The following is a 224,633-nucleotide window of genomic DNA, read 5'->3' on the forward strand; positions in this document are numbered from 1 at the left end:
CATTCGGTTGGTTTCCTTGAGAACTGGGGGTTTGGCGATTTCCAGTGTCTCAAATCCAATCCGAATGAACCACAACAACCTATTGAAACATCACAGCTAGCGCTGTCTAAACGCCACCGAGCAAATCGTTTTCATTCAATATCGCAAACGCGATGTCGGGATGCGCGGCCAGGCAGCGGCGCACGGCGGCCGGGATGGCGGCGCGCGTCTTGCGGCACAGGCCGGGCCGCTCCTGCAGGCGGATCTGGAAGCCGCGCACGGTGCGCACTTCGCCGCTGCCAGGCGCAATCTGCAACTCCACCCCCAGGTTTTTCTTCAGCAGCAGCTGCAGCTTGCGCAGCTGCGCATGCGTGGCGATGCCCTCGATGTGCGCCAGCAGGCGCTTTTCTTCCGTCAGGTTCAGGCGCAGGATGGCAATGTCTGCCTGCGGATCGGCGAGCAGCCGCTCGCGCTCGCAGTCGCACAGCTGCGGCGGACACTCCTTGCGGACTTCAAAATCGACGATGCGCATGCGGGCATTCCAGTGGCGGTCCAGGATGAATCCAGTATCGGCCGGCGCCTGGCGACTGTCAATCTGCGCCGCAGCATCAGCGCGGGCTGACGATCAGGCGCCAGAGGATGGGGCCCTGTTCGCTGCTGTGCTGGTGGTGGTTTTGCGGCGGCATGACATGGCCTTCCGTCGACACGATCTCGTGCGCGCAGCCGTCGCAGCGGTAGATGCCCGAATACGGCACGGTTTCGCCGGGCGAGGTCAACTCATCGAAACGCGGGTGCATGGAGCGGGCCACGTAGCTGGGGTTTTTATAGTCGGCCATGGATTCCTCTGGAAGTGGGCAGGCCCCCATTCTGGCACACAATCGTGCGCGGCCTTGACGGCGTGCCTTGGCGTGCGCGCCGCCCTGTGTTGTAATGTTGATCATTTTGACTGAGCACGCAAGGCCATGAGAACCCGCATCAAGATCTGCTGCATCGCTTCCATCGACGAAGCGCAACTGGCCATTGCCGCCGGCGCCGACGCGCTGGGCCTGGTGGCGGCCATGCCGTCCGGTCCCGGCCCCATTCCTGACGCGCGCATCGCGCAGATCGCCGCCTGGACGCCGCCACCCGTGGCCACCTTCCTGCTGACGTCCGAGACGACGGCGCAAGCCATCGCCGAACACGTGCGCGCCACGCAGCCGTCCACCGTGCAGATCGTCGGCCATGTCGATCCCGGCGAAGTCGCCGAGCTGGCGCGCTTGCTGCCGCACGTGCGGCGCGTGCAGGTGATCCACGTGGAGGGACCGGAGGCGTTGGCGCTGATTCCCGCCTATGCGCCCCATGTCCACGCTTTTTTGCTCGATTCGGGCCGCCCCGGCGCGGCTGTGCCGGAGCTGGGCGGCACGGGCCGCACCCATGACTGGAGCATCAGTGCGCGCTTCGTGCGCGCCAGCCCCCGTCCCGTCTTCCTGGCCGGCGGCCTCGATGCGAACAACGTGATGGAAGCGCTGCGCCAGGTGCGGCCCTACGGCATCGACCTGTGCTCGCGCGTGCGCACGGACGGCCAGCTCGATGTCATGAAGCTGGCCTTGCTGATGGCGGCCGTGCGCGACGTGGATGCGGCGCTGTACGCGGAAGGTTAATCTGTCATTGTCAATCTGTTCATCTCGCGCACGAACGCTTCCGTAAACGCGGCCACCATGCCGCTGGCCGCGCGCGGCGAGATCAGGCCGAGGACGGAATGCGATTCCTCGTCCGGCAGGGCGATAAAACGCACGCCGGGCGGCGCCACCAGGCGCATGCTGTCGGGGACGATGGCGATGCCCATATTGGCTTCGATCAGGTTCAGTTGCGAGGTCTTGCGCGACAGGGCGCGCGCCGCCTTCGGAAAAAATCCCTGCGCCAGGCACAGGCCCGCCACCAGGTAGCTCAGGCCCCCCCGGTCCTGGTGCGGGATCGAGACGAAGGCTTCATCGCGCAGGGCGGCGATCGTCGTGCGTTCCAGCGCGGCCAGCGGCGAGGCGGACGACACGGCCACCACCAGCTTTTCCGCAAACAGTTCGCGCACGACGATGTTGGCGTGCTTGCGCAAGGTGGGCAGGCGCACGAGGCCCAGGTCGGCGCGGCCTTCCTCGATGTCGGCTGCCTGGTTTTCCGACGAGCCTTTCGACACATCGAGCGAAACGCCGGGAAACTGCGCCAGCAGCCGGTTCAGCACGGCGCCGATGGCGGGGGTGAGGGTGACGGAGCTCGAATGGAGCAGGCGGATGATGCCTTGCGCCCCTTGCCCCACGTGGCGCGTTTGGCGCACGGTTTCCTCGATGTCTTCCAGAATGCGCCTGGCCCGCTCATAAAAGACCTGTCCCGCAGGCGTCAGTTCGATATGGCGCGCGTCGCGCGTGAGCAGCGGGGCTTGCACCTCGCCTTCGAGTTCCTTGATCTGCCGGCTCAGGGCCGACTGTGCGATGTACAGCTTTTCCGCCGCGCGCGAGTAACTGCCCGCATCGACGACTTCGACAAAGTAGCGGAACTGTTTGATGGAAATCAATCGTATGCCTTTTCGAGATCGGAGACTGCCTGATTTGATATTAGCCTTGCCCCGGCGTTCACGATACAGTGGATTGATCTGCTGTCACTGCAAAGGAAAGACCATGCTGGAACTGCTCGGGATATTGGGAGTACTTATCAGTATTATCGTAAAACTGATTTTCGTCCAGATCGGCGGAACTGGACATGGCACGGAAGATTAAAACGCGAGGCTGGCCACGTAGGGGGCTGGCAATGGCAAAGCCTGCAGGCAGCAGGCTGGCGCGGACCCGTTCCACTCGGCCAGCTGCAAGCCTGAGTATTTGATCGCCGCCTCGCGCGCCGTCCACGCCTGCGCCAGGCGCCGCGGGCGCTGGTCGGCAGGGCAGGCGGCCAGCTCCTGCGCCACTTGCGGCCCCAGGTAATCGCGCGCCAGAATGAACCAGTCGGCAATGTCCTGCACCCGCATCACGTCGATGCCGACGGGACCATGCAGGCCGATGGCGGCCAGCGACAGTCCCGCGTCATGGCTGAACGACAGGCCCGCAACGCCGGCGGGCAGCAGCAGGCGGGGAGGGGTGCCCGGCGTCGATTCGACTGAAACAGCCTCGATGTCCAGGTGTTGCCACTGCGCCGCCGCTTCGCGCACGGCCTGGCGCAGGTGCGCGCGCGCTTCCATGCGGGATGGCGGCGGCACGATGCCGATCACCAGCACGCCGTCTCTTGACAAGAGCACCGTAAAATCCATCAGCTGCAATCAGCTACGCAAAGGCGCGGCCGGACATCCCGCCCAGTTGCTGCCGGCGGGGATGTGCTCGCCCTTCATCACCAGGGTCAACGGTCCCAGGCGCGCATTGTCGCCCACCCTGGCGCTGTACAGCACGGAGCTGCGCGGGCCCATGTAGACGCGCTGGCCGATCTCCACGTGGTCGATCTTCATCACGCGGTCTTCGAACAGATGCGTTTGCGGGCAGGTCAGCGCGTTCAATTCGCTGTAGTCGCCGATGTGCACGCAGTCGAATTCCGTGATGTCCGTCGTGTCCATGTAGACGCCGCGCCCGATCTTGCAGCCGAACAGGCGGAAGGCCAGCGGCAGCCACGGCGTGCCGCGCAGGTAGCGCATGAAGTTGGGCACGGCGATGCCCTCGTACAGATTGGTGACGCCTTCCGAAATCCACACGAACGGCGTCCACATGGGCGCCGCGTGCTTGCGGTAGCGTCCCAGCAGCAGCCATTTGAACAGCACGACGACCAAAAAGTTGCCAATGCCGTAGGCGATGCCGGCAATGGCCAGGTCGCCCACCACTTCGCCCCAGCGCCCGGCGCCCGCGATGGGCATCACGTCCAGCACCAGCGTGTAGCCGACGGCGATCACCACGGCGTGCGGCGCGACGATGCGGAACGCTTCGATCAGGCTGCGTCCCAGGCGGCGCAGCAGCGACGGCTTGAAGGTCAGATGCTCGGCAAAGCCGCTGACCTGTTCGCGCGCGGGCAGGTGCATGGGGGGAGAACCCAGCCAGGTGTCGCCGCTGTGCATCTGCTCATTGCGCGGCGCGTGCGTGTGCACGCCGATCAGCACGTGTTCGGGCAGCACGGTGCCGTCGGGGATATAGCTGCCGTTGCCGACAAAGCTGCGGTGCGAGACGACGGTGGGGCGCATGGTCATCCACCCGCCGTCGATCTGCTCGTCGCCCAGCATGACGGCGTCGGCGATGAAGGTGTCGTCGCCCAGCGTCAGCATGTCGGGCACGACGCCGAGCGCCGTGGAAATCTCGGCGCCCTTGCCGACCTTGGCGCCCAGCAGGCGGTACCAGTACGGCGCGTACACGGTGGCGTAGATGCCGTGCAGGACGTTCAGGCTCGATTCCTGTATATGGCTGACCAGCCACTTGGCGCAATAGATATTGCTGTGCACGGGCGAGCTGCCCGGCTTCAGGCGGGGCAGCGCGCCCCAGCGGATGGCGGCCGACAGCAGGGCCGTGAGCACGATCAGCACGGCGCTGGCGGGGAAGGCCAGCAGGAAGTAGCGGGCCAGCTGTGTCGTCACGTCGCGCCCCTGCAGCCACGGCATCATTTCGCGCTCGTCGAACCAGTCGATCAGCACGAAACTGGGGAAGACGGGCATGAAGAACAGCACGGCGATCAAGACCATGCCGAAGCAGAAGAACAGGGTTTCGCCCGTCAGGCGCAGGCGCGAGACGGCGGGGCGCGGCGGCTGGCTGGCCCGGTCGTAGGGGCCGATGTCGCGCGCGGGTGAGCCCGTCCAGACGCGACCGGCGGGCACCGAGGCGCCGTCGGCCAGCGCGGACTGTCCCTCGAGGTGGCCAAACGCGCCCACCTGGGTATTGCCTTCCATGATCGCGTAAGAGCTGATGCAGGCATCGTCGCCGATGCTGATCCGGCCCAGCAGCAAACGGCCCCGTTCCACGCGGGCGTTTTCAAAGTTGACGGCATTGCCCACGCTGACGTTGTCGCCGATGGACAGCAAGTCGGGCGCGCGCAGGGTCATCGAACCGATGACCACTTCCTTGCCCACTTTCGCGCCCAGCGCGCGCAGCCACCAGCTGTTCAGCGATGAACCGCTGAGCAGGTAGGCGGGCGCCGATTCGACCAGGCGGTCGGCCAGCCACCAGCGGTAATACGTGACGCCCCACAGCGGATAGCTGCCCGGTTTCAGACGCCCGGCGATCAGCCATTTGCCGGCAATCGCAATGGCAAATTCGGCCAGGGTCGCGAGCAAGAACACGCCGATCGAGGCGGCGATGGCGCGCGGCACGGTGTCGCCCGTGTCGCCCGTGAAGAAGTGGTAGGTGAAGAACGGCGCCATCCACTGCGCCATGCGCAGGGTGACAAGGCCCGGCACGGCCGCCGCCTGGGCCGCGCCGCAGATCCAGCGCTTCCAGGCCGATGGCGGCGTCCAATCCGCTTCCGGCGTGGCCAGCGCGGGCGCTTCGTTCAGCACGGCGGCGATCTTGCCGATCTGCCGGTTCTGGTAAATGTCGCGCACCGTCATGTGGGCGTAGGCCGGGTCGGCGCGCAGGGTGGAGGCCAGGCGCGCGGCCAGGAAGGAGTGGCCGCCAAGGTCGCTGAAGAAGTCCAGCTGGCGCAAGATGGCCTGGCCCGGGAACAGCTTGGCCAGGGCCGCGAACAGGGCCGCTTCGGCCGGCGTTTCCGGCACGTCCGAGATCCCCGCCTCGCCGGGCGGCGGGGCGGACAGGGGCATGGCTTTCAAGGCCTTCCGGTCGATTTTCCCCGAGGTCAGGCGCGGCATCAGCGGCAGCAGCTCGAAACGGCCTGGCACCATATAGGGCGGCAAATGCAGGTTCAGGGCCGCGCGCAGGGTTTTCGCCGCCAGGGCGTCGCCGGGCGTCTCGTCGCTGCCGACGATGTAGGCCACCAGCTGGTCGATGCCGTCATCCTTGCGCAGCAGGACGGCCACCGTGCCCACGCCCGGCTGTTGCGCCAGCACGGCTTCGATCTCGCCCAGCTCCACGCGGAAGCCGCGTATCTTCACCTGGTCGTCGGCGCGGCCCAGGCACAGCACCTGGCCGTCCGCATCGATGCGGGCCAGGTCGCCCGTGCGGTACAGGCGCGCATCGTCGGGACACGTGCTCCACGGATTGGGCAGGAATTTTTCCACCGTCAGGTCGGGCCGGCCCAGGTAGCCATCGGCCAGGCCGGGGCCGATGATGCACAGTTCCCCCGTTTCGCCGCGCGGCAGCAAGGTCAGGGGACGGTGTTCGCCCGGCTCGGCCACCTGCAGCACCAGCAAGCCGTAATTGGGCAGCGGCGTGCCGATGGTGACGGGTTCGCCGGGGCGCAGGCGCGCCAGGCTGCACGAGACGGTCGCTTCCGTGGGGCCGTAGGTGTTGAACATCGCGCGGCCCGGGCGCGACCAGCGCTCGACGAGGGACTCGGGGCACATCTCGCCGCCCAGGTTGATCAAACGCAAACCGGGTACTTCTTCCGCGAACAGGGCCAGCAGCGTCGGCACGGCATGCAGCACGGTGACGTGGTTGGCGGCCAGCGCGCGGGGCAAGGCTTCCGGGTCGCCCGAGATCTCCTTGGGGCCCAGCCACAGGGTGGCGCCCACCATGTAGGCGATCCAGATTTCCTCGAACGACATGTCGAAGGCGACGGAAAAGCCCTGGTAGACGGTGTCGGCTTGCGTCACTTCCAGCACGGCGTTTTCGCTGCGCAGGAAGTGGCAGATGCTGCGCTGGTTGATCAATATGCCTTTCGGCTTGCCTGTGGAGCCGGACGTGTAGATCACGTAAGCCGGGTGGTCGGGCAAGACGGTGCCGCGCGCGGGCAGCAGTTCTCCCGGCGCGGCGGGCGCCAGCAGGCTTTCCGCCGTCCATACGGGGCGCTCGACGCCGGCCTGCTCCAGGCGCGGCGCGAACTGCGCGCAGCTGACGACGCCGGCACCGTTGGCGTCATCGAGGCACACCTGCAGGCGCTCGACGGGCGTGTCTTCATCGACGGGCAGCCAGGCGGCGCCCGCCTTGGCGATGGCCGCCTGCATCAGCAGCAGGGGGGCGCCGCGCGGCAGCCACAGTCCCACGATGTCGCCGGGCTTGACGCCGGCCGCCACCAGGCGCGACGCCGCCAGGCCCGCCTGCGCATCGAGTTCGGCATAGCTGATGCGGCGTTCGCCGTCGATCAGGGCGATGTGTTCGGGACAGCGGCGCGCCGTTGCTTCCAGCAGGTCCGCCAGCACTTCCTCGCGCAGCAGATCCGGTCGCGGCGGGCCGTACAGGATGTCGGCGTGGGTGGAAGGGGTGCCTGGGCTGACTGCGGTGAAATCGTTCATGGATGACGCTTATCTGTAATGCGGTGTGAGGAATCTGACGGGCTGCGCATGGTGCGCGGCACAGTTGATACATTACAGCACGCAAGACATTTCAGCGTTGCAGAACGGATAATTTTTCGGGGCTTTGCGAAATTATGTGCTTGCAGGTTCAGCTGCCATGGTTACGGAATGTAAAACGGGGAAACATGGCGCCGATTTGCGCCACAGTGTCCGCCGCCGGATAGCCGTGCAGGGGCCGGCCGGCCAGTGCCGCATCCGCGCAGCCTTCGGCGCGAAACTGCTGCAGCACGTAGTTGTCGACGCCCTTGGCGGCCAGGGCGGCGGCCAGGGCCAGCAGCTGTTCGTCCGGCAGCAGGTCCGGATGGATGGTGGTGCGGCATTCGTAGGCGACGCCGCTGGCGAGGATGGCGTCCAGGCAGGCAAGCGCCGGGTCGCCGCTGCCGGCCACGTGGGTCACATGACGATAGTCGGCAAACGGCGCCTTGATGTCGAAGCCGACCCAGTCGACCAGGGGCAGCACCTCCTGCAGGCGCTGCGGATAGATGCAGGCCGTGTGCAGGCCGATGCCGAACCCCAGCGCCCTGGCGTCCTGCATGGCGCGCGCCAGCGCCGGGTCCATGCACGCCTCGCCGCCGCTGAAGACGACGGCGTCGACGAGGCCCACGCGGCGGCGCAGCCAGGTCAGGACCTCCTGCCACGGCATGGCGCCTTCCGGCGTGCGCGCCTGCAAGTGCGGATTGTGGCAATAGCCGCAACGCCAGGGGCAGCCCTGCACGAACACCACGGCCGCCAGCTTGCCCGGGTAGTCGGTGGCGGAAAAGGGCGTCAGTCCGCCCACTTTCAACTCAGCCATGGCAGGCGGGCTGGCCAAGCCGGGCGCCCGCTTCCGTAAAATACTGGCGCTCGTGGAATTCGCCCTGCTTGCCGATGTTGAACGAGGCGACGGGGCGGTGGTAGCCCATCACGCGGGTCCAGATTTCGCAGCGCTGGCGTTCGGTGTCGAGCAGGGTGATGGCGGGAGTGAAATCGGGACGTGCGTTCATGGTGTTTCCTCAAGTGATGGAGCAATGTGGGCCTGCTTGCGGGCGATCAGTTCCGCGTCGCAGGTAGGGCAGAATTCGTGCTTGCCGGCCAGGTAGCCATGGCGCGGGCAGATGGAAAACGTGGGCGTGACGGTGATATAGGGCAGCGAGAAGCGGCTCAGGGCGCGTTTCACCAGCTCGCGGCAGGCGTTCGCGTCCGACAGCGCTTCCGTCATGTACAGGTGCAGCACCGTGCCGCCCGTGTACTTGCGCTGCAGCGCGTCCTGCAACTCCAGCGCCTCGAACGGGTCGTCCGTGTGGCCGACGGGCAGCTGCGAGGAATTCGTGTAATACGGGTTGTCCGGCGTGCCCGCCTGCAGGATGGCAGGATAGCGCTTGCGGTCTTCTCGTGCGAAGCGGTACGTCGTGCCTTCGGCCGGCGTCGCTTCCAGGTTGTACATATGGCCCGTCTCTTCCTGGAATTGCACCATGCGGGCACGGACGTGGTCGAGCAGGCGCACGGCCAGCGCATGGCCCTGCGGACTCGTGATGTCATGGGCGTCGCCGCTAAAATTGCGGATCATCTCGTTGATGCCGTTCACGCCCAGGGTGGAAAAGTGGTTGCGCAGGGTGCCCAGGTAGCGTTTCGTGTACGGGAACAGGCCTTGCTGCATCAGTTCCTCGATGGTGCGGCGCTTGATTTCCAGGCTGGCCTTGCCCAGTTCCAGCAGGCGGTCCAGGTCCGCCATCAGCGCCGCTTCGTCGCCGCGCCATCGGTGGCCCAGGCGCGCGCAGTTGATCGTCACCACGCCCAGGGAACCCGTCTGCTCGGCAGAACCGAACAGGCCATTGCCCCTTTTCAGCAGTTCGCGCAAGTCCAGCTGCAAGCGGCAGCACATGGAGCGGATCATGTTCGGCTTGAGTTCCGAATTGATGAAGTTCTGGAAGTAGGGCAGGCCGTAGCGGGCCGTCATCTCGAACAGGCGTTCCGCGTTTTCGCTATGCCAGTCGAAATCCCCGGTGATGTTATAGGTGGGGATGGGGAAGGTGAAGACCCTGCCCTTGGCGTCACCCGCCATCATGATCTCGATGTAGGCGCGGTTGATCATGTCCATCTCGGCCTGCAGCTCGCCATAGCTGAAGTCCATTTCCCGGCCGGCGATGACGGGAATCTGCTCGCGCAGGTCGTCCGGGCAGACCCAGTCGAAGGTCAGGTTGGTGAACGGCGTCTGCGTGCCCCAGCGCGATGGCACGTTGAGGTTGAAGATCAGCTCCTGCATGTACTGGCGCACGTCTTCGTAGCGCAGGCTGTCCTTGCGGATGTAGGGCGCCATGTAGGTGTCGAAGGAGCTGAACGCCTGCGCGCCGGCCCATTCGTTTTGCAGGGTGCCGAGAAAATTGACGATCTGGCCGATGGCGCTCGACATGTGCTTGGGCGGGCCTGATTCGATCTTGCCCGGCACGCCGTTCAAGCCTTCATGCAGCAGGGTGCGCAGCGACCAGCCGGCGCAATAGCCGGCCAGCATGTCGAGGTCGTGGATGTGCAGCGCCGCTTCGCGGTGCGCGGCGCCCACTTCCGGCGGATACACCTGGTCCAGCCAGTAGTTGGCGATGACCTTGCCCGACACGTTGAGTATCAGGCCGCCCAGCGAATATCCCTGGTTGGCGTTGGCGTTGACACGCCAGTCGCGCCGGTCCAGATATTCATTGATGGACGAGGCGACATCGACCTGGCCGCGCGTGGGGGAAACTGCATTTGTCGTCATGAAACCTCCAATAAACACAACATGCGGTGTTTTCATGGAGATTAATCACTAAATGTAGTGGCGTCAAAGGGCGCGTGCACTTGCGTGGCGAATCCTTGATGCAGGTGAAAAAAGCGTCGCCGTTTACTTTTTCGCGCGCCCCTGGCGCAGGATGAAGCAGATGAGGCCAAACCAGGCGGCGGCGCAGGCGGCGACGCTGATGACGGAGGAGGGCAGCACGTGGGCCCAGATTTCCAGCGGCGAGTAGGTGCTCCAGCTGGCCACGCGCGCGTCGAACGTGACGTAATTGGCCAGCAGCCAGTAGACGGCCAGCAGGGCCGTGCAGATGGCGGCCTGGCGCATCACGGGCATGGCGCGGCGGGCGAAGACGGCCAGCAGGAACAGCAGCAGCACGCCCGGATACGCGCCCAGCACCTCGGGCGACAGCACGGACAGCGCCTCGTCGGCATAGCCATCGGCGGGTGCGGCCCACTGCACCTGCAGCACGGTGAGGAACAGGGTGAGCAGGAAAATCAGCAGCGGTTTGCGGGGCATGGGGACAATGGGAGGGGAGAAAGGTGGGGCATTTTACAGCCAGGTCAAGCAAGTTGAACGCGCGCCAGCCGTGCGCGCATTCCTTCACCTGCGTCAAGGACTGGGCAGCATGGGCGGGGCTATAGTCTGCACCCTGAGCCGATACAGGACTGAGAACACCATGATGCTTGAATCAACCACCGCCACCCGCGTGGCCGGACCGCTGGAACTGGTCTGCCCCGCCGGCAGCCTGCCTGCCTTGAAAGCGGCCGTCGACAATGGCGCCGACACCGTCTACCTGGGCTTTCGCGACGCCACCAATGCGCGCAATTTCGCCGGCCTCAATTTCGACGAAAAGGCCATCGCCGAGGGCGTGCGCTACGCCCATCAATATGGACGCAAGGTGCTGCTGGCGCTGAATACCTATCCGCAGCCGCACAACTGGGCCGTATGGCGCAGCGCCATCGACCGCGCCGCCGAAGCCGGCATCGACGCCATGATCGTCGCCGATCCCGGCCTGATGGCGTATGCGGCCCAGCACCAGCCGCAGCTGCGCCTGCACCTGTCCGTGCAAGGCTCGGCCACCAACTATGAAGCCATCAATTTTTACCGCGAACACTTCGGCATCGCCCGCGCCGTGCTGCCGCGCGTGCTGTCGATGGCGCAGGTCGAGCAATTGATCAGCAAGACGGATGTCGAGATCGAGGTCTTCGGTTTCGGCAGCCTGTGCGTGATGGTCGAAGGGCGCTGCGCGCTGTCCTCGTATGCGACGGGAGAGGCGCCGAACACGCACGGCGTGTGCTCGCCGGCGAAATCCGTGCGCTGGCTGGAAACGCCGAACGGCCTGGAGTCGCGTTTGAACGGGGTGCTGATCGACCGCTACGCGCCGGGCGAAAACGCCAGCTATCCGACCCTGTGCAAGGGGCGTTTCGAAGTCAACGACGAAGAGTATTACGCCATCGAGGAGCCGGCCAGCCTGAACACGCTGGCGCTGCTGCCGCAGCTGATCGCCATGGGCGTGCGCGCCGTGAAGATCGAAGGGCGCCAGCGCAGCCCCGCGTACGTGGCGCAGGTGACGCGCGTGTGGCGCGAAGCGATTGACGCCTGCCGCGAAGGCAATGCGCGCTATGCCGTCAAGCCGGGCTGGATGGCGGCCATGGACAAGCTGGCCGAGGGCCAGCAGCACACCCTGGGTGCCTACCACAGATCTTGGAAATAGAGGATGAACATGCTAAAACTCTCTTTGGGCCCCTTGCTGTACTACTGGCCGCGCGTCACCGTCTTCGAGTTTTACCAGCAGATCGCCGGCACCGCCGTCGATATCGTGTACCTGGGCGAAACCGTGTGTTCGCGCCGGCATGAGCTGCGCCTGGCCGACTGGCTCGATATCGCCGACATGCTGGCCGCCGCCGGCAAGGAAGTAGTGCTGTCGACGCAGGCGCTGATCGAGGCGGGGGCCGAACTGGCGACCCTGCGCCGCATCACAAGCAACGGCCGCTATATGGTCGAGGCAAACGACATGGGCGCCGTGCACTGCATGGAAAAGGGCGCCCCCTTCGTCGCCGGCCCCCATTTGAACCTGTTCAACGGCCCCAGCCTGCAATTGCTGGCGCGCCTCGGTGCGCGGCGCTGGGTGATGCCGCTGGAAATGGGCCAGGCGGCGTTGGCCGAGATGCAGCGCCAGAAGCCGGAAGGGCTGGAGACGGAAGTCTTCACCTACGGCCGCATGCCGCTGGCGTTTTCCGCGCGCTGCTTCACGGCGCGCAACCGCAACCTGCCGAAGGATGATTGCGGCTACAGCTGCCTGGAAGAGCCGGACGGCCTGCTGCTGCGCACGCGCGATGAAGTACCTTTCCTTGTATTGAATGGCACGCAGACGCAGTCGGCGCTCGTCTACAACCTGGTGCGCGAACTGGACGCCATGCGCGCCATGGGCGTGGATGTGGCGCGCATCAGCCCCCAGGCGATGAACACTGAAAAAGTCATCGCCATCTTCGACCGCGCCCGCCGCGGGCAGGTCAGCGGCATCGGCGCCCAGGCCCAGCTGGCCGCCTGCCAGCCGGCCGGCGCCTGCGACGGCTACTGGCATGGCCAGCCAGGCATGGAACAGCACGCCGCCCATTGAACGCCTCGAAAGGAAACACCATGCAAGATCAACTGGAAAGACTGCCCGTGCCGGCCAAGCCAGCCATGAGCAAGCCCGCCGTGTCGTACCGGCTGCCAGAACCGCTGGCCGAATTGCTGTCCAAGCTGCCGCCGTACCCCGCTTCCTGGCTGTTCGTGCAGGGCTTGAACCGCCTGCTGGCGCCACAATTGCCCGACGACGTGCGGCGCAGCCTGGAGGGGCGCAGCCTGCGCTTGCGCCTGCTGGACGCGGGCATCGCCTTCGATTTCGAGTGGCAGGGCACGGTGTTCGTGGCCGAGCGCTATGTCGACGTGCCGGACCTGTGCATCGCCGCCAGCGTGCATGACTTGATGCTGCTGGCGCGGCGCCAGGAAGATCCGGACACCCTGTTTTTCAGCCGCCGTCTGAGCCTGGAAGGCGATACGGAACTGGGCCTGCTGTTCAAGAACACGCTTGACGCCATCGAGCTGCCGCCGTTCGACCTGCATGCGCTGGGGCCGCGCCGCGTACTGGCGCACCTGCGCGACCGGGGCGCGCGGGGAGGCTGAGCGGGAAAGAGGCGGCGGGCGTTCAGTGGCGGCAGTGGCCGCAGGCGCCGCTGCATGAAGGCAATTGTTGTTCATCGGACGCCTCGCCCATGAAGCCGGCGTCGTTGACGGCGGCCAGCAAGCGCTCCTGCGTGGCCAGCCGCTCGTCAAACTGCACCGTGGCGCCATGGCGGGCCAGCGAAACGCACACGGTGGCCACGCCCGTGACGGCTTCCAGTGCACCGGTCAGCCTGTCGGCGCAGCCTTCGTGATCCATGCCGATGATGTTCAAGCGTGCTGTTTGCATGTATGCCTCTTGTTTTTCAAATAAAAAAACAGCGTAGGCGAGGGGCGTGCATGCCGTCCAGAGCAGCACGCAAGATTTATTTTCTATTTACGTTTTTATTGATCTGGATTAATTTCATCTCCATCTGCCCAGCCAGAAATCAGTGTCATTTTATATACATTTTCCTTATTCCGGTCGACAAGCCTACCCAGCTGCGTGATACTGTCATTCTGATAAGAACGCTGATGAAAGCGCTGGAAAGGAGGGGGCCATGCAGCGCCGCACCCTGCTCATGCTGGCCGGCCTGTGGCCCTTGGGCGCTGCCGCCGGCACGCCGCTGCCGCTCGTGTATCCGCGCCACCAGGCGCTCGATGATCCGCAGCAAGCTTATGTAACAGCCCTGCTGCAGCAGGCATTGGAGCGCTCGGGGCAGGCGTATGCGCTACGCCGTTCCGCCTTGCGCATGGTGCAGACGCGCGCCATGCAGGAGATCGCCACTGCATCGGGCAGCGTGGATGTCGTCTGGGCCATGACGAGCCGCGCGCGCGAAACGCAATTGTTGCCGGTACGCATACCCATCGACCGTGGTCTGATCGGCTGGCGCGTGGCGCTGATCCAGGCGCGCCAGCCGGACCTGCTGCGGGGCGTGCGCAGCATCGCCGCCCTGGCGCGGCTGTCAGCCGGGCAGATGCGCGACTGGCCCGACGCCGCCATCCTGCAGGCAAACGGCTTGCGGCTCGATACCTCGAGCACTTACGAAGGCCTGTTCCAGCAACTGGCGGCGGGCCGCATCGATTACTTTCCCCGTTCCGTGATCGAGGCGCAAGGCGAGCTGGCCAGCCATGCGCGGCTGCCGCTGGCGCTCGACGCCCACCTGGTCATCCGCTACCCGGCCGCGCTGTACTTTTTTGTCGGCAAGCATCGGCCGGAACTGGCAGGCCACATCGAGACCGGGCTGGAAGCGATGCTGGCCGATGGCAGTTTCATGCAGCTGTTCCGGCGCCATTTCGGCCGCATCGAGGCAGGACTGAAACTTTCCCAGCGGCACGTGCTGGACCTGGCCAATCCCGACTTGCCGGAGGAAACGCCGCTGGCGCGCAAGGCACTCTGGTATCGTCCAAAACTTTACTAATGGTTTTATTGATCGGTGTCAAACCACCGCTTCAATCGTGCGCAGGAAGTTTGATGAATCGCAAAGCGAATTCAACAGAACACCTGTTGACACTTATAAAATTTTCACCGAACATGATTCTGCATTACAACATTTTCCCCGACGAAGGCAGCTGAGTTGCCTCTGCGGGTACCCCTGCGCGCGTTTTTCTGCAAGCTGCCGCCAGCCTTGGAACGCCCTGATTTTCTGTAACCATCCGTATCTTTTCGAAAGATTGCCCATGCTCGATTCGATCGCGTCGGTATTGCACCAGGTTCCGGAATTGGCCTTGTTTCTGGCCCTGGCGCTCGGCTATGCGGTAGGGCAGATACGCTTCGGTCCCATCCAGCTGGGCGGCGTGTGCGGCACCCTGATCGCCGCGCTGCTGATCGGCCAGCTGGGCGTCACGCTGGACGCCAGCGTGAAAAACGTTTTCTTCATGCTGTTTATCTTTGCCCTCGGCTATGCGGGCGGCCCGCAGTTCTTCGCCAACCTGAATGCCAAGGGCTTGCGCCTGGGAATCCTGTGCCTGATCGAAGTGGTGGCCGTGCTGGCGCTGGTCTTGCTGGCCACGCGCCTCATGGGCCTGGACCAGGGCACGGCGGCCGGCATGATGGCGGGCGCGGCGACGGAATCGGCCGTCGTCGGCACGGCCACGGACGCCATCTCGAAGCTGGCGCTGCCGGCGGCCCGTATTGCCGAATTGCAGGCCAACGTGGTCACCGCGTATTCGATCACGTATATCTTCGGCCTGATCACCATCGTCATCGTCACCAGCCAGATTTTTCCGCTGTTGTTGCGCATCAACCTGCGCGAGGAAGCCGACAAGCTGTGGGCGAAGATGGGCGGCGCGCAAACCGACGGCGACGGGATGCAGGCGACGCCGGAAATGGTGGGCCGCGCCTACCGCATCAGCCGGGGTGCCGGCCGCCGCCTCGACGCCTTGCAGCATATTTTTGCGGGCCGCGCCAGCATCACGCGCGTGCGCCGGCACGGCAAGGTATTGCCGCTGGAGCCGGCACTGCGCTTGCGCAATAACGACGAAGTGCTGGTGATCGGCCACCGTCCCGCGCTGGTGGCGGCCGAAGCCATCCTGGGCGAGGAATTTGCCGACACGACGGGCTTGAACATGGCCGTTTCCGCCGTCGAAGTGGTGCTGCAGCAAGCCGCGCTGGTCGGCCAGCCCCTGCGCCAGCTGGCCTTGCCTACCGGCGTGCACGTGGCGGCCGTCATCCGTGGCGAGCACAGCATGCCGCCGCTGCCGGACCTGGCCCTGCAGCGCGACGACGTGCTGCGCCTGTATGGCACGACGGAGGGGCGCGAACTGCACGCGGCGCTGGCCGCCATCGGCAAGCGCGTGCCCACGGGCGAGCGCAGCAATATCGTCTACGCCAGCATCGGCATCGTGCTCGGCGTGTACATCGGCGGCTTCAGTGCCAAGCTGGGCGGCATCCCGTTTTCGCTGGGCACGGGCGGCGGCGCCTTGCTGACGGGCCTCGTGTTCGGCTGGTACCAGGCGCGAAAGCCGGGCATGCCGGGCATCCACCCGAGCGCGCTCGACATGATGAAGGATGTCGGCCTGGCCACCTTCATCGCCTGCGTGGGCCTGGCGTCGGGACCGCAGGCAATCGACCTGATCCGCCAGTACGGCCTGTCGCTGCCCTTGATGGGCGTGTTGATCGCCGTCATCCCCGCTTCGATTTCCTTGCTGGTAGGCCACTTTTTCCTGAAGCTGGAAGCGCCCGTGCTGCTGGGTGCCATCGCCGGCCAGCAGTGCAGCACGCCCGCCCTGTCGGCCGTGCAGAACGCGGCCGGCAATTCCACGCCCTTGCTGGGCTACACGATTACCTATGCCATCTCGAATGTGGTGCTGCCCCTGCTGGGACCGCTCATCGTGGCCCTGGCCGGCTCGGTGCACGCATAAGCTGCCCGCAAGGGCGCACGCAGTAAAGAATTCCTTCAACACGAAAGGCGGTCAGCATGGAATGGTTGCACGAGTTATTCAAGAAGTCGCCGGAAATTGCCTTGTTTCTCTCCCTGGCAGTGGGTTACTACATCGGCAAGATCAAGTTCGGCTCGTTCCAGCTGGGCGGGGTCGCCGGTTCACTCCTGGTGGCGGTGCTCGTCAGCCAGGTGGGCGTCGCCATCGATCCTGGCGTCAAATCGGTGCTGTTCGCGCTGTTCATCTACGCGGTCGGCTATGAAAGCGGGCCGCAATTCTTCAATTCCCTGGGCCGCCAGTCCGTGCGCGAAATCATCCTGGCCGTCGTGCTGGCCGTGACGGCGCTGCTGACGGTGGTGATCATGGCCAAGATATTCGGCCTGGACAAGGGCCTGGCGGCCGGCGTGGCGGCGGGCGGCTTGACACAGTCGGCCATCATCGGCACGGCCGGCGACGCGATCACCAAGCTGGGCCTGGCGGCTGACGAAGTGGCGCGCCTGCAGGGCAACGTGGCCGTCGGCTATGCCGTCACCTATGTGTTCGGCTCGTTCGGCGCCATCATCGTCTGCGTCAATATCTTGCCCAAGCTCATGGGGCGCACCATCCGCGAAGATGCGATCAAGGCGGAAACGGCGCTGCAGGCGGGCGTGCAGGTGCTGGGGCCGGGCCAGACGCCGGCCGCGCCCGACCTGATCGGCCGCATTTATGCCGTGGGCCCCGGTGCCGGGCGCTCCGTGGCGGAAATCGAAAGCGCCAACCCGAACACGGCGATTACCATCGAGCGCGTGAAGCGCAACAGCCAGATCATCGACGTCAGCCCGGACCTGGTGCTGGCGGCCGACGACATCGTGCTGCTGGTGGGCCGCCGTGAAGCGATGCTCAGCGTGTCTTCCCAGCTGGGCAAGGAATTGCATGCCGTCGAAGGCATGGAACTGGTGATGCAGCGCCGCGACATGGTGCTGACCAACAAGGCTTACCACAACAAGACGGTGGGTGAAATCCGCAGCGCCACGGCGCCAGGCGTGCGTCACGGCATTTTTGTCGTGCAGCTGAGCCGTATGGGCAAGATCCTGCCCATGCAATCGGAAACCGTGGTGCAGACGGGCGACGTGGTAACCATCTATGGCGCCGAGCAGGACGTCAAGCGCGTGGCGGCCGAAGTGGGCTATATGATCGTGCCGAGCGCCAAGACGGACTTCGTCTACATGGGCGCCGGCCTCGTCGTCGGCCTGCTCGTGGGCTTGCTGGTGGCGCGCATCGGCTCGATTCCGCTGACCCTGGGCAGCGGCGGCGGCGTGCTGCTGTCTGGCCTCGTGTTCGGCTGGTTCCGCGCCAAGCGCCAGACCTTCGGCTACATGCCCAGCGGCGCGGTGCAAATCCTCAAGGACCTGGGCCTGGCCGGCTTCGTTGCCGTCGTCGGCCTTACGTCCGGCCTGCAAGCCGTGCAAACCGTGCGCGAACACGGCCTGACGCTGTTCGGCGTGGGCGTCGTCGTGACCATCCTGCCGATGATTTTGACCATGCTGATCGGCCGTTATATCTTGCGTTATGACAACGTTGCCATCTTTGCCGGCGCCCTGTCCGGCTCGCGCAGCGCCAATCCCGCGTTCGGCGAAGTGCTGAATGCTGCGCAAAACTCGATACCCACCGTTCCCTTTGCCATCACCTATGCCTTGGCCAACGTTTTCCTGACCTTGCTGGGGCCGCTAGTCGTGGCCTTCGTCTGAGTCAGCGAGTATCCGTACTATCCAGGCCGCCCGCACGGGGCCTCCTCACTTGTCTAATAAGGAGTAGCAGAAATGGATTTCAGTAACCCAAGCAAACTCGCCCTGTTGAGCCCCTTCGAACTGAAGGATGCGCTGATCCAGACGGCCAAGCAAAGCAACCGCCTGATGCTGAACGCGGGCCGCGGCAATCCGAATTTCCTGGCGACGACGCCGCGCCACGGCTTCTTCCAGTTCGGCCAGTTCGCCATGACGGAGGCGGAACGTTCCTACGTGTACATGGAGGGCGTGGGCGGCTTCCCCACGCGCGAGGGCATCGAGGCGCGCTTTGAAATCTTCGTGCGCAAGAACGACGGCACGCCCGGCGTCCATTTCATCGAGGCGGCCGTGTCCTACGTGCGCGACCAGCTGGGCCTGAGCGCGGGCGACTTCATCTATGAAATGTGCGAAGCCATCCTCGGCTGTAACTATCCGGTGCCGGACCGCATGCTGCGCCTGTCCGAGAAAATCGTCGGCCAGTATATTCACCGCGAAATGATCGGCGAGCACCCCTTCGTCGGCAATTTCGACATGTATGCGGTCGAAGGCGGCACGGCCGCCATGACCTATCTGTTCGCCAGCCTGAAGTCGAACCACCTCATCCAGGAAGGCGACACGATTGCCCTGGGCATGCCGATCTTCACGCCCTACATCGAGATTCCGCAGCTCAATGATTACAAGCTGAACACGGTGCATATTGACGCGCCACAATCGAACAATTGGCAATTCACAAAGAAAGAGCTGGACAAGCTGCTGGACCCGAAAGTGAAAGCTTTCTTCCTTGTCAACCCCAGCAACCCGCCCTCCGTCAAGATCGATGACGAGACGCTGGACTACATCGCCAAGATCATCAAGAAGCGCCCGGACCTGATCATTTTGACCGATGACGTGTATGGCACCTTCGCCGACAATTTCGTCTCGCTGTTCGCCATCTGCCCGTTCAACACCATCCTCGTGTATTCGTTCTCGAAATACTTCGGTGCAACGGGCTGGCGCATGGGCGTGGTGGCCACGCATGAAAACAATATTCTCGACGACAAGATCGCCAAGTTGCCGGAAACCATCAAGAAGCAGCTCGATGCGCGTTATCACTCGATTACGACGGAACCGCGCCAGCTGAAATTCATCGACCGCCTGGTGGCCGACAGCCGCACCGTGGCGCTGAACCACACGGCCGGCCTGTCCACGCCCGTGCAAGCGCAGATGACCCTGTTCTCGCTGTTCTCACTGATGGACGAGGAGCAAAAGTACAAGCAATCGATGAAACATATCGTGCTGCGCCGCAAGCAGGCGCTGTACCGCGAACTGGGCTTGCCGATGGTGCACGACGCCAATTCCGTGCGCTACTACCATTTGCTGGACATGGAATCCTTGGCCGCGCAAATGCATGGCGAGGAATTCTCGCAGTGGCTGCTGAAAAAACTCAAACCTAACGAAGCGCTGTTCCGCCTCGCCGAGGAAACGGGCGTCATCCTGCTGCCGGGCCGCGGTTTCGGCACGACGCACCCGTCCGGCCGCGTCTCGCTGGCCAACCTGAACGAATACGACTATGCGAATATCGGCCGCGCCATCCGCAGCATGGCGTCCGAGTTCTTTGCCGTGTTTGAAAAGGAAAAGGGCGGCAAGGGCGCCAAGAAAGCGAAAAAATAAGCTTTTTACGCATTGATCGACGGTAACGGGCGCCCCGCAAGCGGCGCCCGTTTTTGTCTGTCAGCTTGCGTAACCAACAGTGCAGGCTGGAATGGACATCCGTGGATATAATTGCTATTGTGAAAGTATAAACATGGCAACCCCGTGCTTTCCCCTCATTCATTGACTGGACGCTACATGGGCAGATTGCAAGGACACTTATCATTATTGCTGGCGAGCGCGCTGGGCGCGGCCATGCCCGCCCTGGCGGAACCGCTGACATTTAACGAGGCGCTGCAGCAGGCCGCCAAGGCTTCGGGCGCCGTGCAGGGCGCCGCGCTCGACGTGCGCGCGAAAACCCTCAAGGCCGAGGCGTTGTCGAATATCGACGGTCCTTCCGTGGACCTGACGGCGTTTCGCGGCCGCCTGTCGACGGACTTGAACATCGATACGAGCGGCTTGTCCGGCGTGGTGGGCGGCATCGAATCCGTGCTGCCATCGATTCCCGGCTTGCCCAAGCCGCAGATTCCCAATTCCCTGAGCCGCGAAGTGGTGACGGACCTGACCTCGTTCGGCTTGCTGGGCATGTGGCCCATCTACACGGGCGGGCGCCTGGACGCCGTCAAGGGGCTTGCATCGAGCCTGACCCTGGCCGCCCAGGCCGAGCGCACGGAAGCGGAAGAGCAGCTGGCCACCCTGGTGGCCCAGCGTTACTTTCAATTGTTGCTGGCCAAGCGCGTGGTGGCCGTGCGGGCCGAAGTGACGGCCGGCGTGACGCAGCACCAGCGCGATGCGGCCCGGCTGGAAAAGGGCGGCCTGATTTCGCGCGCGGAACGCCTGCGTGCCGACGTGGCCCTGGACAGCGCCCGCAGCGACGAGGCGCAGGCGCGCAGCGACGAGGAAATCGCGCAAGTGGCGCTTGACCGTTTGCTCGCCGTCAATACGCAAGTGCTTCCCAGCACGCCCCTGTTCGTCAACAGCTTGCCGGTGGGCACCTTGCAATCGTTCATCAGCACGGGCATGCGCGAAAACGCGAACTGGAAAAAGATCGACAGCAAGCGCGTGCAGGCCGAGCAAGCCTTGAAGCTGCATGGCAAGGAGTACGCGCCCACCGTGTTTGCCATCGGTAATTACAACCTGAATCGCGGCAACGAAAAGCTCGTGCGCTCGAACTGGGCCATCGGCCTCGTCGTGGCCGTGCCGCTCGTGCACCGCATCAACACGGGCAAGATGATCGCCGCCGCCAAGCTCGACCAGGAGCGCGTGGAAGTGGTGGCGCGCCAGGCCGAGCGCGACATTCCCACCCTGATCGAAAAGAACTGGCGCGCGCTGGAAAACGCGCGCATCCAGTACCTGTCCACGGCCTCGTCGGTGGAACTGGCGCGCGAGAATATCCGCTTGCAAACAGTCGCCTTCCAGCAAGGACAGGTGACGTCGCTGGAAGTGGTCGACGCGCGCCTGAACCTGGCCAAGGTCGAGACCCAGCGCGCGCAGACGGCCTATAACTACGTGATGGGGCTGGCGCAATTGCTGGAAGCGACGGGCGAGACGCAGCGCCTGGGCAGCCTGGCCGCCGCGGCCGATATCCAATTACCTGTGGACAAATAATAATGAGCACCTCCAAAAAACCATTGGCCATAGTCGCCGCCATCCTCGTCCTGGGCTTCGTGGGCTGGGGCTTGTACCAGGCGTTCCAGCCGCAGCGCCTGCCCTTACAAGGGCAGATGGATGCGCAGGAAGTCAATGTCTCGTCGAAAGTGCCGGGCAGGGTGGGCCAGCTGTACGTCAAGCTGGGCCAGACGGTGCCGAAAGGCGAGCTGCTGTTCCAGCTGACGAGTCCGGAAGTGGATGCCAAGGTTGCGCAAGCGACGGCCGCCACGCAGGCAGCCGATGCCGTGGCGCAAAAGGCGCAAGCCGGTGCGCGGCCCGAGGAAATTGCCGCCGCGAAAGCCAACTGGGAACGGGCGCAAACGGGCGCCACCATCGCCAAAACGACGTACACCCGCGTCAACAATATGTACGAGCAAGGCGTGATTGCCCAGCAGAAACGCGACGAGGCGCAAGCGCAATGGCGCGCCGCCGACCAGTTGGCGCAAGCGGCACGCGCCCAGTTTGATATGGCGCAAAAGGGTGCCCGTCCCGAAGACAAGACGGCTGCCGCCGCCCAGGCGCGCCAGGTGGGCGCCGTGCTGACGGAAGCGCAGATCGCCCTGGCCGAAACGAAGATCGCCGCGCCAGTGGCCGGGCAGGTCAGCAAGATCCAGATACAGCCGGGCGAGCTGGCGCCGCAAGGTTTCCCCGTGATCACCCTGGTGAACCTCGACGACGCCTGGGCCGTGCTGCAGGTGCGCGAAGATGAAATGGCCGCGTTTGCCATGGGCAGCACGCATACGGCCAATGTGCCGGCCTTGAAGCAGCAAGTGAGCTTCAAGGTCAGTTCCGTGGCCGTGCTGCCCGATTTTGCCACGTGGCGCGCGGCCCGCCCGGGCGGCACGGACTTGCGCACGTTTGAAATCCGGCTGCGCCCTGCCATCAAGGTCGAGGGCTTACGTCCTGGCATGTCGGTCGTGTTTCCACCGCTCTGATACGCGATGAACGAAGCGGATAAGGGCCCGGTGTCTGCGCTGGCGCGCGAGTGGGCGCGGCTGCGCGGCGACTTCTGGGACTTCGGCATGCTCAGCTGGATTCCGGTGGTGCTGTGCGGCATGCTGTGGCTGGTGTTTTCCGCCGGCATCGCGCGCGACTTGCCCATCGTCGTCATCGATAACGACAACTCCACCTTGTCGCGCCAGCTCACGCGCTGGCTCGACGCTTCGCCCGGCATCGCGGTGGCGGCCAAGGTGGCGTCGAGCGACGAAGCCCTGCATCGCTTGCGCGAACGCACGGCGTTCGGCTACCTGCTGATTCCGAACGATTTCGAACAGAAACTGCTGGGCGGCCGGCAAGCCACCGTGCAATGGCTGTACAACGCGCAGTTTTCCTCGCACGCGGGCGCCTTGCTGCGCGACGTGCGCACGGTCAGCACGACCTTGTCGGCCGGCATAGAGATGACGGCGCGCGTGAAGAAGGGCATGTCGGGCGTGCAGGCGGCGGCCCAGTTCGAACCGATACGCACGACACTGAACAGCCTATACAATGAAAACATCAGCTATGAAGCGTTTCTGACGCTGGCTTTGATGCCGGCCATGCTGCAGATTTTCATCGTCGTCGCCGTCGTCACCTCCATCGGACGCGAGTTGCGCGACGGCACGGTGCCGCAATGGCTGGCCTCGGCCAAGGGCAGCTGGCTGCGCGCCGTCGGCGCCAAGCTGCTGTTCCCCCTCATCGCCTACTGCGCGCTGGCGCTGCTGTATCTGCTGTTCTTCAGCCTGGCGCGGGGCTGGGCCGTGGCGGGCAGCTTGCCGGCCTTGCTGCTGAGCATGCTGCTGCTGGTGTTCGCGTATTGCGGCCTGGCCACCTTGCTGATCGCCGCCACCCTGTCATTGCGCCTGGCCCTGTCGGGCGCGGCATTTATTACGGCGCCGGCCTTCGCCTTCGCGGGCCAGGCTTTTCCCCTGATGGCCATGCCGGCGCCGGCGCGGGCCTGGGCGGAAGCCTTGCCGCTCACGCACTATCTGCAATTGCAGACGAAATACTGGCTGGCCGGCGCGCCGTGGCGTTATGGCGTGCAGGAAATGCTGATCTTGGCCGGCTTTGCCATCGGCTGCGGCGCCGTGGGCGTATTCCTGCTGGCGCGCCGCGCGCATGCGCCGGCGGCATGGGGCCGCACATGATGTGGCAATCCTTCCTCGCCACCTGGCGCGCCATGCTGACGGACAAGGGCGCGCTGACCTTGCTGTTTATCGGCGGCATCATCTATTCCTTCTTCTATCCGCTGCCATACTCGACGGAAATCGTCCAGCGCGTGCCCGTGGCCGTCGTCGACCAGGACCGCAGCGCCATGTCGCGCCAGCTGACGCGCTTTGCCATGGCCCATCCGTCGCTGGACGTGATCGCCGTCACGCCGGACCTGTCCGTCGCGCAGGATTTATTGTGGCGCGACAAGGTCATGGGCGTCTTGATCCTGCCCGACGGTTTGCAGACGGACGTGCTGGCCGGCCGCGCCGCCCATGCGCAGGTGGCCGGCAATGGCTTGTACTTGATGCTCAACAAGGTGGCCTTGAACGGCCTGGCGGAAGTGGTGGGCACGGTGTCGGCCGGGATCGAGCTCAAGCGTTTGGGCGCCGGCACGCCATCCACCATCCAGGCCAACCAGCAGCGCTCGCCCATCGCCTTTGACGCCGTGCCCCTGTTTAACGTCAAGGAAGGCTATGGCGCCTATGTCGTGCCAGGAGTGGCTACTCTTATTGTGCAGCAGACATTGCTGATCGGCATGACCATGCTGTTCGGTACCTGGTATCAGCGCAAGACTTTCCCCGTGGCAGGCCGGCGCACGGCCGGTGGCTACTTGGGCATGTTGCTGGCGTTTGCCTGCGTGGCCTTCCTCAACTGCTGCTATTTCTTCGGCTTCGTCTTCTGGTTCCAGGATTACCCCCGTGGCGGCAACTTCGGCGGCATGCTCTTGCTGCTGGTGCTGTTCTCGCTGGCGGAAGCGGCGTTCGGCATGCTGCTGGGCATGCTGTTCCGCACGCGCGAACGGGGCACGCAGCTGATGATCGCCACGTCGATGCCCGTGCTCTTCCTCGCGGGCCTGACCTGGCCCGTCTCGTCCATGCCCGTCGTGCTGCAATGGCTGCGCTGGCTGCTGCCGTCCACGGCCGGCATCCAGGGTTTTGTCGCGCTAAATCAAATGGGCGCCTCGCTGTATGAAATCCGCCATGAAGTGGCGGGCTTGCTGGCCTTGCTGCTGGCCTGCGTGGCGCTGGGCTGGTGGCGCTGGCGCAAGCTGGACGAAACCGTTGTCGATTTGAACAAGGCGTAATGGGAACGATATGCAATAATTTCATTTCCCTCACGTTGTCTGTACATTATGTCAGCCTTTAATTTGTTCCAGCGCCTGTCGCAAGCCCCCACCAAGCCCAAGGCCGCGCCCGCCGCGCGGCAGTTCGACGTGGCGGACCTGTACCAGGGACCCATCGCGCTGGGCGCGGAAGGCGAGGCGCAAGCGCGGCCTTTCGATGAAAAGCTGCGTCAGGCATATTTCTGGATCGTCAACCACGCCATCATCAGCCCCCATTACGATATCGAATACAACGATGGCCCATCGCAGACGTATTCCGTGGGCGACAGCCGCCGTACCCTGAATTTACCGTCGGCGCAAAGCTATTCCAGTTTTATTTTGCTGCCCCTGCTGACCTTTGCCACGCGCCGCAAATGCCTGTTCGTCGGCGGGCCGGGGCGGGGCAAGACGGCCAGCGCCTTGCTGATGGGCGTGTTGGCCGGTTCCACCGTCAAGGAGGTGAAACGCGCCATGCAGCATGGCCACCCTCAGATGACGGTGGCCGATTTGCTGGGCAATCCGCTGCCCGCGGACTTGGTCAACGCGCAAAGCATGGACGATATCCGCATCGCCTGGCGCGCCTGGCTGGGCATGCGCGTGAAGATCGTCGATGAATACAACCGCATCCCCACGCGCACGCAAAGCGCGCTGCTCACCGTCATGGGCGACAATTACGCGGAAGTGCTGAACCATATCTATGAATGCCCGGAAGCGGCCTGGTATCTGACGGCCAACGACGACCAGGGGGGCGGCACCTACCAGGTGATCGAGGCGCTGCGCGACCGGGTCGACGTGACGGTGCAGGCGCTGGCCTTCAATCCGCGCTTCCTGAACGAGCTGCTGCTGCGCGTGGAAGAAAACGTGCGTCCCGAAGAGCTGGTGCCGCCCGATATCATCTTCACGGAAGGGGAGGTCGACCAGATAGTCTCGGCGATCCGCCAGGTAGCCGTGCCCGACGCCGTGCGCCGGCGCCTGGAATTCTTTGCCAGCCAGTTCGAACTCTTCGAGACGGCCGGCGGCCAGTTCGAATACATGACCAAGGATACGGCCCGCCTAGCGGGCGCCGACCGGGGTGCCGCGCAGGCGGCCGACAATGGGCGCGACCGCTTGAAGGATCTCGGTTGCCAGACTTTGAACGGCATCTCCGTGCGCACCCTGATGGCGCTCCTGATCTACGCCAAGGCCATGGCATATTTTCGCGGCAATGGCGAGGTGGCACTGGAAGACTTGCGCCAGGTGCTGCCCTTCGTCCTGCATAACAAGCTGCAGCCGGACCCGGACGCGCCGTTTTTCGCGCTGCCGGAAAACGCCGCCTACCGCAGCGACAGATTGGGCTGGCTGCGCCGCCTGTTCGACCTGTCGAACGATGAATTCAACCGCCTGGACCTGGACCGCGACGATCCCGTTGGCGCGCTGTCGGCCGAATTCGACCTGGGCCTTGACGGCATCAGCGAGCGCGAAACGCTGGCGCGCCTGAACCGCATCGAAAAGCTGATCGGCGAACGCACGAAAGGGCGCAAGCTGTACGGCCCCCTGTACGACGATTTGCTCAAGCTCAAATACCTGCATCAGCGCTATACCAATTACCGCAGCTGGCTGCGTTCGCAATGAGCGTGCCGCACTGTCAAGGCTTCCTGGAAGCGCTGGCCATGCTCAATGGCGAAGCGAGCGACCTGTGCGCCAGCTACGAATTATCACGCCTGCCAGACGCGCCCGATATGGAAACGGCGCTGGGCTTGCGCGTCGAGGATTATGCCTTGCACGTCATCGAGCCCGCACGCGACTTGCCGGCCCCCTTGTGGCAGATCAAGCTGGCGCCGTGCGGACGCGCGCAGCTGGAACAAGTGTGCCAGCGCTGGTTTTTCTCGTCGCGGCACATGCAGGCGGCGCCGCCGGCACGCTTCCGCGCGCAGCTGGTGGCCGCCTTCCTCGCATCGCTCGACGAGGCGCTGGGCGGTTTTTCGCCGTACGCCGTGACGATGACGCCGCCCTCCGGTTTCTGGTACGCGATCCACTGGGACGAGATCGCGTTCGAACTGGGCGATGAACGCTATCTGCTGCACTTTTCGCACAGCGACTGAGGTGCAACGATGATCTCTCCTGCCTTTGCGGCGATCCTTGCCGGCGGCCGCGCCCAGTTCAATGCGCGCGCGGCGGAAGCGCGCCGGCGCTTTCCCGCGCTCGACTTGGCCGCCTTTGGCGCTTTCTTGCGCGACTGCGTCGATCCGCTGGTGGTCGCCGTGGCCGCCGCCGCGCCCGAGCGGGCGGGCGGCGCGACCCTGGCCGCCTACGACATGGCCCTGGAACTGGTGGGCCATGGCCTGGCCGGTCCGGCGGCGAAAAACCCGTTCTTGAATACCGTCTGGCGCGAGCTGGCGCCGCAGCTTTCTACGCTGCTGGCGACGGCGCCCATCGACGTGCTGGGCATGCTCAGCAACGCCGCCGTCCACATCGCCTCCGTGGCGGGCGCGCGTCCCGCGCAGTGGCAGCGCGAGCTGGCCGCCCTGGCGCCGAAGATCGCCTCCGTGACGCAGCTGCGCACCGTGGGCCAGGTGCTGGCATGGCGCGCCGGCGTCGCGCATTTCCGCTTGGGTGCGCTGGCCGCCGCCGATACCTTGCCGCCCGCGCTGGCGCTGGCCGCCTTTGGCGAACCCGGTGCGTCATGGCCGCAGGTGCATGCGCAGTTGCTGGGCAATCCCTGGCGCGGCAATGCGGAGGGCAGGGAGTTCGGCAGCTTCACAGGCCTCGGTGGCGACTTCGGCACGCCGCCGCAGGTGCGCGCTGCGGCGGATGGTTTTATCGTGCGCAGCGCCGAGCGCCATTACCTGCTGGTGGCCGACGCCTATGGCGCCGTGCTGCACAGCGCCACGGCGCCGGAGTTCGAGCAGGCGCAAACGGGCGCGCCGGCGTCCGTGCGTCTCGACGGGGCGACCCTGCATATCGGCGCGCGCCGCATCGAACTCGATGTGCCGGCCGGCGACATCGCCATCGCCGCCAATGCGCATACGGTCGCCGTCACGTCGCCATGGACGCACGCGATCCGCCTGCTGCCGCTCGCATGAAGAACGATGCCGACACAGCGCTGATCGAGGCCTGGCGCGCCGCCTGGCCCGCGGCCCTGGCCGTGTGGAGCAAGTTTACGCGCCTGCGCGACCCCAGCCTGTGCGCCAGCCGCGTCGAGGCCAGCAAGCAGGGGCTGTCCGGCAGCTTCGCCATGATCCGCCTGCTGGACCAGAGCGTCGTGGTGGACTTGCCGCTGGTGACGGAACTGGGGCTGGACGGCTATGCGCTGGAAATCCTCGCCCATGAAATCGGCCACCACATCCTCGCGCCGGGCAGCGCGAGCGACCAGTTCCGCCTGCTGGCGCGCATGCGCCGCGCCTTGCCCACCCTGGAGCAGCATGCGCCCATGGTGGCCAACCTGTACACGGACCTGTTCATCAACGACCGCCTGCAGCGCCAGGCAAACCTGCGCATGGCCGACATCTACCGCAAGCTGCAGCAGGGGCGCACGGCGCAAGCGGACGCCAAGAGCGGCGGCGTGTGGACTTTGTACATGCGCATCTATGAAAACCTGTGGCAGCTGGAAAAGGGTGAGCTGGGCGGAGCAGGGGCTGAGAACGAGGCCGACGAGCGCCTGGACACGGATGCCTGGCTGGGCGCGCGCCTGATACGCGTGTACGCGAACGACTGGATGCTGGCGGCGGGCCGCTTCGCCACCCTGCTGCTGCCCTACCTGGTCGACGATACGGACGCCCTGGGCCCCAGCCGCTATCTGCAGGACACGCGCGACGCGGCCCGGGGCTGCCAGACGTATGGCGCGCAGCAGATCGAGGATGACGAGGAGGGCGGCGCCATCCACCCCGTGCACGACAAGCGCGTCTCGGGCCTCGATGGCGAGGAACCGCAAGGCGAGGCGCCGGCCAGGCAGGGCGGCGGCCAGCTGCGCGAACCGTTCGAGCTGGGCGATATTCTGAAGGCCTCGGGCATCGACCTGAGCGACCATGAGATCGCCATCCGCTACTACCGCGAGCGGGCCTTGCCGCACCTGGTGGCGTTTCCCTGCCGCCCCGCGCCCGAGTCGCAGGAGCCGCAGATGGAAGGGCTGGAAGCGTGGGAAATCGGCGATCCGCTGGAAGACATCGACTGGCTGCAGTCCGTGATGCAGTCGCCGCGCCCCGTGCCGGGCGTAACCACCGTGCGCCGCGTGTACGGCCGCGAGCCGGCGCGCGCCATCGACGCCGTGCCCGTCGACCTGGACATGTACGTGGACAGTTCCGGCTCCATGCCGAACCCGCAGGCGCACACCTCGTTTTTGACACTGGCCGGCGCCGTCATCGCCCTGTCCGCCCTGCGCGCCGGCGCGAAAGTCCAGGTGACCCTGTGGAGCGGCAAGAACCAGGTAATGCAGACGCCCGGCTTCGTGCGCGATGAAGACCTGATCCTGGGCGTGCTGACGGAATTTTTTGGCGGCGGCACCTGTTTCCCCATCCATTGTCTGCGCAAGACCTATGCGGCCAGGCGCGAACGGCCCGCGCACATCCTGATGATTTCCGACGATGGCATCACCACCATGTTCGACAAGGATGAACTGGGCAACAGCGGCTGGGATATCTCGGCGAAAGCGCTGACCCAGGGCGGCGCTGGCGGCACCATGGCCCTGAACCTGGCGCGCGACTGGGAGGGCGCGGCAAGCCACAAGTGGCTGCAGCAGACCTACGATGATTTAAAGCGCGCGCGCCGCGAGCAGGGCTGGGATATCCATGCCGTCGAGCGCTATGAGGACTTGCTGGACTTTGCGCGGGCGTTCAGCCGGCGCCACTATATACAACCATGACATGCAGAATCCCGGACCCCACCTCGAAATCCTGACCCACCGCCTGGCCGATACGCCCGCCGAATTCCTCGGCGAGCCGCGCATCGCCGGCGTCGCCAATGCGCAGGCCGTGGCGGTTGCCGCGCTGGTCAACGACATTGTGCTGCTGCATGGCGCGCGCGCGCCGGCCGCGTCGCTGCAGGGGTTTGTCGGCGCCCAGGTGAAGGCGGACCGCAACCGCCTGGCGCTGGCCATGATCGCGTGCTGGCTGCTGGCCGATGAATGGTTCATCGCCCGGCAGTTGCCGCAGCATGATCTGCTGCAGATCCTGGGCGAGGCGGCGCGCGAACTGGCCGCCGCCACGCCCGCGCACCAGTTTACGCAAGACCCGGAGCGGCGCGAGGAGCTGGCGCGCATCGTGCTGGCGCGGCTGGGTTTCCGCCCCGCGGATGAAAGCCTGGCGCAGGCCACGGACAGGTTGTCGGCCATCAGCGGCACGGAGCGCCGGCGCCTGCTCGAAGCGAGCCGCCTGGCCGAGCAGCGCGCGCGGGAAATCCGCGAGGCGCTGGCGAAAAAGGCGGCCGAGGAATCGGCCGACAAGTGGTCGCGCGAATGACGCTCGCTGGCAAACCTGACGTCAACCTGCCGGGCGGCGCCTGGGAATCGGACCTCGACTACTGTCCCACCCTGACGCCGGCGGGCGGGCGCATGCTGGAAAAGCTGCGCAGCCATCCCGCAGCCCCCCGTTACCGCAACCGCAGCGGCAACAAGCTGCTGGCCGCGGAAGTGGCGGCCTTGCGCGCGTATGAACAGGAAGTCATGGAGGCGACCATAGGCTGGAGCGCCGCCGCGCCGCCGTCCTGGCTGGCGGATTTTCTCAGGACGACCTACGCCACGGTGCCGTATTACCGTGCCTGCGGCTCGCCCCCCGCGCGCCTTGCGGACGTGGCGCCCGTCAGCCGCGCCGAACTGGCGCACGATATCGCCGCCTTCGTGCCCGACGATGCGGACCTGTCTCGCATGATCAATTTCCAGACGACGGGCACCACGGGCCACCCCTTGCTGATCGCCTCGCACCCGCTGGTGGCGGGGCGCTACCTGGCCTTCCACAAGCGCGCGCTGCGCCGCTTCGGCATCACCCTGCGCCATGGCGCGGGCCAGGTGGGCGTGATGCTGCTGGGGCACCAGCGCCGCTGCTTCACCTATGTCTCCGTCACGCCCACCATGCACGAATCGGGTTTGGCGAAGATCAACCTGCACCCGGACGACTGGCGACAGCCTGAAGACCGCGCGCGCTACCTGGACGCCATGGCGCCCGAACTGATCGCGGGCGACCCGATCTCGTTCGCGGAACTGCTGACCCTGCCCATGACGCACAAGCCGGTTGCGCTGCTGTCCGTCTCGATGATGCTGTTGCCGGGCATGCGCGCGCGCCTGGAACAGCGTTTCGGCTGCCCCGTGCTCGACATCTATTCGCTCAATGAAGTGGGGCCGGTCGCCGTCTACGACGAGCGGGCGGGCGGCCACGTGCTGCTGCAGCACCGGCTGTACGTGGAAATCCTCGACGCGGACGGCCGGCCCATGCCCGATGGCGTGCGCGGCGAGATCACGGTGACGGGCGGTTTCAATTTTTGCCTGCCCCTCGTGCGCTACCGCACGGGCGACTACGCCGCGCTGGCGCATGGCCCAGACGGCCCCGTGCTGGTGGGGCTGGCCGGCCGCAGCCCCCTGCGCTACAGGACGGTCAAGGGCGAGTGGATCAATAATATCGATATCACGCACGCCCTGAAGCCGCTGGCCATCGCCCTGTTCGGCGTGCACCAGCATGGCGATGGCAGTGTCGCGCTGCGCCTGGCGCCGGGCGCCATGCCGCTGGCCGGCCAGGCGCGCACCTTGCTGGCGCCGTTTTTCGGCGCCATCGCGGTCGAGACCCTGCTGGCGGAAGACAAGATCATTCAATACACCTCGGATTTACGGGAAGCGGCAGTATGAGCAGCTATAAACGGGGCCTCGTGGTGGGTAAATTTTGCCCGCTGCACCTGGGCCATGAACTGTTGATCAAGCGCGCGCAAGAGGCTTGCGAGGAACTGCTGCTGGTCAGCTATACGAAGCCGGAATTTCCGGGCCTGGAACCGGCACGCCGGGAAACCTGGCTGCGCGCGCGGTTTCCGCAGGCGCATGTCGTCGTGCTCGACGATGCGCGCCTGACCGCCCTGTGCGCGGCGCGCGGCGTGCCGGCGCGGACATTGCCGCAGAACGATGACGACGGCGAACTGCACCGCCACTTCATGGGCTGGCTGTGCTGGAAGGTGCTGGACTTGCCCGTCGATGCCGTGTTTACCAGCGAAGACTACGGCCCCGGCTTTGCGAGCGTGCTGGAACGGCATTACGCAAGCGGGCCGGTGGCGCATGTGAGCGTGGACCAGGCGAGAATGCTGGTGCCCGTGTCCGGCACGCTCGTGCGGCAAGACCCCCATGCGCACGGCGCCTTTTTGTCGCCCGTCGTGCGCGCCGATTTTGTGACGCGCGTGTGCGTGCTCGGGGGCGAATCGAGCGGCAAGACGACTTTGACGCGAGCGCTGGCGGCGCATTTCGATACCGCCTGGGTGGCCGAATATGGCCGCGAGCTGTGGGAACGCCAGGATGGTGTCCTGCATTACGACGATCTGCTCAGGATAGGCCGCGAACAGCTCAAACGCGAGGCGCAGGCGGCCATGACAGCGCGGCGCTGGCTGTTTTGCGACACGTCGCCGCTGACCACGTACTTTTACTGCGTCGAGATGTTCGGCAAGGCCGAGCCGGAACTGGCCCGGCTGGCCGAACACCGCTATGATCTGGTCGTGCTGTGCGCGCCCGATTTCCCCTTCATCCAGGATGGCACGCGCCGCGACGAGGATTTCCGCGCGCGCCAGCACGCCTGGTACCAGGCGGAGCTGGCGCGGCGGGGGATCGCCCTTGCTATCCTCGGCGGCAGCGTGCGGCAAAGGATAGCGGCGCTGGCCGGGCTGCTGCAGCGGCACTGAGCCGCGCCGCTGCAGCGGGCCGGGATAGCGCCTGCTGCTACAGCGGCCGCACGGGGATGCAGATTTCGCAGGAGAATTCGCCGGTGGCCGGGTCCATCGCCGTGGCGGCGGAAAAGCGCTCGAAGCAGGGGCGTTCGTCCCATTGCAGGCCGCTGGACGGCAGCCATTCGCGCGTCATGCGCGTCCACGCGTCGGCGATGGCGCTGGATGGCCCCTTGAATTGCGCCACCGCATAGCGCCCGCCCGGCAGGGTGGTGAGGCTGGCCCGTCCCGCTGACTGGAACGAATCGGGCACGGCGACGCAGGCGTCGTAGCGGCATTTGTCCGGCGGCGTGATACTGGGATCGTCGTGGCCGATGCCGTAGCAGGTGGCGTCGCCCAGGCCGTGCGACTGCATCCATGGCGCGACGGTGTCGCGCCAGAAGGCGCTGATGGCGGGGCCGTAGGGGCCGATGTGGCGCTGGCACGCGACGGTGGCGGGCGGCAGGTCGAGGATGGTGACTTGCATGGGACTCTCTCTATCAAGTGGATTGGAGTGCCCATATTGCGGGAAGTTCGGCCCGTTTTCCTGATTGGCGTTGCGCATGGCCTGATCCGGATTGCTCTCTTGCCGGCGCAGGCGCATGGCCGCGAGCATGGCGGCGTTCTTTGCGGCGACGCCGGCGCGCCAGGCCGTCGGCGTGCAGCCGAACTTGAGCTTGAAGGCGCGCGCAAACGCTTCGCCGGAGCCGAAGCCCGTCGCCAGCGCAATGTCGAGTATCGCTTCGCCGGGGCGGACGGCCAGCCGCAAGGCGGCCGTTTCCAGGCGCCGGCGGCGCGCATAGTCGCCCAAGGTTTCACCCATCCAGGCGGCGAACACGCGGTGAAAGTGGAAACGTGAAAAATGCGCAACATCGGCCAGCTGCGCCAGGTCCAGCGGCGTGTCGAGGTGGCGGTCGATGTGGTCGAGCACGGCGTTCATGCGCCGCGCATATTCGGCGCGGAACAGGCCGCGGAACTGGCCAGACACCGGCTGCTCCGGCGAAGGGGGAAGGGAGTTCATGCCGCCGATTATGGCATGAACTCCCCTGGGAACGGCGCGAAAAAAGCCTTACGCCGCGTTCAGCGCCTGCTCCAGGTCTTCGCGCAAGTCGTCGATATGTTCGATGCCGACGGACAGGCGCAGCATGTCTTCGGACACGCCCGCCTTGGCCAGTTCCTCTGGGTTGAGCTGGCGGTGCGTGGTGGACGCCGGGTGCGTGGCCAGCGACTTGGCGTCGCCGATGTTGACCAGGCGCGTGAACAGCTGCAGGGCGTCGAGCACGCGGGCGCCGGCCGCGCGCGGGTCTTCGCCTGCCGCCAGTTTCAGGCCGAAGGACAAGATGCCCGAGGCGCGGCCGTGCATGTATTTTTTCACCAGCGCGTGGTCCGGGTGGTCTTCCAGGCCCGCGTAATTGACCCACGCGACTTTCGGATGCTGCTTCAGGTGCTTGGCCAGGGCCAGGGTGTTGTCGCAGATGCGGTCCATGCGCAGGGCCAGGGTTTCGATGCCCTGGATCAGCTGGAAGGCGGAGAGCGGTGAAATGGCCGCGCCCATGTTGCGCAGCGGGACGACGCGCGCGCGGCCGATGAAGGCTGCAGGGCCGAACGCTTCCGTGTAGACGACGCCGTGGTAGGACACGTCCGGTTCGTTCAGGCGCTTGAAGCGCTCCTTGTGATCAAACCAGGGGAACTTGCCGCTGTCGACGATGGCGCCGCCCACGGTGGTGCCGTGGCCGCCCAGGTATTTGGTCAGCGAATGGACGACGATGTCGGCGCCGTGCTCGATGGGGCGGAACAGGTAGGGGCTCGGTACCGTGTTATCGACGATCAGCGGGATGCCGTGCGCGTGCGCGATTTCGGCCAGTTTTGCCACGTCCGTCACATTGCCCAGCGGGTTGCCGATCGATTCGCAGAAGATGGCCTTGGTGCGGGAGTCGATCAGGGCGGCGAAGGTCTCGGGCTGGCGCGCATCGGCGAAGCGCACTTCGATGCCGATCTGCGGCAGGGTGTGGGCAAACAGGTTGTAGGTGCCGCCATACAGCTGGCTGGCGGAGATGAAATTGTCGCCCGCTTCGGCAATCGTCTGGATCGCGTAGGTAATCGCCGCCATGCCCGAGGCCACGGCCAGCGCGGCCACGCCGCCTTCGAGCGCCGCGACCCGCTTTTCCAGCACGTCCTGCGTGGGGTTCATGATGCGCGTGTAGATGTTCCCGGCGACCTTGAGGTCGAACAGGTCGGCGCCATGCTGGGCATTGTCGAAGGCGTAGGCCACCGTCTGGTAGATGGGGACGGCGGCCGCCTTGGTGGTCGGGTCGGGGGTGTAGCCGGCGTGCACGGCCAGGGTTTCGATTCTCATGTGGTCTCCGGTTCGAATGGTCTGCGAGGGTGAAGCGTTTGAAATTCGCAGCCATTGTGCCATGCGCCCGTTAGCTCGATGCTACGCTTGATAGAATATTAAGTCATAAGCTAGTGCTGTCTTGATATAAGTCATGCAGCTCCGCCTGGCCGATAAACCGTTCATGCGTGCCCTGCTGGGCGCAGGCAAACGCGCCGGCGATGGCGCCGCGGCGCATGGCGGCGTCGAGCGGCAATCCTGCCAGCCAGGCGTGCAGGAAGGCGGCCACGAACGAGTCGCCCGCGCCGTTGCTGTCCACCACGGGCAGGTCCAGTTGCGCGCATGGGAAGTGGCGCACCTGCTCGCTGCCCCGTTCCAGCAGGTAGGCGCCGTGCGCGCCGGCCATGGCGATGACGGCCTGCGCGCGGCCTTCCGCGACAATCGCGCGCATGACGGAGTCCGTGCGCTGGCCCAGCGCGGCCGTGCTGAGAAACACCAGGTCGGCGCGCAGCGCGAACACCTTGTGGTGCGGGTTGACGCCGTCCCAGTCGTGCAGATCGGTCGACACCGTCGTGCCGCACGCTTGCGCGTCGTCAAACAGCGCGGCCACCCAGCCCATGATGGAAAAGTGCGCGTGGCGCGCCGGCCCCAGGTAGGGCAGATAGAAGGCGGCCGGCATGCGCACGTCTTCCGGGTGGCGGCCGTCGTACAGCGACATCCTGCGCCCTTGCGGGTCGACCAGGTTGACGCTGCGCCGCGTGCCCGAGGCTTCGACGAGATGCGAAAAATCGAGCTTGGTCTCTTTATAGCGCTGCAGGATGGCCGCGCCCTGTGCATCGTCGCCGATGAAATCGATGAACTTGCAGCGCAAGCCCAGCGCGTGGCAAGCGAGCGCCACGCCATTGCCCGTGTGGGCCACGTAGTCGCGGATCGGCGGCACGTGGACGGAATCGGCCACGGGCAGTTGCAGGTCGGGGACGCGCACGATGGTGTCGATGCCGGCGCCGCCGACCACCAGGATGTCATAGGTACTCATGGTGCTGCCTTTTCCAACAGGACGGTGCCGGCCGCGTTCACCGCGACGGCGCCATCGTTGACTGAATATGTTTGATTCGTGTAGGCGTCGCGCAGCAGGGCGCCATCGGCGAAGACGCCGCGCACCTTCAGTTCGAGCGCTCCCTGCGCCTCGGGCACGGCAATGACGGCGTCATCCTGCGTCACGCGGGCGAAGGCATACGGTTTGTCCTGGATCAAGCGATGCTCGCCGCGCGCCAGGGCCGGGTGGCGCAGGCGGAACTGGCCCAGCTTGCGCGCATGCGCGAGGGTGGCCGCATCGAGCGCGTTCCAGTTCATGCTGGACCGCGTCGCCTGCTGCTCGTCGCCGGCGGGCGCCGCGCCGGGCTGGCGCGCGCTTTCGTCACCGTAGAACAGCTGCACGCCGCCCGGCGCCAGCATCAGGGCGCTCAAGCCATGCTTCAATTGATCGCGCGGGAACAGGCTGGTGTCGTGCGAGGAGATATATGACAGGATGTCGTAGCGGGGACCTGGGCCCTTGCCCAGCAAGCCCGCGTACTGGCGGTAGACGCCATCGATGCTGGTCCAGTCGCCGCCCGCGCGGCCTTGAAAGTCGAAATTGATCATCGAGTCGAAGCCCGCGTCATGCCAGCTGCTGCGCTCGGGGCCATGGCCCCACGCTTCGCCCGTCATCCAGAACCGGGCGTCGTCGATTTTTTGCTGCGGGTGGCGCGCCTTCCAGTCCTTCAGGGCGTCGCGGGCGGCCGCGCGCAAGGCCAGCCAGCTGCCCGGTTCCACGTGCTTGACGGTGTCGGCCCTGAAACCGTCGACGCCGAACTCGCGCACCCAGTCGGCCAGCCAACTTACCAGGTAGCCGCGCACGGTGGTGTCGGGCAGGGCGACGGCGCGCGTGTCCGTCTTGCGCTGCAAAATCGGCGGCAAGCCCACGGCCTTGGCGCTTTCCGTGCGGAAGTCGGGCAGATACGCCAGCTGCATGGTGTAGTCGTCCTTGCCGCCGTCGGGATAGCCGGGCAAGCCCGCCCGCACCCAGTCCGGGCCCCACCATTGCGCGAAATCAAAGTTGTTATAGTCGATGAAGCTGTGATAGTCGCGCAGGGTGGCTTTTTCGTGGCCGGGCCACAGCACGGGCACCTTGTATTCGGCCAGGGTGCGCAAGTCCGCGTAGCCCGGGTGGTTCAGTACCACGTCGAACAGCACGCGGATGCCTTGCGCGTGGGCCGTGTTGATCATTTCGCGCAGTTCCTCGCGCGTGCCCATGTTGGCGTCCATGGTGGTGTAGTCGAGCGCCCAGTAGCCGTGGTAGGCGTAGTGCCGGAACTGCTGCTTGCCGCCCACCACCCAGCCGTGGATCTGTTCGTACGGCGCCGTGATCCACAGGGCGTTGACCCCCAGTTCCCTGAAATAGCCGGCTTTGAGCTGCTGCGTGATGCCGGCGATGTCGCCGCCATGGAAGCTGCCCGCGTCGCCGCCTTGCGGGTCGGCGCTGCGGCCATAGGAATTGTCGTTGCCGGGATTGCCGTTGGCGAAACGGTCGGTGACGGCAAAGTAGACGATGGGATTCTCGGCAAAGCTCCCTGCCTGCGCCGAAGCGCTGAGCAAGAGGGCGGCCAGCGCAGTCAGGGAGCGTCGCATGGTCAGCCCTTCACGCCGCCAGCCGTCAGGCCGGAGATCATCCACTTCTGCGCCAGCAGGAACACGGCCGTGATGGGCAGGCCGGACAGGATGGCCGCCGCGGCGAAGTCGCCCCACAGGTATTTTTGCTCGTACAGGAACAGTTTCGAGCCGACGGCCAGGGTCAGGTTGTTCTGCTCATGCAGCAGCACGGAAGCGATCGGGTATTCGATGATGGCGCCGATGAAGGACAACAAAAACACCACCATCAGGATGGGCACCGTCATCGGCAGCAGCACGTAGACAAACGCCTGCCACTGCGTGGCGCCGTCGACCTTGGCCGCTTCCTCGATCTCGATGGGAATGGTTTGATAGTAGCCCTTGATGGTCCAGATGTGCATGGCGATGCCGCCCGTGTAGGCCAGCACCAGGCTGCCGTGGTGGTCGATGCCCAGCCATGGCACGTAGCTGCCCAGCAGGTCGAAGATGGCGTAGATGGCCACCAGGGCCAGCACGGCGGGGAACATCTGCAGCAGCATCAGGGCGGACAGGGTCTGCGACTTGAAGCGGAACTGCATGCGCGCAAACGCATACGCGCAGGTGGTCGACAGCAGCACGGTGACGGTGGCGCTCATGGTGGCCACCTTGATGGAATTCCACAGCCACAGCAGCACGGGGAAGTCCGGCTCGACGAGCGCGCCGTTGGCGGCCTGGTAGGACATGCCCAGCGCCAGTCGCCAGTGCTCGAAGCTGATCTCGGGCGGGATCAGACTGCCCGAGGCAAAATTGCCTGGACGCAATGAAATCGACAGGATCATCAGGAAGGGGAACATCACCAGCGCGATCAGCGCGATCACGGCGACGTGGGCCGCCAGGATGCGCCAGCGGTTGGAACGGTCGACAACGATAGCCATGGTCTGTCCTTTATGCTTTGTTCATGCGCGTCAGGCGCATGTTGACCAGCGAAATCGCGGCCACGAGGAAGAAGATCAGGGTCGAGATGGCGGCGGCCAGGCCGAAGTTCTGGCCCGAATCCTCGAACGCGATGCGGTAGGTGTAGGACACGAGCAAGTCAGTGGTGCCGGCCGGCAAGGTCGTGTCGAGGAAATCGGGACGCCCGCCCGTCAGCAAGCTGATCAATACGAAGTTATTGAAATTGAAACCCAGGCTGGCCACCATCAGCGGTGTCAGCGGCTTGATGATCAACGGTAACGTTATCTTGAAGAAATTCGTCAGCGGTCCCGCGCCGGCCAGGGCCGACGCTTCGTACAGGTCCGACGGAATCGCCTTGATCAGGCCCATGCACACGACCATCATGTAGGGGTAGCCGAGCCAGGTGTTGACGATCAGGATCATGGCCTTGGCCAGGGTGGTGTCCGAGAACCAGGCGGGCTTGATGCCGAACAGGGCGTCGAGCACGAGGTTGATTTCGCCGAAGTTGTTGTTGAACAGCCCCTTGAAGACCAGGATGGAAATGAAGCCCGGTACGGCATACGGCAGGAACAGCAGGGTGCGGTACAGGCCGCGGAAGCGCAGCGCATCCCAGTTCAGCAGCACGGCCAGCACCATGCCCAGGCCAGTCGTGGTGGCCACGCTGATCAGGGCGAAGACGATGGTCCACACAAAAATACGCAGGAAGGGGCCGCGGAACGCTTCGTCGGAGAAAATCTTCACGAAATTGGCGAAACCGACGTTGACCTTGAAGCCCGGTTCCAGCTTGGTGCCATCCGGCATTTCATAAAAGCCCGTCTTGAAGTTCGGCGTCACCAGTTCGCCGGTGGCGATCTTTTTCAGCGTCTTGTCGGGAAGTTGCTTGTAGACATGCGCGACGGGGCCGAATTCGCGCAAGCCCACCATGCGCAGCTCTATCCTGTTCGGCAGGACCAGGGTGAGCAGCTTCAAGTCCTTTTGCAGGGCGATGATGTCCTTGATGGGCAGGGCGGGGGCCAGCACGGGCGCCTGCACGGGGTCCGGCGGCGCCACGTCCACTGCCAGCGGCACGGCGCGCTTCAGGGCCAGCGGCGGCGTCAGCAGCACTTCGCCCGTGTCCGGGCTTTCCAGGCGCAAGCGGTATTCCTTGTTGTCCGGGTGCACGGTCATGGCATAGCCGGCGCTTTCCACGCGCTGCGTCTCGTCGAGCAGATATTGCGTGGCCCGTTCGTAGGTGAGCAGGTTGCGCGAACTGAAATTGGTAAAACCGATCGACACCGTGTACACGAGCGGCAGCAGCACGAAGACGATGACGGCCGTAATGCCGGGAAACAGGTAGCGGTAGGCATAGGCGCGCGGCGACGTGAAGACAAACGTCGTCAGGGTCAGCAAGCCGAGGAAGACGGCGGCCAGCATGGTCTGGCCGGAAATGTACAACATGAAGAGCAGATACAGACCCAGCGCCATGCTGATGGTCAATACCGTAGGGCCGATAAACTTGCGCACGATGGGATACCTGTGAAGATGGTGAAAGACCCGGGGGGCATGCGCGCCACTGGCGCGCATGCCGGCCCCGCAGGGGCTAGCCCCTTGAGTGACTTAGTTTGCCGTCGTGATCCGCTTCGCCGCCGCGTCCAGGCCTTCCTTGGTGCTCTGGCGGCCTTGCGTGATGTTTTCCAGCGCCGACTGCATCGACGACCAGAAACGGCCCATTTCCGGGTTGTTCGGCATCGGGCGGCCCGCCTGCGCGCTTTCCATCGTCGCCTGGATGTTCGGGTTCGATTTCAGCTCGGCAAACAGCACCTTGTTTGCTGGCGTGCCCAGCGGAACGTCGGCATTGATGGTTTTCAAGCCATTGATCTGCAGCATCTGGTTTTCCAGGAATTCCGTCGCCAGGTCCTTGTTCGGGCTGGCTTTCGAAATCATCGCACCGAGCACGCCCACGAACGGGGTGGCCGTCTTGCCGGCCACGGTAGGAATCGTTGCCACGCCGAAGTTGATCTTCGACTTGCGCGCGTTGTCCCACGACCATGGGCCATTGATCATCATGGCGATCTTGCCCTGGTTAAAGCCCGCTTCCATTTCCGCGTAGCCGGCGCCCTTGGCCATGGCGCCGCTGTTGATCAAGGTCATGACGGCGTTCACGCCGGCCACGGCACCGGCATTGTTTACGCCGGTCTTCGTCGCGTCGTAGCGGCCGTCCGCCTTGACTTCAAACGGGAAGCCGCCACCGGCGCCCAGCAGGGGCCACGTGAAATAGGTGTTCGTGTAATCCCACAGGATGGCTTTCTTGCCTTGCGCCGAGAGCTTCTTGTCCAGCGCGGCGATTTCTTCGAAGGTTTTCGGCGGGTTCGGCACCAGGTCCTTGTTGTAGACGAGGGCGACGGCTTCGATGGACATCGGGTAGCCCCAGGTCTTGCCGCCCACGGTAAAGGCGTTCCAGGCCAGCGGCAGGATGGCGGCGCGCGCTTCCTTGCTTGGCGTCAATGGTTGCAGCAAGCCGGCGTCGATCCAGCCGCCGATGCGGTCATGCGGCCAGATCCAGATGTCCGGGCCCTTGCCGGCGGCGGCGGCCTGCTGGAATTTGTTCGGCGCATCTTCAGGATGCTCGACGACGACCTTGATGCCCGTCTTCTTGGTGAATTCCTCGCCGACCTTGGCCAGGCCCTTGTAGCCTTTGTCGCCATTGATCCAGATCAAGAGGGTACCTGCTTCGGCCGCGTTCGCCAAGCTGACGGCGGCCAGGTTGCCGATGCCGGCCAGGGCGGCGGCGATCAGGGTGGTTTTGATAAAGCTGCGTTTCGGGTGCGGGAAGGACATGTCAATCTCCAGTTGTCTTTTTTTATGTTGATTAAGTTTCAAGGCTGAACCGATGCAACCAGGCCAGGCGGCGCCTGTAGCGCCTGGCCCGCAAAAGGGAAGGCTTCAGGTACGGGTCTGGCCATGCTCGTCGAACACGTGGACACGGGCGGGCGCCACCTGCAGGGAAACCGATTGTCCGATGCTCCAGTCGGTTTCCGCATCGGCGCGCACCACCAGCGGCTCGTCGCCACCGGGTACCTGAACGTACAGATAGCTGATGTCGCCCAGTTTTTCCACCGCCTGCACGGTGGCCGTGATGGCGGCAGTGGCGCCGGGCGCGCACGCCCGCACGTGCTCGGGGCGCGCGCCGACGGTGACGGGGGTGCCGCTGGCCAATGGCTGCGCCAGTGCGGCCTGCAGCATGCCGCCGGCCGCCGTGGCGATCACGGCCACGCCGTCGGCGACACTGTGGATCTTGCCCTTGAGGAAATTCATGCGGGGCGAACCGAGGAAGCCGGCCACGAACAGGTTGGCGGGGTGGTGGTACAGCTCCAGTGGCGCGCCCACCTGTTCGATGCGGCCCGCGTTGAGCACGACGATGCGGTCGGCCAGGGTCATCGCTTCGACCTGGTCATGCGTGACATAGATCATGGTCGAGCGCAATTCGCGGTGCAGATTCGCCAGTTCGATGCGCATCTGCACGCGCAGCGAGGCGTCCAGGTTCGACAGCGGTTCGTCGAACAGGAAGACGTCGGGCTTGCGCACGATGGCGCGGCCGATGGCCACGCGCTGGCGCTGGCCGCCCGACAAGTCTTTTGGTTTGCGTTCGAGCAAAGGTTCGATACGGAGGATCTGCGCGGCGCGCTGCACGGCGTCGGCGATCTGCACCTTGTTCATGCCGGCCAGTTTCAGGCCGAAGGCCATGTTCTGCGCCACGCTCATGTGCGGGTACAGGGCATAGCTCTGGAACACCATGGCGATGCCCCGTTTGGCGGGCGGCACGTCGTTCATGCGCGTCTTGCCGATGAACAAGTCGCCGCCGCTGATTTCTTCCAGGCCGCAGATGCTGCGCAGCAAGGTGGATTTTCCGCAACCCGACGGGCCAACGAAGACCATGAACTCGCCATCGGCGATTTCCAGGTCGATGCCGTGCAAGGTTTGCACGTCGCCATATGCCTTCTTCAGGCCTGTTAACTTCAGTCCAGCCATGTCGTCCTCGTTCTCTCAATTTGGCCCCGCTGATGCGCGGGGCTCGTTATTGTAATTGGCGGCATGGCCGCCAAAGGTACTGTTTAAGCGTGGGTGCCGAACCAGCCGCCATGCGGTGGCAGGCTGATCTGCTGGCCATCTTTACTGCCTGGCAAGCCGTGACCGGCCAGGTCGGCCGCTGGTGCCGCGTCAGGCCAGCTGAACGTGACGGCTTGCGTGCCCAGGTTGAAGGCGGCCAGCACGGACGGCTGTCCCGGCAAGTCGCGGCGCAGGGCCAGCACGGGTTCCGGCGCATCGAAGAAGACGATATCGCCGCGCAGCAATTGCGGCAGGGTGCGGCGCCAGGCGAGGATGTTTTGCGCAAAGCGCAGCGGCGAGCCGGCATCGTTTTCTTCCACATCGACGGCGCGCGCCAGATGCTCGGGCGGCACGGGCAGCCAGGGTTTGGCATTACTGAAGCCGCCATGCGGCGCATCAGATACCCATGGCATCGGCGTGCGGCAGCCGTCGCGGCCCTTGAACTGGGGCCAGAACGGGATGCCGTACGGGTCTTGCAGCGCCTCGAAAGGAATGTCCGCTTCCGTCAGGGCCAGTTCGTCGCCCTGGTACAGGCAGGGCGTGCCTTTCAGCGCCGCCTGCACGGCCAGCACCACCTTGGCCAGCGAAGGCGACGGGTTCTCGCCGCCCCAGCGCGTCATGACGCGCACGCTGTCGTGGTTGCCCACGGACCAGGAAGCCCAGCCATCGGCCACTTGCGCTTCGAATTCTTCCACCTGGGTGCGGATGTGCGCGGCGGAAAACTCCGCCGTCAGCAAATTGAAACTGTAAGCCATGTGCAGCTTGTCGGCACCCGTGTAGGCAGCCATGGTGGCCAGCGCATTGTCGTCGCCCACTTCACCGATGGAAATGGCTTGATATTCGTCAAGGATGGCGCGCACGCGCTGCAAATAAGCGATGTTTTCCGGCTGCGTCTTGTCGTACACGTGCGCCTGCATGCCGTAGGGGTTGATGGCCGACACGCTGCTCGCGTCGCGCTGGGCGGCGGGCGGATTGTCGCGCAGCAACTGGTCGTGGTAGGGGAAATTGCAGGAATCGAAGCGGAAGCCGTCGACGCCGCGTTCCAGCCAGAAACGCAGGTTGTCCAGCTGCGCCTGCTGCACGGCCGGATTATGGAAGTTCAGGTCGGGCTGGCTGGCGAGGAAGTCGTGCAGGTAGTACTGGCCGCGGCGCGGCTCCCATTGCCAGGCGGAACCGCCGAACACGGACAGCCAGTTGTTCGGCGCCGTGCCATCCGGTTTCTGGTCGGCCCAGACATACCAGTCGGCCTTGGCATTGTCGCGGCTGGAGCGGCTTTCCACGAACCACGGGTGGACATCGGACGAGTGTGACAGCACCTGGTCGATCATCACTTTCAGGCCCAGTTCATGGGCGCGCGCCACCAGGCGGTCGAAGTCGGCCAGGGAGCCAAACATGGGATCGACGTCGCAGAAATCGGCCACGTCATAGCCGAAGTCCTTCATCGGTGACGTGAAGAAGGGCGAGATCCACACGATGTCGGCGCCCAGGGCGGCGATGTAATCGAGCTTCGAGGTGATGCCGGGCAAGTCGCCGATGCCGTCGCCATTGCTGTCGAGGAAGCTGCGTGGATAGACCTGGTAGATGACGGCGCTGCGCCACCAGTCGGCAGGCAGGTGGGCGAGATTGTTCTGGATGGTCGGCATGAATGATTTCTTAAAAGTTGCCTGTAGCCGTGGCTATCAGGGCGGCGCTGCTGGTTGGTAGGCGAACGTCTTATTTTAAAATTCAAAGCGCTTTGGGTATGAAATGAGTATAGTTCAAAGCGCTTTGAAAAGTAAAGCGATACCGTGTACCGAAGCCGTGAAATTTTTGCGGGCTGTCGCAGGGCGTCTTGCCGCCCGCCGGCGCCGCAGTTTGCCGGCGCCTGTCCCGGCGAAATGACTGCATAATGGCGCCATCGTCTTGCGGCGAGGACGCCTGTTCTGGCCCTGCGCAAGGTGAAGACATGAGGGTTGCGCTTTCCACCGATGAAAATTCCTGACCGCCACGCATTGCGCTATCGTTCCAGCGCGATATTTTTCCTGCTTTTCTCACTTGGCGTCCATGCGGCCAGGGCCGATGTGGCCACCGAAGGGCATGCCGTCACCGTCAGCGGGCGCATCGGATGGGAGGAGTATGAAAAGTTATCTGCAATTCTTGCCACTAAGGAAATTTCCAAGGTGGTCTTCAAGAATTCAGGTGGCGGATCATTGTCGTGGGGACTCAGGATCGGCAAGATACTTGCCGAAAAAGACCTAACAACAGTTGCCGAAGGCATCTGCGCTTCGGCATGCGCAATCGCATTCATGGGCGGCGCGGTAAGGGAATTTTCCTCCGAACAGCCGGATTCGGCCCTGATGTTTCATCCCGGATTTGAGCCTGCGCGCCAGTTGCCAGCTTTGGAGACCAAGGCGATATTGCTTGAATGGCTGGAAGCGAGGACCGGGCAGCCTGCGCCAGCTGATTTTTCGACGGCGATGGACAAGATTACAAAACGCAAGGGCGGCGTGTATTTTCTGGCGCCCAGCCATGGCCTGGCCTTGAAAAAAGGAGTTTCCGTCTATTTTTGCGAGGGGAGCGAAGACAATCTCAGTCAATGTGCGGGACAGGCTGCGGCAAGCGCGCAGCAGATGCGGATTGTCTCGCCTGGCCAGTCCCGCTGAGGCGGGCGCCGATCTCGTTCATCCCGCCTGACATTGGCACCATGCCGCGCCCGCCGCGGGCGCGGTGCGCCATTCAAGGGCAGATGCCGCCGGGCGCGGGCGGCGCGGCGGTATCAGGTGGCCGATACCGGCCCCGCCGACTCGCCCGGCAGCAGTTCGCACGGCCACAGTTCCTGCAGTTCGGTGGCGGGCGTGCCGTCCATCAGGGCCAGCAGCATCTGGATCATCTTCGCGCCGGCGCCGCGCGGGTCGGGCTGGACGACGGTGGTGACGTTGTGGCCGGCCAGCGAGTCTTCCATCACGCCCCAGACGATCAGCGACATCTCGCGCCCGATGGCGATGCCCGCGTCGAGCAGGGCGCGCACGGCGCCCACGCCCGACATGTGGTTGTCGACGATGACGGCCGTAGGGCGGGGCGAGCGGGCCAGCAGGCGCTGCATGGCCTGGTAGCCGGCGCGGCGGTCGTGCGCATTGTCGACCAGGTTGTCCGGATCGACGGCCAGGCCGCCTGCCTGCATGGCGTGCTGGAAACTCTCGACGCGCTGGCGCACGAAGTTCAGGTCCGGCGTGGCGCTGATCAGGCCGATACGCTGGTGGCCCAGCTGCGCCAGGCGCTCGACGGCCAGGCGCATGCCCGCCTCGTTGTCGTAGTCGAACCACGCGTGCGGCTGGTTCAGCTGCGTGCGGCCATGCGCGACAAAGGGCATCCCTTGCTGCGCCAGGTAGGCGATGCGCTCGTCGAACGGTTTTGTCCGTCCGACGATCAGGCCGTCGATGCGGCGGCCCTTGACCAGGCGTTCATAGGTGGAAAATTCCTTGCTGGCCGAGGCGGGCGCGATGATCATGTCCATCTGCTGCGCTTCCAGCGCTTCGGACATGCCGCCCACGATCTCGATGAACATGGGGTCGGCCAGGTCGTTCGGCATCAGCGGGTAGATGATGCCGACGATATTCGTGCGCCCCACGGCCAGGCTGCGCGCCATGGGATTGGGCCGGTAGCCGGCAGCCTGCGCGGCGGCCAGCACCCGCTCGCGCGTGCGTTCGCTCACTTCCGGATAGCCATTCAAGGCGCGGCTGACGGTGGTTTCGGATATTCCTAGCGTTTTGGCGAGATTTTTGAGGTTCATGGATGCTGCAGTCGGGTCTATCCTGGGTGGGTCTTGCCTGCCTGCGTCCTGCCGGTGGGCGGGAGCGGTGCAGTGCAATGCGATTGGGGGTAGTTTATCTGATAAATGCCGGAATGATCAGGGGTATGACCTGCGGCGGCAGTGCCCAAAAAAATACGCGGGCAAACCCAGGGGCGCCCGCGCTAAAAGAGGATACTGCTGAATCACTACATTGAAGCTGCCGGCCATCGCGTGCAGCGGCGAAATGGTGGGTCCGGATAATGCATGCCCCAGTGGAAGCGGGCGGTGTTGCTGCCACGGGCAAGCGTCCGGGGACGCCTGCCGACGTTCTAGAGGCCGGCGATTACCACCAGCTTTCCACCTGGAAGCCCATCGAGCTGCCATTGGTCTTGCCACCGAACACGCCCGTCGACGACAGGGCCGATTCCGCCGCGGCAGCCGACTGGGCTGCCTTGTTCCATTTGGCGTAGGTGTAGAAGGCGCGCAACACGGGGCGCGACCAGAAACTGTTGCCGGCCGACAATTGCGGCGCAAACGTCAGCTTGGTCAGGTTGCGGCTCTCGCCGCCTTCCGGCTTGACGATGTCGTGACCGAGTTCCACGGCCAGGCTGTAGTTGTCCGTGAAGTGGTAGACGGGGCGCGCGCCGATCGACGTCCACTTGCTGCTCACGCCTGCCGTTTCCTTGTCTTCATAGACGAAGGTGCCCATGCCCGACCAGGCGCCTTTGGGCTGGATCATGATCTGTTCCGTCAGACGCACGACCTTGTCATCCTTGCCGGCGCCCAGGCTGAAGCCGCCCGTGTTGGCGGCGCTGCCTTTGCCGTACTGCAATGCGACCTTGTTGAAGCCGCCCAGCAGATTGCCTTGCGTATGCATGACGGTCAGCAAGTGGCCGCTGGCGATGGGGGCCGCGCCTTGCGCGTTGCGTTTCTGGTTGAATTGCAGGCCCAGCGTCAGTTCGCCGTCCGGGTTGACCTTGATGCCGGAGAAGCGCAGGTCGTGGGACAGGCCCATGCGCTTGCTGTCGCCGTCGTCGGCCGTGCGCACGATGGCGTAGGCCAGCTTGGCGGCGCCCAGGTCGATGTTTTCCAGGCCGGCGCCGGGGCCGCTGTTATTCCAGAAGTAGTAATCGGTGATGTGCACGTCCTGGCGGTCGTAATAGCGCTTGCCGACCCAGGCGCGCGCTTCGGCGAAGGCGCCCGTGCCGATCTTGTCGGCCACCACGTTCATTTCGCGCCACGACGGGTCCGACTGCTCCCAGTCCTGGTTCTGGTTGACGGAGAACGCCACCAGGGTATTGATGCGGAAAGTGGTGCCGTTGGCGGCCTTGAACGCTTCGCCGCCGAATTTGAGCTCGCCGTAGGTTTCGCACTCGTTGCCCAGACGATATTTGGACGAAGCGCCGGCCAGGCCGAAGCAGGCTTCCTTGCCGCCTTCGCTGCTGGTGCCGAAGCCCGAGCGGATGTAGCCGCCGAAATCGATGGGCAGGGCGGCCTGGGCGGCCGAAGCGCTCAAGGCCAACGCCACGGCGGCAGGCAAAGTTTTCAAGAAATGTTGGTTCATTGCGTCTCCAGTGTTTTTATAGGTGTGGGATCGGTGCGCATCACTTTGCACAGCCAAAGCGCTTTAACTCTCTTTCAAAGCGCTTTGAGTATAGTTCAAAGCGCTTTGATCAGTAAACTAGTTTTGTTCTTTGAATTCTTCCTAGACTTTTGATGTGTTGCGGAGAAACATCAGGGAGGCGGGCGGCGCGTGGGCGCCGCCGGGTACGGCAGGAAGGCATCAGGAGGGGGCGTCGCAGGCGGGCAGGGCGGCTTTCTTCGTTGCCGCAGGGGCCGGATGGCGCAAGAAGGACAGGATCAGCAGGGCCGAGGCCGTCGTAATGCTGGCCAGCACATACAGCAAGTGGCGGAAGGCCGTGCCATACGCTTGCGCCAGTTCGGCCGCGCCCGCCTGCGGCAGCAGGGTCGCCGCATGGCGCAGCTCTCCGAGCGCCAGGAAGGGGCCGGCCTGCGCCGCCTGTTGCGCGCCGACGCCGGCGCCGTCCAGCGCCGCGACAGTAAACGTGCCCAGCACTGCGCTGACGATGGCCAGCGCCAGGCCTTCGCCCGCCACCCTCGTCGTATTGAAGATGCCGGCCGCCATGCCGGCCCGTTCGACGGGCACGACGCTGATGGCCAGGCCATCCATCAAGCCCCAGGGCAGGCTGATGCCGCAGCCGATCAGCAGCAGCGGACCCAGCAAGCTGGCGGGCGGCTGGCCCGGCATGCACGTCGACAGCCACAGCAGGCCTGCCGCCGCCAGCAGCAGGCCGCAGGCGCAGATGTGGGCGGCGGCGATGCGCTGCGCCGCCATGCCGGCCAGCACGGGCAGCACCAGCATGGGCGCCGACAGGGCGATCATCATGCGTCCCGCGTCAAAGGCGCTGTAACCCTCGATGCCGATGAAGCGGGCCGGCAGCAGCACCAGCAGCACGACAAAGGAAAACGCGGGCGCGGCGGCCAGCAATTGCACGCCGGCAAAGGCAGGCAGGCGGAACAGGGTCAGGTCCAGCATGGGCCGCGCGGCGCGCCGCTCCACGCCGATGAATGCGGCCAGCAACAGGGCCGCGCCGCCGCACAGTCCCAGGCTGGCGGCGCTGCCCCAGCCGCTTTCGGGCGCCTGCAGCAAGCCATACGTAAACAAAGAGAGTGCGCCCGTAAACGTCAGGGCGCCGGGCCAGTCCACGCCTTGCGCCTGCGGGTCGCGCGATTCGCGCATGGCGCGCGCGGCGGCCAGCAGGGCGGCCAGTCCGGCCCCGGCCGTGGCGATGAAGATGGCGCGCCATCCCGTGCGGCCAATGAGCAGGCCCGCGAGGAAGGGGCCGAAGGCCAGGCCCACGCCGAAAGCCGTGCCGATCAGGCTGAAGGCGCGCGCGCGGCCCGGACCGTCGAATTCCTGCGCCAGCGCCGCCAGTCCGCTCGACAGGGCCATGGCGCAAGCCAGGCCCTGCACGGCGCGCAGCAAGTCCAGCGCAAGCATGCCGGGCGCGGCCGCCAGGGCCAGCGAAGTGAGGAAGAACAGGCTCATGCCGGCCATGAACAGGCGCTTGCGGCCATAGCGGTCGGCCAGCGCGCCGGCCGCCATCAGGCAGCCGCCAAAGCTGAGCATGAAGGCATTCGTGATCCACGCCAGCGCCAGCGGCGTGCCGCGCAGTTCGGCGGCAATGGCGGGAATGGCGATGGCCGGCCCCGTAAAACTGAGCGGCATGCACAGTGCGGCCAGGCAGACGGCGGCCAGCACCAGCAGACGCCGTGCAGTCGCTTGCTCCGGGGCATGCGCGGGTAGATTCGTATCCATGAGAATGATTCCAGAATGAGGAAATCTGATGATAATATGGACGCAATCCATGAAAAAGTGGCTGAGAATCCACTCATAACGGATAAATATTCCCTAATTGAGGTCGTATGGATAATTTGAACGGCATTGCCGCCTTCGTGCGCGCGGCGGAAACGTCCAGTTATGTGGCGGCCGGGCGGCTGCTCGGCGTGTCGGCTTCGGCCGTGGGCAAGAGCGTGGCGCGGCTGGAAGAAAAGCTGGGCGTGCGCCTGCTCAACCGCAGCACTCGGCGCATCAGCCTGAGCAACGAGGGTGCGCTGTTCTACGAGCGCTGCCAGCGCATCCTGGCCGACCTGGGCGACGCGGAGGCGGAACTGTCGCACCTGGCCGAGGCGCCGCGCGGCAAGCTCAAGGTGAGCCTGCCCGTGATCGGCTACCGCATCATCCTGCCCCTGCTGGCGGACTTTACGCGCCAGTACCCCGAGATCGAGCTCGATCTCGATTTCAACGACCGTCTGGTCGACGTGGTGGCCGAAGGCATCGACGTAGCCGTGCGCAGCGGCACCTTGACGGATTCGCGGCTGATGGCGCGCGAACTGGGACCGTTCGCCTTTGCCATCGTCGGTTCTCCCGCGTATTTCGCCCGCCACGGCGTGCCGGCCACGCCGCGCGCGCTGGAAGGGCACGCCTGCGTGCGCTATAAATTCCCCACCACGGGCAAGCTGCAGGAGTGGGCGCTGCGGCGCGCCGGGGGCGACAGCGGCGGCGAGCTGCGCCTGCCGACCGCCTTGACCTGCAACAACATCGAAGCCCTGATCGGCGCCGCCACGCAGGGCGTGGGCCTGGCGTATTTGCCGGACTTTATCGTGCGCGACGCCATCGGGCGGGGAGAGCTGCAAGCCGTGCTGGACGATTACCTGGAATACGCGAGCAAGTTCTGGGTGCTATGGCCATCGAGCCGCCATTTGTCACCGAAAATCCGCGTCTTTGTTGACCATCTGTGTACCCACCTGCATTTTTCCGCGCCCCCTCCCGCCACCTGAACGGCCTGGCAGCCGCCATGGCCGCCGGTTGAGGAATATTCCTACCCCAAAGAGATTTTTCCTAACATTGCAGAATATTTATTTGCTGCGATGCACCACGCGACGCCGCGCACCGTCAACTTATACCCTTTCTGAATACCTATCATGCGTTAATTAAATTGCCATAAGGAATTTATTTATGTTAATTTAATATCTGTTTCCGCAACATTGCATCAATTTCATGGTTGTGGAGATAAGTGCAAGATGAGGCGCAACAGGCATGTAGTAACCAATAATCAGGGCGTGAGCCCGGTTCCGTTCAGGGAGTGTGCATGAAGACAGTAAGCACGATGCCGCCACATCCGGCGCCAGCCGCGACACCTGCCCGCAAGACGGGCTTGCTGCTTGGTGGCGGTGCACCAAATTCCACCTTGATCGCGGGCGCGCTGGCCGCGTTCCTCGACGAAGGCATCGAATTCGACGTCATCTCGGCCTCGGGCGCCGGTGTGCTGATGGGTTTGCTTTACACGACGCCGCACGAAGCCACGCCGCGCCAGGCGCTGCAAAGCTGGGCCGACACGGGCGTGGCCGACAGCATCTACAAGATGATCCCGATCAACTACAAGGTCTTCCAGAAGCCTGGCATGCATGCGAGCACTTTCCGCGACGCCTTCCAGCCACCGGCCAACAATCCCTTTTTCCAGGCCTTCCAGCAAACGTTTGCGAGCGTGCCCACGGCCTGGTCGGACTGGGGCAAACTGATGGTGTCATCGCTGTCGCCATCGGACCTGTCGGCGAAAAGCCTGGGCCTGTGCGCGCACTTGCCCTTCCTGGAAAAAGCCGTGGATTTTTCCGGCGTGGCCCGCATGCGCCCCGATTTCTACATCAATGCCTACAACCTCAGCGCGCACCGCATGCAAATCTGGGGCAAGCACGAGATCGAACCCATCCATGTGCGCGCGGCCCTGTCGTTTCCCTTCCTGTACGCGCCCACGACCATCGCGGGCGACGACTACATCGAAGGCGCGGCCCTCGATACGCTCAATTTCGACCCGTTTATCGAAGGCAAGGGCGAGCACCATGACGCCGACACCCTCGTCATCCTCGACATCCTTGGCGACGAGCGCTTGCTGCGCAAGCCGCGCAACCTGTACGACGCCTGGGTGCGCTCCATCATCACGCCGCTGGTGAAAATTTCCAAGAGCGAGCTGCGCCTGTTCGAGCTCGAGCACAACACGGACAGAAGCACGGGCCAGCCCAGGCGGCGCCTGCTGAAACTCGACTTGATGGGTAGCATTCCCGAGCAGCACTGGCCCGACACCCTGGACTGGTCCAGCTCGAACATGCAACTGCTGTTCGACGTGGGCCACAAGGCGGGCCTGGCGTTCTGCCGTGAACATGGCGACCTGCTGCGCCGCCCGCCTGACGCCGCCGCGCTGGCGGCCTGAAGCGCTCCGCCCGCGCTCCCCATTCCGGCCACCCGTCGGCAGCTTTTCGTTGTACCTGGCCTTGCCAGGCCCCTTTTTACTGTAAAACACCATGAATATCACCAAGCAATTGATCCTGACCCTCACCATCGCCTTGCTGGCCCTGCTATTGCTGGGCGCCGGCGGCGCCATCCAGCTGCAGCGCGCCCAGGAACGCTTCGACACCGTGCAGAACCGCATCATTCCCAGCATCCAGGGCTTGAATGCGGCCAAGGGTTTCCTGGCCGATTCGCGCCTGGCCGGTTACCGCCTGTCCGTCTTCTCCAACCTGGCCGACAAGACGGCGCTGGACAAGGCCGTGGCCGACGCCAACACGAATTTCGACAAGGTCATCGCCACCTACCGCGCCGAGCGCCTGTACGACGCGACGGACAGCAAGATGCTCGACGCCGACCAGGCCGCCATGGAAGCCTACCGCCGCGCGCTCGTGCCATTCTTTGCCGCCGCCTATGCGGGCGACATGGATGGCGTGCGCGCCACCTTGCTCGCTGGCACGCCGCTGGCCATCACGGCCGCCGCCGCCAAGAAGAGCATGGATGACCATATCGCCTACAACAACAAGCTCGTCGACGACGTGAAGGCCGAGAGCCTGGCCGCCTACGACACGGCGTTCAACACCATGCTGGCCGTGCTGGGCGTGGCCGTGCTGTTGACGGGCGCGCTGGCCTGGCATATCTACCGCACCATCAGCGGCGGCCTGGGCAATATCGAGCACACGCTGGAGCGGGTCAGCGCCTCGCTGGACCTGTCCGCCGCCATGCCCGTCGAGCGCATGGATGAAGTGGGCCGCACGGCCACGGCCTTCAATAAATTCCTCGAACGCATCGTCGGCGTGATCGCCACCGTGCGCGCCTCGGCCGATACGGTCAGCGTGGCGGCCGCGCAGATTTCCGCCGGCAACGCGGACCTTTCCGTGCGCACGGAACAGCAGGCGTCTTCCCTGGAGGAAACAGCCTCCAGCCTGGAAGAGCTGACCTCGGCCGTGCGCCAGAATACGGACAATGCGCGCCAGGCGAATGCCCTGGCCGTGTCCGCCTCGGACGTGGCCCGCAAGGGCGGCGCCGTGGTGGCGCAAGTGGTGGGCACGATGGGCTCGATCAACGAATCGGCGAAGAAGATCGCCGACATTATCGGCGTGATCGACGGCATTGCCTTCCAAACCAACATTTTGGCGCTGAATGCGGCCGTCGAGGCGGCGCGCGCGGGCGAGCAGGGCCGTGGCTTTGCCGTGGTGGCCACCGAGGTGCGCAACCTGGCGCAGCGCTCGGCGGCGGCGGCCCGGGAAATCAAGGGCTTGATCGAGGATTCGGTGGAAAAAGTCAACACAGGCAGCGTGCTGGTCGACCAGGCGGGCGCGACGATGGAAGAAATCGTCGCCAGCATCCTGCGCGTGACGGATATCATGGGCGAGATCGCCAACGCCAGCCACGAACAGAGCGCCGGCATCGAGCAGGTCAACCAGGCCATTTCGCAGATGGACCAGGTGACCCAGCAAAATGCGGCCCTGGTGGAAGAAGCGGCCGCGGCGGCGTCGTCGCTGCAAGACCGCGCCGTGGAGCTGGTCGACGTGGTGGCCGTGTTCCGCCTGCGGGGCGATGCGCAAGGAAAATCGTTGAAAGCGGCGGGCGGCTTGCCGGCCCCGGCAGTTGCCGGGCGGCGCCTGGCGCTGCCAGGACGCAGCGCCCGCGCTTAAGGCTTGAGACTACCCCGGCATGCCGGGGTTTTTCTTGTCAGGGACGCTGCAGCTGGCCGATCACGCTGGCCACCTTGGCGGTGATCATGTCGACGGCGGGGCCATTGGCGCCATGCGGCAGGATGACATCGGCATTGCGCTTGGTCGGCTCGATGAATTGCTTGTGCATCGGGCGTACCGTTTCCAGGTATTGCTCGATGACGCTGTCCACCGAGCGGCCGCGTTCGGTAATATCGCGCTGCATGCGACGGATGAAGCGCACGTCCGAGGCGGTGTCGACAAAGATCTTCAGCGACATCATGTCGCGCAAGTCTGCGTCATACAGGGCAAACAGGCCTTCGATCACGATTACGGGGGCAGGCTTGACGGAGATGGTCTTGCTGGAGCGGTTATGCAGCGTGAAGTCGTACACCGGCATTTCGATCGCTACGCCGTTGCGCAAGGACTGGACATGCTGCACCAGCAAGGGCCATTCGAAAGCCTGCGGATGGTCGTAATTCTGCTGACGGCGCACTTCCGGAGAAAGGTGGGTCTGGTCGCGGTAGTAGTCGTCCTGCATCACGACCGACACCATGTCGGCGCCAAACGACGCGAGCACTTGCTGGGATACTGTGGACTTGCCGCTGCCGCTTCCGCCAGCGACACCAATGACAAATGGTTGGAAAGGAATATTTTTCATGCCGAATGATACCGGAAACGGGCCCGGACGGACAGGTGCCGGCTCGCCAGGGCCACGCTCGCGGCAATCCCATTCTGAAGATGTTGCATTTAAAGTAACAGCGAACTGGGGCGTGTCCGGCTATCCCCGCAAGTATCGTTGGCCGGTGCCCGGGAAAATCCGCGGTGCCGGGCGTTCGTGCGCTGATAAGACTGCACCATGGGTCAATGATATGGAGATTCCAAATTGATGCAAATCAAAGAAAGCATTCACATTGCCGTCCCGGCCACTGTCGTCGACCAGATTTGGAGCGAGGTCGACCGATGGCACCTGTGGGATCCGGACACCCGGCAAGCCCGGCTCAATGGGCCATTCGCGGTGGGAAGCAAGGGCAGGATCGTTCCCGGCAAGGGGATGGGCCTTCCGATGCTGGTCACGGAGCGCACAGCAGGTCGCTCGTTCACCGTAGAGGCTTATATCCCGCTGTTCCGCATACACTTCGAGCACTCGGTTTGCGCCGTGGATGGCGGAGCGCAAGTCGCACACCGCGTGTGGTTTACCGGCGCGCTGGCTTTTCTGTTCGGGCCAGGCGTTGCCAGGCAGGTTCGGGAGGGGCTGCCTGCAACCATGCGCTCACTCAAGGCATACGCCGAGAAACGCCACGGGACTCTTCCATGACTGCCGGCCAGTCGTCATCGTTCGCCACGCCCGCCGCGACGCGCGCAAGTGTGCTGCTTGTTGTGGCAGCATTTTATAGTTAGTTTCCCATCGTCAATTCCAGGCAAGGCAGCGCGTCAAATTAACGTGCCGTTCCCGTCATGATGGAATACAATTCCTGCGTGGCAGCCAGCTTGCCTGGCAAGGCCGGGCACGGCGTCACGCTTTGACCTTGGAAAGATGTTTGCTTATGACTCTGCAGTTTCTCTTGCCGGATGTGTCCCTTGCTTCCCGCGCGCGCGCCACGTCCCGCATGTCATGCAAGCCCCTCTTTTCCCTGTGCGTCCTGCCTCTTGCTTGCCTGCTGGCGACGGCGCCCGTCCTGGCGGCCGCGCCTGCCAACGGCAGCGTCATGCTGGAAGAATTGACCAGCACGGAATTGCGCAGCCGCATAGACCATGGCGCCACCACCGTACTGATTCCCATCGGCGGCGTCGAGCAGAGCGGGCCGTATATCGCGCTGGGCAAGCACAATGTGCGTGCCGGCTTGCTGGCGCGGCAGATTGCGCAAAAGCTGGGCAACACCATCGTCGCGCCCGTCGTTTCCTACGTGCCGGAAGGCGCGATTTCCCCGCCGGCCGGCCACATGCGCTTTGCCGGCACGATCTCGATACCGCCGGCCGCCTTCGAGGCCGTGCTGGAAGGGGCGGCCGCCAGCCTGCGCCAGCATGGTTTCCGCGACATCATTTTCCTCGGCGATCACGGCGGTTACCAGAAGAACGAGCAGAATGTGGCCAACAAGCTCAATCATGCCTGGGGCAAGGCTGCCACGGCGAAAGACGCGCGTGCCTATGCCTTGCTCGACTACTATGACATCACGCAATCGCAATATATTGCTGAACTGCAAAAGCGCGGCTACAGCAGCGCCGAGATCGGCCTGCACGGGGGCTTGGCGGACGCGGCGCTGATGCTGGCGACGGACCCGTCGCTCGTGCGCAGCGAAGCCATGGCCCACGGACCGAAGCCCGGCGTGGCCGACGGCGTGCGCGGCGACGCCACGCGGGCGACGGCCGAACTGGGCCAGATCGGCGTCAAGCTGCAGGTGGACGCGTCGGTGGCCGCCATCCGGCAGTTGCTGCAACGTAACAAATAAAATTCTCCGCCGGAAGTGCTGAACTTCCGGTCTTTGCAACGAAAAGACGTGAAAATACATGAAAAAATCTCAACGACGCACCATCGTCACCCTGTCCGCCCTCGCTGCCGCACTGGCCGGCCTGGGCGTGGCCAGCCAGGTCACCGGCGCCAGCACACCGGCTCCCGCCGCCGTAGCGCCGGCTGCCGCCTATTCGCCGCTGCCGGGCATGCCGCCGCTGGTGGACCCGAAAAACGTGTACGGCAGCATCGGCAGCAGCAATATGAGCCCCGTCGTCAAGGATCATTTGCGCCGTGTCTACGTGCCCAATCTGCGCTCGAACGACGTCTACGTGATTGACCAGGACAGCTTGAAAGTGGTCGACAAGTTCAAGGTCGGCAGCGGCCCCCAGCACGTGGTGCCGTCGTGGGACTTGCGCACCCTGTGGGTGGCGAACAATGCCGAGCGCACGGACAAGGGCAGCCTGACGCCGGTCGATCCCTTGACGGGCAAGCCGGGCAAGGAAGTGCCCGTCGACGATCCCTACAATATGTATTTCACGCCGGACGGCAAGTCGGCCATCGTCGTGGCCGAAGCGCGCCACCGCCTCGATTTCCGCGATCCGAAGACCATGGCCGTGCAGTATTCGATCGACACGCCCCAGTGCGGCGGCATCAACCATGCGGATTTCTCGAATGACGGCCGCTACGCCATGTTCACCTGCGAGTTCGACGGCACCATCGCCAAGATCGACCTCGTGGGCCGCAAGGTCGACGGCTACCTGAAACTGCAGATGCCGGCCAAGCGCTTTGCCGAATCCGGCCCCGTGGGCGGCCCGGCGAATGAAATCTGCAGCGTCAAGAAGGGCATGCCGCAAGACATACGCATCTCGCCGGACGGCAAGAAATTCTATATCGCCGACATGGACGCCGACGGCGTGCACATCGTCGATGGCGCCACCCTGAAGGAAATCGGCTTCATCCAGACGGGCGTGGGCGCGCACGGCCTGTACCCGAGCCGCGACGGCAAGAAGCTGTACGTGGCCAACCGCGGCACGCACCGCATCCACGGCAAGCCGAAGGGCAAGGGCAGCGTCAGCGTGATCGATTTCGCCACGGAAAAAGTGGTGGCGAACTGGCCGATTCCCGGCGGCGGCAGCCCCGACATGGGCAATGTGAGCGCGGACGGCAAGTATCTGTGGCTGTCCGGCCGTTTCGACGACGTGGTGTACCGCATCGATACGAACACGGGCGACGTGTCGAAAGTGAAAGTCGGCCAGGAACCGCACGGCCTGACCGTATGGCCGCAGCCGGGCCGCTATTCGCTCGGTCATACGGGCAACCTTCGCTAGTCAGCGCAGGCGCATGGCCATCACCGTGCAGCAACTGTGCCGGAGCGGTGGCCATGCTTGCCCAAAAGGCAATATTGACGCATACTGCGCTTCCTGTCCCCCTACCTGCAAGGAGCGCCATCATGATTCTTGATCACATCGGTTTGACTGTCAGCGATGCACAGGCCAGCAAGGCCTTTTTTTCGGCCGCCCTGGCGCCCCTGGGCGTGTCGGTGGTGATGGAAGCGCAGGGCTGGATCGGCATGGGCAAGGATGGCAAGCCCGATTTCTGGTTTGGCGCGGGCGGCACGCCGCATGCCGGCATGCATCTCGCCTTCGCGGCGGACAACCGCGCCCAGGTCGATGCGTTTTACCAGGCCGCGCTGGCGGCGGGCGGCAAGGATAACGGCGCGCCCGGCATCCGCGCCATCTATCACCCGAATTACTACGGCGCCTTCGTGCTGGGGCCGGACGGCCACAATGTCGAAGCCGTTTGCCACGCCCCCGAGGATTGACATCAATCATTGTATGAAAAGCAGCGCATGAAACCCGGCGCCACCCTGTTTGCCAACCGTGCCGGCCGCTACGCCTATGTGAGCGACGGCTTTTCCTGGCCCGCGTTTTTCCTCGGCCCCCTGTGGGCCGTGGCCAAGCGCCGCTGGTGGCTGCTGCTGCCCATGCTGGCCATGGAGCTGTGCCTGTGGTTCGGCAGCCAGTATGCGACGGGCTTGCGCATCGGCCCGCTGATGCTGCTGATGATGAGCGCGGAGCTCAGCTATCTGCTGGCGCGGGGCTGGTATGGCAACCGCTGGCTGGAAGCCTCGCTGCGCAGCCATGGCTATGCGCCCGTGATGCCCGGCATCGATGCCGCCTGACACAGATTTCCCTGCCCGTCACTGACGCTTGCCAAGGGCAAGCCGTTCAGCCAAAACTTTCTGCGCAGCCTGGCGCACCTTTGATCCAGATCATGCCTCACCTGCGGTGCTCACGTAGCCTTGGGACTCGCGTTGCAAAGCATCTTCCCACCAACCGGATATGTTTTTTCGCGTTTCGTGGCGTAGCCCGGCCGTCTGCCTAAGCGTTCGGCAGACGGGAGTGCCGCCATCCGTCCACCCAACCGCTATTTAATGAGGAAACTCCATGTATCCATATTCCCGTAGTGTTACCCCGGCCGCTAAAAACCACCTGGAAGCGCAGCTGGCGTTTTTCAATGGCCTGTCGAAGTCGTTGTTCCATTCGGCACAGCAATTTAACGACCTGAACATGCAATTGGCACAAGGCTTGCTGGAAGAAAGCACGATTACCAGCCAGAACCTGCTCACGGTCGAGCGCGTCGAAGACGTGTTCCAGGTTGCCGCCGCCTCGGGCCAGCCGGCAGCCGAGCAGCTGCGCAAGTATCAGCAACAGGTGTCGCGCCTGGCCGCCGATACGCAGGTGGAACTGGCCAACGTCGCCGAGCAGCACGTGAATGAAACGAGCCGCACGGCCAAGGCACTGGCCGAGGAAGTGGCCCGCACGGCGTCGGAAGAAACGGAGAAAAACGTGCGCAAGCAGCAAGAAGCCATGCAGCGCATCGCCGAACCGTTCCAGGCCTATCACCAGAACGGCGCCAACCGCGAGCAGCAGCGCGGCGCGCAAAGCCGTGACGGCCAAAGCCTGCAAAGCGCCAGCCACCAGGGCAGCCAGCAGTCGGCCGGCAGCGAAAGCTCGGCCAGCGGCAGCGCCTCGCAAGCAGGCGCCGCTCAAAGCAAAAGCAGCAGCGCCAGCCGTAAAGAGTAAGCACGAGGCTGCTTGCGGCTGAGCCGTCAACGGGAGGCCGAGCTCCGGGCGACGCTCGGGCGCCGTCAGGCAGCGTCATGCGTGCATACTGCCGGCTCGTGTACACAGAGCGCCCGCCCTTCACGGGGCGGGCGTTTTGTCGTAGGCGCGCTGTTCAGGGGCCGGCGCGGCCGCGTCAGGCGCGCGCGACGGCAAGGGGGCGATTTTTTGAAATGTTCTTGCGGGCAGGGCCGCGTCTTCGCTGCCGCTGTTGGCGTCGATGAAGGCGCTCACGGCATCGAGGGTGGGCGCCAGACTGCGCAAGGGCCCTGCCAGCGAGGCGACCAGCGAGGCATGGCCCACGTGGTCGAAATAGGTTTCCGTCACTGGCCGGTCCAGCGCGCGCAGGGCGGCGGCCAGGCCGCCCGTGTTGCGCCCAGGATTGACCAGCTTGTCCTTGCCGGGCTTGGGCGCGATCAGCAGGGCGGGCGGGGCCGCGGCCGTCACATGGTGTATCGGCTGCGATGAGACGGGCGTGTCCGGGTAAAAGAATACGGGCCGTGCCGTGGGATTTTCGATGGGCAGGAAATCATAGGGGCCGGCCAGGCCTATCCAGCCGCGCAAGTCCTGCGGGCGCATTCCGTGGCGGGCCAGCAGGCTGGCGTCGAGCGCCAGCATGGCCGCGTTATAGGCACCCGCGCTGTGGCCCATGACGAACAAACGCGTGGGGTCGCCGCCATGGCGGCCCGCTTCCATCGCGGCCCAGGCCACGGCGCGGGCCGCATCCTGCAAAATCTCGGGGTAGTGCACGTCCGGATACAGCCGGTAATCGGCGATCACGGCCAGGTAGCCGCGCGCGGCCAGTGCATGGCCGACGAAGGCGTAGTCGGCCCGTTGGCCGGAAGTCCAGTTGCCGCCATAAAAGAAGACCACGACGGGCACGGGGCCCGTGCGGATTTTGGGGGCGTAGAGATCGAGTTTTTGCCGGGGCAGGGGGCCATAGGCCAGGCCCCGCGTCACGTGCGAGGCGCTGCCGGACGACAGGGCATTGATGGCGGTCAATGGCGAGCAGGCGATCAGGCCGGCGGCCAGGGGCAGCGCCGCCAGCAAGCCCAGCAGAGTGGTGCGCATGATCGTCATGCCGGCTCCTTGTCCTTGTGCAGTATGGTTGCAGTGTAGGCCAAGCGGGGCGCGGCGGGCGGCAGTTGTTGTAGGGGCATGGAAATTATTCAGAAACAATGTTGTCTTGCAGTAGCCATTTGCGGGCCGTGGCGATGACGGCGTCCGACAGGGTGCGCGTGAGGGGCGTCTGGATATCCCAGGCATGCCAGGTCAGGGGGACGTCGAGCGCTTGCCCCGCCGCCACGTCGACGAGCCGGCCGGCGGCCAGCGCCGTTTCCGCCTGCAGCAGGGGCACCATGCCATAGGCATAGCCCGCTTCGATGAAGCGCACGAAATCGCGCGCCGAACCGAGCACATGGTGCGGATAGCGGCCCGCATAGCCGAGCCGGTGCTGCAGGTAGCGCTCGTGCAGCGCATCCTTGCTGCCAAACGTGATGGCGGGCGCCTGGCTGACGGCGTCCACCGTAAAACCATGGGGAAACCATTGCCGGGCAAATGCGGGCGAGGCCACGCACAGGTAGCGCATGCCGCCCAGCGGCGTGGCCGTCGTGCCCGCCACCAGGTCGTTGGCGCTGGTGACACAGGCAAACACGCGCCCTTCGCGCAGCTGGCTCAAGGTATGGTCCTGGTCGTCGAGGCGGATATCGAGCAGGCAGGACGGCGGCGACAGCAGCGGGCCCAGCGCTTCCGGTATCCACGTGGCGGCGCTGTCGGCGTTGACGGCGATGGCCAGTTCCGGCAATTGCGTCGTGGGGCCGGGCTGGGCGTCGAGCGCCGCTTCGAGCAGCTTGACTTGCCGGTAGTGGGCGATCAGGCGCTGGCCCGCTTCCGTGGGCAGGGGCGGGTGGCTGCGGATGATCAATAAAGTGCCTTCCAGGTTTTCCAGCGTGCGGATGCGCTGCGACACGGCCGGCTGGCTGATCGCCAGCGCCTGCGCGGCCTTTTCAAAGCTGCCCAGGCCGATCACGGCGTCGAGGGCGGCCAATCCACGGTAATCGACGACGCGCATAAGTTTCTCTTATATATGGTTAGAATCATTCATTATACTTATATTTACTTTTTCTTTACACTGTTGAAATAGGGTAACAACTCCACTCTCCCGCGCGGTCCCCCAGGTTCCGCACCACCCTCCACCTACCTCTGATGACTTTGCCGTTGCCGGCAGAGCGTGGGCGGCCGTGCGCGTGATGGAAAGCAATGGAAAGGAATCGATATGGACAGCGCAATTTTCTTGAAAGGCATGGGGCTCGGGGCGAGCCTGATCGTGGCCATCGGCACGCAAAACGCCTTCTTGCTCAAGCAGGGCTTGAAGCGCCATTACGTGCTCACCTGCATCCTCGTCTGCCTGCTGTGCGACGCGATTTTGATCACGGCCGGCGTGGCAGGCATGGGCACCTTTATTGCCGACAACCCCAATTTCCTGCTGTGGGCCAAGGCCGGCGGCGCCACCTTCCTCATCGCCTATGGCTTGCGCGCCGCCAAGTCGGCCTGGCGCCCGACGGCCATGACGGTGTCGGCCGCCAAGGCGCCGGAAGGCTACTGGGCCGTGATCGGCGCGGCGCTCGCGTTCAGCCTGCTGAACCCGCACGCCTTCCTCGACACGGTGATTCTGCTCGGCTCCATCGGCGGCCAGCATGAAGGCGTGGGACGCTTTTACTTTGCCGGCGGCGCCATCATGGCGTCGGCCCTGTGGTTCTTCCTGCTGGGCTTTGGCGCCCGCTACCTGGCGCCGGTGTTTGCCAAGCCCATGGCCTGGCGCGTGCTCGACGGCATTATCGCCGTCGTCATGTGGGCCATCGCCGCCTCGCTGTTCCTGTAATCAGCGGGTCAGGAAGGCAAGGACGCGGCTGGCCAGCCTGCCGTACGGCGGCCGCAGCAGTGCCAAGGGGCTGTAGCGGGCCTGGTAAAACACGGGGCGCAGCTTGCTGAAAGTGTGAAAACCTTCGACGCCGTGGTAGTGGCCCATGCCGGACTCGCCCACGCCGCCGAAGGGTAAATCGTGCTGGCCCACGTGGAACAGGGCGTCGTTGACGGATACGCCGCCCGACATCACCCGGTCGATGAGCGTTTGCACCGTGCGTGCGTCGTTGCTGAAGGGATAGATGGCCAGCGGACGCGGCCCCCCGTTGATGCTGGCGATCACCGTTTCCAGGTCGGCATAGCCGCGCAGGGGCAGGATGGGGCCGAAGATTTCCCGCGTCAGCAGCAGGCTGTCTTCGGGGGCGCCCAGCACGACGTGCGGCGCGATCTTGCGCGTGGCCCGGTCGAAAGCCGGCCCGGGCAACAGGGAAATGACTTGCGCGCCCCGTTCCCGCGCTTCGTCGAGCGCCTGCAGCAGGCGCTCAAAGGCGGCCTCGTCGATGATGGACGTGTAATCGGGCGAGTCGAGCCGTGGGTAGCGCGCGGGCATGATCTGGCGCGCATGCGCGACGAAGGCGGCGATGCCGGCCTCGGGCAGCCAGGCGTGGTCGACGCTGGTGCAGATCTGTCCCGCGTTCAGGTATTTCACGTAGAGGATGCGCTCGGCTGCCGTGCGCATGTCGAAATCGGCGCAGACGATGGCGGGCGCCTTGCCGCCCAGCTCCAGCGTGACGGGGCACAGATTCTGCGCGGCCGCCGCCATGACGGCGCGGCCCGTCTGGCCGGAACCCGTAAACAGCAGGTGGTCGAACGGCAGTTGCGAAAAAGCGATGCCTACGCCGCCCGTCTCGTCAACAAACTGCAGCTTTTCCGGCGGGAAATAGGCGGGCATGGTTGCGATCAGCAGCCGGGCCAGGTGGCGCGAGTTTTCGCTCATCTTGACCATGGCGCGGTTGCCGGCGGCAAAGATGTAGGTCAGGGGCACGAGGCTCAGGTTGACGGGAAAATTCCACGGCACGATGACGCCCACCACGCCCAGCGGCTGGGGCAGCACGCGGTTGCGGGCGCCCGGAAAATTGCGCCAGTCGACACTGCGGCGCTGCGGCTGCATCCACTTTTTCAACTTCTTCAGCACGTGATCGATGCCGTCGATGGCGGGAAATATCTCCGCCAGCAAGGTTTCGTGATGGGAGCGGTTGCCGTAATCGGCGCTGATCGCCTCGCACAGCGCCAGCTTGTGGTCGCGGATATAGCGCTGCAGGGTTTGCAGGTCGCGTTTGCGCTCGGCGAACGTGGGCACGGGGTGGGCCAGGCAGGCGGCGCGCTGGCGCGCCAGCGTGGCGTCGAGCGCGGCGTGCGCCGGGGGAGCGGTCATGTGCATGGCTTTCCTCGCATGGGGGACGGTGTCGTTACGGCAGGGTACAGCAATCGGGCAATGATGCCTATTCTGCAGTATTTGTGGTCAAGCAACAATTGTCTGCCGTGCGCGCCGCCATGGCCGGCGCGAATCGCCGTAGAATGCCATATTGAGCGCTTCATCCAGCTCGCAGCCAGGAATGCCATGACCCCGACCACGCCAGACTCCCTGCACATCGTGTGCCCCCATTGCGACGCCGTCAACCGCTTGCCGGCCGCCCGCTTGATTGAACAGCCCACTTGCGGCAAGTGCCAGAAGGAGCTGTTTACGGGCCAGCCCGTGGACCTGGCCAGCGCCCGTTTCCTCAAGCATATCGAACGCAGCGACATTCCCGTGCTGGTGGACTTCTGGGCGCCGTGGTGCGGCCCGTGCCGCAGCATGGCGCCATTCTATGTGCAGGCCGCCAGGACGCTGGAGCCGGCGTTCCGCGTCGTCAAGGTCAATACGGAAGCGTCGCCGGACCTGGGCAGCCGTTTCAATATCCGCAGCATTCCCACGCTGGCCCTGTTCTTGCGCGGCGTGGAAGTGGCGCGCCAGCCGGGCGCCGTCGACGCGAATGCCATCATCGCGTGGGCGCGCGACAAGGCGCGTTTCTAGGCGCAGGGGAAAACCGTTCAGGTTTTCCATTTGACATTTTGTATGGCACCATATTATATTGCGCCATATGATAAAACTCGAACAGAAATACACGGCCCTGCTCGGTGACGTGCAGCGCCGGGCGCCCGGCGCGGACACATCCATCGGCCGGCTGCGCCTGTGCTTTGAAGTGCTGGGACTGGCCTCGGCCATCGATGGCGATTGCGCCACGCGCCTGGGCCGGCATGGCTTGTCGGAAGGCAAGTTCGTGCTGCTGTCCCTGCTGCGCGACGTGCCGGACGGACTCTCGCCGCATGCACTGGCCGAGCGGGCGGGCGTGACGCGCGGCACCATCACGGGCTTGCTCGACGGCCTGGAGCGCGACGGTTTCCTCGCGCGCCACGCGGACCAGCTCGACCGGCGCAAGCTGCTGGTGCGCCTGAGTCCCAAGGGAGCAGCGGCCGCCGCCACCCTCGTCGACGAGCACGCGCAGTGGATCGCCAGCCTGTTTGCCGATTTCACGCCGGATGAGATGCAATTATTGAGTGCGCTGCTGGAAAAAGCCTGGCGCAAGACGGATAAGGGTGAAATGCAGGGTGCGGCATGAGCCGTGGCGTCGCCGATATCGCTCCCGCCCGCCTGGCCCTGCTCAATGGCGGCACGGTGGCCAGCGCCACCCTGACGGAAGGCCTGGCCATCGATTTTACCCGGCTGCTGGCCGCGGCCGTGCCTGCTATCGGCGCGGCCCGGCTGGAGCGGATGCGCGCGCAGGCCGCTACCGGCATCACCGGGCGCATGGCGCTGGCGGCGCAATTGCTGCTCGATGCCGGCGCCGACCTGGCGTTGCTGCAAGCGCACCCGTCCGACACGGTGCGGGGCTGGGTCTGCTTTGCCATCGCCGCCCAGCCTGGCTTGACCCTGTCGCAGCAGCTGGCCGCCATGCGGCCGCTGGCCGACGACGGTCACTTCGGCGTGCGCGAATGGGCCTGGCTGGCGCTGCGGCCCCATCTGGCGGCGCGTCTTGACGAGGCGATTGCCTTGCTGGCGCCATGGGCGGCGGACCCGTCGGAGCGCCTGCGCCGCTTTGCCTGCGAAGCGCTGCGCCCGCGCGGCGTGTGGTGCGCGCACATTCCGGAGCTGAAGCAACAGCCGCAGCTGGCCTTGCCCCTGCTGCAGCCCCTGCGCGCCGACCCGGCCGTCTACGTGCAGGATGCCGTGGCCAACTGGCTCAACGATGCGGCCAAGAGCCAGCCGGACTGGGTGCGCAGCCTGTGCGCGCAATGGCTGCTGGAAAGCCCCGTTGCCGCCACGGCCCGTATCTGCAAGCGCGCCCAGCGTTCACTTTCTTAATTGTTTGGAGGAAAAACATGCATTACCTGTTAGAACTGTACAGCCCGAAACCGGCCTGGCTGGCCCTCGACGGCGCCGCGCGCCAGGCGTATTTCGCCACCGTCGGCGCCGGCATGGCCGCCTTGTCGGGCAGCGGCGCCGAAGCGCTGGCCATGGGCGCCGTCGACGGCGGCAAGCTGCATGCGGCTGGCCAGCAATTCTATGCCGTCTGGCGCTTCCCGGACGAGGCGGCACTGGACGCCTTGCTGGCCGGCATCGCCGCCACGGGCTGGCATGATTACTTCGACACCATCAATGCAGCCGGCCCGGCCGTGGATTTCCCCGGCCACCTGGCGCAGCTGGCGACCGTCTAAGCGTCCGCCATTTTTCTTGCCGCTACGGTAAAGTTGGCATTTACACTCAAGCCCCGACCTTGATGCCCATCAAAACGCTTTTCACCGTGATGCTGGCGCTGGCGCCCCTGCTGGCCTCGGCCGCCCCCGCCACCCAGCAAGCCCTCGTCGCCGCCGCCCGCAGCCAGGTGGGCGTGACGGTGCAGTACGACCCGCGCTATGAGCGCCTCGCCTATCCGGGCGGCGACGTGCCGCCCGAGCGGGGCGTGTGCACGGACGTGGTCGTGCGCGCCTACCGCCAGCTGGGGCAGGATTTGCAGGTGCTCGTGCACGAAGACATGCGCAAGGCGTGGCAGGTGTACCGGCAGCAGGGACGCTGGCAGATGAAGGGGCCGGACCGCAATATCGACCACCGCCGCGTGCCGAACCTGGGCACCTATTTTGCCCGCCACGGCACCAGCTTGCCGCCAAGCAAGGAAGCGAACGCTTACCGCGCGGGCGACATCGTCACCTGGCGCCTGCCGCGCAACCTCACGCACATCGGCATCGTCAGCGACAGGCAGTCGTGGAGCGGCGTGCCGCTGATCATCCACAACATCGGCGAGGGCGCGCGCGAGGAAAACATCTTATTCAGCTATCCGATCACGGGACACTATCGCTGGCAACCCCGCTGAGGGGCAGGGGCGCGATCTCTTGCAGGATCGCCAGCACGATGGCCAGCGCCGTGTCGATATCGAGCTTGTCGATGGCGCCATAGCCGAGGAACAGGCCCTCATGACGGGCGGGGCCATGGTAAAAACCGGCCAGCGCATACAGGCTGACGTCGGCCAGCCGTGCCCGGCGCAGCAATTCGGCGATATCGAGCGGCGCCTGCGCCAGCGCCGCCACGTGGAAGCCGGCGCTGGCCGGCACCAGGCGGAACCACGGCGACAAGGGGCCGTCAAACCAGTGCTGCAGCCGCTCGCGCCGCCCCGCGTAGATATCGTGGCAGCGGCGGATATGGCGCAGCAAGTGGCCGTCGCCGATGAACTTGGCCAGCGCATGCTGGCCCAGGCTGGCCGTATGGCAATCGCTCAGGTATTTCACCGTCTGCATGGCGGCCACGAGGGCTTGCGGCAGCACGACATAGCCCAGGCGCAGTTCCGGCAGCATGATCTTGGAAAAGCTGCCCACGTGGGCGACGACGCCATAGCGGTCCATGCTTTGCAGGGAATCCTCGGGCCGGCCTTCGTAGCGGAAGGCGCTGTCGTAATCGTCCTCGATGATGATGGCGCCCAGCTGCTGCGCCCGTGCCAGCAGGGCATGGCGGCGCGCCAGGCTCATCGGCATACCGAGCGGAAATTGATGCGCGGGCGTGACATAGATCAAGCGCGTGCCATCGGGAATTTGCGCGGCGATGATCCCATCTTCGTCCACGTCGACGCCCACCACGCGCGCGCCCTGGCTGGCGAACACGGCGCGCGCCACGGGGTAGCCGGGTTCTTCCACGGCGACCGTATCGCCCGCTTCCAGCAGGGTCAGTGCCAGCAGGTGCAAGGCTTGCTGCGCGCCGCTGGTGACGAGTACTTGCTCCTCGGTGCAATGGATGCCGCGGCTGAAGGCGGCGTGGCCGGCAATGGCCGCGCGCAAGGCGGGCAAGCCTTCCACAGGGCCATAGCGGCCCCGTGCCTGGCCGCCCTGGCGCAGCGCGTGCAGCAGGCAGGCGCGCCATGCATCCTGCGGGAAGTGGGCGGGCGTGGCGCGGCCGCCGATGAAGGCGTAGCGCGCCGGCGTTTCCTGACTGGCGCGGCGCAGGGGTGTGGGCGTCGCTTCCCATCGGGCGATGCGCTGCGCGCTGGCCAGCGGCGTGCTCGCATGGCGGCGCTGCGGCGAAGCGTGCGGCGTCTGCACGAAGCTGCCCACGCCGACCTTACCTACCAACAACTTTTCGTAGCCGAGCTTGTCATACACGTCGGACACCGTCTTGCGGGACAGGCCCAGCTGGCTGGCCAGCAGGCGCGAAGGGGGCAATTGCTGGCCGTCCGTCAGGCGGCCCGAGCGGATGGCTGCGCTGAGCTGGCGGTACAGCTGGCCGCCCAGGTCGCGCGTGCCGTCGATCAGGATATGTAATTCCATGGAGTATCTGCTGGTGGTCTGCCGTTTTTCGGCCGGATTGGCCTGCCGCGCGCCTTATTCGCGCTTCTACAATGACGCATCTCTCATTATCAAGGAATGCATCATGACACAGCAACGTATTGATTTCGCTCAAGCCTCGCCGGACGTCGTCAAGGCCATGTATGCGCTGGAAGCGGCGATCGCCAAGCTGGGCGTGGAACACACGCTGCTCGAACTGATCCGCCTGCGCGCCTCGCAAATCAACGGCTGCGCGTTTTGCGTGGACATGCACACGAGCGACGCGCGCAAGGCGGGGGAAACGGAGCGCCGCCTGTATGCCGTCTCCGTCTGGCGCGAAACGCCGTTCTTCACGCCGCGCGAACGGGCCGTGCTGGCCTGGACGGAAGCGCTGACCCTGCTGCCGCAAAGCCAGGCGCCCGACGACGTGTATGCGGCGCTGGCGCAGCAATTGACGCCGGCCGAAATGGTCAACGTCACCCTGGCCATCGGCTCCATCAATACCTGGAACCGCCTGGCCGTGGGTTTCCGCAAGATGCCTGAATAAATCCTGTGTTCGTTCGCGAACAGACGCCTGGCTGCCGCCTGCGTAGGCTGGCAGGACGATTGATCAGCCAGGGAGCAGCCATGCAAGTACATATCGGGGAAGGCGCCGAAAAGACGCCGCAGCAGGAGGAAGAGGCGCGCCGCGCATTCATCGCCGAACTGTGGCGGCGCTTCGAAGCGCTGCAGGAATGGGCCGTCAGCCACTGGCCCGACCAGCAGCATCCCTTGAGTTCCGCCGATTTCGTCGAGGCGCGCAAGGAAATACTGAGCTTGCGTTCGCCGGCCGGTTCCCTGAACCAGCCGGCGCAGAACAATGAGGCGGAACCGGAACAGGGCGGGGCGCAATACCAGGATGTGACGCCGGCGCCGTGGCCTTGACGAGCGCCTGAGAAAACGTCCATGACTGCGTTGCCGTGCCTTGCCGTACTAGCGTACTGCCTGCGGCACGGCGCCTTGTCCTGAAAAATCCGCTATAAAAGCTGTTGCTTGACCGCGTCCGCTTTCCCGCCCTGTGCAAACACCCAGCAAACCAAGCTCACCAGCAGACCCGCCATCACGCCGTACGCCAGGTTCAGGGCGCTGTCGAACAGCAGCGGCGCCACCAGGCCCGAGACCAGCGCGAACAGCAGCATCTGGATGAACGATTGCATCGACGACGCCAGGCCGCTGTTGTTGGGGAAGTGGTTCAGGGCCATCAGGGTCATCGGCGGCATGGCGATCGACAGGGCGAACGAGTAGAAGAACAGCGGCAGCACGGCCCACGGCACTTCGGCGGCAAAGACATAGTTGTAGCCGATGTTGGCTGCAGCCGCCACCAGCATCAGGATGAAGCCGGCCCAGATCATCTGGCGCTGGCTGTAGCGGTGGGCGATTTTCGCCGACAGGGCCGAGCCGAACACCATGCCGCTGATCAGGGGGATGAACAGCCAGGCAAAGGCCGTTTCCGGCAGGTGCAGGATGTTGATGATGAAGTAGGCGGCCGAGCCGATGTACAGGGCGAAGCCGCCAAAGGCGGCGCCGATGGCCGTCGACAGCAGCAGGAACTGGCGGTGGCACAGCACTTTCCAGTAATTGACGGCGATATCGCCCAGGTGGAAGGCGTGGCGCTGCTCCTTGGGCAGGCTTTCCGGCAGCGCGCGCCAGACGACGACGAACATCAGCACGCCGAAGGCCGTGAGGAACCAGAAGATCGCCCGCCAGCCCAGGCTCACCTGCAGCCAGCCGCCCAGCACGGGCGCGATGGCCGGCGCCAGCGCGAACACCATCATGATGTGCGAGAGGATTTTCTGCGCGGCGGCGCCCGCATAGCGGTCCTGCACGATGGCGCGGCCGATCACGGAACCGGCGCCCGCCGAGAGGCCCTGCAGCACGCGCCAGGCCAGCAGCCAGCCCAGCGTGGGCGCCAGCGCGGCGCCCACGGAGGCGATCACATACAGCACCAGCGAGACGAGGATCACGGGGCGGCGGCCGAAGGAATCGGACAGGGTGCCGTAAAACAGCATCATGAAGGCGAACGTGAACAGGAAAAAGCTCAGGGTTTGCTGCACCAGCAGGGCGCTGGCATTGAAATCGTGCGTGATGGCGGGGAAAGACGGCAGATAGGTGTCAATTGCAAGCGGTCCGACCATCGCCAGGCCCGCCAAAATCCAGGTTAATAATTTAGTCATGTTGAACAGTGTTTTTGTTAGTCCGTCATTTTACGCCAGCGGCGGGAATCGGGTCCGGTGCCGCGGCGGCCGCCATCGATATGCGTTTTTCGCATATCGAACCTTGAAATCCTTCGTTTGCTTTGCCGATGACCGCCGTTAAGCTGGGGCGACCCGGCCTGTTTGCCGTTTTTTTGGAAGTGACACACCATGCACAGCATTTATCCCGCGGCGCCCGCCGACGACACGGTCCAGTGGAACCTGGGTCCCGTGATCCAGGCGCTGCGCAGCTCCCGCGAAGACAAGCACAAGATCCGCCATAACGGCAGGGTGCGCGAGCTGCCGTCGCGCGAAGCGCTCACCACCATCGTCAACGGCCTGTCGGCGGCCCTGTTCCCCACGCATTACGGGCGCCCGAACCTGACCGATGAAAGCATCGACTATTTTGTCGGCGACACCCTCAACACCACCCTGAACCGCCTCAGCGAGCAGGTGCGGCGCGGCTTGCTGTTTTCCGCTCCGGCTCACGCCGTACCGGCTGGCGATGAACAGAACGGCGCCGGCGACGATGCGGCGCTGGCGCAGCAGGCGCGCGACATCACGCGCGCGTTTGCCGCCAGCCTGCCCGACATCCGCGCCCTGCTGGTGTCGGACGTGCAGGCCGCCTATGCGGGCGACCCGGCCGCCACCTCGGTGGCCGAGATCATGCTGTGCTATCCGGGCACCATCGCCATTTTGTACCACCGCCTCGCGCACCAGCTGCACGCGCTCGGTGCGCCGTTCCTGGCGCGCCTGATCGCCGACATCGCGCACACCCTGACGGGCATCGACATCCACCCGGGCGCGCGCATCGGCGCATCGTTCTTCATCGACCATGGCACGGGCGTGGTGATCGGCGAGACGGCCATCATCGGCCAGCGCGTGCGCCTGTACCAGGCCGTCACCCTGGGCGCCAAGCGTTTTCCCGCCGACGCTTCCGGCGCGCTGATCAAGGGCACGCCGCGCCACCCCATCGTCGAGGACGACGTGGTCATATACGCGGGCGCGACCGTGCTGGGGCGCATCACCATCGGCGCAGGATCGACCATCGGGGGGAATGTGTGGCTGACGCAGAGCGTGCCGCCTGAGAGTAACGTGTCGCAGGCGCAGATGCGCAACGATTGAAGAGTGGCCGAGAAAACGTCCATGGCGGCGTTGCAGCGCCTGGCCGTACTGGCGTACTGCCTGCGGCGCTGCGCCTTGCCCTGAACGTTTTTCGGGCGCTCTTCAAGCCGGGCGTGGCGCCTGGCTTTGCAAAAACCTTACTTCACCGTCAGCGCCTCATAGCGGGCCACGGGCACGCCATCCTTGAGCAGCAGCAGTTCCTGGTCCGCATAGCGGTAGCCGTTGACTTCGCCCAGCGTGGTCAGGAGTTCGCGTTCGAGGTCCATGTCCTGCGGCTGGCACATCATCATGGTGCCGGCCAGCTGCGAGAAGGCCAGGGTGCTGACGCCATCGCTGGTGTAGCCGCCCATCATCTGGTTGCAGCCGCTGTGGCCACTGGCGCGGCCGTCGGCCAGCAGCAGGGTCACTTCACGCTGTTCCGGCGCCTTGCGCACGACTTTCTTGCCCTTCAATTCCTTCAGCTTCCACTGCGTGCCCGCCAGCTTCGGCGCCGGCTTGGCAGGCGACGTGGCGCCTGGCGCGGCGGCGGCCGCGTCGCTGCGCACGGGCGTCTGCGCACAGCCGGCCGTGATGGCGACGATGGCGGCGAGGGGAATCAGTCTGGCGATATTGAACATGGCATTTCCTTCTTCAAATGAATGGCGCCAGATTAGCAGATCCGCGCCGCGCCAGCGTGCACGGTTGACAAGCGCTTTGCCAAGCTTACGGCTGCTTTTCCTGCTCCAGCCGTGCGTCGAGCAGGGTGCGCGCCGCCGCCGCGTAGGCGCGGCAGGCCTGCGGGTCGACGAAGGCTTCGCTGCCGGCCGTGGCGCTCGCTTCCAGGCGTTCCCATAATTGGGACGCTTCCGGGTGGGCCGAGATGAGCACGTCGCAGGGCAGCTTTTCCAGGGTCTCGAAGCTGTGGCGCAGGTCCGCCACCGCGTTCGGATACTCGCTGCTGGCGCTGAACCTGAAGCCGGGGCGCGAGACGGCGTTGAGGCTGTCCGCGTAGACCATGTTCAGGCAGCGGGGGCCGTCGCACGATTGCCACGTCCAGCTCAGGCCTCCGGGCGTGTGGCCCGGCGTGGCGTGCGCCGTCAGTCTGATCGGGCCGACATTGAACTGGCCGCCGTCGCGCGCCAGGCGCATGTCCTTCACGGGCGGGTACTTGGGCAGCGCATGGTATTGCGGATCGTCCGGTCCCACCTCGCCCGACGCCAGGTCCAGCGCGGCCGACGGGCTGGCGGCCACGAGCGCATTGCTGCGCTGCTGCAGTTCGGCCAGGCCGCCCGCATGGTCGATATGGCCATGCGAGTTGAGTATCAATTTGACATCTTCGATGCGGAAACCCAGCGCGCCGATATTGGCGATGATCTTGGGCGCCGACTCCGGCAAGCCGCCGTCGATCAGCACGTGGCCCTGCGGCGACGTGATGAGCACCGAACTGAGGCCTTTCACGCCTACATAATAGGTATTGCCGAAGATGCGGAACGGCGCCTGGTCCGCGTTCCAGGCGGTGCAGACGTCGCAGCCGGGCGTCGGCGGCGTGGCTGGCGCCTGCGCCAGCGAGCCGTGGCCGGCCAGCAGCAGGGGGAGAGCCAGGGCCAGAGCGCGTGGTGGTGTGAGGGGCATTGCAGTCCTTGTCCGTGTTGCCGGGGTGGCCTATGCTGACACGGAACGGGGCAGGACGCAAACGTTCACAAGGATGGGCGCGGCGCGCCGGCGGCATCCGGATACACCAGTTCGATCAGGGTATCGTCCGCATGGCGGGTGTCGCCGATCGGCGCGAGGAAGGACTTGCCGCCATTGTTTACCTGCAGCGCGATGCGCTGCCCGCCATCGAGCAGGGTGGCGCTGGCGATGGCCGGCTCGCTGCGCGTACCCATCTTGAGCTCCCTGGCGGAACACCAGTCCGTGGTGCGCAGCAAGGTGCCGACGAGGGTGCGTACCCAGAACGGGATCTCTTTCTTGGCGATGGCAATCGTCACCTGGCATTGCAGGCGCAGGTCGCCCAGGCGGCGCATGTTGGCGGGCACGCCGTCGCTGTGGACGGATGCCTGCCAGCGGTATTGTCCCTTTTTCTTGTTGGTGATCAGGTCCGCGTCCTCGCTGTCGGCCTTTGCGCTGCGTGGCAGCACAAAGCTGCCGTCGGCGGACAGGGGCAGCGCGATCGACGTTTCATTGCCGGCGATGCGCAAGGCCAGGTCCTGCATGGCGTCAGCGGGAGCGCCGCTGCTGGCGACCAGCTGGAAGCGCACTTCGCGCGCTTGCGGCGCCAGCGCATGATATTCATCAAAGGCGTCGAGACCGGCCGCCATCACGCGGTACGATTTGAGTTCCGGGTTGCGGATGCTGTTGATGTGGATGGACTGGCCGGCATCGGCCGGCGGATCGGCAGGCGCGTCCGCTTGCGCTGCGGCGTGGCTGGTGGCCAGGAGGGCGAAGAGCAAGGTCGAAGAGAGTGTGCCGCAAAAGGAAAGGAGGTGCACGTCGTCGCCCGCGTGTTTTTAATGTGACAAGCTAACATGATTGATAACGCTTGTCACTGGTGCCGTCATGCCGCCGCCAGCGCCTCCTCGCCGGGTTCGATGCTGACCTGGCGTCCCGCGTGATCTGCGGGCAGGCGCGGGCCCCGGCCAAACACCTTGTGGCGCAGGGTGCCTTCCTCGTAGCGGGTGCGGTAGCGGCCGCGCCGCTGCAGCTCCGGCACGATGTGGGCTACCACGTCGGCCATGCTGTCGTGCGCCACGGCGAAAGCCAGGTTAAAGCCGTCGATGCCCGTCTCGTCCAGCCAGCTTTCCAGCTGGTCGGCCACCTGGCGCGCATCGCCCACGAGCACGGGGCCGCGCCCGCCCAGGCCGATGTATTCGGCGGCCTCGCGCACCGTCCACGTGCGATTCGGGTCGGCCTGGCTGAACGAGGCCAGCGCCGAGCGCCCGGCCGGGGAATCGATGTAGTCGATGGTGGCGTCGAGCGGGTAGCGGCTGAAATCGACGCCCGTCCAGCCCGACAGCAGCACCAGCGCCGCCTCGATGTTGACGTGGCGCAGATAGTCGGCGTGTTTGGCGCGTGCCTCTGCTTCCGTGGCGCCCGTGATGACCAGCGCCTGCGCATAGATCAGCAGCGCGTCGCCATCGCGCCCGCTTTGCCGCACGGCGGCGCGCAAGTCGTCGGCGTAGCGCTTGACCACCGTCTTGCTGGGGCCACTGACAAAGGTCGCTTCCGCATGGCGCGCCGCAAAGCGCGTGCCGCGCGGCGAGGTGCCCGCCTGGTACAGCAGCGGCGTGCGCTGGGGCGACGGCTCGCACAAATGGATGCCGGGCACCCGGTAGTGGCGCCCGGCATGGTTGATCGGATGGACCTTGGCCGGATCGGCATAGATTGCGCGCGCCTTGTCGTTGACGACGGCGTCGTCGTCCCAGCTCTTTTCCCACAGCTTGTAGACGACTTCCAGGTACTCGTCGGCCAGGTCGTAGCGCTCGTCGTGGCCCAGTTGCTGGTTCAAGCCCAGGTTGCGCGCCGCGCTATCGAGGTAACCGGTGACGATATTCCAGCCCATGCGCCCGCCGGTCAGGTGGTCGAGGGTGGACATGCGCCGCGCGAACGTGTACGGGTGCTCGTAGGTGAGGGCGCAGGTGACGCCGAAACCCAGGTGCGTGGTGGCTTGCGCCATGATGGGCACGAGGGCCAGCGGGTCGTTCAGCGGCACCTGCACGCCGTGTTCCAGGGCCGCATCGAGGCTGCCCCGGTACACGTCATACACGCCCAGCACGTCGGCGAGGAATACCGCGTCGAACAGGCCCGCTTCCAGCAGGCGCGCCAGTTCCGTCCAGTGTCCGGGATCCGTGTAGCGGTGGCTGCGGTCGCGCGCGTGCGTCCACAGCCCCGGCGACTGGTGGCCCACGGTATTCATCTGGAAGGCGTTGAAGCGTATCGTCTTGGCCATGGCTTATTTGGCTGCCGTCTGCAAGGCTTGCTGGTAATCGGGTTTCGAGTAGCCGGCAAAGTGTTTATTGGTGATGTCGAGGAATTCGCGCGAGCGGTAGGCGGCGGCCAGGTCCCTGGCGAACTGCTTGTCCTTGTCGGCCGTGCGGATGGCCACCAGGTTGATGTAGTTGGGCGAAATTTTCTCGGCCACCAGCGCGTCCGTCAGTTTCAGCCCCGACGCCAGGGCGTAATTGCCGTTGATGAAGGAATAATCGGTGTCGCCCAGCGAGCGCGGCAGCTGCGCCGCTTCCAGCGGCAGCAGCTTGATTTTCTTCGTGTTGACGGCGATATCCTTTTCCGACGCGCGCACGGGGTCGAAATTGTCGCGCAGCTTGATCCATTTCAATTGGTCGAGCAGCACCAGCGCGCGCGCCTGGTTGGTCGGGTCGTTCGGCAAGCCCACGGTCGTGCCTTCCTTCACGTCGTCCAGCGTCTTGTGCTTCTTGCTGTAGATGGCAATCGGCGCCGTGGGTATCGTGATCAGGTCCGTCAGGGCCAGCTTGTGCTCGGCCGCGAATTTCTTCAGGTAGACGATGTGCTGGAACACGTTGGCGTCCAGCGAGCCCTCGGCCAGCGCGAAGTTGGGCTGGATGTAGTCGTTGAATTCCACCAGCTTGACCTTGTAGCCCTGTTTTTCCAGAATGGGCTTGATGCCCAGCTTGATCTGGTCCGCATACGGCCCGGCGCTGGTGCCGATGGTGATGTCTTTCGGGTCCTTGGCGTGGGCGAAGCTGGCCGTCAGGGCCAGGGTCAGGGCGGTGAGGACGATGCTGCGGCGGGCGATGGTCATGGTGGCTCCTTGGTGGGTAAATTATGAATACGCCGTCGGCTCGGGCACCGTGCCGGTCAAGGCAAAGCGTCCCAGGTCGCGCAGCTTGTAGTCGATGGGGTCGTGCAGGGTATGCACGCGCACGTTGCGCCAGTAGCGGTCAAAACCGTATTGGGCCGAGGTGGAACGGGCGCCCGTCAGCTCGAACATCTGGCTGCTGATCTCCAGTCCCGCCTTGTGCGCCAGGCATTTGGCTTCGGCCACGGCCACGGCCAGCAAGCCCCGTTCGCGCGCCGTCACCAGTGCGCCCTTGCGGAAGACCTTTTCCAGTTCCTGCGCCGCCGCGTCGGCCAGCACCTGCGCGGGACGCAGCAAGAGCCACAGCTGGCCATAGCGGTGCTGCACCAAAGGGTCATCCGTGGCTTGCGCCACGCCCGAGGCAAACCAGGCTTTCGCCTGCTCGTCCGTGTACTGGCGCGCCGCCTCGAAGGCGCCCTCGGCGATGCCCAGGTACAGATTGGCCATGATCAGCTGCGCGATCTGCGAACGCACGGTGGCTTGCGGCGTGGCCGCTTGCGCGGGCGCCTGCAGCACCAGTTCGCGCGGCAGGGCGACAGCCTGGAAATGCACATTGCCGCTGTCCGTCTGGCGCTGGCCAAAGGCGTCCCAGTCCGCCTGCACGCTCACGCCGTCCTGGCGCGTGGGCAGGGCGGCGATCAGCGCCGTCTGCGTGGGTGCATGCCAGGCGGAGACGGTCAGCCAGTCGGAACCGACGGAACCGGAAGAAAAGCTCTTGATGCCGTCGAGGAGGTAGCCGTCGCCGCTGTCGGTCGCCGTGACCCGTTTGTCGAGGGGATTCAGCGCATTACCCCAGAACAGGCGCTCGTCGACGGTGAGTGTGAGCAGGCGGCGCTGCTGCTGCGCGCTGCCGTACAGCTGCAGGCCCGCCAGTTGCAGGTGGTGGAAGCCGAAGACGTGCGCCAGCGCGCTGTCGGCCCGCGCCAGGATGCGGATCACCTGGTACACGAGGGGCCACGACGCGCCCTGGCCGCCGAATTCCACGGGAATCGACAAGGTCAGCAAGCCTGAATCGCGCAGCCATTCGCGTTCCTGCGCCGCATGGCCGCCGGCCTGGTCGCGGGCATTGGCCGTTGCGGCCAGGCGCGCGGCCAGCGACGTGGCGATGTGGATGGCGTCCTGCAGCGGTTCCGCTGCGGCCGGGGCAGGGCGGGAGGAATGGAGAAAAACGCTAGACATGGGTGATGTTCCGGAAAGACGATGACGCCGATATTGCACCGCCGGACGCGCGCCGTACACGAAGAAAACCGCGCATGGATATGCGAAAAAAGCCATGTAGGGATGAGCGCCTTCGCTTGCGGGGCGTCAGGCCCGGATAGACAAAAAACGCATATCGAAGCGCGAAAGCATTCGTTTTATCGGGCCGCTGATGGCGATAGGCTGCAAGCATCCAAGTAGCCAAATCACACCATCACGTACAGGGACGGGCATCACATGAGCATCTTGTTATTGGGCGGCAGCCCGCAACTCCCATCGAGTTCCAGCCGTTTGCTGTTGCATATCGGCGAGCAGCTCGCGCTGCAGGGCCACAGCTATGCTCAGCTGCATGTGCGCGACTTGCCGGCGCGCGCCTTGCTGCTGGCCGACTATGACGACGCGGCGATCGCCCGCGCCGTGCGCGCCGTGGCCGACGCCGACGCCATCGTGATCGCCACGCCCATCTACAAGGCGTCGTATACAGGCTTGCTGAAAGCCTTCCTCGACCTGCTGCCGCAGGACGGCCTGGCCGGCAAGCTGGTGCTGCCGCTGGCCACGGGCGGCGGCCACGCCCACACGCTGGCGCTCGACTATGCGCTGCGCCCCGTGCTCCATGCGCTGGGCGCCAAGCAGGTCTTTACCAGCATCTATGCGAATGCGCAGCAGCTGGCCTGGGACGAAGAGCGGGGCCTGAGCCTGGATGCGCCGATCGCCGCGCGCGTGCGGGCCGGGATCGAGGAGCTGTCCACCGGCCTGTTCGTGCTGCAGGGCCTGCGTCCGCCCGCGCCAGCCGATATCTCGTTACCCGTGCGTTCGCTGCAAGACCAGCCTTACGCCCCGCAATTTCAAGCCGCCTGATTATTCACCGACGAAGGAAGCACCATGACACACCGCCACGCACAACGCCTCTCGCGCCGTACCACCCTGGGCCTGCTGTTTGCCGCCGCTGCCGGCGTGATGGCGGCCGGCATGCCGGCCACGGCGCAGGCGCAGGCCAAGGGGGAGCTGCAGGTGCGCATTGGCTACCAAAAATACGGCACATTGACCTTGCTCAAAGGGCGCGGCACCCTGGAAAAACGCCTGGCCGAGCAGGGCGTGGGCGTGAAATGGACGGAATTTCCGGCCGGCCCCGTGCTGCTGGAAGGCTTGAATGTGGGCAGCATCGATTTCGGCACCGTGGGCGAGGCGCCGCCGATCTTTGCCCAGGCGGCCGGCGCCAACCTGGTGTACGTCGGCAATGAGCCGGCGTCGCCCGCCAGCGAAGCCATCGTCGTACCCAAGGGTTCCGGCCTGCGCACCCTGGCCGACTTGAAGGGCAAGAAAATCGCCCTGAACAAGGGTTCGAACGTGCATTACCTGCTGTTGAAGGCGCTGGAAAAGGCCGGCGTCGCGTACGCCGACATCCAGCCCGTGTTCCTGCCGCCGGCCGATGCGCGCGCCGCTTTCGAACGGGGCAGCGTGGATGCGTGGGCCATCTGGGACCCGTTCCTGGCGGCCGCCGAAAAGCAGCTGGGCGCCCGCGTGCTGGCCGACGGCAAGGGCCTGGTGGCGAACTACCAGTTCTACCTGGCCTCGCGCACGTATGCGGAAAAAAATCCCGAAATCCTGCGCATCGTGCTCGACGAAGTGGCCAAGGTCGATGACTGGGGCCGCAACAACCCGGACGAGGTGGCGGCGATCCTGTCGGCGCAGACGGGGCTGGGCAAGGATGTCGTGGCGCTGGCCGCCTCGCGTTATGCGTATGGCGTCAAGCCCGTGTCGCCCGACGTCATCGCCTCGCAGCAAAGGGTGGCCGATGCGTTTTCCGCTCTGAAGCTGATTCCGAAACCGATCATCGTCAAGGATGCGCTGCTGCCGGCGCGCCAGCTGGCCACCAGCGCAAAATAAGGAACAAATATCATGTCATTGAATGTCTTCTGGTTTATTCCTACCCACGGCGACAGCCGCTACCTGGGCACCTCGCAGGGCGCGCGTCCCGTCGATGCCGATTACTTGCGCCAGGTGGCCGTGGCCGCCGACACGCTGGGCTACGACGGCGTGCTGCTGCCGACGGGCCGCTCCTGCGAAGACGCGTGGGTGGTGGCGTCGTCCCTGATCAGCGTGACGCAAAAGCTCAAGTTCCTCGTGGCCGTGCGCCCCGGCCTGTCCACGCCCGGCCTGGCCGTGCGCATGGCGTCGACGTTCGACCGCCTGTCGAACGGGCGCCTGCTGATCAACGTCGTCACGGGCGGCGACCAGGGCGAACTGGAGGCGGACGGCCTGTTTGCCGACCATGCCAAGCGCTACGAGATTTCCGATGAATTCATCAAGGTGTGGCGCGCCACGCTGGCGGGCGAGGGCGGTGCGGCCGGCTACGATTTCGAGGGCAAGCATATCCAGGTGAAGGGCGCGAAAACCCTGTATCCGCCCGTGCAGAAACCGTATCCGCCCCTGTATTTCGGCGGCTCGTCCGAGCCCGCGCATGAACTGGCGGCCGAGCAGATGGACGTCTACCTGACGTGGGGCGAGCCACCTGCCGCAGTCGCCGAGAAAATCGCCGACATCCGCGCGCGCGCCGCAAAAAAAGGCCGCACGGTCCGGTTTGGCATCCGCTTGCACGTGATTGTGCGCGAGACCAACGAGGCGGCCTGGCGCGCGGCCGATGAACTGATCAGCCACCTGGACGACGACATCATCGCCAAGGCGCAGGCGGCGTTTTCCAAGATGGATTCCGTCGGCCAGCAACGGATGGCGGCCCTGCACGGCGGGCGGCGCGACAAGCTCGAAGTGTCGCCCAACCTGTGGGCCGGCGTGGGCCTGGTGCGCGGCGGCGCGGGCACGGCCCTGGTCGGCGACGGGCCGACCGTGGTGGCGCGCATGCAGGAATACGCGGACCTGGGCATCGACACCTTCATTTTCTCGGGCTACCCGCACCTGGAAGAGGCGTACCGCTTCGCCGAGCTGGTGTTCCCGCTGCTGGGCAAGGGCAAGGCCGCCGGCGAGCAGTCCTTGAGCGGCCCCTTCGGCGAAGTCATGGCCAGCAATATCGTGCCGGCCGCGCCGCAGAAGAAGGCTGCCTGAGATGGCGGCCAGCTCCTTGCAACGGGCGAGCGCCGCGCCTTGGCGCAATACCCTGGCGCCGTGGGCCTTGCCCGTGGCGCTGCTGCTGGCCTGGCAGCTGGCGGCCCAGTGGGGCTGGCTGTCGAGCCGTATCCTGCCCGAGCCGTGGGCCGTGGCGAAGGCCTTCTGGCATCTGGCCGTGTCGGGCGAACTGTGGCTGCACCTGAAGACGAGCTTGTGGCGCGCGACGGTCGGTTTCGCCGTGGGCGCGGGACTGGGCTTGCTGCTGGGCTTATTGACGGGCAGCTTCCGCCACGCGGAAACCCTGCTCGACACGACATTGCAAATGGTGCGCAACATCCCGGCCCTGGCCCTCATTCCGCTGGTGATCCTGTGGTTCGGCATCGACGAGACGGCGAAACTCTTCCTGCTGGCCGTCGGCGTGTTCTTTCCCGTCTACCTGAACACCTTCCACGGCATCCGCTCGGCCGACCAGGGCTTGATCGAGATGGCGAAAAGCTATGGTTTGTCCGGCTGGCCCTTGTACCGCGACGTGATCCTGCCGGCCGCCATGCCCTCCATCCTGGTCGGCGTGCGCTTTTCGCTGGGGCTCGTGTGGGTGCTGCTGATCGTCGCCGAAACCATCTCGGCGCAGGCCGGCATCGGCTACATGACCATGAATGCGCGCGAATTCTTGCAGACGGACGTCGTGCTGGTGGGGATTTTGCTGTACGCCTTGCTGGGCAAGCTGGCCGATCTGTTCTCGCGGGGCCTGGAACGCCACTGCCTGCGCTGGAATCCCGCCTACCGCTAACGAGGAAAGAAAAATACCATGCTGCTCGCCCCCATCCAGATCGAAACGGATTTTTTGTCGCATTTCGTGCAGTACGACCCCGCCGGCACGCCGCCGCAGGCGAAGGCGCCGCCGCCCGCTCCCTTGCAGCGGCGTGGCGTCCCCTTGGAACTGGCAAACCTGAGCAAATCCTACACCAGCCGTCCCGTGCTGAAAAACGTCGATTTGCAGCTCGAGGCGGGCGAATTTGTCGCCATCGTGGGACGCAGCGGCTGCGGCAAGAGCACCTTGCTGCGTTCGATCGCTGGACTGGAAAGCATCGATGAAGGCAGCGTCGCCATCGGCAGCGGTGTCGGCGCGCCCGACATCCGCATCATGTTCCAGGAATCGCGGCTGCTGCCGTGGAAGACGGTGCTCGATAACGTGGCCCTGGGCCTGCCCCGCTCCGTCGGGGCCGCCGCCGCCGCGCTGTGGACGGTGGGCCTGGCCGAGCGGGCGGACGACTGGCCGGCGGCCCTGTCGGGCGGGCAGAAACAGCGCGTGGCGCTGGCCCGCGCCCTCGTGCACGAGCCGCAACTGCTGCTGCTCGATGAACCCCTGGGCGCGCTCGATGCATTGACGCGCATCGAGATGCAGCAACTGATCGAGTCGCTGTGGCTGGCGCGCGGCTTTACGGCCGTGCTGGTGACGCACGACGTGGCCGAAGCCGTGGCGCTGGCCGACCGCGTGCTCTTGATCGAGGATGGCCAGATCGCGCTGGACGTGCGGGTGGACTTGCCGCGCCCGCGCCAGCGCGGCCATGGGGCCTTTGCGGCGCTGGAGCAGGCTATCTTGTCGCGCGTGCTGCAGGCGCAGGGGCCGGCAACTGCGCCAGCACGATGAAACCGTCGCCATCGACGGTCGCCACGAGGCCTTCGTAGCTGGCGATGGCCGGGTGGCGGGTGGCCAGCGGGTGCGCATGCGTGGCGGTGACCACCATGATTTTCGCGCCAGCCGCCTCGCCCGCCTCGATGCCGACCGACGCATCCTCGAAGACCAGGCAGTCCACGGGCGCCACGCCCAGCTTTTGCGCCGCCAGCAGGTAGCAATCGGGTTTTGGTTTACCTGCCTTGACGTCTTCCGCCGTCACCATGATGGCGGGAATCGGCATGCCGGCCGCCTTCAGGCGCGCTGTGGCCAACGCGCGGGGCGCCGAGGTGACAATGGCCCACTGCGCCGGCGGCAGCGACTGTAAAAAGCGCAGCGCGCCCGCGATTTCAATAATTCCTTCCACATCGATGATTTCCGCATCCGTGATGCCCTGCGATTCGCGCTGCGCGTCGACGCCGGGCAGGCGCAGTCTGGCGATGGTGTCGACCGAGCGCGCGCCGTGGATGGTGGGCAAAAACGCCGCCACGTCGAGTCCCTGGCGCTGCGCCCACGTGCCCCAGATGCGTTCGGCCGCGGCGATGGAATTGATGACGGTGCCGTCCATGTCGAACAGCAGCGCTCGGTAACTGCCTAGCTGAGGGTGCGGATTGGTGGACAAGATAGGCCTTCCATGCAAGAGCGGATGTTTATTGTATCCGGATAGCGTGCCGCGTGTACTTCTGCCACGGCACAGAAAATAAATTATTAAAAAGAAAAGAAAAATTAATAATTGCTGCTATGATCTGCTGGCCTTGTCTTTAATGCATTTTTTCCGTCGCACAATGTTATTGCTAAGGAGGGCGAGGCTGCTTCTCGCCGTTTTGTCGCCGGACAGACATGGATTAAGTCGGATCAGGCATACATCTTTCATCTTGCAGATCTTCGAATGGAGCTAAATCATGCTGAAAAAAATGTGCTGTACCGCCATCCTGGCATCCCTGTCGCTGGGGGCCCAGGCGCAGGAACATCAATACTTTAATTTTTTCTATACGGGTTTTGTCAACGATGGCGTGTTTAATCCCCATGTCACGTACGGCGGTTCATTTTCAGGACGCGACCTGAATAACGATGGCGTGCTCACGACAAATGAGTTGACCAGCATGGTGGTGCTCGACGTCAATTACACCAGATGCACGGCTGGACCGAATTGCACGCTGGAATTTTCGTTTGATTACAAGAATGGCTTGAGCATCGACGCCCATTATTATGATGATAATGCGCCATATTATGAAACTTGGAGCGAGAGAAACTTTAAGACTGGTGACTCGGTATTCCGCTATGCTGCGAATCGCGAAACGATTCCCTTCTCCCGCCTGGATAGTTTCAGCCCGCAAACCAAGTTGCAGGTTCTTTCAGCCGTGCCGGAGCCAGGTAGCTACGCGATGATGGGACTGGGCCTGGTGGCACTGGCCGCCATGTATCGCCGTCGCAAGCAGGCCATCCACCCCGGTTTGGCGGCTTGACCCCCTGACGTTGCTCGAACGGTAACAGGTGATGGCGCTGTACAGCGAGCAGGTGCTGAGCGCCATCATTATTCTTGCTACAAATATACGGATTCAAACCTGGCCACGGGCGCGCCATCCTTGAGCAGGATCAGCTCCTCTCCTTCGAGCCGGTAGCCCGTCACGCTGTTGAGGTTCGCCAGCACGGCGCTTTCCAGCTGCATCAACGGCGGCGGGCAGGCCATGCGCGTGCCGGCCAGCTGCGTGAAGCGCAGCGCCGTGCCAGCCAGCGTGTAGCCGCCCATCACGCGATTGCAGCCCGTAAAACCGGTGACCTTGCCATCGTCGCTGAGGGTGATGCGCACTTCGCGCTCCTGCCCGGGAACCATCGCCACCCTGGCGCCATCGAGCTGCGTCAGCTTCCAGTAGGTATTCGTCAGGCTGTACGTGGGCGTCAGGCCCGTGTCCGGCCTGGCGCTGTCGGACGTGGCGGCGCAGCCGGCGGCCAGGGCGATGGCGGCGGCGAGGGGCAGGTATTTGAGGTGATGCGTCAGGCGATGCGGCATGGTGATCTCCAGTGTCAAGGGTCATAGCCGCCAGACTAGCAGTTTTTCCGTGTCTGCCCGCGTACCGCAGCGGCGAATGTTTCCATTTTGCCAGTCCTGGCATTAAACTCAAGTTTTATGCCTTTTTATCCTGTCACGGGGAGCCGAAGCGATGCCGCAAGTCCAACTGCTCAATAACCGGCTGGTCGCCACCAGCGACGACGACGTGCTGGTGGACCACATCGTGCCCGGCGCGCCGCTGGTCATCGCCTTCGGCTTCGTTTCGTGGACCACGCGTCCCGCCTTTGATTTTTTCGGTCGCCTGAAAAAGCTGGAACAGGCCAGTGGACAGCATCTGAACAAAATCCTCGTGCGCGATTCGGCCAATGCCTGGTATCACCGGCGCATCGCTGGCCTGGGCGGCCATGTGGATGAAACGGCACAGGCCTTGGGCGATCTCGTGCGCCGCATCGCGCCAGGTGCCGTCACCACCCTGGGCCAGTCCATGGGCGCGTATGCGGCCGTCATGTATGGCTTGCTGCTCGACGTGCAGCAGATCGTTGCCTTCGGGCCGCTGTCCTTCCTTGACGTGGAGCAGGCGCGCCTGTACCACGAGCTGCGCTGGCTGCCCGTGATGGAGTCGCTGGCGCAGGACCCGCCACTGTCCGGCTATTACGACCTGGCCGCCCTGTGCCGCGCCAGGGCGGCGCAGCGCACGCACATGCATCTGGTATTTGGCACGCGGCCTGACGCGGCCCGGCCTGACGCGGCCGGCGTCGGCGAGTCGGTCAACCTCGACGCCATGCACGCGCAGCGCCTGGCCGCCTTCGGGCGCTGCACCCTGCATCCGTATCCCCAGTCGGGCCACGCGGTGGTGCAGCACCTGATCGACACGCGGCGCATCAATGGTCTACTGGCCAGCTGCATACTCGGCCTGACCCTGGCGCCGGAGGCGATGCCGGAGATCGGCGCCGCCTGGCAGGACTGGGTGGCGGAAAACCTGCGCCTGGGCTGCGCGGGCGAGCAACTGGTGGCGGTGCTGCAGCAGCACGGTTTTTCCCACGCCAGCAGCTTGGCCGCCGTGGCGACTGCCAGTGCTATCGCGAAGGCCACATGACGCCGCAGTTCGAACTCGACACCCTGAAGATACGCATCGCCGCGCCCGAACTGGCGGCGCTCGACTTGCGCGTGCGCGTGCAGCGCGCGCTGCGCCAGCTGATACTCGATGGCGTGCTCGCGCCCGGCCTGCGCCTGCCGGCCACGCGCGCGCTGGCGCAGTCGCTGGGCGTGTCGCGCGATACGGTGGAAATGGCGTATGCGCAGCTGCGCTTGGACGGCTATCTCCAGCGGCAGGCGGGATCGGGCAGCTTCGTGTCGGCGGCGGTCGGCGCGAGCTTGCTGGGCAAGCCCGCGACAACGCTGCAACCCTTGTCCGCGCAGCCGGTGGCCCTCAGCGCGCGCGGCGCGCAGATCCTGGCCAGCGGCGGCGTGGCCGACCAGCAGAGCGTGAAGGCGTTTGCCACGGGTTTGCCGGAAACGCGCGCGTTTCCGCTCGACGTGTGGGAGCGCTTGCGGCGCCAGGCCGCCGGCGAACACCATGTGCTGCTGCACGGCGACCCGCAAGGGGCCGAGCCGCTGCGCCAGGCCATCGCCGACTATGTGAACCTGGAGCGGGGCGCGCGGGCCACGGCCGGCCAGGTGCTGGTGCTGAGCAGCACGCGCCAGGCCCTGTACCTGTGCGCGCAGGTGCTGGCCGATGCGCATGGCCCCATCCTGATGGAAGATCCCGGCTATTTCGGCGCGCGCAAGGCCTTTGAGATGGCGCAATTGCGGGTGGTGCCCGTGCCTGTCGATGCGCACGGCTTGTCCATCGAGCACCTGCGCGCAGACCGCAGCGGCGCCAACACGATTTACGTCACGCCGTCGCATCAATACCCGACGGGCGCCACCCTGGCGCTGGAGCGCCGCCTGGAGCTCGTTGCGTGGGCAGCCGGGCGCCAGGGCTGGATCATCGAGGACGATTACGACAGCCAGTTTCACTATGCGGGCTTGCCGACGGCGTGCGTACAGGGGCTCGACACGCAACAGCGCACGATTTACCTGGGCACCTTCGCCAAGTCGCTGTATCCGGGGCTGCGCATCGGCTACATGGTGCTGCCGCCGGCCCTCGTCAAGCCGATGACGCATGCGCGCAGCATCCTCGATGGCCACACGCCGCAGCTGGACCAGCTGACACTGGCCCGTTTCATCGCCGACGGCCATTTCGCGGCCCATGTACGCGCCATGCGCAAGGTGTATGCGGTGCGCCGCGACGCGATGGCGCAGGCCGTGCAGCGGCATCTGCCGCACGTCGTCACGGCGCAGCTGCCGCCGGGCGGCTTGCAGCTGCCTTGTCTGCTGCACGAGGGCAGGGACGAGCTGCACACGCAACGGCTGGCGGCCCAGGCGGGCATCGTGCTGCCGGGCCTGAGCCGGCTGTACGCGACGCCGCCGGAGCGCGGCGGCTGGCTGCTGGGCTTTGCGGCGCTCACGCCGCACGAGATCGACAGCGGCATCGTCCGTCTGGCCCGCGCGCTGGGGTGATACGGTTCATGTGGTCTGCTACAAGTCTATGAATTGGACTGCTTGAGCAGTCCATTTTGACCTTACGATGCGTCCTTTCACTGGCAAGGGAGGACTTCCGCATGACGACAAGCGCAACAATCGCAAAAACAGCAGGCAGACCGGACAGGCTGTGCTGGCAAGACCTGGCATCCCCCACGATGGCGGCCTTCATCTCCGTCCTCGTCAACTATGGCGGCACCTTCGTGCTGGTGTTCCAGGCGGCCCAGCTGGCCCAGCTGAGCGCCGCGCAGACGGCGTCCTGGGTCTGGTCGCTGAGCATCGGCGTGGGCGTGACGGGCATCTGGCTCAGCTACCGCTACCGCGCGCCCATCATCACGGCCTGGTCCACGCCCGGCGTGGCTTTTCTCGCCACCGTCATGCCGCACACGCCGTATGCCGAGGTGATCGGCGCCTACATGGTGTCCGCGCTTGCCTTCATCTTGCTGGGCATGTCCGGCGCCTTCGAGCGCCTCGTGCGGCTGATTCCTGGTGGCATCGCCGCCGGCTTGCCGGCCGGCATCCTGCTGCAGTTTGGCGTGAATGCGTTCGGCGGCGCCAGCGCCGATCCCGTGCTGGTGGTGGTATTGCTGCTGTCGTACGCCGTGCTGCGCCGTTTCACGGCACGCTTTGCCGTGGTGGGCATCATGCTGATCGGCCTGGTCCTGCTGCTGGCGCAGGGGCGCATCGATGCGCAAGGCATCGAGCTGGCCCTGGCCGCGCCCGTGTTCCAGATGCCGCGCTTTTCCGTGGCGTCGCTGCTGGGCGTGGCGCTGCCGCTGTTCCTGATCACCCTGACGGGCCAGTACATGCCGGGCATGCTGGTGCTGCGCAATGACGGTTACCAGGTCAGCGCCAACCCCATCTTGACGGTGACGGGACTCGGTTCGCTGCTCATGGCGCCGTTCGGCGCGCACGCCTTCAACGTGGCCGCCATCACGGCCGCCATCTGCACGGGCAAGGACGCCCATGCGGACCCGTCGAAACGCTATGTCGCGGGGCTGGCCTGCGGCGTGCTGTACATCCTCGTGGGCATCTTTGGCGTTACCCTGGCCAGCCTGTTCATGGTCTTGCCGCGCAGCTTCATCACGGCGCTGGCGGGCCTGGCCCTGCTGGGCGCCATCGGCAACAGCCTGGCGCAGGCGATGGCGGATGTGCGCACGCGCGAGACGGCCCTGATCACCTTCCTCGCCACGGCGGCGAACGTGACCCTGCTGGGCGTGGGTGGCGCCCTGTGGGGACTGGCGGCGGGGCTGGCCGCGCATGGGCTGATCCACGGCTGGCGCAAGGCGGCATAGCCAGACCATTTGCCCGATTTGCCAGTCGCCGCATACAATTGCCAGCCTGTGCCCGTTGGCACCGTCCTTTTCCCGATATGAGCGATGGCCGACCTGACTTCCCTGGCGCAGTACCTGCTGGCGATTACGCCTGCCTTCCTCGTCTGCGCCGCCCTGCTGCTGGCCGTGCCCCGGGCTATCCCGCTGCTGCGCGTGCTCGTGCATATCCTGTTTTTCGTGCTGGCGCGCGACGCGATGACGGCGCACGGCTACTGGCAGGTGGCGGCGGGCGGCTTGCGCTTCACGGCGCCGCCGCCCGTCTTGCTGGCGCTGGGCGCCATGTCGCTGGCGCTGGTGGCAAGCACGTGCTGGCTGGAAAGCGAGGCGCGCCGCCAGATCCGCTGGTCCGGCACGCGTCCGGCCCTGTCCGTATTGCTGGGCGTGGCGGGCGCCTGCCTGATTGTCGGGTTGGCAACGGGCTTGAAAGCCCTGTTCGGCTTGCCTTCCTTGCCGCCCGTGGCGCCGTCCGCGCTGCCCTTGCTGCTGGGCTTTGCGCTGGCCGCCAACTGTTATGAGGAATTGCTGTTCCGCGGCTTGCTGCAGCAGCAATTGCGCGCCTGGTTGCCCGCCTGGCGCGCGGCGCTCGTGTCCGGCCTGCTGTTCGGCCTGTGCCACGCCTTCCTCGCCACCACCGTCACGCAGGTGGGCGCGCCCATCCTCGTGTTCACCGTGATCGAAGGCGTGGTGGCGGGACTGGTATATTGCCGTGCCGGCTTGCTGGGCGCGTCCCTGGCGCATGGCCTGGCGATTTTTGCGCTGGCGGCCGGCTGGGTGTGAATGTCTACTAATTAATGAAAAGCGAGAAAGCGATGCCTGTCAGTTCCTACCTGAATACCCGTCCCGTGCTGGGCGAAAGAGTCTACCTGCATGACACGGCGCAAGTGATCGGCGACGTGCAGATCGGCGACGACTGTTCCATCTGGTGCAACAGCGTGCTGCGCGGCGACGTCAACCGCATCGTCATCGGCGAGGGCAGCAATATCCAGGACTTTTCCATGGGCCACGTGTCGCACAGGAATGCGGCCAAGCCCGAAGGTTCGCCCTTGACCATCGGCAAGTACGTGACCATCGGCCATTCCGTGATCTTGCACGGCTGCACCATTGGCGACGAATGCCTGATCGGCATGGGCAGCATCGTCATGGATGACGTGGTGGTGGAGAAACACGTGATGCTGGGCGCAGGCAGCCTGGTATCGCCGGGCAAGGTGCTGGAAAGCGGCCACCTGTACGTGGGCCGTCCCGCCGCCAAGGTGCGCGCACTGACGGAGGCGGAAATCGCCTACTTGCGCTATTCGGCCGAGCACTATGTGCGCGTCAAGAACAATTACCTGGCCGGCGGCGACGACGCCTGACCGTCAGCGCGGTCAAGGCGGCGCAGTTCCGGCCGCGGCGCCAGGTCCTGCGGCAGGCGCAGGCCTGACACCAGGCCCAGGCGCTGTAACAGCAGCAGCGCCCACCAGCCCGGGTCCCATTCGCCCGGCAGCAGGCCCAGCCTGGCCGAGCCCGGATAGGCGTGGTGGTTGTTGTGCCAGCATTCGCCCATGGTCAGCAGCGACGTCAGGCGGATATTCCTGCCTTGCACGGCGGCGCCGTCGACATGAAAGTGCATGTGCCCGTGGTTGTGGGCAAAGTAGCCGATCAGCCAGTGGCCAAGCACGCCGGCGCTGACGCGCGCGCACACGCCCCAGCAGACAAAACCCCAGCCGCCCCAGGCGTAGCACAGCACGGCCCACGGCAGCTGCTGCAGCATCCAGGTTCTTTCCAGAAAACGGTAAAAGCGGTCGTGTGCGATGCGCGGCTCGACGGCGATCTGCGGCGCGTGGTCGAGGTCGAGGCGGCAAAATAGTTGCCACCAGGCATCGCGCCAGAAACCGGCGCCGTGGCGCAGGTAGGGGTGACAAGCGGGCAGGCGCTGGGCGTAGTCGCGCAGTTCGTGCTGGCGCAGCAGGCCCAGCGGGCCGCTGAGGCCCACCAGCACGCCCAGGTAGACGAGCAGGTATTCCAGCCATTGCGGGCATGCAAAGCTATCGTGGATCAGTTTGCGGTGGCTGCCCAGCGAGTGGCCGAACAGCAGGACGATGGCCGTGCCGGTCATAAACAGCAGCAGGCCGGTCCAGCTGAAGAAGAACAGGGCGCCGCTGACGGCGCCGGCCAGCATGGCCGTCAGCCACAGCGATGGCAAAGGCGCATGGCGTACCGCGCCATTGAGCACGCTGCCGGCGTGCGTGGCGCGGGCGCGGTGGCTGGCCAGGCCGGCCGTCGGCATCAGCCCTTGGGGGCCGACGACGGTTGCGTGTACTTGTCGAAGTTGGTGATGTAGTCGTTGAAGTTGTCGGTCAGCATGCGCTTGTACTGTTCCGTAAAGAAGGCCACGGCGCCTTCCTTTTCCTGTTGCATCTTCGCTACGTCGTTGCTCTTGCTGGCGACGAGAAAGGCGTTGAAGCGGGCGGCCGCGTACAGCAGCGAGGTGGCCACTTCATTGCCGCCGCTGTGCATGCATTGTTCATTGGCCAGGGCGATGACCTGGTCGGCGCGTTCCCAGAATTCCGGGCCCGGAGCTGGTTTTGTCGTTGGTGTGCTCATAAAAATCCCTCATGAAAGTGCGCGCCAGTCTACACAGGGGGCCGCGGGCTGTCCAGCCGCGCGCCGCTCAGGGCGCATGCAGGATCTGTTCCAGCAAAACGGGCAGCGGCTGGCGGATGTCGAGCACCATGCCGCTTTCGTCTGCCTGCAGGGGCTGCAGGGTGGCGAGCTGGCTGTCGAGCAGGCTGGGCGGCATGAAATGGCCGGGCCGTTGCATGCGCTGCGCCAGCACGGCGCGCGGCCCGTCCAGGTGGACAAAGCGCAGGGCCGGGTCGCCGCTGCGCAGCAGGTCGCGGTAGGCGCGCTTCAGGGCGGAGCAGGAGACGACCAGGCCGCTGCCCTGCGCGCGGGCCGTGGCGATCCGGTCGCGCAAGGCCGCCAGCCAGCCGGCACGGTCGGCGTCGTCGAGCGGGCTGCCGGCTGCCATCTTGGCCACGTTTGCGGGAGGATGCAGCTCGTCGCCTTCCACATAGGGCACGCCCAGCGCGTCGGCCAGCCGGCTGCCGACGGCGCTCTTGCCGCAGCCGGACACGCCCATCACGACCCAGCGCACGGCGGGCGCGCCCATGTTCACGGCGCCGTGACGATGACGGTGACGCGGCGGTTTTCCGCCTGGCCCGCCTTGGTGGCGTTCGAGGCGACGGGTTTGCTCATGCCCAGACCCTTGACGACGATATTGCCGCGTGGAATGCCGGCCACGCCCATCGCGTCGGCTACCACGTTGGCGCGCGCCAGCGACAGCTTGTTGTTCAGCACTTCGGCACCTTCGTTGTCCGTATGGCCTTCCACGCGCATGTGGGTGATGCCCACCTTCAGCAGGGCGGCGCTGATTTTCTGGATGGCGGCGCGGCTCGGCGCCGTCAGGCTGGAAGCACCGAAATCGAACAGCAGCTTGTCGGTAAAGCTCAGCTCCCAGCCATCCTCCGTTTGTACGAAGCCCTGCTCCGTCAGGGTGGCGATCTGTTCGGCATTGAACGGCGATTTCTTTTCCGGCGCGCTCTGGCAGGCTGCAAGCAGGCCCAGCATGAGCAGGCCGAGGAAGCCGAAGCGTAACTGCTTGTAGAGGAATTGCATGGTATTGCTCCTTGAGGTCAGGGGTGAAGGTGTGTCTGCGGTAGTCGCGCCACCTGGCGCGTGCCGCGCTGCGCCTGCTTGGCGCGGTACATGGCCTCGTCCGCCGCGCCCACCAGCGACACGGCGTCGATGGCGTGATCGGGGAAGACGGCCACGCCGATGGTCAGCGAACTGACGATGCTATTGCCTGTTGGTAACTCGATGGCTTGCGCCATGGCGGCGATGATGTTGTCGGCGATGTGCATGGCATCGCTGCTGTTGCGCAGGGGCTTGAGCAGGATGGCGAATTCGTCGCCGCCCAGGCGCGCCACCAGGTCGCCTTCGCGCAATTGCTGCTTGATGCGCGCGGCGATGGTGACCAGCACGCGGTCGCCCGAGGCGTGGCCAAAGGTGTCGTTGATGTACTTGAAACGGTCGCTGTCGAGGAAGAGCACGGCCACCTTGCCGTTGCCGATGCGCGCGTCGAGGATGGCGCGTTCCAGCTCCGCTTCCATGAAGGCGCGGTTCGACAGGCCCGTCAGGCTGTCGTGGTTGGCGCGGTGCGACAGCGAGGCGTTTTCCTTCTGCAAATGGCTTTGCCACGCTTCAAGCTCGTCGAGCAGGGCGTTGAAGTCGTCATTGATCTGGTTGAGTTCGGCGATCCCGGCGGCCGGCACGCGCAATTCGAACGAGCGGTCGCGCCGCACCCGGTGGGCCGTCTCCGCCAGGTGGCGCAGCGGCGCCGTGATATCGGTCTCCATGCGGCGCGACAGGCGCACGGCGACGATCAGGCTCAGCGCCAGGCACGCCAGCAGGCAGCTGAGGCCGCTCAAGAGGAAGGGCAGCAGGCTGCGGCTGTGCGGCACCAGCTTGATGCTGCCGATCACTTTTTCATCATGCGTGATGGGGAAGGTCAGGGAATCGGGCAGCATCCAGCCCGTCAAGGTGCGCTCGATCAGGTAGCGGGTGCCGTGTTCGCCCCGCTCCCAGCGGGCCAGCACCTGGCCATCCTTGCTGTTGACTTGCGCCTGGTCGATATCTTCATTGATGCCGATCAAGGCCATGGCTTCCTTGGCGGCCATGGGGTCGCCGAAGACGACGGCCGCTTCCACCGTATAGCTCATCGAACGGGCCACCAGGCGCAGATTCTGCTCAGAATACACGCGCAGGGCCAGCAGCGCCACGGCCGTCAACGTCAGGCCGGCCGCCAGCACGGCGATCAGCGACACGCTCAGGTGGGCGCGCCGCAGCACGCTGTCGAGCGTGGGCCGGGGTTTGCTGGCCGCTTTGGCATGGTTCCGGCTGCTCATGGCTGGGGTCCCTTGCGACGTGCGATCTGCAAGGCGTTCGGATGCACGCGCAGGCCGCTGCGGGCGATGGCGTCGAGGTTGACGTCAAAGCCGATCTGCGCTTCGGTGAGGCGCAGGCAGAACATGGTGCCCACGCTGCAAGCCGCGCCCGGCTCGGCGACCGACAGGATGGGCTTGCCGATGATCTGCGCCAGCAGGTGTTCGCGTTCGCCATCGGACAGGCTGCCCATGTAGACGACGTCGCATTCGCTGGCGGCCACGCTGGCCGGCTGGGCCTTGACGCGGATGCGCTGGCCCGTGCTGGAGCCGGGCGTATCGACGATGGCCGCGCCGTAGCGGGGCGCGCCGAGCATGCAGACGCGCACTTCGGGGCGCGCCACGGGCCAGCGCACATAACTGACGATGCCGAACAGGACCTGGGCCACTTCGGCCGGCCGCCTGGCGTCCGCCGTCGCGCCCGCTTGCGCCCATGCCGCGGGCGGCGTCAGCTGGAGCAAGGCGATCGCCAGCAGCACGGCAGCGAGCAGTGCCGGCGGCGCGATGCGCTGCCGGTGGCAGGGGGAGGAGGGCACGGCGTCGAGTGTCTTTATTCAGGTCAGGGAGCTGTTCAAATGAAGTTTCTTCCATGCAGACTGTACGGAACTGCGTGGAGAAAGTAAATCACAGCGCTACATATAACCTTGCATTATAAACACTAATGTTAAAACTTGCATTCTTTGCCATGAAGATTGCTCGTTAACATTGCTTGAAATGGCAGGGATTGTCTCTATTCTTCCAATGTCGCTTCCAGCAAGTCGATTTCACGCAGCAGGCGCAAGTGGATGGCGTCGTCCAGTTCACCGGAAATGCGGCGGCGGAACAGTTCGTCGCGCTCGGCATTGAGGGCTTCCAGGCGCAGGGCCCGCTCGGCGCGGGCCAGTTCCTGCATGCGCATGGCTTCGTCGTTGCTGCTTTCGCCATACGCGAGGCGGCGCCGGTAGGCTTCGATCAGGCGGTTGGCCGCTTCCGTGACGACTTGCTGCTTGTCATCCTTGTCGATGCCTTCACACACCTTTTCCAGCCGCGCGATGGCCGCCTCGGCGGCGGCGGCGCGCGCGTTGCGCTCTTCCGTCGAGCGGCGCGCGGGCGGCGCGAACACGAGGCCCTTGGTCAGCAGGGGCAGGGTGACGCTGGCCAGCAGCAGCGACAGCAAAATCACGCCCATGGCGAGGAAGATGACGAGGTCGCGCGCAGGGAAACGCGTACCGTCAGGCAAGAACAACGGCAGGGTCAGGATGCCGGCCAGGGTCAGCGCCCCGCGCACGCCCGCAAACGAGGCCACCAGCAACAGGCGCAGGCTGGGGCGCGCCAGCAGCGCCGCCTCCTTCGATTCGCCGGCCACCTTCTTGTGGTGCTTGAACAAGGTCAGCTTCATCGAGATGAAGACCCAGATGAAGCGCATGAAGGTCAGCCCCACCGTGATGGCGATGACGAACAGGGGCAACTTCCAGGCGCTGCCGGCGCCCACTTCCATGGAGGCGGCGGGCAGGCCGGCGACGGTGGCGGGCAGCTGCGCGCCCAGCATGACGAAGATCACGCCATTCAAGACCAGTTGCACGGTGTCCCACACGGCCTTGCGCTGCGTGCGCGTGGCCGCCAGCGGACGGCCGATCAGGTCGGCGTAATGCATGGACACGCCCGCCGTGGCGGCGGCCAGGATGCCCGAGCCGTGGATCTGCTCGGCGCCAAGGTAGGCGGCAAACGGGATCAGGATACTGATCAGGATCTGCAGGCCCGGCTCTTCGCCGACCTTGCTCACCAGCCATTTATTCGCCAGGCCCACGCCCCAGGAGATGCCCAGGCCGATGACGATGCCGCCGCCTGCTTCTTGCAGGAAACTCAGCGAGGCGGCGCCGATGGAAAAGCCGCCCGTCATCATGGCGCCCACGGCAAACGTGAAGCAGACGAGGCCCGAAGCGTCGTTGAGCAGGGACTCGCCCTCGAGGATGTGCATCAGGCGCGGCGGGATCGGGTTGCCGGCGGCGATCGCCGAAACGGCCACGGGGTCCGTCGGCGACAGGATGGCACCGAGCGCGAAGGCGACGGCCAGCGGCACGCTGGGAATCAGCCAGTCGATGAAAAAGCCCATGCCCAGCACGGTAAACAGCACCAGGCCGATGGCCAGCATGAGGATGGAGCGCGCGTCGGAAAAGAAGGCGCCCTTGGGGATGCGCCAGCCGTCGAGAAACAGCAGCGGCGGAATGAAGAGCAAGAAGAAGATATCGGGATCGAGCGGCACTTGCACGCCAAACAGGGCCAATCCCGTGCCGCCGGCAATCTGGATCAGCGGCAGCGGCAGCTTGACCCAGCGCGAACGGGCGATGAAACCGCACAGGACGACGGTCAGGACGAGGATGAGGATGATGCTAACGGTATGCATGGAGGAGAGCGGCGGGGTGCTGAAACGGTGATTATAAGGCGCAGCCTGGCTGCGGGACGGCCTGCGTGTCATTGCGTACATACAACAAGTCACAATCGCGGTAAGATTGTCACCATCGTTTGCCGCCGCCGTCCCTGTGCGGCAGGCGCGTGCTTAGCCTTTTACCGGATTCCTGTTTTGCTCAAGAAAATTTTCACCGGCGTGCTGCTCCTGCTGGCGCTGCTCATCGCCGCCGCGCTGGCCGCGTATCTGTATTACTGGCGCCCCGCGCTGGCGCCCATCGACCCGCCCGCCGCCAAGGCGTTTTCCCCGCAAGTGGTGGAGCGGGGCCGCATCCTGGCCGGCATGGGCAATTGCGCCGCCTGCCATACGGCCAAGGGCGGCGCCGATTACGCGGGCGGCCACGGGCTGGCCACGCCGTTCGGCACGATTTACGCGACGAATATCACGCCAGACAGGCAGACGGGCATCGGCCGCTGGTCGCTGGCCGCCTTCCGGCGGGCCATGCGCGAAGGCGTGGGCCGCGATGGCGCCCATTTGTTTCCCGTCTTTCCGTATACACACTTCACGCTGGTCTCCGACGCGGATTTGACGGCCTTGTACGCGTATTTCATGACGCGCCCGCCCGTGTACGCCGTGGCGCCCGCCAATAGTGTACCTTTCCCTTTGAATTGGCGGCCGCTGCAGGCGGGCTGGAAGTTGCTGTACTTCAAGCCGGCCAGCTTTCAGCTTGATCCCGCGCAAGGGCTGGACTGGAACCGGGGCCGCTACCTGGCCGAAGGCCTGGCCCATTGCGCCGCCTGCCACACGCCGCGCAATGCGCTGGGCGCCGAGCTTGCCGGTGCGGCGTATCTGGGCGCGTCCATCGACCACTGGTACGCGCCCGCCTTGACCAGCGCCAATACGGCGCCGCTGCCGTGGACGCAGGACGAACTGTATGCCTTCCTGCGCACGGGTGCCACGGCCCTGCATGGCGTGGCGGCCGGGCCCATGTCGGCTGTCGTGCACGAAGGCATGGGCGCTTCGCCCGATAGCGACATCCGCGCGCTGGCCACGTATTTTGCCGGCGTGGCGGGGGCAGAACAGCGCAGGGTGGATGCGGAGGCCGTGGTGAAAGCCGGCATCGAACGTTCGCAGCGCGTCAGCCTGGTCGACAATGACCGTGGCGCCAGCCTGTACGTGGCCGCCTGCGCCGCCTGCCATTCGAACAGCGATGGACAACCCGTGGCCCTGCGCCCGGAACTGAGCCTGAACAGCGCCGTCAGCGCGCCCGATCCCGCCAACCTGATCCAGGTGATTTTGCATGGCATCGGCAAGGACGAAGCCATGTCCGGCGTGCTGATGCCGGGCTTTGCCGCCTCGCTGACGGACAACGACGTGGCCCAGCTGGCCGCCTACCTGCGCCGCAGCCGCAGCCACCAGCCGGCCTGGCCTAAGCTGGAAGCGGCCGTGGCGCGCACGCGTGCCGGCAAGTAAATATGAAAGTTTCTTATGTATGACACTTATCTATAACACTTATGTATAACCTGACCGTGAATGGCCAGCCTTTCGGCACCGAGACCGATGGCGAGACCCCCCTGCTGTGGGTGCTGCGCGACGAAGCCCATTTGAAAGGCACGAAGTTCGGCTGCGGCATCGGCATGTGCGGCGCCTGCACCGTGCATGTGGATGGCCGGGCCATGCGCTCGTGCATCACGCCGATCGCCGCCGTGGCCGGCTGCGCCATCACCACCATCGAAGGCCTGTCGCCCGACGGCACGCATCCGCTGCAGCGCGCGTGGCTTGCCACGCAGGCGCCCCAGTGCGGCTATTGCCAGTCGGGCCAGATCATGCAGGCGGCCACCTTGCTGAAAGACTATCCGCAGCCGACGGACGCGAATATCGACGCCGTCATGAGCGGCAACCTGTGCCGCTGCATGGCGTATGTACGGATCCGCAAGGCAATTAAACTGGCGGCCGCCATGCAGGAGGCGCCCCGTGTTTAAGCTGCCGAAAGAAAATTCTGCTGCCCGCCCCAGCTCGCTGGGCCGGCGCGGTTTCCTGATCGCCGCCGCCGGCACGGGTTTGACGTTGGCCTTCTTGCGCGCCGACAGCACCTTGGCCGCCGGCCAGGCGGCATCCGCACCGCCAAAACACAGCGCCGCGCCCGTGTTCGATCCCAGTATCTGGTTCCAGATCGGCCGCGACGGCATGATCACCGTCAATATCGCCAAGGCGGAAATGGGCCAGCATATCGGCACGGCCCTGGCGCGCATCGTGGCTGACGAGCTGGAAGCGGACTGGAGCAAGGTACGCCTGCAGTATGTGGACACGGACCCGAAATGGGGCGTGATGGTGACGGGCGGCAGCTGGTCCGTCTGGCAGAATTTCGACCCGCTCAGCCGCGCCGGCGCGGCCGGGCGCCTTGCGCTGGTCGAGGAGGGCGCGCGCCTGCTGCGCGTGCCGGTGTCCGCCTGCCACGCCAGGCTGGGCGTCGTGCATGGACGGGGCCGCTCGATTGCCTATGGCGAGATCGTGCGCCGCGGCAAGCTGGCGCGCCGCTATACGCCGCAGCAGCTCAAGGCCATCGTGCTGAAAACGCCGCAGCAGCGCAGGCTGATCGGCCAGAGCGTGCAGGCGCTGGACATCCCGGCGAAGACGAATGGCACGGCCGTGTACGGCATCGATGCGCACGTGGAGGGCATGCTGTATGCGCGCCCCAAGGTCCCGCCCACGCGCTACGGTTCAAAAGTCGTGTCCATCGACGACTCGGCGGCAAAGAAAGTGCAGGGCTACTTGCGCTCGGTGGTCTTGCAGGACCCCAGCGGCACGGTGCCCGGCTGGGTCATGGTCTATGCGGAAACCTATGCGGCCGCGTGCCGCGCGGCCGAGCTGGTGCAGGTCAAGTGGCGGGCCGGCGCGGCGGCCCACGTGTCGGAGCAGGACATCGTCAGCTACGCCTCCAAGCAGCTGGCCGACGCCAGCCTGGGCGCGCGCGTGGTCGACGATGAGGGCGTGGAGCAGGCGTTCAAGGATGCCAGCCTGAAGCTGGAGCGCCACTACACGACCAGTACCGTGCTGCATTTCCAGCTGGAACCCGTCAATGCGCTGGCCCAGGAAGTCGACGGCGTCTGGCACATCCATGCGGGCAACCAGTGGCAATCGTTGATCCTGCCCGTGCTGGCGCAGGCGCTCAAGGTGGAGCAGGACCAGGTCATGCTGCATACCTATCTGCTCGGTGGCGGTTTCGGGCGGCGTTTGAATGGCGATTATTGCGTGCCGGCCGCGCTGGCGGCGCAAGCCGTGGGGCGTCCCGTCAAGATGATCTGCACGCGGGCCGACGACGCGCGCTTCGATTCGCCCCGCTCGCCGTCCGTGCAGCATGTGCGCATGGCCTTCGATGCCGATGGCAAGGTGTCGGCCATGGTGCATGAAGCGAGCGCGGGCTGGCCCACGCAAGCCATGATCCCCGCCTTGCTGGCCAAGGATAAGCAGGGCCATCCGTATGACCCGTTCGCCATCGCCGGCGCCGACCACTGGTACACGGTGGGCGCGCAGCGCGTGCGGGCCGTGTCGAACGACCTGGCCAACAGCAGTTTCCGTCCCGGCTGGCTGCGTTCCGTGGGGCCGGGCTGGACGAATTGGGCCGTGGAAAGTTTCATGGACGAGGCGGCGCAGGCGGCCAAGGTCGATCCGCTGGCCTTCCGTCTGTCGCTGCTGCAGGCGACGGGGCGCAATGCCGGCAGCGCGCCCAATGCCGTCGGCGGCGCCGCGCGCCTGGCCCACGTGCTGCGGCGCGCGGCGGACAAGGCGGGCTGGGGCACGGCCATGCCGCCCGACACGGGCCTGGGCATCGCCGCCACGTTCGGCCAGGAGCGCGACATGCCCACCTGGACGGCGTGCGTGGCCAGGGTGAAAGTGGACCGCAGCACCTGCATGGTCAGAGTCGAAAGGCTGACCATGGTGATCGACGCGGGCACCATCGTCGACCCGGACGGCGCGCTGGCGCAGGCGGAAGGGGGCGCGCTGTGGGGCCTGAGCATGGCCTTGCACGAAGGCACGGCTTTCCTGAATGGCGAAGTGAAGGATACGAATCTGAATACCTATACGCCGCTGCGCATGGCCGACGTGCCCGAGCTCGATATTGAATTTGTTGTCAGCACGGCAACGGCAACGGGCATGGGCGAGCCGCCCACGACGGCCGTGGCGCCCGCCATCGGCAACGCCATCTTCGCCGCCGTGGCTTCGCGCGTGCGGCATTTGCCGATCCGTCCGGAAGCCGTGCTGAAGGGGCTGGACCGGCACGGCGCCGTCTGACGGCGGCGCGCGCCAAATTTGATGTGCGCCGCGCGTGAACGGGCGCAGGCTGGTACACTGAGGGCTGCCGCGCAGGGCGCGCAGGCTGTGCCCGGCCCGGCAAGATCAGCGCAATTGCAGAGTGATTTCAGCTTGATGTCAGCTTGATTCCAGCTCGATAGCGGAGGCAGCCATGCAAGAACAATTTGTCAGCATTACGGCCGATGAACTTCAAATGGACGGCGTGCTTGAAATGCCCGAGCGGCCCGTGGGCATCGTCCTGTTCGCCCACGGCGCGCGCGCCGACAGCGACTACCTGGGCGCCTCCAGTCATGCCACTTCGCAAGATTTCTTGCGAGCGGGCATCGCCACCCTGCGCTTCGACCAAGGCAGTGTCGAGCCTGGCGGCGGCAGCAACGGCCATGCGTATTTCGTGCGCAGCGATATCGTGCTGCTGGCGCGCCAGCTGGAAAAAGCCCTGGGCTGGCTGCAGGTCGACCCGTCCACGCGGCGCCTGCCTTGCGGCCTGTATGGCTACGGCACCAGCGCGGCCGTCGTGATGCAGCTGGCGGCCTGGCGCAGCGCGGAAATCGCCGCGCTGGCCGTGTGCGATGGCCAGGTGGAAATGGCGGGCAAGGCGGCGCTGGAAAACGTGCGCGTGCCTTCGCTGCTGATCGTGGGCGGGCGCGACCCCGACGTGGCCGGCCTGAACCGCATGGCGTTTGCCACCTTGCGCTGCGACAAGCAGCTGGAACAGATCGCCGCGCCTGGCGGCCCGGACACACTCCACCAGGCGGCCTTGCTGGCCACGGACTGGTATATGCGCCATTTCAACGGGCATACGAGTTCGGCCCAGTAGTTCAATCCGCCAAGGGCCTCAGGCCAGGGCGCGCAGGTTTTTCGCATGGAAGCGCAGATGCTCCTCCATGAAAGTGGCGATGAAGTAATAGCCGTGGTCGTAGCCGGCATGGCGGCGCAGCTGCAGGGGCTGGCCGGCGTCGCGGCATGCCGCTTCGAATACCTCGGGGTACAGTTGCTCGGGCAAAAACTTGTCGGCCAGGCCCTGGTCGATCAAGATGCCTTCCGGGAACAGCGGCGGCTGGCCCTGCAGGCCGCGCATCAGTGCGCTGGCGTCGTATTGCTGCCAGCTGGCCGCGTCGCTGCCCAGGTAGCCCGTAAACGCTTTTTTGCCCCACGGACATTGGCTCGGCGCGGCGATGGGGGCGAAGGCGGATACTGAACGGAACAGTTCCGGATTGCGCAAGGCCAGCACCAGCGCGCCATGGCCGCCCATCGAGTGGCCGAAAATGCCCGTGCGTTGCACATCGATAGCCAGTTCCTGCGCCAGCAGCGCGCGCAGTTCCAGGATATAGCTGTACATGCGGTAATGGCTGCTCCACGGCGCCTCGGTGGCGTCCACGTAAAAGCCGGCGCCCGCGCCGAAATCCCAGGCCGCCGTCTCGCCCGCGAGCTTGGCGCCGCGGGGGCTGGTGTCGGGGGCGATCAGGACCAGGCCTTCCTCGGCCGCCACGCGCTGGGCGCCGCCCTTGATCATGAAAGTTTCTTCCGTACAAGTTAGTCCTGCCAGGTAAAACAGGGCGGGGCGCTTGGTGGTCGCGACGCTGCCAGGCACCGTGTCCGGAATGAAGGCCGAGAAACGCATGGGCAAGCCGGTGGCTTGCGCGTCGTGGCGATAAAATCGTTGTACGCCGCCAAAGCAGGCGTGTTCACTCAACAGTTCCAGCATGAATTCTCCTCGTCAATCCCACAGTATAGCGAGAGCGGCGTAGCGCCGAGCCGGGATCAGCCCAGCATGGCCGCTATTGCTGGCAAGATGTCCTGCGCCGCCGCTTCCGTCTTGAACGCCAGCAGATGGTCGGCCCGTGTCTTGCCCAGGTTGATGGCGGCCACGGGTTTGCCCGTCTCGGCCGCCATGCGGCACAGGCGAAAGCTCGAATACACCATCACGGACGAGCCCACCACCAGCAGGGCGCTGGCCTCGGCCATCTTGCGTTCGGCCTCGGCGGCGCAGGCGGCGGGCACGCCATCGCCAAAGAACACCACGTCCGGCTGCAGGGTGCCGCCGCAGCGCGGACACGCAGGCACGTGGAAGGTGGCCAGCCGGGACGGCTCCAGCAGGGCGTCGCCATCGGGTGCGGGCGTGGCCGTGGCGCCCAGCAGTTGCGGATTGTCATGTTCCAGCATGTCCTGGATCAGGCGCCGCGTGTGGCTGGCGCGGCAATCGAGGCAGACCACCATGTGTATGCTGCCGTGCAGCTCCGTGACGGCGGCGCTGCCGGCCTGCTGGTGCAGGCCATCCACGTTTTGCGTGACCAGGCCGCCTATTTTCTGGCGCTGCGCCAGCTGCGCGATGGCCAGGTGAGCCGCGTTCGGCGCGGCCCGCGCGAGGGTGGGCCAGCCGACCATGCTGCGCGCCCAGTAGCGGCGGCGCACGGCTTCCTGGCGGCGAAAATCCGGGCCTTGCACGGGGGCGTTGCCGCGCCGCACGCCATCCGCATCACGGTAAGCGGGAATGCCGGACGCCGTGCTGATGCCGGCGCCCGTCAGCAGCAGTACGCCGGGATGACGCAGCAGGAATTGCGCCAGCTGTTCCTGGGTGGCATCGTCGCTGGCGGACTGCTGGCTGGTTGAAGAAAAGTTTTGCATGATGCGCCATGCTAACCGAAAAGCGCGGCGCCGTTGCGAGGGCGAGGTTTACTCCAGTTTCATGCCGAAACGTTGCAGCCGTGGTTGCCAATGCTCTTCGATATTGGCCGAGACGAGGATGCGTTCGGCCTTGCCGATCAGCAATGCGCGGGGCACGAAACCGAAGTAGCGCGAGTCGGCGCTGTTGTCGCGGTTATCGCCCAGCATGAGGAAATGGTCGGCCGGCACCGTCACGGCGGCAAAGCTGCGCGCCGCGCCGGCGATTTGCGGCAAGACCTGGATGCGGTGCTGCTCGGTCGCGTTGCGCTCGCTGATGCGCTGCGCCGTCAGCTGGCCCACGTGGGCGATGGTTTCGGGTGCCGTGTCGAGCGCCGTGTACTGGGCGGGCTGGCCATTGATGACCAGCTGTTCATTGCGCATCTCGACCGTGTCGCCGGGCAGGGCGATGATGCGCTTGATCAAGCGCGTGCCGTCTTTCGGCGAGGAAAAGGTGACGATGTCGCCCCGCTGCGGTTCACCGAGGCGCTGCAGCACGATATCGGTGAGCGGCACTTTCAGGTTGAAGGCGAGGCGGTTGACGAAGACCACGTCGCCTTCGAGCAGGTTGGGGCGCATCGATGCCGATGGTATGGGATTCCAGTCCGCCACGGCCGTGCGGAACACGCCGAACAGCAGCAGAAACATCAAAAAGCCTTTGTTGGCGCGCATCCATGTTTTCATCGTGTCTCGCTTTCGGCCAGTGCCAGTGATCGTTGGGGAAGGCGCCAGCGGTTGCGGCGCCATTCCACGATGCATGGCGAGGCTGAAGCCAGTCTTAAATCCGGCAAGAAATCAGATGGCAGGGACGATGGCGGGATACCTGTTGCGTGCATACATCACTTGCGCTTGATCATTACCGTTCCCGCCTCACGGATGCAGGCAAGGCGCTTGGCTAGCTGCACCAGAAGCGGCGCGGATGCCGCAGGGTCAGCAGGTAGTGAAGGTTGTGCATAGATACTCCTTGGCGAGCATGCGGAACAGCCGGGCGGCCAGGATGCTGCTGACGGCGATGACGATGCAGCCGTCCAGGAAAAACAATACCTTGCCCACCAGGTGCATGCCCTGTATGACTTTGCAAGGCAGGGAAGATTCCCGTACCTTGACGTTATCCGTCCAATATCACTGTGTTTTGCGCTATGACAAAGTCGCGGCAAAAAGCATGCAAACAGCGTTGCCGCCGGAAAATGAGGCTATTTGAACGCCTTGATGACGGCGTCCAGCTTGACTTTCAATGACTTGTCGTGCGCGTGGATGGGCGGCACCTCGCGCTGCACGCCGAGCAACTGGTAGACGGCCGTCTGTGCCGCGCGCACCGAGTATTCCACGGTAAACACGACATCGTCGGCGATTTCCACGAACTGGCTGACGAAGGCCAGGTTGGCGCAGTTGGCCGGCACCGGCAGCGGGCGGTCGCTTTTCGCGCGGGGCATGAACATGCTGGTGATGTAGGGCATGCGGCAGGGAATGCAGTTGGCCGTGGCCATGATGTCCAGGTCGAAATTCAGGTGGCCGCACAGTTCGCGCAGGATTTCTTCTCCGCTGCAGTCGGACATGGGCTTGGCGACGAAGTTGCCGATGCGGTCAGGGTGCAGCGCGTAGCCCCAGAATACCTGCACGCCTTCGGGCTGGCCGGCGAAATGGGGCTGGTGCGCCAGCACCACCGACATGAACCAGTTGCTGTCCTTGAAGGTGACGAGGCCGCCCGTGCCAGCGCTGTTGCCCGTGAATTGTTCCATGCGGTCGAAGAAGGCGCCATCCTTCAGGGTGACCGTGTACGAGGCCCAGTACGATTCCGGGATGCTGCTGTTGAAGGCGGCGGGGCGGCCCAGTTCCGGGCGTCCCTCGGCCAGCTTTTCCCACAGGCGCCAGCCATGGCTGTCGTGCTTCGTGCGCTTGGCCGGCGCGCTGTGCATGCTGCCATAGCTCGAGGCATCCGTCATCGAGGCATTCTGGAAGAACACCAGGTCGTCCGCGGCAACTGGGATGACGTCGGCCAGACCGCGGCGCTGGCAGTGCAGGGCGGTGGCCGTCAGGCGGCCGTCGGACTCCTGCAGCGTGATGTCCGTGACGGCGCAATCCATGATGATGGTCACGCCTTGCTCCTGCAGCCAGGCGACCAGCGGGCGCACCAGCGAGTCGTACTGGTTGTAGACGGTGCGCTTGACGCCGGCCAGGGTTTCGATGCGCGAAAACTCCATCATGAAGCGGTGCAGGTAGCGCTTGAATTCGACGGCGCTGTGCCAGGGCTGGAAGGCGAACGTGGTGGCCCACATGTACCAGAACTTGGTGTCGAAGAATTCCGGCGAGAGCCAGTCCGTGATGGCGCTGCTGCCCAGCGTGTCTTCATCGGCTTCCGTCAGTTTCAGCAGTTCCAGCCTGTCCTGCATGGTAAAGCCCATGCTGCTCACGTCGACCTTGAAACGGTTGCGGTCGACCAGGCGCGCGCGCGAGTGGGGAATGTGGCGTTCGTTGAAGGCGATGGTTTCATCGTAGACGCTCTGGCCCGCATGTTCGAGCGAGGGGATGCTCTTGAACAAGTCCCAGGTGCATTCGTAGTTGTCGGTGGTCAGCATGCGCCCGCCGCGCAGGGTGTAGCCGTCCTCGGCGTTGCCGCCGCCATCGAGGCTGCCCCCCGTCACGGGCGCTGCTTCGAAGATGCTGATGTTGCTGCCTTGCATGCCGCCATCGCGGATCATGAAGGCGGCCGCGGCCAGTGAACCGATGCCGCCGCCTACCAGGTAGGCTTTTTTGTCTGTATTGCTCATGGTTATTCCCTGAATGTGAGCGCATCCGTGTGCGCGAAAGGCCGGCGAGCGGCACGGCGTAGCCATGCCATATTTGCCTATCTTATAACATCAGGGAGGAAATGGCTGCTCAATAGAGCAATTGCTCGGTTTTCGTCAGGCGCCGGTACGGTCGTTGCGCCGTTCAAAGTACAGCAAGTCCGACCACGCATCGTGAAAACGCATGGCTTTTTCTGAGCGGCCATATTGATGAAAGCCGTTGCGCTGCATGACGGCGACCGAACCCAGGTTTTGCGGCCGCGCCGTCGCTTCCAGGCGCCACAGTTCCAGGGTGCCGAATGCTTCTTCCAGCAGCAGGGCCACGACGCGCGTGGCGTAGCCGCGTCCGCCGAATTGCTCGCCGATGCGGTAACCGAGCGTCGCCCTGTTGAAATACGGACGCGTGACGGCCGTCAGGTTGACCCTGCCGACGATCTTCCCGTCCAGTTTGGCCAGGTACTGGTGCGCGCTGTCCTGCTGGCGCTCGCGCTGTGCCTGTTCGATGGCGGCGGCGACGCCTTCGGGCGTGTAGTAGGCAGGCGGGCGGGCCGTGACCCAGGTTTCAAAATAGGCGCGGTTTTCCAGTTCGAAGGCCAGCAAGGCGGGCAGGTCGGCGCTGGTCGGCGTGTGTAATTGGAGGCGGTCGATGTCTGGCATGGGATGGTGTCGGAAAGCGATGCGCCATTATAGTCAGCTGGCGCCTTTCGCCGCACACGTGCATGAATTCATGACGGGGCAGCACCTTGTCCCGTCTCTGCCTCGGCGGCAGCGACTTTGCCGGCGCCATGCCTTTTACGCGGTTCCGCCGGGAAAACTCCGACGTCCGAGAATGATTCAGCGCGGTCCCCAGACCTCGTCTTCCGTCCAGCCCAGCTCCAGAAAATCCTGCGCCCGCTCGTCCGCCTCGCCGGCGCAATAGAATTCGTCGAGCTGGGGCGGCGCGATGCGCGTGCCGGCCAGCATGGCGTGCACTTGCCCACGGTGGTGGATCTGGTGCTGGAACAGATGCGCCAGCATGCGCAGGCGCGTGTCGATTTGCGGATTATCGCGCAAGATCGTCACGGGCCGCGCCAGGTCCGCGTCGCACAGGCTGCGGCAATGGGCGATCAGGCGCAGGTCCGAGGCGCGCTGGGCCGCGTGCAGGGCCGCGCAGTCGGTGAACGGCTCGTCCTGTTCAAAGAAGGTATAGCAGTCGGCATGGGGCGCCTCGCCGCGCAGTTCGCGTTCGAGCGCGTCGAGATAAAACCAGTCGCATGTGAGGATGTGGTTCAAGGTGGACTGGATGGTGGGGAAGAAACTGACGCGCGTGGCCTGGAACTCGGCCTGGTTCAGCTGCCCGCAAGTCTTCAGCAGGCGGTGGTTGGCCCAGGCGTTGTTGTATGCCTGGGTGGTGACGTAGTGCGCAAGTGGATTGTTCATGATGGGTCGCTTGTCGAGCAGGGCAGGGTGTATGCCGTGTCATTTTAGCATGTTGCGGCAGGGAAACAAAGCAGGCATGCCTGCCGCACCGGCGCTGCTGGCATCTAGTAAAATCGCGGGGCGGATTTCGCGATGGCGATGCACATAGGGTTGGAAGAATAAAATGGGTTGGATAGGAAAATTACTGAACGGCGGCGACAAAAACAAGGCTGCGCCCGTCACGGCAGCGGCGGCGCCCGCGATGGCGCGGCAGCCAGTGAGCATCGCCGAAATCGATGCCATCTACTACCGCTGGCTCGCGGCCGCCGGTTCGGCGCAGGCTTCCGCAGAGGCGGAACGGCAGATTCTGGAGGAATTGGCGCGCCTGGCGCGTGAACCGGTCGCTGGCGCCGCGCTGATACCGCGCATACCGGCCATCATTCCGCAGTTGATGCGGACTTTGCAAAATGAAAACATGAGCGCGGCCGAGCTGTCGCGCCAGCTGGCCCAGGACGTGCTGCTGGTCGCCGAGGTCTACCGCGAAGCGAACCGGCCCTGCTACCATTCGCGCTATAACGCCAGTCCGTCGATCAACAACATGGAAGGCGCCATCATGCTGCTGGGGCAAAACGGCATGCGCATGCTGCTCGCCCGCGTCGCCTTCCGTCCCATCGTCAGCATGCAAAGTGGCGGGCTGACCATACGCACGGCGCCGCTGATCTGGCGCCAGTCCGAGAAATGTGCGCTGGCGGCCAACCTGGTCGCGCCGGCCATGCAGGCCAACGCCTTTGACGCCTATCTGGCGGGGCTGATGGCCAACGTCGGCCTGGTGGTGGCGTTCCGGCTGATCGACCAGATGCATGCACCCGACGCCTTCCCGCAATCGGACGCCTTCATTGCCCAGGTGTTTGCGCAAGCGCGCATCCTGTCGGTGCGGATCGCCGAATTATGGGAGTTTCCAGAATCCGTGACCCGCGCGATCGGGCATGCCGCTGCCGATGCCGATGCCGATCCGCAGGCGCAAGCGCTGGCGCTGGGCGAGCGCTTGAGCAAGCTGCGCATGCTGGTCGATACCGGCCGCTTTCCCGCCGACGATCCCTTCGTGACGGCCGGACTGGGCAGGAACGAGCTGCAGGTGTTCGACAAACTGGCCGACGAGGAGGAGTGATGCCGGCCGCGTGCGGCCGATCTCGCTCAGCGCGCAAAATACAGCGCATGCAAATGCTCGAGGTCGACATCAACGGCCGCCTGCGACAGCGCCACTTTACCGCTTTGCATCAGGTAGACGTGATCGGCCACGCCCACGGCGCGCGCCGTGTTCTGCTCCACTAAAATGATGGTGCGCTTGCCATCGTTCAGGCGCGCGAGGATGTCGAACAGTTCGTTGACCACCAGCGGCGCCAGGCCCAGCGACGGCTCGTCGATGATCAATAACGACGGATCCGACATCAGGCCCCGCGCCATCGCCAGCATCTGCGCCTCGCCGCCCGAGAGCGAGCCGGCCAGCTGCTTGCGGCGTTCATGCAGGCGCGGGAACATGGCGTAGGCTTGCTCCAGGCGCGCCGGCATGTGGCTGCGGTGCTCCTTCGGAAACGCGCCCATGATCAGGTTTTCTTCCACGCTCATGTCGCGAAACGTCATGCGGCCTTCCGGGATCATCGTGACCCGCGCGTCGCTCATCTTCCACGTGGGCGTGCCGTTGATGGGCGTGCCGTCGAGCGCGATGCTGCCTGCGCCGACCGGCAGCAGACCCATGATGGCGCGCAGCAAGGTCGTCTTGCCGGCCCCGTTCGGGCCGATGATGGTGGTCAGCTTGCCCTTCTGAATCGACAGCGACACGTCCCACAGCACGTTGATGGCGCCATAGCCGGCGCGCAGATTTTCTATCTTAAGCGTCGTTTCAAGCATGAACGGCTCCCGTGTAGCTTTCGATGACGGCCGGGTCGCGGAAGACGGCATCGGGCGTGCCGTCGGCGATCAGCTGGCCAAAATTGAGCACGGCCACGCGCTGGCACAGATTGCTGATGGTTTCGATATCGTGCTCGATCATGACGATGCCCACGCCAAAGGCGGCGTGCAAGTCCTTGAGCATGCCCATAAAGCGGCGCTTGCCGTTCGTTTCCAGGCCCGCCAGCACTTCATCCAACAGCAACAATTTCGGATTGGTGGCCAGGGCCTTGGCCACTTCCAGCGCTTTCAGTTCCGTCAGCGCCAGTTCGCTGGCCGCGTCGCGCCCGGCCTTGTCCGCCAGGCTGGTGAAATCGAGGATTTCATCGATCTTGCGCTGGTCTACCTTGCCGGTGCCGAAGCGCTGCGCTACGACGAGGTTTTCGCGCACCGTCAATTCATGCATCGGTTGCGGGATCTGGAAGGTGCGGCCCAGTCCCAGGCGTGCGCGCTGGTACATGGGCGTGGCCATGATGTCGCGTCCCTCGAAGCGGATGCTGCCGCCGGTGGGGCGCACCAGGCCGGAAATGGCGTTGAACAGGGTGGTCTTGCCGGCGCCGTTCGCGCCCACGAGGCCGATCACGTCGTGGCTGCCTACTTTTAACGTGACGGCATCGACGGCCGTCAGGCCGCCGAAGCGCACGGACACATTATCGAGTTCAAGCATGTTGTTTCTCCTTCGCTTTGAAGGTGTTTTTCAGCCATTTTTGCAGCAGCGGCAGCAAGCCGTTCGGACTGAAGACGATCATCGCCACCAGCAGCACGCCCAGCACCAGCTGGTGGCCGGTGGGGATCAGCGATTTGAAGATCAGCTGGTCGACCAGGTAGACCACGACGGCGCCCAGCACGGGACCGAGTATCGTGCGGTAGCCGCCGAAGATGGCCGCCACGATCGGTAACGTCACCCACAGGCTGTTGAAGGCGTAGTCGGGTTCCAGGAAATTGATGTAGTGGGCGTTGAAGGCGCCGAACAGCCCGGCCATGAAGGCCGACACGAGCAGCATCGCGCCTTTCAGCAAGGTGCTGTTGACGCCGACGACGCGCGTGGCGTCCTCGCTGTCGTGCATGGCGCGCAGGGCGATGCCGTAATGGCTGGCGCGGATGCGGCCGTAGGCAAAGGCGCATGCCACCACCAGGGTTAGTACCACCAGGTAGGCGCCCGTCTTGCTGGCCAGATCAAAACCGAAGACGGCGGGCAAGGCCGGAATATTGTTGATGCCGCCGGCGCCGCCCGTCACCGAGCTCCATTCCGTGGCCAGGATGCGGAAGATGTGGGCGTAGGCGAGGATGGCCAGCGCAAAATACGGCCCGCGCAGCCGCAGCACGGGCAGCATGATGACGGCGGCGAGCGCCGCGCCCATGCCGCCCAGCAGCATGGCGGCAAACACGGGCAGGCCCAGTTTCACGGTGGCCAGCGCGGAGACATACGCGCCCACGCCGAAGAACGCCGCGTGGCCGAAGCTGACCATGCCGCCCAGGTTGCCCAGCAGGGCCCATGACATGGCCACGCCGCCAATGATCAGGGCCGCCACCACCATGCTCATCACATACTGGTTGGCGCCCAGGGCCAGCGGCACGGCGACGTACGCGGCCAGCAGCAGGATTGCCGTGGAAATCAAAGTCGAGCGCTTCATCCGCGCCTCCGTTGTGCGCCGAACAAGCCGTTCGGCATGATGAACAGCACCAGCAGGAACAGCACCATGCCGGACAATTCCTGCAGCGCGGAGCTGGCCAGGGTGACGGTCAGCGCTTCGGCCACGCCCAGCAGCACGGCGGCCAGCAGCACGCCCGGTATCGAGCCGATGCCTGCCAGTACCGTGATGATGAAGGCTTTTACCGTCAGCGCGCCGCCGTAGGCCGGCTGGATCACGCCATAGCTGAACAGGGCGACGCCGGCGAAGGCGGCCAGGATGCCGGCGACCAGAAAGGAGACCAGTTCCGTGCGGCCCGGATCGATGCCCATCAGCTTGGCCGCGTCGCGGTTGCTGGACACGGCGCGCACGGCGCGGCCATACCAGCTGGTCGACAGCCAGCGCCACAGGGCGGCCATCAGCACCAGGCTGACGCCGAAGAAAATGACTTCGCTGCGCATGCTGAAGAAGGGGCCGATCTCGAAGCCTTCCTGCAGCCAGCTCGACGAGGTCGAGCGGATGTCGGCCTTCCAGACCAGCAAGATGAAATTGGTGAGGATCACGCCGATGCCGTAGGTGAGGATCAGCGAATTGATTTCGCGGTCTTTCTTGATGCGGCTGACGATCAGGTAGACGCCCACGGATGTCAGGCTGACGATCACCAGCGCGATGGGGATGGCGAACATGGGCCCCAGGCCCAGTCCCGACTCCACGCTGTAGGCGATGTAGGCTGCCAGCAGCACCAGTTCCCCGTGCGCCAGGTTGATCACCTTCATGGTGCCGAACACCAGCGCCAGTCCCAGTGCGATCAGGGCATAGGAGCCGCCCTGCAGCAAGCCCGAATACAGGGCTTGCAAGATTAATTCTGTCATATCGTGATCCCGTCAGGCGGCCCTGGCGCATCGCAAGAGGCACCAGGACCGCCGTTCATCGGTACGCGCCCGGCGGGCGCGCGCGTGTGCAGCGGGAGGCTGCTTACCAGGGCAGGGCAGGATAGTTCAGCTTGCCCGTCGCGTGTTCCTTCGGCCAGACGATGACCACCTTCTTGTCCTGGTGCTGCGCCATGCGGTGCACGAAATTCTGGTTGTCGCCGTTGGCGGCGAACTGCACGCGGCCGATCAGGGTTTCGCGGTCCGTCTTGCGCATCTCGTCGGCCACGCCGCCTTTCTTGAGCGTGCCCTTGTCGGCCGCGCGCGCGATCGCTTCGAACAGCAGCATCGACTGCACATAGCCGAACTGGCCCAGGTAGTCCGGCTCCTTCTTGTACAGCTGCTTGTAGGCGTCGCTGAAGGCCTTGCCGTCGGCCGTCTTGAATTCCGTCGGAAAGGGCAGCAGGGCCGTGCCGAAGACGTTCGGCATCAGGTCGGGGAAGTCGGCCGCCATCTTCGGCGTGGCCAGCGACCACACGCCCACCATGGCCTTGATCTTCGGTTTCAGCACGCGGGCGGCGCGGATGATGCCCACGTAATCGTTTTCGTAGCCGACCATGGCCACGACTTCCGATTTATCCTGCAGCTTGATCTTGTTGATGATGGGCTTGAAGTCGGTAATGGCCGGGTCGAACGAATGCGTCGTCACCTTCACGCCCTTGGCCGCCAGGGCCTTTTCCACGTCCTTGGCCAGGCCCGTGGTGGCGTCCTTGGTCGAATACACGATGGAGACGGACTTGGCGCCCACGTCGGCTAGCAGTCCCAGCATGGCTTTTTCGTAGCCGGCCGTGTTATTGATGCGGAAAAAATTCTTGCGTCCGCTGGCCACCAGGCTGTCGTCCACGCCGCCCGAGGTGATGTAGACGAGTCCCAGTTTATTGGCCGTGTCCGAGGCGGGCGAGATATTGTTCGAGCCGTAGCCGCCCGTGATGGCCACCACGCCCTGGCTGGCCAGCTTTTCCACGGCCGCGATGGCCTTGGCGGGCGCCGATTCGTCGTCGACGGTGATGATCTTGATGGTGTGCTTGCCGTTGGTCTTGTTGAATACCTCGGCCGCGACCATGATCCCTTCCTGCATGCCGGCGCCGACGCGCGCCAGGTTGCCCGTCAGCGGGATTTCCGCGCCGACCAGGAATTCGTCGGCGCTGGCCTGTGCCATCCAGGCGCTGGCGACCAGCGCTGCCATGGCGATGCGTGTGTAGGTGCGTTTCATCGTGTCTCCTCCGGTGATGTGGCTGGGTTTTATTGTCGGGTCTGCTACTACATGGTCAACTTATCGTGCATTCTGCGCCATTTGCCGCAGCTGCCCCTTTAAAATCTTGCCCGTGGCTGCCGCCGGCAGCGCTTCCATGACGATGATGGCGGACGGGCACTTGTACGGCGACAGGGTCTGCGCCAGCCAGGCCTGCAATTCTGCCACGCTGGCGGGCTGGCGCGGGTCCAGCTCCACATAGGCGATGACGTCCTCGTTGCCATCGGCCAGGGTGCGTCCCACCACGGCCGACTGCACCACGGAAGCGTGGGCGTTCAGGGCCGTTTCCACTTCCAGCGGATACACATTGAAGCCGGAGCGGATGATCAGCTCCTTGGTGCGGCCCACGATGAACAGCGCGCCGTCCGGATCCTGGCGCGCCATGTCGCCCGTATTGAGCCAGCCGCCGTCGCGCATGGTGGCCGCCGTCATGGCCGGTTCGCGGTAATAGCCGGCCATGATGTTCGGCCCGCGTATCCACAGTTCCCCCGGCTCGCCCGGCGTCACGTCCTGGCCGGCCACGTCGACCACGCGCACTTCCACGCCGGGGATCGGCATGCCCACGGAATCGTCGCGGCGCGGCGCTTCCAGGCGCGTCTGGCTGATGGTGGGGGCGCTTTCCGTCATGCCGTAGCCATTGTGCAGCGCGGTGCCCAGCAGTTTTTCCACGTCGTGCTTGAGCGACGGCGCCAGCGGCGAGCCGCCCGCATAGGCGAAGCGCAGCCGCGTGGGCAGCGGCGTATCGGCGCCGCCCAGGGTTTGCAGCAGCTTGGCGTACATGGCGGGCACGCCCTGCACGATGGTCAGTTCATCGTCCTGCAGGGCCGAGAGCAGGCCGTCGACGGAAAAGCGCGGCACCAGGTACAGTGCGGCGCCCGCATACAGGGTGCCCAGGGCCACCGAGGCCAGGCCGTACACGTGCGAAATCGGCAGCACGCCGTAGGCGCGGTCGCTGCTGCTCAAGCCGCGCAGGGTGCTGGAGACGGCGGCGATGAACAGCAGGTTGCGGTGCGTGAGCATCACGCCCTTCGACTGCCCGGTGGTACCCGTCGTGTAGATCAGCGCGGCCACCTGTTCGTTGCCGGGCACCGTGTCTTCCGCGATGGCCGCCTCGTTCAACTCGCCCGCCAGCAGCTCGCCCATGCCGTCGACCGTGGCGCTGGCCGCGCCCAGACGCGCCGCGTGCGCGTCCGCCTCCGGCGAGGCGCCGGCCAGGAACAGCATCCGCCGCGCGCCGGAGTGCGCGGCGATGGTATCGATCTCGCGCGCCGACAGGCGGGCATTGACGTTGACGATCCAGGCGTCGATGCTGGCCGCCGCAAAGATCAGCGCCACCTGCAGCGCGCAGTTCTCGCCCACCACCATCAGGCGGTCGCCGGCGCGCACGTCCAGTTGGCGCAGCAGCTGCGCGGCGCTTTCCACACCGTGCTGCAGCTGGGCGTAGGTCCAGCTGCGGCCAGCTTCATGCAGCGCGGGCGCGTCGGGCGCGCGCGTCGCCCAATAGATGGGGATGGCCGACAGGCGCGCCGGCAAGTGGGCCAGCAGGGCGGGAATGTCCAGCGCGGCCTCCCTCACTTTTGCGCCGCCTTGATCATGTTGCGGGCGATGACGATCTGCTGGATCTGCGTCGTGCCTTCGTAGATGCGGAACAGGCGCACGTCGCGGTAGAAACGCTCGGCCGCGTATTCGCTGATGTAGCCGGCGCCGCCGTGGATCTGCACGGAGCGGTCAGCGACTCTGCCGCACATTTCGGAGGCGAACAGCTTGCAGCACGACGCTTCCGTCGAGATGTCTTCCTTGTTGTCGCGCCGGCGCGCCGCGTCGAGCACCATGCTGCGCGCCGCATAGATTTCCGCCTTGCTATCGGCCAGCATGGCCTGGATCAGCTGGAATTCCGCGATAGGCTGGCCGAACTGCTGGCGCTCCATGGCGTAGGCCAGGGCGTCGGCCAGCATGCGTTCGGCCGCGCCCACGCAGACGGCGGCGATGTGCAGCCGGCCCTTGTCGAGCACCTTCATGGCTGTTTTAAAACCCACGCCTTCCTTGCCGCCGATGATGTTCGCGGCCGGCACACGGCAATTTTCGAAGATGACGTCGCAGGTATGCGCGCCTTGCTGGCCCATCTTCTTATCGATCTTGCCTAAAGAAAGGCCCGGCGTATCCTTTTCCACGATGAAGGCGGAGATGGCCGAGGCGCCGCGCTTGACGGGGTCCGTGCGCGCCATGACCGTAAAAATGCTCGCTTCGGGCGCGTTGGTGATATAGCGCTTGCTGCCGTTGAGGATGTAAAAATCGCCATCGCGCACGGCCGTCGTGCGCAGCGAGGCGGCATCGGACCCCGATCCCGCTTCCGTCAGCGCGAACGAGCCGATGATCTCGCCGGCCGCCAGCTTGGGCAGATAGTATTGTTTTTGCGCTTCCGTGCCGTCGATGACGATGCCTTGCGAGCCGATGCCGTTGTTCGTGCCGATCAGCGAGCGGAAGGCGGGCGAGGTGCGGGCGATTTCAAAGGCGACGCGCACTTCCTCTTCCATGCTCAGTTCCAGGCCGCCGTAGGCTTCCGGAATGGACAGGCCGAACAGGCCCAGTTCGCGCATCTGCGCCACGATGGCGGGCGGGATCGTGTCCGTTTCGGCCACCAGCGCCTCGTTCGGCACCAGCACTTCGCGTACGAAACGGGCGATGCTGTCGAGCAGGATGTTCAGGGTTTCTTCGTCGCGTATCATCGGTTTCCTCGGCGCTTTGATGTGATCTGTTGTTAAGAGGGGGCGCGCAGTCTAACCGCGGCCCAGGTTTTTTTCCACTGTCTTGACCAGGGCGACCAGGCGCGGTCCGAGGTCCGATTCGAGTTTTTCGCGCGACAGCAGGAAGGCGGGGCCGCCGCAATTGAAGGCCATCACCTGTTCGCCGTCGGCACCCAGCATGGGCACGCCCACGGCGTGCACGTCGTTCTGCCATTCGCCGGCCGAGATGCAAAAGCCCCGGTCCTGGTAATCTTTGAAGCCTTGCTCGATGCCGGCCTTGATGCGGGGCCAGCGCTCCGTCTCATGCAGGCGCGCATGGTCCATTAGGTAATCGCGCTCGGCCTGCGGCAGGATGCACAGCAGGGCCTTGCCCATGGCCGTCGTCATCAGGGGAATGCGCGAGCCGACGTCGAGGCGCAGCGTGACGTTGGCGCTGCTGCGGCAGGTTTCCACGTAGACCATGCTGAGGCGGTCGCGCGTGCCCAGCGAGACGGAGGCCTGCGCATGTTCGGCCAGTTCTTCCATCAGCGGGCGCGCCATCTTGCGCACGTCCAGGTTCGACAGCATGCGGTAGCCGAGAGCCAGCACGCCGGCGCCCAACTGGTACTTGCCCAGGCTGTCCGAATAATTGAGGTAGCCGAGCTTGGTGAGGGTGTAGGTGAGGCGGGAAATCGTCGGCTTCGGGATGCCCGTGCGCTTGGCCATGTCCGCATTCGACAGGAAGACTTCGCCGGGGCGAAAGCAGCGCAGCACTTCGAGGCCGCGCGCCAGCGCGTTGACGAACTGGCGGTCCTTGCCTTCCTCGTCATCGCTGAAGACGATGAGTTCCGGATCCGCTGCGGCTTGAATATTTGTCATATTTGCATTCATTTTCGAACTCCCTGGAAACCAGTTTGCCTAGCCAAATTGGACGTGTCAACCGTTTTGTGAAACATTCGTTCGCACAGCGAAATGCTGCAGTGCATGAAAAAAACGTGAGAAATTGACTTGCGCGAGGCCTTTTGGCCTTGCTGCTTGAGTATCGTTATATACATCTGTATATTGCGCTGTTGGATGACGGCCGCCGCATGCGCGGCCGCTTTTTTGCATATCGCTATATAGGGCGATATATAACGGAAGAGAAAAACATGACGATGGTGAAACAGGTAATGGCTGGCGCCGTACTGCTTGCGCTGGCGCAGCAGGCTGCTGGCAAGGAAGACGTGGATGCGGCGGCGCCGTTCGTGCTGGGCACGGTGACGGTGATCGGCCAGCGCGAGCAAACAGGCCAGGTGGAACAGCAGGTGGGATCCCAAGTAAGCCGCGCCGAGATGCGCCGCTTTAACCGCGACAACGTGGGCGACGCCTTGAATCTGCTGTCCGGCGTGTCGCTGTCGACCAATTCGCGCAACGAGAAAACCGTCGCCATCCGCGGCTTCGATGCGCGCCAGGTGCCGCTGTACATCGACGGCATACCCGTCTACGTGCCGTATGACGGCTACGTCGATTTCAACCGCTTCACGACGGCCGACCTGGCCGCCATCCAGGTGGCCAAGGGCTTCAGTTCCGTGGCCTACGGCGCCAATACCCTGGGCGGCGCCATCAACCTGGTGTCGCGCAAGCCGACGGCTTTGATGGAAGGCGATACGTCAGTGGGATTCGGTTCGGGCAGCGAGCGCCAGGTGTCAGCCAACGTGGGCACGAACCAGGGCCTGTGGTATCTGCAGGCGGGCGTGTCGTACATCGACAGCGACGGCTTCCCCATGTCGTCGGACTTCCGCCCGACGGCCACGGAAGACGGCGGCACGCGCAACAATTCCTACCGCAAGGACCATAAATTGTCGTTCAAGGTCGGCTACACGCCCGTGGGCGGCGACGAGTATGCACTGAGCTACTACAAGCAGCATGGCGAAAAGGGCCAGCCGCCATCGACGAATCCTGTCGGCGCGCGCTACTGGCAATGGCCGTACTGGAACAAGGAAAGCGTGTACTTCGTTTCGCAGACGCGCCTGGGCCAGCAGGAGCGCCTGAAACTGCGCCTCTACCACGACAGCTATGACAATGAAATCACCTCGTTCACCAATGGCAGCTACAGCACCATCAAGACCAGCGGCCAGGGCAGCGTCAGCGGCGGGCGCAGCATCTATAACGACCGCACGAACGGCGGCGCGGTGGAACTCGAATCGTTCCGCCTGGCCGCGCACAGCCTGCGCTTTGTCGCCAGCTACAAGGCCGACGAGCACCAGGAGCGCGATGGCAAAGGCGTGCGCAACACCTGGTACAAGGATGCCCTGTGGACCTTGGGCGCGGAGGACAGCATCGCCCTGAACGCCGCAACGGAACTGTCGCTGGGCGTATCGCGCAACGAACTGCGCCCGGACACGGTGTATAGCGCCGGCAATGCGTATACTTTGCCAGGCAATCAGGCGGCCACGGACCTGCAGGCGGGCCTGTTCCACAAAGTGGGTCCCGAGGCGAAGGTGTACGCCACCGCGGCGCGCAAGTCGCGCCTGCCGACCCTGAAGGACCGCTACTCGCAGCGCCTGGGCACGTATATCGAAAACCCGGCCTTGCGCGCGGAAGAGGCGATGAATTACGAGCTGGGGTACCAGGCAAGCGTGCAGGGCGCCAGCCTGGAAGCGGCGCTGTTCTACAGCGACGTGAAGGACAAGATCCAGAGCGTGGCGAATGTGGCCGGCGTGCGTTCGCAGATGCAGAATGCGGGCCGGGCGCACATCAGCGGCGTGGAACTGGGGGCGCGCGGCCGCGCCGGCGCCTGGCTTGATTTCGGCGGCAATTACACCTACACGGAGATGAAGAACGTCAGCGACCGCGCCATCCGCCTGACGGATGTGCCGCGCCACAAGCTGACGGCGCACGCCGTGCTGCACGCGGCGCGCCAGGTCGACGTGGTGGCCATCGCGGAAGCGAACAGCGGGCGCTGGGTCTCGAACACCCTGGAACTCGGTGGCTTTACGACGCTGAACCTGAAGGCCGTGTACCGGCCCTTGCCGGCCTTGAGCCTGGAAGCGGGTGTGAGCAACCTGGGCGACCGCAATTACGCGCTGGCCGACGGTTTCCCCAGCGCTGGCCGCACCTGGCTGGCCAATGCGCAGTACCAGTTCTGATTCGTCACTGTCATGAAAGGACACAGCATGTTCAAGAAAATATTGGCTGGCTTTACTTCGGCGGCGTTGCTGGCCGCGGCGCCCGCGTGGGCCGACCCGGCGCCCGCGCGCGATAATATGAGCCACGCGCTCGCCGTGACGGGCGTGGTGGAAACGCCGTTGTCCCTGAAGGTGGCCGACCTGCGCCTGCTGCCGCCGGCCAATGGCGGAGAGCTTGCCGTCACGCGGCACAACGGCGACAAGGCCGAGACCATCACCAGCTACAAAGGCGTGCGTCTGCGCGACATCCTCGACAAGGCGGTGCTCGATGCGCCCGGCCACAATGACGTCAAGAAGCTCGCCATCATCGCCAAGGCCACGGATGGCTACGCGGTGGTGTTTTCCTGGGGCGAGCTGTATAACGCACCGGCCGGCGAGGGAGTGATCGTCTACTATGAAAAGAACGGCAAGGCGCTCGACGACAACGACGGCGAGATCGCCCTCATCTCGGCCAAGGATATCCGCACGGGGCCGCGCCACGTGAAGTGGCTCAATGGCATCGAGGTGCGCAAGCTGGTGGAGTGATGCGCAGCTGATGGAGGAAAAACGCGCCGTGGAGCCATCCCCGGCGCGTTTTTTTCTATGCCGCCAGCGCTTGCCGCATGGCCTTGCCCGCCACGTCGAACAAGCCGCGCGCCGCTGGCGTCAGGCCCGGCATGTGGATCGATGCATGGATCATGCCGTCGAGTTGCACGCATTGCGCCGCCACGCCGTCGTCGCGCAAATACCGCGCATAGGCTTCGCCTTCGTCGTGCAGCGGGTCGTACTCGCATACCAGCACCGTCGCCGGCGGCAAGTCCTTGAGCGACGCGGCCTGCAGGGGCGCCGCGTAGGCGTTCGCGCCTTCAGCCGGCTCGTTCAGGTAGGCCGACCAGCAAAAGCGCATGGCTTCCCGCGTCAGCGAGTGGCCTTCCGCATAGCACTGGTAGGACGGCGTGTCGAAGGCGAAATCGAGCGCCGGGTACAGCAGCAGCTGGTGCGCCAGCGCTGGGCCGGCCTGGTCGCGCGCCATCAGGGCGGCGGCCGCCGCCAGGTTGCCGCCCGCGCTGTCGCCGCCCACGGCCAGCCGTTTCGCATCGATACCCAGCATCTCCGCCTCGTCGGCGACCCAGCACAGGGCCCGGTAAAAATCGTTCAGCGGCACGGGAAACTTGTGCTCGGGCGCCAGCCGGTAGTCGACGGAAAAGATCACGCAGCCGGTGGCGTTGGCCAGTGCGCGGCACGGATTGTCGTACAGGTCCAGCGAGCACAGGCACCATCCGCCGCCATGCGCGAAGACGATGGCGGGCAGAGGATGAGCAGTGTCCGCGCCGGCCGGCACGTAGGCGCGCACGGTCAGCGCATGCTCGCCCGGCACCACGTAATCGGTAATGGACGTCACGTGCTCCAGCGGGCCGTGCAGCTGGCGCAAGCCCGTTTCCGTGGCCGCGCGCAGGTCCGCCAGCGAGGCGGGCGGCGGCGCGTCTTTCGTCTGTTCCAGCCAGGCGGCGATCAGCGGGTCGAGGCTCATGCCCGCTCTCCCGCCAGGAAGGGCAGCAGGTGGGCGATGAACGCTTCCGGCTGTTCTTCCATGATGAAGTGGCCGCATTCGGCGACGATGGCGCCTTGTAACATATCGGCCTTGCCCTGCATGGTCAGCAGCGGCGCGTCATTCGTCGCGTGGTCGGCGCCGATGGCCAGCACGGGCATGGCCAGGCTCTTTTTCGCCCGCTCCAGGTTTTGCCGGATGGTTTCGGGTATGGCGCGGTAGTAGGCGAAACCGGCGCGCAGGGCGCCCGGCGTGGCATAGGCGTCCGCATACACGTCGACGGCCACCTTGTCGCGGCGGTACGACCAGCGGTCGAAAATGAAGCGGATGTATTCGCGCTCCTTGCCCGCCGTGAGCATTTCCGGCAAGTCCAGCACCTGGTTGAACATGAAGTGCCACAGGAAGATGTTGTCCGACGGCGCGACGAAAATCGGCGGCGCGGGCGCCAGGCCGGGAATCACGGCTTCCGTCAGCGCCAGTTTCGTCACGGCCTGCGGGAAGTCGCTGGCCAGTGCGTAGCCGACCCACATGCCGATGTCATGGCCGACGACGTCGTACTGCGCGTGGCCCAGGGCCAGCATGGCGCGGTGCAGGGTGGCGGCAACGGCGCCCGTATCGTAGCCATCTGCAGGGCGGCTGGAGTGGCCGCTGCCCGGCGGATCGATGGCGATGGCCTGGTAGCCCTGGGCCGCCAGCGCCGCCATCACGTGGCGCCACGCATACCAGGTTTGCGGCCAGCCGGGGATCAGCAGCACGGGTTTGCCGGTGCCGGGACCAGCGATGACGCAATGCAGGCGCTGGCCGTCGATGCGGACGTAGTCGTGAGTGAAGTCGTTCATATGTATCCTTGATTAGTGATGCTGGATGCCCAGCAATTGTTGGATCTGTTGCGCGCTGACGGGGGCGCCGGCGAAGTCGTCGAAGATCTTGTCGGTCACGGGAATGATGTGGGCATTGATGAAGGCCACGCCTTCGCGCGCGCCCACTTCCTGGTCCTTCAGGCAGCATTCCCATTCCAGCGTCGCCCAGCCCGCGTAGTCGTTCTGCGCCATCTTCGAAAAAATCGCCTTGAAGTCGACCTGGCCATCGCCCAGCGAGCGGAAGCGCCCGGCCCGGTTTTCCCACGACTGGTAGCCGCCGTAGATGCCTTGCCGCCCCGTCGGATTGAATTCCGCATCCTTCACATGGAACATGCGGATGTGGTCCTTGTAGATATCGATGAATTCCAGGTAGTTCAGCTGCTGCAGCACGAAGTGGCTGGGATCGAACAGCATCTTGCAGCGCGGGTGGCGGCCTACCCGCTCGTAAAACATCTCGAAGCTGATGCCGTCATGCAGGTCTTCGCTCGGGTGGATTTCGTAGCACAGGTTGACGCCCTGTTCCTCGCACACGTCGAGGATGGGCAGCCAGCGGCGTGCCAGTTCGTCGAAGGCCGCCTCGATCAGGCCGGGCGGGCGCTGCGGGAATGGGAACAGGTAGGGCCAGGCGAACGAGCCGGAGAACGTGCCCATGTCGGTCAGGCCCAGGCGTTTCGACGCCATGGCCGCCAGCTTGAGCTGTTCGATGGCCCACTCGGTGCGCGCGGCCGGCTGGCCGTGCAGGTGTGCCGGGGCGAAGCTGTCGCACAGCGCGTCGTAGGCCGGGTGCACGGCCACCAACTGGCCGAGGATGTGCGTCGTCAGTTCGCTGATGACGAGGCCATGGCCTGCCAGCATGGCAACGAGGTCGTCGCAGTACTGCTGGCTGTGCGCCGCTTGCGCCACGTCGAACAGGCGCGCATCCCAGGCGGGAATCTGCAGGGCCTTGAAGCCCATGCCTGCCGCCCACTCGGCGATGGCGGGCAGGGTGTTGAAGGGCGCCGTGTCGGCGGCGAATTGTGCCAGGTGCAGGCTGGGTCCTTGGATGGTTTTCATATCGGCTCCTATTGTTTGTCGATCGACAAAGAATAGGTGAAATTCTTGGCGCGGTCAAGCCCGTGATGCAAAATAAATGGCGAACGCGCCGCGGGTGCCAGGCGTTATACTGGCCGCCAGTTTGTGAAAAGAGGGTAGACATGGCAGGAAGACCGAGGGAATTTGACCGCGCGCTGGCGCTGGCAAAAGCGCGCGACGCGTTCTGGACGCGCGGCTACGAAGGCGTATCGATGGCCGACCTGGTGGCGGCGCTGGGCATCGCCTCGGCGCGCATCTATGCGGCGTTCGGCTCGAAGGAGCAGCTGTTCCGCGAAGCCGTGGAGCTGTATGAAACGGGAGAAGGCGCGTTTGCCGTGCACGCGCTGGCGGCCAGCCTGAATGTGCGCGACGCGGTGGCGCGCATGCTGGAAGAAGCCGTGCTGCTGTACACGCGCAGCGGCCAGCCGCAAGGCTGCATGGTGGTCACGGCCGCCACCAACACGAGCGCGGACAACGCGGGCATCGCCGACTGGCTGGCGCAGCACCGCCGCGCGCGCACGCAGGCCGTCATCGAGCGCCTGCGCGCGGCGCAGCTGGCGGGAGAGTTAAGGGAGGAGGCGGACGTGCAGGCGCTGGGCGACTATTATGCGGCCTTGCTGCACGGCCTGTCGGTGCAGGCGCGCGACGGCATTCCGGCCGAACGGCTGCTGGCGCTGATCACGCCGGCGATGGCGCCCTTGGCGCTGGAAATGCAAAAGCAGGCTATCTAAGCGATAGCTGCTGCGTCAGCTTTTGACGTCGATCAGGCTGCCCAGTGCCTGGTCGGCCGCCTTGACGACATTCGCCGATAAATTAAAACCGGCCTTGTAGACGAGATTATCGGTCAGTTCGGACGCGAGGCCCACGCCGTTCGGCCGGCTTTGCGCCGCCTTGGCCGCAGTCGCATCGGCGCCGCTGACGGCCAGCTTGCGTCCTTCGACGGAGAGCGTGACGCCCGTGCCGGCCGGACTGGCTTCCTGGAACTGGGCTTGCTGCGGCTGGAAGCCTGGCGTATTCGCATTGGCGATATTGTTGGCGGCCACGTCCAGCGCGCGCTGGTTGGCGACCAGGCCCGAGGTGCCGGTGGTGAGGGCGGATATGGACATGATGACTCCTTCAATATGCCAGTAGTTTACTCCCTTGCGCAGTGAAAGTGCTTGGCGTAAGGCAATAATTTTCCTGTCTGTTGGTTTCTCAAAAAAATAGTTACTCAACGTAACTTTTTGATATTGTTCTGCCGCATGGCGCTGCCTAGACTGCTGGGATTCAGTCTTCCGCCTGATCAGGAGTCCGCCATTGCCCGCGTCGCCCGCCTGTTGTTGCCGAGTTTGCTGCTCGGCTCGCTCTGCCTTCCCGCACAAGCCCAGCGCGTGCCATTGCCGCTCGATGCGCGCCTGAACGAGCAGGTCATCATGGTGCCTGCCGGCGCCGGCATGCATGAAATACTGCAAACGACGGTCTTTCGTCCCCCCGGTCCCGGCCCGTTTCCCCTGTTGCTGATGAATCATGGCAAACAGGCGGGGCCGGCAAGGCAGCAGCAGCGCGAGCGCTTCATCTATATGGCCACCGAGTTCGTGCGCCGCGGCTATGCCGTGATGCTGCCCATGCGCACTGGATTTGCCCAATCCACGGGCGCTTATCGCGATTTCGGCTGCGACATGCTGGCCAATGCCCAGGGCCAGGCGCGCGATATGCTTGATGCGCTGGCCTATGCCCGGCGCCAGAGCTGGGTCGATCCAGAGCGCATCGTCGTCGCGGGGCAATCGTATGGCGGCATGGCGGCGCTGGCGCTGGCTACCCGGGCGCTGTCCGGCGTGCGCGGCGTGCTCAATTTCGCCGGCGGCCTGCGCGTCGACATGCCCGGCTGCGACTGGCCGTCGGCCCTGGCCAAGGCCTTCGCCACCTTCGGCGCCTACAGCCGCATCCCCAGCCTGTGGCTGTATGGCGCGAACGACTCCTATTTTGCGCCAGCGCTCGCGCAGCGCCTGTTCCACTCGTTTGCCGGTTCGGGCGGCAGGGGCGAGCTGTTTGCCTATGGACCGTTCAAGCGCGACGCCCACCTGACCCTGGGCAGCCGCGATGGCGTGGCCGTCTGGCTGCCGCCCACCGAGCGCTTTCTGCAAAAAATCGGCATGCCGGTGCGCCAGGTCTACAGTGTGCCCGATGCGCCGTCGCCGCCCGACACGCATTTCGCGCCGCAGGGCGATATCGCCGCCGTGCCCTATCTGGAAGAGCAGGGCCGCGCCGCCTACCGCGTCTTCCTGGAAAAAAACGCGCCACGGGCCTTTGCCTTGTCGGCCAGCGGCGCCTGGGGCTGGGCCGAGGAGGGCGAAAGTCCCGATGTCCGCGCGCTGGCGTCGTGCCAGCGCTGGAGCAGCCTGCCGTGTCAGCTGTATTCGGTCGATGAAAGCGTTGTTTGGCCGGGCGCCGGCGCCGTCGGCGGTGCGCAATAAGCTGCCGCGCACGATAGTTGTCGCCGAAACGGGGGATGGGCGAATATACTAGGCGAAAAGGGAGGCGTTGCGCTTCCCGTCCGCCCTTATCATCAGCGAGAATTCACCCTTATGGCGTCATCCCCAGAAAACCTCAGCATGGCCGTGTTTTGCGACTTCGAGAACGTCGCGCTCGGCGTGCGAGATGCAAATTACGAAAAATTCGATATCAAGCCCATCCTCGAACGCTTGCTGCTCAAGGGCAGTATTGTTGTCAAGAAGGCATATTGCGACTGGGACCGTTATAAAAGTTTCAAGGGCACCATGCATGAGGCGAACTTCGAACTGATCGAAATTCCCCACGTGCGCCAGTCCGGCAAGAATTCGGCCGACATCCGCCTGGTCGTCGATGCACTGGACCTGTGCTACACCAAGGCGCATGTGAACACCTTCGTCATCATCAGCGGCGATTCCGATTTTTCGCCGCTCGTGTCGAAACTGCGCGAAAACGCCAAGCAGGTGATCGGCGTGGGCGTCAAGCAGTCGACCTCCGACCTGCTCGTGGCGAACTGCGACGAATTCATTTTCTACGACGACCTGGTGCGCGAGAGCCGCCGCACGGCCGCCAAGCGCGACGCGCGCGAAACTCCGGCGGCCAAGCGCTCGCCCGACGAAGAAGTGCGCCGCAAGGAAAAATACGAGTCGCGCAAGACGGAAGCGATCGAGATGGCCGTCGCCACCTTCGACGCGCTGGTCTCCGAGCGCGGCGACAGCGGCAAGATCTGGGCTTCGATGCTGAAGGAAGCGATCAAGCGCCGCAAACCGGATTTCAGCGAATCGTATTACGGCTTCCGCACCTTCGGCAACTTGCTGGAAGAAGCGCAGACGCGCGGCTTGCTGGAATTTGGCCGCGACGAGAAATCGGGCGCCTATGTCTACCGCAGCAGCGGCCTGGTGCCTGTCGCTGCGCCCGTGAACGGGGAAGTCGCCAGTGACGCGCTGATCGCCGGCGGCGAAGCCGTCGCGACGGCGGAAGAGGGCAGTCACCGCGAGGGCGGCAGCCGCCGCGATTCGCGCCGCAATGGCCGTGGCGGCCGCAAGCAGAACGAGCAGCGCCGCGGCGAATCCGCGCCACAGGCCTTCGTGCCGGTGGCCGATGTGGAAACGTCCGTCGCCGTCATCGAGCAGTATGCGCCGGCGCCGCAGCCCGAGGTGGTGCACGAAGTGGCCGAAGCCGCAGTCGAGGTCGTGGCGGAAGAGGGCAACGCCAAGCGCGGTTCGCGCCGCAATGGCCGTGGCGGCCGCAAGAATGGCGATGGCGCACGTGAAGCGCGTGCCGAGGCCGTTGAGGTAGCGCAAGCGGCGCCGGTACCTGAGCCGGTACCGGAGCCAGTCGCCGAAGTGATTGTGGAAGCGGCCGCCGAAGCGAAGCCGAAGGCCAAGCCGCGCACGCCGGCCCGCAAGGCGGCAGCGGCGAAGAAGCCGGCCAAGAAGGCGGCTGAAGCCGTGGCGGAAGCGGCGCCTGTGATTGAGGCGGCGCCGGTGGAAGTGGCCGTCGTGGCGGAAGACAAGCCGGCCAAGGCGCCGCGCAAGACCCCGGCGCGCCGTCCCGCGCGCAAGAAGGCGGAAGCTGCCTGATAGTTCGAGCAGGAACAAGCGGGGCGGCAATCGCATGCGCCCCGGCTTTTCCGGCCCTTGCCTTGCGCAAACCGCGCACCCCGATCTCCCCAAGCGTGTACGATGAGCCTGTTTTTAACGCAGCGGGCGGTCAGGCATGTACCACGGTGAACGGTTCAACAGCATTTCCCATACGGTGGGCGCCGCCCTGGCGGCCATCGGCGGCGTCATCCTGATCGTCGCGGCGGCCCGCACGGGCGACCCCTGGAAAATCGTCAGCTGCAGCGTATATGCGGCCATGCTGCTCACGCTCTATCTCACGTCCACCCTGTACCATAGCGTGCGCGGCAAGGCCAAGGCCGTGCTGCAGCGGCTCGACCATTGCGCCATCTACCTGCTCATCGCGGGCACGTACACGCCCTTCATGCTGGTGACCCTGCGCGGGCCGTGGGGCTGGTCGCTGTTCGGCGTCGTCTGGGGCCTCGCGCTGTTCGGCATCGTGCAGGAATATGTGTACGCAAAAGGCGCGCGCATCCTGTCGCTGGTGATTTACGTGGCCATGGGCTGGCTGATCGTCATCGGCATCAAGCCGCTGCTGGCCGCGCTCGAGTGGAACGGTTTCCTGTGGCTGGTGGCGGGCGGCCTCTGCTACACGGGCGGCATCGCGTTCTACGCCACCGACCACAAGCTGCGCCATGGCCACGGCATCTGGCATCTGTTCGTGCTGGCCGGCAGCAGCTGCCATTTTATCGCCATTTTGTTCTACGTTGCCTGACGTAGCGCGCAGCAGGGCCACCCTCGCTGACTATTGCCTGCAATCCATTATAATGCCCCGATCTGTGAAATAAGGGCAACAATGGATATCAACTCGGACGACCTGAAAATCTTCGTCACCGTCATCGACAGCGGCACCCTGAGCGCGGCCGCCGTGCATCTGGGACAAACCACCTCGGGCGTCAGCCGCGCCCTGTCCCGGCTGGAAGACAAGCTGGCCACGTCGCTGCTGACGCGCACCACGCGGCGCATGGAACTGACGGAAGAGGGGCAGCTGTTCCTCGACAAGGCGCGCGCCATCCTCGCCTCGATGGAGGACGTGGAAGAGTCGATCCGCATCCGCCGCCAGAAGCCGGCCGGGCGGCTGTCCGTCGATGCCGCCTCGCCCTTCATGCTCCACTGCGTCGTGCCCCACGTGGCCGAATTTCGCGCCATGTATCCGGACATCCGCCTTGAGCTGACCAGCAACGACCAGATTGCCGACCTGCTCGAGCACCGCACCGATATCGCCATCCGCATCGGCGCCCTGGTCGATTCAACCCTGCATGCGCGCGCCCTGACTGCCAGCCCGCTGCATGTGCTGGCCACGCCCGCCTACCTGGCGCGCCACGGCGAACCGGCCACGCCGGAAGCGCTGGCCGGCCATGCGCTGCTGGGCTTTGCCCAGTACGACCTGGGGAATAACTGGCCGCTGCGCCACGCAGCGGGCAACAGCCTGCAGATCGTGCCCGCGCTGGCCGCCTCCAGCGGCGAAACCCTGCGCCAGCTGGCCCTGCACGACCAGGGCATCGTCTGCCTGTCCGATTTCATGACGAAGGACGACATCGCCGCCGGCCGTCTGGTCAAGGTGCTCGAACCGTTCTACACGGGCTACCGCCAGCAGATCCACGCCGTGTATTACCGCAATACGCAGCTGGCGCAGCGCATCAGCTGTTTCCTCGAATTCTTGCAGCAGAAGCTGTAGGCGCGGGCATGAGGGCGCAATGCATGCAATGCGACACCTGAGGCGGGTAGAGCGGCCTGCTGCAGTGTTTCGCGTGGGAAAGTGTGTATTTTCTACCATGAAAGGCATGTTAGCATGTTGAAACTTAAAATATTGCCAAAAAAATATGCGCAAAAATTTTGCCCTGATCGGCTTGTTATGCATGTCCAGCGCCGGTGCCGCTAACATCATCTATGCGGGCAAGGCGGACTGCCGCGTTGTCGAGCATGCGCGGGTGAGCGGGCATGCAGCTTACTGGAGTGGCGCTTGCAACGATGGCTATGCCAGCGGACCTGGTGCTTTGCAGTGGAGCAAGGACGGCAAGGCAACGGAACGTTATGAAGGAACGCTGAGCAAGGGCTTGCCTGAGGGCGCGGGCATTGCACAGTGGGCGGACGGCAGTTTGCATGAAGGGAACTACCAGGATGGCCTGCTGCAGGGTCCTGCCGTAGTGATCTTTAAGAATGGGGCAAAATTGCAAGGCAATTTCGAGCGGGACAAGCCAGTAGGCAATGTCAAGTTTGGCTCTCCGGGTGACGATCAGTATGAGGGCGGCTGGCAGGACGGTCCGGAAGGCCACGGCACCATGACATTTTTTATGGGGGGCGCCTATCGTGGGCAATGGCGCGAAGGACAACCGGTGGGTGACGGTGAGCTCTTGTATCCCAACGGATTGGTGCGGAAGGGGCGTTTCAATGGCAGCTTTCGCCTGACGGCGCAGCCGGAGTTGCCCGTGGCAGGCAAGCAGTACACCATCAAGGAACAAAATGCGGCGCTCGGCTCGAACATTCGTGGTATTGCCTCCGGTGGCTTTGACGTCCCCCCGGAAAAGTCATACGCCCAGTTGACGCCGGAGCAGCAGCAACTCGTGAAAAGACACTATGCAGTCTTGCAGGATGACGATGCGCCACCGTATCTGGAAAAGGGCATGCTGGAATTATCGCGAGCAATGCAAGGCCTGATTTCGTACAGGGATGCTACCGGCGACTTGCACGTCAATGTCGCTGTCGATGAACAAGGCGTGGTGCAGAATGTCACGCTGCTGAAAAGCCCGGACAGCGAGTCCGCCAAGCTGGCGGCGACCATGTTCATGCTTCTGCGGTTTACACCTGGCCGTTGCGCAGGCCAGCCCTGTGCGATGGTAGTACCGTTCAGGTTTTCGCTCCGCTACAAGAAGTAGCACGCCGGCCTGACCTCACGCGGCCGCGTGCGCGCTGCTCAGCAGCAGTTCCACCTCGTGCGCGGGCAGCGGGTGGCTGAAGTAATAGCCTTGCGCCTCGTCGCAGCCGTGCTGGCGCAGGTAGTCCAGCTGTTCGGCCGTTTCCACGCCTTCGGCCACCACGCGCAGTTTCAGATTGTGCGCCAGGGCGATGATGGAGACGACGATGGCCGCGTCGTCCGCGTCGCGCGCCACGTCGTTGATGAAGCTGCGGTCGATCTTCAGCACGTCGATGGGGAAGGTGCGCAGGTAGGCGAAGCTGGAATAGCCGGTGCCGAAATCGTCGATCGACAGCTGCACGCCCAGCGCCTTCATGTCGTGCAGCTGGCTCACGGCCAGCGCCACGTCGTGCATGAACAGGCTTTCCGTCAGTTCCAGTTCCAGGCAGGCGGGCGGCAAGTCCGTTTCATGCAGCACGGCGGCGATCGAGGCCACCAGGTTCGGCTCGTTGAACTGGCGCGCCGACAGGTTGACGGCCAGGCGCAGATTGCCCAGCCCCTCCCGATGCCAGGCCTTGACCTGGGCGCAGGCCTGGCGCATGACCCAGGCGCCGATCGGCACGATCAGGCCCGTATCCTCGGCCAGTGCGATGAAGCGGTTCGGCGCCACCATGCCCAGGTCCGGATGCTGCCAGCGCAGCAGCGCCTCCACGCCGACGATGCGCCCGCTGGCCAGGTCCAGCTGCGGCTGGTAGTGCAGCACGAACTGCTCGCGTTCGAGGGCGTTGCGCAGCGCCGTTTCGATGCGCAGGCGCTCCAGCGTGGCCTGGTTCATGGCCGTCGTATAGAACTTGATGTTGTTGCGGCCCTGTTTCTTGGCGCAATACATGGCGATGTCCGCCTGTTCGATCAGGTTTTGCGTCTCGCCATTGAGGGTCACGTCGCCGGGAGCGTCGTAGCGCGACATGTCGTAGACGGCCACGCCGATGCTGCAGGTAACGAAGAATTCCTTGCCATCGAGTAATACCGGCTGCGCCACGGCATCCATCACGCGCTGCACGATGGCGCTGCTGAGGGTTTCATCGGCCTGTTCGCACAGGATGGCGACGAATTCGTCGCCGGACAGGCGCGCCACCGTATCGCTTTCGCGCAGGCTGGCCTGCAGGCGCGTGGCGATGGTTTTCAGCAGCAGGTCGCCCGCCTTGTGGCCCAGGCTGTCGTTGACGAACTTGAAGCGGTCCAGGTCGATCAACAGCACCCACAGCGCGCGGTTCTTGCGGCGCGACAGGGCCATCGCCTGCGCCAGGCGGTCGCGCAGCAGGGCGCGGTTGGGCAGGCCCGTCAGCACGTCGTGGTGGGCGATATGCTGGATTTGCTGCTCGGCCAGCTTGCGCTCCGTGATTTCCGAGCCCGTGCCCCGGTAGCCGCGAAACTCGCCCAGCTCGTTGAACAGCGGTTCACCATTGACGCTGAACCAGCGCAACTGGCCATTGCGGTCGTGCATCGCGTATTCGAGGTTGGAAAAGGGCAAATGCGCTTCCAGGTTGGCGATATGCTGCTTGCCCCAGCGCGAATTGCGCATCTCCGGGTTGTTGTCCCAGCGCGTCATGCCGATGAAGCGTTCCAGCGGCATGTTCGACTTGTCCGTGAAGCCGCTGGTGATGTGGGTGAAGCAGAAATTGACGTCCTGCTCCCAGTACCAGTCCGACGACAGGGCCAGCAGGCGGCGGAAGCGCTTCTCGCTTTCCTGCAGCGCCCGCTCCGTGCGCTGGCGCGCGCGCACGTCGGCGCTGAGCAGTTCATTGCTGCGCTTGAGGTCGGCGGTGCGCTGCTCCACCAGCAGTTGCACGCGGCGCGAACGCTGCGTCAGCGATTGCACGAAGGCGGCCGTCAGCAGACTGAACAGCAAACCCATGATGAGGGTGAACAGCGAGCCGAGGTGGTCGGCGAGGAAGGGGCGCGGATGGGCGTCGACGCGCACATGCCAGGGCCGCCCGGCGGCGGAGAAGGCGCTGTCGTAGCGGCTGTGGTACGCAAATTGCAGCCAGCGGGGCAGCGATTGCCAGTTGCCGGCCGTGTTTTCCACCGTCGTCTGGCCGTGCTGGAAGATCAGTTGGCGGGGATCGGCGCCCGCGTCCGCATACACGCTCAGTTCCAGCTGCGGGTCGCCCAGCAGGTCGGCGCCGGCGAGGATCTTCTGTACCAGTTCGCCGGCGCGGATGACGGCCGCCGTGTCGCCGATCAGCGCCGCGCGCCGTTGCGCGACGGTTTGCAGGGGCACGCCGTGGCGATAAACGGGGCGCAGGATGACGAAGCCCTGCTGCGGCCCCTGCGCCAGGGCCAGCAGGCCCGTGGCCGTGGTCTGGCCGCTGATGATGGCCTGTTCCAGGGCGCCGGCCAGCAAGCCGTCCGGGCGCACGTTCAGGCCAAAGGCGGGGCGGTTGCCCTGCAGCGGTTCGAGATAATCGACGATCAGGTAGTTCGCGTGCTCGGCCACGGGATGGATGACGCCATCGCGCATTTCCGTCATCGCATAGTCGGGCACGATGCGCCGCAGCTCGGCCTCGAAGGCGGCGCGCTGCGCATGCGGCACGAGGCGGTGAAAATTGAAGGCCTGGATGAACGGGTGGCGCTGCAGCAGCGGCGTGGTGAAGTCGTGGAATTGCTCGCGCGTGACGGGTACGACGGCGGCAAACAGCTGGTTGGTGGTGGTCAGCACCTCCACCGCATCGTCGAGGCCCTGTTCGATGGCCGCCACCCTGGCGCCTGCGCGCTGCTGCAGGCTCAGGCTCATCTTGTCGTATTCGAGCTGGCTGATGGCGGCAAACAGCACGCCCGTCACGCTGACGCCGCAAGCAAAGGTCAATGCGGCCGCGGCGGAAATCGACAATGGCAGGCGGCCACGCAACATGGGGTTCCCTATCTCACTTCATGGACACAATTGCTCGGCAGCACCTGCCGGCCCGCGCAGGCCGTAGTTTGTCACAAACCACATCCATCATGCGGATTTTGCACCAAATCGCTGCTAATAAGCAACAATATCTAAGGCTGTCGCGGACGACTATCGGTTGCTGCGTGCGCCTGATTGCCGACGCAAACGCCACAGCTGCCATGCCGGCAACAGCCGGTTCAGGAAAGTCAGCCCTGCAATACGGCGCCAGCGCACCAGGCGCACGACGCGTACGGCGCGGCCTGCACCGAGCTGGTCGGGCTTGGCGGCGAAGAGGATGCGGTTGTTGCCGGCGATGCCATCGAAGCTGCAGACGGCGCCGCGGAAGGTCAGCATCAGGCGCTCCAGCATGGCGGGGTAGTGCTCGTCATAGCTGAACAGGTTGGCGACGAGCACGCCGCCCGGCAGCAGGGTGCGCAGGCAGTCGGCATAGAAGCGCGCGCTGCCCAGGGCGGGCGGCAAGCCCGTCTCGTCGTAGCCGTCGAGCAGCAGCACGTCGGCACAGCCCGGATGCTGGCGGATATAGCTGACGGCGTCCGTTTCGATGACGCGCAGGCGCGCGTCGTCGGGCGGCAGCATGAATTGTTCGCGCAGCGCGATCACGTCGGCGCGCAGTTCCAGCACGGTGATGCGGGTGTCGGGCAGGTGGCGGTGGCAAAACTTCGCCAGCGAGCCGCCGCCCAGGCCCACCATCAGGATATGCCGCGGGCGGGGCACGAACAGGGTAAAGCACATCATGGCGCGCGCATAGCGCAGCAGCAGATGGTCGGGGCGCGACAGCAGCATTTCGCTCTGGATCATGCCCGGCTGGAATTCCAGGCGGCGCCGGTCGCCGCAGGTATGCACCTGGGGTGCGCGCACGGTGGGTAATTTGCTATCCGGCATAGGGCGACTTCGCTGAGTGGACGGTGGGAGATGCTTTGTTGCATTCAGAGAAATCTGATAAGCTCCCGTGAGCATACCCGATTAATCCGCACCGAGCGTCCGTATATGGCAGAGGCGGGCTGGCCATCTGCACGCCCGGCGTGCAAGCCGGAGCAGCGCTAGGCAGTTTACGGCACGCGGCGGCACGGCCGCGCAGTCGGGCACCATGGAGACAAGCATGTTTTTGGATCACCCCATCATCACGGCCACGAATAGTTTCACGGAGCCTGACCGCATCGAGCGGCTGACGCGCGTGTATGGCTACGCGGCGGCACTGGCCGACCAGGCCGCCAATTTCGGCTTCATCGAAAAAGTGGCGCAAATCCACGATCACAAGGGTACCCTCATCGTTTTCTGGCATGAAGCCCCCAGCGAAGCGGAGAAGCAGTACTTCGTGCAGGCCTGGGCCAGCAAGGTCGGCGACGGCAGCACCAATGTCGAACACGAAATCTGACAGGCTGCGCCGCGCTGGCGCAGCGATAGCGTAGCCCATGGATATCAAGACCCTGGTCCTGGCCCTGGCGCTTGGCAACCTCAGCCTGTGCGCGGCCCTGTTCTTCTTCGAATACGAGCGCAAGAAGTCGCTCAGCATGTCCACCTGGGCGGTGGCCAAGCAATGCCAGGCCGTGGCCTGGTGTCTGCTGTATTTCCGCGGCGTGCTGCCCGATTTCCTCTCCATCCTGCTCGGCAACAGCCTGCTGTTTGCCGGCATGGCCCTCGATGCGGGCGCGCTGTGGCAGGCGGCCGGGCGCAGCGGCTGGCGCCGTTATGTCTTGCCGGCGCTGGGCTTGTCGGTGGCGCTGTTTGCCGCCTGCTACCTGTTCGACGTGGCGCCGCTGCTGCGCAGCGCCGGCGGCTCGCTGATCGTGGCCGGCTTCTTCCTGGCCGGCGTGGCCGCGCTGTGCCTGAAATGGCGCGAGGCGAGCATGCTGCGCCGCTTTCTCGTCGTCAGCATGGGCATCTTGTCGCTGCTGATCGCCGCGCGCGGCGTGCTGGCCGCCAGCGTGCCCGGTTTCGATGCGGAACTGATGCAGCTGGCCGGCTTTGGCGCGCTGTACCTGATGATGCTGACGAACGCCTTCGGCTATCTGCTGCTGTCGCGCGAAAAGCTGGGCAGTGAGCTGGCGCGCCTGGAAGTGGTCGACGCTGCCACGGGCGTGCCGAACCGGCGCGGCTTTTACCAGGCGCTGGCGCCGTGGATGGCGCTGGCGCGCCGGCCTGGTTTGCCGACGGCGCTGGTGGTGCTCAATATCGACCATTTCAAGCGCGTCAACGACAGCTACGGCCATCCGGTCGGCGACGCCGTGCTCAAAACCATCGTCGACACCTGCCGCCAGCAATTGCGCGACAGCGACCTGATGGGCCGCCTGGGCGGCGCCGAATTCGCCATCCAGCTGCCGCGCACGACCCTGGCCGATGCGCTGATGGTGGCCGAGCGTATCCGCGCCGCCGTCGAGGCGCTGCCCGTCAAGACGGAGCGCGCCGTGCTGCAGCTGACGGCCAGCCTGGGCGTGACCACCATCCGCGCCGAGGACAGCACCGTCAGCCTGTTCAAGCGGGCCGACGAGGCGCTGCAGGCGGCCAAGCTGGCGGGCCGCAACAGGGTGGTGGAGGCGCAGGGCGCCAGCACCCTCGATATCTAAACCGGATTGATAAAACGGATTATTTCTTGCGCGAGCCCAGCCAACTCGGTTCCTTGCCGCATTCCTTGGGCAGGAACAGGGCGTCGAGGCCCGGATCGCAGCGCCGGTCCGGCGCCTTCACCGGCTCGACGGTGAGCCATTCGCTCCTGGGCAGTATCTTTTCTTCGCGTGGCGCCACGGGCGGCGCGGGCGGCAGGCTGTCTTGCCACCGTGCCTCTGCGGCAGGCGCGGGTGGGGTGGCCCAGTTCGCATCAAGCTGCGCTTCGCGCGCTGGCGGCGTGTCCGCGTATGCTGCGGCACAGAACAGGCTGCCTGCGAAGAGGGCTATTCCGGCGCGCATGGCTGCGTTATTTACTGAAATCATGGTTTGTCCTTGCTCGATGCCGGGAAGGCGTGCCCTGCAGTATGAAGGCAGCAGGAAGTAAAAAGACAAGAAAATTGCAACGGCATGTTACCAAAGGGACTATAGTTGCTGGCAGATAGCAGGTGCGCTGCAGTAAGGTGGCCGAGGTGCGGGGCGCCGGCACCCGGACGTGTGCGCTCCCTAACTTTCATTTAAGCTAAGCAAGTTATGCTATCGGGTGCACGCTAGGCCCCTCTTGCCGTCCGCACCGCAGTTCCCCTTTTTTACTCTTGCCAGGCCCATAATGAAAATGCTCAAATCCCTGCCTGTATGGCCGCTTGCCGCCCCGCTTGCCGGCTGGCTGTTCCTGTTCGGTTCCACCTTCAATGTCGGCGGCTTTTACCAGATCCTGCTGGTCGCAGGCCTGATCGGCAGCGTGCTGGCCGCCGTGTACCACGCGGAAGTGGTGGCGCACCGCATCGGCGAACCGTACGGCACCCTGGTGCTGGCGCTGGCCGTGACCCTGATCGAGGTGGCGCTGATCGTCTCGCTGATGCTGGCCGGCGGGCCGGAGACGACGGGCCTGGCGCGCGACACCGTGTTTGCCGCCATCATGATCATCCTCAACGGCATCGTCGGCATCTGCCTGCTGCTGGGCGCCGGGCGCCACCGCGAGCAGACCTTCGGCCTGCTGGGCGTGAGCGCATCGCTGGCCACCCTGGCCGCCATCGCCATCCTGACCTTGGTGCTGCCGAACTACACGTCGAGCGCCGCCGGGCCATACTACAACTCCAGCCAGCTGATCTTCATCGCCGTCATCTCGCTGGTACTGTACGGCACCTTCGTGCTGGTGCAGACGGTGCGCCACCGCGACTACTTCCTGCCCAAGGAAGCCGTCGGCGACGAAGAGGTGCATGCGGCGCCGCCCACGCCCACCGTCGCCTGGGTCAGCGCCGCTGCGCTGCTGGTGTGCCTGGGCGCCGTGGTGCTGCTGGCCAAGTCGCTGGCGCCCGCGCTGGAGACGGCGATTGCCGCCATGGGCGCGCCTAAGACTCTGGTCGGTATCGTCATCGCCGCCATCGTGCTGCTGCCCGAAGGCCTGGCCGCCGTGCGCGCCGCCCGCGCCAACCGCCTGCAAACGAGTTTGAACCTGGCGCTCGGTTCCGCCCTGGCCAGCATCGGCCTGACGATACCCGCCGTGGTGGTGGTGTCGCTGGCCACGGGCCTGACGATCACGCTGGGACTCGATATCAAGTCGACGGTGCTGCTGCTGCTGTCGCTGATGGTGGCCACCCTGTCGCTGGGCACGGGCCGCACCACCGTCATGCAGGGGACGGTCCACCTGGTGATTTTTGCCGTGTATTTATTTACCACCATCGTCCCATAAGCCGCCGCACGGCTGCCGTTTTGTCACAATCCTGTCACGCCGCTGTCATACGATGAGGGTAGTGTGGTAGGATTTTTAAATCGTTTAAATGATTTATATAGTTTAGCAACTGAATTTGCCAACTTTTTCAGTTGGCACAGTAATGACAAGACAAGAGGCCAGTATGTATGCAGCGGTGGACCTGGGGTCCAACAGTTTTCGTTTACACGTCGGCAAGCATGATGGCGACACGATCCGCGTGGTCAAGAGCGTGCGCGACCCGATACGCCTGGCCGCCGGCCTGGACGCCAATGGCGACCTGACCGAGGCGGCCATGCAGGGCGCGCTGGCGTGCCTGCAGCGCTTTCGCGCCATCCTGGCAGGTTTCGAACTCGAAGCCGTGCGCGTGGTGGCCACGTCGGCCATGCGCGTGGCGCGCAACGGCGCCGTTTTCCTGCCGCTGGCCGAGCAAGCCATCGGCTACCCGATCGAAATCATCTCGGGCGAGGAAGAGGGGCGCCTGATCTACATGGGCGTGGCCAATTCCCTGGCGATTCCGGGCGAGCGCCGCCTGGTGATGGATATCGGCGGCGGCTCGACGGAGCTGATACTGGGGCGCGGCCAGGATATCGAGCGCGTGGAGTCGTTCAGCCTGGGCACGGTCAAGCAAAGCCTGTCCTTTTTTATCGGCGGGCGCATTGACGCGCCGTCGTTCGAGGCGGCCATCCTGTCGGCGCGCAGCCATTTCGAGGATGCCGCGCCGCCGTACCATCCGCAGCACTGGAAGACGGCCTACGGTTCGTCCGGCACCATCCGCACGATTGCCGACATCATCGCCCGCAACAAGCTTGGCGACGGCCTGCTCACCAGCGTCAGTCTCGACGCGCTGGCGCGGCGCTTCATCGAACTCGGTCACACCAGCCGCATCGACATGCCGGGCCTGCGGCCCGACCGCGCCAGCACCATTGTCGGCGGCCTGGCCATCCTGATCGGCCTGTTCCGCGAGCTCGACATTCCCGCCATGACGCCGATCGAGGCGGGCTTGCGCATGGGCGTGATGTGGGATTTGTATCTGCGCTCGACCAAGCGCGATCGACGCGAACAGTCGGTGCAGGGCTGCATGGACAAATTCCATATCGACCAGCAGCGCGCAGGGCGGGTGGCGGAGCAGGCGCTGGCCATGTATGCGCAGCTCCGGCCCACGTCCGACGCCCTGGTGAAATGCCTGCGCTGGAGCAGTTTCCTGCACGAGGTGGGCCTGGTCGTGTCGCAGACGGGCTACCACAAGCATGCGGCCTATATCGTGGAAAACGCGGATTTGCCCGGTTTTACCACGCGCGAACAGAAGACCATGAGCCGGCTGATCCTGGCGCAGAAGGGCAACTTGCGCAAGATCGGCGAAGTGCTGTCCGACCCCGATTTCGCCAAGGCCGTGCTGGCGCTGCGCCTGTCGATTCTGCTCATGCATGCGCGCATCGAGGCCGATTTCAGCGAACTGCGCCTGCGCATGAAGAGCCGCATCGAACTCGACATCAAGCGCGGCTGGGTGGCGCACCATCCCACCGTGTCGTTCTGGATCGAGAAGGAGCAGGAATTCTGGGATGAGGTCGGAGTCGATTTCACGATACGCGCCAGCGCGTGAGCGGAAGGCAAGATTGCTGAAGTTTGATATACAGCAAGCAAGGTTTTTAAAAACAGTATATATTGTTTATATTATTTGTTAGATTGGAAAATCCATGACCAAAACCGTACCCGCCAAAAAAGCAGACAGCGCGCCCGTATCGATGTTCCCGACCAGCGCCTCGATCAATGCGGCCGCCGCCAAGGCCGCGCCTGCCGCCAAGCCTGCTGCCGTCAAGCCTGCAGCCAAGCCGGTGGCCAAGGCCGCCGTCAAGCCAGTGGCCGCCAAACCGGCCGCTGCTAAACCTGTGGCCGCCAAGCCCGCCGCCGCCAAGGCGCCTGCCGCCAAGCCGGCGGCCAAGGCCGTCGTGGCCAAACCTGTCGCCAAGGCCGCTGCCAAGCCGGCCGCCAAGACGGCAGTAAAAGCCGTTGCCAAGCCAGCGGCCAAGGTTGCTGCAAAGCCCGCTGCCAAGCCGGCAGCGAAAACCGCCGTCAAACCGGTGGCCAAAGCCGCCGCCAAGCCTGCGCCAGCGAAAAAAGCGCCGGCCGCCAAGGTCGCCGCCGTCAAGGAAAAGGCGCGCAAGCCGAAACTGGTGCGCGACAGCTTCACCATGCCGGAAGCCGAGTATGAAGTCCTGGGCCAGGTCAAGAAGGCCTGCCTGAAAGCCGGTTTCGAGATCAAGAAAAGCGAATTGCTGCGCATCGGCGTGGCGCTGATCAGCCAGATCGACCTGGCGACGCTGCAAAATGTGCTGGCCGGCCTGCCGCAGCTGAAAACGGGCCGTCCGAAGAAGGATTGATGGCGCGGGCAGGGCGGTTCCGCGCGGACTGCCGCCTGCTTGCCCATTCTGGTTTACCATGGGGGCTGTACTAGTTCCCCCATGGTTGCCATGTCAGAAGAAACAGAGATCGAACGCGCCGGCTTCGTCGAGCGCGCCATTGTCCGCCACTGCGGCGGCGAATCCACTGCCGCCATCGACCACGTTGCCGAGGAAATCCCCGTCGCGCTGGTCTTCAATGGCATTTCCCACGTTGTCATGATGGCCACGCCGCGCGACCTGGAAGCGTTCGCCTACGGCTTCGCGCTGACGGAAGGCGTGGTGGCATCGGCTGCCGCCATCTTCGACTGCGAAGTGTTGCTGCGTCCCGATTCGGCCGAAGTGTCCTTGAGCATCGCCCAGGAGGATTTCGTGCGCCTGAAGGACCGCCGCCGCGCGCTCACGGGCCGCACGGGCTGCGGCGTGTGCGGCATCGACAGCATCGATATGCTCGACCTGCATCCGGAAGCGCTGCCGCCTTCCCTGATCCGCGTCGACCTGCCGGCCGCGCTGGCGCGCGCCGCCAGCGGTTTGCGCGAACACCAGGCGCTGATGCGCGAAACGGGCGGCGTGCATGCGGCTGCCTGGTGCACGCCCGACGGCGATATCGTGCGGGTGTGCGAGGATATCGGCCGGCACAACGGCCTCGACAAGCTGATCGGCCATCTCGCGCTGCATGATGTCGACCTGCGGCGCGGCTTCGTGTTCCTGTCCAGCCGCGGCAGCTACGAGCTGGCGCGCAAGGCGGCGCGCATGCGGATTCCCCTGCTGGCGACGATATCGGCCCCCAGTTCGCTGGCCATTTCCATCGCCACGCAGGCGGGCATGAAGCTGGTGGGCTTCTGCCGCCACGATGCTTTCGTCGACTACACTCCCGGCATCACGCTTTAAGTACACCAGGGGGCAGCGGCACCGGCGTGCGGGGCTTCCTGGTTTTCATCCTGCCTTCTTGCGGGACGAGTGTGGTAATTCTGCATGATCCCCGCATGGTATTGACTTGCGTCATGGAAATGACATTCGGCTGTCATTTTCCTGACATATTAGGCAAGTACGCTGGAGTCGTCTTGATCACAGGGGGATGAAACCATGCAAAACCTAACCGCCTCAAACGAAGCCAAGTCCCGGCCGGTCCAACTGGTGCTGAGCCAGGCCACTACAGCTGCGGAACTGCGTGAAGTGCAGCGTCTGCGTTACAAGGTGTTTATCGAGACCATGGGATTGAGCTCGCTGGCCAATGCCGATGGCCTCGACAGCGATGAATTCGACGAGCATTGCGATCATCTGATCGTGCGCGATGCCGATACCCTGAAAGTGGTGGGCACCTACCGCGTGCTCAGCGCGGCCAAGGCCGCCAAGATCGGCCGCCTGTATTCGGAAAACGAGTTCGACCTGAGCCGCCTGAACAACCTGCGCGGACGCATGGTCGAAGCGGGGCGCGCCTGCATCCATCCCAAGTACCGGGGCGGCAGCGTGATCATGCTGCTGTGGTCGGGTCTGGCCGAATACATGCGCCGCGAACGCTGCGACTACCTGGTGGGCTGCGCCAGTATCAGCCTGGCCGACGGCGGCCACAATGCCGTCGCCGTGTACCAGGCGCTGGCCGAAAAGCACCTGGCCCCAAGCGAGTACCGCGTCACGCCGCACCTGCCTTTCCCCATCCACCAGGTGGAGGCGGCGCACAAACCGCAAGTGCCGCCGCTGATCAAGGGCTATCTGCGTTCGGGCGCATGGATTTGCGGCGAACCGGCCTGGGACCCCGATTTTGAAAGCGCCGACATGTTCATGATGATGCCGCTGGCGAATCTGGACGAGCGTTACGCGCGTCATTACGGGGTGGTGCCGGGCTGAGATTGTTCAGGCGACTGCCGGGCAGCGGTGCCTGCAGCTGGCCGGCCAGCGCCAGCGCGGCGCTGCGCAAGCCGGTTTGCGCGCCGTCCGGCGGCAGCAGGTCGAGCATGAAGCGCAGGGGCACGGTGATCGCTTCGGGTTCGCCGATGCTGCCGTGGCGCCGCACGGCGTCGTGGTACAGCGCCAGGAAGGCGGCGCGCGCCGGCGCGTCGAAGGGCTGGCCGTCGGGCACCTGCCACAGGGCCGCCAGCAGGGCGGCGCGCACGGGGGCGCCGGCGTCGATGGCGCGGTGTTCGTCCGCGTGGCGCTGGCGCGCATAGGCGAGGGCGTCGTGCAGCAGGTCGCCCAGTTGCGGGTGCAGCGCCTGCCAGGCGCTGTCGTCGCCATGGGCCTTGAGCAGCAGCGCGCCCGCCAGTAGCTGGAAAATCAGGTGGCAGTCGGCTGCGCCGCTGCGCCGCCGCGCTTCCTCCAGCGCTGCCAGGCAGGCGTCCGTCATGGCGCGCAGGGCCGGCGCGCCGGATTGGCCTTCGCTGCAGGCCAGGCGCGCCTGCAAGGCCCAGTAGCGGCCCAGCAGGGCCAGGCGCTGCGCCGTCGGCGCCAGTGCGATCAGCAGGTCGATATGCTGCTTGCCGTCCTGCATCAATTGGCGCCCCTGCGCCGCGTCCGGCACGGCGGGCACTTCGATGCCCGCGCCCGCGTCAAGGCCGCACAGGGCCGCGCCCTGGCGTATTTCCAGTTCCGCCCAGTGCGCCAGCGCGCGCAGGGGCACCTTGCCGTCGGCCGCGCTGTGCGCCGCCCGGTAGTGTTCGATGGCGCGCAGGGTGTTGTCGATTCCACCGAGGCCGGCGCGCGTGGCTGCCATGTTTTCGCGGATGTCGGCGCAGCCGAAGAAGCGCGCGCGCACGGCGTCCTCGATGCTGGCCAGTTTCTCCTCGATGGCCGCGCGGCGCGCCGCATCGGCGCCCGCCAGGCGGGCGTGCAGGGTTTCCAGGTCGGCCAGCAGGTGGCCATGGTAGTGGTAATCGGGCGCTTGCCAGGGCCGGCTTTGCGTATTCGGAAAGCGGTAGCGGTCATCGCCATACGCCTGGTAGGCGCCCCAGGTGTTCGAGGCGGGGAATTGCACGTACGTGGCCTCGCGCGCCAGGCGCACGGCGTCGCCGAAATATTCGCCGCTCAGCATGGCGTGATAAAAGCTGTGCGCGAAGATGCTGGCCGCCTGGTCGTCGATGCGCCAGCCGGCCGCGATGACCGCCTGCGCGCCCATGTCGATGAAGGCCGTGGCCAGGCTGGCGGCCAGTTTCGACCAAGGCGCGATGGCGTCCGGGCGCATGTCGCCCAGGTGGCAGCAATTGATGAAGACGAAGTGCGGCACGCGTTTGAGCTTGCTCACCTGCGCCGCCGTCAGCCGCGTCTTTGGTCCCAGCACCAGGCCCGTATGCGCGATGCCGGGGCCGGCCACTTCGCCGTGGCCGGCCAGATGGATGGCGAAATAAAGCTCGTCGAACAGGTGCACCAGCACGCGCTGCGCCTGCGGGCGCAGCAGTTCGCGCACCTGGTAGCCGTACGCGCCGAACATGCGCGCCACGTCCTGCGCCTCGGCTTGCGCGCCGGGCAGTTCGGGCAAGCCGGAATCGGTGTCGCCGATCACCAGCACGCTGTTGCCGGGCGGGCTGGTGGCGGACGGCTGCTCGCGCAGGCTGGCCAGCTGGCGCACCATGCCGATGCGCGTCGACAGCGGGCTTTCCTCGCTGCCCGCCTCGTCGCGCATCAGCTCCCAAGGGTAGATGGCGGCGCTCTGGTCGACGGCCAGGATCAGCCCGCGCATCTCGGGAATGGCCGCTTTCAGGCCATTGGGCAGCATCAGTTCATACAGGGCGCGCGACAGGCCCGGCTGGTCGGTGGTGTTGTCGGTGGCGTCCATGATCAGGCCATCGACGGCTTGCCGCTGGTTCGGTTCTTCATCGACGCTGTTGTGGGCGCGGTCCGTCAACAGCGTGAAGCGCAGGGCGCCCGAGAGATCCGCGGCGACGATCTGCACGCGGCGCCAGCCGTTGTCGCCGCTCAGGCTGGGCAGGATGCGCCGGTAGCCGCCGGGGCTGTGGCGGATGCGCCGTTCGTACGTGAAGCTGCCCTGGTAGCGCGCCTCGGCCATGATCTGTTCGATGGTCATGGCGGCGGCGATGGCGCGCGCCTCGGACTGTTCATAGATGGCGATATGGCCGATGCGGCAGGCCATGCCCGCGTCTTCCAGGCGCCGGTTGGCGCTGCGCGCGCCGTCGATCAGGGCGCGCGCGCACAGGGCGATGCTCAAGCCGCCATAGCCGGAGCCGGACAGCAGGCTGGCCACGCGCAAGCCGTGTTCGCCCATCGGCGGCGTGGCGACATGACCGGCGGCGTGCACCTGCATGCAGACGCACGCGTATTCGAGCAGGCCGCCGGCAAACGCGCGCGCCAGTTCGCCCGGCGTCAGTTCGCCCAGCGCGCCCAGGCCGATGATGATGGCGCCGCCGGGCCGGCGCGCCGCGTCCGGCTGCAGCACCACCAGCGCCTCGTCGGGACGTTGCGGGAAGCGCCCCAGCGCGTGGATTTCCTGCAGCCGGCCCGCCAGCAGGCGGTCGAGAAAGCTCATGCTGCCGCGCAGCGATTCATAGGCATAGCAGCCGCTCATGACGGGCGCGTCGGCCGAGGCCATGCTGCCGTGGATGACGGAAATGCCCAGGCGCGCCGGCGCTCCTTCCGGCGCCAGGGCGGCAGGCGCCGCGCCGACGGCCGCGTCGAGCAGCTCCTGCGGCTGCGGATACAGCGGCGGCACGTCGGCGAGCTGCGGGCGGAAGCGGGGCGGCACGCCGCCCGGCGGATGCGGCGGGCGCCTGGCCAGCTGGGCGCTGCTGCCGCTGTCGAGCAGTTGCGCGATGGCTGGATACGACGCCTTTTGCAGCAGCAGGTCGCCGTGCGCGGCCGGCATGTACCAGGCGCGCACGCCGTCCGGAACGGCGCCGTCCCACGCCGTGCGGCCATCGCCGTCCGCCGACCAGGCCACGTCGATGCCGCCGTCGCGCAGGCGCAGCGCGACGGGCGTGTCGGCGCAGCCGGCCAGGTAGCTGCAGTGGCGCGCGTCGGGCGGCGCGGCGGCCAGCAATGCCACGGTGGCGCGTGCCGCCTGCAGGGCCGCGGGCGCCGGCGCATGCCAGCCGCCGGGCAGGCCGGATCGCCGGTCGCCGTCGGCCAGCCGCGTCCAGGCGTCCGGGTCGAAATAATCGATGCCGCCCGGCGCAGCGTGGGCGGCCGGCCAGGGCAGCATCTCCAGCACGCCGGGAAAGTCGCGCACGAAGCCGAGGAACTGGCGCCGCGTGTGCTTCCAGCCTATCCAGCTGGCCAGCATCCGCACCAGCGGATCGCGCCCCAGCAGCACCTGCACCATGGCCTGCGTGCCCCGGTTGGGCGTGCCCACCTGCAGCAGGCGGCTGCCGGCGATGGCGCCAAAGCGCTGCCAGCGGTCCTTCAGGGCCAGCCGCGCCACCAGTCCGCCCATGCCGTGGGCGACGATGCGCAGCGGCTGGCCGCGCTGTTCGGCGTCGCGCATGGCGTCGTCGAGCACCGGCAGGAAGGCGGCGCTGCTATCCTGCAGCGAGAGGCGCCAGTCATAGGTAAAGGGGCGCACTTCCTGGCTTTGCGCGAGAAACCGGGCGAACGGCTCATAGCACGATTCGAGCCAGCCGGCGCTGACGATGTGCGGCTGCCCCACGGCCAGGCGCTCGATGCGGCCCTCGACCAGGTTGACGGGGTCGAACCAGATGCGGTTGCTGCCCACCTGCAGGTGGCTGCCCATGATGTCGGGCAGCAGCAGCGCGATGGGCGCCTGCGCGCGCCGTTTCGGCACTTCGCCGCCGCGCGCCAGCATGCCGTGTTCCAGGCCGGGCAGCGGCTCATAGGCTGCGTCGTCGCCGGCCAGCGCCTGCAGCGCGGCCGTGCCGGAAGGGGGGCGCTCGAAGTAGTTCAGGTGGTGCACCTGCGGCCCGCGCAGCAGCAGTTGCCGCACGGGCGTGCTGCGCATGGCGCCGCCCGCCATCGCGGCGCAATTGACCACCAGGTCGTTCTGGCCGCCATAGAAAAGCTCGCCGAGGCAGTCGCCCAGCCAGCCCAGCAGGCTCTCGCCGCTGCTGGCGCCGGCCAGCACGTGCAGGGGACTGGCCACGCGCACGTCGGGCGCGTTGAGCAGGGCCACCAGCGGCGAGTCGGGCATCATCGCTTCGAGGCCGGGCAGGATGCGCGCATCGCAGCGCTGCCGCACCACGGCCAGCAGGAAGGCCGCCGCGCCATCGGGCGCCCCGGCCGGCGGCGCGGGATCGGCGCCGTGCAGCAGCAGGTTGAACATCACGCTGGCCCAGCGGTCCAGGCGGCCCGACATCAGGGTGGTGCCGCGCGCGGGACAGGCCACGCGCACGAAACGGGCGACGCGGATGGCGCGCGCCTTCAGCTCCACGCTCAGTTCGCGCAGGCGCGCCGCGTCGTCGGCGTCAGCAGCGCGCCCGCACAGCTGCGACTGGGCCGTGAAGTGGTCGATGTCGTGGCTGTTGAACGCTTCGCCGCCCACCGTGTTCTCGCTCAGGCGGCCCAGGCCGTCGCTGGCCAGGTCGACGGCGCCGCGGCTGTCGATGCGCTGCGCCCGCGCCAGCAGTTCGCCCACGAGGCCCCCGCGCGAGTGAGTCAGCAGGTGCAGCACGGCGCCGTGCGGCAGCTGGCGCACGAGGGCCAGCGCGTTCTGGATCGGGCTTTCGCTGAGGCTGCGGTGTTCGTAGCCGTAGATGCGGTTGCCATACTGCGCCGCCAGCTGCGGCGCCAGGCCGTTGCGCCACAGGCCGCCAAAGCTGCGCTGCGTGGACGACGCCGTGCCATGCAACAGCAGCAGCACGGGTTCCGGCCCGGCGGGCAGGCTGGGGACGGCCGTCATGGCGCCGTCGATGCCGCAGCGGTACAGGCCCAGGCGCTGCTCGAGCTGGCGGTCCTGGAAGGCGCCGGCCGCTGCCAGCGCCGTCATGGCGCCCGCGCCGCCACGGTAGACGCGCAAGGCCCGCAGCATCCAGGCGCCCAGGCCGTCGCGGCTGGCGCCGGGCGGCGCGCGCACGGCTTGCGGCCGCAGGGCCAGCCCCACGTCGATGGCGGCCGGCGCGCCGTCGCGCGGCTGCGTGGCCGGACCCAGGTAGCGCGGCAGGTCGGCGCTGCTGGCCAGCAGCGAGCTGCCATCGCACAGCAGCAGTTCCACCACGTCGGCGGGGCCGAGGTCGAGCGTGACGCGGTTGCTGCCGATGCCGCGCGCAGCGGACAGCACGTAGGTTTCGCCGTTCCAGCCGGGCGCGACGGGGCCGTCGCCGGCATCGGCGGGACAATCGCGCGTCAGCGTCAGACGCAATTCGGGCGGCGCGGGCGGGTCGCTGGACATGCTGTCGGGATGGTGGCTTAAAAGCTGACCTTGATACGGGAGGCGGGAATGCGTGTTGCGTCAGATCAAGCGAGGGCGGGAATTCTGGCGTGCGACGGGACTGCAGGCGAGCTGGAGGGGACTGGAGCGGGTGGCGGCAGAAACGGACAGCAAGGTTTGGGCTGGGTCTCTTCGCTATTGTGCTCGGGTGCTCTGCGGTGAGCGAACTGCGCGAATTTTATGGCAAAAGTTCATGGCGCCGGGGACCTGGGTGCCTGGCATGGCAATACGACAGCCGGTGTGTCAATGTACCGGGGTGGCCGATAGCTCCTTCAGTTCGCGGATGGTGATGTCCGATTTTTCATGCATGCGCAATAAAATCGTTGCACCGACCGATAATTTGCCGTGCCGAATCTTGCTGATGATGGGGGGCTGGACCTCGAGTACACGGCACAGTTCCGCATCATTTTTGAGATTCATCTTCTCGATCAGGGTATCGAGCAGCTTGTTGGGCACAAAACTCGATGGTTCGAGCGCGCGCGCCCGGTTCATCGCTTCAATCATTTCCAGCTTCTTTTGCCGAACGTTCATTTACTCCTCCTTCAGGTTATGCAAGGGACGAGACCACGTTATGCGGCCCCGGCTATAGTTCGTCATCGCAGTACGGCTGTCTCGGTGACGTGACACGATTCGCGTTAAACATTGATAACCAGGCAAGTGTTTTCAATAATACTACGATAACAAAACTTGTGACAGATGGTCAGTTAAATTAACTGATTGTTTGATCAATTCGGTTGACGATTGTTGTATTTTGTAATCCGCTCGGCGTCAGTATCATGGTCCTGTCCGCCATTTCGGCGGCGGCCAGCGAGTGCGTGACCATGATGGCGCAACTGCCGTTGGCCTTGATCTCGGCGCGCAGCAATTGCAGGATGCTGTGCGCCGTGTCCGGATCGAGGTTGCCGGTCGGCTCGTCTGCCAGCACCAGCGCCGGCTTGTGCACGAGCGCGCGGGCGATGGCCACGCGCTGCATTTCGCCGCCGGACAGCTGCTGCGGAAAGTCGCCGCCGCGTCCGCCCAGTCCCACCGCCTCGAGCATGCTGGCGGCACGCTCCTGGGGCAGGCCGTTGAGCAGCAGCGGCAGGGCCACGTTTTGCAGCAGGGTCAGGTGCGGCAAGACGTGAAAAGCCTGGAAAATGAAACCCATGCGGGCGCGACGCAGCCGGGTCGCGGCGGCGTCATCGAGGCTGGACATGGCGATGCCGTCCACCAGGATAGGGTGGGCTTCGGCGTCCGCATCGGGCGTATCGAGACCGGCGATCAGGTTCAGCAGGGTCGACTTGCCCACGCCCGAGTCGCCCATGATGGCGATGAACTCTCCCGCATGGAAGCGGCAGGAAAGGTTCGCCAGGACGGGCCGGGCATTGGCATAGGACTTCGACAGATGGCGCAATTCGAGCATGGTGTTAACGACTATCGTAAAGGGAGGCACGCGGGGGAGAGGGGGGCCTGGGAACTGCAATGGCGCGCGGATTGTTTGGCCGGCAATGTGTAGTATACGACAGGCTTATGCTTTTTGCTTGGCAATACCATTTTTATGTGCACGCTGCCGATTGACCTTAAGTTACCTGCCGCACGGCTGGCTTGCGCGGATTCCGCTATGATGGGAAAAAGTCATCGGCAAAGGCGCCCGCAGACCGCAGCGGCAGGGGCGGCGTATCCGGTGGCCGACCGTGCAAGCCCTTCGTGAACCTAACATTGACGACGCCAGCCCATGACCACGCCACCCGCGCAGCACCTGTCCGATTTGTATCCCGCCAGCAACGCTAAAGCGGCCAGCGCCACTCCTGCCACGATAGCCGAGATCAGCGCCGGGCTGCTGGCGCGCGACGCCTGGACCTCGCCCAAGTACCTGTACGACGCGCTCGGCTCGAAACTGTTCGAAGCCATCTGCGCCTTGCCCGAGTATTATCCGACGCGCACCGAGGCTGCCATCTTCGCCCGCCACGGCGCCGATATCGCGCGCGCGGTGGGGCCGGGCAGCACCCTGATCGACCTGGGCGCGGGCAATTGCGCCAAGGCGGCCAGCCTGTTTCCCCTGCTGCACCCGGCCCAGTATGTGGCCGTGGATATTTCCTATGATTTCCTCAGCGAATCATTGAGCCGGCTGCAGCAGCGCTTTCCGCACATCGAGATGACGGGCCTGGGCCTGGATTTTTCCAGCCGCCTGGATCTGCCCGACAGCGTGCGCGCGGCGCGGCGCCTGTTCTTCTATCCCGGTTCGTCCATCGGCAATTTTGCACCTGAGCAAGCAATCGCCTTCCTGCGCCGCCTGCGCGCCAGCGCGGACGGCGACGGCGGCCTGCTGATCGGCGTCGACCTGATCAAGGATGATGCCATCCTCGACGCCGCCTACGACGACGCGCTCGGCGTCACGGCCGCCTTCAACCTGAACATGCTGCGCCACGTGAACGGCCTGATCGGCGCGGACTTCGACGTGCGCGCATGGCGGCACCACGGCTTTTTCAATGCCGACGAGAACCGCGTGGAAATGCACCTGGAAGCGCGCAGCGAGCAAGTTGTTCATTGGAAAGGTGGCCAGCGCCGCTTTGCGAAAGGCGAACGCATCCATACGGAAGACAGCCATAAATACACGCGTGCCGGTTTCGTCGGCTTGCTGGAGCAGGCAGGGTTTTCTACCGTGCAAGTCTGGACGGATGCGCAGCAGTGGTTTGCCGTCATCTACGCGCGCGTCATCCGGGACTAAGAAACGACCATGCTGATCGATCATTACCATACCGTGCGCCAGCACTCGCTGCGGCTGGCCGCACCGCTGTCCGACGAAGATTGCGGTGCCCAGTCGATGCCGGACGCCAGCCCCGTGAAATGGCACCTCGCGCATACCACCTGGTTTTTCGAAACGTTTATCCTGGAAAGCATGGAAGAGGGGTTCGCACCGTTCCACCCGGCCTTTCGCGTCCTGTTCAATTCGTATTACAACGGCGTGGGCGAAAAGCACCCGCGCGCCCAGCGGGGCTTGCTGACGCGCCCCGGCATGGCACAGGTGCGCGCCTACCGGGCCAATGTCGATGCGCGCATCGCCCGGCTGCTGGCGGGAGAACTGGCCCGCGAGGCGCGCGAGCGGCTGACCATGCTGCTGGCGCTGGGCCTGGAACACGAGCAGCAGCACCAGGAATTGTTGTTGACCGACGTTAAACACTTGCTGGCGCAGAGCGCGCTGTTTCCAGCGTATTGGGAAGGCACGTTTGCACCAGCGCAACAACTCGCGCTACCCACGGCCTGGCTCGCCTTCGACGGCGGCCTGGCGCAGATCGGCCATGCGGGCGACGGTTTTTGCTTCGACAACGAATTGCCCCGTCATCCGCAATACGTGGCGCCGTTCGAACTGGCCACTGCCCTCGTGACGAATGGCGAATTTCTCGCCTTTATCGAGGCGGGCGGCTACCGCACTGCCCATCTGTGGCTGGCCGAAGGCTGGGACTGGGTGCGCAGCCAGCAGCTGCAATGTCCGCTGTACTGGCAGGTGGATGACGCGGGGCACTGGCAGGAATTTACCTTGTCCGGCTTGCAGCCGCTCGATCCGGCCTTGCCGGCCACGCATCTGTCGCTGTTCGAGGCGGACGCATATGCGCACTGGGCCGGCGCGCGCCTGCCGACGGAAGGGGAGTGGGAGCTGGCCGCGCAGGGCGTGGAGGTGGAGGTGGGCCGCCTGCATCCGGCGGCCGGCACGCCGGGAGCAGGCTTGCGGCAAATGTTCGGCCACTGCTGGCAATGGACCAGCAGCAGCTATGCGCCATATCCCGGCTACCGCACGGCGCCCGGTGCGCTCGGTGAATACAACGGCAAGTTCATGCTGAACCAGTACGTGCTGCGCGGCTCGTCATGCGCCACGCCGGCCGGCCATGCGCGCGCCAGTTACCGCAATTTCTTCCCGGCTGGTGCGCGCTGGCAATTTTCCGGCATCCGCCTGGCGCGCCAGGTGGAGTAAGCAGCCTAGTTCAAGCGCGGGACGGATGGGGCAGGGCGGGCTGGCGCCGTGCCGCCCGCGTGTTGCTCCAGCTTGAACTGGCTGACCAGCGCTTCCAGTTCGCCCGCCTGTTCATGCATGGCCGCGGCGGCGGCGGCCGCCTGCTCGACCAGGGCCGCGTTCTGCTGCGTCGTCTGGTCCATCTGCATGATGGCCGCGTTGATCTGCTCGATGCCTTCGCTTTGCTCGTGGTTGGCGACGCTGATTTCGCCGACGATGGCGCTGACCCGGCCCACGCTGCTCACCACTTCCTCCATCGTGCTGCCGGCCTGGCTGACCAGCTGCGCGCCCTGGCCGACCCGGTTGACGGAGTCGGCGATCAATTCCTTGATTTCCTTCGCCGCTGCCGCCGAGCGTTGCGCCAGGTTGCGCACTTCCGACGCCACGACGGCAAAGCCGCGTCCCTGCTCACCGGCGCGGGCCGCTTCCACGGCCGCGTTCAGGGCCAGGATATTGGTCTGGAAGGCGATGCCGTCGATGACGGCGATGATGTCGACGATCTTGCGCGAGGAAGCGTTGATGGCGTCCATGGTGTCGACCACCTGGGCCATGGCCGTGCCGCCGCGCTGGGCGATGGCGGACGCCGAGCGGGCCAGGCTGTCGGCCTGGCGCGCATTGTCGCTGTTGCTGCGCACGGTGCCGGTCAGCTCGATCATCGACGAAGCCGTTTCTTCCAGCGCGCTGGCCTGCGCTTCCGTGCGGGCCGACAGGTCGGCATTGCCGCTGGCGATCTGGCTCGACGCCACGGCGATCGTGCCCGTGCCGCCCCGTACCTGGCCCACGAGGCTGGCCAGGTTGCGGTTCATGTCATGCAGCGCGCGCAACAGCTGGGCCATTTCATCGTTGCCCTCGGCCACGATCTTGCTGCTCAAGTCGCCTGCCGCCACGGCCTGGGCCACGCCAAGCGCATAGGCGACGGGCGTGGTGATCGAGCGCGTCACCCGCCACGCAAAGAGTATGCCCAGCAGCAGGGCGGCCGTGCCCAGGCTGGCCATCAGCACACTTGCCGTGGAGATATTCTCGTGGATTTGCTGGCCGCCATGCACGACCACCTGGCGCTGCAGTTCATTCAGGCGGTTGACCGTTGTTTGCAGCTGATTCAGGGCGGGCAGGGTGTCGTCACGCACGTGCCTGGCCGCTTCCGCGCGCTGGCCGGCCACCAGCAGCTTGTCTGCCTGGCTGAACGAGACGACATAGGCCTTGCGCTGCTGTTTCAGGGTGGCCAGCAGCTCCTTGCCTTCAGGCAAGATGATCAGGCGGTCGAGGATGGCCAGCGCCTTGGTGATGGTGGCCTTGTTGGCGTCGATTTCCCCGTGGATGGCGCTGGCGCGGGCCGGATCTTCGTGGATGAACAGTTCCAGCACGAGCGCCGCATTCGAGCGCGTGGTGCTGCGGATGGTGGCGATGGCGTCCGCCTTGGCCCAGTCGTGTTCGATGATGGCGTCGCTGAGCGCGCCGATCTTGTCCAGCCGGAACAGGCCCGTGCCCACCAGCACCGCCATCAGCAGCAGCACCACGCCAAAACCCGCCCCCAGGCGCGCGCCTATCTTCATGTCCGTCAATTTCATACTCATTCCCTCGGTAGCTAAAATCCTGTCCCCGGTGGTCTTATTATGAGTCGATTATACGGCGAGTGATACTTCTTTTGCAGCAACAATTGCTCTACGGAAATGAAAAAGCGGCACGGAGATCAAGCCGTACCGCTTTTTTTCCCTGTGCGAGAGGGAGATTTATCCTTAGGCAGCGCTGGCGGCCACATCGGCCGCTGTTGTTTTTTCGGCTTCCGTCTGCTTGATGCGGCGGTTCACGGCCGACAGCACGGCCTTGAACGAGGCGGTGACGATATTGCTGTCGATGGCGGCGCCGAACAGGGTCGGACCGTTGTCGAGGCGCAATTCGACGTAGCACGCCGCTTGCGCGTTGGCGCCGGAGCTGATCGAGTGCTCATGGTAGTCCATCAGCTTGATGTCGAGACCGAGCGCATTGACGAAAGCGTCGATGGGGCCGTTGCCGCCGCCTTGCAGGGCCAGCGGCGTCTGGCGGTGCGACAGGCTGATATCGATCTGCACGGACTCGTCGCTGCTCGTGTCTTCCACCATGCGGTGCGACGCGTAGGCGTACGGCGCCGTCTGCTCCAGGTATTCCTTCTGGAAGATTGCATGGATATCCTGCGCGGCGATTTCGCGGCCCGTGGCGTCGGCCACGGCTTGCACGGCGCGCGAGAATTCGATCTGCAGGCGGCGCGGCAAGACCAGGCCGTATTCCTGTTCCAGCAGATATGCCATGCCGCCCTTGCCGGACTGGCTGTTGACGCGGATCACGGCGTCATAGCTGCGGCCCAGGTCGGCCGGGTCGATCGGCAGGTAGGGCACTTCCCAGATGCTGTCCGGTTGCTGTTTGGCAAAACCTTTCTTGATGGCATCCTGGTGCGAGCCGGAGAAGGCCGTGAACACCAGGTCGCCCGCATACGGGTGGCGCGGGTGGACGGGCAGCTGGTTGCACTCTTCCACGCACTTGCGCACGGTGTCGATGTCGGAGAAATCCAGGCCCGGATGCACGCCCTGCGTGTACAAGTTCATCGCCAACGTGACCAGGTCGACGTTGCCCGTGCGCTCGCCATTGCCGAACAAGCAACCTTCCACGCGGTCGGCGCCCGCCATCACGGCCAGCTCGGCCGAGGCGACGGCCGTGCCGCGGTCGTTATGCGGGTGCACGCTGATGATGATGGAATCGCGGCGCGCCAGCTTGCGCGACATCCATTCGATCTGGTCCGCATACACATTGGGCGTGCTGCATTCGACGGTCGAGGGCAGGTTGATGATCATCTTGTTGGCGGGCGTCGGCTTCCAGATGGCGCTGACGGCGTCGCAGATGTGCTTGGAGAAATCGAGTTCCGTCGTCGAGAACGATTCCGGCGTGTATTCAAAACCCCATTCCGTTTCCGGATGCTGGGCCACCAGCTGTTTGACCAGGGTGGTGCCGGTGGTGGCGATCTGCGTGATTTCTTCGCGCGACATGCCGAACACGACCTTGCGGAACACGGGCGCCACGGAGTTGTACAGGTGGACGATGGCGCGCTTGGCGCCGACGACGGACTCCACTGTGCGGCGGATCAATTCTTCGCGCGACTGTGTCAGCACGATGATGGTGACGTCGTCCGGGATGCGGCCTTCATCGACGAGCTTGCGCACGAAGTCGAAATCCGTCTGCGATGCCGATGGGAAGCCCACTTCGATTTCCTTCAGGCCGATGGCGATCAGCATCTCGAAGAACCGCAGCTTCTTTTCCGCGCTCATCGGCTCGATCAAGGACTGGTTGCCGTCGCGCAAGTCGGTGCTCATCCAGATGGGCGGCTTGCTGATGATCTGGTTCGGCCATTGACGGTCGGTCAATTTAATTGGAGGAAAGGCGCGGTATTTGGAAGCTGGGTTTTGCAACATCATGATCGGGTACTCCTGAAGATAGGGGGAAATCAATGGTTGTGGCGCAAGCTTGCCGGGCGGCCACGCAACACTAGGCCAGGCAAGCGATCGGTAGCGGTAGCAGTGCGGCCGCGATGCCGGCAGGGGCGGTCGCAGCGGGGATTACGTGTACGTATGGGGATGGTGCAAACATCATCAAACCTTCCAGGGTTTTTGAAACACGCCGGCGTGTGGCCAGGCGAAGCAATGCGGCAAACTTATGCGCGTGCTAGTAGTAGTCGCGATAGCGACAGCAGGGAAGGGGAGGAATGTTTGAAGGAGGACATGCATCCAATGTAAGGGAAGTGGGGCGCGGCTGTCAAGCGTTTCCTGGCGCCGCCCTGTGTCACACGTACTGCACTTGCGCCGCCTGGGCCGGCATGTCCTGCGCCATGCGCGCCAGGATGCGCTGCAAGGTGGCCGCATCGTGGGGCAGGCGTGCCGCGAAGGCTGGCCAGCCGCGCAGCTCCAGCTGTTGCGGCATGTCTACCAGGCCCGTGATGGCATCGTGGAATGCATCCCAGTTCAAGCCGTAGAAGGAGGGGAAGCCCAGCGCGGCCGCCAGCGCCGCGTGCAGCTGGCGCGGCGTATTGATCTCGCTCAAGTCGATCATCACCAGGGCCGGTCGATTCACAGTATGCCCTTGAGCAGGTTCTGCAGGTTTTGCCGCATGCCGCCGACCACTGCCTCATGTTGTTCCAGGATGGCGGATGCATCCTGGAGCGGTGCCGGGTCCAGGTACAGGCGCGGCAAGTCGGCCACGGCCACGCCGCGTGGGCCGCCGCGCAGGATCTCGTCCACGTGCTTGTTGATCGAGGCGATGGCCGCCTGGATGCGCGGCGTGGAAGATGCCGCCAGGCAGGCGGCCAGCGCCGCGTCGAGTTCGGCGCGCGCGGGCGCCTGCGGCAGCACGGGGGCGGCGATCTGTTCCAGCGGCGACATGTTGACGGCCGGCTTGCGGTACGCGAGCAAGGCATCGAGCGCCATCAGCCGGTGTGCGCCGCCGCGTTGCAGCCAGTCAGCGATTTGCGGCCAGGGCGTGCCCAGCAGGGCCGCCGCCACGCCCCATTGCCCCGCCACGGGCGAGCCGACATTGGTCTCCAGCCAGGCGATGGCGGCCGGATTGCCCGTGTAGGCCAGCAGGGTGGCGTTCGACGAGCGCAGCGCTGGCGCCTGCGTGGCGAGGATGGCGCCCAGCCAGGCGAGGGCGCCGTCGGGCGGCTGCTGCGATAACTGTTGCGCAAATGGTTCGCCCAGGGCGCGGCTGTCGGCAAATTGCAATGGGTCTGGCATGTGGGATGGCGAGTATGGAAACAGGCGCCAGTCTAGCAGCCGGCGTGGCGCGCACGAACCTTGTCACAATAAACATTTAAGGCCGCCTTCAGTGCGGCCGGCCTCGCTTGCGCTACAATCGGCTCTCCTTAGTTGCCACTGCCGCGCGCGGTTTCCCCTCTCCACCATGTTCCCTAAACGCCTGACCCTGCTTGCCCTGGCCGCCTTCGTGCTGGCCGGCTGCGATACCACCGCCCCGAAACCCGTACAAGTATTGACGCCGCCCGAACCCGTCGTCGCTCCCCGCAAGATCAAGATCGGCCTGGCCCTGGGCGGCGGCGCGGCGCGCGGCTTCGCGCACATCGGCGTGATCAAGGCGCTCGAATCGCAGGGCATTCACGCCGACATCGTCACCGGGACCAGCGCCGGCAGCGTCGTGGGCGCCCTGTACGCGGCGGGTAACTCGGGCTTCGCCCTGCAAAAGATGGCATTTGACATGGACGAGGCGGCCATTTCCGACTGGGCCTTGCCCCTGTTCGGCAAGTCGTCCGGCGTGCTCAAGGGCGAGGCGCTGCAAAGCTATGTCAACAAGGCGGTCGGCGGCGTACCGCTGGAAAAACTCAAGATTCCATTCGGCGTGGTGGCGACCGATTTGAAAAATGGCCAGCCGATCCTGTTCCAGCGCGGCAACACCGGCATGGCCGTGCGCGCCTCGTCGGCCGTGCCGGGCGTGTTCCAGCCCGTGACGATCGCCGGCCACACCTATGTCGACGGCGGACTCGTCGCTCCCGTGCCCGTGCGCTTTGCGCGCGACATGGGCGCTGACTTCATCATTGCCGTGAATATCTCGTCGCAAACGGATACGCAAAAAGCCATCAGCTCGATGGAAGTCATCATGCAGACCTTCGCCATCATGGGCCAGCGCATCAACCAGTTCGAACTCAAGGATGCGGACGTGGTGATTCAGCCCAGCCTGGGCACCATGAAGGGCAACGATTTCAACAGCCGCAACCAGGCCATCCTGGCGGGCGAGCAGGCGACCTTTGCCGTCATGGCGCAGCTCAAGCAAAAGCTGAAAGCCAAACGCGAGCAGTAAGCGCTAGCGCCGCTGCGCATTTCGTATACAATTTTGTTTCAACATAACAAGGATGCACCATGCAATCGAAACCGGTTTTGACCCTGGATGACGTAAAGAAAATCGCTGCCGCCGCCGAAGCGGAAGCGGTCAAGAATAACTGGGCGGTCACGATCGCCATCGTCGACGACGGCGGCCACCTGGTATGGCTGCAGCGCATGGACGGCGTGGCGCCGATCTCGTCGCACATCGCTCCATCGAAAGCCAAGACGGCCGCACTGGGCCGCCGCGAATCGCGCATCTATGAAGAGATGATCAACGGCGGCCGCGTGTCGTTCCTGAGTGCGCCGGAAATCGACGGCTTGCTCGAAGGCGGCGTGCCCATCGTGTACGACGGCCACTACGTGGGCGCCGTCGGCGTCTCGGGCGTCAAGTCGGCGGAAGATGCGCAAATCGCCAAAGCGGGCATCGCCGCGTTGACGGCCTAAGTAGTAGCCACATTTGCAGAACCAGCCGCTCCGCGCAAGCCGGGCGGCTTTTTTCATGGGGCGCCGGTTTTATGTTGCTGCGCAAAAAAATGCCGGGCTTTCTGAATTTTCTTCCTTGTGGAAAAGCTTCCTTTTGGTTATAATTCAAAGGTTTAGCCAATCACACATATACCGTAGCGACTACCCATCCCCTCATTCAAAATGACCGTTGAAACACCCTGAGTGCATCTGGCTCGGGTAACTAGGCGGTCGGTCTGACGTGGCGCAGCTACGGTAACTTTATCAGGAGTTGCCCTTGCCGCCATTTTTTTCTGGCCCTGCCGTTCCAGCCATATTAGCGCTTGCTGATGGAACGATCTTTAAAGGTTTTTCGATCGGTGCCGCCGGTCATACCACGGGCGAGGTTGTTTTCAACACCTCGATGACCGGGTATCAGGAAATCCTTACCGACCCAAGCTATTGCCGCCAGATGGTCACCCTGACCTATCCCCATATCGGCAATACGGGCGTCAATCCGGAAGACGTCGAATCTTCCAAGGTTCACGCCGCTGGCCTCATCATCCGCGATCTGCCATTGCTGGCATCCAATTTCCGTTCCACTCTCTCCCTGTCCGATTACCTGAAAGCTGAAAATATCGTCGCCATCGCCGGCATCGATACACGCAAGCTCACGCGCATCCTGCGTGAAAAAGGTGCGCAGGGCGGCGCCATCCTCGTCGGCACGCAAGGCAACGAACCGTCCGCCGCGCAAGCGCTGGAACTGGCGCGCTCCTTCCCCGGCCTGGCCGGCATGGACCTGGCCAAGGTGGTATCAAGCAAGGCTGCCTACGAGTACCGCGAAACGGAATGGACCTTGGGCGAAGGCTACGGCCAGCTGGCTGACGCGGACGCGAAATACCACGTGGTCGCCTTCGACTATGGCGTCAAGCGCAATATCCTGCGCATGCTGACGGCGCGCGGCTGCAAGGTCACCGTGCTGCCGGCGCAGGCGACGGCGGCCGACGCCCTGGCATTGAATCCGGACGGCATCTTCCTGTCGAACGGTCCCGGCGACCCGGAACCGTGCGACTACGCCATCGCGGCGACCAAGGAGCTGATCGAGAAGGGCATCCCGACCTTCGGCATCTGCCTCGGCCACCAGATCATGGCGATCGCTTCCGGCGCGAAGACGCTGAAGATGAAGTTCGGCCACCACGGCGCCAACCACCCGGTGCAGGACCTGGAAACGAAACAGGTCTTGATTACCTCGCAAAACCACGGTTTCGCAGTCGACGCGGCAACTCTGCCCGCGAATTGCCGCGTGACCCATGAATCGCTGTTCGACGGCTCCCTGCAGGGCTTTGCCCGCACGGACAAGCCGGCCTTCTGCTTCCAGGGCCACCCTGAAGCGTCGCCGGGCCCGATGGATGTTGCTTACCTGTTTGACCGCTTCATCAACTTGATGGCTGCGGAGGAGAAAAAGAAAAATGCCTAAACGTTTAGATATCAAAAGTATTCTGATTATTGGCGCTGGCCCGATCGTGATCGGCCAGGCCTGCGAATTCGATTATTCCGGCGCGCAAGCGTGCAAGGCCCTGCGCGAAGAGGGCTATAAAGTCATCCTGGTCAACAGCAATCCTGCGACCATCATGACAGACCCGGAAATGGCCGACGTCACCTATATCGAACCGATCACCTGGTCGGTCGTTGAACGCATCATCGCCAAGGAGCGTCCTGACGCCATCCTGCCGACGATGGGCGGCCAGACGGCGCTGAACTGCGCGCTGGACCTGTTCAACAATGGCGTGCTGGCGAAATACAACGTCGAGCTGATCGGCGCGTCGCCGGAAGCCATCGACAAGGCGGAAGACCGTGCCAAGTTCAAGGACGCGATGACCAAGATCGGCCTCGGTTCGGCACGCTCGGGCGTGGCGCACTCGATGGAAGAATCGTGGGCCGTGCAGCGCACCCTGGGCTTCCCCACCATCATCCGTCCATCGTTCACCATGGGCGGCTCCGGCGGCGGCATCGCCTACAACGAAGAAGAATTCGAAACCATCTGCAAGCGCGGCCTGGAAGCATCGCCGACGAAAGAACTGCTGATCGAAGAATCGTTGCTGGGCTGGAAAGAGTACGAGATGGAAGTGGTGCGCGACAAGGCGGACAACTGCATCATCATCTGCTCGATCGAAAACCTCGACCCGATGGGCGTGCACACGGGCGACTCCATCACGGTGGCGCCGGCACAAACGCTGACGGACAAGGAATACCAGATCATGCGCAATGCTTCGCTGGCAGTGCTGCGCGAGATCGGCGTCGACACGGGTGGTTCGAACGTGCAATTCTCGATCAACCCCGTCGATGGCCGCATGATCGTCATCGAGATGAACCCGCGCGTGTCGCGTTCGTCGGCGCTGGCATCGAAAGCGACGGGTTTCCCGATCGCCAAGATCGCCGCCAAGCTGGCCGTCGGTTTCACCCTTGACGAGCTGCGCAATGAAATCACGGGCGGCGCCACGCCGGCATCGTTCGAACCGTCGATCGATTACGTCGTCACGAAGATCCCCCGTTTCACGTTCGAGAAATTCCCGACCGCCGACGACCACCTGACGACGCAGATGAAATCCGTCGGCGAAGTGATGGCCATCGGCCGTACCTTCCAGGAATCGTTCCAGAAAGCCTTGCGCGGCCTGGAAGTGGGCGTGGACGGCATGAACGAAAAGACCAAGGACCGCGAAAAGATCGAAGAGGAACTGGGCGAGCCCGGTCCCGAGCGCATCTGGTACGTGGGCGACGCGTTTGCCCAGGGTTTCACTTTGGAAGAAGTGCACCAGCTCACCAAGATCGACCCATGGTTCCTGATCCAGATCAAGGAAATCGTCGACCTGGAACTGTGGCTGGACACGCAGAAGCTGGAAAACCTGGACAAGAATACCCTGTACAAGTTGAAACAGAAGGGCTTCTCGGACCGCCGCCTGGGCTTTTTGCTGCAGACGACCGACACGGCCGTGCGCCAGCAGCGCCATGCGCTGGGCATCCGTCCCGTCTACAAGCGCGTCGACACCTGCGCGGCCGAGTTCTCGACCGACACGGCGTACATGTATTCCACGTACGACGAAGAGTGCGAGTCGAATCCGACCGACAAGAAAAAGATCATGGTGCTGGGCGGTGGCCCGAACCGTATCGGCCAGGGCATCGAGTTTGACTATTGCTGCGTCCACGCTGCCCTCGCCATGCGCGAAGACGGCTACGAGACCATCATGGTCAATTGCAACCCGGAAACGGTTTCCACCGATTACGATACGTCGGACCGCCTGTACTTCGAATCCCTGACCCTGGAAGACGTGCTGGAAATCGTCGCCATCGAAAAACCGGTCGGCGTGATCGTGCAGTACGGCGGCCAGACCCCGCTGAAACTGGCGCTGGACCTGGAAGCGAATGGCGTGCCCATCATCGGCACCTCGCCCGACATGATCGACGCGGCCGAAGACCGCGAGCGTTTCCAGCAGATGCTGCACAAGCTGGAACTGCGCCAGCCGCCTAACCGCACGGCGCGCACGGAAGCCGACGCCCTGGCGCTGGCGCAGGAGATCGGCTACCCGCTGGTGGTGCGTCCATCGTACGTGCTGGGCGGGCGCGCCATGGAAATCGTCCATGAGCAACGCGACCTCGAGCGCTACATGCGCGAAGCCGTCAAGGTCTCGCACGATTCGCCGGTATTGCTGGACCGCTTCCTGAACGACGCCATCGAGTGCGACGTCGATTGCATCTCCGACGGTGAAACGACGTTCATCGGCGGCGTGATGGAACACATCGAACAGGCTGGCGTGCACTCGGGCGACTCGGCTTGCTCCTTGCCGCCATACTCGCTGGCAGCGGAAACCATTGAAGAACTGAAACGCCAGACGGCGCTGATGGCCAAGGGTCTGAACGTGGTCGGCCTGATGAACGTGCAGTTCGCGATCCAGAAACAGGAGATCGACGGCCAGCTGAAAGACGTCGTCTTCGTGCTGGAAGTCAATCCACGCGCCTCGCGCACCGTGCCTTTCGTGTCGAAAGCCACCGGCCTGCAACTGGCGAAGATCGCCGCGCGCTGCATGGTCGGCCAGTCGCTGGCGTCGCAAGGCATCACGCAGGAAGTCGTGCCGCCATATTTCAGCGTCAAGGAAGCCGTGTTCCCGTTCGTCAAGTTCCCGGGCGTGGACACCATCCTCGGCCCTGAAATGAAATCGACGGGCGAAGTCATGGGCGTGGGCCTGACGTTCGGCGAAGCGTTTGTGAAATCGCAACTGGGCGCCGGCGTGAACCTGCCAAAATCGGGCAAGGTCTTCATCAGCGTGAAAGCGTCGGACAAGCCGCGCGCCGTGCAAGTGGCGCGCGACCTGGTCGAGTCCGGTTTCACCGTGGTCGCCACCAAGGGCACGGCCGCCGTGATCGCGGCTGCCGGCATCGCCGTCACGCCAGTGAACAAGGTGATCGAAGGCCGTCCGCACATCGTCGACATGATCAAGAACCATGAAATCGTGCTGGTGATCAACACCGTGGAAGAAAAACGCAGCGCCATCGTCGATTCGCGGGCCATCCGCACGTCGGCCCTGGCGTCGCGCGTGACGACCTACACGACCATCGCCGGCGCGGAAGCGGCCGTCGAAGGCATCCGCCATCTGGATGAGTTGCGCGTCTACGATCTGCAAGGCCTGCACAAGACCCTGCAGCAAGCCTGATAGTCCGCGTGTGATTTGCAGTGGCCGCCGTTAGGCGGTACACTGCATGCTTATCAACCACAGAGTTCCGTGCAGAGCAGCGCGCGGCCTCTGTGGTTTTCACTTGGTAAGTCCGTTCAGCGTGACAAAACACGGCAACGGCGCCGATAACTAGCAGATAGTAGAGATAACATGACCTCAGTCCCATTGACCAAATACGGCGCAGAACTCCTGAAGGAAGAGCTGCATCATTTGAAGACCAAGGAACGCCGCATCGTCATCGATGCGATCGCCGAAGCGCGTTCGCACGGAGATTTGTCGGAAAACGCCGAGTACGATGCCGCCAAGGAACGCCAGGCTTTCGTCGAAGGCCGCATCGCCGAACTCGAAGGCAAGCTGGGCGCAGCGCAAATCATCGACCCGACCGCGCTGGACGCGGAAGGCCGCGTGGTGTTTGCCTCGACCGTGAACCTGGAAGACCTGGAATCGGGCCAGAAAGTGACGTACCAGATCGTCGGTCTCGATGAAGCCGACCTGAAAATGAACAAGGTGTCCGTGACCTCGCCAATCGCCCGCGCGCTGATCGGCAAGTACGCCGGCGACGTGGTGGAAGTGCAGGCGCCGTCCGGCCCGCGCGAATACGAAATCCTGGAAGTACTGTACATCTGATGCTGACGCGCCTGCGCATCCTCGTCGCCACCCTGTGGGCGGGCAGCCTGTGGACCATCGGCTTCATCGTGGCGCCCACGCTGTTCGGCACCCTGGGCGATCGCGTGTTGGCAGGCAATATTGCCGGCAGCATGTTCCGCGCCGAGGCCTGGCTGTCCATCGCCTGTGCGCTGATTCTGCTGGCCTTGCTGCAATGGGCGCCCGGCGCGCTGGAACTCAAGCGCCGCCGCCTCCTGGGGGCGCTGGTGCTGTCCATGCTCGTGTGCGCGCTGCTCAGCCATTTCGGCATCACGCCGCTGATGGCCGAACTCAAGGCGCAAGCGCAGGGTTCCTCCGGCATCATGGACGAGGCCATGCGCAGCCGCTTCGGCATGCTGCATGGCGTGTCGACCATGATCTTTGCCGTGCAGAGCCTGCTGGCGGGCGTATTGATCTGGAAACAACAGTAACTTGATGTAAGTAAAGAAATCGCATGAAAAAAGCGGAGCAGGGGATATCCCGTGCTCCGCTTCTTGTTTCAAGCCCGGCCGCCTTGCGGTGGCCGGGTGAACAGGCTTACTTGCTGCCCAGTGCGCTTTTCTTGGCGCTCTTCTGACGTGGCTTGGCACGCTTGATGGAACCGCCTTCGGTAACGCGCTCATTGCCCTTGATCATGACTTTCGTCACGCTGGGGCGCTTGGTGCCGCTGGCGCTGGCCTTGACGATGGTCACTTCGCGCATGCCTTTGCCGGCGCTGACCTTCTCCTTAACCACTTCTTTTTTCGGACGGTAGATTACCAGCAGTTTGCCTATATGTTGTACCGGGGCGGCGCCGAGATTGCCGCAAATCGTATCGTACATTCCGACGCGGGCTTCGCGGTCGTCGCCGAACACGCGGACTTTAATCAGGCCGTGCGAATCCAGGCCAAGGTCGATCTCTTTGAGGACAGCAGGTGTCAAGCCCGCTTCGCCAATGATGACGATAGGCTTCAGCGCGTGTGCTTCGGCGCGCAGTGCGCTGCGCTCTACGGGTGTAAGTTTTAGCATAATAATATTTAGTAATTCCCTTAAAAGCAGTATTCTACGCGAATGGCAAAGAAGAAATTAAACAAAAACTGGTTGCACGACCACATAAATGATCCTTATGTGAAGTTGGCGCAAAAAGAGGGCTACCGCGCCCGGGCAGCATACAAGCTCAAAGAAATCGATGAAGACGAAAAACTGATCAAACCTGGCCAGGTGATTGTCGACCTGGGCTGCACTCCTGGCAGCTGGGCCCAGTACACGCGGCGCAAGCTGGCCGGCAAGGACGGCGGCGGGGTCAATGGTACCCTGATTGGCCTGGACATGCTGGAAATGGAGCCGATCGCCGATTTCCACTTCATCCAGGGCGACTTCCGCGAAGCGCGCGTGCTGCGCCAGCTGGAAGTGGTGTTGCAAGGGCGCAAAGTCGACCTGGTCCTGTCGGACATGGCGCCCAACCTGTCGGGCATCGCCACGGCGGACGCCGCGCGCATGGAGCATCTGATCGACCTGGCCATCGAATTTTCGCAATTGCATTTGAAACCATCGGGCGTATTGCTGGTGAAATGCTTTAAAGACATGGGTTTCAGCCAGATCGTGGAGAAATTCCGCGCCGAATTCAAGGTCGTGGTGCAGAAAAAACCGAAGGCCAGCCGCGATAAATCGTCGGAAATCTTCCTGATGGGACGTGGGATCAAGAATCCGTTGAAAAATGCCGTGGAAGTAGATGATTCCACTCTTGATATTTGAGCGGGAATCCGCACATGGGAACGAGAAGTGCAGTAGCGTCTGATGGTATAAAAGCCTAAATTGTTTATACTGCATTTTTTTGCGTGAACGCGACTTTTTTCGCGCGCACGGATCGGCGGGCTTTGGCACGGCCCGCTTATTGCGAGTAAAATCGTGTTTCTAGCTATAGGTAAAGAGATGCGCACTGCATCCAAGGAGTCTTCGTGAATAACATGTTTTCCAAATCTGCCATCTGGGTAGTCGTATTGCTGCTGTTGTTCATGCTGTTCAAGCAATTCGAAAGTCATGGCTCCACAGGCGGCAGCAAGGCCATCGCTTATTCCGACTTGCTGGATGAAGTCAAAGCCAAGCGTGTCAAGGATGTCGTCATCGAAGGTTCGACGATCACCGCCAAATTGATGGACGACAGCAAGGTGCGTACCACCGCCACCACCCTCGACAAGGGCCTGATCGGCGACCTGCGCGACAATGGCGTGCATTTCGATGTGCGTCCGCCCGAGGAAGCGTCTTTCCTGCAAACTATTTTTGTTTCCTGGTTCCCCATGCTGCTGTTGATCGGCGTCTGGGTCTTCTTCATGCGTCAGATGCAAGGCGGCGGCAAGGGCGGTGCATTCTCGTTCGGCAAGTCGAAGGCGCGCATGATGGATGAAGCCAGCAACACCGTCACCTTCGCCGACGTCGCCGGTTGCGACGAAGCGAAGGAAGAAGTCAACGAAGTGGTCGACTTCCTCAAGGACCCGAGCAAATTCCAGAAACTGGGCGGCCGCATTCCCCGCGGCGTGCTGATGGTCGGTCCTCCGGGCACCGGTAAAACCCTGCTGGCGCGCGCCATCGCCGGCGAAGCCAAGGTGCCGTTCTTCTCGATTTCCGGTTCCGACTTCGTGGAAATGTTCGTCGGCGTGGGCGCCTCCCGCGTGCGCGACATGTTCGAAAACGCCAAAAAGCACTCGCCGTGCATCATCTTCATCGACGAGATCGACGCTGTCGGCCGCCACCGCGGCGCCGGCATGGGCGGCGGCAATGACGAGCGCGAACAGACCTTGAACCAGTTGCTGGTCGAGATGGACGGCTTTGAAGCGAACTCCGGCGTGATCGTCGTGGCCGCCACCAACCGCGCCGACGTGCTCGACAAAGCCTTGCTGCGTCCGGGCCGTTTCGACCGCCAGGTATCCGTCGGCTTGCCCGACATCCGCGGCCGCGAACAGATCTTGAACGTGCACATGCGTAAAGTGCCTATCGGTACCGACGTGAAAGCCGATATCCTGGCCCGCGGCACCCCCGGCTTCTCGGGTGCGGACCTGGCCAACCTGGTCAACGAGGCAGCCCTGTTTGCGGCCCGCCGCAGCAAGCGCCTGGTGGAAATGATCGACTTCGAAGACGCGAAAGACAAGATCTACATGGGTCCCGAGCGTAAATCGATGATCATCCGCGAGGAAGAGCGCCGCAATACGGCATACCATGAGTCCGGTCACGCCGTCGTCGCCAAGCTGCTGCCGAAAGCCGATCCCGTGCACAAAGTGACGATCATGCCGCGCGGCTGGGCCCTGGGCCTGACCTGGCAGCTGCCGGAACACGACAATCTGTCCGCCTACAAGGACAAGATGCTGGAAGAAATTTCCATCCTGTTCGGTGGCCGCATCGCCGAAGAGATTTTCGTGGGGCAAATGTCCACCGGTGCATCGAACGACTTCTCGCGCGCCACCAAGCTGGCCCGCTCCATGGTGACCCGCTTCGGCATGTCCGACAGCATGGGCGTGATGGTCTACGAAGACAGCGAAAACGAAGGTTTCTTCGGTGGCGCCACGAAGACCATCTCGGAAGCGACCCAGCAAAAGGTCGATGCGGAAATCCGCAGCATCCTCGACAAGCAATACGCGCTGTCGCGCAAGTTGCTTGAAGAGAACCGCGACAAGGTCGAAGTCATGACCAAGGCCTTGCTGGAATGGGAAACCATTGATGCAGAGCAAATCAATGACATCATGGCCGGCCTGGAGCCGCGTCCGCCGAAAGTCATTCCGCCGCGCCGCAATGCGGGCGACAGCGGTTCGGGCGGCATCTCGCCGAACGCGACGGCGCCGGCCTGATAGCGGCCGCCCCCTGAACGGTGGCGTGCTGTAGGAAAGGGTAAGGAGCGATCCTTGCCCTTTTTCGTTGGCGTGCCAGATTTCCCTGATGACTATAAAGTTTCACATGCGACACTATTTGCAATTCGGCCGTTTCGGCTTCAACCTGTCGGGCACGCAGGCGCTGGTGATGGGCATCCTGAACATCACGCCCGATTCGTTTTCCGATGCGGGCCAGTACCAGCACCTGGAGTTTGCCTTGTCGCGTGCCGAGCAGATGATGCAGGATGGCGCCGACATCATCGACATCGGCGGCGAATCGAGCCGTCCCGGCGCGCCGCCGCTGCCGCTGCAGGACGAGTTGCAGCGCGTCATGCCGGTGCTGTACGCCTTGCGCGACTGCGGCAAGCCCCTGTCCGTCGATACCTACAAGCCGCAAGTGATGCGCGAAGCCATCCTGGCCGGCGCCGACATGATCAACGATATCAATGGTTTTCGCGCTCCGGGCGCCATCGAGGCCGTGCGGGACAGCGATTGCGCGCTGTGCATCATGCACATGCAAAGCGTGCCGCAAACCATGCAGGACCAGCCGCAATACGCAGATGTGGTGGGCGAAGTCATCGCTTTCCTGCGCGAACGCATCGCTACCATGACGGCGGCCGGCATCGACCGCGAGCGTTTGTGCGTCGATCCCGGCTTCGGCTTCGGCAAGACGGTGGAGCAGAACTACGCCTTGCTGCGCGCCACGGGCCGGCTGCGCAGCGAACTGGGCTTGCCCGTGCTGGCGGGCCTGTCGCGCAAGTCGATGGTGGGTGCCGTGACGGGCCGTCCCGTCGAGCAGCGCCTGGCCGGCAGCCTTGCCGGCGCACTTGCTGCGGTGGCGCAAGGCGCGGAAATTATCCGTGTGCATGATGTAGCGGAAACCGTCGATGCCCTGAAGGTCTGGCGCATGGCGCACTGAAGCTGTAAGATTCATTATAAACAACAAAAAGAGAAATTTATGACCCGGAAATATTTTGGTACCGATGGTATTCGCGGCCTCGTGGGCGCCGCCCCGATCACGCCTGATTTCGTCATGCGCCTCGGTTATGCGGCCGGCAAGGTGCTGGCCAAGTCGCAGGGAAGCAAGACGCGGCCGACCGTACTGATCGGCAAGGACACGCGCATTTCCGGCTACATGCTGGAAGCGGCGTTGGAAGCGGGCCTGTCGTCCGCCGGCGTGGATGTGATGCTGGCCGGCCCCATGCCGACGCCGGCCATCGCCTACCTGACGCGCGCGCTGCGCCTGTCGGCCGGCGTGGTCATTTCCGCCTCGCACAATCCCTACCATGACAATGGCATCAAGTTCTTTTCCGGCCAGGGCACCAAGCTGCCTGACAGCATGGAGCTGGAAATCGAGGCGGCGCTGGACGAGCCCATGGATTGCGTGCCGTCCGACAAGCTGGGCCGCGCCAAGCGCCTCGACGACGCCCAGGGCCGCTACATCGAATTTTGCAAGAGCAGCTTCCCGAATGAACTGGACTTGCACGGCCTGAAGATCGTCGTCGATTGCGCGCATGGCGCCGCCTACCATATCGCGCCGCACGTCTTCCACGAACTGGGCGCGGAAGTCATCGCCATCGGCAACAAGCCAGACGGCTTCAACATCAATGCGGGCTTTGGCGCCACGGCAACGGCCGCCATGGCGGCCGCCGTCGTCGAACACGGCGCCGACCTGGGCATCGCGCTCGACGGCGACGCCGACCGCCTGATCATGTGCGACGCCACGGGCCGCCTGTACAACGGCGACGAGTTGTTGTACGTCATGGTCAAGGACCGCCTGGCGACAGGCCCCGTGGCCGGCGCCGTGGGTACCCTGATGACCAATATGGCGCTGGAAGTGCTCTTCAAGGAGCAGGGCATCGGCTTTGCGCGCGCCAAGGTGGGCGACCGCTACGTGCTGGAAGTCATGAAGGAAAAGGGCTGGATACTGGGCGGCGAGGGTTCCGGCCACTTGCTGTGCCTGGACAAGCACACGACGGGCGACGGCATCGTTTCTGCGTTGCAAGTCTTGTCCGCGCTCAAGCGTAGCGGCCTGAGCCTGCAGCAATGCCTGGCCGAGCTGGTGCTGTTCCCGCAAACCCTGATCAATGTGCGCGTGGCGCCCGGTTTCGACTGGAAAAAGAATGCCGCCATGGTGGCCGAGAAGGAGCTGGTCGAGGCCGAGCTGGGTGACACGGGCCGCGTGCTGATCCGCGCCTCGGGCACGGAGCCGCTGATCCGCGTGATGGTGGAAGCGAAGGAGAAGGACAAGGCCGAGTCGATGGCGCGTCGCATCGCCGACAAGGTCGCCAGCTGAAAACGCCCCGGGCGGCATTGCACTCAGTGGCGTCAGCAAGTCTCCCCAGGCGAAAGCGATAGTTATTTCCACCTAATTCGTCTATGGCAATTGACGAAATTGTGGGGAAGCGTTATTATCTTGTCTTCGGAGTGTGGCGCAGCCCGGTAGCGCACCTGGTTTGGGACCAGGGGGTCCAAGGTTCGAATCCTTGTACTCCGACCAAAGTCATAAACGGGCTGTCAGAGATGACAGCCCGTTTTCTATTCTGCGGGGCATTCCATTGCTGGCCCGCATGCACTAAAATACTGCACCTTTCCGCCCATCGTTCAACGGATAGGACAACGGTCTTCTAAACCGTGAATGGGGGTTCGATTCCCTCTGGGCGGACCAGTCCTCGCTGGCCAGATACGCGGCGGCTTGCCGCGCTGCCATCCCTCTCTTCATTTCTGCTGCCGCCCATGTCAGGGCTGCGCACTCAGCACCACGCTCAGCAAATACAACAGCGGTACCGCGCACAGCAGCGCCGAACACATGGACATGATTTTTCGCTTGGCCAATCGCGCCAGGCGCAGCCGTTCCCGCACGGGCAGATGCTGGCGGATCACGCTGCGCGCGCGCGGCTGAAATGGTTGTTCGTGCATGAGATCTCCCTTGTCGACAGGCATGTGATGCCATCGAGCATAGCGAGGGGGATCTAAAAATGGTGTAAACAGTAGGCCAGTGGCCGCAAGCGCAGCGTAAACAAGTCACTGCAAGTCACTGGCGTTGAGGGCGGCAGAGGGCGCAGCTGCGCCCACTGCCGCCGATGACGCTTACTTCCCCTGGCGGCGGCGTGCCAGGAAGCCCAGCATGCCCAGGCCGGCGAGCAGCATGGCATAGGTTTCAGGTTCCGGCACGGCGGAGATGAAGGCCCTGTAGTTGCTCAGGTCCTTGGGCAGGCCCGCCACCGTGAAGGTGGTGCCGGCAGCCACGGGGGTGGCCCAGTGGAATACCAGTTCGCCCTGGCCGAAGTGGATGGCCAGATAGTCATAGGCGGCCGCGCTCGTATAGGAATTGACGCCGCCGCTCAAGCCTGCCGTGGTGCCGGCAGTGCAGCCCGAGGTGGGGTTGTCGCAAAACGAGACAGCGGCGCCCAGGCTGGTGCCGAAGACGCCATTGATATAGCCCTGGATGTCGGAGGGGCTTTGCGGTACCAGATTATCGTCATAATATTTCACCTGCAGCGCCGGCGATGGCGAGTAGGTCACGGTGCTGCCGGCGATGACGAAACCGCTGGCCGGTCCCACATCGACCCAGGTCGCCGCTTGCGCCGCACTTGCCAGTACGGTCATCGCGGCCAGCATGGATGCCTTGACGGCAATGCTCTTTATGCTTTTCATGAAAATCCCCTTGTGCTTGAGACAGTTGCTCCTAGAATTGGGACGCGCCCCTGCCTGCCGGGGATGTCATCCCATTGCCCGTTTTACCTATCTTTTTAGCTATTTCCTGTGCGTAGAGAGTACGCAAATGAAAGCTTACTCTTGATGTAAATTAATACAATTTAAATAATACTATTGGTTCGCTTGACAATATCGCATACGGCTATGTCTGGCTGTGCCAGCGACCGCCGGCAGGCGGGCAGGAAATGGCGTGACAAGGCGTGCCGCTTGTGCTAGCGGCGCCTTGGGCAGGGGGAGGGCGCGCTTCAGTCGCTGTTGTTGCTGACGCCAAACAGGCGATCCTTGGCGTTGAGCAGTTTTTGCACCTTGGCGCCCATTTTCATCAGTTGCGCCATCGATTCGGGCGACAGGCGCTGCAAGTCGTCGAACCAGGTGTTGGCCAGGTCGACCAGTTCATACATTTCGCGCATGCGCTCCTGCGCGTACTGATCCACGGGTTCCGTGGCCGGCGCCAGCAGCGATTCGCGCAGCACGGTCAAGGTGGGCGCCACTTCGCGGCGGCGGCGCTCGGCGGCCACGACGCGGAAGATTTGCCACACGTCGCCCAGCGAGGAAAAATATTCGCGCCGGTCGCCGGGAATGCGCGACTGGCGGATCAGGCCCCAGCCCTGTAATTCCTTCAGGCCGATGCTGACGTTCGAGCGCGAAAAACTCAGGTGCTCCGCAATTTCATCCGCGTGCAAGGGATGCTCCGCGACAAACAACAAGGCGTACACTTGCCCTACCGTGCGGTTAAAGCCCCAGCGGCTGCCCATCTCGCCGAAATGGCTGACGAAGGTGAGGATCAGCGGCGTCATTTGGATATTTTGAGTTTTCATAATTATCTGAATTTTTTCACGCCAGACTGCCAGGGTCAATTGATATATGTCATGTTTCGCAGTATTATACAAAAAATCGAATTTACAGAAAATTCTGAAAACTCAAGAAGTATAAGATGCCGACCTCGCCTTTGTCCTTGCCCCGCTTTGTCCTGCCCCGCGCCGCCAGCCTCGTGCAAGGCGGTGCGGCCCTGTTATGGCTGCCCCAGGCGGCGTTGCTGGCCTGGGCCCTGCAAGCCATGCTCGATGGCGCACCATGGCGCGCGGCCCTGTTGCCAGCGTCCGGCGTGCTGCTGCTGGGCGTGCTGCGCGCCTGGGCCGAGGCGTGGGGCGCGCGGCGCATGTACGCGGCGGCGCGCGAGCACCTGTCCACCTTGCGCGCGCAGGTGGCGCAGGCGCTGGCGCGCCGTTCGCCGCTGGACCGCCAGCGCGCGCAGTCGGGACAGGCGGCCAGCGTCATCGCCGAGCAGGCCGAAGCCATCGTGCCGTATCTGGTGCGCTACAGGCCGGCGCGCTGGAAGGTGATGACCGTGCCGCTCGTGATTCTCGCCGTCGTGGCGCCGCTGTCGTGGATCGCCGCGCTGATCCTGCTCATCGCCGCGCCCCTGATCCCCGTCTTCATGGCCCTCGTGGGCATGGGCGCGCAGGCGGCAAGCCGCGCGCAGATGGTGGAAATGGGCAGCATGAACGCCTTTCTGCTGGACCGTTTGCGCGGCCTGGCCACCTTGCGCGCGCTGGGCGCCGTGGACGCTACCGCCGAGCGGCTGGACGGCTCGTCGCAATCCGTGCGCCGGCGCACGATGGTGGTGCTGCGCATCGCCTTTTTGTCGTCGGCCGTGCTGGAACTGTTTTCTGCGCTGGGTGTCGCCATGGTAGCCGCGTTTATCGGTTTTTCCTTGCTGGGCAGCATCAATTTCGGCACCTGGGGCCGTGAACTGACGCTGGGGCAGGGCATGTTCATCCTGCTGCTGGCACCGGCCTTCTTCGAACCGCTGCGCGAACTGGCCGCCGTCTGGCATGACAAGGCGGCCGGCGAAGCGGGCCTGGCCGGATTGAGCGACCTGGCCGAAGGCGGCGTGGCCTTGCCCGGCGCCGGCGTGGCAACGGCTGCCGTTTCCGCCGCCGCCATGGCGGTGGCGCCGCCGCCCGCGATTGACATCCATCAACTGTGCTTTGCCCACCCTGGCGAAGCGCCCGTGTTCGACGGTTGTGACTTGACCGTGGGCGCCGGCGAGCACGTGGCCCTGCTGGGCGCCAGCGGCGCCGGCAAGACCACCTTGCTGTCCCTGCTGGCCGGCCTGCTGCCCGCCAGCGGCGGCGAGATCCGCATCGGCGGCGTGCGCCTGACCGACAGTACCGTCAATACCTTGCGCCAGCGCATGGCCTGGATGGGCCAGCGCCCGCACGTGTTTGCCGCTTCCGTCAGCCAGAACGTCACGCTGGGCCGCAGCGGCGCCGGCGGCAGCCCCGCGCAGGTGACGCAGGTGCTGCACCTGGCCGACCTGGCCGGCGTGGCCCAGGCGCAGCCGGCCGTCATGCTCAGCGATGGCGGCCAGGGCCTGTCGGGCGGCGAAGCCGTGCGCCTGGCGCTGGCCCGCGTGGCCCTGCATCCGCATGCGGACCTGCTGCTCGTCGATGAACCGACGGCCCACCTGGACAGCGAAACGGCGGCGCGCGTCACGGACGCCCTGCTGGCACTGGCGCAAGGCAAGACCATGCTCGTCGCCACGCACGATCCCGTGCTGGCGGGCCGCCTGCAGCGCACGGTGCACGTCGATGCGCCGGCGCAGGCACTGGAGCAGGAACAGCCGGCATGAAAACTTCCCTCATGCTGAACCCCGTCCTGCGCCAGCTGCTGCTGGCCCAGCCAGGCAAGCTGATCGCCGGCGCCGTGCTGGCGGCCCTGACGGTGGTGGCCGGCATGGCCCTGCTGGGCTTGTCCGGCTGGTTTATTACCGCCACTTCGATTGCCGGCCTGCACGCGTCCACCGCCATCGTCTTCGACGTCTTCGGCCCGTCGGCCGGCATCCGCCTGCTGGCCATCGGTCGCACGGGTTCGCGCTATGCGGAGCGCCTCGTCACGCACGACGCCACGTTTGCCGCGCTGGCGGCCATCCGCGTGCAGCTGTTCCGCGGCTGGTCGCGCCCCGAGGCGGCGGGCCGCCTGCTGCGCCAGCCCGCCAGGCTGCTGTTCCGCCTGACGGCCGACATCGAGGCCCTCGAAGCGCTGTATTTGCGCCTGCTGGTGCCGGCCTTTTCGGCCCTGTGCGCGGCCTTGCTGGCCGGCGTGGCGCTGGGCGTCATGCAGTGGCAGCTGGGCCTGGGCCTGGCGCTGTGGCTGCTGGCCGCCGGCGGCGGCATCAGCTGGGTGGTGGCCCGCCGCGCGCGCCGGCCCGCCATCGTGCGCTCGCGCGCCATCGAAAAATTGCGTTCCGGCGCCATCGACCTGGTGGCCGGACAGACGGATCTGGTGATGGCGGGCCGCATCGACGCCCAGTGCGACGCGCTGGCGCAGATTGACCGCTCGCTGGCGCAAGCCGATTTGGCCCTGCAGCGCCTGGACACGGCGGCCGGCGCCGCGTATGGCGTGGCCGGCAGCGCGACCTTGGCCGGCGTGTTGCTGGCCGTGGCGGCGCTGGCGCAGCAGCAGGCGCTGAGCATGCCTGCGGCGGCCTTGGCCCTGCTGGTCGCCCTGACGGCCGTGGAGCCGTTCGCGGGGCTGCGCCGCGGCGCGCTGGAAGCGGGACGCATGCTGCTGGCCATGCGCCGCCTGGCGCCGCGCCTTGATGCACGCGAAGCCGCCGCGCCGCCCGCTGACAGCACGGCTGGCCTGCGCCTGGAACGCGTCAGCGCCGCGCATGCGGGCAGCAATGTTGCAATTTTGCATGACATATCGCTGCATATCGGGCAGGGCGAGCGCGTGGCCGTGATCGGTCCCAGCGGCGCGGGCAAGTCCACCCTGCTGGCCATCGCCGCGCGCGAGCTGGCGCCGCTGTCGGGCTGCGTCAGCGCACCGCGCGCCTGCCTGCTGACGCAGAAGACGGAACTGTTCCAGGACAGCCTGCGCGACAACCTGCGCCTGGCCGACCCGTCCGCCAGCGACGCGCAGCTGTGGCAAGCCTTGCACGCGGCCGGCCTGGACGAGGAAGTGCGGGCCTTCGCGGATGGCCTGGACACCATGCTGGGCGAGGGCGGCCTGGGCCTGTCCGGCGGCCAGGCACGGCGCTTGGCGCTGGCGCGCCTGTTCCTGCACGAATCGACGTTGTGGCTGCTGGACGAAGCGACGGAAGCGCTCAATGCGCAGACGGCAAGCGACGTGCTGCAGCGCCTGCGTGCGCGCAGCGCGGGGCGCACCTTGCTGATCGCAAGCCACTTGCGGCGCGAAGCGGCGCTGGCGGACCGCCTGCTGCGCATCCGCGACGGCCGCATCGTCGAGGATGTGCGGCGCGGCACGGCGGCGTTCGAGGCGGCGCTGGCCGGCTTGCGCGCAGATTAAGGAATAAGGGAAAGACGGGAGACACAGGCGGTGCCGCACGCCAGCCTGAGGGCGGCGGAACCAATCGAACTACATCAGATAGATACCAAGTTTACAATTACAGCAGGGAAACACCAAGGAAATCATATGGACTTCGATATTGTCGCTTTATCCAGACTGCAGTTTGCGCTGACAGCTCTGTACCACTTTATATTCGTTCCGCTGACGCTAGGCCTGTCAGTGATCCTCGCCATCATGGAAACCGTGTACGTGATGACGGGTCGCACCATCTGGCGCGACATGACCAAGTTCTGGGGTGTCTTGTTCGGCATCAACTTCGCCATGGGCGTGGCGACGGGCATCGTCATGGAATTCCAGTTCGGCATGAACTGGAGCTACTACAGCCATTATGTGGGCGACATCTTCGGCGCGCCGCTGGCCATCGAGGGCTTGATGGCCTTCTTCCTGGAAGCGACCTTCGTCGGCCTGTTCTTCTTCGGCTGGGACAAGCTGTCGAAGCGCGGCCACCTGGTCACGACCTGGCTGGTGGCCATCGGCTCGAACTTCTCGGCCCTGTGGATTCTGATCGCCAACGGCTGGATGCAAAATCCCGTCGGCGCGGCCTTCAATCCGCAGACCATGCGCATGGAAGTGACGGATTTCGGCGCCGTGCTGACGAATCCTGTTGCACAGGCGAAATTCGTGCACACGGTGTCGGCCGGCTATACGGCGGCGGCCATCTTCGTGCTGGGCATTTCCGCCTGGTATCTGCTCAAGGGCCGCCACGTGCAGCTGGCCAAGCGCTCGATGACGGTGGCCGCCTCGTTCGGCCTGGCCGCCACCCTGTCGGTGGTGGTGCTGGGCGATGAAAGCGGCTACCTGTCGTCCGAACATCAAAAAATGAAGCTGGCCGCCATCGAGGCCATGTGGACCACGGAGCCGGCGCCCGCCGCCTTCACGGCCTTCGGCTTCCCCGACGCGAAAGCGCGCGAGACGCATTACGCCGTGCACATCCCGATGGTGATGGGCCTGATCGGCACGCGTTCGCTGACGACGGAAATTCCCGGCATCGAGCAGCTGGTCGACCGCGGCGAGCTGCTGATACAGGACGGCATCAAGGCCTATGACGCGCTGCAGACCATCCGCAGCGTGACGCCGGGCAGCCCCGTGCCGCAGGACGCGAAGGACGTGTTCGAGTCGAAAGGCCAGTCCCTGGGCTATGCCTTGTTATTGAAACGCTATGTCGACGATCCGCGCCAGGCCACGCCCGAGCAGATCCGCAAGGCCGCGCTCGACACCGTGCCGCCCGTCGGGCCCCTGTTCTGGTCCTTCCGCGTGATGGTCGGCCTGGGCATGTTCTTTATCTTGTTGACCGGTACCTTCTTCATCCTGTCGACGCGCCGCACGCTGGACAAGCACCGCTGGCTGCTGAAACTGGCCGTGTTCGCCATCCCGCTGCCGTGGGTGGCCATCGAGGCGGGCTGGATCGTGGCCGAAGTGGGCCGCCAGCCATGGGTCATCGAAGGCGTGCTGCCGACTGCCGTGGCCGTCTCGAACCTCGGTGCGACGACCTTGCTCATTACCATCGCCGGCTTTGCCGCCATCTACACCGTGCTGTTGATTATCGAAATGAAGCTCATGCTCAAGGCCATCCGCAAGGGGCCGGACGAGACGGCGCCGGCCCCCGTGCCAGCGGCCGCAGCCATTCATACTCAACGCGCCTAAGGAGGGCCAGACCATGATTTTGCATGAAATGATTTCGTATGAAACACTGCGCCTGATCTGGTGGCTGCTGATCGGCATATTGCTGGTGGGCTTTGCCATCACGGACGGCTTCGACCTGGGCACCGGTATTTTGCTGCCCTTCGTCGGCAAGACGGACCTGGAGCGCCGCGTCGTCATCAACAGTATCGGTCCCGTGTGGGAAGGCAACCAGGTGTGGCTGATCCTCGGCGGCGGCGCCATCTTTGCCGCCTGGCCGCAGCTGTACGCCGTCTCGTTCTCGGGCTTTTACCTGGCCATGTTCGTCATCCTCGTGGCGCTGATCGTGCGTCCCGTGGCGTTCAAGTTCCGCAGCAAGCGCGAAGACCCGCGCTGGCGCGCCCGCTGGGACGCGGCCCTGTTCGTGGGCGGCTTCGTGCCGGCCCTGATCTGCGGCGTGGCCATCGGCAACGTGCTGCAGGGCGTGCCGTTCCGTTTTTCGCCGGACATGCACATCTTCTATGACGGCAGCTTCTTTGCGCTGCTCAACCCGTTCGCCTTGCTGTGCGGCCTCGTTTCGGTGGCCATGCTGGTGATGCACGGCGCCACCTGGCTGCAGCTGAAAACGGACGGTGCCGTGGCGGAACGTTCGCGCCGCTACGGCAGCGTGGCGGCGATTGCGACTGTCGTGCTGTATGCGGCCGCCGGCGTGGCCCTGTGGCTGTGGGTCGATGGCTACCGCGTCACCAGCGCCGTCGTCGCCGACGGTCCGTCGAACCCGATGCTGAAAACGGCGCAAGTGCACGTGGGCGCCTGGTTCCTCAACTTCGCGGCCCACCCGTGGACCTGGATCGCTCCTGCGGTCGGCCTGCTTGGCCCCTTGCTGGCCTTCGGCTTGCTGCGCGCGCGCCGCGAAGTGCCGGCCTTGCTGGCCAGTGCGGCGGCCATCGCCGGCATCATCCTCAGCGTGGGCGCGGCCATGTTCCCGTTCATTTTGCCGTCGTCGATCGACCCGCGCGCCAGCCTGACCGTGTGGGATTCCTCGTCCAGCCACATGACCCTGTTCATCATGCTCGTTGTCACGGCCGTCTTCATTCCCCTCATCGTGGCCTACACGACGTGGGTGTATAAAGTGCTGTGGGGTAAGGTTGACGGCAAAGCCATCGAAGACGACACCGGTCACGCTTATTGAGAACACCTGACTCAACCTGCTGCGCGTCGCCCTTTGCGGCCGGCGATGCTCACCGTACTGGAGTACGGTTGCGCTTCTCGGCCACACATCGCTGCCGCCCGCGACGTTTTTGTTAGGTGTCGTTAGTTTGATCGTAAAAACGATCAAGCTGGAATTGAATAAAGGAAATAATTATGTGGTATTTCGCCTGGATACTGGGTCTTCCGCTGGCGGCGACCTTCGCCGTGCTCAATGCGATGTGGTATGAAGTCGCCGATGGCGACACGACGCCCGAGCAGTACCGCGACACGCCCAAGTAAGCGCGTGCCGGCTTGACTGGCCCCGCCCGGCGCGATGGTTTTGCCATCGCTGCCCGGCGGGGCTTTTCTATGGTTTCCGCATTTCCCGAAAGCAAGCACCGCAATCAGCAGGCTGTGAGGCGCGGCGAAAGGCGTTGTGCGGCCAATACAGAACGCGTCACCGTCGCGCCAGAACGTCACGGCTCCCCGCCGCATTCCCGCCGCCCGGTCCCTGCATCTCCAACGCCCACCCCTGCCGTTCGCGGCAGCCGCGCGCAGGGGAGGGAAGCGCCAGAATGTGTTTTCATGCCGATGTCACGGCTCTTTACCTAAATTTATGTTCTTTGTGTTTTTTATTTACTTATTTGTGAATTTTAATTAAATTCGCACTAAATTGTCAGGCTTCACTGTAAAATAAGTTGCCTGTCATAAAAATAGAATGAATTTTTAGTAAGTTGTCGCGGCGTCGGCCGAGCGCCTGCCATCCGTGCGCGAGCAGTGCCGCCCCGGTCGCTGAACCAGACGCGAGCATAGTTAATTTAAGGAAAACATCATGAGCATGCTAAGAGGACTCAAACTAACGCACCGCCTGGCTGTGCTGATTGTGATCTTTTCAGTCGGTTTCATCCTCTATGGCCTATGGTCGTTCAAGACTCTGCAAGAATGGAAAGTGAACGGCCCTGTCTATCAGAAAATTGTGCAAAGCAAGGATCTGATTGCGGACGTGTTGCCACCGCCGGAGTACATACTGGAATCGTACCTGGTCAGTTTTCAGCTGCTGGCGACCGAGGAGCGTGCCGAACAGGCGCAGTTGATCGCCCAATTCAAGACGCTCAAGCATGATTACGATGAACGCCATGCATTCTGGAAAGGGGAGACACTGGATGCCGATATCGCCGTGCTGCTGCTGGACAAGGCGCATGCGCCGGCGCTGGACTTCTACACGGTTGCACTGCAACAATTCATTCCCGCAATCGAGGCGCAGGACAAGGCTGGCGCCGCCGTTGCCATGAAAAAAATGACGACGAGTTACGCCCGGCACCTGCAGGCCATCAAGCAACTGGTCGAGTTGACCACCCAACGCGCGTCGGCAATAGAGGCGGAGTCGGGCGCGCGCATCACGGTGGCGAGCAGCCTGCTGCTGGCGATACTGCTGCTCTCGCTGGGGACGGCGATCGTGGTGGCTGTGCTCATCAGCAAGAGTATTACCAAGCCACTGCGGGACGCCGTGCATGTTGCCCGCATTGTCGCTTCCGGTGACCTGCGCAGCCATATCGCGACCGACTATCGCGACGAGCCGGGCGAACTGATGCGTGCTTTGAAAAGCATGACGGAGAGCCTGCGTCATACGGTGGGCCGTGTGCGTGGCGGTACGGAAACCATTTCGACCGCCTCGCAGGAAATTGCTGCTGGCAATCTGGACCTCTCGGCCAGAACGGAGGCTCAGGCCGGTGCACTGGAGCAAACGTCGTCGGCGATGCAGCAATTGACCAGCACGGTGCAGCAGAATGCCGAAAGCGCCCAGCAAGCCAATCAACTGGTTTTGTCGGCGTCAGCGGTTGCGGTGCAGGGCGGGCAGGTGGTCGAGCGTGTCGTCGCGACCATGGTATCGATCAAGGACAGCTCGAACCGTATCGTCGAGATCATTTCCGTGATCGATGGCATCGCGTTTCAGACGAATATCCTGGCCCTGAACGCGGCGGTGGAAGCGGCGCGCGCCGGTGAACTGGGGCGTGGTTTTGCTGTCGTCGCATCGGAAGTGCGCGCCCTGGCGCAACGTTCCGCCAGTGCCGCCAAAGAGATCAAGCAGCTGATAGCGGAATCGGTCGAAAAAGTCGAGCTTGGCAGCAACCTGGTCGATGAAGCGGGCGGCACGATGAAGCAAATCGTGTCCTCGGTCCAGCAAGTGGCGGGCATCATGGGAGAAATCGCCGTCGCCAGCAACGAGCAGAACGATGGCATCAAACAGGTGAATCAGGCCATCAGCCAGATGGATGCGGTGACCCAGCAGAACGCCGCCCTGGTCGAGCAGGCAGCAGCGGCAGCGGCCAGCATGCAGGAGCAGGCGGACAGCATGATGCAGGACGTGCGCGTATTCAAATTGCTGGCGTGACCTCAGTGTCCGGCCTCGTGCCGCAAGACAGGCAGGGGACTCAGGCCGGCGTCTTGGGTGGAGGGTTTGGTACGGCAACAGCAATCGGGTCGCTGGCCGGAAAGCTCTCCTTCAGCGCTTCATCGAGCGCTTCCTCGGCGTGGCTTTCGCCGGCCGGCGTGGGCGAATCGCGCTCCGGAGGCGGGGCGGGCGTGGTGGCGGCGTTGGTGCTCGAATGCATGATATTCCCCTCGCGGTGGTGCGCCATGCGGCCGGAGCGGCCTTGGCGCGGACGGATGCTTCCAGCCTAGCACATCGCGCAAAAAGCGCGCGCCCGCTGCGCCCGCCGCAGGGGCGGACGGCGGCGTCTGCTACACTGCGCTCCCCTTTGACCGACGGAACCGCCATGACTTCCCTATCCCTGCCGTACCGTGCCACCGCCCTTGACGCCTGCGCCTGGCTGGCGCAACAGACGGGCACGCCGTGGACCCTGGCGCGTTTGCTGGAGCAGGGCGGCTTGCCGTACGTGTGGCTCGATTACAGCGAGGCGTGGGCCGAACTGTTCCATGACGGCGTGACGCGCTATGCCGCGCCCGTCGTGTTCATCGAGGACAAGCAGCACCTGGCCTCGGGCGCCGGCGACGTGTGGCTGCGTTTTACGCGCGACTCCAGCAATATTGCCATCGAACTCAAGGCGCCGGGCCTGCGCGCACCGCTGGACGGCCTGCACTTCCAGGAGCGCGACCTGTTGCGTTTGCTCAAGGAACTCCAGCATCCGCAGCCGGCCGAAGCGGCAGCGGACAGGGCGCCCGTGGTCTTGCCCAGCGCCCTGAAGGGCCTGGGGCGCGAGCAGATACTGATTGCCTTTGCCGGCGTGGGCAAGGTCGACCTGGACAAAGGCATGGCCGGCGGCGTGGGCATCTTTGGCGACGATGGCGCGCGCGTGCGCAAGAATTCGCGCGGCGGCAAGAACAGCCATGTGTGGCATCCCGTCACCCTGGCGTTCGGCTTGCACGACGTGCACCGCGTGCCGATGGCGCACCTGAAGAAGGCGTTCGCCACGCAGCCTTTGCTGCGCGAGTGGAAGGCGGACTGGCTGGAATCGCTGCGCCTGCTGGGCGAGTGACCTTATAACTCGATGGGCGCCACCTCGGTGCCGATATCGGGCGCCGCGTAATGCATGCTGAAGTACACGAAAGCGCCGATATTGAGGGCGACCGTGAGCCAGAACACGATGCGGAACGAGCGCTTGCTCGACTTGTGGCGCAGCCATTGCTGCGCCAGCACGGCGCCCGGCCAGCCGCATAGCAATCCCAGCAGCAGCAAGGTGCGCTCCGAGGTGCGCCAGCGCCCTTGTCTTGCGGCCGACTTGTCGATCGCATAGGCAACGAAACAGCCCAGGCTCAGCACGCCATACGCAAGGGCGACCAGGGCGGGGATGTGGAAGAAAAACGTGGCCAGCAAATACAGGACGACAAAGAACAGGATGACAAGGTAGGGCATAGGATGGGTCGGCTTGAGCGGGGACGTGAGTATCCCACACGGGAGCGATGTTGCCGACTAAAATAAACAGCCTTGCGCCGCATCAACGTGCATGGCGCGGCGGCGCGCATGGCCCGTCTTCAGCGCTTCACGGTCGCTCGACAGGGCGATGCCTTCCAGCGCCAGCAGGGTTTCCTTGGCATGCAGGCCGCCCGCAAAGCCCGTCAGCTCGCCCGTGGCGCCGATGACGCGGTGGCAGGGGGCGATGATGGAAATGGGATTCCTGCCATTGGCGGCGCCCACGGCCCGCACGGCGGCGGGGCGGCCGATCTGCCGCGCGATCTCGCCATAGCTGCGCGTCTGGCCATACGGTATCGTCAGCAGCGCGCGCCACACTTCCTGCTGGAAGGGCGTGCCGGCAAAATCGAGCGGCACGTCAAAATGCTGGCGCGTGCCGGCGAAATACTCGCCCAGCTGGCGCGCCGTCTGCTGCAGCACGGCGCTGGCGCCATCGGCGCGCATGGCGCCCAGGCGCACGCGGTTGGGCTTGTCGTTTTCCCACAGGATGGCCGCCAGTGCCGCGCCGCGCGCCACCAGGGTCAGTTCGCCCACGGGCGAGGGCACCACGATGCAGTCGTATTCCATGTTGCTTCCTTGGTCGGAGAGCGCCAGTGTAGCAGGCTGGCGGCGGCCTGCGTATTGCGTGTAGGATAGTGTTTTATCGACATGGAGCACCGGCTTTGACGACGATCCCCACCTACGACGCCATCCGCGCCATTGCCGCGCGGCTGGTGCAGCAGCGCTACCCCACGGCCGTGGCGGCCATCATCGGCGGCTCGTTCGCCACGGGCCGGCAAACGCCCACTTCCGATATCGACTTGCTGCTGCTGTTCGAGCACGTCGATTGCGCCTGGCGCGACACCCTCGTGGCCGAGGGGCGCACGGTGGAACTGTTCGCGCACGACCTGGCCACGTTCACGTATTTCTGCAAGGAAATGGATGCGCCGGGCGGCACGGTGCCGCTGGCGAGGATGGTGGTGGAAGGGGAAAACATCGTCGCACCCGCTGCGCAGTACGCGCAGCTGCTTGCGCTGGCGCAAGCCATCGACGTGGCCGGGCCGCCCGTGCTCGACGCGGAGAACCTGCGGCGCCGCCGCTACGCCGTCACCACCGCGCTGGAAGACCTGGTCGACAGCACGCACCCGGGCGAAGCGCTGGCCGTCGCCTGCCAGCTGTACCAAGCGCTGTCCGACCTGCGCCTGCGCGCGGCGGGGCAGTGGAGCGGCGGCGGCAAGCACCTGTTCCGCCGCCTGCAGGCGTTCGATCCCGCCATCGCCGGGCAGCTCGACGGCGCGCTGCGCCTGGTCGCGGGCGACTTGCCGGCCGGCCAGCAGGCGTTTGCACAAGTGACCGCCGCCGTGCTGGCGCCCGTGGGCGGCCCCCTGCTCGACGGATTTTTCCTGCCGGCGCCCGCGCACTGGCGCAGCGCGCCGGCGTGATGGCCGCGCTTAGAACGCCGTGCGCACGGCCAGGCTGATATTGCGCGGTTCGCCCCAGAACACGCCGTCGAAGAAGCCCACGTTGCGGTAGTACTTTTTATCGAGCAAGTTATTCACGTTCAGCTGCACGCTGGCGTGGCCGCTGAGCGCATAGCTGGCCATGGCGTTGACCAGCGCGTAGCCGGCCTGCGGGATATTCGTGATCTCGCCCGATGGCGGGCGGCCGTACCACGATGCGCTGTAGGTGGCGCTTTGCGCCGTCATGCTGGCACCCGCCTTCAGGCCGGCCAGGCGGCCGTCGAAGCGGTAGCTGGTGGCCAGGCGCAGCAAATGGCGCGGCTGCGTGGTGGCGGCGCGGCGGCCATCGGCCTCGGCCGCGTGCAGATAGGTATAGCCGCCGCTCGCTTCCCAGGCGGGAGTCAACTGGCCGGAAACGTCGAATTCCACGCCCTTGGCTGTCACGCCCGTGCCATTGGCCACCATGGCCTGGCCGCCGTCGGGCAGCAAAAAGCCGGGCGGCACGCTGCGGTCCAGCTCTGCCATGTTCTTTTTCTTCGTGTGGAACAGGGCGGCAGACGCGTTCAGCTTGCCTTCATAAAATTCGCCCTTGACGCCCAGTTCCGCGTTGTCGCCCGTTTCCGGCGCCAGGAACCGGTTGTTGCGGTCCTTGCTCGATTGCGGGTTGAACAGCTGCGTGAAGCTGGCGTAGGCCGAATACTGCTTGTTGACGTCGAACACGGCGCCCACATAGGGCGTGACTTCATTGCGCGTTTCCACGAAGTCGCCGCTGCCCGTGTACACGCCTTGCGTGTTGTAGCTGCGCGTATCCGAGCGGTAAGTGCTGCTGCGCGCGCCGATGATCAGGTGCAGCGGGTCGGCCAGGCTCAATCGCGTGGCCACATAGCCGCCCGCCAGGCGCGTGACGGTTTCCGTGTGCGAGCCGTCCGGGTGGAACACGGGGCGGGGAATGTTGCCCGTCCAGTTGCGGTAGTCGGGGACGAAGTCCGGGTAGTTGATTTCCGCTTCGCCGCCCAGCGAGCGGGCGCGCTGGTTGTCGCCGTTCCAGCCGATGATGGCAGTGTGCTTGCGCCCCAGCAAGGTGAATGGGCCGCTGGCGTAGACGTCGAAATTGTCGCCCGTGGTCTTGCCCGGTCCATAGGCGCCCGTCCACAGGAACATGCCTTCGCCCGTGGCCGGATCGGGCTTGCCGCCGCCCGCGTAGGCGACGGTGGTGCGGTTCGTGCTTTCCGTGCGCGCATAGCCCAGGTGCAGATTCCAGTTGCCGGGCAGGCGCTGGTCCAGCGACGTGAAGATGGTGTGCTGCTTGTTGGCCCAGGTGCTCCATGGCGTCGTGAGGCTGGTGTTGCGCGGCAAGTTCGCCAGGCTGCCATCCGCATTCCAGTAGGGCACGGCGCCCCAGGTGGCGCCCGTCGGCTGGTTGTCCTGGAAGTCGACGCCGGCCGTCAGCAGGCTGCCGGGACGCACGTCCGCCTCGACGATGAGCATGCCCACTGTCTTGCGCTCGTGATACATGTCCAGGTAGGAATCGCGTTTTTGCCACGCCAGGGCCGTGCGCGCGCGCACGCTGGCGTCCGCGTTCAGCGGCGTGGACAGATCGGCTTCGAAGCGCTGGTCATCCCAGCGGCCCATGATGAGACCGGCGCTGGCCTGGAATTCTTTCGTGGGCCGCTTGCGTACCATGTTGATGGTGGCCGACGGGTCGCCCTTGCCGCCCATCAAGCCCGTGGCGCCGCGCACGACCTCGATGCGGTCGTACAATATCGTGTCTTGCAGCGGGGCATTGCCGCCGCGCGCCATGCCGTCGATCTGGATATTGTTGATGCCGAAGCCGCGCGCATAGAACCGCGTGCGCTCCGTGTCGTTCTGGCCCACCTGGATGCCGGTCGTTTGCGCCAGTGCCTGGTCCAGGCGCACGGCGCCCAGGTCGTCGAGCAGCTGGCGCGTGATGACGCTGACCGATTGCGGCGTTTCGCGCAAGGTCAGTTCCATGCGCGTGGCGCTGCGCGCTTCGCCGGCCGTGTACGACTGCGTGCCTTCCGTGCCGGCCGTCGACTGGCCCAGCACGGTGACGGCGGGCATGGTGACGGGCGTGTCGCCGGGTAGGGCATCGGCCGCCTGTGCCGGCAAGACCATGGCGGCGGCCAGGCTGAACAGGGCGAGGCGCAAGCGCTGCGGCAGGGGGTGCAAGGCGGGATGGGGGGCGGGGCGAAGTTCTATAGTTGATTGCATCATATTCCTGGAGTATTTTTAGTCGTCGTTTTCCTATCTCGTCTGGCAAGTGGCGCAGTAGCTGGGGGGATGGCGTGAGGCTGGCCCGGGGTCTGGCTCGGATAGCAGTTCCACGGTGAGGCCCGGCGCGGATGGGCGTGGAAAAGACAATGCGCGGCATTCCTTTCACCATATTGTGAATAAGAATCATTATCAATATAAGGTGGATGTGACAAATAAGCAAGCGTGCGCACCAGAAGAGTGCATGCCGGCCAGACGGCGGCGCATAGGCGGAGCTTCTGCGATAATGCGGATGCTGAAAAATTTTCCTAATTGAAAGAAATGCATGCGTACTTGGATAGCCTGTGCAGGATGGTTGTGTGTCGTGTCGCTGGCCCAGGCCCAGGAACACGCGCCGACGCCGGCCGTTCCCGTGCCGCTGCACGGCGCCAGCACTCCGCCCGCTCCCGCGCCTGAGCCGCCGCCGGCCGCCGCCACGGCGTCCGCGGCGGAGGCTGCGCCGCAGACGGTGACGATCACGGCCAGCAGCGAGCAGAAGGCGCCGCGCGTGCGCTTCATGGCATACCGGGAAAGCTATCTGACGGCAAGGAAGGTGTGGCAAGTGTCAAGCGGCAACGTAGTGATGGCCTTGCGGCTGATTCCAGCCAAGCTGAGCGCTACCATCGACGACGTGCGCGTGGCCTTGCAGGGCACGGGCGCGCCGCTGCCTGTCAAGGTCTCGGAGGGCGGCGTGTTTGTCGTGCCCCTCAGCGATGATATCGCCGCCCAGGATGGCAGCTTTTTCGTGAACAAGGGCAAGGGCGAGTTGACGGCGAACATCGTCATCCAGCCCGCCGTCGCGCGCGACGCGTGGAATGTCACGCGCATCGGCCAGGTCTTGCACGACGCCAGGCGGGCCGTGCGGGCCATCACGCCGTGGTACAAGCGGCCGTTCGCCAATGAAGTGCAGGCGCTGGCCTTTTGCGCGGCCGAGCGGGGCAGCGCGCTGCAGCTGGTCGAAGGCGAGCAGCTGATCGCCACCCTGCCCATGAACGAGCCGGCCGTCAACGACATCAACCAGCCCGTGTTTTGCAAGATTTTCGACGGTGAAGATAAATACCCGGGACACTACCGCGTGGTCTTGCCCCAGCAGGCGACGGTGCTGCTGCTGTAGCGCTAGTCGGGCTGGCGCTGCACCAGTTCCAGCGCCGCCGCCAGGGCCAGGTCCATCGTGGCCTGGTGAAAGATCAGCCATTGCGGCAACAGCGACAGCGCATGGCGCCCCTGTTCCAGGTCGCCTTCATCGACGGCGGCCCAGGCATGGTGCAAGCCGCTGAGCACGCGCGCATGCTGCTCGCGGTGATTCGCCAGCGAAGGAAAGCCGATTTCCTCCATCAAATCCTCTTCCTCGCGGAAATCGCGCTCGACAGCCGCGATCAGGTCGCGGAATGCAGCACTGAAATGCTGGTCGCTCAATTTTCCCAGCCGCGCCAGTTCCAGAAACAGCGCCTCATGCGCCTCGTCGATGGCGGGCACGCCCAGCGCCATCTCATCTTTCCAATACGATACGCCCATACCTGACCTCCCCGTTAAACCCGTCCCGAAGCGAAGCGGGCTGTTCCAGTGTGGACGCAGCGCAGGTCGAAATCCATGATCTGGATCAAAAGTATGGCGAAGAGGGGAACAGGAAAGCCGCCGGCGTAGAGAACAATTTCCCACCCGCAACAAAGCGGTTTTTAAAGGTGAACACCACTAGCGAGCGCCGCTGAAAAACACCGCTGGCAAGGCGTCTTTGACGCAGACAGTACGCTAGTACGGCAAGTCAAAGCAACGCAGCCAGCGACGTTTTCTCAGCCGCGCGTATTATTGCTTGGGCCAGTGGGCCCACATGCCCTGCGCATCCACATTCGGTACCTGCAACTGCTGCCCGGCCGACGTCTGCATCGTATCCCTCAGCACGAGGGGCACGAGCATCAGCGCCGACAAGGCCAGACAGAGCAGCACTTTGAGCGTCAACATGGTCGTCTCCCGGTGCGCCGGCGGCGGCGCGGGGATGCGGCGCCTGCCGGTCACTCTCATACGTACTACCATGCTTGCAGTTTAGTTCATCTGATTGAAACTTCAACTAGTTGCTGTGATGCACTGCACCAGTTGCCGGCCGTGCTGCTCGCTATTTGGCCTTGCGGCTGCGCCGGGGCTTGCCGGCGGCGGGCAGGAAGGAATCGAACCACACTTGCGTCAATTGCCGCGTATTTTTCGCCGCCTCGCGCTTGACGGCGGCCGTCGCATGGCCGCGTGCCGTGTTGGCGATGCGGTTGGCGGCGCTCAGGTACATGCTCATCCAGGGGTTTTTCATGGGAGACCTCGCAGACAGTGAGTGGGCAGGCGGTCTTGCCGCCATGCCCCTACTGTAGCCCGATGGCTGGCGCCGACCGTGCGGCGGCCCACACAAGCAGGCCGTGGCACGGGTGTCTGGCTTGCGTCAATACACATCGCGGCGGTAACGCCCGGCCGCGAGCAGGGCGTCGAGTCCGTCCTGGCCCAGTACTTCTTGCAGCACAGCATCGATTCCTGCCGCCATGCCGTGCAGGCTGCCGCACACGTAGACGATGGCCCCTTGCGCCAGCCAGTCGCGCAGTTCATTCGCGTTGGCGCGCAGGCGGTCCTGCACGTATTCGCGCTGGCCGCCAGCGTTGCCATCGCGCGAGAACACGCGGTCCAGGCGCGCCAGGTGGCCGGCGTCCAGCCAGCCTTGCAACTCTGCGCCGCAGACACTGTCAAAAGCTTGCTGGCGCTCGCCGAACAGCAGCCAGTTGCGCGCCAGTCCCGCCCGCTGGCGCGCGCGCAGGTGGGCGCGCAGGCCGGCCAGGCCGGAACCGTTGCCGATGTAGATGCAGGGCACGTCGACCAGGGCGGGTGCGAACGCGGGATTGGCTTGCAGGCGCAGGCGGATGGGGCTGCCTGGTGGCGCGTAGCGCGTGAGCCAGCCGGAACAGATGCCGTAGCCCTCGTTTGCATCGCCCGCATGGCGTTCCTGGCGCACCAGCAATTGCAGTTCGCCATCGGAGGGCAGCGACGCGATCGAATAGCTGCGCGGCGCGTGCCGGGCATTGCTCCCGTCGCCCTCGCTGCCATCGCCGTTGCATGGAATGATTTCCGCCAGCGCGCCAGCTTGCCAGCTGGCATCCGCCGGACCGCTGAGGACGATTTCATGCAGTTCGCCGCCCTGGCTGCCCGGGTTGAGCAGCGTGCGGCGCACCAGGCGCCACGCGTCATAGGACGCGTCTTCCTGCACGCCGATGGCGTCGATGGCGCTGCCGCTGCAGCGGGCCAGCGCCTGCGACCAGGCGGCCAGGGCGGCGGGGTCGTGCCTGTCCACTTCGATCAGCGGGAATAAAGGCGTGGCGCCCAGCGCGCGCAACTGCCGCTCCAGCGCGTGGCCAAAGCAGCAGAAGGCGCTGTAATGGCGGTCGCCCAGGGCCAGCATGCCCACTTCGAGGCCGGCCAGCGGCGTGCCCGCCGTTTGCTGCAACAGGCGCGCGAAGCGGCGCGTGCCGTCCGGCGCCTCGCCTTCGCCAAAGGTGCTGGCGACGATCAGTGCCCGCTCGTACTGGCGTAATTGCGCTGGATCAAACTGCTCCAGCGACTGCACGTCGACGGCCACGCCCGCCTGTTGCAGGGCGCGCGCGCTTTCCAGGGCCAGGCGCTCGGCCTGTCCCGACTGGCTGGCGTAGGCCACCAGGGTCGGCAAGTGCGTGTCCGTCTTGCCCGGCATGCCAGCGAGCAGCGCGCGCTGCGCCTGCACGGCCCGTTTTGCCTTGCGGCGGCCCAGGTACAGCATCCAGCCCGTGATGGCGAACAGGGGCAGGCCCAGGCTGGCCACGGTGACGATGATGCGGCCGGGCAAGCCGAAATACGTGCCCATGTGCAGCGGATAAATGATGTTGACGAGGCGCGAGCCCAGCGCCTGCTGGCTGTACGGTTCGTTTTCCGTGACCGTGCCGTCGGCTGGCGCAATGCTCATGCGGCTGCGCGCCCGCTCGTGCGGCGCATCGCCGGCCAGCCACGTGAATTGCACGGCTTCACCGGGTCGCACGGGCAGGCGCACCGTGGCCAGGGTCCAGCCGGCGGCGTGCTGCTGGAAACTGTTCCAGGCCAGCCCGATGTCGGCGGCGGGTGCATCCTTTTTCTCGTTGCCCGCACGCTTGGGCGCCTGTGCCGTTCGGGGCGGCTTGCCGGCCCAGGCGTCGATATTGTCGCGCACCACGTCATAGCTCCAATAAATGCCCGTGAGGGTCAGCGCCACGTAGACCACCAGGCACCAGGTACCGGCCACGGCGTGCAGGTTCCACAAAAAGGAGCGGCCTTTCAATGCGGGATCGAAGGTCAGCCACGTGCGCCAGTCCAGCGGACGGCGGGGCCAGCGCAGGTACAGGCCAGACAGCGCAAGCCCCAGCAGGCACAGGGCCAGCGCGCCCGCCACTTGCCGGCCCGGATCGCGGGGCAGCAGCAGCCAGCGGTGCAGCGATTCCGTCCAGTCGAAAAATGCGGCGCCCGCCAGCGCCGGCTGGGTCGCGCCCGTGTACGGGTGCAGATAAACGGACTCGCCGCGCCGCTGGCCGTTCTTCGGCGCGAAGAACAGGCGTGGCGCGCTGCCCGCTTCGGCATGCACGGTGATCGAGGCCACGCGCTGGCCATGTACTGCCCCGGCAATGCTGGCGAGCTGGGCCGGAGTCAGCGGCGCGCGCGTTTCCACGGGCACATGGCGCACGCCGGGGTTCATGGCATCGAGTAGTTCATCCTTGAAGGCGAGGGTGGCGCCGCTCAGGCCGATGAGCACGAGTACCGTGCCGGCCGTGATGCCGATGAACCAGTGCAATTGAAACCAGACCTGCTTCCAGTTCCAGCGCCAGCGCCGTTGTTGCGGCGCGGCGGCATGCTGGCGCCGCTGGCCGGTTTCCGGTGCATCGTCGGTGCTGGCGCGCGGCAGGGGGGATGGAAGGGCGGAGGTCGTCATGGCGGCTTTCGATAGCGCCGCCATGCGGAGCGTCAGGCATGGCGGGAAGAAGGAAGGCTGATATAGTATCGCAAACGAGAATCATTCGCAACTAATGGCCAAGCCTTGGGGCAAGCCAAAATAGCCACGAAATCGAAAAATGCTGACATTGATAATTTACATCACAGTGAAATTATGTAAAAATAAAAATCATTCTCATTCGTACTTATGAACTCATCCTGAATTCCTGAATGTGCACTGCTGAGACTGCCTGACCCACGTGGCAAGCAAGTCGGGCAGCTGTGCGTTTCCCGTGTCCACCATCGACGCTGTCAGCGGCCCGTGCGCGAGCCAGCACGGCTGGCTGTCGCGCCAGCGCAGGACACTTCCCACAGCAATGACAATATTGCGCCCCCACCCGGCTCGCCCCGGGCGCCCGCGCATGACGGTGCTGTGGCAGTTTTGTAGTACCCAAGCAAGCATGGCCAGCCAGGCGCTACGGCGCATTCGCCAGCTATATTCAGCCCACTTGATAGATTGAAAGAAAACGATGACATTGAAACACACCGCAGGCGCCGCCAAGCCAGCCGCTGCCATCCGCAGCCGCAAGCACCAGCAAGCCGCCGCGCCGCGCATGCATGGCACGGCCCTGGCCGCCTTTGCCACCCTCGCCATGCCGCTGGCCTTGCACGCGCAAACGGTGGACAAGCCGCAGCAGTTGCAGGAAGTGAAAGTCATCGGCACGGCTGAGCGCCTGATCCAGGCGCCCGTCAAATCGGCGAACGACAAGCTGACGGCGCCGCTGCTCGACACGCCGAAGTCCGTGACGGTGATTCCCGCCGAAATCATTTCGCAAACGGGCGCTGTCTCGCTGACGGATGCGCTGCGCACCGTGCCGGGCATTACCATCGGCGCCGGCGAAGGCGGCAACCCCGTGGGCGACAACTTGTTTATCCGCGGCTACAACGCGCAGACGGATACCTATATCGACGGTATCCGCGACACGGGTTCGCAATCGCGTGAAATCTTTGCGCTGGAACAAATCGAAGTCGTCAAGGGTCCGAATTCGGCCTACGGCGGACGCTCGTCCGCAGGCGGCGGCGTCAACCTGATCAGCAAGACGCCGAAAGTCGACGATTTCACGAATGCCACGGTCGGCCTGGGCAGCGCCAAGTACCGCCGCGCCACCCTCGATGCCAACCGCGTCGTCAGCGACGACGTGGCCGTGCGCGTCAACGTGATGGCGCATGACGCCCACGTGGCCGGCCGCGACTACATCAACGGCGACCGCTGGGGCATCGCGCCCTCCGTCACGTTTGGCCTGAAATCGGCCACGCAGGCGACCCTCAGCTACTACCACATGCAGTCGAGCGAATTGCCCGATACCGGCTTGCCGTTCAACAACCCGTTCTCGTCGGGCGCGAATGTGGCGAAAAACGGCAACGGCACGCCCGTCAACGTGCCGCGCGACACCTTTTACGGCCTCGTGAACCGCGACTTCCGCGACACGCAGAGCGATATCGGCACCATCGACGTGCGCCACGATTTCGGCAACAAGTTGGTCTTGCGCAACGTGACGCGCTACGGCAAGACCAGCAACGACTACGTGTGGACCCAGCCCGACGATTCCAAGGGCAACACCATGCTGTACGGCACCGTCTGGCGCCGCGCCAACACGCGCACGACCGATACGGACGCGCTGGCCAACGCCACCAGCCTGGGCGGCGAATGGCTAGCCGGCGGCGTCAAGCACACGTACACGCTGGGCATGGAATTGAGCCGCGAAGAAACGGACCGCAGCTCCTACCTGTTCAGCCCGGGGGCGAACAATCCGCTGGAAAAAGTCGGCTCCAGCTGCCCGACCTCTGGCGCGGCCACCCTGTACAACTGCGCACCGTTGCTCAATCCGAACGCCAACGATCCGTGGGTCTACACGCGCTCGGTATCGCCGGCCCGCACGAATATCGTTACCAACACGCGTTCCGTGTACGGTTTCGACACCATCGAGTTTACGCCGCAATGGCTGCTGAACGTGGGCATCCGCTGGGATGACTACAAGAGCGCGCTGAACACGCCGCAATACACGCTCGACGGCAAGACCACGGCCGCCGTCAGCGCCAATGTGCATGCCACGTTCGCCAGCTACCAGGCGGGCCTGGTGTACAAGCCATCGAGCAACAGCAGCGTGTATGTGTCCTACGGCACGTCGTCCACGCCACCGGGCAATGACGGCGGCGACGGCATCGACGGCCTGTCGGTGGCCATCCAGAACCTGAAACCGCAAGAGAGCAAGAGCTTCGAGCTGGGCACGAAATGGGAAGTGCTGCCGGGCGGCCGTTTGTCCGTGAGCGGTGCCTATTTCCAGAGCGACATGAGCAATGCGCGCGTGACGGCGCCCGATGGCAGCACGCAAAACGTGGGCGACAAGCAAGTCAAGGGCATCGAACTGGGCGTGAGCGGCAATATCACGAAGGAATGGTCGGTCTTCGGCGGCTACACGCACTTGAACGCCATCCTGGAAAACAATGGCTACGTGACGAATGGCGTCATCAATGGCGTGACGCAATACGCGCCGTCGCCGTACAACGGCAACCAGTTCCCCACCACGCCGAAGAACAGCGCCTCGCTGTGGACGTCCTACCTGCTCACGCCCGCCATCACCGTGGGTGGCGGCGTGAACTACGTCGACAAGGTCTATGCGAACGTGGCCAACAACAAATATGCGCCGGCCTATACGCGCTTCGACGCCATGGCCAGCTATGTGGTCAGCCGCAACGTGACCCTGCAGCTGAACATCCAGAACCTGACGAACAAGCTGTACTTCGACAAGGTTTCTTCGCCGCACTATGCCGGCGTGGCGCCGGGCCGCTCTGCCACCCTGACGGCCAACATGAAGTTCTGATGCAGTGATTTTGCTGTAATGCAAAAGCGCCGTTTCCACCGCAAGGTGGACGGCGCTTTTTTTGCGCCCGGATTGACACGGGGCGGGGCGCAGTCCCGGCCATCCTCGTTTGCCTGATTAGGCGCTACAATAGGGATACTGTTCACTAGTTCCCATTGCTGCCATGACCACTTCCACACCGAATCTTGTCGTCACCCCATCCGCCCACCCCCTGTCCGATGCCGAACGCGCCGCGCGCATGGCCAATCCGGCCTTCGGCCGCATCTTCACCGACCACATGGTGGTGATTCCTTACCGTGACGGCAAGTGGCAGCAGGGCGAACTGAAGGCTTACGGCCCGCTGATGCTGGACCCGTCCGCCTCGTCGCTGCACTATGGCCAGGCCATCTTCGAAGGTTATAAGGCGTTTGCCCAGCCCGATGGCAGCATCAAGACGTTCCGTCCAGAACAAAATGCCGAGCGCTTCAACCGCAGCGCCGCGCGCCTGGCCATGCCGGCCATTCCCGTCGAGCTGTTCCTGGAAGCGGGCGATGCGCTGATCGCGCAAGACCGCAACTGGGTACCGAAGAACACGGGCGAGAGCCTGTACATGCGTCCGCTGATGATCGCCACCGACCCTTACCTGGGCGTGCGCCCCTCGGAGGAATACCTGTTCGTGCTGTTCGCCTCGCCGGCCGGCGCCTACTTCCCGAAAGGCGTGAAACCCGTCACCGTGTGGATCAGCGAAGACTTCGTGCGCGCCGCACCGGGCGGCACAGGCGAGGCCAAGTGCGCGGGCAACTACGCGGCCAGCCTGATGGCCCAGTCGCAAGCGCAAGAGAAGGGCTGCGACCAGGTCGTCTGGCTCGACGCCGTGCACCGCGAATACATCGAAGAGATGGGCGGCATGAACCTGTTCTTCGTCTACAAGGATGGCGAAAAGGTCACCGTGGTGACGCCGGAACTGACGGGCACTTTGCTGCCAGGCATCACCCGCCGCAGCCTGCTGGAAATGGCGAAAGACCTCGGTTATGCGACGGAAGAGCGTAAATTGTCAGTCCAGCAATGGCGCGACGACATCGCCTCGGGCCGCATGACGGAAGTGTTCGCCTGCGGCACGGCCGCCGTCATCACGCCGGTCGGCGTGGCCAAGGCCAACGGCTTTGAAATGACCATCAACAACAATGAAAACGGCGCCGTCACCCTGGCCCTGCGCGAAGCGCTGCTGGGCTTGCAGCATGGCACGGCTCCGGATACGCATGGCTGGATGCATACCGTCTGCTAAGTTGATGGTGTAATTTTACTACCGCGCCGGCACCCAGTTGCCGGCGTTTTTATGTCTTGAAAGGGAAACCCGATGCAATTGAGAACTGTCTTGCCGGCGCTGGCCGCCGTTTTCCTCGGCCTGTCCGCTGGCGCCGTCCACGCGGCCGACGCCAGTTGCGCCATTCCCCGCAACGTCAGCTATGTCGATTACGACGTCAAGCCGTCGGACGAGAAAAACACGTGCTACAAGCAAAGCACGAACGTGCCGACCGATTACTTCATGCTGGCGCTGTCGTGGTCGCCAGGCTTCTGCGACAGCCAGCGCCGCCGTGGCGCCGTGTCGAAGAAGGCCGCCTTCCAGTGCGCCGAGAGCAACCAATTCGGCTGGATCGTGCATGGACTATGGGCGCAGTCGGCCAATCCGGCCACCTGCGAAGACATTTCCGTGACGCCGCCGCGCAAGACGGAGATGCATCCGCGCTATTGCAAGGGCAATCTGCCGAAGCTGGCGCCATCGGAAATTTTGCCGTACATGTGCATGCAGCCCGGCGAAGCCTTGCTGCAGGGCGAATGGGAAAAACATGGCGCCTGCGATTTCGATACGGCCAAGCAGTATTTCGAGAAGGAACGCGAACTGTTCCAGGCCTTGAAGTTGCCGGACAGTACCATGTCAAAGAATGAACTGTTCCAGTGGATGAAGCAGCACAACCCGCAGCTGAAGGGCCGCTGGCTCGGCTATGAAAAGCACTCGGGCGAGTTGCGCATCTGTTATTCGAAAGAATTTAAAGTGATCGACTGCCAGAAGTGATGGGCGTTGCCTGCCCGGCAGAGTCCGTCCATCCATGCTAGTGTCTTGGCTGCGGCACCGTATGCCGCCCCGGACGGGCTAGACGAACAGGCAACATGATGAAGCAGAAAAACAAGGCGCAGCCTTTCCTCGTGGGCGAGGACGGCTTGCCGCCGAATGCCCGTTTATGGGCCATGCTGGCGCTGGCCATCGGCGTGGGCATGGCCTCGCTCGATACGGCGATCGCCAACACGGCCTTGCCGGCCATCGCCAGCGAACTGCGCACGACGCCGGCCGCCTCCGTCTGGATCGTGAATGTCTATCAGCTGGCCATGGTGGCGACCCTGCTGCCGTTTTCCGCCCTCGGCGAAATCGCCGGCTACCGGCGCGTGTTTATCTCGGGCATGCTGTTGTTTACCCTGGCGTCGCTGGCCTGCGCGCTGGCCTGGTCCTTGCCGTCGCTGGTGGTGGCGCGCCTGTTCCAGGGCGTGGGCGCCAGCGCCATGATGAGCGTCAATACGGCGCTGCTGCGCGCCCTGTACCCTAAACATTTGCTGGGCCGGGCGTTTGGCAACAATGCGCTGGTGGTGGCCGTCGCGTTCGCCATCGGGCCCACGGCCGCGTCGCTGATTTTGGCGACGGCCTCGTGGCCCTGGCTGTTCGCCATCAACGTGCCGCTGGGCGTGGCCGGTTTTTTCCTCGCCAGCCGCATGCTGCCGGCGACTCAACTGTCCGGGCACACGCTCGATGCGCGCACGGCGCTGTACAACGTGGGTGCCTTCGGCCTGCTCATCTTGCTGTTCGGCGACGCGGCCCATCATGCGGCCAGTTCCACCTTGCTGCCGGAACTGGCGGCCGTCGTGATCTTGTTTATCTTGCTGCTGCGCCGCCAGGCGGGGCACGTGGCGCCCATGCTGCCCATCGACCTGTTCCGCCGCCCCCTGTTCTTGCTGTCCTCGCTGACGGCCGTGTGCACGTTTGCCGCGCAGGGGCTGGCGTTCGTCTCCTTGCCTTTCTATTTTGAAGTCACGCTGGGCCGTTCGCCCGTGGAAACAGGCTTTTTGATGACGCCTTGGGCCGTGCTCGTGGCCGTGATGGCGCCCGTGGCGGGGCGCCTGAGCGACCGTTATGCGCCGGGCGTGCTGGGCGGCATCGGTCTCGCGGCGCTGGCGGGCGGCTTGCTGACCCTGGTGTGGATCCCCGCGCACCCGAGCGCCGTCGACATCGGCTGGCGCATGGCCTTGTGCGGCATCGGTTTCGGCTTTTTCCAGGCGCCCAACCTGAAGGCCATCATGGGCAGCGCGCCGCCCGAGCGGGCAGGCGGCGCCAGCGGCGTGGTGGCCACGTCGCGCCTGATCGGGCAGGCGACGGGCGCGGCACTGGTCGCCTACTGCTTTACGGTGTCGGCTGCCAAGGGCACGACGTATGCGCTGTTCCTGGCGGCAGGGTTCGCCGCCGTGGCCAGCGTCGCCAGTTTTGCGCGCCTGGCGGTGGCGCAGCCGGCGTGGCTGGCCGGCAAGCGCGATTGATCCATCACGAATCTAGCACTATGCTCAGACGTCGATGGCCTTGTCCGAGTGCATGCGCTTGCGCAATTCGAACTTCTGGATCTTGCCCGTCGACGTGCGGGGCAGGGGGCCGAAATAAATGGCTTTCGGCACCTTGAAGCCCGCCAGGTTGTTCTTGCAGAAGGCGATCAATTCCGCTTCCGTCACCGTCGCCCCTTCGCGCAATTCGACGAAGGCGCACGGCGTCTCGCCCCATTTCTCGTCCGGCTGGGCGATGACGGCGGCGGCCAGCACTTGCGGGTGGTGGTACAAGGCATCTTCCACTTCCACGCTGGAAATATTCTCGCCGCCGGAAATGATGATGTCCTTGCTGCGGTCCTTCAGCTTGATATAGCCGTCCGGATACATCACGCCGAGGTCGCCCGTGTGGAACCAGCCGCCCGCGAACGCGTCCTGCGTCGCCTTTTCATTTTTCAGGTAACCCTTCATGCAGATGTTGCCGCGGAACATGATCTCGCCGATCTGTTCGCCGTCGGCCGCCACGTGCTGCATGGTTTCCGGGTCGATCACGGCCACGGCGCTTTGCAGGTGGTAGCGCACGCCCTGGCGCGACTTCAATACGGCCCGCTCTTCCTGCGACAGGGCTGCCCACTCGTCCTGCTCGGCGCAGATGGCGGCCGGGCCATACACTTCCGTCAAGCCATACGAGTGGATCAAGTCAAAGCCCATCGCTTCGATCTTCGCCACCATGGCCGCAGGCGGCGGCGCGCCGGCCACCATGCCGCGCACGGTCCAGGCTATGCCGTCGCGCCAGTTGGCGGGCGCGTTGGCCAGCGCCGCATGCACGATGGGCGCTGCGCAATAGTGGGTGATGCGCAATTCGCGCATCAGGTCAAACACCAGTTTCGGCTCGAACTTGCGCAGGCACACGTTCACGCCCGCGCGGGCGGCCACGGTCCACGGGAAGCACCAGCCGTTGCAGTGGAACATAGGCAAGGTCCACAGGTAGACGGCGTGCTTGGGCATGTCCCATTCCAGGATGTTCGACAGGGCGTTCAGGGCCGCGCCGCGGTGGTGGTAGACGACGCCCTTCGGGTCGCCCGTGGTGCCGGACGTGTAGTTGAGGGCGATGGCGTCCCACTCGTCGGCAGGCGGCTGCCAGTCGTAATCGGGATCGCCGCTGGCCAGCAGGCTTTCGTAGTCGAGGTCGGAAAACGCATCCACTTCCGGTCCCAGCACGTCGTTGACCTGGATCACGCGCAGGCCGGGTATCTGCGCCGCCATCTGGCGCGCCAGTTCGGCGAACTCCGTGTCGGCCAGCAAGACTTTCGCCTGGCCGTGGCGCAGCATGAAGGTCAGCGAGGCCAGGTCGAGGCGGATGTTCAGCGCATTGAGGACGGCGCCGGCCATGGGGACGCCAAAGCTCGCTTCCACCATGGCGGGCGTGTTCGGCAGCATCACGGCGACCGTATCGCCCGTGCCCACGCCCAGCTTGATCAGGCCGGAGGCGAGGCGGCGCGTGCGCGCATAGGTCTCGCGCCACGTCTGGCGCAGGCTGCCATGTGCAATTGCCAGGCGATTGCCATATACTGCGGCTGCCCTGGCGATATAGTCGAGCGGGGTGAGGGCGGCGTAGTTGGCGCTGTTTTTGCCGAGGCCGGTGTTGAAATCAGGTGTCATGCTTGTCTCCTGGTAAAAAGATTCTGTAGCTCCCTGTTTCGGGATTGATACCGGTGAGCATAGCACCGGTGCTGGAAAATCACTGTCATCTTAGTGACAGGTCTGAAAGATGGAATGGATAGCAACGATAGTGTAGACCGTACCGTACCCGAACTCGATAGCCACGACTGGTTTGCGGCCCTCGATGCCAGCCACCAGGCATTGCTGCGCGCCGGCAGCGTGCTGCGGCACTATGAGGCGGGCGCCTTCATCACGCGGCGCGGCGAACCATCGGCGCACTGGATCGGCGTGCACACGGGCCTGATCAAGCTGGCCGTGTACAACGCCGATGGGCGCGGCGCCACGTTTTCCGGCGTGCCGGCCGGCGGCTGGTGCGGCGAGGGCAGCGTACTCAAGCGCGAGCTGCGCCGCTACGACGTGGTGGCCGTGCGCGCCGCCGACATCATCCTCGTGCCCGTGGACCTGTTTCACCTGCTGCTGGCCGAGAGCCTGTCCTTCAATGCCTTCGTCATCCGCCAGCTGAACGAGCGCATGGGGCAATTCATCGCCACCATCCAGAACCAGCGCCTGCTGGCCGTCGACGCCCAAGTGGCGCAAGCGATCGCGCAGCTGTTCCACCCCATGCTATACCCGCGCACCTCACGCGTGCTTGAGCTGTCGCAGGAAGAAATCGGCTTGCTGACCGGCATTTCGCGCCAACGCGTGAACCAGGCGCTGGGCCATTTGGCCGAACTCAAGCTGATCAGCATCGCCTACCAGTCGATCCGCGTGGTGGACCTCGATGGCTTGCGCCGTTACGGCGTGGCGTCGCTGTGACGACAGACTGCTTGCGCGATGTGTGGCATGCTGGCGGCTGGCTTATGACATTGAATTGACGCATGGCACTCGTTTCCGATCATCCTCTGCACTTGCTGGGCTTGCGCTTTCCGCTGCGGCTGCGCGTCACCGTGCGCCAGGGTTACGTCACCTTGCATAATGAAATCGCCACCAAGAAACTGGGCAGCGGCGACAGCTTCGTCGTGCCCGCCTTCTTGCGCTTCGCCTGCGACGTGATGCCGGGACGGGGCAAGCCAGCCGTGTTTACACTGGCGCTGGAAGACGACGACGCGCAGGCCAGCCATGGCGGCGGCAAGCGCTGGAGCCAGGCGCTGACGCAGCATATCTTTGATACGCCGCAAGGCAAATGGACGGCGGCGCGCCTGGCCAACCTGTGGCAAGTGACGCCGCACAAGGCGCGCGCGCGCCTGTTTGCCGAGGGAGAGGCATTGCTCAGTCTGGTTCGCGAGCAGCGCCTCGCGCATGCGCTGCACGCGGTGGGGCAGGCGGGACGCGATGGCGAGCAGGGCGAGCGCGACCTGGCGCAAGTGGCGGCCGGCTCCGGCTTTGCCTCGATCCCCGCGTTTTGCGACGCCTGCGTGGACGTGGCGGGCGTGCGTCCCAGCCTGTTCCTGCGCGGGCCGGCGCCCGGATAGCCAGACTCCGTTATAATCGGGGCCATGGGATCCTTATTGAAGCGCAAACAGTGGCATATGTGGTTCGCCTGCCTGGCGATACTGCTCAATGCGCTGTCGCCGTCCCTGTCGTATGCCTACGCTGCGCTGCATGCGAACGCGAACAATGCCGCCGTCGAGATCTGCTCGGCCAGCGGCGCCGTCTACACGCAGGCCGACCTGGCGCCGGCCGCGAAATCGACCACCGATTCCGTGCTGCACCACATCGAGCATTGCCCATTCTGCATGAGCCATGCGGGCAGCGTTGGCTTGCCGCCGTCCTCATCCTCGCCGCTGGCCGTCATCGCGGGCCACGACCGCTATCCGCCCCTGTTTTACCAGGCGCCGCAGCCCCAGTTCGCGTGGCTGGCCGCCAGTCCGCGCGGCCCGCCCGCGCTGGCCTGAATACCTCTGTTCTGCCTGCCGCTCTGCGGCAGAGTACCTGCGTCCTAACTTGTCTCAACTACGCCCATTGGGCCGGAATTGCCATGAAACGTCGTCTATTCCTTCTCGCCGGCACGGCGGGATTGCTCACGCTTGCCGCTTGCGAACAAGCACCGAAACCCCATTACAACGGCCTCGACCTGACGGGAGGCGATTACAAGCCCGACTTCAAATTGAGCGGCCCCGACGGCAAGGTCTACACCCTGGCCGACTTCAAGGGCAAGTATGTGATGGTCTTCTTTGGCTTCACGCAATGCCCGGACGTGTGCCCGACGGCCCTGTCGCGCGCGCTGGAAATCCGCCAGAAACTGGGTGCCGATGCCGACAAGCTGCAAGTGATCTTCATCAGCATCGACCCCGAGCGCGACACGCCCGAGTTGCTGGGCGAGTACATGCGCGCCTTCGACCCCAGCTTCCTCGGCTTGCGCACGGACCCGCAGGCGACGGCGCAGACGGCCTTCAACTACAAGGTCTTCTACCGCCGCGTACCGAGCGGCAGTTCGTACACGATGGACCACACGGCCATCAGCTATGTGCTCGATACCGAGGGGCGCATGCGCCTGGGCCTGAAGCACCAGTTGACGGGCGACGAGTGCGTGCAGGACATCAAGACCCTGATGAAATCGAAATACACCTTATAACATCCATTGAAAGGAATGATCATGTCCCATCTGAAAACCCTGCTGGCCACGGCCCTGGCCGTGCTGTCCTTCTCCGCCGCTGCCCAGACGTCCGTGCAGATCAGCGACCCGTGGGTGCGCGCCACCGTGCCGCAGCAAAAAGCCACGGGCGCCTTCATGCAGATCACGGCGCCAAAAGCCATGCGGCTGCTGGAAGTGCGCTCGCCCGTGGCGGGCGTGGCGGAAATCCATGAAATGAGCATGGCGGACAATATGATGCGCATGCGCCAGGTCAAGGAAATCGCCTTGCCAGCCGGTAAAGCCGTCGAACTGAAGCCGGGCGGCTACCACGTGATGCTGCTGGACCTGAAAGGGCAGGTGAAGGCGGGCGACAAGATCCCGCTGACCCTGGTCGTCGAAGGCGAGGACAAGCGCCGCGAAACCATCGAAGTCAATGCCGTGGCCCGTCCGCTGGGCGCCAGCTCGGCCCCGATGCCGGCGATGAAACACTAAGCCTGCCGCTGTCCCTTGAAAAGCCCGGTACGCCGGGCTTTTTTGCGCCCGCCTGAAAGTTAAACGGTTGTTTGATATAATTCCGCACAATATTAAACAGCTGTTTAAATGATGGGAATGGCATGGCGGAAGAGAAAGAAAACGAACCGGCGCGCGCGCGCATCCTGCAGGCGGCGGTGGAGCTGTTTGCCGACGACGGTTACAAGCTCGCGTCCGTGCGCAGGATATGCGAGGCGGCCCACGTCAACGTGGCGATGGTCAATTATTATTTTCATGGCAAGGAAGAGCTGTATCTGGCCGCCTTCGACCATGCGCGCGAACTGGCGCGCGCCTCGGCCGCCGACGTGGCCGCCGCCAGCGCGCGGGCGCAGCTGCCTGCCGTGGAACAGTTGCGCCTGGCTATCGAGGCGCTCGTCTCGGACATGCTGCGCCCGGGTCACGCATCGCTGTTCAGCCGCCTGGTGGCGCGCGAGCTGATCGAACCGACGGCCGCCATCCACAAGCTGGCCGAGCGCAATGTGCGTCCGCAGCACGCCCTGTTTACGGGCTTGATCCGTGGCGTGGTGGGGCCGGCCATGCCGGACGATGTGGTGCAGAAATGCGTGTTCAGCGTGATTGGCCAGGTGGTGTTCTATGCCCGTTCGCGCATCGTGCATGAACTGGTGGTGCCGGAGATCACCTATGACGAGGCGGGTATCGCCGATATCGCCCGGCACATTGCCGCCTTCTCGCTGGCGGCCCTGGACGGCTTGCGCCGTCAATATGCTGCGCAGGAGCTTGCATGAAGACCAGAAACCTGACCCTGGTGCTGGCCGGCCTGGCCATGCTGGGCCCGTTCGCCACCGACACCTTTTTGCCATCGTTTCCCGCCATCAGCACGCATTTCGACGTCAGCAGCGTGCTGGTGCAGCAGACCCTGAGCGTCTACCTAGCCGCCTATGCCTTCATGACCCTGTTCTACGGCACCCTGTCCGACTCGTTCGGCCGCCGCCCCGTGATCCTGGCATCCTTGCTGATCTTTGCCATCGGCTCCATCGGCGCCGCGTTCGCACCGAGCTTTGGCTGGCTGCTGTTCTTCCGCGGCATGCAGGGCGCGTCGGCCGGCGCGGGCAGGGTGATCGGGCAAGCCATCGTGCGCGACAGTCTGGCTGGCGCGGCCGCGCAAAAGATGCTGGCCAATATCATGATGGTGTTCGGCATCGCACCCGCCATCGCCCCCATCATCGGCGGCTGGCTGCACGTGGCCTACGGCTGGCAATCGACGTTCGTGTTCACGTTTTCCGTCACCGTGCTGCTGGCGCTCGCCTGCCTGAAAGGCTTGCCGGAAAGTTTAGCTGTCGGGCAACGTCAGCCTTTTCATCCAGGCAACATCGCGCGCAATTACTGGCTGGCCTTGCGCCACCGGGCATTCCTCTTGCGTTCGCTGGCCGTGGCCTTCGCCTTTGGCGGCTTTGCACTGTACATCGCCTCGGCCCCGCATTTCATCCTGGAACTGCTGGGCCTGCCGGAAACGGCGTTTGGCTGGATGTTCATCCCCATGGTGGCGGGCCTGGTCGGTGGTTCGGCGCTGTCGGGCAAGCTGGCCCACACGGTGAAAAGCGCCGTGCTGGTGTGCTGGGGCTTGCTGGCCATGGCGGTCACGGCGGCCATCAATATTGCTTACAACCACTGGTTCGCGGCCGGCATCCCGTTCGCCGTCGTGCCCGTGATGCTGTACGCGTTCGGCATGTCGCTGGCCTTGCCGGGCATGACCATGTCCACGCTCGACATCTTCCCGCAGATGCGGGGCCTGGCCGCGTCCCTGCAGAATTTCGTGCAAATGCTGGTGTTTGCCCTGGTGTCCGGTTTTGTCGCACCCTTGCTGTTCGACAGTGCTTTTAAATTGGCGCTGGGGCAGGCTTCGGCCGTCGTGCTGGCCGCCGCATTCTGGTGGCTGGGCAGCCGCAAAGGGGCGGGGCAGGGCGCGGCAGCGATTATCAAAACAATATGACCGGCCCTGGAAAAAGATGGCATGCTTTCTGCCTTGTTACACTGTGACAATCAGACCCCCGCTGCGGTCAGCACAGCACGCGCGCGGGTCTAAGCAGTTTTGCAACTTTACCTTTGGCTATCATGCACTTGATTAACTCCAGTTTGAACCACGCCTTGCGCGTGCCGCTGGCTGCGGAAATCCACTCGCGGCCGTTCTTGCAGCTCGACGCCCCCGAGCTGATCACCCACCTGGCCGTGTATAAAGATGACAGTGCGGCGCCCGGTGCGTCGAATATGGCGGCCCAGCACGCCACGCTGGCGGCCCTGTGCACGCATTTCGGCGTCACGCCTCCTAACGCCGAAGCCAAGTATTTTTACTACGACTTTGGCCGCTTCCGCCTGAAATGGGAATGCCACACGGAATTTGCCACGTTTACCTTCGCCGAACACCCGGGCGCCGCCTTGCCCCTGGAGCAGGCGTTCGAGCGCATGCCACTGGAGCAATTGCCGCAGCATTGGCTGGCGGGCTTGAAGGGCAAGCTGATGGTGGCCGCCCACGTGGTGCTGGAACAGGCAACGGAGCCGGCCGAAATCTTCATGCAGGGCTTGTCGCGCGTGTTCGAGGGCAATACCCTGGCCGGCAGCAAAGTATTGCAGGGCGGCGAATTGTGGACGGATTTCACGATCCAGTCCGACGGCTTCAGCCGTTTCGTCATCCGCGACGCGGGCATGCGTGCGCAGCAGTCGGGCCGGCTGGTGCAGCGCGTGCTGGAAATCGAAACCTACCGCATGATGGCCTTGCTGGGCCTGCCCTACGCCATGCAGGCGGCGCCATCGTTGAATGCCATCGAGAACGAACTGGCCACCCTGGCCGCCGCCATGGTCGACACGGACGATGCACCGGGAGCCGGCGATGATGGCGTGTCCGAGCAAGCCTTGCTTGACCGCATCACGCGTCTGGCGGCCCGCATAGAAAAATTGTCACTCGACAATAGCTACCGCTTTTCCGCCTCGAAAGCCTACATGGGCCTTGTCAAGGCACGCATCGAGGAATTGCGCGAAGTGCGCATCGAGGGCATCCCCACGGTCGAGGAATTCATGGACCGCCGTTTGACGCCCGCCATGAATACCTGCGAAGCGATGTCCAGCCGCCAGGAAGCGATGGCGCAGCGCATCGCCAACACGAATGACTTGCTGCGCACGCGCGTGGGCATCGTGCAGGAATTGCAAAACCGGCAAATCCTGCAATCGATGAACGCCCGCGCGGCCCAGCAGCTGCGCCTGCAGCAAGCGGTGGAAGGCTTGTCCGTGGCCGCCATCTCGTACTACGTGATCGGCCTGTTCAGCTACACGGGCAAGGCGGCCAAGGTGCTGGGCTTGCCCGTGAACCCGGAAATCCTCGTCGGCGCCCTGGTGCCCTTCGTGGCCGGCGCCGTCTGGCTGGGCTTGCGCCGCATGCACCACAAGCTGCACGCGGACTGAGCCGTGTAAGCAGCTTTGCGGCTCCGGCGGCGCGTACGCCGCGCGCCGCCAATCTTTGCTATCGTGCTGGCCTCATTGTTTGCTACAAGGAAATCAGCGTGCTTGCCAAGGTTGGAGATATCTACAGTGTGTTTTCGCACAGGCTGCAGCAGTATGTGGCTTGCCAGGTCACGGCCATCGACGATGCGGCGTCCGGCAGCGCCCCGCTGGCCGCCATTTTGCAGCTGGACTGGACGGGCGACGCCTTGCCCGATGCCGCGGCCGTGCAGGCGATGCGCCCGCTGGTGTGCGATTACTATTTCTGGAACAGCCGCCACGACCACAGCTTTGCCAATGCAAAAGTGCCGCGCCATTACACCCTGGTGGCCAATGTCGCGCCCCTGGTCGAGACGGCAGTGAAAAGCTACAGCGGCGGCTGGCACATGGGCGACAGCGTGTACCGCCAGCGCCGCTGGGAGCAGCTCGACCCGGCCAGGCGCCAGCGCTTCAAGGCGGCGTCGAGCGAGGAAGTGATGGTCGGTGGCCAGGCCGTGCGGCAAAAGACGAGCCGCATCGGCGACGACATCCTGCAGGCGATCAGCGACCTGTCCGAACTGGACCGGTTGCCTTGCCTGACGACCATCGAGACGCGCCACGGCAGCGCGGCGCTGGCTGCCTACATCAACAGCAACCCCATCATCAACGAAGTGCAGTGGCAGTCCTCGACGGAGGGCGAACTCGACTTGCGCAACAGCAATGTCAGCCGCCTCGTCGTGCATGGCGCAGGCTTGCGCTCGCTGCGCCTGAACGAGGGTGTGAGCACCCTGATACTGAATGGCGCGCCGTCGCCCGCGCTGCGCATCGACGATCCGCATGCGGGGCGCTTCCTGCGGCTGCAGTTGTCCGGCGCCCTGGCGCCATTCCACGGCCTTGACCAGCTGGCGCGCCTGTCGCTGAGCGCGATGCCGGTGGTCGATTTCGACGCCGTGGCGCAGCGTTTCCCCTTGCTGACGGACCTGACCGTGTGGGGCAAGCCGGGACTGGCGTCAAACGTGGCCAGCATCGCCAGACTGGATCGTTTGCGCTCCTTCACCGCGTATGAACTGTTCGGCTACGGTGCCGGCGACTTCCCCGCGCCGGCGCAGTTGCCGGCCTTGTCCAGCCTGTGCCTGGCCAGCCTGCCGGCCGACGCCGCCAAGGCCATCAAGGCCAGCTATAAAAAGGCGGCGGCGCTGGGTCTGGACTTGTCCGTGACGCGGCCGCGCAAGCCGGAATGGCTGGCGGAAAACCTGGATAATCCGTTCCGCGACTGGGATGGCCGCGCACATATTGCGGCAGCGTATGCCAAGAAGGCCGCGCAGGCGTATAAAAAGCTACTGGCCACGGCGCGCACGCTCGACGCCGCGAACGATGCCGGGACGGCGCAAGCCGTGGCGCAGGAAATGGTCACCGCCTACGTCGGCGTGTTCAACCAGATAGAGCGGCGCTCCAGCGTCATCGAGACGGTGGAGCGCGATGAAATCTACGTGGCGCTGGAGCAGGTGCTGACGCAGGTGCCGCTGCCGGATGTGGCTGCGCTGTACGCCCTGTTCGACCGCCTGCGCGATTTTTAGTCAGGCATGCGCTAGAAAAAAAGTTCTAGACATTGAGTTCTAGAATCGGTATTCTAGCGTCATGTTAAAACATACCTCCACTCCCCATCCCACGGCCGCCGAACTGGACCTGCTGCGCATCCTGTGGCGGCGCGGCCCGTCCGACGCGCGCGCCGTGTACGACGCCCTGGCCGAAGAGCGTGCCGACGCCAGCTACGCCACCGTGCTGCGCCAGTTGCAATTGATGCATGGCAAGGGCTTGCTGAGCCGCGACGAAAGCCAGCGGCCGCAGCTGTATGCGGCCGTCGAGGCGCAGGAAAAGCTGCAGACCAGCTTGCTCAAGGACTTGATCGGCAAGGTGTTTTCCGGTTCCGGCAAGGCGCTCGTGCTGACGGCCCTGCGCGAGCACGTGAGCGACGCCGAACGCGTGGAAATTGAAAAAATCCTGCGTGGCGACAGGGATGGCGGCCAGCCATGAGCTTGCCCATCATGGCCGCCTTCCTGCCTGCGCTGGGCTGGGTGCTGCTGTATTTCGTCTGGCAGGGCCTGTTGATCGGCGGCGCCGCCGCAGTGGGGCTGTGGCTGCTGCGCGACGCCGGGCCGCGCTGGCGCTATGCGCTGTGCGCGCTGGCCCTGCTGCTGTGCCTGGGCATGCCCGCCGCGCACTTGCTGGCCCTGCTGCTCGATGGCGGGCCGGCGCAGGCCCGCGCATCCGTGGCGGCGCTGCCCGCGTGGCGCTCCGCCGTCGCTGCCTGGCTGCCGGCCCTGGTGCTGGCCTGGAGCGCCGGTGTCGCCCTGATGAGCTTGCGCCTGTGCCTGGGCCTGGCCTGGGTCGGCAAGCTGCGCCGCCAGGCCGTGGCGGCGCCGGCCATCTGGCAGGCGCGCCTCGATGCGCTGGCCGTGCGCCTGGGCTTGCCAAGCCCGCTGCCGCTCAAGCTGCATGAGGGGCTGTCCGGTCCCGTCACGCTCGGTTTCTGGCGTCCCGTCGTGCTCTTGCCCGTCGCCTTGTTGAGCGGCATGCCGGTGGCGCTGGTCGAAGCCTTGCTCGCGCATGAACTGGCGCACGTGCGGCGCTGGGATTACCTGGTCAACCTGCTGCAAAACGTGGCCGAGGCGCTGCTGTTTTTTCACCCCGTCGTCTGGTGGCTGTCGGCGCGCATGCGGGCCGAACGGGAGCAGGTGGCCGACGCGCTGGCCGCGCAGGCGCTGCAAGACCCGCAGCAGCTGGCCACGGCGCTGCATGCCTTGTCCCTGCAGGCGGGGGCGCCGCGCCAGCCCGGCCTGGCCATGTCGGCCCGGGGCGGGGCGCTGCTCACGCGCATCCGTTCCCTGATGGCGCCCGCGCCGGCCGCCAGCGGCTGGAAGCTGGCCGTGCCCGCCTTGCTGCTGGCCGGCGCCACCCTGCTGCTGCAGGCGCAGGGCAAGCCGGCCGTCACGGCGGCGACGATTGCCGGCGCCGCTACCGCGATGCTGGACTTGCCCGTCAGCGCCAGGCACATGCTGGTGTTTGACGACAGCACGGGCCAGGTGCTGATGGCAAAAGACGCGGACGCCGTCGTGCCCATCGCCTCGATTACCAAGCTGATGACGGCCATGGTGGTGCTCGACGCGGGGCTCGATCCCGCTGAAACGCTGCGCATCGCGCGCGCCGACGGCGACTCGTCGCTGCAGCGCCACAGCCTGCTGGCCGATGGCGTGGCCGTGTCGCGCGGCACGCTGTTGCAACTGGCGCTGCTGCCATCCGAAAACCGCGCCGCCGCCGCGCTGGCGCGCACCTATCCGGGCGGCAACGCTGCCTTTGCGCAAGCGCTGCAGGCGAAGATACGCGCGCTGGGCCTCACGCGCACCACGCTGACGGACCCCGTCGGCAGTTCGCCCGCCAATACGTCGACGGCCAGCGAGGTGGCGAAGATCGTCGCGGCCGCCGCGCGCTACCCGGACATCGCCCGCATCACCAGCCACCCGCAAGCGAGCGTGGCCGTCGATGGCAAGTGGCGCACCCTGCACAACACCAATCCGCTCGTCGGCGGCAAGGGCTGGGACATTCTGCTGTCGAAAACGGGCAGCAGCCACGAGGCGGGCAGCTGCCTGAGCATGCGCATGCGCAGCGGCGGCAAGCACGTCACCGTGGTGCTGCTGGACGCCGACGGCGCGCAGCGGCGCTCGCTCGACGCCGGACACATCCGCGATACCCTGGCCGACAGGACCGGCCGCATGCATTGATACCCCCCCGGGCGCGCCGCGCGGCGGCCGCCTTTCTTTTTTACACTCTGGAGATGACAATGACACTATTGGCGAAGTTGATGCTGGCGACGGTTGCGACCATGTCGGCGGGCGCAGTACAGGCGAAGACGCCCGCGCCGGTGCAGGATACCCCCGTTAATTGCGACAATTGCAAGGAATGGAACGCCCCCGTCAAGCCGTTCAACATCTACGGCAACAGCTGGTATGTGGGCACGGCCGGCCTGTCCGCCGTGCTGGTGACGGGCCCGCAAGGCCATATCCTGCTCGATGGCGCGCTGCCGCAGTCGGCGCCCCTGATCATCGACAATATCAAGGCGCTCGGTTTCCGCATCGAGGATGTCAAGTTCATCCTCAATTCGCACGCGCACTGGGACCATGCGGGCGGCATCGCCGCGCTGCAGCGGGCCAGCGGCGCCACCGTGGTGGCCAGCGCCTCGGGCGCCCTGGGGCTGCAAAGCGGCACGAATGGCAAGGATGACCCGCAATACCAGGCCAGCCCTGTCGTGCATGTGGCCAAGGTGCACAAGGTCAAGGTGGTGGGCGAGGGCGATGCCGTCAAGGTGGGACCGTTGACCTTGACGGCCCGCATGACGCCGGGCCACACGCCCGGCGGCACGACATGGACGTGGACCTCGTGCGAAGGCCAGCGCTGCCTGAACGTCGTGTATGCGGACAGCCTGAACCCGTATGCGAGCGGCGATTTTACTTACACGGGCAAGGGCGCGGGCAAGGGCAGGACGCCGGACGTCTCGGCCGCGTTCGAAGCGAGCATCGCCAAGGTGGCCGCCTTGCCATGTGACATCATCATCCCCGTGCATCCGGGCACGACGGACGTGCTGGGCAAGGCCGCCAGGCGCAGCGGCACGGACAATCCCCTGGTCGATGCCGGCGCCTGCCGCGCCTATGCGGCCGAAGCGGGTGGCTTGCTGGCCAAGCGCCTGGCGAAGGAACGGGGCGAGGCGGCGCCGGCCGCCGCCGATGCGGCGCACGTCCACTAAACCGCTGTCGCGCGGGCTGGCTACGGCGCCGGCTGGCCCGGCGCGGCCTTGTGCAGGCGGTTGACGAACACGGTCATTTCCTTGACGGCCTGCAGGTCGCCCTGCTTGCGCGCCACCGCCAGGCCGGTTGTCCAGGCGGCCTCGGCCTCATCGGGTCGCCCCAATTGCTGCAAGGCCTTGCCCAGCAGCTTCCAGGCGGCGGAATAGCCCGGTTGCTGCACCGTGGCGTGCGCCAGGTGGACGGCGGCTTGCTCGGCGTCATTTTCCTTGAGGCAGGCGTCGCCCAGGCCAAAGCGCAGCAGGGCGCTGTCGCGTCCCTCGGCCAGCATTTTTTCCAGCTTTTCACGCATGTCCCGCTCCATTAATATGCAAGTTAATTCTTGCATATTAATGCCTGGGGCGTTTGTCCGCAAGCCTGTACGGGCCTTGCTGCCGCCGCCCTGTGGCGTATTTCGCTGCCCCGCCTTGCTCCTTTGCCGGCGCCTGTCGCAGCAGGGGGGATTTCTGGACTATGCCTACTTGCAATACAGCCTGTCGATGCTGTGCGCCGACGCCAGGTAATGCCGCGTCTGCCACGTAATCGCCACGCGGTAGGCGCACGGCGGGTCGAGCGCCACGTTGACGGGGAAGCCGCCATTGTTGCCCGATAAATGGGGGCCGCCGGCGCCGCCGCGGAACAGATAATTGCTGGGCGGCGGTGGCGGCGTGAAACTGGCGGCCGGCAGCGGTGGCGGCGGATGGGCGATGCCGTTGTTGCTGGAAATCGTGATATTGAAAAAGCGCAAATGCGGATGGTCTATCGTGTACAGGATATGCACGAGGCCGCCCGCGATGGGGTTGCAGGCATTGCTGCGCAGCTCTTCCAGGTCCAGCGCGACGATGACGGGCGAATTGTCGAAGACGATGGCGTCGAGTCCGTCCGTGGCGACGATGGCCAGGGTGGTGCCGTCGCGCACCTCGAAGCCCAGGCGGTAGCGGCGTATCGGTTCGCTCTCGGCCGCCGTCAGGCTGCGGCCCGCGTCGAGGATGGGCAAGCCGCCCGGCAGCTTGGCCGGATGCAGGCTGGTGATGGCGGGCGTATTGACGGTGAGTAAATCGAAGGTGCGCAGGAAGATGTTGGGCGCCACGTTGACGATGGCCGTCGTGCCGTCGCGCATGTCCACGGTGATGGGCTTGCCGTCCACGCGTATCCAGCCGCCCGGCTTCAGGTCGCCCGCATCGATGATCACCTGCGCCGAGTCGGCCAGGCCCAGTCCGTTCGTATAAAACACGTAGCCGACGAGCGTGCCGACGATTTGCGTCAGTGGCGCCAGACTGGCCGGGGCCACCGTGGGCAGAGCCGTCGGGTCGTCCGTGCCGCCCGGCCACGTCCATTCGCCAATCAGGAAGCGGTATTCGAGCGGATTGGCGGGCAAGGCGCTGTTGCGCAGCGGGCAATTGCCCTTCAGGGTGACGCCGCCGCCGAACACGTACGAGGCGCCGGCGCCGCCCGCATAGCCTTGCGCGGAAAAGCCCGCCGTCGAAGGAAACGGGTGGATGTCAAATACTTCCACCTGCTGCCAGTGGGGCACGCCTTCCACGTCGGGCGGCAGCACTTCTTTCGAGCACAATTCCACGCAGAAACAGTGGCCCACGTTTTCGCGGCCCGGCCGGCGGCCGTCGGCCTGCGTTTCCGACAGGATGGTCACGCTGCCCAACTGCGCCGTGAAATACACGTCGGGCCCGCTGGCAAATTCCACGTTGATGAAGGGCGAGAACGGCGTGAGCGTGAAGTCCGACGTCAGGTAATCGATGCGGAAGCGGCCCGTGGCGTCCGTCACCGCCTGGCCCAGCGCATCGTCCTGCAGCCAGTCCGCGTCGAACGCCCGCACGGTGGCGCCCGCGATCGGCGTGTGCGGCGCGTCGCAGGTGCGCAGCCGGCCGCAGATGGTCCAGGCGCCGAAGCGGGCGCGCACCAGGCACCAGAAGCGTTGCGGCAGGCAATAATCCCAGATGGCGAGGAAATCGTTGTCGACCTGGCGCCAGCGGGGCTGGAGGGTGGTGATGGAAAATTGCAGCGGCACGGGGTCTTTCGGCCCCGGTTTCACATGCGGCACCGTAGGGCACAGCACGTCGACTTCGACGGCTTCGCCCTGGTAATCGCCTTCCAGGGTAAAGCTGTAGTTGCCGTCGTCATCGGTGCGCGCTTCGGCCAGCAGGAAGGGCGCTTTCGCCTGTACTTCCTCGTCCGTGAGGATGGCGAAGGTTTCCTTGGCGCTGGCCACGGCCAGGGCGGTGACGTTTTGCGATTCGCGCGGGCGGTACAGGCGCACGATCACGTGCGACAGCGGTTCCGGACATTCGGCACAGATCAAGCCGCACAGCTTGCCCCGCAGGATATAGGCCATGATGGTTCTCCAGCTCGGTTGGACAGTTGCGCCGCTCGCCATGGCGGCGCTGTTACCAAGCTAGCAAATGGGTAGCCGATGGGCTTGATCCTGCTTAAACCTTGCGAGTTATTTGATCAGCGACAATATCTCGCGGAAGCGCGGATGCTTGCAATCGCGCAACCATTCAAAGGCCAGCATCTCCACCGTCACCAGCTGTGCGCCCAGCTTGCCGAGGCGGGCCAGCGCCGCGTCGCGGCTGGCAGCCTGACGCGAGCCGACGGCGTCGATGGCGATGATGACCTCATACCCGAGTTCGAGCAGGCCGACGGCCGTCTGCAGCATGCACACATGGGCTTCGCAACCGGTGACGACGATCTGTTTGCGCCCGGGCGGCAAGATCGCCTGCAAGCCGTCGGCACAGGCGCCGAAATGCGTCTTGTGCAAGGTGCGTTCGCACAGCGCGGCGATCTCGTCCACGTTGGGTCCCAGTCCCTGGCGGTTCTGTTCCGTGCCCAGCACGGGCACGCCGAGCAGGCGGGCGATCCTGGCCAGGCGCAGGTTTTGCGCCAGCACCAGGCCGGCGTCGTGGATGGCCGGCATCAAACGGCCTTGCAGGTCGACAATGACTAAAACAGCCTGGTTTGCATCTATCAGCATGGCGATCTCCTGAACACCTGCCAAAACCTACTGCGCGTCGGTAGTCGCGGCCTGCGATGCTCACTGTACCTTCGTACAGTTGCGCGTCTCGACCACAACTCCCTTCCGCTCGCTACGGTTTTATCAGGCGTTGTTAGTAATTAATATGTGGCGACAGTGTAGCGCGCAGTCAGCTTGGCCAGCTGGGCGTGGCCGTTTCGCCCATCAGATAGGCGTGATTCAAATCGATGGCGCCGCGCAGGTAGTTCCACAGGGCGCTGACGCGGGCGATGTTGCGCCGTTCGCTCGGTGAAATCATCCAGAAAGAGCGCACGAGGTCGATCTCGCCGTCGAGCACGGGCACCAGTTCGTTCGATTGCTGCGCCACGAAGCAGGGCAGGATCGCCAGCGCCTGGCCCGCGCGCGCCGCGTGGTACTGGGCGATGACGCTGGTGCTGCGGAACGCGCGCAGGGAATCGGGCGCCACATTGTCCATGTAGCGCAGCTCCGAACTGAAGACCAGGTCGTCCACGTAGCCGATGATCGGGTGCTGCGCCAGCTGCGCCACGCTGGTGATCGGGGCGTGGCGCGCCAGGTAGGCTGGCGTGGCGTACAGTTTCAGCCGGTAATCGGACAATTTGGTCACCACGTACGGGCCGGACAGGGGCCGTTCGATGGAAATGGCCACATCGGCCTCGCGTTTGGACAGGCTGACGAAACGGGGCACGGCGATCAGGTCCACGCTGATGTGCGGGTAGCGGCCGCAAAACGTCGCCAGGTGGGGCGCCAGCACGACGGCGCCGAAGCCCTCGGTAGCGCCCAGGCGCACCTGGCCCGACAGCAATCGGTTGTGTTCGCCCAGCTCCTCGGTGGCGGCAAACACCGTGCTTTCCATCGTTTCCGCGTATTCCATCAGGCGGTGGCCCTCGGGCGTCAGCTGGTAGCCCACGTAGTTGCGGTCGAACAGCTGCGTGCCCACCTGCTCCTCGAACTTGCGCATGCGTCGCTACACGGTGGAATGGTCGATGCCCAGCTTTTTCGCCGCGTCGACGAGGCCCGCGCTGCGCGTCAGTTCCAGGAAGACCCGTACATTGTCCCAATCGAGCACTTTGTTCTCCTTGTGCGTTTTTGCAAAGGAATTATGCATTAATTTCACTTGAGTGCATATTTTTACACATGCAGAATGCATCTATACATATAAAAAAAACCATTCACCTGGAGACACGCATGAAAAAAACCGTTCTGGCCATGGGCGCGCTGGCGCTTTCCCTGTCTTTCACCGGCGCGCACGCGCAGATTTCCGATGGCGTCGTCAAGGTCGGCATCCTGACCGACATGTCCGGCCCGTATTCGGCCATGGGCGGGCGCGGCTCCGTTGTCGCCAGCCAGATGGCCGTCGAGGATTGCCTGAAGGCCGAATGCAAAGGCATGAAGATCGAAATCCTCTCGGCCGACCACCTGAACAAGGCCGACATCGCCGCCTCCAAGGCGCGCGAATGGATAGACCGCGACAAGGTCGACGCCATCGCCGATCTGACCAATTCCTCGGTGGCCCTGTCCGTGCAAAAGCTGATGAAGGAGAAGGGCGGCATCGCCATGTTCAGCGGCCCGGCCACCACGCGCCTGACGAACGAGGATTGCTCGCCGAACGGCTTCCACTGGATGTTCGACACCTATTCGCAGGCGGCCGGCACGGCGGCGGCATTGACGAAACTCGGGCAGAAATCCTGGTATTTCGTCACCGTCGATTACGCCTTCGGCCATTCGCTGGAAAAGGACGCCAGCGACGTCGTCAAGCGCAATGGCGGCACGGTGCTGGGCGCCGTGCGCCATCCGCTCAACGCGTCCGATTTCTCGTCCTTCCTGGTGCAGGCGCAAGGGTCGAAGGCGCAGGTGATCGGCCTGGCCAACGGCGGCGCCGACACGGTGTCGGCCATCAAGCAGGCGCGCGAATTTCGCATCGGCAGCGGCAAGGACCAGCGCCTGGCCGCCTTGCTGGTGTTCCTCTCCGACGTGCACGCGCTGGGGCTGGACACGGCCCAGGGCCTCGTCTACGCGGACGGCTTCTACTGGGATTTCGATGAGCGCAGCCGCGCCTTTGCCAAGCGCTTCGAGGCGCTCAACAAGGGCGCCAAGCCGACCATGGTGCAGGCGGGCGTGTATTCGAGCGTCTACCACTACCTGAAATCGGTGGCGGCGGCGAAAAGCGACGACTCGAAGATCGTCGCCCAGAAAATGCGCGAGCTGCCCATCAAGGATGCCGTCATGAACAACGCCTCGATCCGCCCCGACGGCCGCGTCATCCATGACATGTACCTGGTGCAGGTGAAGACCCCGGCCGAATCCAAAGGCGCGTGGGATTACCTGAAAGTGCTGTCCACCATCCCCGCCGACCAGGCGTTCAAGCCGATGGATGCGGCGGCGTGCAATTTGGTTAAAAAATAATTTTCACCCCTAACGGCGAAAGGCTGGGGTCGGACCCTCAGGGTCCGACCCCGGAATCTGCTCTTGGGGTAACTAAACAATCACGGAGCCAAACAAATGAACCAAGCCCTCACCTCAGTTCCCGCCGTCCCCCTGCACATCGCCGGCAAGCATCACGCATCGACCAGCACGGAATGGCGCGACGTCGTCAACCCGGCCACGCAGGAAATCGTCGCCAGGGTGCCGTTTTCCACCCCCGACGAAGTCAATCTGGCCGTCGCCACGGCCAAGGAAGCATTTAAAACGTGGCGCAATACCCCGTTGGCGGCGCGCATGCGCATCATGCTCAAGTACCAGCACCTGATCCGTGAAAACATCGGCGCCCTGGCCGAACTGATCACCCGCGAACACGGCAAGACCTTGCCCGATGCGGAAGGGGAAGTGATGCGGGGCCTGGAAGTGGTGGAGCACGCGTGCTCGATCGCCACCCTGCAGCTGGGCGAGATCGCGGAAAACGCGGCCACGGGCGTCGATGTCTACAATATCTACCAGCCGCTGGGCGTGGGCGCCGGCATCACGGCGTTCAATTTCCCCGTCATGCTGCCATGCTTCATGTTCCCGATTGCCATCGCCTGCGGCAATACCTTTGTCCTGAAACCGTCGGAGCAGGACCCGTCGTCGAGCATGTACCTGGTCGAACTGATGTACCAGGCGGGCTTGCCGGCGGGCGTGCTGAACGTCGTGCATGGCGGTGCCGACGTCGTCAACATGCTGTGCGACCATCCCGACATCAAGGCCGTCTCCTTCATCGGCTCCACCCACGTGGGCACGCATGTGTACCGCCGCGCCAGCGAATCGGGCAAGCGCGCGCAATCGATGATGGGCGCGAAAAACCATTGCGTGGTGCTGGCCGACGCCAACAAGGAGCAGGCGATCAATAACCTGATCGGCGCCGCGTTCGGCGCGGCCGGCCAGCGCTGCATGGCCAATTCCGTCGTCGTGCTGGTGGGCGAGGCGCGTTCCTGGCTGCCGGAAATCGTCGCCCGCTCGCAAGCGCTGAAAGTGGGGCCGGGCAGCGACCGCACGGCGGACCTGGGCCCGATGGTGTCCAAGGCCGCCATGCAACGGGCGGAAAAACTGATCCAGGCGGGCGTGGACGAGGGCGCGCAGCTGCTGCTCGACGGCCGCGGCCACAAGGTGGCCGGCTACGAGGGCGGCAACTTCATGGGGCCGACGATCTTCTCGAAGGTGGCGGCGTCGAACGCCGTGTATACGCAGGAAATCTTTGGTCCGGCCATGTGCGTGGTCGAAACCGATACGCTCGACGAAGCGATCGCCTTCATCAACGCCAACCCGAACGGCAACGGCACCTCGATCTTCACCTCGTCCGGCTGGGCGGGGCGCAAGTTCCAGAACGAGATCGACGTGGGGCAGGTGGGCATCAACGTGGCCATTCCCGTGCCCGTCGCCTATTTCAGCTTTACGGGCTCGCGCGCGTCGAAACTGGGCGACCTGGGCCCGAACGGCAAGCAGGCCTTGTACTTCTGGACGCAGACCAAGACCGTCACGGCGCGCTGGTTCGCCCCGGACGATGGCGGCAGCGGCGTCAACACCACCATTGCGATGAAATAAGGAGGAGGCGATGAGCGCAAACATCGTTTTTATCGGCCTGGGCAACATGGGCCTGCCCATGGCGCAGAACCTCGTGCGGGCGGGCCATGCCGTGACGGGCTTTGACCTGGTGGCGGCCAGCGTGCGCCAGTTTGCCGACGGCGGCGGCCTCGTCTCCGACGACCAGGCGGCGGCGATCCGGGCGGCCGACATCGTCATCACCATGCTGCCGGCCAGCCGCCACGTGCTGGGAGCCTACCTTGGCGACACGGGTATTTTGGCGCAGGCGCGGCGCGGCACCCTGCTGATCGACTGCTCGACGATTTCCACCGAGGCGGCGCGCCAGGTGGGCCGCGCGGCGCAGGAGCTGGGCTTGCCCATGCTGGACGCGCCCGTCTCCGGCGGCACGGCGGGCGCCACCAACGGCACCTTGACGTTCATGGTGGGCGGCGACGCCTCCGCGCTGGATGCGGCGCGGCCCTACCTGGAGACCATGGGCAAGGCCATCTTCCACGCGGGCGGCTCGGGCTGCGGCCAGACGGTCAAGATCTGCAACAACATGCTGCTGGGCATACTCATGATCGGCACCAGCGAAGCGATACGCCTGGGCGTGGCCAATGGCCTCGATCCGAAAGTGGTGTCGGACGTGATGGCGAAAAGCTCGGGCCGCAACTGGACGCTGGAGGTGTACAACCCGTGTCCGGGCGTGGCGGAGAACGTGCCCGCGTCGCGCGGCTACACGGGCGGCTTCGGCGTCGACCTGATGCTCAAAGACCTGGGCCTGGCCGTGGAAAGCGCGCTGGCCAGCGGCGCGTCGGTGCCGCTGGGCGCCCTGTCGCGCAATCTATACAGTTTGCACAGCAAGGCGGGGGCGGGCGCGCTCGATTTTTCCAGCATTTATCAGCTGCTGGGCGAGAAAACTTAAGGTTGCTGGGCCTGCAGGGCGGCCAGTTCCGCCCTGGCTTTTTCCAGCTTGCCTTCCAGCTTGGCGATCTTCTTCGGCTCCTTGTTCGCTTCCTGGGCCAGGCGCAGCGAACGCTCCGTCTGGTTCACCTTCGCCTGCGCTTTCAAAACTTTCTTGTTGTGGCGTTCGATCAGGGTGCTGTCGCGGCAGTGGGCGTTGACTTCGTCGAGCGCGCGCGTCAGGCCCGCGACCTTGTCGGACAAGCCCTGTTCCTGGGCCTGGCGCAATTCGCTGCGGATGCTTTCGCGCTTGGCGGCGCAGCCCGTCAGCTGGGTGTCTGCGGCGCTGGCGCCCACGGAGGCTGTGGCGAGCAGCAAAGTCAGGGCGGTGGTGGCGAGGCGGTTCATGGCGTTCCTGGGTATGGGGTTGAGTTGATGCAATGTAAGCCGGCCTACGCCCCCTGTCAAACTTCGCCTACCGTGCGCGCCTGTCCCGCATGGCATCGGCTACCATGCGTGTTTTCTTCCTTTCGACACCGCCGCATGACCAGGAAATTACTGTTGTTGCTCCCTTTGCTAGTGCCGCTGCCTGTGCTGGCGCAAACCTCGCCCGCCTTGCTCGACCTGCAGTTGATCGCCATCAAGGCGCGGGCCGATGCGGCCAGCCATAGCCCGGAGAGCATCGCCGAATTTGCCGGAACCCGGCATGCGGCCGAAGCGGGCGACGTGGAGGCGCAACTGGAGCTGGCGCGCATGCTGCAGCTGGGCGTCGGCACGCCGCAAGACACGGCGCTATCGATGGCCTGGGTGCGCAAGTCGGCCGAAGGCGGATATGCGCCGGCGCAGGCAGCTTTGGGGCTGGCCTGCACGGTGGGCGGCAAGGTGCCCATCGACCGCGTGCAGGGCGAATATTGGCTGCGCAAGGGCGTGGCGCAGGGCGACGCACTGGCGCAAACCATGCTGGCGCTGGAATTCATCGATGGCGACAGCCCTGCCGAAGAACAGGCGCTGGCCATCAGCTGGCTGAAGAAGGCCGCGCTCGAAGAACACTTTATTCCTGCCTATAACGCGCTGGGCGAACACCTGATGCGCGCAGCCGCCGACGAGCAGGACCGGGGCGAGGCTTTCCACTGGTTTTACAGGTCGGCGCGTGAAAAGGAACCGGCCGGCATGCGCAACCTGGCCCGCGCCCATGAACTGGGCCTGGGCGTGGCGCAGTCGGACAAGCTGGCCCTGGTCTGGTACGAGCGGGCGGGATGGAGCGGCGACTTGCCCGCCATACGGCGCATGCTCGACGTGTACGTCAAGGGTGAACTGGGACAACAGGCGAATGCCGAAGACGCCGCCGAATGGCGCGCCAGGCTGGCGGAAAGCGAGAAGAAATGAAGACCATCGTATTGTTACTGACCCTGGCGCTGGGCCAGCCCGTGCTGGCGCAGCAGGAATCGACCAAGGAACCGCGCCAGCATCCGGCGCTGGCCGAATTCGACCTGTCCGCTCTCGACGCCATGCGCGCCCGCGTGCAGGCCGTGATCAACCGCCCGGCCGACCTGTCGCCGGAGAAGGTCGCCGCCTTCGACAAGATGCGCCGCGCCGCCGAAGGGGGCGATACGGCCGCCCAGCTGGAGCTGGCGCAGATGCTGCACGAGGGCGAGGGGACGCCGCGCGACGTTGACGCCGGCCTGGCGTGGATGCGGAAATCGGCCGAGGGCGGCCATGGCCCGGCGCAGGCATTCCTGGGCGTGGCCTATACGCTGGGCCAGGGCGTGGCCATCGACCGCACGCTGGGCGAATACTGGTCGCGCAAGGGCGCCGCGCAAGGCGTGGAACTGGCCAACTTCACGGTGGCCCAGCACTTTGAAAACATCCACAGCAGCCCGGAAGAACAGGCGCACGCGCTGCACTGGCTGAAGTTCTATGCCGAAAAAGGTTTTATTCCCGCCTACAATGAAATCGGCTACCGGCTGATGATGACGGCGCACGATGACGCGCAGCGCAGGGAAGCGTTCGGCTGGTACATGCGGGCGGCCAAGGCGCTCGATCCGCCCGGCTTGAACAATGTCGCCTATTCGTATGAAGTCGGGCGGGGCGTGCCGCAGAGCGACGAGGCGGCGCTGGGCTGGTATGAAATGGCGGCCATCGCGAAAAGCCCGCCCGGCCAGACGGGTTTTGCGCGCCTGCTGGAGCAGGGGCGCGGCGGCCCCACGCGTCAAGGGCCGGCGCCCCAGCCCTTCGAGCTGTATCGGCTGGCCGCGAAGCAGGGCGACCTGGAGGCGATCGAACGGCTGGTCAAGGTGTACGATCAGGGCGAGCTGGGACAGGCGACCGACCCGGCCAAGGCGGCGCTGTGGCGTGAAAAACTCAAGCCGGCCAGGACGCCCTAAGTGGACGAGACGGGGCGGAAACGGCATGCTATCATCATTGTTATCGATAACAATATCATGAGAGACCCATGAATCCCGATTTCCGCTCCAGGGAGATGCTCGAAGGGCATATCCTGCACACGATGCACTTCTACCACCCGCGCGCGTTTGACCCGAGCGGCGGCTTTTACCACTTCTTCCTCGACGACGGCACCGTCTACGACGCTGCCACGCGGCACCTGGTCAGCAGCACGCGCTTCATCTTCAATTACGCCATGGCGCACCGCCATTTCGGCGGCGACGATTACCAGGCGGCCCTGCGCCACGGCGTGGCCTTCCTGCGCGACGTGCACCGCGACCCGGCCACGGGCGGCTACGCCTGGCAGCTGAAGTGGCAGGATGGCGTCAAGATGGTGGAGGACGGCGCCAACCACTGCTACGGCCTGGCCTTCGTGCTGCTCGCCTATGCGCATGCCTTGCAGGCCGGCGTGCCGGAAGCGCGCGCGTATCTGGACGAAACGTTCGAACTGATGGAGCAGCGTTTCTGGCTGCCCGAACACGGCCTGTATGCGGACGTGGCCAGCGCCGACTGGAGCACGCTGGACGGCTACCGGGGCCAGAACGCCAATATGCACACCTGCGAAGCCATGCTGGCCGCGTTCGAGGCGACGGGCGAAGCGAGATATCTGCACCGCGCCGAAACGCTGGCGCACAACATCACGGTGCGCCAGGCGGGCCTGGCCAACGGCATGATATGGGAACACTACAAGCCGGATTGGTCTATCGACTGGGACTACAACCTGCACGACAAGAGCAATATCTTCCGTCCGTGGGGCTACCAGCCCGGCCACTTCACGGAATGGGCCAAGCTGCTGCTGATCATGGAGCGCCACGCCAGATTCATGGCGGGACCGTCGGGCTGGCTGCTGCCCCGTGCGCGCGCACTGTACGACACGGCGTTGGCCAGGGCCTGGGATGGCGCGCATGGCGGCATCCACTACGGTTTCGGCCCGCAGGACGAAATCTGCGATGGCGACAAATACTTCTGGGTGCAGGCGGAAAGCTTTGCCGCCGCCGCCGTGCTGGCCGCGCGCACGGGCGACGACGCCTACTGGCGCAGCTACGACAAGATATGGGATTACAGCTGGACGCACTTCGTCGACCACGAGCACGGCGCCTGGTACCGTATTTTGACGCCCGACAATCAGAAAATCAGCAACGAGAAAAGCCCCGCCGGCAAGACCGATTACCACACCATGGGCGCCTGCTATGAAGTGCTGAACGTGCTCAAAGGTGCCGCATGAGCGCCGCTTTCCCAGCCTTTGTGTCGGCCGGCGAGGCGCTGACGGACATGCTGCGCACGGGCGCGGACGCCTGGCGCAGCCAGGTGGGCGGCTCGACCTGGAACGTGGCGCGCGTGATGGCGCGCCTGGGCGTGCCCAGCGCCTTTGCCGGCGCCGTCAGCCTCGACGTCTTCGGCGACGCGCTGGCGCAAGCGACCGACGCGGCGGGCCTGGACATGCGCTTTTTGCAGCGCCGCGCGAAGTCGCCGCTGCTGGCCATCGTGCACGAACTGCATCCGCCCACGTATTACTTCATCGGCGACGACAGCGCCGACCTGCATTTCGACGCGGCGCAGCTGCCGGCCGGCTGGATGCAGGGCGCGCAATGGGTGCATTTCGGCGGCATCAGCCTGGCGCGCGAACCGCTGGCGGGCAAGCTGGTGGCGCTGGCGCAGGAACTCAAGGCCGCTGGCGTGAAGATCAGCTATGACCCGAACTTCCGCATCATGATGGACGAGCGCTACGACGCCACCCTGCGCCGCATGGTGGAGCTGGCCGATGTGGTGAAAGTGTCGGACGAAGACCTGGCGGGCCTGTTCCGCCACGACGACATCGACGGCGCATTCGCTACCCTGCGCGGCTGGAATCCGCAGGCCACGTATTTGTATACGCGTGGGTCGCAGGGCGCGGCCCTGTACCGGGGCGAGCAAGTCTGGCAGGCGGCGCCGCCCGTCATCGAGGTGGTCGACTCGGTGGGGGCGGGCGACGCCAGCATCGGCGGCTTGCTGTACAGCCTGATGTACCGGCCCGGGGCGGACGGCGGCCAGCACTTGCGCTTTGCCGTCGCGGCCGGGGCGGGCGCCTGCCTGGCGGCCGGCGGCTCGCCGCCGTCGGTGGAGCTGGTGGAATCGCTGGCGCAGCGCACGGTGGTGCGCTAAGGGCAGGTCAGCGGGGGCCGCATGCCCCCGTCGACGCCCGTTCCATCAAGGTGAACGCCATCAGGTGATGCGTGGCGGGCGCCGTTTCTCCCGCGCGGCGCTGGCGGATTTCATCGATGACGAGCTTGACGGCGGCGCGCGCCATGTCGGCGATGGGCTGGTGGATGGTAGTGAGCTCGGGCCAGACGGTGGTGGCGACGGGCGTGTCGTCGAAGCCGCACACGCTCAATTCGGCCGGCACCTGCAGGCCCATGCCGTGCGCCACGGCCAGGGTGGCGGCCGCCATGTCGTCATTGCTGGCGAAGATGGCGCTGGGGTGCGGTGCGTGCGCCAGCAGCCGGCGCGCCGCGTCCAGTCCCGAACGATACGTAAAATAGCCTTGCGCCACGCGCTGCGGCGGCACTCGCACGCCCGCTTCCCGCATGGCGTCCTCGAAGGCCTGGCGGCGCAGCAGGGCGGGCGTGTGCGCCGGGTCGCCCTCGATGAAGCCGATGTCGCGGTGGCCCAGCGCGAGCAGATGGCGCGTCATGGCCAGCGCGCCTTCGTAATCGTCGATGCGCACGGCCGAGACATCGGGCGAGGGGCGGGCCGTGGCCACGGCGATGGCGGGTATGCCCATCTGGTTCAGCTGCGCCAGCACTTCGGGCGAATCGCACAGGGGCGGCGGCACCAGGATGCCGTCCACGCCGGCCGCCACCAGGCAATCGATGCCGGCGCGCTGGCTGTCCAGGTCTTCGCAGCGTTCGAGCAGCAGCTGGCCGCCGCCCTGGCGGCACTGGTCCATGGCGCCGACGAGAAATTCGCTGAGGAAGGCCGCGCTGGGGTTGCTGTAAAGCAAACCGATGCGCAGGGTGCCCGTGCGGGCGGCCCTGGCCGCCAGGTTGGGCTGGTAGCGCAGGGTGGCAATCGCCGCCTCGACCTTGTCGCGCGTGGCCGCGCTGACGCTGGCGCGCCCGTTGATGACGCGCGATACCGTCATGGCCGACACGCCGGCCAGGCGCGCCACGTCGTGCACGGTGGCGCCGCTGGCCGTGTCCGGTGCGGGGGCGGCGGATGCCGCCTTACTCGAGGTGACCACCGAATTTCAGCTTGCCGCTGATGCGCATGCCGTGCAATTGTCCTACTTCCAGTTCAGCCGCACTGGTGCGCTGCGCCGTATCGCGCCGCGCCAGTCCCACCGACAGGATATCGAGCATCATCAGCTGCAGCAGGCGCACGATCATGGGCACGAAATTGAGATTGCCTTCCGGGTGGTTCAGGGTCAGCAGCACGTCGGCCAGCTTGGCCAGCGGGGAGCCGCTGGCCGTGATCGCCAGCACGCGTGCGCCGCAGGCCTGCGCCACCTTGACGGTGCGCAACAGCTCGGGCAGGGCGCCCGAGCGCGAAATGACCAGCGCCACGTCGCCCGGTTTCAGCATGGCGGCGCTCATTTCCTGCGCCTGCGGGTCGGTGAAGAAGCTGCTGACGATGCCCAGGTTGAGCAGTTTTTGCTGCATGTCGTCGGCCACCACGCGGGCGCTGCCCACGGCCAGCAATTCCACGCGCTGCGCGCCGCGCAGCAGTTCGATGGCGGCCGTCAGCGCTTTGACGTCGAGCATGTCGCGCAGGGCCAGCGCGGCCGAAGCGTTATTGCCCAGCACCTTGCGGGCCAGCTCCGCGTCGGAGTCCGAAATCTCCACGTGGCAGTGCGCCACCGTGATGGCGCCGCCCGTCAGGCCGGAAGCGAGCTTGAGCTTGAAATCGGCCAGGCCCTGCACGCCGATCGAGCGGCAAAAGCGCATCACGGTCGGCTGGCTGACGCCGACGCGCTGGGCAATTTCGGCAATCGGCAGGGTCAGCATGGCGTTCGGCTCCTTCAGCACCCAGTCGGCCACCTTGCATTCGGATGGGCTCATGCGGCCGCGCGCCTGGCGCACGGATTCGAGCACGGGGGCGCCGGAATGGGCGCGCTTGAGCTTTTGCGCGAGGATGGCGGCGATGCCGAGGAAAGTCGGCAGTTCGGCCGTGATCAGAAAGGTGGGAATCTGCGCCAGGTATTCGTTCAGGCGGCCCTTCTGCTCGAAGCGGGCGCGGAACTGCGACTGCTCGAACAGGGGACCCAGGCGCGGCACGATGCCCCCGCCTATATAGATGCCGCCCAGCGCGCCCAGGGTCATGGCCACGTTGCCGGCGATGGAGCCGAGGATGGCGCAGAAGCAGTCCACCGCTTCCAGGCACACTTCGCATTCGTTGTTCAGTGCGCGGCTGGTGATTTCCGCAGCCAGCAAGGGAAGGGCGTCGGGCTGGCCGGCGCGCTCCGACAGGGCGCGGTAGATCAGTTCCAGTCCCCGTCCGGAGGCGAGGCGTTCGGCCGAGACGTGCGACAGCTCGCGCCAGGCGAAGGACAGCACGTCCATCTCGCGCTGGTCGCAGGGGGCGAAGCTGACGTGGCCCCCTTCGCTGCCCAGCGCGATCCAGCGGTCTTCGGCCGGGATCATGCCCGACACGCCCAGGCCCGTGCCCGAACCGAGCAAGCCGATGACGCTGTCGGCGCGCGCCATGCCGCCGCCGATCTGCTGGCGCTGGTCCGGCCGCAGGTAGGGCAGGGCCATGGCCAGCGCCGTGAAGTCGTTTACGACCAGAAGCGTATCGAGACCCAGCGCGGCGCGCATGGCCTCGATCGAGAAGAACCAGTGGTGGTTCATCATGCGGATATTGTCGTCGTCGATGGGATTGGCGATGGCGATGGCCGCATGGCGCACGCGCGCCGAACCGGCGGCGCGCGCCTCGCTGCTGTCCATGTACGCGGTGATGGCGTCGAGCAGCGAGGCGTAGTCGTCGCAGGGCAGCACGGCGACGGCTTCCAGGTGGCCCTGGCGCGTCTCAAGCACGAAGCGGGCATTGGTGCCGCCGATGTCGGCCAGCAGGCGCGGGCCGTCGCTGAAGCGTTCCGCCGGGTCGCTGCCTGCTACTTCCATTTTTTCATCAATTTTCATGGCGGTGCTTTATCTCGTCTGCGTGCGCTGTCGTGGCGGCGCACTGTCGTTATGGGCAAAAACCAAGGATTTTAATTCGTATACGTCCCGCGTGCCGAAAAATGCAGCCCCGCCTTGCAGATGCTCATGTGGCGGGTGAAAAACGGGCACGTTGCCATGAAAGGCAGTGCCTGCAAACGGCAAATGCGGGCGCAAATAAAGTGTCGCAGAGTAGTCGTAGGATTACAACATAATATGTTGATATTTGTTCGTAGTATAGTTACTATGTCCCTGCTGGAAAGAATTCTGGCCAGTACATTCGGCCACGAATGACTAGATAAAAAATAACTACTGAGGAGACTTACCATGCTGCATCGCAACATGTTGAAGGCCGTGCTGAAAACACTGCCGGCTGCCATCGTCTTAGCCATCGCCAGCGGTTCCGCTGCCGCCGACCCCATGTATCCAAGTGACTCCGAAGGCTTCCATGGCTACCTGCGCGCCGGCGCCGGCAGCAACACCTCGGGCGACGGCGGTTCGCAAGGCTGCTTCGGTCTGGGCGGCAATACCATGAAATACCGTCTGGGCAATGAGTGCGACGCCTACACGGAATTCGGCTACACCAAGTCCGTCGCCCAGTCCGGCGGCGTGAACTACCTGGCCACCATCTGGGT

The 224,633-nt window shown here is 64.9% G+C and carries 206 protein-coding genes, 2 tRNA genes and 1 pseudogene; 116 read left to right on the forward strand and 93 right to left on the reverse strand.

Features of this window, described 5'->3' with window-relative positions; genetic code table 11:
• Window positions 1-106: 106 nt before the first annotated feature.
• Both BXA07_RS19240 and BXA07_RS19245 read right to left on the reverse strand, forming a co-directional pair.
• On the reverse strand, window positions 107-511 hold the full coding sequence (locus BXA07_RS19240) for a hypothetical protein (RefSeq protein WP_076569988.1): 405 nt from the start codon (window positions 509-511) through the stop codon (window positions 107-109).
• A 76-nt stretch (window positions 512-587) separates the two neighbouring features.
• Window positions 588-815, reverse strand: a complete 228-nt coding sequence (locus BXA07_RS19245; protein ID WP_076569989.1) for a hypothetical protein — start codon at window positions 813-815, stop codon at window positions 588-590.
• A gap of 126 nt (window positions 816-941) precedes the next feature.
• On the opposite strand from BXA07_RS19245, the gene BXA07_RS19250 reads away from it, so the two are divergent.
• The gene (locus tag BXA07_RS19250) at window positions 942-1,619 is read left to right on the forward strand and encodes a phosphoribosylanthranilate isomerase (protein ID WP_076569991.1); all 678 of its coding nucleotides are present in this window, start codon (window positions 942-944) and stop codon (window positions 1,617-1,619) included.
• Here the strand turns inward: BXA07_RS19250 and BXA07_RS19255 are convergent.
• From BXA07_RS19255 to BXA07_RS19285, 7 genes are all read right to left on the reverse strand, one after another.
• On the reverse strand, window positions 1,616-2,524 hold the full coding sequence (locus BXA07_RS19255; protein ID WP_076569992.1) for a LysR family transcriptional regulator: 909 nt from the start codon (window positions 2,522-2,524) through the stop codon (window positions 1,616-1,618). The genes BXA07_RS19250 and BXA07_RS19255 overlap by 4 nt on opposite strands.
• 198 nt (window positions 2,525-2,722) lie before the next feature.
• Window positions 2,723-3,238 (reverse strand): 4'-phosphopantetheinyl transferase family protein, encoded by a 516-nt coding sequence (locus BXA07_RS19260; protein ID WP_170909693.1) that lies wholly within the window; start codon window positions 3,236-3,238, stop codon window positions 2,723-2,725.
• A gap of 21 nt (window positions 3,239-3,259) precedes the next feature.
• Window positions 3,260-7,315 carry a Pls/PosA family non-ribosomal peptide synthetase gene (locus BXA07_RS19265; RefSeq protein WP_076569994.1) on the reverse strand — a complete coding sequence of 1,352 codons (4,056 nt, stop codon included), beginning with the start codon at window positions 7,313-7,315 and terminating at the stop codon, window positions 3,260-3,262.
• A gap of 148 nt (window positions 7,316-7,463) precedes the next feature.
• The gene (locus BXA07_RS19270; RefSeq protein WP_076569995.1) at window positions 7,464-8,168 is read right to left on the reverse strand and encodes an anaerobic ribonucleoside-triphosphate reductase activating protein; all 705 of its coding nucleotides are present in this window, start codon (window positions 8,166-8,168) and stop codon (window positions 7,464-7,466) included.
• Window positions 8,161-8,358: an anaerobic ribonucleoside-triphosphate reductase gene (gene nrdD, locus BXA07_RS31665; protein WP_076569997.1), complete on the reverse strand. Its 198-nt coding sequence runs from the start codon at window positions 8,356-8,358 to the stop codon at window positions 8,161-8,163. The genes BXA07_RS19270 and nrdD overlap by 8 nt, the downstream gene beginning before the upstream one ends.
• Window positions 8,355-10,103 carry a ribonucleoside triphosphate reductase gene (locus BXA07_RS19280; protein ID WP_076569999.1) on the reverse strand — a complete coding sequence of 583 codons (1,749 nt, stop codon included), beginning with the start codon at window positions 10,101-10,103 and terminating at the stop codon, window positions 8,355-8,357. The genes nrdD and BXA07_RS19280 overlap by 4 nt, the downstream gene beginning before the upstream one ends.
• A 123-nt stretch (window positions 10,104-10,226) precedes the next feature.
• Window positions 10,227-10,637 (reverse strand): hypothetical protein, encoded by a 411-nt coding sequence (locus BXA07_RS19285; RefSeq protein WP_076570000.1) that lies wholly within the window; start codon window positions 10,635-10,637, stop codon window positions 10,227-10,229.
• Window positions 10,638-10,800: 163 nt separating this feature from the next.
• Between BXA07_RS19285 and BXA07_RS19290 the strand changes: the two genes are divergently transcribed.
• From BXA07_RS19290 to BXA07_RS19300, 3 genes are read left to right on the forward strand one after another with little or no spacing between them, the layout of a single operon-like run.
• On the forward strand, window positions 10,801-11,835 hold the full coding sequence (locus BXA07_RS19290) for a ubiquinone anaerobic biosynthesis protein UbiU (RefSeq protein WP_076570268.1): 1,035 nt from the start codon (window positions 10,801-10,803) through the stop codon (window positions 11,833-11,835).
• A gap of 9 nt (window positions 11,836-11,844) precedes the next feature.
• Window positions 11,845-12,741, forward strand: coding sequence for a ubiquinone anaerobic biosynthesis protein UbiV (locus BXA07_RS19295; RefSeq protein WP_076570270.1), 897 nt, complete (start codon window positions 11,845-11,847; stop codon window positions 12,739-12,741).
• A 20-nt stretch (window positions 12,742-12,761) separates the two neighbouring features.
• On the forward strand, window positions 12,762-13,289 hold the full coding sequence (locus BXA07_RS19300) for a ubiquinone anaerobic biosynthesis accessory factor UbiT (protein WP_083708405.1): 528 nt from the start codon (window positions 12,762-12,764) through the stop codon (window positions 13,287-13,289).
• Between the two features lie 22 nt (window positions 13,290-13,311).
• On the opposite strand, the gene BXA07_RS19305 is transcribed toward BXA07_RS19300, so the two are convergent.
• Window positions 13,312-13,575, reverse strand: a complete 264-nt coding sequence (locus tag BXA07_RS19305; RefSeq protein ID WP_076570002.1) for a heavy-metal-associated domain-containing protein — start codon at window positions 13,573-13,575, stop codon at window positions 13,312-13,314.
• 250 nt (window positions 13,576-13,825) lie between these two features.
• Here BXA07_RS19305 and BXA07_RS19310 point away from each other — a divergent pair, with 250 nt between their 5' ends.
• The 15 genes from BXA07_RS19310 to BXA07_RS19380 all read left to right on the forward strand — a co-directional run bounded on the left by BXA07_RS19310 (window position 13,826) and on the right by BXA07_RS19380 (window position 32,816).
• Window positions 13,826-14,686, forward strand: a complete 861-nt coding sequence (locus BXA07_RS19310; protein ID WP_212592339.1) for a substrate-binding periplasmic protein — start codon at window positions 13,826-13,828, stop codon at window positions 14,684-14,686.
• A gap of 259 nt (window positions 14,687-14,945) precedes the next feature.
• Complete coding sequence (gene aspT, locus BXA07_RS19315) at window positions 14,946-16,628, forward strand: aspartate-alanine antiporter (RefSeq protein WP_076570004.1); 1,683 nt, start codon at window positions 14,946-14,948, stop codon at window positions 16,626-16,628.
• Window positions 16,629-16,684: 56 nt separating this feature from the next.
• Window positions 16,685-18,373: an aspartate-alanine antiporter gene (gene aspT / locus BXA07_RS19320; protein WP_076570006.1), complete on the forward strand. Its 1,689-nt coding sequence runs from the start codon at window positions 16,685-16,687 to the stop codon at window positions 18,371-18,373.
• A gap of 72 nt (window positions 18,374-18,445) precedes the next feature.
• Window positions 18,446-20,059: a bifunctional aspartate transaminase/aspartate 4-decarboxylase gene (locus BXA07_RS19325; protein WP_076570008.1), complete on the forward strand. Its 1,614-nt coding sequence runs from the start codon at window positions 18,446-18,448 to the stop codon at window positions 20,057-20,059.
• A gap of 177 nt (window positions 20,060-20,236) precedes the next feature.
• Window positions 20,237-21,646 carry a TolC family protein gene (locus BXA07_RS19330; RefSeq protein ID WP_076570010.1) on the forward strand — a complete coding sequence of 470 codons (1,410 nt, stop codon included), beginning with the start codon at window positions 20,237-20,239 and terminating at the stop codon, window positions 21,644-21,646.
• A 2-nt stretch (window positions 21,647-21,648) separates the two neighbouring features.
• Window positions 21,649-22,623, forward strand: coding sequence for an HlyD family secretion protein (locus BXA07_RS19335; protein WP_076570012.1), 975 nt, complete (start codon window positions 21,649-21,651; stop codon window positions 22,621-22,623).
• Window positions 22,624-22,629: 6 nt separating this feature from the next.
• Complete coding sequence (locus BXA07_RS19340; RefSeq protein WP_076570013.1) at window positions 22,630-23,811, forward strand: ABC transporter permease; 1,182 nt, start codon at window positions 22,630-22,632, stop codon at window positions 23,809-23,811.
• The gene (locus BXA07_RS19345; RefSeq protein ID WP_083708419.1) at window positions 23,808-24,959 is read left to right on the forward strand and encodes an ABC transporter permease; all 1,152 of its coding nucleotides are present in this window, start codon (window positions 23,808-23,810) and stop codon (window positions 24,957-24,959) included. Before BXA07_RS19340 ends, BXA07_RS19345 begins: the two co-directional genes overlap by 4 nt.
• Window positions 24,960-25,007: 48 nt before the next feature.
• Complete coding sequence (locus BXA07_RS19350) at window positions 25,008-26,588, forward strand: AAA family ATPase (protein WP_076570017.1); 1,581 nt, start codon at window positions 25,008-25,010, stop codon at window positions 26,586-26,588.
• Between the two features lie 2 nt (window positions 26,589-26,590).
• Complete coding sequence (locus BXA07_RS19355) at window positions 26,591-27,058, forward strand: hypothetical protein (RefSeq protein WP_139335657.1); 468 nt, start codon at window positions 26,591-26,593, stop codon at window positions 27,056-27,058.
• A gap of 9 nt (window positions 27,059-27,067) precedes the next feature.
• Window positions 27,068-28,039, forward strand: a complete 972-nt coding sequence (locus BXA07_RS19360) for a hypothetical protein (protein WP_076570020.1) — start codon at window positions 27,068-27,070, stop codon at window positions 28,037-28,039.
• The gene (locus BXA07_RS19365; RefSeq protein WP_076570022.1) at window positions 28,036-29,814 is read left to right on the forward strand and encodes a VWA domain-containing protein; all 1,779 of its coding nucleotides are present in this window, start codon (window positions 28,036-28,038) and stop codon (window positions 29,812-29,814) included. Before BXA07_RS19360 ends, BXA07_RS19365 begins: the two co-directional genes overlap by 4 nt.
• Before the next feature lies 1 nt (window position 29,815).
• A complete protein-coding gene (locus tag BXA07_RS19370) occupies window positions 29,816-30,409 on the forward strand; it encodes a hypothetical protein (protein WP_076570023.1) in 594 nt (197 codons plus the stop codon).
• Window positions 30,406-31,785 carry an AMP-binding protein gene (locus tag BXA07_RS19375; protein WP_076570025.1) on the forward strand — a complete coding sequence of 460 codons (1,380 nt, stop codon included), beginning with the start codon at window positions 30,406-30,408 and terminating at the stop codon, window positions 31,783-31,785. Before BXA07_RS19370 ends, BXA07_RS19375 begins: the two co-directional genes overlap by 4 nt.
• Window positions 31,782-32,816, forward strand: coding sequence for an AAA family ATPase (locus BXA07_RS19380; RefSeq protein ID WP_076570026.1), 1,035 nt, complete (start codon window positions 31,782-31,784; stop codon window positions 32,814-32,816). Before BXA07_RS19375 ends, BXA07_RS19380 begins: the two co-directional genes overlap by 4 nt.
• A 37-nt stretch (window positions 32,817-32,853) precedes the next feature.
• On the opposite strand, the gene BXA07_RS19385 is transcribed toward BXA07_RS19380, so the two are convergent.
• From BXA07_RS19385 to BXA07_RS19425, 9 genes are all read right to left on the reverse strand, one after another.
• Complete coding sequence (locus BXA07_RS19385) at window positions 32,854-33,858, reverse strand: AraC family transcriptional regulator (RefSeq protein ID WP_212592340.1); 1,005 nt, start codon at window positions 33,856-33,858, stop codon at window positions 32,854-32,856.
• 48 nt (window positions 33,859-33,906) lie between these two features.
• A complete protein-coding gene (locus BXA07_RS19390) occupies window positions 33,907-35,193 on the reverse strand; it encodes an O-acetylhomoserine aminocarboxypropyltransferase/cysteine synthase family protein (RefSeq protein ID WP_076570028.1) in 1,287 nt (428 codons plus the stop codon).
• A gap of 103 nt (window positions 35,194-35,296) precedes the next feature.
• Window positions 35,297-36,208: a carbohydrate kinase family protein gene (locus BXA07_RS19395; protein ID WP_076570030.1), complete on the reverse strand. Its 912-nt coding sequence runs from the start codon at window positions 36,206-36,208 to the stop codon at window positions 35,297-35,299.
• A complete protein-coding gene (locus BXA07_RS19400) occupies window positions 36,205-37,839 on the reverse strand; it encodes an alpha-amylase family glycosyl hydrolase (RefSeq protein ID WP_076570032.1) in 1,635 nt (544 codons plus the stop codon). The genes BXA07_RS19395 and BXA07_RS19400 overlap by 4 nt, the downstream gene beginning before the upstream one ends.
• 2 nt (window positions 37,840-37,841) lie before the next feature.
• The gene (gene malG / locus BXA07_RS19405; protein WP_076570033.1) at window positions 37,842-38,732 is read right to left on the reverse strand and encodes a maltose ABC transporter permease MalG; all 891 of its coding nucleotides are present in this window, start codon (window positions 38,730-38,732) and stop codon (window positions 37,842-37,844) included.
• A gap of 10 nt (window positions 38,733-38,742) precedes the next feature.
• Complete coding sequence (gene malF, locus BXA07_RS19410) at window positions 38,743-40,254, reverse strand: maltose ABC transporter permease MalF (protein ID WP_076570035.1); 1,512 nt, start codon at window positions 40,252-40,254, stop codon at window positions 38,743-38,745.
• 93 nt (window positions 40,255-40,347) lie between these two features.
• Window positions 40,348-41,568 (reverse strand): maltose/maltodextrin ABC transporter substrate-binding protein MalE, encoded by a 1,221-nt coding sequence (malE, locus tag BXA07_RS19415; protein WP_076570036.1) that lies wholly within the window; start codon window positions 41,566-41,568, stop codon window positions 40,348-40,350.
• 105 nt (window positions 41,569-41,673) lie between these two features.
• Window positions 41,674-42,759, reverse strand: coding sequence for an ABC transporter ATP-binding protein (ugpC, locus tag BXA07_RS19420; RefSeq protein WP_076570038.1), 1,086 nt, complete (start codon window positions 42,757-42,759; stop codon window positions 41,674-41,676).
• Between the two features lie 83 nt (window positions 42,760-42,842).
• Complete coding sequence (locus BXA07_RS19425; protein ID WP_076570040.1) at window positions 42,843-44,480, reverse strand: alpha-amylase family glycosyl hydrolase; 1,638 nt, start codon at window positions 44,478-44,480, stop codon at window positions 42,843-42,845.
• A gap of 324 nt (window positions 44,481-44,804) precedes the next feature.
• Here BXA07_RS19425 and BXA07_RS19430 point away from each other — a divergent pair, with 324 nt between their 5' ends.
• Entirely contained in the window at window positions 44,805-45,479 is a 675-nt protein-coding gene (locus tag BXA07_RS19430; protein ID WP_139335658.1) for a hypothetical protein, read from the forward strand.
• A 113-nt stretch (window positions 45,480-45,592) separates the two neighbouring features.
• Here the strand turns inward: BXA07_RS19430 and BXA07_RS19435 are convergent, their stop codons facing one another.
• The 3 genes from BXA07_RS19435 to BXA07_RS19445 all read right to left on the reverse strand — a co-directional run bounded on the left by BXA07_RS19435 (window position 45,593) and on the right by BXA07_RS19445 (window position 49,946).
• Window positions 45,593-46,606 (reverse strand): substrate-binding domain-containing protein, encoded by a 1,014-nt coding sequence (locus tag BXA07_RS19435; protein ID WP_076570043.1) that lies wholly within the window; start codon window positions 46,604-46,606, stop codon window positions 45,593-45,595.
• A 343-nt stretch (window positions 46,607-46,949) separates the two neighbouring features.
• Window positions 46,950-48,170, reverse strand: a complete 1,221-nt coding sequence (locus BXA07_RS19440) for a maltoporin (RefSeq protein ID WP_076570044.1) — start codon at window positions 48,168-48,170, stop codon at window positions 46,950-46,952.
• A 219-nt stretch (window positions 48,171-48,389) separates the two neighbouring features.
• Window positions 48,390-49,946, reverse strand: coding sequence for an MFS transporter (locus tag BXA07_RS19445; protein ID WP_076570046.1), 1,557 nt, complete (start codon window positions 49,944-49,946; stop codon window positions 48,390-48,392).
• A 107-nt stretch (window positions 49,947-50,053) separates the two neighbouring features.
• Here BXA07_RS19445 and BXA07_RS19450 point away from each other — a divergent pair, with 107 nt between their 5' ends.
• From BXA07_RS19450 to BXA07_RS19460, 3 genes are all read left to right on the forward strand, one after another.
• On the forward strand, window positions 50,054-50,968 hold the full coding sequence (locus BXA07_RS19450; RefSeq protein WP_076570048.1) for a LysR family transcriptional regulator: 915 nt from the start codon (window positions 50,054-50,056) through the stop codon (window positions 50,966-50,968).
• A 329-nt stretch (window positions 50,969-51,297) separates the two neighbouring features.
• The gene (locus BXA07_RS19455; RefSeq protein WP_076570050.1) at window positions 51,298-52,395 is read left to right on the forward strand and encodes a patatin-like phospholipase family protein; all 1,098 of its coding nucleotides are present in this window, start codon (window positions 51,298-51,300) and stop codon (window positions 52,393-52,395) included.
• A gap of 91 nt (window positions 52,396-52,486) precedes the next feature.
• A complete protein-coding gene (locus tag BXA07_RS19460; protein ID WP_076570051.1) occupies window positions 52,487-54,127 on the forward strand; it encodes a methyl-accepting chemotaxis protein in 1,641 nt (546 codons plus the stop codon).
• 37 nt (window positions 54,128-54,164) lie between these two features.
• On the opposite strand, the gene udk is transcribed toward BXA07_RS19460, so the two are convergent.
• Window positions 54,165-54,806, reverse strand: a complete 642-nt coding sequence (gene udk / locus BXA07_RS19465) for a uridine kinase (protein WP_076570053.1) — start codon at window positions 54,804-54,806, stop codon at window positions 54,165-54,167.
• 228 nt (window positions 54,807-55,034) lie between these two features.
• On the opposite strand from udk, the gene BXA07_RS19470 reads away from it, so the two are divergent.
• The 6 genes from BXA07_RS19470 (at window position 55,035) to BXA07_RS19495 (ending at window position 59,683) form a co-directional block, all read left to right on the forward strand.
• Window positions 55,035-55,463: an SRPBCC family protein gene (locus tag BXA07_RS19470; RefSeq protein WP_076570054.1), complete on the forward strand. Its 429-nt coding sequence runs from the start codon at window positions 55,035-55,037 to the stop codon at window positions 55,461-55,463.
• A 229-nt stretch (window positions 55,464-55,692) separates the two neighbouring features.
• Entirely contained in the window at window positions 55,693-56,595 is a 903-nt protein-coding gene (locus tag BXA07_RS19475; RefSeq protein WP_244556340.1) for a creatininase family protein, read from the forward strand.
• Window positions 56,596-56,653: 58 nt separating this feature from the next.
• On the forward strand, window positions 56,654-57,925 hold the full coding sequence (locus tag BXA07_RS19480) for a YncE family protein (RefSeq protein ID WP_076570056.1): 1,272 nt from the start codon (window positions 56,654-56,656) through the stop codon (window positions 57,923-57,925).
• Window positions 57,926-58,047: 122 nt separating this feature from the next.
• Entirely contained in the window at window positions 58,048-58,419 is a 372-nt protein-coding gene (locus BXA07_RS19485; protein WP_139335659.1) for a VOC family protein, read from the forward strand.
• Between the two features lie 27 nt (window positions 58,420-58,446).
• Window positions 58,447-58,779 carry a DUF2628 domain-containing protein gene (locus BXA07_RS19490; protein ID WP_139335660.1) on the forward strand — a complete coding sequence of 111 codons (333 nt, stop codon included), beginning with the start codon at window positions 58,447-58,449 and terminating at the stop codon, window positions 58,777-58,779.
• A gap of 265 nt (window positions 58,780-59,044) precedes the next feature.
• The gene (locus tag BXA07_RS19495; RefSeq protein ID WP_076570059.1) at window positions 59,045-59,683 is read left to right on the forward strand and encodes a phasin family protein; all 639 of its coding nucleotides are present in this window, start codon (window positions 59,045-59,047) and stop codon (window positions 59,681-59,683) included.
• Window positions 59,684-59,803: 120 nt separating this feature from the next.
• Here BXA07_RS19495 and BXA07_RS19500 read toward each other — a convergent pair whose 3' ends face one another.
• Window positions 59,804-60,802, reverse strand: coding sequence for an alpha/beta hydrolase (locus BXA07_RS19500; RefSeq protein WP_083708407.1), 999 nt, complete (start codon window positions 60,800-60,802; stop codon window positions 59,804-59,806).
• Between the two features lie 85 nt (window positions 60,803-60,887).
• On the reverse strand, window positions 60,888-61,793 hold the full coding sequence (locus tag BXA07_RS19505; RefSeq protein ID WP_076570060.1) for a LysR family transcriptional regulator ArgP: 906 nt from the start codon (window positions 61,791-61,793) through the stop codon (window positions 60,888-60,890).
• Window positions 61,794-61,997: 204 nt separating this feature from the next.
• Between BXA07_RS19505 and BXA07_RS19510 the strand changes: the two genes are divergently transcribed.
• Window positions 61,998-62,603 (forward strand): LysE/ArgO family amino acid transporter, encoded by a 606-nt coding sequence (locus BXA07_RS19510; protein ID WP_076570062.1) that lies wholly within the window; start codon window positions 61,998-62,000, stop codon window positions 62,601-62,603.
• Here BXA07_RS19510 and BXA07_RS19515 read toward each other — a convergent pair whose 3' ends face one another.
• Window positions 62,604-64,019: a coniferyl aldehyde dehydrogenase gene (locus tag BXA07_RS19515; protein WP_076570279.1), complete on the reverse strand. Its 1,416-nt coding sequence runs from the start codon at window positions 64,017-64,019 to the stop codon at window positions 62,604-62,606. It lies immediately after the preceding gene.
• 186 nt (window positions 64,020-64,205) lie between these two features.
• Between BXA07_RS19515 and trxC the strand changes: the two genes are divergently transcribed.
• From trxC to BXA07_RS19540, 5 genes are all read left to right on the forward strand, one after another.
• Window positions 64,206-64,658, forward strand: coding sequence for a thioredoxin TrxC (gene trxC / locus BXA07_RS19520; protein ID WP_076570064.1), 453 nt, complete (start codon window positions 64,206-64,208; stop codon window positions 64,656-64,658).
• A 70-nt stretch (window positions 64,659-64,728) separates the two neighbouring features.
• Entirely contained in the window at window positions 64,729-65,244 is a 516-nt protein-coding gene (locus BXA07_RS19525) for a MarR family winged helix-turn-helix transcriptional regulator (RefSeq protein WP_212592345.1), read from the forward strand.
• Window positions 65,241-65,987, forward strand: coding sequence for a HEAT repeat domain-containing protein (locus BXA07_RS19530; protein WP_076570067.1), 747 nt, complete (start codon window positions 65,241-65,243; stop codon window positions 65,985-65,987). Before BXA07_RS19525 ends, BXA07_RS19530 begins: the two co-directional genes overlap by 4 nt.
• A gap of 17 nt (window positions 65,988-66,004) precedes the next feature.
• Window positions 66,005-66,340 (forward strand): DUF6616 family protein, encoded by a 336-nt coding sequence (locus BXA07_RS19535; protein WP_076570068.1) that lies wholly within the window; start codon window positions 66,005-66,007, stop codon window positions 66,338-66,340.
• 62 nt (window positions 66,341-66,402) lie between these two features.
• A complete protein-coding gene (locus tag BXA07_RS19540) occupies window positions 66,403-66,993 on the forward strand; it encodes a DUF1287 domain-containing protein (protein ID WP_076570070.1) in 591 nt (196 codons plus the stop codon).
• Here BXA07_RS19540 and BXA07_RS19545 read toward each other — a convergent pair.
• A complete protein-coding gene (locus tag BXA07_RS19545; protein WP_076570072.1) occupies window positions 66,962-68,434 on the reverse strand; it encodes a MocR-like pyridoxine biosynthesis transcription factor PdxR in 1,473 nt (490 codons plus the stop codon). The genes BXA07_RS19540 and BXA07_RS19545 overlap by 32 nt on opposite strands.
• A 103-nt stretch (window positions 68,435-68,537) precedes the next feature.
• Here BXA07_RS19545 and BXA07_RS19550 point away from each other — a divergent pair, with 103 nt between their 5' ends.
• Window positions 68,538-68,978, forward strand: a complete 441-nt coding sequence (locus BXA07_RS19550) for a carboxymuconolactone decarboxylase family protein (RefSeq protein ID WP_076570281.1) — start codon at window positions 68,538-68,540, stop codon at window positions 68,976-68,978.
• Between the two features lie 80 nt (window positions 68,979-69,058).
• On the forward strand, window positions 69,059-69,355 hold the full coding sequence (locus BXA07_RS19555; RefSeq protein WP_076570282.1) for a hypothetical protein: 297 nt from the start codon (window positions 69,059-69,061) through the stop codon (window positions 69,353-69,355).
• Window positions 69,356-69,447: 92 nt separating this feature from the next.
• On the opposite strand, the gene BXA07_RS19560 is transcribed toward BXA07_RS19555, so the two are convergent.
• Window positions 69,448-70,644, reverse strand: a complete 1,197-nt coding sequence (locus BXA07_RS19560) for a multidrug effflux MFS transporter (RefSeq protein WP_076570073.1) — start codon at window positions 70,642-70,644, stop codon at window positions 69,448-69,450.
• A 189-nt stretch (window positions 70,645-70,833) separates the two neighbouring features.
• Between BXA07_RS19560 and epsC the strand changes: the two genes are divergently transcribed.
• Window positions 70,834-71,787, forward strand: coding sequence for a serine O-acetyltransferase EpsC (gene epsC / locus BXA07_RS19565; RefSeq protein WP_076570075.1), 954 nt, complete (start codon window positions 70,834-70,836; stop codon window positions 71,785-71,787).
• Window positions 71,788-71,924: 137 nt separating this feature from the next.
• Here epsC and BXA07_RS19570 read toward each other — a convergent pair whose 3' ends face one another.
• The 6 genes from BXA07_RS19570 to BXA07_RS19595 form a co-directional block, all read right to left on the reverse strand.
• A complete protein-coding gene (locus BXA07_RS19570) occupies window positions 71,925-72,404 on the reverse strand; it encodes an META domain-containing protein (protein WP_083708408.1) in 480 nt (159 codons plus the stop codon).
• Window positions 72,405-72,489: 85 nt separating this feature from the next.
• A complete protein-coding gene (gene bla / locus BXA07_RS19575) occupies window positions 72,490-73,398 on the reverse strand; it encodes a subclass B3 metallo-beta-lactamase (protein WP_076570077.1) in 909 nt (302 codons plus the stop codon).
• Window positions 73,399-73,463: 65 nt separating this feature from the next.
• Complete coding sequence (locus BXA07_RS19580) at window positions 73,464-74,255, reverse strand: hypothetical protein (RefSeq protein WP_139335662.1); 792 nt, start codon at window positions 74,253-74,255, stop codon at window positions 73,464-73,466.
• A gap of 65 nt (window positions 74,256-74,320) precedes the next feature.
• Window positions 74,321-75,712 carry an LLM class flavin-dependent oxidoreductase gene (locus BXA07_RS19585; RefSeq protein ID WP_076570081.1) on the reverse strand — a complete coding sequence of 464 codons (1,392 nt, stop codon included), beginning with the start codon at window positions 75,710-75,712 and terminating at the stop codon, window positions 74,321-74,323.
• A 3-nt stretch (window positions 75,713-75,715) separates the two neighbouring features.
• Complete coding sequence (locus BXA07_RS19590) at window positions 75,716-76,543, reverse strand: MetQ/NlpA family ABC transporter substrate-binding protein (RefSeq protein WP_076570082.1); 828 nt, start codon at window positions 76,541-76,543, stop codon at window positions 75,716-75,718.
• A 21-nt stretch (window positions 76,544-76,564) separates the two neighbouring features.
• Window positions 76,565-77,779, reverse strand: a complete 1,215-nt coding sequence (locus tag BXA07_RS19595; protein ID WP_076570084.1) for an acyl-CoA dehydrogenase family protein — start codon at window positions 77,777-77,779, stop codon at window positions 76,565-76,567.
• 255 nt (window positions 77,780-78,034) lie between these two features.
• Here BXA07_RS19595 and ssuE point away from each other — a divergent pair, with 255 nt between their 5' ends.
• The 5 genes from ssuE (at window position 78,035) to BXA07_RS19620 (ending at window position 82,511) form a co-directional block, all read left to right on the forward strand.
• Complete coding sequence (gene ssuE / locus BXA07_RS19600) at window positions 78,035-78,655, forward strand: NADPH-dependent FMN reductase (protein WP_076570086.1); 621 nt, start codon at window positions 78,035-78,037, stop codon at window positions 78,653-78,655.
• Window positions 78,656-78,754: 99 nt separating this feature from the next.
• The gene (locus tag BXA07_RS19605; protein ID WP_244556346.1) at window positions 78,755-79,684 is read left to right on the forward strand and encodes a sulfonate ABC transporter substrate-binding protein; all 930 of its coding nucleotides are present in this window, start codon (window positions 78,755-78,757) and stop codon (window positions 79,682-79,684) included.
• Window positions 79,685-79,696: 12 nt separating this feature from the next.
• Complete coding sequence (gene ssuD, locus BXA07_RS19610) at window positions 79,697-80,857, forward strand: FMNH2-dependent alkanesulfonate monooxygenase (RefSeq protein WP_076570090.1); 1,161 nt, start codon at window positions 79,697-79,699, stop codon at window positions 80,855-80,857.
• A gap of 1 nt (window position 80,858) precedes the next feature.
• Entirely contained in the window at window positions 80,859-81,650 is a 792-nt protein-coding gene (ssuC, locus tag BXA07_RS19615) for an aliphatic sulfonate ABC transporter permease SsuC (protein WP_076570092.1), read from the forward strand.
• A gap of 18 nt (window positions 81,651-81,668) precedes the next feature.
• Complete coding sequence (locus BXA07_RS19620; RefSeq protein ID WP_076570094.1) at window positions 81,669-82,511, forward strand: ATP-binding cassette domain-containing protein; 843 nt, start codon at window positions 81,669-81,671, stop codon at window positions 82,509-82,511.
• Here the strand turns inward: BXA07_RS19620 and BXA07_RS19625 are convergent.
• Complete coding sequence (locus BXA07_RS19625; protein ID WP_076570095.1) at window positions 82,456-83,157, reverse strand: HAD-IA family hydrolase; 702 nt, start codon at window positions 83,155-83,157, stop codon at window positions 82,456-82,458. The genes BXA07_RS19620 and BXA07_RS19625 overlap by 56 nt on opposite strands.
• 280 nt (window positions 83,158-83,437) lie before the next feature.
• Between BXA07_RS19625 and BXA07_RS19630 the strand changes: the two genes are divergently transcribed.
• The gene (locus BXA07_RS19630; protein ID WP_076570097.1) at window positions 83,438-84,001 is read left to right on the forward strand and encodes a PEP-CTERM sorting domain-containing protein; all 564 of its coding nucleotides are present in this window, start codon (window positions 83,438-83,440) and stop codon (window positions 83,999-84,001) included.
• 77 nt (window positions 84,002-84,078) lie between these two features.
• On the opposite strand, the gene BXA07_RS19635 is transcribed toward BXA07_RS19630, so the two are convergent.
• A complete protein-coding gene (locus tag BXA07_RS19635) occupies window positions 84,079-84,546 on the reverse strand; it encodes an META domain-containing protein (RefSeq protein WP_076570098.1) in 468 nt (155 codons plus the stop codon).
• A gap of 151 nt (window positions 84,547-84,697) precedes the next feature.
• Here BXA07_RS19635 and BXA07_RS19640 point away from each other — a divergent pair, with 151 nt between their 5' ends.
• The 5 genes from BXA07_RS19640 to BXA07_RS19660 all read left to right on the forward strand — a co-directional run bounded on the left by BXA07_RS19640 (window position 84,698) and on the right by BXA07_RS19660 (window position 89,815).
• On the forward strand, window positions 84,698-85,642 hold the full coding sequence (locus BXA07_RS19640; protein ID WP_076570100.1) for a hypothetical protein: 945 nt from the start codon (window positions 84,698-84,700) through the stop codon (window positions 85,640-85,642).
• Window positions 85,639-87,108: a MocR-like pyridoxine biosynthesis transcription factor PdxR gene (locus tag BXA07_RS19645; RefSeq protein ID WP_076570101.1), complete on the forward strand. Its 1,470-nt coding sequence runs from the start codon at window positions 85,639-85,641 to the stop codon at window positions 87,106-87,108. Before BXA07_RS19640 ends, BXA07_RS19645 begins: the two co-directional genes overlap by 4 nt.
• Window positions 87,109-87,287: 179 nt before the next feature.
• The gene (locus tag BXA07_RS19650; RefSeq protein WP_076570103.1) at window positions 87,288-88,424 is read left to right on the forward strand and encodes a benzoate/H(+) symporter BenE family transporter; all 1,137 of its coding nucleotides are present in this window, start codon (window positions 87,288-87,290) and stop codon (window positions 88,422-88,424) included.
• An 84-nt stretch (window positions 88,425-88,508) separates the two neighbouring features.
• Window positions 88,509-89,240, forward strand: a complete 732-nt coding sequence (locus BXA07_RS19655; protein WP_076570104.1) for a CPBP family intramembrane glutamic endopeptidase — start codon at window positions 88,509-88,511, stop codon at window positions 89,238-89,240.
• Window positions 89,241-89,272: 32 nt separating this feature from the next.
• A complete protein-coding gene (locus BXA07_RS19660) occupies window positions 89,273-89,815 on the forward strand; it encodes a gamma carbonic anhydrase family protein (RefSeq protein ID WP_076570106.1) in 543 nt (180 codons plus the stop codon).
• Here the strand turns inward: BXA07_RS19660 and BXA07_RS19665 are convergent.
• The 7 genes from BXA07_RS19665 to BXA07_RS19695 all read right to left on the reverse strand — a co-directional run bounded on the left by BXA07_RS19665 (window position 89,788) and on the right by BXA07_RS19695 (window position 95,828).
• Window positions 89,788-90,729, reverse strand: a complete 942-nt coding sequence (locus BXA07_RS19665) for an acyl-CoA desaturase (RefSeq protein WP_076570107.1) — start codon at window positions 90,727-90,729, stop codon at window positions 89,788-89,790. The genes BXA07_RS19660 and BXA07_RS19665 overlap by 28 nt on opposite strands.
• Entirely contained in the window at window positions 90,729-91,046 is a 318-nt protein-coding gene (locus BXA07_RS19670; protein WP_076570109.1) for a DUF3144 domain-containing protein, read from the reverse strand. Before BXA07_RS19670 ends, BXA07_RS19665 begins: the two co-directional genes overlap by 1 nt.
• A 67-nt stretch (window positions 91,047-91,113) precedes the next feature.
• A complete protein-coding gene (locus tag BXA07_RS19675) occupies window positions 91,114-91,614 on the reverse strand; it encodes a gluconokinase (protein ID WP_083708420.1) in 501 nt (166 codons plus the stop codon).
• A 2-nt stretch (window positions 91,615-91,616) separates the two neighbouring features.
• Window positions 91,617-92,120 carry an outer membrane lipoprotein YfiB gene (locus BXA07_RS19680; RefSeq protein ID WP_076570111.1) on the reverse strand — a complete coding sequence of 168 codons (504 nt, stop codon included), beginning with the start codon at window positions 92,118-92,120 and terminating at the stop codon, window positions 91,617-91,619.
• Window positions 92,121-92,137: 17 nt separating this feature from the next.
• Window positions 92,138-93,409 carry a diguanylate cyclase DgcN/YfiN gene (locus BXA07_RS19685; protein ID WP_076570112.1) on the reverse strand — a complete coding sequence of 424 codons (1,272 nt, stop codon included), beginning with the start codon at window positions 93,407-93,409 and terminating at the stop codon, window positions 92,138-92,140.
• On the reverse strand, window positions 93,406-93,981 hold the full coding sequence (locus BXA07_RS19690) for a regulatory sequestration protein YfiR (RefSeq protein ID WP_244556341.1): 576 nt from the start codon (window positions 93,979-93,981) through the stop codon (window positions 93,406-93,408). Before BXA07_RS19690 ends, BXA07_RS19685 begins: the two co-directional genes overlap by 4 nt.
• A 194-nt stretch (window positions 93,982-94,175) precedes the next feature.
• Complete coding sequence (locus BXA07_RS19695; protein ID WP_076570114.1) at window positions 94,176-95,828, reverse strand: Na+/H+ antiporter; 1,653 nt, start codon at window positions 95,826-95,828, stop codon at window positions 94,176-94,178.
• 177 nt (window positions 95,829-96,005) lie between these two features.
• On the opposite strand from BXA07_RS19695, the gene BXA07_RS19700 reads away from it, so the two are divergent.
• From BXA07_RS19700 to BXA07_RS19715, 4 genes are all read left to right on the forward strand, one after another.
• Window positions 96,006-97,304 (forward strand): cytochrome c, encoded by a 1,299-nt coding sequence (locus BXA07_RS19700; RefSeq protein WP_076570115.1) that lies wholly within the window; start codon window positions 96,006-96,008, stop codon window positions 97,302-97,304.
• A 41-nt stretch (window positions 97,305-97,345) separates the two neighbouring features.
• On the forward strand, window positions 97,346-97,813 hold the full coding sequence (locus BXA07_RS19705; protein ID WP_076570117.1) for a (2Fe-2S)-binding protein: 468 nt from the start codon (window positions 97,346-97,348) through the stop codon (window positions 97,811-97,813).
• Window positions 97,806-100,124 (forward strand): xanthine dehydrogenase family protein molybdopterin-binding subunit, encoded by a 2,319-nt coding sequence (locus BXA07_RS19710; RefSeq protein WP_139335663.1) that lies wholly within the window; start codon window positions 97,806-97,808, stop codon window positions 100,122-100,124. The genes BXA07_RS19705 and BXA07_RS19710 overlap by 8 nt, the downstream gene beginning before the upstream one ends.
• Window positions 100,125-100,296: 172 nt before the next feature.
• Entirely contained in the window at window positions 100,297-100,962 is a 666-nt protein-coding gene (locus BXA07_RS19715; RefSeq protein WP_076570118.1) for a dienelactone hydrolase family protein, read from the forward strand.
• Window positions 100,963-100,980: 18 nt separating this feature from the next.
• On the opposite strand, the gene fghA is transcribed toward BXA07_RS19715, so the two are convergent.
• The 8 genes from fghA to BXA07_RS31145 form a co-directional block, all read right to left on the reverse strand.
• Window positions 100,981-101,850, reverse strand: coding sequence for an S-formylglutathione hydrolase (gene fghA / locus BXA07_RS19720; protein WP_076570120.1), 870 nt, complete (start codon window positions 101,848-101,850; stop codon window positions 100,981-100,983).
• A 56-nt stretch (window positions 101,851-101,906) separates the two neighbouring features.
• Entirely contained in the window at window positions 101,907-102,770 is an 864-nt protein-coding gene (locus BXA07_RS19725; RefSeq protein WP_076570122.1) for an NAD-dependent protein deacetylase, read from the reverse strand.
• 48 nt (window positions 102,771-102,818) lie between these two features.
• The gene (gene lepB / locus BXA07_RS19730) at window positions 102,819-103,490 is read right to left on the reverse strand and encodes a signal peptidase I (protein WP_076570123.1); all 672 of its coding nucleotides are present in this window, start codon (window positions 103,488-103,490) and stop codon (window positions 102,819-102,821) included.
• Window positions 103,491-103,736: 246 nt separating this feature from the next.
• Entirely contained in the window at window positions 103,737-103,868 is a 132-nt protein-coding gene (locus BXA07_RS31670; protein WP_280175068.1) for a hypothetical protein, read from the reverse strand.
• A 131-nt stretch (window positions 103,869-103,999) separates the two neighbouring features.
• Window positions 104,000-105,574: an oleate hydratase gene (locus BXA07_RS19735; protein WP_076570125.1), complete on the reverse strand. Its 1,575-nt coding sequence runs from the start codon at window positions 105,572-105,574 to the stop codon at window positions 104,000-104,002.
• A gap of 135 nt (window positions 105,575-105,709) precedes the next feature.
• Complete coding sequence (locus BXA07_RS19740; RefSeq protein ID WP_076570126.1) at window positions 105,710-106,249, reverse strand: GNAT family N-acetyltransferase; 540 nt, start codon at window positions 106,247-106,249, stop codon at window positions 105,710-105,712.
• 177 nt (window positions 106,250-106,426) lie between these two features.
• Window positions 106,427-107,011 carry a DinB family protein gene (locus BXA07_RS19745; protein WP_076570127.1) on the reverse strand — a complete coding sequence of 195 codons (585 nt, stop codon included), beginning with the start codon at window positions 107,009-107,011 and terminating at the stop codon, window positions 106,427-106,429.
• 39 nt (window positions 107,012-107,050) lie between these two features.
• A complete protein-coding gene (locus tag BXA07_RS31145; RefSeq protein WP_212592342.1) occupies window positions 107,051-107,293 on the reverse strand; it encodes a hypothetical protein in 243 nt (80 codons plus the stop codon).
• Between BXA07_RS31145 and BXA07_RS19750 the strand changes: the two genes are divergently transcribed.
• Entirely contained in the window at window positions 107,268-108,158 is an 891-nt protein-coding gene (locus BXA07_RS19750) for an HDOD domain-containing protein (protein WP_212592343.1), read from the forward strand. The two genes, BXA07_RS31145 and BXA07_RS19750, sit on opposite strands and share 26 nt — an antisense overlap.
• A gap of 26 nt (window positions 108,159-108,184) precedes the next feature.
• Here BXA07_RS19750 and BXA07_RS19755 read toward each other — a convergent pair whose 3' ends face one another.
• The 8 genes from BXA07_RS19755 to BXA07_RS19790 all read right to left on the reverse strand — a co-directional run bounded on the left by BXA07_RS19755 (window position 108,185) and on the right by BXA07_RS19790 (window position 116,351).
• Window positions 108,185-108,898, reverse strand: a complete 714-nt coding sequence (locus BXA07_RS19755) for an ABC transporter ATP-binding protein (RefSeq protein WP_076570130.1) — start codon at window positions 108,896-108,898, stop codon at window positions 108,185-108,187.
• Entirely contained in the window at window positions 108,891-109,604 is a 714-nt protein-coding gene (locus BXA07_RS19760; protein WP_076570132.1) for an ABC transporter ATP-binding protein, read from the reverse strand. Before BXA07_RS19760 ends, BXA07_RS19755 begins: the two co-directional genes overlap by 8 nt.
• Window positions 109,597-110,571 (reverse strand): branched-chain amino acid ABC transporter permease, encoded by a 975-nt coding sequence (locus BXA07_RS19765; RefSeq protein ID WP_076570134.1) that lies wholly within the window; start codon window positions 110,569-110,571, stop codon window positions 109,597-109,599. Before BXA07_RS19765 ends, BXA07_RS19760 begins: the two co-directional genes overlap by 8 nt.
• Window positions 110,568-111,440 (reverse strand): branched-chain amino acid ABC transporter permease, encoded by an 873-nt coding sequence (locus BXA07_RS19770; RefSeq protein ID WP_035817692.1) that lies wholly within the window; start codon window positions 111,438-111,440, stop codon window positions 110,568-110,570. Before BXA07_RS19770 ends, BXA07_RS19765 begins: the two co-directional genes overlap by 4 nt.
• Window positions 111,441-111,543: 103 nt before the next feature.
• Entirely contained in the window at window positions 111,544-112,710 is a 1,167-nt protein-coding gene (locus tag BXA07_RS19775) for an ABC transporter substrate-binding protein (protein ID WP_076570136.1), read from the reverse strand.
• 60 nt (window positions 112,711-112,770) lie between these two features.
• Window positions 112,771-114,324, reverse strand: coding sequence for a class I adenylate-forming enzyme family protein (locus BXA07_RS19780; RefSeq protein WP_076570138.1), 1,554 nt, complete (start codon window positions 114,322-114,324; stop codon window positions 112,771-112,773).
• Complete coding sequence (locus BXA07_RS19785; RefSeq protein ID WP_034782861.1) at window positions 114,321-115,475, reverse strand: acyl-CoA dehydrogenase family protein; 1,155 nt, start codon at window positions 115,473-115,475, stop codon at window positions 114,321-114,323. The genes BXA07_RS19780 and BXA07_RS19785 overlap by 4 nt, the downstream gene beginning before the upstream one ends.
• A gap of 51 nt (window positions 115,476-115,526) precedes the next feature.
• Window positions 115,527-116,351 (reverse strand): IclR family transcriptional regulator, encoded by an 825-nt coding sequence (locus tag BXA07_RS19790; protein WP_076570140.1) that lies wholly within the window; start codon window positions 116,349-116,351, stop codon window positions 115,527-115,529.
• A gap of 269 nt (window positions 116,352-116,620) precedes the next feature.
• Here BXA07_RS19790 and BXA07_RS19795 point away from each other — a divergent pair, with 269 nt between their 5' ends.
• The gene (locus BXA07_RS19795) at window positions 116,621-118,600 is read left to right on the forward strand and encodes a TonB-dependent receptor plug domain-containing protein (protein WP_212592344.1); all 1,980 of its coding nucleotides are present in this window, start codon (window positions 116,621-116,623) and stop codon (window positions 118,598-118,600) included.
• Window positions 118,601-118,627: 27 nt separating this feature from the next.
• Window positions 118,628-119,164, forward strand: a complete 537-nt coding sequence (locus BXA07_RS19800; protein ID WP_076570142.1) for a molybdopterin-dependent oxidoreductase — start codon at window positions 118,628-118,630, stop codon at window positions 119,162-119,164.
• A gap of 55 nt (window positions 119,165-119,219) precedes the next feature.
• On the opposite strand, the gene BXA07_RS19805 is transcribed toward BXA07_RS19800, so the two are convergent.
• The 3 genes from BXA07_RS19805 to BXA07_RS19815 are packed head-to-tail and all read right to left on the reverse strand — an operon-like array spanning window position 119,220 to window position 122,080.
• Window positions 119,220-120,149 carry an alpha/beta hydrolase gene (locus tag BXA07_RS19805; protein WP_076570143.1) on the reverse strand — a complete coding sequence of 310 codons (930 nt, stop codon included), beginning with the start codon at window positions 120,147-120,149 and terminating at the stop codon, window positions 119,220-119,222.
• Window positions 120,146-121,006: an alpha/beta fold hydrolase gene (locus tag BXA07_RS19810; RefSeq protein WP_076570145.1), complete on the reverse strand. Its 861-nt coding sequence runs from the start codon at window positions 121,004-121,006 to the stop codon at window positions 120,146-120,148. Before BXA07_RS19810 ends, BXA07_RS19805 begins: the two co-directional genes overlap by 4 nt.
• A 12-nt stretch (window positions 121,007-121,018) precedes the next feature.
• Complete coding sequence (locus BXA07_RS19815) at window positions 121,019-122,080, reverse strand: sugar phosphate isomerase/epimerase family protein (RefSeq protein WP_076570147.1); 1,062 nt, start codon at window positions 122,078-122,080, stop codon at window positions 121,019-121,021.
• Between the two features lie 140 nt (window positions 122,081-122,220).
• Between BXA07_RS19815 and BXA07_RS19820 the strand changes: the two genes are divergently transcribed.
• On the forward strand, window positions 122,221-122,829 hold the full coding sequence (locus BXA07_RS19820) for a TetR/AcrR family transcriptional regulator (RefSeq protein WP_076570149.1): 609 nt from the start codon (window positions 122,221-122,223) through the stop codon (window positions 122,827-122,829).
• A gap of 15 nt (window positions 122,830-122,844) precedes the next feature.
• Here the strand turns inward: BXA07_RS19820 and BXA07_RS19825 are convergent, their stop codons facing one another.
• Complete coding sequence (locus BXA07_RS19825) at window positions 122,845-123,204, reverse strand: flagellar basal body protein (RefSeq protein WP_076570151.1); 360 nt, start codon at window positions 123,202-123,204, stop codon at window positions 122,845-122,847.
• A 135-nt stretch (window positions 123,205-123,339) separates the two neighbouring features.
• On the opposite strand from BXA07_RS19825, the gene BXA07_RS19830 reads away from it, so the two are divergent.
• The 5 genes from BXA07_RS19830 (at window position 123,340) to BXA07_RS19850 (ending at window position 129,083) form a co-directional block, all read left to right on the forward strand.
• Window positions 123,340-124,551 carry a dienelactone hydrolase family protein gene (locus BXA07_RS19830; RefSeq protein WP_244556342.1) on the forward strand — a complete coding sequence of 404 codons (1,212 nt, stop codon included), beginning with the start codon at window positions 123,340-123,342 and terminating at the stop codon, window positions 124,549-124,551.
• Between the two features lie 111 nt (window positions 124,552-124,662).
• Complete coding sequence (locus BXA07_RS19835) at window positions 124,663-126,168, forward strand: NYN domain-containing protein (RefSeq protein WP_076570153.1); 1,506 nt, start codon at window positions 124,663-124,665, stop codon at window positions 126,166-126,168.
• A gap of 136 nt (window positions 126,169-126,304) precedes the next feature.
• Window positions 126,305-126,922: a PAQR family membrane homeostasis protein TrhA gene (locus BXA07_RS19840; protein WP_070222989.1), complete on the forward strand. Its 618-nt coding sequence runs from the start codon at window positions 126,305-126,307 to the stop codon at window positions 126,920-126,922.
• Between the two features lie 81 nt (window positions 126,923-127,003).
• A complete protein-coding gene (locus BXA07_RS19845) occupies window positions 127,004-127,885 on the forward strand; it encodes a LysR family transcriptional regulator (RefSeq protein ID WP_076570155.1) in 882 nt (293 codons plus the stop codon).
• Window positions 127,886-128,030: 145 nt separating this feature from the next.
• Window positions 128,031-129,083, forward strand: coding sequence for a hypothetical protein (locus tag BXA07_RS19850; protein ID WP_076570157.1), 1,053 nt, complete (start codon window positions 128,031-128,033; stop codon window positions 129,081-129,083).
• Window positions 129,084-129,098: 15 nt separating this feature from the next.
• On the opposite strand, the gene BXA07_RS19855 is transcribed toward BXA07_RS19850, so the two are convergent.
• Together BXA07_RS19855 and BXA07_RS19860 are read right to left on the reverse strand one after the other, a co-directional pair.
• Window positions 129,099-131,972, reverse strand: coding sequence for a bifunctional diguanylate cyclase/phosphodiesterase (locus tag BXA07_RS19855; RefSeq protein WP_076570159.1), 2,874 nt, complete (start codon window positions 131,970-131,972; stop codon window positions 129,099-129,101).
• A 150-nt stretch (window positions 131,973-132,122) separates the two neighbouring features.
• Window positions 132,123-132,896, reverse strand: a complete 774-nt coding sequence (locus tag BXA07_RS19860; RefSeq protein ID WP_076570161.1) for a spermine/spermidine synthase domain-containing protein — start codon at window positions 132,894-132,896, stop codon at window positions 132,123-132,125.
• 217 nt (window positions 132,897-133,113) lie between these two features.
• Between BXA07_RS19860 and BXA07_RS19865 the strand changes: the two genes are divergently transcribed.
• A complete protein-coding gene (locus tag BXA07_RS19865) occupies window positions 133,114-133,389 on the forward strand; it encodes a hypothetical protein (RefSeq protein WP_076570163.1) in 276 nt (91 codons plus the stop codon).
• A gap of 37 nt (window positions 133,390-133,426) precedes the next feature.
• The gene (locus BXA07_RS19870) at window positions 133,427-134,578 is read left to right on the forward strand and encodes a GGDEF domain-containing protein (protein WP_076570165.1); all 1,152 of its coding nucleotides are present in this window, start codon (window positions 133,427-133,429) and stop codon (window positions 134,576-134,578) included.
• A 19-nt stretch (window positions 134,579-134,597) separates the two neighbouring features.
• On the opposite strand, the gene BXA07_RS19875 is transcribed toward BXA07_RS19870, so the two are convergent.
• Window positions 134,598-134,942, reverse strand: a complete 345-nt coding sequence (locus tag BXA07_RS19875) for a hypothetical protein (protein ID WP_139335664.1) — start codon at window positions 134,940-134,942, stop codon at window positions 134,598-134,600.
• 283 nt (window positions 134,943-135,225) lie between these two features.
• Here BXA07_RS19875 and BXA07_RS19880 point away from each other — a divergent pair, with 283 nt between their 5' ends.
• The 5 genes from BXA07_RS19880 to BXA07_RS19900 all read left to right on the forward strand — a co-directional run bounded on the left by BXA07_RS19880 (window position 135,226) and on the right by BXA07_RS19900 (window position 140,573).
• The gene (locus BXA07_RS19880) at window positions 135,226-136,308 is read left to right on the forward strand and encodes a calcium:cation antiporter (RefSeq protein ID WP_076570169.1); all 1,083 of its coding nucleotides are present in this window, start codon (window positions 135,226-135,228) and stop codon (window positions 136,306-136,308) included.
• Window positions 136,309-136,471: 163 nt separating this feature from the next.
• On the forward strand, window positions 136,472-137,929 hold the full coding sequence (locus BXA07_RS19885; RefSeq protein ID WP_076570170.1) for a Ppx/GppA phosphatase family protein: 1,458 nt from the start codon (window positions 136,472-136,474) through the stop codon (window positions 137,927-137,929).
• Window positions 137,930-138,023: 94 nt separating this feature from the next.
• Window positions 138,024-138,707, forward strand: coding sequence for a hypothetical protein (locus BXA07_RS30855; RefSeq protein ID WP_076570172.1), 684 nt, complete (start codon window positions 138,024-138,026; stop codon window positions 138,705-138,707).
• 90 nt (window positions 138,708-138,797) lie between these two features.
• Window positions 138,798-139,616: a formate dehydrogenase accessory sulfurtransferase FdhD gene (fdhD, locus tag BXA07_RS19895; RefSeq protein WP_076570295.1), complete on the forward strand. Its 819-nt coding sequence runs from the start codon at window positions 138,798-138,800 to the stop codon at window positions 139,614-139,616.
• 195 nt (window positions 139,617-139,811) lie between these two features.
• Window positions 139,812-140,573, forward strand: coding sequence for a GNAT family N-acetyltransferase (locus BXA07_RS19900; RefSeq protein ID WP_076570173.1), 762 nt, complete (start codon window positions 139,812-139,814; stop codon window positions 140,571-140,573).
• Here BXA07_RS19900 and BXA07_RS19905 read toward each other — a convergent pair.
• The 3 genes from BXA07_RS19905 to BXA07_RS19915 form a co-directional block, all read right to left on the reverse strand.
• Window positions 140,506-146,013, reverse strand: coding sequence for a DUF7379 domain-containing protein (locus tag BXA07_RS19905; RefSeq protein ID WP_076570175.1), 5,508 nt, complete (start codon window positions 146,011-146,013; stop codon window positions 140,506-140,508). The genes BXA07_RS19900 and BXA07_RS19905 overlap by 68 nt on opposite strands.
• 282 nt (window positions 146,014-146,295) lie before the next feature.
• Entirely contained in the window at window positions 146,296-146,583 is a 288-nt protein-coding gene (locus tag BXA07_RS19910; RefSeq protein WP_034786045.1) for a hypothetical protein, read from the reverse strand.
• A 178-nt stretch (window positions 146,584-146,761) separates the two neighbouring features.
• The gene (locus tag BXA07_RS19915; RefSeq protein WP_076570177.1) at window positions 146,762-147,454 is read right to left on the reverse strand and encodes an ABC transporter ATP-binding protein; all 693 of its coding nucleotides are present in this window, start codon (window positions 147,452-147,454) and stop codon (window positions 146,762-146,764) included.
• A 312-nt stretch (window positions 147,455-147,766) separates the two neighbouring features.
• On the opposite strand from BXA07_RS19915, the gene egtD reads away from it, so the two are divergent.
• Together egtD and egtB are read left to right on the forward strand one after the other, a co-directional pair.
• Complete coding sequence (gene egtD / locus BXA07_RS19920; RefSeq protein WP_244556343.1) at window positions 147,767-148,759, forward strand: L-histidine N(alpha)-methyltransferase; 993 nt, start codon at window positions 147,767-147,769, stop codon at window positions 148,757-148,759.
• 9 nt (window positions 148,760-148,768) lie between these two features.
• Window positions 148,769-150,001: an ergothioneine biosynthesis protein EgtB gene (gene egtB / locus BXA07_RS19925; RefSeq protein WP_076570178.1), complete on the forward strand. Its 1,233-nt coding sequence runs from the start codon at window positions 148,769-148,771 to the stop codon at window positions 149,999-150,001.
• Window positions 150,002-150,006: 5 nt separating this feature from the next.
• Here the strand turns inward: egtB and BXA07_RS19930 are convergent, their stop codons facing one another.
• The 4 genes from BXA07_RS19930 to BXA07_RS29800 all read right to left on the reverse strand — a co-directional run bounded on the left by BXA07_RS19930 (window position 150,007) and on the right by BXA07_RS29800 (window position 154,794).
• A complete protein-coding gene (locus BXA07_RS19930) occupies window positions 150,007-151,608 on the reverse strand; it encodes a methyl-accepting chemotaxis protein (protein WP_076570180.1) in 1,602 nt (533 codons plus the stop codon).
• A gap of 168 nt (window positions 151,609-151,776) precedes the next feature.
• Window positions 151,777-153,483: a 2-isopropylmalate synthase gene (leuA, locus tag BXA07_RS19935; protein WP_076570181.1), complete on the reverse strand. Its 1,707-nt coding sequence runs from the start codon at window positions 153,481-153,483 to the stop codon at window positions 151,777-151,779.
• 364 nt (window positions 153,484-153,847) lie between these two features.
• On the reverse strand, window positions 153,848-154,135 hold the full coding sequence (locus BXA07_RS19940; protein ID WP_076570183.1) for a barstar family protein: 288 nt from the start codon (window positions 154,133-154,135) through the stop codon (window positions 153,848-153,850).
• Entirely contained in the window at window positions 154,132-154,794 is a 663-nt protein-coding gene (locus BXA07_RS29800; protein ID WP_139335665.1) for a hypothetical protein, read from the reverse strand. The genes BXA07_RS19940 and BXA07_RS29800 overlap by 4 nt, the downstream gene beginning before the upstream one ends.
• Before the next feature lie 166 nt (window positions 154,795-154,960).
• Here BXA07_RS29800 and BXA07_RS19950 point away from each other — a divergent pair, with 166 nt between their 5' ends.
• The 6 genes from BXA07_RS19950 (at window position 154,961) to BXA07_RS19975 (ending at window position 162,136) form a co-directional block, all read left to right on the forward strand.
• The gene (locus BXA07_RS19950) at window positions 154,961-155,869 is read left to right on the forward strand and encodes a patatin-like phospholipase family protein (protein ID WP_076570185.1); all 909 of its coding nucleotides are present in this window, start codon (window positions 154,961-154,963) and stop codon (window positions 155,867-155,869) included.
• Window positions 155,870-155,928: 59 nt separating this feature from the next.
• Window positions 155,929-156,336 (forward strand): GlcG/HbpS family heme-binding protein, encoded by a 408-nt coding sequence (locus tag BXA07_RS19955; protein ID WP_076570187.1) that lies wholly within the window; start codon window positions 155,929-155,931, stop codon window positions 156,334-156,336.
• Between the two features lie 295 nt (window positions 156,337-156,631).
• Complete coding sequence (gene carA / locus BXA07_RS19960) at window positions 156,632-157,810, forward strand: glutamine-hydrolyzing carbamoyl-phosphate synthase small subunit (RefSeq protein WP_071077946.1); 1,179 nt, start codon at window positions 156,632-156,634, stop codon at window positions 157,808-157,810.
• Window positions 157,803-161,039: a carbamoyl-phosphate synthase large subunit gene (gene carB / locus BXA07_RS19965; RefSeq protein WP_076570189.1), complete on the forward strand. Its 3,237-nt coding sequence runs from the start codon at window positions 157,803-157,805 to the stop codon at window positions 161,037-161,039. The genes carA and carB overlap by 8 nt, the downstream gene beginning before the upstream one ends.
• A gap of 171 nt (window positions 161,040-161,210) precedes the next feature.
• Window positions 161,211-161,687, forward strand: a complete 477-nt coding sequence (greA, locus tag BXA07_RS19970) for a transcription elongation factor GreA (protein WP_034757428.1) — start codon at window positions 161,211-161,213, stop codon at window positions 161,685-161,687.
• Complete coding sequence (locus BXA07_RS19975) at window positions 161,687-162,136, forward strand: DUF4149 domain-containing protein (RefSeq protein ID WP_170909694.1); 450 nt, start codon at window positions 161,687-161,689, stop codon at window positions 162,134-162,136. The genes greA and BXA07_RS19975 overlap by 1 nt, the downstream gene beginning before the upstream one ends.
• 106 nt (window positions 162,137-162,242) lie before the next feature.
• Here the strand turns inward: BXA07_RS19975 and BXA07_RS19980 are convergent, their stop codons facing one another.
• Window positions 162,243-162,713, reverse strand: coding sequence for a YhbY family RNA-binding protein (locus BXA07_RS19980; protein WP_010397237.1), 471 nt, complete (start codon window positions 162,711-162,713; stop codon window positions 162,243-162,245).
• A gap of 42 nt (window positions 162,714-162,755) precedes the next feature.
• On the opposite strand from BXA07_RS19980, the gene BXA07_RS19985 reads away from it, so the two are divergent.
• The 6 genes from BXA07_RS19985 (at window position 162,756) to BXA07_RS20010 (ending at window position 168,212) form a co-directional block, all read left to right on the forward strand.
• On the forward strand, window positions 162,756-163,439 hold the full coding sequence (locus BXA07_RS19985) for an RlmE family RNA methyltransferase (protein ID WP_076570192.1): 684 nt from the start codon (window positions 162,756-162,758) through the stop codon (window positions 163,437-163,439).
• A 203-nt stretch (window positions 163,440-163,642) separates the two neighbouring features.
• On the forward strand, window positions 163,643-165,523 hold the full coding sequence (gene ftsH / locus BXA07_RS19990) for an ATP-dependent zinc metalloprotease FtsH (RefSeq protein WP_076570194.1): 1,881 nt from the start codon (window positions 163,643-163,645) through the stop codon (window positions 165,521-165,523).
• A 106-nt stretch (window positions 165,524-165,629) separates the two neighbouring features.
• Window positions 165,630-166,463 carry a dihydropteroate synthase gene (gene folP, locus BXA07_RS19995; protein ID WP_076570195.1) on the forward strand — a complete coding sequence of 278 codons (834 nt, stop codon included), beginning with the start codon at window positions 165,630-165,632 and terminating at the stop codon, window positions 166,461-166,463.
• Window positions 166,464-166,502: 39 nt separating this feature from the next.
• Window positions 166,503-167,840, forward strand: a complete 1,338-nt coding sequence (glmM, locus tag BXA07_RS20000) for a phosphoglucosamine mutase (RefSeq protein WP_076570197.1) — start codon at window positions 166,503-166,505, stop codon at window positions 167,838-167,840.
• 127 nt (window positions 167,841-167,967) lie between these two features.
• Window positions 167,968-168,044, forward strand: a tRNA-Pro gene (locus BXA07_RS20005).
• Window positions 168,045-168,137: 93 nt separating this feature from the next.
• A tRNA-Arg gene (locus tag BXA07_RS20010) sits at window positions 168,138-168,212 on the forward strand.
• Window positions 168,213-168,283: 71 nt separating this feature from the next.
• On the opposite strand, the gene BXA07_RS20015 is transcribed toward BXA07_RS20010, so the two are convergent.
• The 3 genes from BXA07_RS20015 to BXA07_RS20025 form a co-directional block, all read right to left on the reverse strand.
• Complete coding sequence (locus BXA07_RS20015; RefSeq protein ID WP_076570198.1) at window positions 168,284-168,463, reverse strand: hypothetical protein; 180 nt, start codon at window positions 168,461-168,463, stop codon at window positions 168,284-168,286.
• A gap of 171 nt (window positions 168,464-168,634) precedes the next feature.
• The gene (locus tag BXA07_RS31390; RefSeq protein WP_244556344.1) at window positions 168,635-169,201 is read right to left on the reverse strand and encodes a PEP-CTERM sorting domain-containing protein; all 567 of its coding nucleotides are present in this window, start codon (window positions 169,199-169,201) and stop codon (window positions 168,635-168,637) included.
• Window positions 169,202-169,506: 305 nt separating this feature from the next.
• Window positions 169,507-170,058, reverse strand: a complete 552-nt coding sequence (locus BXA07_RS20025) for a GbsR/MarR family transcriptional regulator (protein ID WP_170909696.1) — start codon at window positions 170,056-170,058, stop codon at window positions 169,507-169,509.
• A gap of 137 nt (window positions 170,059-170,195) precedes the next feature.
• On the opposite strand from BXA07_RS20025, the gene cydD reads away from it, so the two are divergent.
• The 6 genes from cydD to BXA07_RS20055 all read left to right on the forward strand — a co-directional run bounded on the left by cydD (window position 170,196) and on the right by BXA07_RS20055 (window position 178,838).
• Window positions 170,196-171,896, forward strand: coding sequence for a thiol reductant ABC exporter subunit CydD (gene cydD, locus BXA07_RS20030; protein WP_076570200.1), 1,701 nt, complete (start codon window positions 170,196-170,198; stop codon window positions 171,894-171,896).
• Entirely contained in the window at window positions 171,893-173,575 is a 1,683-nt protein-coding gene (locus BXA07_RS20035; protein WP_076570203.1) for an amino acid ABC transporter ATP-binding/permease protein, read from the forward strand. Before cydD ends, BXA07_RS20035 begins: the two co-directional genes overlap by 4 nt.
• 126 nt (window positions 173,576-173,701) lie before the next feature.
• A complete protein-coding gene (locus tag BXA07_RS20040; protein ID WP_076570206.1) occupies window positions 173,702-175,279 on the forward strand; it encodes a cytochrome ubiquinol oxidase subunit I in 1,578 nt (525 codons plus the stop codon).
• Window positions 175,280-175,292: 13 nt separating this feature from the next.
• Window positions 175,293-176,447 (forward strand): cytochrome d ubiquinol oxidase subunit II, encoded by a 1,155-nt coding sequence (gene cydB / locus BXA07_RS20045; RefSeq protein WP_076570208.1) that lies wholly within the window; start codon window positions 175,293-175,295, stop codon window positions 176,445-176,447.
• 173 nt (window positions 176,448-176,620) lie between these two features.
• Window positions 176,621-176,746: a cytochrome bd-I oxidase subunit CydX gene (gene cydX, locus BXA07_RS20050; protein ID WP_076570210.1), complete on the forward strand. Its 126-nt coding sequence runs from the start codon at window positions 176,621-176,623 to the stop codon at window positions 176,744-176,746.
• A 532-nt stretch (window positions 176,747-177,278) separates the two neighbouring features.
• Window positions 177,279-178,838: a methyl-accepting chemotaxis protein gene (locus BXA07_RS20055; protein ID WP_244556345.1), complete on the forward strand. Its 1,560-nt coding sequence runs from the start codon at window positions 177,279-177,281 to the stop codon at window positions 178,836-178,838.
• Between the two features lie 40 nt (window positions 178,839-178,878).
• Here the strand turns inward: BXA07_RS20055 and BXA07_RS20060 are convergent, their stop codons facing one another.
• Window positions 178,879-179,058 (reverse strand): hypothetical protein, encoded by a 180-nt coding sequence (locus BXA07_RS20060; protein WP_076570302.1) that lies wholly within the window; start codon window positions 179,056-179,058, stop codon window positions 178,879-178,881.
• A 165-nt stretch (window positions 179,059-179,223) separates the two neighbouring features.
• Between BXA07_RS20060 and BXA07_RS20065 the strand changes: the two genes are divergently transcribed.
• Entirely contained in the window at window positions 179,224-179,943 is a 720-nt protein-coding gene (locus BXA07_RS20065; protein ID WP_076570212.1) for a hypothetical protein, read from the forward strand.
• A gap of 2 nt (window positions 179,944-179,945) precedes the next feature.
• Here the strand turns inward: BXA07_RS20065 and BXA07_RS20070 are convergent, their stop codons facing one another.
• A complete protein-coding gene (locus BXA07_RS20070; RefSeq protein WP_076570214.1) occupies window positions 179,946-180,320 on the reverse strand; it encodes a DUF1294 domain-containing protein in 375 nt (124 codons plus the stop codon).
• A gap of 57 nt (window positions 180,321-180,377) precedes the next feature.
• Window positions 180,378-180,944, reverse strand: coding sequence for a methylated-DNA--[protein]-cysteine S-methyltransferase (locus BXA07_RS20075; RefSeq protein WP_076570215.1), 567 nt, complete (start codon window positions 180,942-180,944; stop codon window positions 180,378-180,380).
• Window positions 180,945-181,039: 95 nt separating this feature from the next.
• On the opposite strand from BXA07_RS20075, the gene BXA07_RS20080 reads away from it, so the two are divergent.
• The gene (locus BXA07_RS20080) at window positions 181,040-181,798 is read left to right on the forward strand and encodes a nucleotidyltransferase domain-containing protein (RefSeq protein WP_076570217.1); all 759 of its coding nucleotides are present in this window, start codon (window positions 181,040-181,042) and stop codon (window positions 181,796-181,798) included.
• Window positions 181,799-181,807: 9 nt separating this feature from the next.
• Here BXA07_RS20080 and BXA07_RS20085 read toward each other — a convergent pair whose 3' ends face one another.
• A complete protein-coding gene (locus tag BXA07_RS20085; RefSeq protein WP_076570304.1) occupies window positions 181,808-184,048 on the reverse strand; it encodes a TonB-dependent siderophore receptor in 2,241 nt (746 codons plus the stop codon).
• A 325-nt stretch (window positions 184,049-184,373) separates the two neighbouring features.
• On the opposite strand from BXA07_RS20085, the gene BXA07_RS20090 reads away from it, so the two are divergent.
• On the forward strand, window positions 184,374-185,201 hold the full coding sequence (locus tag BXA07_RS20090) for a hypothetical protein (RefSeq protein ID WP_139335667.1): 828 nt from the start codon (window positions 184,374-184,376) through the stop codon (window positions 185,199-185,201).
• 2 nt (window positions 185,202-185,203) lie between these two features.
• Here the strand turns inward: BXA07_RS20090 and BXA07_RS20095 are convergent, their stop codons facing one another.
• The 4 genes from BXA07_RS20095 to BXA07_RS20105 all read right to left on the reverse strand — a co-directional run bounded on the left by BXA07_RS20095 (window position 185,204) and on the right by BXA07_RS20105 (window position 189,044).
• On the reverse strand, window positions 185,204-185,602 hold the full coding sequence (locus BXA07_RS20095; protein WP_076570220.1) for a bacteriohemerythrin: 399 nt from the start codon (window positions 185,600-185,602) through the stop codon (window positions 185,204-185,206).
• Window positions 185,603-185,890: 288 nt separating this feature from the next.
• A complete protein-coding gene (locus tag BXA07_RS30860) occupies window positions 185,891-186,046 on the reverse strand; it encodes a hypothetical protein (protein ID WP_170909697.1) in 156 nt (51 codons plus the stop codon).
• 151 nt (window positions 186,047-186,197) lie between these two features.
• Entirely contained in the window at window positions 186,198-186,383 is a 186-nt protein-coding gene (locus tag BXA07_RS30310) for a hypothetical protein (protein ID WP_070222074.1), read from the reverse strand.
• Window positions 186,384-186,509: 126 nt separating this feature from the next.
• Window positions 186,510-189,044, reverse strand: a complete 2,535-nt coding sequence (locus BXA07_RS20105; protein ID WP_083708423.1) for a PepSY domain-containing protein — start codon at window positions 189,042-189,044, stop codon at window positions 186,510-186,512.
• A 529-nt stretch (window positions 189,045-189,573) separates the two neighbouring features.
• Between BXA07_RS20105 and BXA07_RS20110 the strand changes: the two genes are divergently transcribed.
• From BXA07_RS20110 to BXA07_RS20125, 4 genes are all read left to right on the forward strand, one after another.
• Entirely contained in the window at window positions 189,574-191,925 is a 2,352-nt protein-coding gene (locus BXA07_RS20110) for a TonB-dependent receptor (RefSeq protein ID WP_076570223.1), read from the forward strand.
• 163 nt (window positions 191,926-192,088) lie between these two features.
• Window positions 192,089-193,189 carry a branched-chain amino acid aminotransferase gene (locus tag BXA07_RS20115; RefSeq protein ID WP_076570224.1) on the forward strand — a complete coding sequence of 367 codons (1,101 nt, stop codon included), beginning with the start codon at window positions 192,089-192,091 and terminating at the stop codon, window positions 193,187-193,189.
• 72 nt (window positions 193,190-193,261) lie between these two features.
• A complete protein-coding gene (locus BXA07_RS20120) occupies window positions 193,262-193,978 on the forward strand; it encodes a ribonuclease T2 family protein (protein WP_083708415.1) in 717 nt (238 codons plus the stop codon).
• A 95-nt stretch (window positions 193,979-194,073) separates the two neighbouring features.
• Window positions 194,074-195,486 (forward strand): MFS transporter, encoded by a 1,413-nt coding sequence (locus tag BXA07_RS20125; RefSeq protein ID WP_076570227.1) that lies wholly within the window; start codon window positions 194,074-194,076, stop codon window positions 195,484-195,486.
• Between the two features lie 24 nt (window positions 195,487-195,510).
• On the opposite strand, the gene BXA07_RS20130 is transcribed toward BXA07_RS20125, so the two are convergent.
• A complete protein-coding gene (locus BXA07_RS20130; RefSeq protein ID WP_076570228.1) occupies window positions 195,511-197,145 on the reverse strand; it encodes an acyl-CoA synthetase in 1,635 nt (544 codons plus the stop codon).
• Between the two features lie 114 nt (window positions 197,146-197,259).
• Here BXA07_RS20130 and BXA07_RS20135 point away from each other — a divergent pair, with 114 nt between their 5' ends.
• From BXA07_RS20135 to bla (BXA07_RS20190), 12 genes are all read left to right on the forward strand, one after another.
• Window positions 197,260-197,961, forward strand: a complete 702-nt coding sequence (locus tag BXA07_RS20135) for a Crp/Fnr family transcriptional regulator (RefSeq protein WP_076570229.1) — start codon at window positions 197,260-197,262, stop codon at window positions 197,959-197,961.
• 62 nt (window positions 197,962-198,023) lie between these two features.
• A complete protein-coding gene (locus tag BXA07_RS20140; RefSeq protein ID WP_076570231.1) occupies window positions 198,024-198,617 on the forward strand; it encodes a helix-turn-helix transcriptional regulator in 594 nt (197 codons plus the stop codon).
• A 24-nt stretch (window positions 198,618-198,641) separates the two neighbouring features.
• Window positions 198,642-199,040 (forward strand): DUF2946 domain-containing protein, encoded by a 399-nt coding sequence (locus tag BXA07_RS20145; protein WP_076570232.1) that lies wholly within the window; start codon window positions 198,642-198,644, stop codon window positions 199,038-199,040.
• An 83-nt stretch (window positions 199,041-199,123) separates the two neighbouring features.
• Window positions 199,124-199,720 carry an SCO family protein gene (locus BXA07_RS20150; protein WP_076570234.1) on the forward strand — a complete coding sequence of 199 codons (597 nt, stop codon included), beginning with the start codon at window positions 199,124-199,126 and terminating at the stop codon, window positions 199,718-199,720.
• A gap of 21 nt (window positions 199,721-199,741) precedes the next feature.
• Window positions 199,742-200,212: a copper chaperone PCu(A)C gene (locus BXA07_RS20155; RefSeq protein WP_076570307.1), complete on the forward strand. Its 471-nt coding sequence runs from the start codon at window positions 199,742-199,744 to the stop codon at window positions 200,210-200,212.
• A gap of 122 nt (window positions 200,213-200,334) precedes the next feature.
• Window positions 200,335-200,997 carry a CerR family C-terminal domain-containing protein gene (locus BXA07_RS20160; protein ID WP_076570235.1) on the forward strand — a complete coding sequence of 221 codons (663 nt, stop codon included), beginning with the start codon at window positions 200,335-200,337 and terminating at the stop codon, window positions 200,995-200,997.
• The gene (locus tag BXA07_RS20165; protein ID WP_076570237.1) at window positions 200,994-202,202 is read left to right on the forward strand and encodes a multidrug effflux MFS transporter; all 1,209 of its coding nucleotides are present in this window, start codon (window positions 200,994-200,996) and stop codon (window positions 202,200-202,202) included. The genes BXA07_RS20160 and BXA07_RS20165 overlap by 4 nt, the downstream gene beginning before the upstream one ends.
• Window positions 202,203-202,324: 122 nt before the next feature.
• Window positions 202,325-203,665, forward strand: a complete 1,341-nt coding sequence (locus BXA07_RS20170) for a DUF3422 family protein (RefSeq protein WP_076570238.1) — start codon at window positions 202,325-202,327, stop codon at window positions 203,663-203,665.
• A 98-nt stretch (window positions 203,666-203,763) separates the two neighbouring features.
• Entirely contained in the window at window positions 203,764-205,257 is a 1,494-nt protein-coding gene (locus BXA07_RS20175) for a hypothetical protein (protein WP_076570240.1), read from the forward strand.
• 61 nt (window positions 205,258-205,318) lie between these two features.
• Window positions 205,319-205,714: a BlaI/MecI/CopY family transcriptional regulator gene (locus BXA07_RS20180; protein WP_076570241.1), complete on the forward strand. Its 396-nt coding sequence runs from the start codon at window positions 205,319-205,321 to the stop codon at window positions 205,712-205,714.
• On the forward strand, window positions 205,711-207,459 hold the full coding sequence (locus tag BXA07_RS20185; RefSeq protein ID WP_076570243.1) for a M56 family metallopeptidase: 1,749 nt from the start codon (window positions 205,711-205,713) through the stop codon (window positions 207,457-207,459). Before BXA07_RS20180 ends, BXA07_RS20185 begins: the two co-directional genes overlap by 4 nt.
• A 59-nt stretch (window positions 207,460-207,518) precedes the next feature.
• A complete protein-coding gene (gene bla / locus BXA07_RS20190; RefSeq protein ID WP_076570245.1) occupies window positions 207,519-208,478 on the forward strand; it encodes a subclass B3 metallo-beta-lactamase in 960 nt (319 codons plus the stop codon).
• A 20-nt stretch (window positions 208,479-208,498) separates the two neighbouring features.
• Here bla (BXA07_RS20190) and BXA07_RS20195 read toward each other — a convergent pair whose 3' ends face one another.
• The 4 genes and pseudogenes from BXA07_RS20195 to BXA07_RS20210 form a co-directional block, all read right to left on the reverse strand.
• Window positions 208,499-208,828: a tetratricopeptide repeat protein gene (locus BXA07_RS20195; protein ID WP_170909698.1), complete on the reverse strand. Its 330-nt coding sequence runs from the start codon at window positions 208,826-208,828 to the stop codon at window positions 208,499-208,501.
• Window positions 208,829-208,993: 165 nt separating this feature from the next.
• Window positions 208,994-210,865, reverse strand: a complete 1,872-nt coding sequence (locus tag BXA07_RS20200; RefSeq protein ID WP_076570248.1) for a transthyretin-like family protein — start codon at window positions 210,863-210,865, stop codon at window positions 208,994-208,996.
• A 108-nt stretch (window positions 210,866-210,973) separates the two neighbouring features.
• Complete coding sequence (locus BXA07_RS20205) at window positions 210,974-211,504, reverse strand: isochorismatase family protein (protein WP_076570250.1); 531 nt, start codon at window positions 211,502-211,504, stop codon at window positions 210,974-210,976.
• A 169-nt stretch (window positions 211,505-211,673) separates the two neighbouring features.
• Window positions 211,674-212,591 (reverse strand): annotated as a pseudogene (locus BXA07_RS20210) (LysR family transcriptional regulator).
• Window positions 212,592-212,710: 119 nt separating this feature from the next.
• On the opposite strand from BXA07_RS20210, the gene BXA07_RS20215 reads away from it, so the two are divergent.
• The 3 genes from BXA07_RS20215 to mmsB all read left to right on the forward strand — a co-directional run bounded on the left by BXA07_RS20215 (window position 212,711) and on the right by mmsB (window position 216,443).
• Entirely contained in the window at window positions 212,711-213,928 is a 1,218-nt protein-coding gene (locus BXA07_RS20215; protein ID WP_076570252.1) for an ABC transporter substrate-binding protein, read from the forward strand.
• Window positions 213,929-214,024: 96 nt separating this feature from the next.
• A complete protein-coding gene (locus BXA07_RS20220; RefSeq protein WP_076570253.1) occupies window positions 214,025-215,539 on the forward strand; it encodes a CoA-acylating methylmalonate-semialdehyde dehydrogenase in 1,515 nt (504 codons plus the stop codon).
• A gap of 10 nt (window positions 215,540-215,549) precedes the next feature.
• Complete coding sequence (gene mmsB / locus BXA07_RS20225; RefSeq protein ID WP_076570255.1) at window positions 215,550-216,443, forward strand: 3-hydroxyisobutyrate dehydrogenase; 894 nt, start codon at window positions 215,550-215,552, stop codon at window positions 216,441-216,443.
• On the opposite strand, the gene BXA07_RS20230 is transcribed toward mmsB, so the two are convergent.
• The gene (locus tag BXA07_RS20230; protein ID WP_076570256.1) at window positions 216,440-216,829 is read right to left on the reverse strand and encodes a DUF1090 domain-containing protein; all 390 of its coding nucleotides are present in this window, start codon (window positions 216,827-216,829) and stop codon (window positions 216,440-216,442) included. The genes mmsB and BXA07_RS20230 overlap by 4 nt on opposite strands.
• Window positions 216,830-216,982: 153 nt before the next feature.
• On the opposite strand from BXA07_RS20230, the gene BXA07_RS20235 reads away from it, so the two are divergent.
• The 4 genes from BXA07_RS20235 to BXA07_RS20250 all read left to right on the forward strand — a co-directional run bounded on the left by BXA07_RS20235 (window position 216,983) and on the right by BXA07_RS20250 (window position 221,005).
• Window positions 216,983-217,807, forward strand: coding sequence for a tetratricopeptide repeat protein (locus BXA07_RS20235; RefSeq protein WP_170909699.1), 825 nt, complete (start codon window positions 216,983-216,985; stop codon window positions 217,805-217,807).
• Window positions 217,804-218,805: a tetratricopeptide repeat protein gene (locus tag BXA07_RS20240; RefSeq protein WP_076570259.1), complete on the forward strand. Its 1,002-nt coding sequence runs from the start codon at window positions 217,804-217,806 to the stop codon at window positions 218,803-218,805. The genes BXA07_RS20235 and BXA07_RS20240 overlap by 4 nt, the downstream gene beginning before the upstream one ends.
• Window positions 218,806-218,873: 68 nt before the next feature.
• Window positions 218,874-220,088: an AGE family epimerase/isomerase gene (locus BXA07_RS20245; protein WP_076570261.1), complete on the forward strand. Its 1,215-nt coding sequence runs from the start codon at window positions 218,874-218,876 to the stop codon at window positions 220,086-220,088.
• Window positions 220,085-221,005, forward strand: coding sequence for a carbohydrate kinase family protein (locus BXA07_RS20250; protein WP_076570262.1), 921 nt, complete (start codon window positions 220,085-220,087; stop codon window positions 221,003-221,005). Before BXA07_RS20245 ends, BXA07_RS20250 begins: the two co-directional genes overlap by 4 nt.
• Before the next feature lie 7 nt (window positions 221,006-221,012).
• On the opposite strand, the gene BXA07_RS20255 is transcribed toward BXA07_RS20250, so the two are convergent.
• Both BXA07_RS20255 and BXA07_RS20260 read right to left on the reverse strand, forming a co-directional pair.
• Window positions 221,013-222,083, reverse strand: a complete 1,071-nt coding sequence (locus BXA07_RS20255; RefSeq protein WP_076570264.1) for a LacI family DNA-binding transcriptional regulator — start codon at window positions 222,081-222,083, stop codon at window positions 221,013-221,015.
• Window positions 222,067-223,980 (reverse strand): glucokinase, encoded by a 1,914-nt coding sequence (locus BXA07_RS20260; protein WP_076570265.1) that lies wholly within the window; start codon window positions 223,978-223,980, stop codon window positions 222,067-222,069. Before BXA07_RS20260 ends, BXA07_RS20255 begins: the two co-directional genes overlap by 17 nt.
• 345 nt (window positions 223,981-224,325) lie before the next feature.
• On the opposite strand from BXA07_RS20260, the gene BXA07_RS20265 reads away from it, so the two are divergent.
• Window positions 224,326-224,633: carbohydrate porin (locus tag BXA07_RS20265; protein ID WP_139335669.1), on the forward strand; the 308-nt coding region annotated here is incomplete at its 3' end.

This window comes from Janthinobacterium sp. TND4EL3 (assembly GCF_900156175.1).
In the GTDB taxonomy this organism is placed as follows: domain Bacteria; phylum Pseudomonadota; class Gammaproteobacteria; order Burkholderiales; family Burkholderiaceae_D; genus Janthinobacterium.

Coding starts and splice junctions, on each gene's coding strand:
- BXA07_RS19240 (WP_076569988.1), bottom strand. CDS start 511: ATGCGCATCGTCGATTTTGAAGTCCGCAAGGAGTGTCCGCCGCAGCTG.
- BXA07_RS19245 (WP_076569989.1), bottom strand. CDS start 815: ATGGCCGACTATAAAAACCCCAGCTACGTGGCCCGCTCCATGCACCCG.
- BXA07_RS19250 (WP_076569991.1), top strand. CDS start 942: ATGAGAACCCGCATCAAGATCTGCTGCATCGCTTCCATCGACGAAGCG.
- BXA07_RS19265 (WP_076569994.1), bottom strand. CDS start 7,315: ATGAACGATTTCACCGCAGTCAGCCCAGGCACCCCTTCCACCCACGCC.
- BXA07_RS19270 (WP_076569995.1), bottom strand. CDS start 8,168: ATGGCTGAGTTGAAAGTGGGCGGACTGACGCCCTTTTCCGCCACCGAC.
- nrdD (WP_076569997.1), bottom strand. CDS start 8,358: ATGAACGCACGTCCCGATTTCACTCCCGCCATCACCCTGCTCGACACC.
- BXA07_RS19280 (WP_076569999.1), bottom strand. CDS start 10,103: ATGACGACAAATGCAGTTTCCCCCACGCGCGGCCAGGTCGATGTCGCC.
- BXA07_RS19285 (WP_076570000.1), bottom strand. CDS start 10,637: ATGCCCCGCAAACCGCTGCTGATTTTCCTGCTCACCCTGTTCCTCACC.
- BXA07_RS19290 (WP_076570268.1), top strand. CDS start 10,801: ATGCTTGAATCAACCACCGCCACCCGCGTGGCCGGACCGCTGGAACTG.
- BXA07_RS19295 (WP_076570270.1), top strand. CDS start 11,845: ATGCTAAAACTCTCTTTGGGCCCCTTGCTGTACTACTGGCCGCGCGTC.
- BXA07_RS19300 (WP_083708405.1), top strand. CDS start 12,762: ATGCAAGATCAACTGGAAAGACTGCCCGTGCCGGCCAAGCCAGCCATG.
- BXA07_RS19305 (WP_076570002.1), bottom strand. CDS start 13,575: ATGCAAACAGCACGCTTGAACATCATCGGCATGGATCACGAAGGCTGC.
- BXA07_RS19310 (WP_212592339.1), top strand. CDS start 13,826: ATGCAGCGCCGCACCCTGCTCATGCTGGCCGGCCTGTGGCCCTTGGGC.
- aspT (WP_076570004.1), top strand. CDS start 14,946: ATGCTCGATTCGATCGCGTCGGTATTGCACCAGGTTCCGGAATTGGCC.
- aspT (WP_076570006.1), top strand. CDS start 16,685: ATGGAATGGTTGCACGAGTTATTCAAGAAGTCGCCGGAAATTGCCTTG.
- BXA07_RS19325 (WP_076570008.1), top strand. CDS start 18,446: ATGGATTTCAGTAACCCAAGCAAACTCGCCCTGTTGAGCCCCTTCGAA.
- BXA07_RS19330 (WP_076570010.1), top strand. CDS start 20,237: ATGGGCAGATTGCAAGGACACTTATCATTATTGCTGGCGAGCGCGCTG.
- BXA07_RS19335 (WP_076570012.1), top strand. CDS start 21,649: ATGAGCACCTCCAAAAAACCATTGGCCATAGTCGCCGCCATCCTCGTC.
- BXA07_RS19340 (WP_076570013.1), top strand. CDS start 22,630: ATGAACGAAGCGGATAAGGGCCCGGTGTCTGCGCTGGCGCGCGAGTGG.
- BXA07_RS19345 (WP_083708419.1), top strand. CDS start 23,808: ATGATGTGGCAATCCTTCCTCGCCACCTGGCGCGCCATGCTGACGGAC.
- BXA07_RS19350 (WP_076570017.1), top strand. CDS start 25,008: ATGTCAGCCTTTAATTTGTTCCAGCGCCTGTCGCAAGCCCCCACCAAG.
- BXA07_RS19360 (WP_076570020.1), top strand. CDS start 27,068: ATGATCTCTCCTGCCTTTGCGGCGATCCTTGCCGGCGGCCGCGCCCAG.
- BXA07_RS19365 (WP_076570022.1), top strand. CDS start 28,036: ATGAAGAACGATGCCGACACAGCGCTGATCGAGGCCTGGCGCGCCGCC.
- BXA07_RS19370 (WP_076570023.1), top strand. CDS start 29,816: ATGCAGAATCCCGGACCCCACCTCGAAATCCTGACCCACCGCCTGGCC.
- BXA07_RS19375 (WP_076570025.1), top strand. CDS start 30,406: ATGACGCTCGCTGGCAAACCTGACGTCAACCTGCCGGGCGGCGCCTGG.
- BXA07_RS19380 (WP_076570026.1), top strand. CDS start 31,782: ATGAGCAGCTATAAACGGGGCCTCGTGGTGGGTAAATTTTGCCCGCTG.
- BXA07_RS19385 (WP_212592340.1), bottom strand. CDS start 33,858: ATGAACTCCCTTCCCCCTTCGCCGGAGCAGCCGGTGTCTGGCCAGTTC.
- BXA07_RS19390 (WP_076570028.1), bottom strand. CDS start 35,193: ATGAGAATCGAAACCCTGGCCGTGCACGCCGGCTACACCCCCGACCCG.
- BXA07_RS19395 (WP_076570030.1), bottom strand. CDS start 36,208: ATGAGTACCTATGACATCCTGGTGGTCGGCGGCGCCGGCATCGACACC.
- BXA07_RS19400 (WP_076570032.1), bottom strand. CDS start 37,839: ATGCGACGCTCCCTGACTGCGCTGGCCGCCCTCTTGCTCAGCGCTTCG.
- malG (WP_076570033.1), bottom strand. CDS start 38,732: ATGGCTATCGTTGTCGACCGTTCCAACCGCTGGCGCATCCTGGCGGCC.
- malE (WP_076570036.1), bottom strand. CDS start 41,568: ATGTCCTTCCCGCACCCGAAACGCAGCTTTATCAAAACCACCCTGATC.
- ugpC (WP_076570038.1), bottom strand. CDS start 42,759: ATGGCTGGACTGAAGTTAACAGGCCTGAAGAAGGCATATGGCGACGTG.
- BXA07_RS19425 (WP_076570040.1), bottom strand. CDS start 44,480: ATGCCGACCATCCAGAACAATCTCGCCCACCTGCCTGCCGACTGGTGG.
- BXA07_RS19430 (WP_139335658.1), top strand. CDS start 44,805: ATGAAAATTCCTGACCGCCACGCATTGCGCTATCGTTCCAGCGCGATA.
- BXA07_RS19435 (WP_076570043.1), bottom strand. CDS start 46,606: ATGAACCTCAAAAATCTCGCCAAAACGCTAGGAATATCCGAAACCACC.
- BXA07_RS19440 (WP_076570044.1), bottom strand. CDS start 48,170: ATGAACCAACATTTCTTGAAAACTTTGCCTGCCGCCGTGGCGTTGGCC.
- BXA07_RS19445 (WP_076570046.1), bottom strand. CDS start 49,946: ATGGATACGAATCTACCCGCGCATGCCCCGGAGCAAGCGACTGCACGG.
- BXA07_RS19450 (WP_076570048.1), top strand. CDS start 50,054: ATGGATAATTTGAACGGCATTGCCGCCTTCGTGCGCGCGGCGGAAACG.
- BXA07_RS19455 (WP_076570050.1), top strand. CDS start 51,298: ATGCCGCCACATCCGGCGCCAGCCGCGACACCTGCCCGCAAGACGGGC.
- BXA07_RS19460 (WP_076570051.1), top strand. CDS start 52,487: ATGAATATCACCAAGCAATTGATCCTGACCCTCACCATCGCCTTGCTG.
- udk (WP_076570053.1), bottom strand. CDS start 54,806: ATGAAAAATATTCCTTTCCAACCATTTGTCATTGGTGTCGCTGGCGGA.
- BXA07_RS19470 (WP_076570054.1), top strand. CDS start 55,035: ATGCAAATCAAAGAAAGCATTCACATTGCCGTCCCGGCCACTGTCGTC.
- BXA07_RS19475 (WP_244556340.1), top strand. CDS start 55,693: ATGACTCTGCAGTTTCTCTTGCCGGATGTGTCCCTTGCTTCCCGCGCG.
- BXA07_RS19480 (WP_076570056.1), top strand. CDS start 56,654: ATGAAAAAATCTCAACGACGCACCATCGTCACCCTGTCCGCCCTCGCT.
- BXA07_RS19485 (WP_139335659.1), top strand. CDS start 58,048: ATGATTCTTGATCACATCGGTTTGACTGTCAGCGATGCACAGGCCAGC.
- BXA07_RS19490 (WP_139335660.1), top strand. CDS start 58,447: ATGAAACCCGGCGCCACCCTGTTTGCCAACCGTGCCGGCCGCTACGCC.
- BXA07_RS19495 (WP_076570059.1), top strand. CDS start 59,045: ATGTATCCATATTCCCGTAGTGTTACCCCGGCCGCTAAAAACCACCTG.
- BXA07_RS19500 (WP_083708407.1), bottom strand. CDS start 60,802: ATGACGATCATGCGCACCACTCTGCTGGGCTTGCTGGCGGCGCTGCCC.
- BXA07_RS19505 (WP_076570060.1), bottom strand. CDS start 61,793: ATGCGCGTCGTCGATTACCGTGGATTGGCCGCCCTCGACGCCGTGATC.
- BXA07_RS19510 (WP_076570062.1), top strand. CDS start 61,998: ATGGACAGCGCAATTTTCTTGAAAGGCATGGGGCTCGGGGCGAGCCTG.
- BXA07_RS19515 (WP_076570279.1), bottom strand. CDS start 64,019: ATGACCGCTCCCCCGGCGCACGCCGCGCTCGACGCCACGCTGGCGCGC.
- trxC (WP_076570064.1), top strand. CDS start 64,206: ATGACCCCGACCACGCCAGACTCCCTGCACATCGTGTGCCCCCATTGC.
- BXA07_RS19530 (WP_076570067.1), top strand. CDS start 65,241: ATGAGCCGTGGCGTCGCCGATATCGCTCCCGCCCGCCTGGCCCTGCTC.
- BXA07_RS19535 (WP_076570068.1), top strand. CDS start 66,005: ATGCATTACCTGTTAGAACTGTACAGCCCGAAACCGGCCTGGCTGGCC.
- BXA07_RS19540 (WP_076570070.1), top strand. CDS start 66,403: ATGCCCATCAAAACGCTTTTCACCGTGATGCTGGCGCTGGCGCCCCTG.
- BXA07_RS19545 (WP_076570072.1), bottom strand. CDS start 68,434: ATGGAATTACATATCCTGATCGACGGCACGCGCGACCTGGGCGGCCAG.
- BXA07_RS19550 (WP_076570281.1), top strand. CDS start 68,538: ATGACACAGCAACGTATTGATTTCGCTCAAGCCTCGCCGGACGTCGTC.
- BXA07_RS19555 (WP_076570282.1), top strand. CDS start 69,059: ATGCAAGTACATATCGGGGAAGGCGCCGAAAAGACGCCGCAGCAGGAG.
- BXA07_RS19560 (WP_076570073.1), bottom strand. CDS start 70,644: ATGACTAAATTATTAACCTGGATTTTGGCGGGCCTGGCGATGGTCGGA.
- epsC (WP_076570075.1), top strand. CDS start 70,834: ATGCACAGCATTTATCCCGCGGCGCCCGCCGACGACACGGTCCAGTGG.
- BXA07_RS19570 (WP_083708408.1), bottom strand. CDS start 72,404: ATGTTCAATATCGCCAGACTGATTCCCCTCGCCGCCATCGTCGCCATC.
- bla (WP_076570077.1), bottom strand. CDS start 73,398: ATGCCCCTCACACCACCACGCGCTCTGGCCCTGGCTCTCCCCCTGCTG.
- BXA07_RS19585 (WP_076570081.1), bottom strand. CDS start 75,712: ATGGCCAAGACGATACGCTTCAACGCCTTCCAGATGAATACCGTGGGC.
- BXA07_RS19590 (WP_076570082.1), bottom strand. CDS start 76,543: ATGACCATCGCCCGCCGCAGCATCGTCCTCACCGCCCTGACCCTGGCC.
- BXA07_RS19595 (WP_076570084.1), bottom strand. CDS start 77,779: ATGTCTAGCGTTTTTCTCCATTCCTCCCGCCCTGCCCCGGCCGCAGCG.
- ssuE (WP_076570086.1), top strand. CDS start 78,035: ATGAGCATCTTGTTATTGGGCGGCAGCCCGCAACTCCCATCGAGTTCC.
- BXA07_RS19605 (WP_244556346.1), top strand. CDS start 78,755: ATGGCGGCCGGCATGCCGGCCACGGCGCAGGCGCAGGCCAAGGGGGAG.
- ssuD (WP_076570090.1), top strand. CDS start 79,697: ATGTCATTGAATGTCTTCTGGTTTATTCCTACCCACGGCGACAGCCGC.
- ssuC (WP_076570092.1), top strand. CDS start 80,859: ATGGCGGCCAGCTCCTTGCAACGGGCGAGCGCCGCGCCTTGGCGCAAT.
- BXA07_RS19620 (WP_076570094.1), top strand. CDS start 81,669: ATGCTGCTCGCCCCCATCCAGATCGAAACGGATTTTTTGTCGCATTTC.
- BXA07_RS19630 (WP_076570097.1), top strand. CDS start 83,438: ATGCTGAAAAAAATGTGCTGTACCGCCATCCTGGCATCCCTGTCGCTG.
- BXA07_RS19635 (WP_076570098.1), bottom strand. CDS start 84,546: ATGCCGCATCGCCTGACGCATCACCTCAAATACCTGCCCCTCGCCGCC.
- BXA07_RS19640 (WP_076570100.1), top strand. CDS start 84,698: ATGCCGCAAGTCCAACTGCTCAATAACCGGCTGGTCGCCACCAGCGAC.
- BXA07_RS19645 (WP_076570101.1), top strand. CDS start 85,639: ATGACGCCGCAGTTCGAACTCGACACCCTGAAGATACGCATCGCCGCG.
- BXA07_RS19650 (WP_076570103.1), top strand. CDS start 87,288: ATGGCGGCCTTCATCTCCGTCCTCGTCAACTATGGCGGCACCTTCGTG.
- BXA07_RS19655 (WP_076570104.1), top strand. CDS start 88,509: ATGGCCGACCTGACTTCCCTGGCGCAGTACCTGCTGGCGATTACGCCT.
- BXA07_RS19660 (WP_076570106.1), top strand. CDS start 89,273: ATGCCTGTCAGTTCCTACCTGAATACCCGTCCCGTGCTGGGCGAAAGA.
- BXA07_RS19665 (WP_076570107.1), bottom strand. CDS start 90,729: ATGCCGACGGCCGGCCTGGCCAGCCACCGCGCCCGCGCCACGCACGCC.
- BXA07_RS19670 (WP_076570109.1), bottom strand. CDS start 91,046: ATGAGCACACCAACGACAAAACCAGCTCCGGGCCCGGAATTCTGGGAA.
- BXA07_RS19675 (WP_083708420.1), bottom strand. CDS start 91,614: ATGGGCGCGCCCGCCGTGCGCTGGGTCGTGATGGGCGTGTCCGGCTGC.
- BXA07_RS19680 (WP_076570111.1), bottom strand. CDS start 92,120: ATGCAATTCCTCTACAAGCAGTTACGCTTCGGCTTCCTCGGCCTGCTC.
- BXA07_RS19685 (WP_076570112.1), bottom strand. CDS start 93,409: ATGAGCAGCCGGAACCATGCCAAAGCGGCCAGCAAACCCCGGCCCACG.
- BXA07_RS19695 (WP_076570114.1), bottom strand. CDS start 95,828: ATGCATACCGTTAGCATCATCCTCATCCTCGTCCTGACCGTCGTCCTG.
- BXA07_RS19705 (WP_076570117.1), top strand. CDS start 97,346: ATGTATAACCTGACCGTGAATGGCCAGCCTTTCGGCACCGAGACCGAT.
- BXA07_RS19715 (WP_076570118.1), top strand. CDS start 100,297: ATGCAAGAACAATTTGTCAGCATTACGGCCGATGAACTTCAAATGGAC.
- fghA (WP_076570120.1), bottom strand. CDS start 101,850: ATGCTGGAACTGTTGAGTGAACACGCCTGCTTTGGCGGCGTACAACGA.
- BXA07_RS19725 (WP_076570122.1), bottom strand. CDS start 102,770: ATGCAAAACTTTTCTTCAACCAGCCAGCAGTCCGCCAGCGACGATGCC.
- lepB (WP_076570123.1), bottom strand. CDS start 103,490: ATGAAAACATGGATGCGCGCCAACAAAGGCTTTTTGATGTTTCTGCTG.
- BXA07_RS31670 (WP_280175068.1), bottom strand. CDS start 103,868: ATGCACCTGGTGGGCAAGGTATTGTTTTTCCTGGACGGCTGCATCGTC.
- BXA07_RS19735 (WP_076570125.1), bottom strand. CDS start 105,574: ATGAGCAATACAGACAAAAAAGCCTACCTGGTAGGCGGCGGCATCGGT.
- BXA07_RS19740 (WP_076570126.1), bottom strand. CDS start 106,249: ATGCCAGACATCGACCGCCTCCAATTACACACGCCGACCAGCGCCGAC.
- BXA07_RS19745 (WP_076570127.1), bottom strand. CDS start 107,011: ATGAACAATCCACTTGCGCACTACGTCACCACCCAGGCATACAACAAC.
- BXA07_RS31145 (WP_212592342.1), bottom strand. CDS start 107,293: ATGGCATCGATTTCGGCGATGCTCACTGGCTGCCGCGCCATCGCGGGC.
- BXA07_RS19755 (WP_076570130.1), bottom strand. CDS start 108,898: ATGCTTGAAACGACGCTTAAGATAGAAAATCTGCGCGCCGGCTATGGC.
- BXA07_RS19760 (WP_076570132.1), bottom strand. CDS start 109,604: ATGCTTGAACTCGATAATGTGTCCGTGCGCTTCGGCGGCCTGACGGCC.
- BXA07_RS19765 (WP_076570134.1), bottom strand. CDS start 110,571: ATGAAGCGCTCGACTTTGATTTCCACGGCAATCCTGCTGCTGGCCGCG.
- BXA07_RS19770 (WP_035817692.1), bottom strand. CDS start 111,440: ATGACAGAATTAATCTTGCAAGCCCTGTATTCGGGCTTGCTGCAGGGC.
- BXA07_RS19775 (WP_076570136.1), bottom strand. CDS start 112,710: ATGAAACGCACCTACACACGCATCGCCATGGCAGCGCTGGTCGCCAGC.
- BXA07_RS19785 (WP_034782861.1), bottom strand. CDS start 115,475: ATGATACGCGACGAAGAAACCCTGAACATCCTGCTCGACAGCATCGCC.
- BXA07_RS19790 (WP_076570140.1), bottom strand. CDS start 116,351: ATGACAAATATTCAAGCCGCAGCGGATCCGGAACTCATCGTCTTCAGC.
- BXA07_RS19795 (WP_212592344.1), top strand. CDS start 116,621: ATGACGATGGTGAAACAGGTAATGGCTGGCGCCGTACTGCTTGCGCTG.
- BXA07_RS19800 (WP_076570142.1), top strand. CDS start 118,628: ATGTTCAAGAAAATATTGGCTGGCTTTACTTCGGCGGCGTTGCTGGCC.
- BXA07_RS19805 (WP_076570143.1), bottom strand. CDS start 120,149: ATGAGCCTCGACCCGCTGATCGCCGCCTGGCTGGAACAGACGAAAGAC.
- BXA07_RS19810 (WP_076570145.1), bottom strand. CDS start 121,006: ATGAACGACTTCACTCACGACTACGTCCGCATCGACGGCCAGCGCCTG.
- BXA07_RS19815 (WP_076570147.1), bottom strand. CDS start 122,080: ATGAAAACCATCCAAGGACCCAGCCTGCACCTGGCACAATTCGCCGCC.
- BXA07_RS19820 (WP_076570149.1), top strand. CDS start 122,221: ATGGCAGGAAGACCGAGGGAATTTGACCGCGCGCTGGCGCTGGCAAAA.
- BXA07_RS19825 (WP_076570151.1), bottom strand. CDS start 123,204: ATGTCCATATCCGCCCTCACCACCGGCACCTCGGGCCTGGTCGCCAAC.
- BXA07_RS19830 (WP_244556342.1), top strand. CDS start 123,340: ATGGCGCTGCCTAGACTGCTGGGATTCAGTCTTCCGCCTGATCAGGAG.
- BXA07_RS19835 (WP_076570153.1), top strand. CDS start 124,663: ATGGCGTCATCCCCAGAAAACCTCAGCATGGCCGTGTTTTGCGACTTC.
- BXA07_RS19840 (WP_070222989.1), top strand. CDS start 126,305: ATGTACCACGGTGAACGGTTCAACAGCATTTCCCATACGGTGGGCGCC.
- BXA07_RS19845 (WP_076570155.1), top strand. CDS start 127,004: ATGGATATCAACTCGGACGACCTGAAAATCTTCGTCACCGTCATCGAC.
- BXA07_RS19850 (WP_076570157.1), top strand. CDS start 128,031: ATGCGCAAAAATTTTGCCCTGATCGGCTTGTTATGCATGTCCAGCGCC.
- BXA07_RS19855 (WP_076570159.1), bottom strand. CDS start 131,972: ATGTTGCGTGGCCGCCTGCCATTGTCGATTTCCGCCGCGGCCGCATTG.
- BXA07_RS19860 (WP_076570161.1), bottom strand. CDS start 132,896: ATGCCGGATAGCAAATTACCCACCGTGCGCGCACCCCAGGTGCATACC.
- BXA07_RS19865 (WP_076570163.1), top strand. CDS start 133,114: ATGTTTTTGGATCACCCCATCATCACGGCCACGAATAGTTTCACGGAG.
- BXA07_RS19870 (WP_076570165.1), top strand. CDS start 133,427: ATGGATATCAAGACCCTGGTCCTGGCCCTGGCGCTTGGCAACCTCAGC.
- BXA07_RS19875 (WP_139335664.1), bottom strand. CDS start 134,942: ATGATTTCAGTAAATAACGCAGCCATGCGCGCCGGAATAGCCCTCTTC.
- BXA07_RS19880 (WP_076570169.1), top strand. CDS start 135,226: ATGAAAATGCTCAAATCCCTGCCTGTATGGCCGCTTGCCGCCCCGCTT.
- BXA07_RS19885 (WP_076570170.1), top strand. CDS start 136,472: ATGTATGCAGCGGTGGACCTGGGGTCCAACAGTTTTCGTTTACACGTC.
- BXA07_RS30855 (WP_076570172.1), top strand. CDS start 138,024: ATGACCAAAACCGTACCCGCCAAAAAAGCAGACAGCGCGCCCGTATCG.
- fdhD (WP_076570295.1), top strand. CDS start 138,798: ATGTCAGAAGAAACAGAGATCGAACGCGCCGGCTTCGTCGAGCGCGCC.
- BXA07_RS19900 (WP_076570173.1), top strand. CDS start 139,812: ATGCAAAACCTAACCGCCTCAAACGAAGCCAAGTCCCGGCCGGTCCAA.
- BXA07_RS19905 (WP_076570175.1), bottom strand. CDS start 146,013: ATGTCCAGCGACCCGCCCGCGCCGCCCGAATTGCGTCTGACGCTGACG.
- BXA07_RS19910 (WP_034786045.1), bottom strand. CDS start 146,583: ATGAACGTTCGGCAAAAGAAGCTGGAAATGATTGAAGCGATGAACCGG.
- BXA07_RS19915 (WP_076570177.1), bottom strand. CDS start 147,454: ATGCTCGAATTGCGCCATCTGTCGAAGTCCTATGCCAATGCCCGGCCC.
- egtD (WP_244556343.1), top strand. CDS start 147,767: ATGACCACGCCACCCGCGCAGCACCTGTCCGATTTGTATCCCGCCAGC.
- egtB (WP_076570178.1), top strand. CDS start 148,769: ATGCTGATCGATCATTACCATACCGTGCGCCAGCACTCGCTGCGGCTG.
- BXA07_RS19930 (WP_076570180.1), bottom strand. CDS start 151,608: ATGAAATTGACGGACATGAAGATAGGCGCGCGCCTGGGGGCGGGTTTT.
- leuA (WP_076570181.1), bottom strand. CDS start 153,483: ATGATGTTGCAAAACCCAGCTTCCAAATACCGCGCCTTTCCTCCAATT.
- BXA07_RS29800 (WP_139335665.1), bottom strand. CDS start 154,794: ATGCCAGACCCATTGCAATTTGCCGACAGCCGCGCCCTGGGCGAACCA.
- BXA07_RS19950 (WP_076570185.1), top strand. CDS start 154,961: ATGTTCCCTAAACGCCTGACCCTGCTTGCCCTGGCCGCCTTCGTGCTG.
- BXA07_RS19955 (WP_076570187.1), top strand. CDS start 155,929: ATGCAATCGAAACCGGTTTTGACCCTGGATGACGTAAAGAAAATCGCT.
- carB (WP_076570189.1), top strand. CDS start 157,803: ATGCCTAAACGTTTAGATATCAAAAGTATTCTGATTATTGGCGCTGGC.
- greA (WP_034757428.1), top strand. CDS start 161,211: ATGACCTCAGTCCCATTGACCAAATACGGCGCAGAACTCCTGAAGGAA.
- BXA07_RS19975 (WP_170909694.1), top strand. CDS start 161,687: ATGCTGACGCGCCTGCGCATCCTCGTCGCCACCCTGTGGGCGGGCAGC.
- BXA07_RS19980 (WP_010397237.1), bottom strand. CDS start 162,713: ATGCTAAAACTTACACCCGTAGAGCGCAGCGCACTGCGCGCCGAAGCA.
- BXA07_RS19985 (WP_076570192.1), top strand. CDS start 162,756: ATGGCAAAGAAGAAATTAAACAAAAACTGGTTGCACGACCACATAAAT.
- folP (WP_076570195.1), top strand. CDS start 165,630: ATGCGACACTATTTGCAATTCGGCCGTTTCGGCTTCAACCTGTCGGGC.
- glmM (WP_076570197.1), top strand. CDS start 166,503: ATGACCCGGAAATATTTTGGTACCGATGGTATTCGCGGCCTCGTGGGC.
- BXA07_RS20015 (WP_076570198.1), bottom strand. CDS start 168,463: ATGCACGAACAACCATTTCAGCCGCGCGCGCGCAGCGTGATCCGCCAG.
- BXA07_RS31390 (WP_244556344.1), bottom strand. CDS start 169,201: ATGAAAAGCATAAAGAGCATTGCCGTCAAGGCATCCATGCTGGCCGCG.
- BXA07_RS20025 (WP_170909696.1), bottom strand. CDS start 170,058: ATGACGCCGCTGATCCTCACCTTCGTCAGCCATTTCGGCGAGATGGGC.
- cydD (WP_076570200.1), top strand. CDS start 170,196: ATGCCGACCTCGCCTTTGTCCTTGCCCCGCTTTGTCCTGCCCCGCGCC.
- BXA07_RS20035 (WP_076570203.1), top strand. CDS start 171,893: ATGAAAACTTCCCTCATGCTGAACCCCGTCCTGCGCCAGCTGCTGCTG.
- BXA07_RS20040 (WP_076570206.1), top strand. CDS start 173,702: ATGGACTTCGATATTGTCGCTTTATCCAGACTGCAGTTTGCGCTGACA.
- cydB (WP_076570208.1), top strand. CDS start 175,293: ATGATTTTGCATGAAATGATTTCGTATGAAACACTGCGCCTGATCTGG.
- cydX (WP_076570210.1), top strand. CDS start 176,621: ATGTGGTATTTCGCCTGGATACTGGGTCTTCCGCTGGCGGCGACCTTC.
- BXA07_RS20055 (WP_244556345.1), top strand. CDS start 177,279: ATGAGCATGCTAAGAGGACTCAAACTAACGCACCGCCTGGCTGTGCTG.
- BXA07_RS20060 (WP_076570302.1), bottom strand. CDS start 179,058: ATGCATTCGAGCACCAACGCCGCCACCACGCCCGCCCCGCCTCCGGAG.
- BXA07_RS20065 (WP_076570212.1), top strand. CDS start 179,224: ATGACTTCCCTATCCCTGCCGTACCGTGCCACCGCCCTTGACGCCTGC.
- BXA07_RS20070 (WP_076570214.1), bottom strand. CDS start 180,320: ATGCCCTACCTTGTCATCCTGTTCTTTGTCGTCCTGTATTTGCTGGCC.
- BXA07_RS20075 (WP_076570215.1), bottom strand. CDS start 180,944: ATGGAATACGACTGCATCGTGGTGCCCTCGCCCGTGGGCGAACTGACC.
- BXA07_RS20085 (WP_076570304.1), bottom strand. CDS start 184,048: ATGCAATCAACTATAGAACTTCGCCCCGCCCCCCATCCCGCCTTGCAC.
- BXA07_RS20090 (WP_139335667.1), top strand. CDS start 184,374: ATGCGTACTTGGATAGCCTGTGCAGGATGGTTGTGTGTCGTGTCGCTG.
- BXA07_RS20095 (WP_076570220.1), bottom strand. CDS start 185,602: ATGGGCGTATCGTATTGGAAAGATGAGATGGCGCTGGGCGTGCCCGCC.
- BXA07_RS30860 (WP_170909697.1), bottom strand. CDS start 186,046: ATGTTGACGCTCAAAGTGCTGCTCTGTCTGGCCTTGTCGGCGCTGATG.
- BXA07_RS30310 (WP_070222074.1), bottom strand. CDS start 186,383: ATGAAAAACCCCTGGATGAGCATGTACCTGAGCGCCGCCAACCGCATC.
- BXA07_RS20105 (WP_083708423.1), bottom strand. CDS start 189,044: ATGACGACCTCCGCCCTTCCATCCCCCCTGCCGCGCGCCAGCACCGAC.
- BXA07_RS20110 (WP_076570223.1), top strand. CDS start 189,574: ATGACATTGAAACACACCGCAGGCGCCGCCAAGCCAGCCGCTGCCATC.
- BXA07_RS20115 (WP_076570224.1), top strand. CDS start 192,089: ATGACCACTTCCACACCGAATCTTGTCGTCACCCCATCCGCCCACCCC.
- BXA07_RS20120 (WP_083708415.1), top strand. CDS start 193,262: ATGCAATTGAGAACTGTCTTGCCGGCGCTGGCCGCCGTTTTCCTCGGC.
- BXA07_RS20125 (WP_076570227.1), top strand. CDS start 194,074: ATGATGAAGCAGAAAAACAAGGCGCAGCCTTTCCTCGTGGGCGAGGAC.
- BXA07_RS20130 (WP_076570228.1), bottom strand. CDS start 197,145: ATGACACCTGATTTCAACACCGGCCTCGGCAAAAACAGCGCCAACTAC.
- BXA07_RS20135 (WP_076570229.1), top strand. CDS start 197,260: ATGGATAGCAACGATAGTGTAGACCGTACCGTACCCGAACTCGATAGC.
- BXA07_RS20140 (WP_076570231.1), top strand. CDS start 198,024: ATGGCACTCGTTTCCGATCATCCTCTGCACTTGCTGGGCTTGCGCTTT.
- BXA07_RS20145 (WP_076570232.1), top strand. CDS start 198,642: ATGGGATCCTTATTGAAGCGCAAACAGTGGCATATGTGGTTCGCCTGC.
- BXA07_RS20150 (WP_076570234.1), top strand. CDS start 199,124: ATGAAACGTCGTCTATTCCTTCTCGCCGGCACGGCGGGATTGCTCACG.
- BXA07_RS20155 (WP_076570307.1), top strand. CDS start 199,742: ATGTCCCATCTGAAAACCCTGCTGGCCACGGCCCTGGCCGTGCTGTCC.
- BXA07_RS20160 (WP_076570235.1), top strand. CDS start 200,335: ATGGCGGAAGAGAAAGAAAACGAACCGGCGCGCGCGCGCATCCTGCAG.
- BXA07_RS20165 (WP_076570237.1), top strand. CDS start 200,994: ATGAAGACCAGAAACCTGACCCTGGTGCTGGCCGGCCTGGCCATGCTG.
- BXA07_RS20170 (WP_076570238.1), top strand. CDS start 202,325: ATGCACTTGATTAACTCCAGTTTGAACCACGCCTTGCGCGTGCCGCTG.
- BXA07_RS20180 (WP_076570241.1), top strand. CDS start 205,319: ATGTTAAAACATACCTCCACTCCCCATCCCACGGCCGCCGAACTGGAC.
- BXA07_RS20185 (WP_076570243.1), top strand. CDS start 205,711: ATGAGCTTGCCCATCATGGCCGCCTTCCTGCCTGCGCTGGGCTGGGTG.
- bla (WP_076570245.1), top strand. CDS start 207,519: ATGACACTATTGGCGAAGTTGATGCTGGCGACGGTTGCGACCATGTCG.
- BXA07_RS20195 (WP_170909698.1), bottom strand. CDS start 208,828: ATGCGTGAAAAGCTGGAAAAAATGCTGGCCGAGGGACGCGACAGCGCC.
- BXA07_RS20200 (WP_076570248.1), bottom strand. CDS start 210,865: ATGGCCTATATCCTGCGGGGCAAGCTGTGCGGCTTGATCTGTGCCGAA.
- BXA07_RS20205 (WP_076570250.1), bottom strand. CDS start 211,504: ATGCTGATAGATGCAAACCAGGCTGTTTTAGTCATTGTCGACCTGCAA.
- BXA07_RS20215 (WP_076570252.1), top strand. CDS start 212,711: ATGAAAAAAACCGTTCTGGCCATGGGCGCGCTGGCGCTTTCCCTGTCT.
- BXA07_RS20220 (WP_076570253.1), top strand. CDS start 214,025: ATGAACCAAGCCCTCACCTCAGTTCCCGCCGTCCCCCTGCACATCGCC.
- mmsB (WP_076570255.1), top strand. CDS start 215,550: ATGAGCGCAAACATCGTTTTTATCGGCCTGGGCAACATGGGCCTGCCC.
- BXA07_RS20230 (WP_076570256.1), bottom strand. CDS start 216,829: ATGAACCGCCTCGCCACCACCGCCCTGACTTTGCTGCTCGCCACAGCC.
- BXA07_RS20240 (WP_076570259.1), top strand. CDS start 217,804: ATGAAGACCATCGTATTGTTACTGACCCTGGCGCTGGGCCAGCCCGTG.
- BXA07_RS20245 (WP_076570261.1), top strand. CDS start 218,874: ATGAATCCCGATTTCCGCTCCAGGGAGATGCTCGAAGGGCATATCCTG.
- BXA07_RS20250 (WP_076570262.1), top strand. CDS start 220,085: ATGAGCGCCGCTTTCCCAGCCTTTGTGTCGGCCGGCGAGGCGCTGACG.
- BXA07_RS20260 (WP_076570265.1), bottom strand. CDS start 223,980: ATGAAAATTGATGAAAAAATGGAAGTAGCAGGCAGCGACCCGGCGGAA.